General features: G+C 45.2%; 240 protein-coding genes, 14 tRNA genes, 4 pseudogenes, 5 riboswitches and 1 other annotated feature (1 of these 264 cut by a window edge). Of the genes and pseudogenes, 200 read left to right on the forward strand and 58 right to left on the reverse strand.

From position 1 onward, the window contains the following. The 17 genes from K3F53_RS03595 to K3F53_RS03675 form a co-directional block, all read left to right on the forward strand. Positions 1 to 71 (forward strand) — tRNA-Met (locus K3F53_RS03595) (it extends 5 nt beyond the left edge of the window). Between the two features lie 46 nt (positions 72 to 117). After that, positions 118 to 194: transfer RNA gene (locus K3F53_RS03600), tRNA-Asp, on the forward strand. 13 nt (positions 195 to 207) lie between these two features. Continuing rightward, positions 208 to 283 (forward strand) — tRNA-Phe (locus tag K3F53_RS03605). 28 nt (positions 284 to 311) lie between these two features. Beyond that, positions 312 to 387 (forward strand) — tRNA-Thr (locus K3F53_RS03610). A 52-nt stretch (positions 388 to 439) separates the two neighbouring features. Beyond that, positions 440 to 524, forward strand: a tRNA-Tyr gene (locus K3F53_RS03615). 22 nt (positions 525 to 546) lie between these two features. Further along, positions 547 to 620 (forward strand) — tRNA-Trp (locus K3F53_RS03620). Between the two features lie 12 nt (positions 621 to 632). After that, positions 633 to 708, forward strand: a tRNA-His gene (locus K3F53_RS03625). 4 nt (positions 709 to 712) lie between these two features. Then, positions 713 to 787 (forward strand) — tRNA-Gln (locus tag K3F53_RS03630). A gap of 58 nt (positions 788 to 845) precedes the next feature. Continuing rightward, positions 846 to 921, forward strand: a tRNA-Gly gene (locus K3F53_RS03635). A 6-nt stretch (positions 922 to 927) separates the two neighbouring features. Further along, positions 928 to 1001: transfer RNA gene (locus K3F53_RS03640), tRNA-Cys, on the forward strand. 12 nt (positions 1002 to 1013) lie between these two features. Beyond that, positions 1014 to 1102 (forward strand) — tRNA-Leu (locus K3F53_RS03645). Positions 1103 to 1129: 27 nt separating this feature from the next. Then, positions 1130 to 1214, forward strand: a tRNA-Leu gene (locus K3F53_RS03650). Positions 1215 to 1222: 8 nt separating this feature from the next. Continuing rightward, positions 1223 to 1296, forward strand: a tRNA-Gly gene (locus K3F53_RS03655). Positions 1297 to 1386: 90 nt separating this feature from the next. Further along, on the forward strand, positions 1387 to 2127 hold the full coding sequence (locus K3F53_RS03660) for a uracil-DNA glycosylase (RefSeq protein ID WP_062731163.1): 741 nt from the start codon (positions 1387 to 1389) through the stop codon (positions 2125 to 2127). Positions 2128 to 2361: 234 nt separating this feature from the next. Further along, positions 2362 to 2571: an alpha/beta-type small acid-soluble spore protein gene (locus K3F53_RS03665; RefSeq protein WP_091259837.1), complete on the forward strand. Its 210-nt coding sequence runs from the start codon at positions 2362 to 2364 to the stop codon at positions 2569 to 2571. 441 nt (positions 2572 to 3012) lie between these two features. Next, a complete protein-coding gene (locus tag K3F53_RS03670; protein WP_057899778.1) occupies positions 3013 to 3693 on the forward strand; it encodes a uracil-DNA glycosylase in 681 nt (226 codons plus the stop codon). Positions 3694 to 3717: 24 nt separating this feature from the next. Continuing rightward, a complete protein-coding gene (locus K3F53_RS03675) occupies positions 3718 to 5052 on the forward strand; it encodes a purine/pyrimidine permease (RefSeq protein WP_236781905.1) in 1335 nt (444 codons plus the stop codon). Between the two features lie 46 nt (positions 5053 to 5098). Here K3F53_RS03675 and K3F53_RS03680 read toward each other — a convergent pair whose 3' ends face one another. Further along, the gene (locus K3F53_RS03680) at positions 5099 to 5785 is read right to left on the reverse strand and encodes a B3/B4 domain-containing protein (RefSeq protein ID WP_246615680.1); all 687 of its coding nucleotides are present in this window, start codon (positions 5783 to 5785) and stop codon (positions 5099 to 5101) included. Positions 5786 to 5887: 102 nt separating this feature from the next. Between K3F53_RS03680 and rnhA the strand changes: the two genes are divergently transcribed. From rnhA to yhbH, 12 genes are all read left to right on the forward strand, one after another. Next, a complete protein-coding gene (gene rnhA, locus K3F53_RS03685; protein WP_057899777.1) occupies positions 5888 to 6322 on the forward strand; it encodes a ribonuclease HI in 435 nt (144 codons plus the stop codon). A gap of 27 nt (positions 6323 to 6349) precedes the next feature. After that, complete coding sequence (gene queG, locus K3F53_RS03690) at positions 6350 to 7519, forward strand: tRNA epoxyqueuosine(34) reductase QueG (RefSeq protein WP_220559343.1); 1170 nt, start codon at positions 6350 to 6352, stop codon at positions 7517 to 7519. A gap of 66 nt (positions 7520 to 7585) precedes the next feature. Further along, positions 7586 to 8122 carry a methylated-DNA--[protein]-cysteine S-methyltransferase gene (locus tag K3F53_RS03695; protein ID WP_220559344.1) on the forward strand — a complete coding sequence of 179 codons (537 nt, stop codon included), beginning with the start codon at positions 7586 to 7588 and terminating at the stop codon, positions 8120 to 8122. A 172-nt stretch (positions 8123 to 8294) separates the two neighbouring features. After that, positions 8295 to 9257 (forward strand): amidase domain-containing protein, encoded by a 963-nt coding sequence (locus K3F53_RS03700; RefSeq protein WP_246615681.1) that lies wholly within the window; start codon positions 8295 to 8297, stop codon positions 9255 to 9257. Between the two features lie 73 nt (positions 9258 to 9330). Next, positions 9331 to 10308, forward strand: coding sequence for a signal peptide peptidase SppA (gene sppA / locus K3F53_RS03705; protein ID WP_057899773.1), 978 nt, complete (start codon positions 9331 to 9333; stop codon positions 10306 to 10308). Between the two features lie 40 nt (positions 10309 to 10348). Further along, the gene (locus K3F53_RS03710; protein ID WP_082706096.1) at positions 10349 to 10747 is read left to right on the forward strand and encodes an RDD family protein; all 399 of its coding nucleotides are present in this window, start codon (positions 10349 to 10351) and stop codon (positions 10745 to 10747) included. A 136-nt stretch (positions 10748 to 10883) separates the two neighbouring features. Further along, a complete protein-coding gene (trmL, locus tag K3F53_RS03715) occupies positions 10884 to 11348 on the forward strand; it encodes a tRNA (uridine(34)/cytosine(34)/5-carboxymethylaminomethyluridine(34)-2'-O)-methyltransferase TrmL (RefSeq protein ID WP_057899772.1) in 465 nt (154 codons plus the stop codon). A 164-nt stretch (positions 11349 to 11512) separates the two neighbouring features. Further along, complete coding sequence (locus tag K3F53_RS03720) at positions 11513 to 12238, forward strand: HAD family hydrolase (protein WP_057899771.1); 726 nt, start codon at positions 11513 to 11515, stop codon at positions 12236 to 12238. Positions 12239 to 12325: 87 nt separating this feature from the next. Then, positions 12326 to 12439, forward strand: a riboswitch (SAM riboswitch). A gap of 148 nt (positions 12440 to 12587) precedes the next feature. After that, entirely contained in the window at positions 12588 to 13391 is an 804-nt protein-coding gene (locus tag K3F53_RS03725; protein ID WP_057899770.1) for a MetQ/NlpA family ABC transporter substrate-binding protein, read from the forward strand. Positions 13392 to 13729: 338 nt separating this feature from the next. Then, a complete protein-coding gene (locus tag K3F53_RS03730) occupies positions 13730 to 14035 on the forward strand; it encodes an antibiotic biosynthesis monooxygenase family protein (protein WP_057899769.1) in 306 nt (101 codons plus the stop codon). 328 nt (positions 14036 to 14363) lie between these two features. Further along, positions 14364 to 16262 (forward strand): PrkA family serine protein kinase, encoded by a 1899-nt coding sequence (locus K3F53_RS03735; protein WP_062731162.1) that lies wholly within the window; start codon positions 14364 to 14366, stop codon positions 16260 to 16262. A 23-nt stretch (positions 16263 to 16285) separates the two neighbouring features. Beyond that, positions 16286 to 17302, forward strand: a complete 1017-nt coding sequence (gene yhbH, locus K3F53_RS03740) for a sporulation protein YhbH (RefSeq protein WP_220559345.1) — start codon at positions 16286 to 16288, stop codon at positions 17300 to 17302. Positions 17303 to 17325: 23 nt separating this feature from the next. Here yhbH and K3F53_RS03745 read toward each other — a convergent pair whose 3' ends face one another. From K3F53_RS03745 to K3F53_RS03760, 4 genes are all read right to left on the reverse strand, one after another. Beyond that, complete coding sequence (locus K3F53_RS03745) at positions 17326 to 18882, reverse strand: recombinase family protein (RefSeq protein WP_057899767.1); 1557 nt, start codon at positions 18880 to 18882, stop codon at positions 17326 to 17328. Positions 18883 to 18964: 82 nt separating this feature from the next. Then, positions 18965 to 19498 carry an ImmA/IrrE family metallo-endopeptidase gene (locus tag K3F53_RS03750; protein WP_057899766.1) on the reverse strand — a complete coding sequence of 178 codons (534 nt, stop codon included), beginning with the start codon at positions 19496 to 19498 and terminating at the stop codon, positions 18965 to 18967. Between the two features lie 199 nt (positions 19499 to 19697). Then, entirely contained in the window at positions 19698 to 20003 is a 306-nt protein-coding gene (locus K3F53_RS03755; RefSeq protein ID WP_057899765.1) for a hypothetical protein, read from the reverse strand. A 13-nt stretch (positions 20004 to 20016) separates the two neighbouring features. Beyond that, positions 20017 to 20388 (reverse strand): helix-turn-helix domain-containing protein, encoded by a 372-nt coding sequence (locus tag K3F53_RS03760; protein WP_057899764.1) that lies wholly within the window; start codon positions 20386 to 20388, stop codon positions 20017 to 20019. Positions 20389 to 20559: 171 nt separating this feature from the next. Here K3F53_RS03760 and K3F53_RS03765 point away from each other — a divergent pair, with 171 nt between their 5' ends. The 18 genes from K3F53_RS03765 to K3F53_RS03850 all read left to right on the forward strand — a co-directional run bounded on the left by K3F53_RS03765 (position 20560) and on the right by K3F53_RS03850 (position 29388). Continuing rightward, entirely contained in the window at positions 20560 to 20808 is a 249-nt protein-coding gene (locus tag K3F53_RS03765) for a helix-turn-helix transcriptional regulator (RefSeq protein WP_220559346.1), read from the forward strand. A gap of 6 nt (positions 20809 to 20814) precedes the next feature. Further along, positions 20815 to 21144, forward strand: a complete 330-nt coding sequence (locus K3F53_RS03770) for a hypothetical protein (RefSeq protein ID WP_057899762.1) — start codon at positions 20815 to 20817, stop codon at positions 21142 to 21144. A gap of 526 nt (positions 21145 to 21670) precedes the next feature. Then, a complete protein-coding gene (locus K3F53_RS03775; RefSeq protein WP_057899761.1) occupies positions 21671 to 21868 on the forward strand; it encodes a hypothetical protein in 198 nt (65 codons plus the stop codon). A gap of 55 nt (positions 21869 to 21923) precedes the next feature. Then, positions 21924 to 22136 carry a hypothetical protein gene (locus tag K3F53_RS03780; protein WP_220559347.1) on the forward strand — a complete coding sequence of 71 codons (213 nt, stop codon included), beginning with the start codon at positions 21924 to 21926 and terminating at the stop codon, positions 22134 to 22136. Then, complete coding sequence (locus K3F53_RS03785) at positions 22103 to 22363, forward strand: helix-turn-helix domain-containing protein (protein ID WP_057899760.1); 261 nt, start codon at positions 22103 to 22105, stop codon at positions 22361 to 22363. The genes K3F53_RS03780 and K3F53_RS03785 overlap by 34 nt, the downstream gene beginning before the upstream one ends. Positions 22364 to 22452: 89 nt before the next feature. After that, positions 22453 to 22653, forward strand: a complete 201-nt coding sequence (locus K3F53_RS03790) for a hypothetical protein (protein ID WP_057899759.1) — start codon at positions 22453 to 22455, stop codon at positions 22651 to 22653. 114 nt (positions 22654 to 22767) lie between these two features. After that, positions 22768 to 23049: a YqaJ viral recombinase family protein gene (locus tag K3F53_RS03795; protein WP_057899758.1), complete on the forward strand. Its 282-nt coding sequence runs from the start codon at positions 22768 to 22770 to the stop codon at positions 23047 to 23049. 4 nt (positions 23050 to 23053) lie between these two features. Beyond that, a complete protein-coding gene (locus tag K3F53_RS03800; RefSeq protein ID WP_220559348.1) occupies positions 23054 to 23998 on the forward strand; it encodes a DnaD domain protein in 945 nt (314 codons plus the stop codon). After that, on the forward strand, positions 23995 to 24189 hold the full coding sequence (locus K3F53_RS03805; protein ID WP_220559349.1) for a hypothetical protein: 195 nt from the start codon (positions 23995 to 23997) through the stop codon (positions 24187 to 24189). The genes K3F53_RS03800 and K3F53_RS03805 overlap by 4 nt, the downstream gene beginning before the upstream one ends. Positions 24190 to 24370: 181 nt before the next feature. Beyond that, positions 24371 to 24829, forward strand: coding sequence for an ArpU family phage packaging/lysis transcriptional regulator (locus tag K3F53_RS03810; RefSeq protein ID WP_220559350.1), 459 nt, complete (start codon positions 24371 to 24373; stop codon positions 24827 to 24829). 356 nt (positions 24830 to 25185) lie between these two features. Beyond that, positions 25186 to 25440, forward strand: coding sequence for a helix-turn-helix domain-containing protein (locus tag K3F53_RS19875; protein WP_409338415.1), 255 nt, complete (start codon positions 25186 to 25188; stop codon positions 25438 to 25440). Positions 25441 to 25490: 50 nt separating this feature from the next. Further along, positions 25491 to 25730 carry a hypothetical protein gene (locus K3F53_RS03820; protein ID WP_220559351.1) on the forward strand — a complete coding sequence of 80 codons (240 nt, stop codon included), beginning with the start codon at positions 25491 to 25493 and terminating at the stop codon, positions 25728 to 25730. Between the two features lie 176 nt (positions 25731 to 25906). Continuing rightward, positions 25907 to 26401, forward strand: coding sequence for an HK97 gp10 family phage protein (locus tag K3F53_RS03825; protein ID WP_057899752.1), 495 nt, complete (start codon positions 25907 to 25909; stop codon positions 26399 to 26401). Beyond that, complete coding sequence (locus K3F53_RS03830; RefSeq protein ID WP_220559352.1) at positions 26398 to 26880, forward strand: hypothetical protein; 483 nt, start codon at positions 26398 to 26400, stop codon at positions 26878 to 26880. Before K3F53_RS03825 ends, K3F53_RS03830 begins: the two co-directional genes overlap by 4 nt. Next, positions 26877 to 27137 (forward strand): YqzN/YkzM domain-containing protein, encoded by a 261-nt coding sequence (locus tag K3F53_RS03835; RefSeq protein WP_057899750.1) that lies wholly within the window; start codon positions 26877 to 26879, stop codon positions 27135 to 27137. Before K3F53_RS03830 ends, K3F53_RS03835 begins: the two co-directional genes overlap by 4 nt. After that, positions 27118 to 28479: a phage tail sheath subtilisin-like domain-containing protein gene (locus tag K3F53_RS03840; protein WP_057899749.1), complete on the forward strand. Its 1362-nt coding sequence runs from the start codon at positions 27118 to 27120 to the stop codon at positions 28477 to 28479. The genes K3F53_RS03835 and K3F53_RS03840 overlap by 20 nt, the downstream gene beginning before the upstream one ends. Beyond that, positions 28479 to 28922, forward strand: a complete 444-nt coding sequence (locus K3F53_RS03845) for a phage tail tube protein (protein ID WP_057899748.1) — start codon at positions 28479 to 28481, stop codon at positions 28920 to 28922. Before K3F53_RS03840 ends, K3F53_RS03845 begins: the two co-directional genes overlap by 1 nt. Before the next feature lie 55 nt (positions 28923 to 28977). Beyond that, entirely contained in the window at positions 28978 to 29388 is a 411-nt protein-coding gene (locus tag K3F53_RS03850; RefSeq protein ID WP_057899747.1) for a hypothetical protein, read from the forward strand. Positions 29389 to 29717: 329 nt separating this feature from the next. Here the strand turns inward: K3F53_RS03850 and K3F53_RS03855 are convergent, their stop codons facing one another. Further along, positions 29718 to 29825, reverse strand: a complete 108-nt coding sequence (locus tag K3F53_RS03855) for a putative holin-like toxin (RefSeq protein WP_220559353.1) — start codon at positions 29823 to 29825, stop codon at positions 29718 to 29720. 156 nt (positions 29826 to 29981) lie between these two features. Here K3F53_RS03855 and K3F53_RS03860 point away from each other — a divergent pair, with 156 nt between their 5' ends. The 13 genes from K3F53_RS03860 to K3F53_RS19605 all read left to right on the forward strand — a co-directional run bounded on the left by K3F53_RS03860 (position 29982) and on the right by K3F53_RS19605 (position 42910). Then, positions 29982 to 33338 (forward strand): phage tail tape measure protein, encoded by a 3357-nt coding sequence (locus tag K3F53_RS03860; protein ID WP_220559354.1) that lies wholly within the window; start codon positions 29982 to 29984, stop codon positions 33336 to 33338. Positions 33339 to 33342: 4 nt separating this feature from the next. Beyond that, the gene (locus K3F53_RS03865; protein ID WP_057899745.1) at positions 33343 to 33999 is read left to right on the forward strand and encodes a hypothetical protein; all 657 of its coding nucleotides are present in this window, start codon (positions 33343 to 33345) and stop codon (positions 33997 to 33999) included. Beyond that, the gene (locus tag K3F53_RS03870) at positions 33999 to 35003 is read left to right on the forward strand and encodes an XkdQ/YqbQ family protein (protein ID WP_057899744.1); all 1005 of its coding nucleotides are present in this window, start codon (positions 33999 to 34001) and stop codon (positions 35001 to 35003) included. Before K3F53_RS03865 ends, K3F53_RS03870 begins: the two co-directional genes overlap by 1 nt. Before the next feature lie 2 nt (positions 35004 to 35005). Continuing rightward, positions 35006 to 35431, forward strand: coding sequence for a DUF2577 family protein (locus K3F53_RS03875; RefSeq protein WP_057899743.1), 426 nt, complete (start codon positions 35006 to 35008; stop codon positions 35429 to 35431). Next, positions 35418 to 35870, forward strand: coding sequence for a DUF2634 domain-containing protein (locus K3F53_RS03880; RefSeq protein WP_236781899.1), 453 nt, complete (start codon positions 35418 to 35420; stop codon positions 35868 to 35870). Before K3F53_RS03875 ends, K3F53_RS03880 begins: the two co-directional genes overlap by 14 nt. Continuing rightward, positions 35857 to 36645: a baseplate J/gp47 family protein gene (locus K3F53_RS03885; protein WP_057899742.1), complete on the forward strand. Its 789-nt coding sequence runs from the start codon at positions 35857 to 35859 to the stop codon at positions 36643 to 36645. Before K3F53_RS03880 ends, K3F53_RS03885 begins: the two co-directional genes overlap by 14 nt. Beyond that, entirely contained in the window at positions 36642 to 37295 is a 654-nt protein-coding gene (locus K3F53_RS03890; protein ID WP_057899741.1) for a putative phage tail protein, read from the forward strand. Before K3F53_RS03885 ends, K3F53_RS03890 begins: the two co-directional genes overlap by 4 nt. Beyond that, positions 37292 to 37609 (forward strand): hypothetical protein, encoded by a 318-nt coding sequence (locus tag K3F53_RS03895; protein ID WP_057899740.1) that lies wholly within the window; start codon positions 37292 to 37294, stop codon positions 37607 to 37609. The genes K3F53_RS03890 and K3F53_RS03895 overlap by 4 nt, the downstream gene beginning before the upstream one ends. Then, positions 37599 to 40685 (forward strand): hypothetical protein, encoded by a 3087-nt coding sequence (locus K3F53_RS03900; RefSeq protein WP_220559355.1) that lies wholly within the window; start codon positions 37599 to 37601, stop codon positions 40683 to 40685. Before K3F53_RS03895 ends, K3F53_RS03900 begins: the two co-directional genes overlap by 11 nt. 12 nt (positions 40686 to 40697) lie before the next feature. Continuing rightward, positions 40698 to 41108, forward strand: a complete 411-nt coding sequence (locus K3F53_RS03905) for a hypothetical protein (RefSeq protein WP_220559356.1) — start codon at positions 40698 to 40700, stop codon at positions 41106 to 41108. Continuing rightward, entirely contained in the window at positions 41108 to 41287 is a 180-nt protein-coding gene (locus tag K3F53_RS03910; protein WP_057899737.1) for an XkdX family protein, read from the forward strand. The genes K3F53_RS03905 and K3F53_RS03910 overlap by 1 nt, the downstream gene beginning before the upstream one ends. A gap of 320 nt (positions 41288 to 41607) precedes the next feature. Further along, on the forward strand, positions 41608 to 42033 hold the full coding sequence (locus K3F53_RS03915) for a phage holin family protein (RefSeq protein ID WP_057898526.1): 426 nt from the start codon (positions 41608 to 41610) through the stop codon (positions 42031 to 42033). 64 nt (positions 42034 to 42097) lie between these two features. After that, complete coding sequence (locus K3F53_RS19605) at positions 42098 to 42910, forward strand: M15 family metallopeptidase (protein ID WP_281423716.1); 813 nt, start codon at positions 42098 to 42100, stop codon at positions 42908 to 42910. 588 nt (positions 42911 to 43498) lie between these two features. Here K3F53_RS19605 and K3F53_RS03925 read toward each other — a convergent pair. The 6 genes and pseudogenes from K3F53_RS03925 to K3F53_RS03950 all read right to left on the reverse strand — a co-directional run bounded on the left by K3F53_RS03925 (position 43499) and on the right by K3F53_RS03950 (position 47449). Next, complete coding sequence (locus K3F53_RS03925; RefSeq protein WP_057899735.1) at positions 43499 to 44251, reverse strand: CsxC family protein; 753 nt, start codon at positions 44249 to 44251, stop codon at positions 43499 to 43501. Between the two features lie 1114 nt (positions 44252 to 45365). Next, on the reverse strand, positions 45366 to 45791 hold the full coding sequence (locus tag K3F53_RS03930; protein ID WP_057899734.1) for an IS630 family transposase: 426 nt from the start codon (positions 45789 to 45791) through the stop codon (positions 45366 to 45368). Positions 45792 to 45914: 123 nt separating this feature from the next. Then, positions 45915 to 46637 (reverse strand): DUF3298 and DUF4163 domain-containing protein, encoded by a 723-nt coding sequence (locus K3F53_RS03935; RefSeq protein WP_057899733.1) that lies wholly within the window; start codon positions 46635 to 46637, stop codon positions 45915 to 45917. 74 nt (positions 46638 to 46711) lie between these two features. After that, positions 46712 to 47041 (reverse strand): annotated as a pseudogene (locus K3F53_RS20015) (ATP-binding protein); the annotation flags it as partial. 27 nt (positions 47042 to 47068) lie between these two features. Further along, positions 47069 to 47260: a hypothetical protein gene (locus K3F53_RS03945; protein WP_220559358.1), complete on the reverse strand. Its 192-nt coding sequence runs from the start codon at positions 47258 to 47260 to the stop codon at positions 47069 to 47071. An 18-nt stretch (positions 47261 to 47278) separates the two neighbouring features. Further along, a complete protein-coding gene (locus tag K3F53_RS03950; protein ID WP_220559359.1) occupies positions 47279 to 47449 on the reverse strand; it encodes a hypothetical protein in 171 nt (56 codons plus the stop codon). A gap of 343 nt (positions 47450 to 47792) precedes the next feature. On the opposite strand from K3F53_RS03950, the pseudogene K3F53_RS19305 reads away from it, so the two are divergent. From K3F53_RS19305 to K3F53_RS03965, 4 genes and pseudogenes are all read left to right on the forward strand, one after another. After that, a pseudogene (locus K3F53_RS19305) lies at positions 47793 to 47930 on the forward strand (sporulation protein YhbH); the annotation flags it as partial. Continuing rightward, positions 47927 to 49363, forward strand: coding sequence for a SpoVR family protein (locus K3F53_RS03955; protein WP_057899731.1), 1437 nt, complete (start codon positions 47927 to 47929; stop codon positions 49361 to 49363). The pseudogene K3F53_RS19305 and the gene K3F53_RS03955, both read left to right, overlap by 4 nt. A gap of 134 nt (positions 49364 to 49497) precedes the next feature. Beyond that, entirely contained in the window at positions 49498 to 49956 is a 459-nt protein-coding gene (locus tag K3F53_RS03960) for a hypothetical protein (protein WP_220559360.1), read from the forward strand. Positions 49957 to 50001: 45 nt separating this feature from the next. Beyond that, positions 50002 to 50772 carry a DODA-type extradiol aromatic ring-opening family dioxygenase gene (locus K3F53_RS03965; protein ID WP_057899729.1) on the forward strand — a complete coding sequence of 257 codons (771 nt, stop codon included), beginning with the start codon at positions 50002 to 50004 and terminating at the stop codon, positions 50770 to 50772. Positions 50773 to 51044: 272 nt separating this feature from the next. Here the strand turns inward: K3F53_RS03965 and K3F53_RS03970 are convergent, their stop codons facing one another. Further along, positions 51045 to 51662 carry a DUF3298 and DUF4163 domain-containing protein gene (locus K3F53_RS03970; RefSeq protein WP_057899728.1) on the reverse strand — a complete coding sequence of 206 codons (618 nt, stop codon included), beginning with the start codon at positions 51660 to 51662 and terminating at the stop codon, positions 51045 to 51047. Between the two features lie 143 nt (positions 51663 to 51805). Then, positions 51806 to 51922, forward strand: a riboswitch (SAM riboswitch). A 102-nt stretch (positions 51923 to 52024) separates the two neighbouring features. Next, a riboswitch (SAM riboswitch) is annotated at positions 52025 to 52133 on the forward strand. 93 nt (positions 52134 to 52226) lie between these two features. On the opposite strand from K3F53_RS03970, the pseudogene K3F53_RS03975 reads away from it, so the two are divergent. The 3 genes and pseudogenes from K3F53_RS03975 to K3F53_RS03985 all read left to right on the forward strand — a co-directional run bounded on the left by K3F53_RS03975 (position 52227) and on the right by K3F53_RS03985 (position 54569). Then, a pseudogene (locus tag K3F53_RS03975) lies at positions 52227 to 53389 on the forward strand (trans-sulfuration enzyme family protein). Positions 53390 to 53414: 25 nt separating this feature from the next. Then, positions 53415 to 53621, forward strand: coding sequence for a hypothetical protein (locus tag K3F53_RS03980; RefSeq protein WP_220559361.1), 207 nt, complete (start codon positions 53415 to 53417; stop codon positions 53619 to 53621). Between the two features lie 240 nt (positions 53622 to 53861). Further along, complete coding sequence (locus K3F53_RS03985) at positions 53862 to 54569, forward strand: pirin family protein (protein WP_057899726.1); 708 nt, start codon at positions 53862 to 53864, stop codon at positions 54567 to 54569. 48 nt (positions 54570 to 54617) lie between these two features. Here K3F53_RS03985 and K3F53_RS03990 read toward each other — a convergent pair whose 3' ends face one another. After that, positions 54618 to 55958 carry a cytochrome P450 gene (locus tag K3F53_RS03990; protein WP_057899725.1) on the reverse strand — a complete coding sequence of 447 codons (1341 nt, stop codon included), beginning with the start codon at positions 55956 to 55958 and terminating at the stop codon, positions 54618 to 54620. A gap of 219 nt (positions 55959 to 56177) precedes the next feature. Between K3F53_RS03990 and K3F53_RS03995 the strand changes: the two genes are divergently transcribed. Both K3F53_RS03995 and K3F53_RS04000 read left to right on the forward strand, forming a co-directional pair. After that, positions 56178 to 56438, forward strand: coding sequence for a metal-sensitive transcriptional regulator (locus tag K3F53_RS03995; RefSeq protein ID WP_057899724.1), 261 nt, complete (start codon positions 56178 to 56180; stop codon positions 56436 to 56438). An 86-nt stretch (positions 56439 to 56524) separates the two neighbouring features. After that, positions 56525 to 56692 (forward strand): hypothetical protein, encoded by a 168-nt coding sequence (locus K3F53_RS04000; protein ID WP_175493531.1) that lies wholly within the window; start codon positions 56525 to 56527, stop codon positions 56690 to 56692. Here K3F53_RS04000 and K3F53_RS04005 read toward each other — a convergent pair. Then, positions 56667 to 57107 (reverse strand): 2-thiouracil desulfurase family protein, encoded by a 441-nt coding sequence (locus tag K3F53_RS04005; protein ID WP_057899723.1) that lies wholly within the window; start codon positions 57105 to 57107, stop codon positions 56667 to 56669. The genes K3F53_RS04000 and K3F53_RS04005 overlap by 26 nt on opposite strands. A gap of 409 nt (positions 57108 to 57516) precedes the next feature. Here K3F53_RS04005 and K3F53_RS04010 point away from each other — a divergent pair, with 409 nt between their 5' ends. Then, positions 57517 to 58674, forward strand: a complete 1158-nt coding sequence (locus K3F53_RS04010) for an aminotransferase A (protein ID WP_057899722.1) — start codon at positions 57517 to 57519, stop codon at positions 58672 to 58674. 120 nt (positions 58675 to 58794) lie between these two features. Here K3F53_RS04010 and nhaC read toward each other — a convergent pair whose 3' ends face one another. After that, the gene (gene nhaC / locus K3F53_RS04015) at positions 58795 to 60192 is read right to left on the reverse strand and encodes a Na+/H+ antiporter NhaC (protein WP_057899721.1); all 1398 of its coding nucleotides are present in this window, start codon (positions 60190 to 60192) and stop codon (positions 58795 to 58797) included. A 187-nt stretch (positions 60193 to 60379) separates the two neighbouring features. Between nhaC and K3F53_RS04020 the strand changes: the two genes are divergently transcribed. Next, positions 60380 to 61039 carry a hypothetical protein gene (locus tag K3F53_RS04020; RefSeq protein WP_057899720.1) on the forward strand — a complete coding sequence of 220 codons (660 nt, stop codon included), beginning with the start codon at positions 60380 to 60382 and terminating at the stop codon, positions 61037 to 61039. Between the two features lie 327 nt (positions 61040 to 61366). Here the strand turns inward: K3F53_RS04020 and K3F53_RS04025 are convergent, their stop codons facing one another. The 5 genes from K3F53_RS04025 to K3F53_RS04045 are packed head-to-tail and all read right to left on the reverse strand — an operon-like array spanning position 61367 to position 66757. Next, positions 61367 to 62458 carry a YheC/YheD family endospore coat-associated protein gene (locus K3F53_RS04025; RefSeq protein ID WP_057899719.1) on the reverse strand — a complete coding sequence of 364 codons (1092 nt, stop codon included), beginning with the start codon at positions 62456 to 62458 and terminating at the stop codon, positions 61367 to 61369. Then, positions 62455 to 62919 (reverse strand): GNAT family N-acetyltransferase, encoded by a 465-nt coding sequence (locus tag K3F53_RS04030; RefSeq protein WP_057899718.1) that lies wholly within the window; start codon positions 62917 to 62919, stop codon positions 62455 to 62457. Before K3F53_RS04030 ends, K3F53_RS04025 begins: the two co-directional genes overlap by 4 nt. Continuing rightward, on the reverse strand, positions 62906 to 64231 hold the full coding sequence (locus tag K3F53_RS04035; RefSeq protein ID WP_057899717.1) for a YheC/YheD family endospore coat-associated protein: 1326 nt from the start codon (positions 64229 to 64231) through the stop codon (positions 62906 to 62908). The genes K3F53_RS04030 and K3F53_RS04035 overlap by 14 nt, the downstream gene beginning before the upstream one ends. A gap of 4 nt (positions 64232 to 64235) precedes the next feature. After that, entirely contained in the window at positions 64236 to 65327 is a 1092-nt protein-coding gene (locus K3F53_RS04040; RefSeq protein ID WP_057899716.1) for a YheC/YheD family endospore coat-associated protein, read from the reverse strand. Then, a complete protein-coding gene (locus K3F53_RS04045; RefSeq protein ID WP_057899715.1) occupies positions 65324 to 66757 on the reverse strand; it encodes a YheC/YheD family endospore coat-associated protein in 1434 nt (477 codons plus the stop codon). Before K3F53_RS04045 ends, K3F53_RS04040 begins: the two co-directional genes overlap by 4 nt. A gap of 161 nt (positions 66758 to 66918) precedes the next feature. Between K3F53_RS04045 and K3F53_RS04050 the strand changes: the two genes are divergently transcribed. After that, positions 66919 to 67608: a metal-dependent hydrolase gene (locus K3F53_RS04050; protein ID WP_057899714.1), complete on the forward strand. Its 690-nt coding sequence runs from the start codon at positions 66919 to 66921 to the stop codon at positions 67606 to 67608. A 300-nt stretch (positions 67609 to 67908) separates the two neighbouring features. Here K3F53_RS04050 and K3F53_RS04055 read toward each other — a convergent pair whose 3' ends face one another. Beyond that, positions 67909 to 68343, reverse strand: a complete 435-nt coding sequence (locus tag K3F53_RS04055; protein WP_057899713.1) for a GreA/GreB family elongation factor — start codon at positions 68341 to 68343, stop codon at positions 67909 to 67911. 262 nt (positions 68344 to 68605) lie between these two features. Here K3F53_RS04055 and trmB point away from each other — a divergent pair, with 262 nt between their 5' ends. The 3 genes from trmB to K3F53_RS04070 all read left to right on the forward strand — a co-directional run bounded on the left by trmB (position 68606) and on the right by K3F53_RS04070 (position 71076). Then, complete coding sequence (gene trmB, locus K3F53_RS04060; protein WP_057899712.1) at positions 68606 to 69280, forward strand: tRNA (guanosine(46)-N7)-methyltransferase TrmB; 675 nt, start codon at positions 68606 to 68608, stop codon at positions 69278 to 69280. A gap of 117 nt (positions 69281 to 69397) precedes the next feature. Continuing rightward, positions 69398 to 69658 (forward strand): hypothetical protein, encoded by a 261-nt coding sequence (locus K3F53_RS04065; protein WP_220559362.1) that lies wholly within the window; start codon positions 69398 to 69400, stop codon positions 69656 to 69658. 107 nt (positions 69659 to 69765) lie between these two features. Further along, positions 69766 to 71076 carry a CBS domain-containing protein gene (locus K3F53_RS04070; protein WP_057899710.1) on the forward strand — a complete coding sequence of 437 codons (1311 nt, stop codon included), beginning with the start codon at positions 69766 to 69768 and terminating at the stop codon, positions 71074 to 71076. A gap of 28 nt (positions 71077 to 71104) precedes the next feature. Here K3F53_RS04070 and K3F53_RS04075 read toward each other — a convergent pair whose 3' ends face one another. The 4 genes from K3F53_RS04075 to K3F53_RS04090 all read right to left on the reverse strand — a co-directional run bounded on the left by K3F53_RS04075 (position 71105) and on the right by K3F53_RS04090 (position 72612). Then, positions 71105 to 71410 (reverse strand): YtpI family protein, encoded by a 306-nt coding sequence (locus tag K3F53_RS04075; protein WP_220559363.1) that lies wholly within the window; start codon positions 71408 to 71410, stop codon positions 71105 to 71107. Positions 71411 to 71520: 110 nt separating this feature from the next. Beyond that, complete coding sequence (locus K3F53_RS04080) at positions 71521 to 71730, reverse strand: YtzJ family protein (protein WP_057899708.1); 210 nt, start codon at positions 71728 to 71730, stop codon at positions 71521 to 71523. Positions 71731 to 71788: 58 nt separating this feature from the next. Further along, entirely contained in the window at positions 71789 to 72193 is a 405-nt protein-coding gene (locus tag K3F53_RS04085) for a sporulation membrane protein YtrI (protein WP_156424091.1), read from the reverse strand. Between the two features lie 74 nt (positions 72194 to 72267). Then, positions 72268 to 72612, reverse strand: a complete 345-nt coding sequence (locus K3F53_RS04090) for a YtrH family sporulation protein (protein WP_236781898.1) — start codon at positions 72610 to 72612, stop codon at positions 72268 to 72270. A 210-nt stretch (positions 72613 to 72822) separates the two neighbouring features. Here K3F53_RS04090 and K3F53_RS04095 point away from each other — a divergent pair, with 210 nt between their 5' ends. From K3F53_RS04095 to K3F53_RS04135, 9 genes are all read left to right on the forward strand, one after another. Further along, positions 72823 to 76278, forward strand: coding sequence for a DNA polymerase III subunit alpha (locus K3F53_RS04095; protein WP_220559364.1), 3456 nt, complete (start codon positions 72823 to 72825; stop codon positions 76276 to 76278). A 142-nt stretch (positions 76279 to 76420) separates the two neighbouring features. Beyond that, entirely contained in the window at positions 76421 to 77653 is a 1233-nt protein-coding gene (locus K3F53_RS04100; RefSeq protein WP_057899705.1) for an NADP-dependent malic enzyme, read from the forward strand. 76 nt (positions 77654 to 77729) lie between these two features. Further along, positions 77730 to 78401: a FadR/GntR family transcriptional regulator gene (locus tag K3F53_RS04105; protein WP_057899704.1), complete on the forward strand. Its 672-nt coding sequence runs from the start codon at positions 77730 to 77732 to the stop codon at positions 78399 to 78401. A gap of 83 nt (positions 78402 to 78484) precedes the next feature. Continuing rightward, the gene (locus K3F53_RS04110; RefSeq protein ID WP_057899703.1) at positions 78485 to 78667 is read left to right on the forward strand and encodes a hypothetical protein; all 183 of its coding nucleotides are present in this window, start codon (positions 78485 to 78487) and stop codon (positions 78665 to 78667) included. Between the two features lie 27 nt (positions 78668 to 78694). Beyond that, on the forward strand, positions 78695 to 79579 hold the full coding sequence (gene accD / locus K3F53_RS04115; RefSeq protein WP_057899702.1) for an acetyl-CoA carboxylase, carboxyltransferase subunit beta: 885 nt from the start codon (positions 78695 to 78697) through the stop codon (positions 79577 to 79579). Then, positions 79579 to 80547: an acetyl-CoA carboxylase carboxyltransferase subunit alpha gene (locus tag K3F53_RS04120; RefSeq protein ID WP_057899701.1), complete on the forward strand. Its 969-nt coding sequence runs from the start codon at positions 79579 to 79581 to the stop codon at positions 80545 to 80547. Before accD ends, K3F53_RS04120 begins: the two co-directional genes overlap by 1 nt. A 98-nt stretch (positions 80548 to 80645) precedes the next feature. Continuing rightward, positions 80646 to 82397: a pyruvate kinase gene (gene pyk, locus K3F53_RS04125; RefSeq protein WP_220559365.1), complete on the forward strand. Its 1752-nt coding sequence runs from the start codon at positions 80646 to 80648 to the stop codon at positions 82395 to 82397. Positions 82398 to 82422: 25 nt separating this feature from the next. Then, entirely contained in the window at positions 82423 to 82857 is a 435-nt protein-coding gene (locus tag K3F53_RS04130; RefSeq protein ID WP_057899699.1) for an acyl-CoA thioesterase, read from the forward strand. Positions 82858 to 82876: 19 nt separating this feature from the next. Further along, positions 82877 to 83287, forward strand: a complete 411-nt coding sequence (locus tag K3F53_RS04135; protein WP_057899698.1) for an FxsA family protein — start codon at positions 82877 to 82879, stop codon at positions 83285 to 83287. A 197-nt stretch (positions 83288 to 83484) separates the two neighbouring features. Here the strand turns inward: K3F53_RS04135 and ytvI are convergent, their stop codons facing one another. Then, on the reverse strand, positions 83485 to 84618 hold the full coding sequence (gene ytvI / locus K3F53_RS04140; protein WP_091259770.1) for a sporulation integral membrane protein YtvI: 1134 nt from the start codon (positions 84616 to 84618) through the stop codon (positions 83485 to 83487). 288 nt (positions 84619 to 84906) lie between these two features. Here ytvI and citZ point away from each other — a divergent pair, with 288 nt between their 5' ends. The 3 genes from citZ to mdh all read left to right on the forward strand — a co-directional run bounded on the left by citZ (position 84907) and on the right by mdh (position 88502). Further along, positions 84907 to 86016, forward strand: a complete 1110-nt coding sequence (gene citZ / locus K3F53_RS04145; protein ID WP_057899695.1) for a citrate synthase — start codon at positions 84907 to 84909, stop codon at positions 86014 to 86016. Positions 86017 to 86156: 140 nt separating this feature from the next. Beyond that, complete coding sequence (gene icd / locus K3F53_RS04150; RefSeq protein WP_091259842.1) at positions 86157 to 87431, forward strand: NADP-dependent isocitrate dehydrogenase; 1275 nt, start codon at positions 86157 to 86159, stop codon at positions 87429 to 87431. A 126-nt stretch (positions 87432 to 87557) separates the two neighbouring features. Then, on the forward strand, positions 87558 to 88502 hold the full coding sequence (mdh, locus tag K3F53_RS04155) for a malate dehydrogenase (RefSeq protein ID WP_057899694.1): 945 nt from the start codon (positions 87558 to 87560) through the stop codon (positions 88500 to 88502). Positions 88503 to 88618: 116 nt separating this feature from the next. Here mdh and K3F53_RS04160 read toward each other — a convergent pair whose 3' ends face one another. After that, the gene (locus K3F53_RS04160) at positions 88619 to 89401 is read right to left on the reverse strand and encodes a hypothetical protein (RefSeq protein WP_246615682.1); all 783 of its coding nucleotides are present in this window, start codon (positions 89399 to 89401) and stop codon (positions 88619 to 88621) included. Between the two features lie 96 nt (positions 89402 to 89497). On the opposite strand from K3F53_RS04160, the gene K3F53_RS04165 reads away from it, so the two are divergent. The 5 genes from K3F53_RS04165 (at position 89498) to pnpS (ending at position 93104) form a co-directional block, all read left to right on the forward strand. Then, a complete protein-coding gene (locus tag K3F53_RS04165) occupies positions 89498 to 89644 on the forward strand; it encodes a hypothetical protein (protein WP_175493533.1) in 147 nt (48 codons plus the stop codon). 253 nt (positions 89645 to 89897) lie between these two features. Continuing rightward, entirely contained in the window at positions 89898 to 90119 is a 222-nt protein-coding gene (locus tag K3F53_RS04170) for a hypothetical protein (protein ID WP_091259774.1), read from the forward strand. 21 nt (positions 90120 to 90140) lie between these two features. Beyond that, positions 90141 to 90608, forward strand: coding sequence for a hypothetical protein (locus K3F53_RS04175; protein WP_091259776.1), 468 nt, complete (start codon positions 90141 to 90143; stop codon positions 90606 to 90608). An 11-nt stretch (positions 90609 to 90619) separates the two neighbouring features. Continuing rightward, positions 90620 to 91318, forward strand: coding sequence for a response regulator transcription factor (locus K3F53_RS04180; RefSeq protein ID WP_057899690.1), 699 nt, complete (start codon positions 90620 to 90622; stop codon positions 91316 to 91318). 1 nt (position 91319) lies between these two features. Continuing rightward, entirely contained in the window at positions 91320 to 93104 is a 1785-nt protein-coding gene (pnpS, locus tag K3F53_RS04185; RefSeq protein ID WP_057899689.1) for a two-component system histidine kinase PnpS, read from the forward strand. Here the strand turns inward: pnpS and K3F53_RS04190 are convergent. Beyond that, positions 93101 to 93985 carry a DMT family transporter gene (locus K3F53_RS04190; RefSeq protein ID WP_057899688.1) on the reverse strand — a complete coding sequence of 295 codons (885 nt, stop codon included), beginning with the start codon at positions 93983 to 93985 and terminating at the stop codon, positions 93101 to 93103. The two genes, pnpS and K3F53_RS04190, sit on opposite strands and share 4 nt — an antisense overlap. A 151-nt stretch (positions 93986 to 94136) precedes the next feature. Between K3F53_RS04190 and K3F53_RS04195 the strand changes: the two genes are divergently transcribed. The 13 genes from K3F53_RS04195 to thrS all read left to right on the forward strand — a co-directional run bounded on the left by K3F53_RS04195 (position 94137) and on the right by thrS (position 110027). Then, the gene (locus K3F53_RS04195) at positions 94137 to 94967 is read left to right on the forward strand and encodes a prohibitin family protein (RefSeq protein WP_204244841.1); all 831 of its coding nucleotides are present in this window, start codon (positions 94137 to 94139) and stop codon (positions 94965 to 94967) included. 126 nt (positions 94968 to 95093) lie between these two features. Further along, a complete protein-coding gene (polA, locus tag K3F53_RS04200) occupies positions 95094 to 97742 on the forward strand; it encodes a DNA polymerase I (RefSeq protein ID WP_091259843.1) in 2649 nt (882 codons plus the stop codon). A 42-nt stretch (positions 97743 to 97784) separates the two neighbouring features. After that, positions 97785 to 98615: a DNA-formamidopyrimidine glycosylase gene (mutM, locus tag K3F53_RS04205; RefSeq protein ID WP_091259778.1), complete on the forward strand. Its 831-nt coding sequence runs from the start codon at positions 97785 to 97787 to the stop codon at positions 98613 to 98615. A gap of 93 nt (positions 98616 to 98708) precedes the next feature. Further along, positions 98709 to 99371, forward strand: a complete 663-nt coding sequence (gene ytaF, locus K3F53_RS04210) for a sporulation membrane protein YtaF (protein ID WP_091259780.1) — start codon at positions 98709 to 98711, stop codon at positions 99369 to 99371. A gap of 17 nt (positions 99372 to 99388) precedes the next feature. After that, complete coding sequence (gene coaE / locus K3F53_RS04215) at positions 99389 to 100000, forward strand: dephospho-CoA kinase (protein ID WP_091259782.1); 612 nt, start codon at positions 99389 to 99391, stop codon at positions 99998 to 100000. Between the two features lie 27 nt (positions 100001 to 100027). After that, positions 100028 to 100603 carry a lytic transglycosylase domain-containing protein gene (locus K3F53_RS04220; protein WP_057899684.1) on the forward strand — a complete coding sequence of 192 codons (576 nt, stop codon included), beginning with the start codon at positions 100028 to 100030 and terminating at the stop codon, positions 100601 to 100603. A gap of 182 nt (positions 100604 to 100785) precedes the next feature. After that, on the forward strand, positions 100786 to 101820 hold the full coding sequence (locus tag K3F53_RS04225) for a glyceraldehyde-3-phosphate dehydrogenase (RefSeq protein WP_057899683.1): 1035 nt from the start codon (positions 100786 to 100788) through the stop codon (positions 101818 to 101820). Positions 101821 to 101964: 144 nt separating this feature from the next. After that, positions 101965 to 102432 carry a transcriptional regulator NrdR gene (gene nrdR / locus K3F53_RS04230; protein WP_057899682.1) on the forward strand — a complete coding sequence of 156 codons (468 nt, stop codon included), beginning with the start codon at positions 101965 to 101967 and terminating at the stop codon, positions 102430 to 102432. Between the two features lie 96 nt (positions 102433 to 102528). Then, positions 102529 to 104025 (forward strand): replication initiation and membrane attachment family protein, encoded by a 1497-nt coding sequence (locus K3F53_RS04235; protein ID WP_139184886.1) that lies wholly within the window; start codon positions 102529 to 102531, stop codon positions 104023 to 104025. A 13-nt stretch (positions 104026 to 104038) separates the two neighbouring features. Further along, positions 104039 to 104968: a primosomal protein DnaI gene (dnaI, locus tag K3F53_RS04240; protein ID WP_220559366.1), complete on the forward strand. Its 930-nt coding sequence runs from the start codon at positions 104039 to 104041 to the stop codon at positions 104966 to 104968. Positions 104969 to 105146: 178 nt separating this feature from the next. Further along, positions 105147 to 106274 (forward strand): cyclic dehypoxanthinyl futalosine synthase, encoded by a 1128-nt coding sequence (gene mqnC / locus K3F53_RS04245; protein ID WP_057899679.1) that lies wholly within the window; start codon positions 105147 to 105149, stop codon positions 106272 to 106274. Positions 106275 to 106561: 287 nt separating this feature from the next. Beyond that, positions 106562 to 107209, forward strand: a complete 648-nt coding sequence (locus K3F53_RS04250) for a hypothetical protein (protein ID WP_057899678.1) — start codon at positions 106562 to 106564, stop codon at positions 107207 to 107209. Between the two features lie 898 nt (positions 107210 to 108107). After that, positions 108108 to 110027 carry a threonine--tRNA ligase gene (gene thrS / locus K3F53_RS04255; RefSeq protein ID WP_057899677.1) on the forward strand — a complete coding sequence of 640 codons (1920 nt, stop codon included), beginning with the start codon at positions 108108 to 108110 and terminating at the stop codon, positions 110025 to 110027. 162 nt (positions 110028 to 110189) lie between these two features. Here thrS and K3F53_RS04260 read toward each other — a convergent pair whose 3' ends face one another. Further along, a complete protein-coding gene (locus K3F53_RS04260; protein ID WP_057899676.1) occupies positions 110190 to 111509 on the reverse strand; it encodes a methyl-accepting chemotaxis protein in 1320 nt (439 codons plus the stop codon). A gap of 205 nt (positions 111510 to 111714) precedes the next feature. Then, positions 111715 to 111849: a sequence feature (ribosomal protein L20 leader region), on the forward strand. On the opposite strand from K3F53_RS04260, the gene infC reads away from it, so the two are divergent. From infC to rplT, 3 genes are all read left to right on the forward strand, one after another. Continuing rightward, on the forward strand, positions 111828 to 112391 hold the full coding sequence (infC, locus tag K3F53_RS04265; RefSeq protein WP_082706087.1) for a translation initiation factor IF-3: 564 nt from the start codon (positions 111828 to 111830) through the stop codon (positions 112389 to 112391). (Overlaps the previous feature by 22 nt.) Positions 112392 to 112417: 26 nt before the next feature. Next, complete coding sequence (gene rpmI, locus K3F53_RS04270; protein WP_057899675.1) at positions 112418 to 112618, forward strand: 50S ribosomal protein L35; 201 nt, start codon at positions 112418 to 112420, stop codon at positions 112616 to 112618. A gap of 33 nt (positions 112619 to 112651) precedes the next feature. Further along, positions 112652 to 113011, forward strand: coding sequence for a 50S ribosomal protein L20 (gene rplT, locus K3F53_RS04275; RefSeq protein ID WP_057899674.1), 360 nt, complete (start codon positions 112652 to 112654; stop codon positions 113009 to 113011). 53 nt (positions 113012 to 113064) lie between these two features. Here rplT and K3F53_RS04280 read toward each other — a convergent pair whose 3' ends face one another. After that, positions 113065 to 113646, reverse strand: a complete 582-nt coding sequence (locus K3F53_RS04280) for a class I SAM-dependent methyltransferase (protein WP_057899673.1) — start codon at positions 113644 to 113646, stop codon at positions 113065 to 113067. A 156-nt stretch (positions 113647 to 113802) separates the two neighbouring features. Here K3F53_RS04280 and K3F53_RS04285 point away from each other — a divergent pair, with 156 nt between their 5' ends. The 5 genes from K3F53_RS04285 (at position 113803) to K3F53_RS04305 (ending at position 117816) form a co-directional block, all read left to right on the forward strand. Then, positions 113803 to 114222, forward strand: coding sequence for a CoA-binding protein (locus K3F53_RS04285; RefSeq protein ID WP_057899672.1), 420 nt, complete (start codon positions 113803 to 113805; stop codon positions 114220 to 114222). Positions 114223 to 114890: 668 nt separating this feature from the next. Further along, the gene (locus K3F53_RS04290; RefSeq protein WP_327874982.1) at positions 114891 to 115322 is read left to right on the forward strand and encodes a winged helix-turn-helix domain-containing protein; all 432 of its coding nucleotides are present in this window, start codon (positions 114891 to 114893) and stop codon (positions 115320 to 115322) included. Beyond that, complete coding sequence (locus K3F53_RS04295; protein ID WP_082706086.1) at positions 115319 to 115864, forward strand: IS630 family transposase; 546 nt, start codon at positions 115319 to 115321, stop codon at positions 115862 to 115864. The genes K3F53_RS04290 and K3F53_RS04295 overlap by 4 nt, the downstream gene beginning before the upstream one ends. A gap of 372 nt (positions 115865 to 116236) precedes the next feature. Next, on the forward strand, positions 116237 to 116605 hold the full coding sequence (locus K3F53_RS04300) for a DUF5412 family protein (RefSeq protein ID WP_162265043.1): 369 nt from the start codon (positions 116237 to 116239) through the stop codon (positions 116603 to 116605). A 554-nt stretch (positions 116606 to 117159) separates the two neighbouring features. Beyond that, positions 117160 to 117816, forward strand: coding sequence for a polymorphic toxin type 44 domain-containing protein (locus K3F53_RS04305; RefSeq protein WP_057899671.1), 657 nt, complete (start codon positions 117160 to 117162; stop codon positions 117814 to 117816). Between the two features lie 192 nt (positions 117817 to 118008). On the opposite strand, the gene K3F53_RS04310 is transcribed toward K3F53_RS04305, so the two are convergent. From K3F53_RS04310 to K3F53_RS04320, 3 genes are read right to left on the reverse strand one after another with little or no spacing between them, the layout of a single operon-like run. Further along, positions 118009 to 118767, reverse strand: coding sequence for a transposase (locus K3F53_RS04310; protein ID WP_220559367.1), 759 nt, complete (start codon positions 118765 to 118767; stop codon positions 118009 to 118011). Position 118768: 1 nt separating this feature from the next. After that, positions 118769 to 119140 carry a transposase gene (locus K3F53_RS04315; protein ID WP_343211542.1) on the reverse strand — a complete coding sequence of 124 codons (372 nt, stop codon included), beginning with the start codon at positions 119138 to 119140 and terminating at the stop codon, positions 118769 to 118771. Further along, positions 119140 to 119868, reverse strand: a complete 729-nt coding sequence (locus K3F53_RS04320; RefSeq protein WP_091259791.1) for a hypothetical protein — start codon at positions 119866 to 119868, stop codon at positions 119140 to 119142. The genes K3F53_RS04315 and K3F53_RS04320 overlap by 1 nt, the downstream gene beginning before the upstream one ends. A gap of 179 nt (positions 119869 to 120047) precedes the next feature. On the opposite strand from K3F53_RS04320, the gene K3F53_RS04325 reads away from it, so the two are divergent. Next, on the forward strand, positions 120048 to 121502 hold the full coding sequence (locus K3F53_RS04325) for an NAD-dependent epimerase/dehydratase family protein (RefSeq protein ID WP_091259793.1): 1455 nt from the start codon (positions 120048 to 120050) through the stop codon (positions 121500 to 121502). On the opposite strand, the gene asd is transcribed toward K3F53_RS04325, so the two are convergent. Both asd and K3F53_RS04335 read right to left on the reverse strand, forming a co-directional pair. Beyond that, complete coding sequence (gene asd, locus K3F53_RS04330; RefSeq protein ID WP_091259795.1) at positions 121499 to 122338, reverse strand: archaetidylserine decarboxylase; 840 nt, start codon at positions 122336 to 122338, stop codon at positions 121499 to 121501. The genes K3F53_RS04325 and asd overlap by 4 nt on opposite strands. 57 nt (positions 122339 to 122395) lie before the next feature. Further along, positions 122396 to 123001 carry a hypothetical protein gene (locus K3F53_RS04335; protein WP_220559369.1) on the reverse strand — a complete coding sequence of 202 codons (606 nt, stop codon included), beginning with the start codon at positions 122999 to 123001 and terminating at the stop codon, positions 122396 to 122398. A gap of 182 nt (positions 123002 to 123183) precedes the next feature. On the opposite strand from K3F53_RS04335, the gene K3F53_RS04340 reads away from it, so the two are divergent. From K3F53_RS04340 to rbsB, 9 genes are all read left to right on the forward strand, one after another. Then, positions 123184 to 123360: a hypothetical protein gene (locus K3F53_RS04340; RefSeq protein ID WP_156424087.1), complete on the forward strand. Its 177-nt coding sequence runs from the start codon at positions 123184 to 123186 to the stop codon at positions 123358 to 123360. Between the two features lie 241 nt (positions 123361 to 123601). Beyond that, a complete protein-coding gene (locus K3F53_RS04345) occupies positions 123602 to 124540 on the forward strand; it encodes a lysylphosphatidylglycerol synthase transmembrane domain-containing protein (protein WP_220559370.1) in 939 nt (312 codons plus the stop codon). 59 nt (positions 124541 to 124599) lie between these two features. Beyond that, entirely contained in the window at positions 124600 to 125070 is a 471-nt protein-coding gene (locus K3F53_RS04350; RefSeq protein WP_156424086.1) for a hypothetical protein, read from the forward strand. 165 nt (positions 125071 to 125235) lie between these two features. After that, positions 125236 to 126222: a LacI family DNA-binding transcriptional regulator gene (locus tag K3F53_RS04355; RefSeq protein WP_057899665.1), complete on the forward strand. Its 987-nt coding sequence runs from the start codon at positions 125236 to 125238 to the stop codon at positions 126220 to 126222. A gap of 3 nt (positions 126223 to 126225) precedes the next feature. Next, a complete protein-coding gene (rbsK, locus tag K3F53_RS04360) occupies positions 126226 to 127137 on the forward strand; it encodes a ribokinase (RefSeq protein WP_220559384.1) in 912 nt (303 codons plus the stop codon). Positions 127138 to 127159: 22 nt separating this feature from the next. Continuing rightward, positions 127160 to 127555, forward strand: coding sequence for a D-ribose pyranase (gene rbsD / locus K3F53_RS04365; RefSeq protein WP_057899663.1), 396 nt, complete (start codon positions 127160 to 127162; stop codon positions 127553 to 127555). An 18-nt stretch (positions 127556 to 127573) separates the two neighbouring features. Then, positions 127574 to 129064: a sugar ABC transporter ATP-binding protein gene (locus K3F53_RS04370; RefSeq protein ID WP_057899662.1), complete on the forward strand. Its 1491-nt coding sequence runs from the start codon at positions 127574 to 127576 to the stop codon at positions 129062 to 129064. A 1-nt stretch (position 129065) separates the two neighbouring features. Continuing rightward, positions 129066 to 130007, forward strand: coding sequence for an ABC transporter permease subunit (locus K3F53_RS04375; RefSeq protein WP_057899661.1), 942 nt, complete (start codon positions 129066 to 129068; stop codon positions 130005 to 130007). Between the two features lie 70 nt (positions 130008 to 130077). Continuing rightward, positions 130078 to 131007, forward strand: a complete 930-nt coding sequence (gene rbsB / locus K3F53_RS04380; RefSeq protein WP_057900407.1) for a ribose ABC transporter substrate-binding protein RbsB — start codon at positions 130078 to 130080, stop codon at positions 131005 to 131007. 69 nt (positions 131008 to 131076) lie between these two features. On the opposite strand, the gene K3F53_RS04385 is transcribed toward rbsB, so the two are convergent. Next, positions 131077 to 131421, reverse strand: coding sequence for a hypothetical protein (locus tag K3F53_RS04385; RefSeq protein WP_057899660.1), 345 nt, complete (start codon positions 131419 to 131421; stop codon positions 131077 to 131079). 203 nt (positions 131422 to 131624) lie between these two features. Between K3F53_RS04385 and K3F53_RS19310 the strand changes: the two genes are divergently transcribed. From K3F53_RS19310 to K3F53_RS04445, 12 genes are all read left to right on the forward strand, one after another. Then, positions 131625 to 131762, forward strand: a complete 138-nt coding sequence (locus K3F53_RS19310; protein WP_246615683.1) for a VOC family protein — start codon at positions 131625 to 131627, stop codon at positions 131760 to 131762. A 309-nt stretch (positions 131763 to 132071) separates the two neighbouring features. Beyond that, positions 132072 to 132371, forward strand: coding sequence for an EthD family reductase (locus K3F53_RS04395; protein ID WP_057899659.1), 300 nt, complete (start codon positions 132072 to 132074; stop codon positions 132369 to 132371). 18 nt (positions 132372 to 132389) lie between these two features. Further along, positions 132390 to 132851 (forward strand): PaaI family thioesterase, encoded by a 462-nt coding sequence (locus K3F53_RS04400; protein ID WP_057899658.1) that lies wholly within the window; start codon positions 132390 to 132392, stop codon positions 132849 to 132851. A 41-nt stretch (positions 132852 to 132892) separates the two neighbouring features. Beyond that, entirely contained in the window at positions 132893 to 133282 is a 390-nt protein-coding gene (locus tag K3F53_RS04405; RefSeq protein WP_057899657.1) for a PaaI family thioesterase, read from the forward strand. A 65-nt stretch (positions 133283 to 133347) separates the two neighbouring features. Continuing rightward, complete coding sequence (locus tag K3F53_RS04410) at positions 133348 to 133755, forward strand: thioesterase family protein (protein ID WP_408863281.1); 408 nt, start codon at positions 133348 to 133350, stop codon at positions 133753 to 133755. A gap of 311 nt (positions 133756 to 134066) precedes the next feature. Next, a riboswitch (SAM riboswitch) is annotated at positions 134067 to 134177 on the forward strand. A gap of 101 nt (positions 134178 to 134278) precedes the next feature. Further along, positions 134279 to 135043 carry a methionine ABC transporter ATP-binding protein gene (locus K3F53_RS04415; RefSeq protein ID WP_057899655.1) on the forward strand — a complete coding sequence of 255 codons (765 nt, stop codon included), beginning with the start codon at positions 134279 to 134281 and terminating at the stop codon, positions 135041 to 135043. Beyond that, positions 135036 to 135698 carry a methionine ABC transporter permease gene (locus K3F53_RS04420; protein WP_057899654.1) on the forward strand — a complete coding sequence of 221 codons (663 nt, stop codon included), beginning with the start codon at positions 135036 to 135038 and terminating at the stop codon, positions 135696 to 135698. Before K3F53_RS04415 ends, K3F53_RS04420 begins: the two co-directional genes overlap by 8 nt. A 13-nt stretch (positions 135699 to 135711) precedes the next feature. Then, positions 135712 to 136551 (forward strand): MetQ/NlpA family ABC transporter substrate-binding protein, encoded by an 840-nt coding sequence (locus K3F53_RS04425; protein WP_057899653.1) that lies wholly within the window; start codon positions 135712 to 135714, stop codon positions 136549 to 136551. A 22-nt stretch (positions 136552 to 136573) separates the two neighbouring features. Further along, the gene (locus K3F53_RS04430) at positions 136574 to 138142 is read left to right on the forward strand and encodes a fatty acid--CoA ligase (RefSeq protein ID WP_057899652.1); all 1569 of its coding nucleotides are present in this window, start codon (positions 136574 to 136576) and stop codon (positions 138140 to 138142) included. A gap of 171 nt (positions 138143 to 138313) precedes the next feature. Further along, the gene (locus tag K3F53_RS04435; RefSeq protein WP_057899651.1) at positions 138314 to 139138 is read left to right on the forward strand and encodes a M55 family metallopeptidase; all 825 of its coding nucleotides are present in this window, start codon (positions 138314 to 138316) and stop codon (positions 139136 to 139138) included. Between the two features lie 48 nt (positions 139139 to 139186). Continuing rightward, on the forward strand, positions 139187 to 139972 hold the full coding sequence (locus K3F53_RS04440) for an SDR family oxidoreductase (protein ID WP_057899650.1): 786 nt from the start codon (positions 139187 to 139189) through the stop codon (positions 139970 to 139972). A 65-nt stretch (positions 139973 to 140037) separates the two neighbouring features. Continuing rightward, positions 140038 to 140667, forward strand: coding sequence for a fumarylacetoacetate hydrolase family protein (locus K3F53_RS04445; protein WP_057899649.1), 630 nt, complete (start codon positions 140038 to 140040; stop codon positions 140665 to 140667). A gap of 183 nt (positions 140668 to 140850) precedes the next feature. Here the strand turns inward: K3F53_RS04445 and K3F53_RS04450 are convergent, their stop codons facing one another. Then, entirely contained in the window at positions 140851 to 141996 is a 1146-nt protein-coding gene (locus K3F53_RS04450) for a YycC family protein (RefSeq protein ID WP_343211543.1), read from the reverse strand. Positions 141997 to 142083: 87 nt separating this feature from the next. Between K3F53_RS04450 and K3F53_RS04455 the strand changes: the two genes are divergently transcribed. From K3F53_RS04455 to K3F53_RS04480, 6 genes and pseudogenes are all read left to right on the forward strand, one after another. Continuing rightward, positions 142084 to 142269: a hypothetical protein gene (locus tag K3F53_RS04455; protein ID WP_057899648.1), complete on the forward strand. Its 186-nt coding sequence runs from the start codon at positions 142084 to 142086 to the stop codon at positions 142267 to 142269. Between the two features lie 10 nt (positions 142270 to 142279). After that, positions 142280 to 143014: a PocR ligand-binding domain-containing protein gene (locus tag K3F53_RS19315; RefSeq protein WP_246615684.1), complete on the forward strand. Its 735-nt coding sequence runs from the start codon at positions 142280 to 142282 to the stop codon at positions 143012 to 143014. 106 nt (positions 143015 to 143120) lie between these two features. Next, a pseudogene (locus K3F53_RS04465) lies at positions 143121 to 144792 on the forward strand (propanediol/glycerol family dehydratase large subunit). Between the two features lie 12 nt (positions 144793 to 144804). Next, positions 144805 to 145395, forward strand: coding sequence for a propanediol/glycerol family dehydratase medium subunit (locus tag K3F53_RS04470; protein ID WP_220559409.1), 591 nt, complete (start codon positions 144805 to 144807; stop codon positions 145393 to 145395). Then, positions 145395 to 145817, forward strand: coding sequence for a diol dehydratase small subunit (locus K3F53_RS04475; RefSeq protein WP_220559418.1), 423 nt, complete (start codon positions 145395 to 145397; stop codon positions 145815 to 145817). The genes K3F53_RS04470 and K3F53_RS04475 overlap by 1 nt, the downstream gene beginning before the upstream one ends. Before the next feature lie 2 nt (positions 145818 to 145819). Beyond that, entirely contained in the window at positions 145820 to 146836 is a 1017-nt protein-coding gene (locus K3F53_RS04480; protein WP_220559428.1) for a diol dehydratase reactivase ATPase-like domain-containing protein, read from the forward strand. 62 nt (positions 146837 to 146898) lie between these two features. On the opposite strand, the gene K3F53_RS04485 is transcribed toward K3F53_RS04480, so the two are convergent. The 3 genes from K3F53_RS04485 to K3F53_RS04495 form a co-directional block, all read right to left on the reverse strand. Further along, the gene (locus K3F53_RS04485; protein WP_057899643.1) at positions 146899 to 147363 is read right to left on the reverse strand and encodes a GNAT family N-acetyltransferase; all 465 of its coding nucleotides are present in this window, start codon (positions 147361 to 147363) and stop codon (positions 146899 to 146901) included. Next, the gene (locus K3F53_RS04490; RefSeq protein ID WP_082706085.1) at positions 147353 to 147508 is read right to left on the reverse strand and encodes a YycC family protein; all 156 of its coding nucleotides are present in this window, start codon (positions 147506 to 147508) and stop codon (positions 147353 to 147355) included. Before K3F53_RS04490 ends, K3F53_RS04485 begins: the two co-directional genes overlap by 11 nt. A 73-nt stretch (positions 147509 to 147581) precedes the next feature. After that, positions 147582 to 147923, reverse strand: coding sequence for a thioredoxin family protein (locus tag K3F53_RS04495; RefSeq protein ID WP_220559436.1), 342 nt, complete (start codon positions 147921 to 147923; stop codon positions 147582 to 147584). Positions 147924 to 148082: 159 nt separating this feature from the next. Here K3F53_RS04495 and K3F53_RS04500 point away from each other — a divergent pair, with 159 nt between their 5' ends. Then, a complete protein-coding gene (locus K3F53_RS04500; protein ID WP_220559438.1) occupies positions 148083 to 148319 on the forward strand; it encodes a hotdog family protein in 237 nt (78 codons plus the stop codon). Here K3F53_RS04500 and K3F53_RS04505 read toward each other — a convergent pair. Continuing rightward, complete coding sequence (locus tag K3F53_RS04505) at positions 148294 to 148455, reverse strand: hypothetical protein (protein WP_156424084.1); 162 nt, start codon at positions 148453 to 148455, stop codon at positions 148294 to 148296. The two genes, K3F53_RS04500 and K3F53_RS04505, sit on opposite strands and share 26 nt — an antisense overlap. Positions 148456 to 148752: 297 nt before the next feature. On the opposite strand from K3F53_RS04505, the gene K3F53_RS04510 reads away from it, so the two are divergent. From K3F53_RS04510 to K3F53_RS04535, 6 genes are all read left to right on the forward strand, one after another. Then, on the forward strand, positions 148753 to 149481 hold the full coding sequence (locus tag K3F53_RS04510) for a (Fe-S)-binding protein (protein WP_057899640.1): 729 nt from the start codon (positions 148753 to 148755) through the stop codon (positions 149479 to 149481). Next, on the forward strand, positions 149478 to 150899 hold the full coding sequence (locus K3F53_RS04515; RefSeq protein ID WP_091259818.1) for a LutB/LldF family L-lactate oxidation iron-sulfur protein: 1422 nt from the start codon (positions 149478 to 149480) through the stop codon (positions 150897 to 150899). Before K3F53_RS04510 ends, K3F53_RS04515 begins: the two co-directional genes overlap by 4 nt. Beyond that, on the forward strand, positions 150889 to 151599 hold the full coding sequence (locus K3F53_RS04520) for a LutC/YkgG family protein (RefSeq protein WP_057899638.1): 711 nt from the start codon (positions 150889 to 150891) through the stop codon (positions 151597 to 151599). Before K3F53_RS04515 ends, K3F53_RS04520 begins: the two co-directional genes overlap by 11 nt. Positions 151600 to 151759: 160 nt before the next feature. Further along, entirely contained in the window at positions 151760 to 152038 is a 279-nt protein-coding gene (locus tag K3F53_RS04525) for a DUF1294 domain-containing protein (RefSeq protein WP_057899637.1), read from the forward strand. 27 nt (positions 152039 to 152065) lie between these two features. Next, positions 152066 to 152671, forward strand: a complete 606-nt coding sequence (locus K3F53_RS04530) for a YdcF family protein (RefSeq protein WP_220559446.1) — start codon at positions 152066 to 152068, stop codon at positions 152669 to 152671. 76 nt (positions 152672 to 152747) lie between these two features. Then, positions 152748 to 153710: an MBL fold metallo-hydrolase gene (locus tag K3F53_RS04535; protein ID WP_057899635.1), complete on the forward strand. Its 963-nt coding sequence runs from the start codon at positions 152748 to 152750 to the stop codon at positions 153708 to 153710. Positions 153711 to 153855: 145 nt separating this feature from the next. Here K3F53_RS04535 and pckA read toward each other — a convergent pair whose 3' ends face one another. Further along, the gene (gene pckA, locus K3F53_RS04540; protein ID WP_057899634.1) at positions 153856 to 155436 is read right to left on the reverse strand and encodes a phosphoenolpyruvate carboxykinase (ATP); all 1581 of its coding nucleotides are present in this window, start codon (positions 155434 to 155436) and stop codon (positions 153856 to 153858) included. Between the two features lie 375 nt (positions 155437 to 155811). Here pckA and K3F53_RS04545 point away from each other — a divergent pair, with 375 nt between their 5' ends. The 3 genes from K3F53_RS04545 to K3F53_RS04555 all read left to right on the forward strand — a co-directional run bounded on the left by K3F53_RS04545 (position 155812) and on the right by K3F53_RS04555 (position 158866). After that, positions 155812 to 156171 (forward strand): hypothetical protein, encoded by a 360-nt coding sequence (locus K3F53_RS04545; RefSeq protein ID WP_057899633.1) that lies wholly within the window; start codon positions 155812 to 155814, stop codon positions 156169 to 156171. 235 nt (positions 156172 to 156406) lie between these two features. Continuing rightward, a complete protein-coding gene (locus K3F53_RS04550; protein WP_220559455.1) occupies positions 156407 to 157195 on the forward strand; it encodes an alpha/beta hydrolase in 789 nt (262 codons plus the stop codon). A gap of 198 nt (positions 157196 to 157393) precedes the next feature. Beyond that, positions 157394 to 158866, forward strand: coding sequence for an LCP family protein (locus K3F53_RS04555; protein WP_139184888.1), 1473 nt, complete (start codon positions 157394 to 157396; stop codon positions 158864 to 158866). Between the two features lie 39 nt (positions 158867 to 158905). Here the strand turns inward: K3F53_RS04555 and typA are convergent, their stop codons facing one another. Next, positions 158906 to 160741 carry a translational GTPase TypA gene (gene typA / locus K3F53_RS04560; RefSeq protein ID WP_057899630.1) on the reverse strand — a complete coding sequence of 612 codons (1836 nt, stop codon included), beginning with the start codon at positions 160739 to 160741 and terminating at the stop codon, positions 158906 to 158908. Positions 160742 to 161238: 497 nt separating this feature from the next. On the opposite strand from typA, the gene K3F53_RS04565 reads away from it, so the two are divergent. Next, a complete protein-coding gene (locus tag K3F53_RS04565) occupies positions 161239 to 161682 on the forward strand; it encodes a DUF441 domain-containing protein (protein WP_204244840.1) in 444 nt (147 codons plus the stop codon). Between the two features lie 30 nt (positions 161683 to 161712). Next, the gene (locus K3F53_RS04570) at positions 161713 to 162672 is read left to right on the forward strand and encodes a tRNA modification radical SAM protein MnmL/YtqA (protein ID WP_057899628.1); all 960 of its coding nucleotides are present in this window, start codon (positions 161713 to 161715) and stop codon (positions 162670 to 162672) included. A gap of 113 nt (positions 162673 to 162785) precedes the next feature. Here the strand turns inward: K3F53_RS04570 and K3F53_RS04575 are convergent, their stop codons facing one another. Both K3F53_RS04575 and K3F53_RS04580 read right to left on the reverse strand, forming a co-directional pair. After that, on the reverse strand, positions 162786 to 163298 hold the full coding sequence (locus K3F53_RS04575; protein ID WP_408863337.1) for a PCYCGC motif-containing (lipo)protein: 513 nt from the start codon (positions 163296 to 163298) through the stop codon (positions 162786 to 162788). 57 nt (positions 163299 to 163355) lie between these two features. Further along, a complete protein-coding gene (locus K3F53_RS04580; RefSeq protein ID WP_057899627.1) occupies positions 163356 to 163715 on the reverse strand; it encodes a hypothetical protein in 360 nt (119 codons plus the stop codon). Positions 163716 to 163836: 121 nt separating this feature from the next. On the opposite strand from K3F53_RS04580, the gene K3F53_RS04585 reads away from it, so the two are divergent. The 3 genes from K3F53_RS04585 to K3F53_RS04595 all read left to right on the forward strand — a co-directional run bounded on the left by K3F53_RS04585 (position 163837) and on the right by K3F53_RS04595 (position 166465). After that, positions 163837 to 164688: a metallophosphoesterase gene (locus K3F53_RS04585; RefSeq protein WP_057899626.1), complete on the forward strand. Its 852-nt coding sequence runs from the start codon at positions 163837 to 163839 to the stop codon at positions 164686 to 164688. A gap of 84 nt (positions 164689 to 164772) precedes the next feature. Continuing rightward, complete coding sequence (locus K3F53_RS04590) at positions 164773 to 164967, forward strand: twin-arginine translocase TatA/TatE family subunit (RefSeq protein WP_057899625.1); 195 nt, start codon at positions 164773 to 164775, stop codon at positions 164965 to 164967. Between the two features lie 262 nt (positions 164968 to 165229). Beyond that, complete coding sequence (locus tag K3F53_RS04595) at positions 165230 to 166465, forward strand: MFS transporter (RefSeq protein WP_057899624.1); 1236 nt, start codon at positions 165230 to 165232, stop codon at positions 166463 to 166465. A gap of 101 nt (positions 166466 to 166566) precedes the next feature. Here K3F53_RS04595 and K3F53_RS04600 read toward each other — a convergent pair whose 3' ends face one another. After that, entirely contained in the window at positions 166567 to 166821 is a 255-nt protein-coding gene (locus K3F53_RS04600; RefSeq protein ID WP_057899623.1) for a DUF2621 family protein, read from the reverse strand. Positions 166822 to 166904: 83 nt separating this feature from the next. Beyond that, positions 166905 to 167651, reverse strand: a complete 747-nt coding sequence (locus K3F53_RS04605; RefSeq protein WP_162265042.1) for a DUF3109 family protein — start codon at positions 167649 to 167651, stop codon at positions 166905 to 166907. A gap of 166 nt (positions 167652 to 167817) precedes the next feature. Between K3F53_RS04605 and cimA the strand changes: the two genes are divergently transcribed. The 3 genes from cimA to K3F53_RS04620 all read left to right on the forward strand — a co-directional run bounded on the left by cimA (position 167818) and on the right by K3F53_RS04620 (position 175108). Then, complete coding sequence (cimA, locus tag K3F53_RS04610) at positions 167818 to 169443, forward strand: citramalate synthase (RefSeq protein WP_057899621.1); 1626 nt, start codon at positions 167818 to 167820, stop codon at positions 169441 to 169443. A 460-nt stretch (positions 169444 to 169903) separates the two neighbouring features. Further along, positions 169904 to 173407, forward strand: a complete 3504-nt coding sequence (locus K3F53_RS04615; RefSeq protein ID WP_220559463.1) for a BadF/BadG/BcrA/BcrD ATPase family protein — start codon at positions 169904 to 169906, stop codon at positions 173405 to 173407. Between the two features lie 42 nt (positions 173408 to 173449). Continuing rightward, positions 173450 to 175108, forward strand: a complete 1659-nt coding sequence (locus K3F53_RS04620) for a 2-hydroxyglutaryl-CoA dehydratase (RefSeq protein WP_091259826.1) — start codon at positions 173450 to 173452, stop codon at positions 175106 to 175108. A 782-nt stretch (positions 175109 to 175890) separates the two neighbouring features. Here K3F53_RS04620 and K3F53_RS04625 read toward each other — a convergent pair. Genes K3F53_RS04625 through K3F53_RS04640 form a run of 4 tightly spaced genes read right to left on the reverse strand, consistent with a single transcriptional unit; the run spans position 175891 to position 178664 of the window. Next, positions 175891 to 176655, reverse strand: a complete 765-nt coding sequence (locus K3F53_RS04625; RefSeq protein WP_057899619.1) for a thiazole synthase — start codon at positions 176653 to 176655, stop codon at positions 175891 to 175893. A 5-nt stretch (positions 176656 to 176660) separates the two neighbouring features. Further along, positions 176661 to 176864, reverse strand: coding sequence for a sulfur carrier protein ThiS (gene thiS / locus K3F53_RS04630; RefSeq protein WP_057899618.1), 204 nt, complete (start codon positions 176862 to 176864; stop codon positions 176661 to 176663). A 19-nt stretch (positions 176865 to 176883) separates the two neighbouring features. Beyond that, a complete protein-coding gene (thiO, locus tag K3F53_RS04635; RefSeq protein WP_057899617.1) occupies positions 176884 to 178008 on the reverse strand; it encodes a glycine oxidase ThiO in 1125 nt (374 codons plus the stop codon). Further along, complete coding sequence (locus tag K3F53_RS04640; protein WP_175493535.1) at positions 178005 to 178664, reverse strand: thiamine phosphate synthase; 660 nt, start codon at positions 178662 to 178664, stop codon at positions 178005 to 178007. The genes thiO and K3F53_RS04640 overlap by 4 nt, the downstream gene beginning before the upstream one ends. A 178-nt stretch (positions 178665 to 178842) precedes the next feature. Then, positions 178843 to 178957, reverse strand: a riboswitch (TPP riboswitch). Between the two features lie 239 nt (positions 178958 to 179196). Here K3F53_RS04640 and K3F53_RS04645 point away from each other — a divergent pair. The 3 genes from K3F53_RS04645 to K3F53_RS04655 all read left to right on the forward strand — a co-directional run bounded on the left by K3F53_RS04645 (position 179197) and on the right by K3F53_RS04655 (position 182589). Beyond that, positions 179197 to 180558, forward strand: a complete 1362-nt coding sequence (locus K3F53_RS04645) for a DEAD/DEAH box helicase (RefSeq protein WP_082706079.1) — start codon at positions 179197 to 179199, stop codon at positions 180556 to 180558. A gap of 337 nt (positions 180559 to 180895) precedes the next feature. Then, positions 180896 to 181579: a TerC family protein gene (locus K3F53_RS04650; protein ID WP_057899615.1), complete on the forward strand. Its 684-nt coding sequence runs from the start codon at positions 180896 to 180898 to the stop codon at positions 181577 to 181579. A gap of 206 nt (positions 181580 to 181785) precedes the next feature. Then, entirely contained in the window at positions 181786 to 182589 is an 804-nt protein-coding gene (locus K3F53_RS04655) for a hypothetical protein (protein WP_057899614.1), read from the forward strand. Between the two features lie 80 nt (positions 182590 to 182669). Here K3F53_RS04655 and K3F53_RS04660 read toward each other — a convergent pair whose 3' ends face one another. Together K3F53_RS04660 and K3F53_RS04665 are read right to left on the reverse strand one after the other, a co-directional pair. After that, positions 182670 to 183182, reverse strand: a complete 513-nt coding sequence (locus K3F53_RS04660) for a hypothetical protein (RefSeq protein WP_057899613.1) — start codon at positions 183180 to 183182, stop codon at positions 182670 to 182672. Between the two features lie 125 nt (positions 183183 to 183307). Then, complete coding sequence (locus K3F53_RS04665; RefSeq protein WP_220559472.1) at positions 183308 to 184003, reverse strand: class I SAM-dependent methyltransferase; 696 nt, start codon at positions 184001 to 184003, stop codon at positions 183308 to 183310. Between the two features lie 144 nt (positions 184004 to 184147). On the opposite strand from K3F53_RS04665, the gene K3F53_RS04670 reads away from it, so the two are divergent. The 14 genes from K3F53_RS04670 (at position 184148) to K3F53_RS04735 (ending at position 197807) form a co-directional block, all read left to right on the forward strand. After that, the gene (locus K3F53_RS04670; protein WP_327876211.1) at positions 184148 to 184984 is read left to right on the forward strand and encodes an inositol monophosphatase family protein; all 837 of its coding nucleotides are present in this window, start codon (positions 184148 to 184150) and stop codon (positions 184982 to 184984) included. 254 nt (positions 184985 to 185238) lie between these two features. Further along, complete coding sequence (gene queD, locus K3F53_RS04675; protein WP_057899611.1) at positions 185239 to 185718, forward strand: 6-carboxytetrahydropterin synthase QueD; 480 nt, start codon at positions 185239 to 185241, stop codon at positions 185716 to 185718. Further along, positions 185711 to 186439, forward strand: a complete 729-nt coding sequence (locus K3F53_RS04680; RefSeq protein ID WP_057899610.1) for a 7-carboxy-7-deazaguanine synthase QueE — start codon at positions 185711 to 185713, stop codon at positions 186437 to 186439. The genes queD and K3F53_RS04680 overlap by 8 nt, the downstream gene beginning before the upstream one ends. A gap of 71 nt (positions 186440 to 186510) precedes the next feature. Then, the gene (gene queC / locus K3F53_RS04685) at positions 186511 to 187197 is read left to right on the forward strand and encodes a 7-cyano-7-deazaguanine synthase QueC (protein WP_057899609.1); all 687 of its coding nucleotides are present in this window, start codon (positions 186511 to 186513) and stop codon (positions 187195 to 187197) included. Positions 187198 to 187214: 17 nt separating this feature from the next. Then, positions 187215 to 187643 (forward strand): preQ(1) synthase, encoded by a 429-nt coding sequence (gene queF / locus K3F53_RS04690; RefSeq protein WP_057899608.1) that lies wholly within the window; start codon positions 187215 to 187217, stop codon positions 187641 to 187643. 10 nt (positions 187644 to 187653) lie between these two features. Beyond that, positions 187654 to 187860: a YqgQ family protein gene (locus K3F53_RS04695; protein WP_322787634.1), complete on the forward strand. Its 207-nt coding sequence runs from the start codon at positions 187654 to 187656 to the stop codon at positions 187858 to 187860. 158 nt (positions 187861 to 188018) lie between these two features. Beyond that, on the forward strand, positions 188019 to 190568 hold the full coding sequence (locus K3F53_RS04700; RefSeq protein ID WP_057899607.1) for a transglycosylase domain-containing protein: 2550 nt from the start codon (positions 188019 to 188021) through the stop codon (positions 190566 to 190568). Positions 190569 to 190642: 74 nt separating this feature from the next. Next, a complete protein-coding gene (locus K3F53_RS04705) occupies positions 190643 to 190984 on the forward strand; it encodes a hypothetical protein (RefSeq protein ID WP_057899606.1) in 342 nt (113 codons plus the stop codon). Between the two features lie 86 nt (positions 190985 to 191070). After that, on the forward strand, positions 191071 to 192474 hold the full coding sequence (locus tag K3F53_RS04710; protein WP_220559482.1) for an RsmB/NOP family class I SAM-dependent RNA methyltransferase: 1404 nt from the start codon (positions 191071 to 191073) through the stop codon (positions 192472 to 192474). Positions 192475 to 192534: 60 nt separating this feature from the next. After that, complete coding sequence (locus tag K3F53_RS04715) at positions 192535 to 193248, forward strand: pseudouridine synthase (RefSeq protein ID WP_057900400.1); 714 nt, start codon at positions 192535 to 192537, stop codon at positions 193246 to 193248. A 112-nt stretch (positions 193249 to 193360) separates the two neighbouring features. Further along, positions 193361 to 194833, forward strand: coding sequence for an alkaline phosphatase family protein (locus tag K3F53_RS04720; protein WP_057899605.1), 1473 nt, complete (start codon positions 193361 to 193363; stop codon positions 194831 to 194833). Between the two features lie 394 nt (positions 194834 to 195227). Beyond that, positions 195228 to 196031, forward strand: coding sequence for a cell wall-active antibiotics response protein LiaF (gene liaF / locus K3F53_RS04725; protein ID WP_220559492.1), 804 nt, complete (start codon positions 195228 to 195230; stop codon positions 196029 to 196031). Between the two features lie 12 nt (positions 196032 to 196043). After that, complete coding sequence (locus tag K3F53_RS04730; protein ID WP_408863338.1) at positions 196044 to 197138, forward strand: sensor histidine kinase; 1095 nt, start codon at positions 196044 to 196046, stop codon at positions 197136 to 197138. Positions 197139 to 197159: 21 nt separating this feature from the next. After that, a complete protein-coding gene (locus tag K3F53_RS04735; protein WP_057899602.1) occupies positions 197160 to 197807 on the forward strand; it encodes a response regulator in 648 nt (215 codons plus the stop codon). Positions 197808 to 197870: 63 nt separating this feature from the next. On the opposite strand, the gene K3F53_RS04740 is transcribed toward K3F53_RS04735, so the two are convergent. Both K3F53_RS04740 and ilvD read right to left on the reverse strand, forming a co-directional pair. After that, the gene (locus K3F53_RS04740) at positions 197871 to 198986 is read right to left on the reverse strand and encodes a L,D-transpeptidase (RefSeq protein WP_082706076.1); all 1116 of its coding nucleotides are present in this window, start codon (positions 198984 to 198986) and stop codon (positions 197871 to 197873) included. Between the two features lie 127 nt (positions 198987 to 199113). Beyond that, positions 199114 to 200790: a dihydroxy-acid dehydratase gene (ilvD, locus tag K3F53_RS04745; RefSeq protein ID WP_057899600.1), complete on the reverse strand. Its 1677-nt coding sequence runs from the start codon at positions 200788 to 200790 to the stop codon at positions 199114 to 199116. A gap of 346 nt (positions 200791 to 201136) precedes the next feature. Between ilvD and K3F53_RS04750 the strand changes: the two genes are divergently transcribed. Both K3F53_RS04750 and K3F53_RS04755 read left to right on the forward strand, forming a co-directional pair. After that, complete coding sequence (locus K3F53_RS04750) at positions 201137 to 203038, forward strand: OPT family oligopeptide transporter (RefSeq protein ID WP_057899599.1); 1902 nt, start codon at positions 201137 to 201139, stop codon at positions 203036 to 203038. A 194-nt stretch (positions 203039 to 203232) separates the two neighbouring features. Further along, positions 203233 to 203324 (forward strand) — tRNA-Ser (locus K3F53_RS04755). 148 nt (positions 203325 to 203472) lie between these two features. Here the strand turns inward: K3F53_RS04755 and K3F53_RS04760 are convergent. Beyond that, a complete protein-coding gene (locus K3F53_RS04760) occupies positions 203473 to 203868 on the reverse strand; it encodes a hypothetical protein (RefSeq protein WP_091259832.1) in 396 nt (131 codons plus the stop codon). 195 nt (positions 203869 to 204063) lie between these two features. Here K3F53_RS04760 and K3F53_RS19610 point away from each other — a divergent pair, with 195 nt between their 5' ends. Continuing rightward, positions 204064 to 206562: a DNA translocase FtsK gene (locus K3F53_RS19610; protein ID WP_281423732.1), complete on the forward strand. Its 2499-nt coding sequence runs from the start codon at positions 204064 to 204066 to the stop codon at positions 206560 to 206562. A 66-nt stretch (positions 206563 to 206628) separates the two neighbouring features. After that, positions 206629 to 207315, forward strand: a complete 687-nt coding sequence (locus K3F53_RS04770; RefSeq protein WP_057899597.1) for a hypothetical protein — start codon at positions 206629 to 206631, stop codon at positions 207313 to 207315. Positions 207316 to 207409: 94 nt separating this feature from the next. Here the strand turns inward: K3F53_RS04770 and K3F53_RS04775 are convergent, their stop codons facing one another. Beyond that, positions 207410 to 208432 carry a ThiF family adenylyltransferase gene (locus K3F53_RS04775; RefSeq protein ID WP_220559510.1) on the reverse strand — a complete coding sequence of 341 codons (1023 nt, stop codon included), beginning with the start codon at positions 208430 to 208432 and terminating at the stop codon, positions 207410 to 207412. 322 nt (positions 208433 to 208754) lie between these two features. Between K3F53_RS04775 and K3F53_RS04780 the strand changes: the two genes are divergently transcribed. The 20 genes from K3F53_RS04780 (at position 208755) to K3F53_RS04875 (ending at position 229635) form a co-directional block, all read left to right on the forward strand. Next, positions 208755 to 209642, forward strand: coding sequence for an aspartyl/asparaginyl beta-hydroxylase domain-containing protein (locus K3F53_RS04780; RefSeq protein WP_220559521.1), 888 nt, complete (start codon positions 208755 to 208757; stop codon positions 209640 to 209642). A gap of 53 nt (positions 209643 to 209695) precedes the next feature. After that, positions 209696 to 210592: a DMT family transporter gene (locus K3F53_RS04785; protein WP_057899595.1), complete on the forward strand. Its 897-nt coding sequence runs from the start codon at positions 209696 to 209698 to the stop codon at positions 210590 to 210592. A 492-nt stretch (positions 210593 to 211084) separates the two neighbouring features. Next, positions 211085 to 212086 carry a GTP 3',8-cyclase MoaA gene (gene moaA, locus K3F53_RS04790; RefSeq protein WP_057899594.1) on the forward strand — a complete coding sequence of 334 codons (1002 nt, stop codon included), beginning with the start codon at positions 211085 to 211087 and terminating at the stop codon, positions 212084 to 212086. 5 nt (positions 212087 to 212091) lie between these two features. Further along, on the forward strand, positions 212092 to 212592 hold the full coding sequence (gene moaC, locus K3F53_RS04795; RefSeq protein WP_220559532.1) for a cyclic pyranopterin monophosphate synthase MoaC: 501 nt from the start codon (positions 212092 to 212094) through the stop codon (positions 212590 to 212592). Between the two features lie 195 nt (positions 212593 to 212787). Then, positions 212788 to 213468 carry a GntR family transcriptional regulator gene (locus K3F53_RS04800; RefSeq protein WP_057900397.1) on the forward strand — a complete coding sequence of 227 codons (681 nt, stop codon included), beginning with the start codon at positions 212788 to 212790 and terminating at the stop codon, positions 213466 to 213468. A 96-nt stretch (positions 213469 to 213564) separates the two neighbouring features. After that, complete coding sequence (hpaI, locus tag K3F53_RS04805) at positions 213565 to 214488, forward strand: 2,4-dihydroxyhept-2-ene-1,7-dioic acid aldolase (protein ID WP_057899592.1); 924 nt, start codon at positions 213565 to 213567, stop codon at positions 214486 to 214488. Then, positions 214485 to 215276: a fumarylacetoacetate hydrolase family protein gene (locus K3F53_RS04810; protein WP_057899591.1), complete on the forward strand. Its 792-nt coding sequence runs from the start codon at positions 214485 to 214487 to the stop codon at positions 215274 to 215276. Before hpaI ends, K3F53_RS04810 begins: the two co-directional genes overlap by 4 nt. Next, positions 215257 to 216771, forward strand: a complete 1515-nt coding sequence (hpaE, locus tag K3F53_RS04815) for a 5-carboxymethyl-2-hydroxymuconate semialdehyde dehydrogenase (RefSeq protein ID WP_057899590.1) — start codon at positions 215257 to 215259, stop codon at positions 216769 to 216771. Before K3F53_RS04810 ends, hpaE begins: the two co-directional genes overlap by 20 nt. A gap of 122 nt (positions 216772 to 216893) precedes the next feature. Next, complete coding sequence (gene hpaB, locus K3F53_RS04820) at positions 216894 to 218369, forward strand: 4-hydroxyphenylacetate 3-monooxygenase, oxygenase component (protein WP_057899589.1); 1476 nt, start codon at positions 216894 to 216896, stop codon at positions 218367 to 218369. 82 nt (positions 218370 to 218451) lie between these two features. Next, positions 218452 to 219432 (forward strand): 3,4-dihydroxyphenylacetate 2,3-dioxygenase, encoded by a 981-nt coding sequence (gene hpaD, locus K3F53_RS04825; protein ID WP_057900396.1) that lies wholly within the window; start codon positions 218452 to 218454, stop codon positions 219430 to 219432. Positions 219433 to 219465: 33 nt separating this feature from the next. Continuing rightward, entirely contained in the window at positions 219466 to 220656 is a 1191-nt protein-coding gene (locus K3F53_RS04830; protein WP_220559551.1) for an ABC transporter substrate-binding protein, read from the forward strand. A 112-nt stretch (positions 220657 to 220768) separates the two neighbouring features. Beyond that, the gene (locus tag K3F53_RS04835) at positions 220769 to 221650 is read left to right on the forward strand and encodes a branched-chain amino acid ABC transporter permease (protein WP_220559560.1); all 882 of its coding nucleotides are present in this window, start codon (positions 220769 to 220771) and stop codon (positions 221648 to 221650) included. Between the two features lie 14 nt (positions 221651 to 221664). Then, a complete protein-coding gene (locus tag K3F53_RS04840; protein ID WP_220559571.1) occupies positions 221665 to 222747 on the forward strand; it encodes a branched-chain amino acid ABC transporter permease in 1083 nt (360 codons plus the stop codon). Further along, on the forward strand, positions 222744 to 223529 hold the full coding sequence (locus K3F53_RS04845; protein WP_220559580.1) for an ABC transporter ATP-binding protein: 786 nt from the start codon (positions 222744 to 222746) through the stop codon (positions 223527 to 223529). Before K3F53_RS04840 ends, K3F53_RS04845 begins: the two co-directional genes overlap by 4 nt. After that, the gene (locus tag K3F53_RS04850; protein WP_057899584.1) at positions 223523 to 224251 is read left to right on the forward strand and encodes an ABC transporter ATP-binding protein; all 729 of its coding nucleotides are present in this window, start codon (positions 223523 to 223525) and stop codon (positions 224249 to 224251) included. The genes K3F53_RS04845 and K3F53_RS04850 overlap by 7 nt, the downstream gene beginning before the upstream one ends. 18 nt (positions 224252 to 224269) lie before the next feature. Continuing rightward, on the forward strand, positions 224270 to 224728 hold the full coding sequence (locus K3F53_RS04855) for a pyridoxamine 5'-phosphate oxidase family protein (RefSeq protein WP_220559589.1): 459 nt from the start codon (positions 224270 to 224272) through the stop codon (positions 224726 to 224728). Positions 224729 to 224855: 127 nt separating this feature from the next. Then, a complete protein-coding gene (locus K3F53_RS04860; protein WP_057899582.1) occupies positions 224856 to 225731 on the forward strand; it encodes an SDR family oxidoreductase in 876 nt (291 codons plus the stop codon). A gap of 8 nt (positions 225732 to 225739) precedes the next feature. Next, positions 225740 to 226054 carry a hypothetical protein gene (locus tag K3F53_RS04865; RefSeq protein ID WP_220559599.1) on the forward strand — a complete coding sequence of 105 codons (315 nt, stop codon included), beginning with the start codon at positions 225740 to 225742 and terminating at the stop codon, positions 226052 to 226054. Continuing rightward, positions 226023 to 227171 carry a D-alanyl-D-alanine carboxypeptidase family protein gene (locus tag K3F53_RS04870; RefSeq protein ID WP_220559609.1) on the forward strand — a complete coding sequence of 383 codons (1149 nt, stop codon included), beginning with the start codon at positions 226023 to 226025 and terminating at the stop codon, positions 227169 to 227171. The genes K3F53_RS04865 and K3F53_RS04870 overlap by 32 nt, the downstream gene beginning before the upstream one ends. A 187-nt stretch (positions 227172 to 227358) precedes the next feature. Then, on the forward strand, positions 227359 to 229635 hold the full coding sequence (locus K3F53_RS04875) for a YcdB/YcdC domain-containing protein (protein ID WP_057899580.1): 2277 nt from the start codon (positions 227359 to 227361) through the stop codon (positions 229633 to 229635). Positions 229636 to 229907: the final 272 nt, after the last annotated feature.

The raw sequence follows: 229907 nt of genomic DNA on the forward strand, positions 1-229907 counted from the left end.
GGTGGAGCAGTTGGTAGCTCGTCGGGCTCATAACCCGAAGGTCGCAGGTTCAAGTCCTGCCCCCGCAACCAACAAATAAAAGCATTTATGCAAACATAATATTCATTCCTGTTATGCGGAGCCGTGGTGAAGTTGGAGTTCACGCTGGACTGTCACTCCGGAGGTCGCGGGTTCGAGTCCCGTCGGCTCCGCCATTTTACATCATTGGGCTCGGTAGCTCAGTTGGTAGAGCAGAGGACTGAAAATCCTCGTGTCGGCGGTTCGATTCCGTCCCGAGCCACCAGTCACAAACTTAGGAATTTTATCATGAAGCCGGTGTAGCTCAACTGGCAGAGCACCTGACTTGTAATCAGGGGGTTGAGGGTTCGATTCCTTTCGCCGGCACCATCACAGTATTTCATTACTCTGAATATCTACTCTTTGGATTGTCCAATAATATGGAGGGGTAGCGAAGTGGCTAAACGCGGCGGACTGTAAATCCGCTCCCTCTGGGTTCGGCGGTTCGAATCCGTCCCCCTCCACCATTTTTCAAGTAGCCTAATGTATAGGGGCATAGTTTAATGGTAGAACAGAGGTCTCCAAAACCTCCAGTGTGGGTTCGATTCCTACTGCCCCTGCCATATTTATTTATGGCGGTCGTGGCGAAGTGGTTAACGCATCGGATTGTGGCTCCGACATTCGTGGGTTCGATTCCCATCGATCGCCCCATTGCTGGGGTATCGCCAAGCGGTAAGGCAACGGACTTTGACTCCGTCATTCCCTGGTTCGAATCCAGGTACCCCAGCCACTTCCTTTACGCAAGTAGTTGAAACCTTTAACAAAAGAATTTATAATAAATAAAAGATGCGGACATAGCTCAGCTGGTAGAGCACAACCTTGCCAAGGTTGGGGCCGCGGGTTCGAGTCCCGTTGTCCGCTCCATACAATGGAGGCATAGCCAAGTGGTAAGGCACAGGTCTGCAAAACCTTTATCCCCGGTTCGAATCCGGGTGCCTCCTCCATTTTTCTTTTATGCCGGGGTGGCGGAACTGGCAGACGCACAGGACTTAAAATCCTGCGGTAGGTGACTACCGTACCGGTTCGATTCCGGTCCTCGGCACCATTTATTAGTGTTTTATCTTTATCTCGTGCCGATGTGGTGGAATTGGCAGACGCGCACGACTCAAAATCGTGTTCCTTCGGGAGTGTCGGTTCGACTCCGACCATCGGCACCATACATAATGCGGGTGTAGTTCAATGGTAGAACATCAGCCTTCCAAGCTGAATACGTGGGTTCGATTCCCATCACCCGCTCCATTTATTTTAGATGCATATACATACGAACAACGCGGTTTTTCGTTCCTAAAAGGACGAAGGGTCGCGTTTTTTATTTATGGAGAACGATCAGTGGAGTCTGCAAATGTTTCCGATTATATCTCGCAATTTAAGGAAAAGATAAAAGGGAAAGGGGAGGAATCCATGTTATTGCCTGAGAAATTTTTAATTTGTGTGCGTTGTGAAGATGGAGTGAAACGGGAAGAAGGACAAACTCCTATTCCGGGTGAAGGAATTCCAAATGCAGAAGTTATGCTTATCGGGGAAAGCCCGGGAGCAGAAGAAATGAAAAGCGGCCGCCCCTTTCAGGGAAAAGCTGGAGAAAATTTAAATAGGTTTTTGGCTTCTGCGGGCTTAGACCGGAGCAAAATGTATGTTGCGAACACCACCCGCTGCCGTCCCTACAAAGAAACAGTACGTATACTAAAGGATGGTACCAAAAAAATTACCAAGTCCAATAAGCCCCCTTCTCAGCATGCGATTCGATCTTGTGCAACATGGCTTGATATGGAAATCGACTTGGTTAATCCAAAATTGATTGTTACCCTCGGTTCCACTCCTTTAAAGCGTTTAGTTCCTGATTATAGCATTTCCGAAGTGCATGGTACTTTGTTGACTGTGCCAATACAGCATGCTGGCGAAAAAGAAGATAGCCGTGAATTTACATTGTCAGAAAAAGAATATCATGTGTTTCCACTGTATCATCCCGCAGCGATTATCTATCGCAGGGAGCTTCAGGAAGTGTTTGAGCAGGACTTGCATAAACTACGGAAAACGGTGGAAGAGTTGAAATTAAATAGCGTACTTTTATAAAGGATATGTTTATGTTTTTTCACAATAAAGTTTTTATCCTTGCACTTCTCCCCCCTATGTTAACGCTTAAAGGATGATGAAGAGTATTCTGCTTGTATTTGACTATAAAAGTGGTCATCTATAGCATTTTCTTTTTTTGTAAAAATCACCAATGTAATTTATGTATAAAATTTATTCTATGAGGAATTTTAAGACTAGCATTCACCAATATTCACTATTAGGAGGTTTTTCATGATGAATCAACGTCAAACACGTAACACGAACAACTTGGTTGCCCCGCAAGCCCGGGCTGCGCTGGATCAGATGAAGTATGAAATTGCAGCAGAGTTTGGTGTGACACTTGGCCCGGATACTACTTCACGCCAGAATGGTTCTGTAGGTGGAGAAATTACGAAGCGCCTTGTGCAGATGGCTGAACAGCAGCTTTCTGGTCGTATCCAATAACTTTTTGTATCGCTTTGAAGCTATGTATTCTTTTGTTACCAATGCGTGAAAAGAGAACAGAAAGTGCGTGGAAAATGGAGCAACTCTTGAAGAGTATGCTTAGCAAATATTCCGCTGCCTGAAATAAGGTAGCGGAATATTTTATGTTAAGAAAGGTTCATTATCAACGTCAACTTAGTAAGCACTACCGTACTGGAAGTTTTTATGTAGTCAACCATGCTATTCCGCAGTCTGGTCTAAAGACGAAAGAGCAGCTGCTCGAAGCCTGAACGGTACAGATGAGTGAACAAACAAAAAATAAGAGCAGGTGCAAGGCACAAAAAAGATGAAAAATGGAGCTGGGGCAAAAGGCTATGCTCCGTTTTTTTGTCTACTATTTTAACATATGAAAAAAATGTGGTATTGTAGAAAAGGATGTAATCATGATGGGAGAGAAAGCGGATGAAACATGTCGCGGAAGGCATGCAGGATTTTTACCGTCGTCTGACAAAAGATGGATACAAGCCAGACGATGTAAAACCGGCGCTGTATCAGGTAGAGCGCATTGTACATATGGAACAGCTTCGTCGACATATACTAAACTGTATGGATTGCCAACTATGCGAGAACGCGAAAAATCGCGTGCCAGGCACCGGCAACACGGGCACTCCGCTCATGATTGTAGGCGAAGGGCCAGGAGAAGATGAAGAGAACTGGGGCCTACCGCTTGTCGGCATCAGCGGTTCTTTGCTGACGCTTATTCTTGGTAAAGCCGGAATCCGGCGCGAGCAAGTATATATGACTAATGTGGTGAAGTGCCGGGTCACGGATGAAAAAGGGAAAAACCGGACCCCGATGCGGGAGGAAACATTGGAGTGTAGCAAATATTTACGGCGAGAGCTGGAACTTATCAAGCCTCGGGTGGTACTTGCACTCGGCAAAGTGGCGCTGCAATTTTTCTTTCCGGATATGAAAACTATGTCACAGTTCAGGGGCAATGTGTATGACTATCAGGGAATTAAAGTTGTACCTACATGGCATCCAGCATACGTAGTACGGCAGCGGGGCGATGCCCTTGCCAAAACAAAGCGGGAAGTATGGGCAGATTTGAAGGTTGCTATCGAATGTGCCAAGGGAAATTAGAAAACGGGAGGAGAGGAGAGAAGAGTGGGATCACAGCTAGAATCAGGTAGAAACTTGTATGGATTAAACGAAACGCCGCCTCTCTCAGTAACGGTAACCGCTGCATCGCAGTGGTTTTTTGTTACGCTTTCAAGTTCTCTTGTCGTGCCGTTGGCGATCGGGGAAATGTATGGATTGCATGCATCGCAGCTGAGTCAGTTTGTACAGCAGACGTTTTTTTTTATAGGACTTGTATCGCTTTTGCAAATCTTATTTGGTCACCGATTGCCGATCACAGAAGGACCGGCTGGTATGTGGTGGGGCATTTTCGTGATTTTAGCCAACCTCGGCATGGCTGCTGGACAGGCGCCGCGTGAAATCGCGCAATCTTTGGAACTAGGGCTTATTGTTGCAGGAATTATGCTGATTATTCTCGGAGCGACTGGATTTATTGAGAAAATCGAGAAAATATTTACGCCGCTTGTCAGTGGAAGTTATTTAGTTTTGCTTGCCGCCTCGCTAAGCGGCCCGGTTGTGAAAGGGATGCTCGGTATTGATTATTTTTCGCCGGGAAGTGGGGTTCAGCCTGCTCTGGCCGCTGTTTCTTTAGGGCTTGTTTTCTTTACGTTTGTCATGATTCGTTCACGGTTTAAGTACATCCGCAGTTTCGCTATTCTTATCAGTATGGTCGTCGGATGGCTCATATATTTAGCGACGGGGTGGATAAAGCCGCTGCAGGAGGCAGGGGCGTTATTTTCTTTACCCAAACTATTTTTCTGGGGGCCACCTGTATTGCATGTCGGCACGATTTTAACTTCTCTGATTACAGCTTTAATTTTGTTGACGAACCTTATTGCCAGCATTGCTGTTGTAAGCCAAGTGGTAGGTGTGCGGCCGCAGGAAGAAAATTATCGGCGAGGGGGAATAATGACGGGGGTAGCGCATATCTTGTCAGGAGTCGGAGGCATCGTCGGTCTCGTTCCCCTTTCCATCGCTGCAGGTGTTATTCAGGTGTCGCGCATCGCTTCGCGTCTCCCCTTTATAGTTGGTTCGGTCATGATGATGTTACTCGGCATCTTGCCGCCGGTAAGTCGTATTCTTGCTGGCTTGCCGTCTCCTGTCGGGTATGCGGTCATGTTCGTTACATTTACGCAGTTACTTGGTTTTGGTCTGCGGGATTTCGGGCGTGTTATTCTGGATGAAAGAAAGATTTTAATTGTCGGGTTTGGATTGTTGGGGGGAATCGGACTGATGTTTGTTCCGCCTGAAGCGTTGCGGAGCTTGCCGCCTATCTTCAGCAATCTATTTGGCAATGGTCTTGTTATGGGAGTTCTGTTGGTTATTTTTATGGAACAGGTTGTCATGCGTCAAAAATCATAACTTTCAAGCAAAAAACTCGCGAAGTTTTCGCGAGTTTTTTGCTGCGCTATGTAATAACAAGATATGGCTTTCCGTCTACTTTCGTGCATGCTCCGCCATTTACATGAGTGAACATTTCTCCGGCCGATTTCAACAACTGTTCGTCTGTCCAGCGGTTAAATTCTGGATAGATGTAGAAAACATGTGCTAATCGTTTTGCCTCTTCCGTGACGCTTGTACGTATGGAGTCGACAAAAGGGCTGCCAAACGGTCCTTGCTCGTCAGCAAGCACAAGTTTTCCTTCACAGGAAATTTCCCGCCCGTTTAATCCTTTATATGTTTCACTTTTCTTTCCAAGGCGCAGGCAGACATTTCCTTCGATTTTATCACGGTCATACAATCCGGCCGGAAGACCGAATTGCAAAGATAAGAAGTTATTTATATCCACGCCTGTATGGATCCAGTGAAACGGTTTGTTTTGTAGCACGCGTCGCACAAGCGCCTCCGAGGAAGGACGATAGCGTGAAGGATCTATACCTAAGGCTTTGAATATACGGCGCCATTCTGTAATGCCAGGGACTTCTGTTATCGGTTTATCCAGATAATCATGACGTATATTTTCCAAAAACAGATTAATGCGTCCTTTCAGCATTTTGGGTGTGGCTGACAGCGATACATTATCATAATGTAAAATACCGAGCCTAAGTCCGGGCACTTTATCGCGAATGGAGGAATCCATTGTATATGTTTGCACAGGTCAACCTCCTTTTTGATGGTATTTTATCATATTTTTTGCCAAAAAGACAGGAGAAATTGATATACTAAATAAATAAATCTAAAGAAAAAGAGGGACAAGATGAAAGATGTGATCATTTATACGGACGGCGCCTGTTCCGGCAATCCGGGGCCCGGCGGTTGGGGAGCCGTGTTATTATATGGGAAGCATCGCAAAGAAATGTGCGGTAGCGAAGATAACACGACGAACAATCGCATGGAGCTGAAAGCTGCCGTAGAGGCACTTAAAGCATTAAAAGAGCCGTGCAATGTACGTTTGCATAGCGACAGTGCTTACCTTGTCAACTGTTTCCAGCAGGGCTGGTATAAAGGCTGGATCAAAAACGGCTGGAAAAATAGCAAAAAGCAACCAGTGGAAAACCAAGATTTATGGAAAGAACTACTGGCGCTGATGGAAATTCACAATGTACAGTATGTAAAAGTAAAAGGACATGCAGACGACGAATTAAACAACCGATGCGACGAACTGGCGACTGGGGCCATTGTGCGCCGGTAGAAGGAAGAAAAACGAAGGGGTGGCAGGATGGAACAAAAGCAGCACAAACAAGCGGAGACGGATTGGAGCCACCTGAAGCAGGAAATCATTGCATATGCGCATAAAATTGGAATTGATAAAATCGGGTTTGCCTCGTCGGCCCCGTTTCTAACATTAAAAGAAAGATTGTATAAACATCGTGAGCTGGGTTACGAGTCCGGTTTTGAAGAAAAAGATATTGAAAAACGGACGCATCCAGAGCAAATTATGCCGGAAGCCAAATCGATTATCGCTATTGCACTCGCCTACCCCTCCCGCATGGAGGCGCCGCCAAAATCGACGCCTGGAAATTATCGGGGGATTATGGCCCGCGTGTCGTGGGGGGAAGACTACCATCGTGTACTGCGCGATCGTCTGAAAAAGCTGGAACAATTCCTGCACGAAAAAGTCCCTGATATTAAGACCGAGATTATGGTGGATACGGGTGCATTATCAGACAGGGCGGTGGCGGAACGCGCCGGATTAGGCTGGGTAGGCAAAAACACATCGCTTATCACTCCTGAATTCGGCTCATGGGTATACCTTGGAGAAATGTTGACGAGCGCGCCGTTTCCGCCGGATAAACCGATAGAGGACGAATGTGGGGATTGCACGATTTGCATCGATGCTTGCCCGACGGGCGCCATCGTTCAAAGGGGACAGCTAAATTCACAACGTTGTATCGCATTTTTGACACAGGTTAAAGATATGATTCCGGAAGCATTTCGTCCGGCGGTTGGCAACCGTTTATATGGCTGCGACACATGCCAGCAGGTTTGTCCCAAAAACCGCAAAATCAATTTTACCCATCATCCGGAATTCGTTCCTGATCCGGAGATGGCCAAGCCATTGTTAAAACCGCTTTTAACCATTAGCAAAAAAGAATTTGCTGCGAAGTTTGGCCGTACATCCGGAGCTTGGAGAGGAAAGAAGCCCATTCAGCGCAATGCGATTTTAGCCTTGGCACATTTTAAGGATAAGAGCGCGGTTCAGGATTTAATTGAGATCATGACAAATGATGAACGTCCTGTGATGCGGGGAACGGCTGCTTGGGCGCTCGGCAGAATCGGCGGCGATGCAGCAATTACCGCTCTAAAAAAAGCGAAAACACGCGAAAAAGTTAAAACAGTTCTTAGAGAGATAGAAAAAGCGCTGTCCCTTACAGAAAATGTCGAATGATTGTACTGGATTTTCGTTTTTTATCCGAGGTAAGATGAAAAGAAAATGTATAAAGGGAGGGATTAGGTGAAGTCGGAAGTTTACTATACCGTGTATCAAAGTCCCCTCGGGCCTATTACATTGGCCGCTGCTGACGCTGGAATGTGCTGGGTAGAGTTTGGCGAAAGCGAGACAGCTAAGCTTTCTTTGGTGCGTTGGACGAAGAAATGGCTTCATACGGAGAAAATTACCTATGCTCCGAAATTTTTCTTAGAAGCGACAAAACAGTTAGGCGAGTATTTTGCGGGCAAACGCCGTGAGTTTACCCTTCCGCTTGACATACACGGTACGGCGTTTCAAAAAATGGTCTGGGAGCAGTTACGAAGGATTCCATATGGCGAAACGAGATCGTACAAAGACATTGCATTGGCAATAAACGCTGCGAAAGCGGTGCGCGCTATTGGCGGAGCTAATAACAAAAACCCGTTGTCTATTTTCATTCCGTGCCATCGGGTTATTGGCTCAAATGGCGCGCTTGTCGGGTACGGCGGCGGGTTGCATATCAAAGAATATTTGCTGCGGTTGGAGGGCGTACTGGAGCGTTCGGAAATCGGTTTTGTATAAATGATAAATAATACAAGAAATAAGAAGTGGAAAAGGTGGTGTATGACGCTTGCATACAAAGCGTCATACACCACCTTTTTTGGTTTGCGCTATTATTCTGGTCTTCGTGGAGCATATACATATTTTGAAACGATATTTTTTAAGATAGACCGCTTTGGAAAGGAGAAAGGAAATGACCACATGGAGAGAGGCGCTAGAACACTATTTTCAATGTCGGACAAAAGGAATGATTGTAGAGGCGGAAGAACTGGATTCTTATCTGGGCGAAGGCACAAAAGCGGAAATGATTCAGGCCTGTAATGCGCGGCGCAGGCAGCAGCTTTCTGCGAGAAATGCGCGTCCGCTGAAAAGTCGGTTGCAGCTTAGTGGTATCCAAATTGAAAAAGAAGGTACCACAGAAATTATCGTTCGGGTTGAAGCGAACGAATGGTATGCTTATCAACTGGAGAATCAATGGTATGAGCAGGAAAAAGAAGTACGCACACGCATTGTATTGCGAAAATGCGAGGAAAACTGGGTCGTTGAGCAGGAGGAACCGATTGTCGCCCACCTTAATGCTTGGGAATCAGAAGCATTAGAAGTTCTTTGTTTGGGTGGTAATGACAAATATGAGGTAGAGGACGGAAGTGAGCACGGATTACGTTATACGTACGATCGGCTTCAGGCGGTGCGTTATGCCGAAGCGTGGTGGGACGGCTACAACCCACAGTTTCGTCACTTTGACGTGGATTGTACGAACTTTATATCGCAATGTTTGTATGCGGGGGGAATCCCCATGCGCTATACAGGCAACAAGGCGACAGGTTGGTGGTATAGAGGAGGAAACAGCCCATCGGCACAGTGGAGTCATAGTTGGGCGGTTGCGCACAGTTTTCGCTGGTATCTCGAAAAGGGAGGCCATATTAAAACCGAAGTGAAAACGAGCGCTGGTGAACTATCGCTAGGAGATGTGATTTGCTATGATTTTGACGGCGACGGGCGGTGGCAGCATTCCACTATTGTTGTGGCCAAAGACAGCCAGGGTATGCCACTTGTGAACGCCCATACGACGAACAGTCGCCATCGCTATTGGGACTATCATGATTCAACCGCTTATACACCGCGCATTCAGTATCGTTTTTTTCATATTTTATAAACGAATTGAATCTTTTGAACGGATGATTCGTAAAGAAAAGAGGAAGGATGATATGCAGATAAGGAGGAAGTGAATGATTGTTATGAGCAATATGAACAAACGGAGGTGGATTGCGCTTGCAATCGTTGTAGTCATAGTAGGAGCGGCGCTGTTCCTTCAAATATTGCGGGGCGATACGATATCTGCTTCTGCCCCGAAATTGTGGCAAGAGGAAATCGTATCAGGAAGCGGCTCCGACAAGATATTGCAACTATATGTAGAAGGCGTGATCTCGGAAGAAACAAGCTGGAATAGTTCATTTGATTACGAAGCGCTTATTTCCCAGTTGAACCAGGGGAAGGATGACCCGAAGGTTAAAGCGTTCGTTATTCGGATTAACTCGCCGGGCGGAGCAGTTGTTCCGACGGATGAATTGTATCGTAAACTCAAACAGATTAAAGCGGAAACGAAAAAGCCGATTGTTATTAGCATGGGTTCATATGCGGCCTCTGGCGGCTATTATATTGCAACAGCTGGAGATAAAATCTTTGCCAATCCGTCCACGCTGACTGGTAGTCTCGGCGTGATCGCTTCGTATTTGAACTACGGTGAGCTTGCAGAAAAATACGGGGTTAAAGAAGTTGTAATTAAGAGTGGTAAGTTCAAGGATATTGGAAATCCGATGCGCGAAATGACGCAAGATGAACAGGCATTATTGCAAAATATGATTAATGAAAGTTATCAGCAGTTTGTTTCAGTAATTGCGGAAGGCCGAAAGATGCCACGGGAAAAGGTTCTTCAACTTGCCGATGGCAGGGTATATACAGGAAAGCAGGCGAAAGCGAACGGTTTGGTTGACGAATTTGGCACATTGGAAGATGCGACTGAGGCGGCACGAAAAATGGCCGGTTTGCAGGAAGCAACGGTTGTTCGCTACGAAGAGCCGTTCGGCTTTTCTAAAATATTCTCGTCTTTCTCGGCTAAACTTTTTTCATTGAATTTGCAGTCTTTACCCGATGTTCTGAAAGAAGAAAGACGGACACCAAGCCTCGAGTATATTTATCGTCCGTAGTTCATACATTGGTGGCAACCGGGCAAAAGGAGGAGTGCTTATGGAACATGAAAGCATGCGGTACGCCGGATTTTGGATTCGTTTTTTGGCAGCCTTGATTGACGCTATTGTGCTGATGGCAGTTATGTATATTTTAGGGTTAACTTCGTCCGAGACATTTTCCGTAGAGTGGAATATAGAGAATCTTATCGGGCTTGCCTACTACATTATCCTTACTGGTTTGTATGGGCAGACGCTTGGCAAAATGATTATTGGGGTCAAAGTAGTGCGGACGGATGGCAGCGCGGCAGGTTGGGGCGCGGTTGTCTTAAGAGAGACAATCGGCAAAATCCTATCCGCCATTGTATTTTTCCTCGGGTTTATATGGGCCGGATTCGACAAGCAAAAACAGGCTTGGCATGACAAGATAGCCAGCACATATGTAGTGAAGACGAAATAAAGGAATGCGAAGAGAAGGGCCGCAATTTTGCGCAGCGGCTCTTTTTTACATATTATGATGAAAAGCAACAGACGAAAGTACGTTCATTTCTGTTTTACAAAGAATGTGCTATGATAAAGATGAGGTGAACAGGTGAATGGCGTTTAACATCGTGTTGCATGAGCCGCTTATACCGGCCAATACGGGCAATATCGCCCGCACGTGTGCGGCGACCGGGACAAAGCTTCATTTAATCGAGCCGCTCGGTTTTTCCACGGACGATAGATATTTAAAGCGGGCAGGGCTTGATTATTGGCATGCGGTCGATATTACATACTATAAATCGTTCGCCGATTTCGCAGCGCAGCACAGGGAAGGACGGCTCTTTTTTGTCGAGACGAGTGGAGCGAGATACCATTCCGAGGTAGAATACAGGGATGGTGATTTTTTTGTTTTCGGTAAGGAAACAACCGGTATTCCGCAAGAGATTCTTTCGCAATATCCCGGACAAACGATACGCATCCCGATGGGCGATGCGACTCGTTCACTTAATCTGTCTAATACAGCGGCGATTGTATTGTATGAAGGTCTTAGACAAATAGGTTACCCTGGCATGAAGTAAAACGGGATACAGAAGTTTGGAGGTATATATTATCGAAGGAATAAATTCCGCATGTTCATTATTATCGACCGTGCGAAACAGACAGGCTGCAATTATCGGGATTTGTACAAGAATAGAAAGAGCATATCGCTCAGCAGTGGAAACAGTAAAAGGAGGATCCGGGAATGGCGGAAAGAGCGATGCTATTTGATCTGGACGGAACGTTGTTGGCATTGGACACAGAAGCTTTTGTTCACAGGTATATGAAGAGGCTGGGGGAATATACCGCTCATATTGTCGATCCGGAATTGTTGGTCAAGTCTGTGTGGCAGGCGACCAAGTACATGATGACAGATGACAGGGCAGAACGGACGAACGAAGAGATTTTCCGTGACCATTTCCTTTCGTTGTGCGGCTTAGAACAGGAAGCCATCTGGCCTGTGTTTGATAAGTTTTATGCGGAAGAGTTTCCGCGGTTGAAGGAAGATATTGAACCGCACCCGTACGCGCTTCAAGTCGTAGAGGAAGCGAAAAAGCAGGGCTACAAGCTTGTTGTGGCTACCAATCCGATATTTCCCGACGTTGCTATTCGCGAGCGGATGAAGTGGGCTGGTCTCAAGGAAAATGATTTTATTCATGTAACCGTTTTTGAGTCATCCCATTATTGTAAGCCGAACCCAAAATATTTCCTGGAAATTTGTGAACGGATTGGCATAAAGCCGAAGTATGCTATCATGGTCGGCAATGATATGCAACAGGATATGGTAGCGGCGGAAGTTGGTTTGAAGACATTTCTTGTCGAAGATTACAAGATTGATCGCGGTGTGCCACAATACCGGGTGGATGCTTCCGGTACGCTGCAAGAGCTGTACGATCAACTTATTTCACGCAACGGAATTTTTTCCGAATAATTAACAAAAACATTTTATTAGAAAAATAATTGACAAGAGTGCATAAGACACGTAATATAGTTCTCAGCATAATAATTAAATATTTCTCGCTTATCGAGAGAGGCGGAGGGACTGGCCCAATGAAGCCCGGCAGCGGATTTTCCTTGAGCGGAAAATGCTGTGCCAATTCCAGCAGGATTTTTCTATCCTGGCAGATAAGAGTTCGAGGTTAAGATATAACCCCTCTTCGCTCTGCCGGAGAGGGGTTTTTGTATCACGCATATCGGGCCCATGTGCGCGATACGAACCGACACCTTTGCCAGACATAGAAAATTAGAAATGAATTGAGAGTAAAGAGGGGTAAAAGACGATGAAAAAATGGATTGTATCTGTCGTTTTGTTGCTCACCGTCGGTTTGCTCGCGGCATGCGGCGGGGAAGGTAATGGGAAGAAAATTGTGGTCGGTGCAAGCTCTGTTCCGCATGCGGAAATTCTTAAGTTTGTACAGGATAAATTAAAAGAGCAAGGCGTGGAGATGGAAGTAAAAGAATTTACAGACTATGTGCTGCCGAACACGGCGCTTGAAGAAAAACAGCTTGATGCGAACTATTTCCAAACCATTCCTTATCTTGAAGATTTCAATAAAAAACATGGCACTCATATCAAAGCATTGGATGGCATTCACTTGGAACCGATGGGACTGTACCCAGGCAAAGAAAAGGCGCCTGAACCGAAACAAGGTGCAGTTGTAGCGATTCCAGACGATGTATCCAACGGTGCACGCGCATTGAAATTGCTGGAATCGAAAGGCTGGATTAAACTGACGCCCGGCAAAGAGCTAAACAGCTTGACGAAACAGGATATTATCCAGAATCCGAAAAAGATCAAAATTACGGAAATGCAAGCTTCCATGCTGCCGCGGGCGATCAATGAAGTGGATTACGCAGTCATTAATGGAAACTACGCGATGGAAGGCGGTCTGACGTTCGACCAGGCGCTTGCGGTAGAAAACAAAGATTCCGAGGCCGCCAAAACGTTTGCTAACATTATCGCTGTTAGAGAAGGCGATGAAAACCGCGAGGAGATTAAGAAGCTGATTCAAGTACTGAAATCAGACGATGTGAAGAAGTTTATCGAAGAAAAATATAAAGGTGCAGTTATTCCGGTATTCTAAGAAGCGAGACAACCGGCTTGCCCTTTTTGCCTAACGCAAGAACTCCGCTCTTTATAAAAGATGCGGAGTTCTTATATTTCATAGTCCCCAAGTTTTGTCTTCGTTATAACCAGCTGTGAAGATCGCACCAAGTAACATGACTGAGACAAGCAAGATGATAACCATTTCTTTGTCTCCTTTCCCAAGCCTATTTCATCTTTATTATAATGGATTGTGTCATACTTTGGAATATCGCAGAAAAGACAATCTTGTTAAAGATAATGCGCTTACATTGGAAATTAACGGAGTGATTTGCTATATTGAAAAGGAGCGATACTTTACGGAGGTGAGCTTTACAAATGTATGTTGTGATGAATGTGTTGCAAGTCCCCGCTGAAGGCAAGGAGCGGATGGCAGAGATGTTTGCTAAAAGCGTGGAGCGGATGAAACAGGTACCCGGTTGTCTGGAATTCCAGTTTTTAAGCGCAAAAGGTGCGGACAAGCAGATCGTGTATACGAAATGGGATAGTGAAGAATCGTTCCGAGCGTGGACCGAAAGCGAAGGATTTCGTCAGGCTCATGCGCACGCTTCCAACAATAATCCGGCTACCGGATCGCAACTGGAAATTTACGAAGTGTTGCATGGTGCTACATACGACAAATAAATTGAATCGGGATATAAGTTGAAACACCAGACCTATAGCGGGGCTGGTGTTTTTTAATACCCTGCCTGCAATTTTTGCTTAAGCAGTGATTCTACATTCGGGTCGTTCCGTCATATATATATAAATACTAATAAGAACTACTGGCTTAACTTTATACAAATGGTCATATGTTATAGCTGGAATAGCAAGGGTTTTTGCAAGTATGTAAGCCGGATAAAAATCTTTATGGTGAAAAACCTGCTAGCATGTCATCTGCATTTTCAGAATAAGATAGTAAAAAGCGCCCTAAGAATGACCATTCCGTAGAAGAAAAGGAGAGGAGTGCCCGATGGATATCCTGAAGCGGATTGCAGAACACCGTGCACGTGAAGAAAAGATAAAATGGGAAGGAACATTCGCTGAGTACTTAGAGATCGTAAGAAAGAATCCGCACGTGGCCCAGACCGCACACGCCCGGGTGTATAACATGATTAAGCACGCCGGGATTGAATATAATGAAGACGGCACGAAACGATATAAATTTTTTAGCGATGAAATTTTTGGCCTAGACCGTGCGATTGAGAAGTTGGTGGAGGAGTATTTCCATTCAGCCGCTATGCGTCTTGATGTTCGTAAGAGGATTTTGTTGTTGATGGGACCGGTCAGCGGAGGAAAATCAACCATTGTTACGATGCTTAAGCGCGGCCTTGAACAGTATACACGCACCGATGAAGGAGCGGTATACGCGATTAAAGATTGCCCGATGCAGGAAGATCCGCTACATTTGATACCGCATGAATTGCGCCCGGAATTCGAAAGGGAGCTTGGCATTAAGATTGAAGGTAATCTGTCTCCATATAACCAGATGCGTCTTGAAACAGAATATGGCGGTCACATCGAAGATATGCCAGTCGAACGCATCGTTTTCTCGGAAGCAAAACGGTGCGGCATTGGAACATTTAGTCCGTCTGATCCGAAATCGCAGGATATTGCCGATCTTACGGGAAGCATCGACTTTTCAACGATTATAAAGTATGGCTCCGAATCTGACCCGCGCGCGTATCGTTTTGACGGGGAATTGAACAAAGCGAATCGTGGTCTGATGGAATTTCAGGAGATGCTGAAGTGCGATGAGAAATTCCTCTGGAATTTGCTTTCGCTTACCCAAGAAGGAAACTTTAAAGCTGGCCGTTTCGCCCTTATTTCCGCTGACGAGCTTATCGTTGCCCATACAAACGAATCAGAGTACAAAGCATTTATCAGTAATAAGAAAAATGAAGCCCTCCAATCCCGGATGATCGTGATGCGCATTCCGTATAACTTGCGCGTATCGGATGAGGAGAAAATTTATGGGAAGCTAATTAGACAAAGCGACCTTGGACACGTCCATATCGCGCCGCATTCCCTGCGTGCTGCAGCGATTTTCTCCACTTTGACACGCTTGAAGGAATCGAAGAAGCAGGGCGTTGATTTGTTGAAGAAAATGCGGTTGTATAACGGGGACGCTGTGGAAGGATTCAAAGACTCAGACATTAAGGAACTGCAAAGCGAATTTCCGGATGAGGGCATGTCTGGCATTGACCCGCGTTATGTTATTAATCGTATTTCTAGTGCTCTTATTCGCCGCGATACCGAATGCATCAATGCCCTTGATATTTTGCGGGCGCTCAAGGATGGCTTGGATCAGTCACCTACCATTACAAAGGAAGATAAAGAACGCTACCTTACATTCATTAACATTGCGCGCAAGGAGTATGACGAGTTAGCCAAAAAAGAAGTACAAAAAGCGTTTGTTTACTCGTATGAAGAATCTGCGAAAACCCTTTTGGATAACTATCTTGATAACGTAGAGTCCTATTGCAACAAAACGAAGGTATGTGACCCTATTACCGGTGAAGAAATGGACGCGGATGAAAAACTTATGCGGTCGATTGAGGAACAGATTGGCATCTCGGAGAATGCGAAAAAAGCATTCCGTGAAGAGATACTCATCCGGATTTCTGCTTATGCGCGTAAAGGCAAGCGATTCGACTATAACAGTCATGAACGACTGCGCGAAGCGATCGAGAAGAAGTTATTTGCTGATTTGAAAGATGTTGTCAAAATCACGACCTCAACCAAAACGCCGGACGAAGTGCAGTTGAAGAAAGTAAATGAAGTAACCGCGCGCTTGATTGACGAGCATGGATACTGCCCGATTTGTGCAAACGAACTCTTGCGTTATGTGGGCAGTCTTTTGAATCGATAAGCGGTGAAAAAGGGGGAAATTTTATGAAACAAGAACCACCGTTTATCATTTCACGTGAAGATTGGTCGCTGCACCGTAAAGGTCATCAGGATCAGCAACGCCACCAGGAAAAGGTGAAGGAAGCAATCAAACAAAATCTTCCTGATTTAATAAATGAAGAAAGCATTGTTATGTCGAACGGACGGGATGTTGTAAAAATCCCGATCCGTTCTCTTGATGAATATCGTATTAGATATAATTACAACAAAAGTAAACATGTCGGCCAAGGTGATGGCGATTCTAAAGTTGGCGACGTGATTGCACGAGAAAGCGGAGCGGGTCAGGGGCCGGGCGCAGGCGATCAGCCTGGCATAGATTACTATGAGGCGGAGATTTCAGTAGAAGAGCTGGAAGAGATGCTATTCGCCGAAATGGAATTGCCGAATCTTCAACAAAAACAAGAGGATCAAGTGATCGTTACCGATATTCGCTTTAATGATGTAAGGAAAAAAGGACTGATAGGAAATATTGACAAAAAGCGTACGATTTTGGAGGCGCTGCGTCGCAATGCGCGAGAAGGATACAAAGGAATTAAAAACATTATTGATGAAGATTTGCGTTTCAAAACATGGGAAGAAATCGTCAGACCACACTCCAACGCGGTTATCATCGCAATGATGGACACTTCAGGTTCGATGGGGGCGTTGGAAAAGTACGTAGCGCGTAGCTTTTTTTTCTGGATGACCCGATTTTTGCGCACGAAGTATGAGAAGGTGGAAATTGTATTTATTGCACACCATACCGAAGCGAAAGAAGTAACGGAAGAAGCGTTCTTTTCCAAAGGCGAGAGCGGCGGCACGATTTGCTCGTCCGCCTATCGTAAAGCGCTTGAGATTATCGATAGCCGTTACCCACCATCTCTGTATAATATTTATCCATTTCATTTTTCAGACGGCGATAATTTGACATCAGACAATGATCGTTGCGTGAAGCTGGTAAAAGAGCTAATGGCAAGGTGCAATATGTTCGGATATGGTGAGGTTAACCAGTACATTTCTTGATGATATATATAAATCGAGGCCGCCTAAATCGGAAGCCTCGGCACAATTTCAAGTTCAAACTGATCTTTTTTTGTCCATTCTTTCTTGCGAGTGTAGTATACTTTTTCCAATATGGATTTCAACAAATGGTTTTTTTCAACCGGGCTTTCAATTTCCCAGTATGTATCAACAACCTTCTGGATTTGAGGCAGTATATTTTTCTGATGGTGGAGCTGGGCTTCTTCCAGCTCTATTTCTTTTTTTAGTTGCTCAATGTTTGCTTCTGCTTCTTTGATTTTTTGTGAAATAGTCTGGTGACGCTGCAAAAATATCTCTTCTGTGTACACCTTCTTTTCTAGCATTTCAAATGCTGTATCTCTCATTCCGTGCAACTCTTGAATCTCTCTTTCAAGTTTGCTGATTTGTTTTTGCTTGCGTTCAATTATAGATTCCTCTTTTTGTAACGAAGCGGCCAGCTCGTCCTGCTGAAGCGTCGCCTGTTCGACAAGCATATGAAGAGAATTGATAACCCGTTCTTCAATAAGATGAAAAAGCGCCCCTTTCTGAACAGATTGACAGTGTAGATTGATACATCTTAACTGCGGCCTTCTCTCTTTTGAATAAACATAACGCAAGGAACGTCCACAAACGCTACATTTTACAATGCCAGCAAGCGGATTAGTTAACTGACTGCCTTCTTTTGTTGGCGTGCGATAACGGCCACTTAGGGCTAGATTTGCCTGCTCGAATAAATCTTTTGATATGATTGGCTCATGTGCGTTTTCATGACGAATCCAAAGTTCTGGAGGAACGTTTTTTCGTATTCTCTTGCCGTTTCGTTTGATATATTTATGTTTTCCCCAAACGATATGTCCCAGATAGACTTCATTCTTGATGATATAGCTGATGGTAGACTGCTCCCATACCTTTCCTTCTGGTGGCTGAATGCCGAGTAGTTCTAATTTTTTTACGACAGCCTGCCGTCCGTTTCCTTCTGCGGCCAATTCGAAGATTTTGCGTACAACTGGTGCCTCTTCCGGGTGAGGGTGAAGCTTCAAATTCTCATCACGTATATATCCATACGGTGGTTTGCGCGTAATAGATTTTCCATCCTTTGCGGAACGGCGGCGGCCACCTTGCAGACGTTTGTTGATCTGCTTGAGTTCTTCGCGGGCAATAATGGATTTAACACCGAAAAGAAGCTCAGCGCCTTCAGAATTACAGTCAATCACTTCGTTCGGAGTGATGATGAGCGTATCGGAGAATTTGAAAGCGCGGAAGATTGTTCCTGCGTCAATCATATCACCACGACCCAAACGGTCTAAGTCCATAACGACGACGCCTTCAACAGCGCCTTCTTCTACCTGACGAAGCATTTCCTGTGCAACATGACGCTCAGAAAGAAATTCACCGGACACAACTTCTTCAAAGATATCGATGACGTTGTGTTGTTCACGCTTGACGAGCTCCAGCAGTTCCTTTCTGTGTTTAGAAAGCGTATCGTATTGCCGGCCATTTTCCAGGGCCTTTTTTTCTTCCTCGATATCTTTCCTACTTTTTCGTAGATAAATGAAAACATCTTTGCCAGTAGGACGGTACATGTACAATTCACCTCTTCATGATTGTAACACTTGTCGCTTGAGATGTTTGTCAGATTTTCTGTGAACTGTACAGTTGAGATTGTTAATAATATGAATGTACGTTCTGTTTTTGGGATAAAATTTTTTTAGCCTCTTGTTCGACTAAATAGTTTGCTTCAATTCGGTTTCGAATGTAGGTAAGACGTTCGCAAGCATATTCATAAGAGACGCGGAATATTGTAGCCAAGCGAACTGGATGCCAATCGTAAGGTTCTAGTTTTTTCATCATAAAGAATGGCATCATTGCCAAGCTTGTGAATCGCTTAGCATCCATTTCCAAAAATTCGCGCCATGTGTGAGGCATCATGAACTGATCGCCTTCATGGCGCAACATGTGGCATAGCTCATGAAAAAAACGTTTCTTAAACTCAGATTTATTCAACCCTTCCGTCATTAAGATAACCCGAATTCCATCCTGTTCAGTAGAACGTGTCGGGCCGAAGGTAGGGAGTAGGAATACAGAGAAGATTCGTGTCAGGTTTTTAATGCTTAAATCTTGTGGAGTTAGAATACCATTTTGTTTATACAATTGCTCGATCCATGTTTCGGTTAGTCCTTGTCTATAGTATTTTAGCATGTCTCGTCCTCTCCCTGATGCTAACATATGTTCTTGTTTTTGTGTAAAAAGAAAAGCCCAAGAAGGGTGTGTTTAGAAAAAAAATAGTTTATTCTGGACGTTTCATCATTTTTTCATATCCCTTTACATTTATGTAATAATTTTCTTTGATGTCTATAATAATTCCCTGCTTGTCCAACTGGTCAGGCAGGGTCATTGTTTATTGTCCAAGGCGTTTCAGGCGACTAATTTCTCTTTCATGCTCACTTATCTTTTTGTACATCACATCAAAGTCAGATTCGAGAAAGCGGAGTGTTCGGTCAGTTTTGTCAAAGCGATCATGAATATCATTTGTCAGAGCATCTAACTTAGCATCAGCTTCCTCCTGTCGTTCCTGAATCGCTTTTACGATTTCGTTTGTTTGAATAAGTTGTTGCTGTATTTGTTTTTGTCCTGTTTCAATCGCCGAAATACGGCTATCCATCTGAGTAAGTTTTTGAAGAATCAAGTCAAGTTTGTCAGACATTTTGGCCCCCTCTTTATTTCTTTTTCTTTAGCTTCTTAACGAGCTCAATAGCTTGTCTCGCTTCTTCATACATATGTTCACGAAAGGCTTCCTGCTCTTCAGGCGAAAGGTCTTCATATCCTTCCAGTCCATCATAGAAGAAGAGGTTCATTTTTTTATCAGATTCTTTTGGTGATGGATCGTTGGTACGGCCTAAGAGATAATCAGCAGAAACATCAAAGATATCAGCGAACAGCTTGATTTCACTGTCTTCTACAGGTCTTTTTCCAGACTCAATTCTAGATAATACACTATAGTTAATATTTGCTCTTCGGGCTAGCTCTCTTTGGGTCCAATCTCGCTGTTCCCTAAGTTTTTTTATAATATTACCAATACCGTTACCCACTTGCTCACCACCTTTTATTTTAACAATGTAATTTTAACATGTTTCTGATATAGAAAAAAATAATGTTGCTAAAAGAGAAATTAATTACTTGACGTTGCTAATATAGAAACGTATAATAAAGACAAGAAAGTTGCTAAAAGTGAAACGAGAAACGAGAAAGGAGGAAGGAACATGAAAAAACTTAATCTCCCTTTTGTTAAAAAACGAAGAGTAGAATTAAAGCTTACTCTAGCGAATATGGCAGATAATTTCGGGTTTAAGTCTCCATCTACATATTTAAAGTATGAAAATGGAGATTACGCTTTTCGTGCTGAACATTTACCACTACTAGCCCAATTGTTGAAATGTAATATCGAAGACCTTTTTTTTGACAATATCATTGCTAAATCAGCAACAAAAAACATCGGCATAAGGTGGTGACACAGCTTGAAAACACATTATTTCACCTTCGATCATCTTGCTTGCATTAAAGGTCAAGTTAAGCAAGCGGTGTATGAGAATCAACTGGAAGTACCATGTCGCGTTATCGCTACTATTCCATACATGAGGTATGGCAAAGAGCCAATCGAGTACAAGTTCGACTTCCTTATCGAACAGGGAGCAAGCCAGTACGGAATGGTAGCGCATGAAATAGATAACTGGATTGAGAAGGTCGAGTCACCAAAAACGTTGGCTGAAATTTTGAACGAATTCCCAGATGAAGAAATCGCCGAAGTGCTAGCGCAACGGTTAAAGCAACGAAGGCACTCAGACTGAAAGGAGGTGAGACAGACACGCTTCAAGGCGTAATTTCCAGCGTCGCTGAATTTGGACGATTAGCTTATCTAGTTACATCTAAGCAATCAAAAGATTAAATCCACCCGACATTGTTTTTTTCCTTTTTAGAAGATGGATTGTTTTCCTTTCATAGTTTTTCTTGATCGTTACAAACCTCCTTGATTCTTAAGTAGGTTTTGAAATAAAGACGAGCGCAGTCTTCGGTTGTTTTATGGTCAGCAAGATTCAATGAATTTTGTAAGAACAAAATCGTTAACCTATGAAATTATCCATATTTTCACCTCCTGTATATTCGAACTCGGAAGAACTCCAACTCGCCAAAGTCCTCGTTCTTCCGAACACCATAATTTTACAGAGGGGTAGGAAAATTCTACAAATCTAAATATCGTCAATTTTTCCCCACTTTGATTACCAAAAGCAGCCTCGGTTGGTAAGGAGGTGAAAAAGTATGTGGGTTGTCCTTCTTCCCCAAACTCATACACATAGAGCAAGGGGGAATGAGCAAATGGAAGACCGTCCTTGCTTTGAAACGCAAATTGGCAACACGACCATTAAGATTCGTTCAGCACTCCCGTTTATGACAGCAGAGGAACAAGCACAGTGGTTCCAAGACAATGATTCTCTGCCGGAAGTGCGGATGATGAAAAGAGCATGGATTCGCGCTCTACATCACATAGAAAAAGAAAAATCTGATTCAGCTTGACTTTCCTTTTTTTGAGTAGACAAGCTTTGAAAACTGAATAGAAAGGAAAATTCGCATGATACGGCGTCAACTCAGTCCTTTGCACGAAAACATGCTACTCATTCAAGAAGCGACGGCGCAATGGTCAAGAATGGGGTCTTCACCCGAAAAAGATCGTTCGCTTGAACAACTAGCACAATACGCAACAGATTTTGTTGTTCACTTCCATTTTCGCACAGAAGAAGGGGCGACACCATGTTCAAGGATGCGAGAAAACGCGCTGGTCTAAGCATCGAAGAGGCGGCTTTCCGTGTGAATGTTGCACCACGGACGCTATGCAAGTACGAAGCTGGCGAGACGGTTCCGGGGCCTGACGTTGTGCCTGGAATGAGCCAAGAATATAGAAGGCCAGACATGACGCAGCGCTACTGCCGGGAACACTGCCCAATTGGACAAAGATATAGCTACATTCATCTGAACAACGTTAGCACGAATTTCTCGGACATATGGATGTAGTTAGAACTGGAGCTGGCAGTCTATAATTTCGAGCCTCCAGGCAGCACGGCGGCCTATATGCGAAATGTACTGTTAGGGAGGTGATAGGGATGATTGGAAAAGCGAGCAGCATTAAAGTAGTACACATTACGCGCTACTCATACGACGGAAAAGGTGGTTTCGATGGGGCTATTAATCGTTGGCTATCTGAAAATGCAGAGGTTGAAGTTTTAGACATTAAATTTTCTTCTAGTGCAACTCAGGAAGATACTTACGAAGATGCGCTAATCATCTACAAACCAGCGCAATAAAAAATGACCTGCCGCTAACAGGTCACAAACAATCCAAACTTATTTGCGGTTATTGTACCATGTTCGGGCATTGGCCGCAAGTTCAAACTTTGAAAATTGAACAGGGGGATACCTATGAGCAATATAGCATACACGATAGACGGCCAACAACGTCGAATTGAGCCGGGAACACATGCGATTCGATTGGTCAATACGCTTGATATGCCGCATGAAGAATGGCTTGAATGGCGGCGTAAAGGTATCACAGGTAGCGATGTTGCTGGCATCTGCGAAATAACAATGTGGAGTTCGCCAGTAAAAGCATATCTCGACAGGCTCGGCCAGTTAGCACCACAAGAAGATAGCGACGCGATGTACTGGGGCCGGATTCATGAGGATGCGATTGCGAGAGGATGAGGAGATGAACTACATCAAAGAAATTAACGCCTTTATGGATTGGCTCGAAATAAACCCACTGGAAGCAATCACACAAACTTTGTGGTTTCACCTTATGGCGATCGCAAACAAGAGTGGTTGGCCAGAGTGGTTTACGGTAGCCAATCTGACTTTACAGGCGCGTTTAGGCGTATCGGATAAAACATTGGGGAAGCACCGAAACATTCTCATTCAAAAGGGAAGAATTGAGTATCGGAATCAGGGAAAACAACAAGCTGGTAAGTATCGTTTCCTTCCTTTCTATCCGGAGGAATCATCTCGAAGCGAAGAGCTTACCGGAAAAATTCCGGTAAAAGATTCGGTAAGCGACCCTCTTACCGGAAATATTCCGGTAAACCCTCCGGTAAAGTGTTCGGTAAACTCTTCGGTAAATCGTTCGGCATTATATAAACGAAACGAAACAAAACCAAACGATAGCAATCAGGATCTTCTTCTGCAGCGGCATGCGCGCGCAGATTTTAGCAACCCATTTTTGCTTTATGAACACGAAATTGGCCCAGTTACAGATGTCATTCGGGAAATGATGCTAGACTGGCTGGATAGCGGTTATTCAGATGAGCCTGAGGCGCTGCTTTGCCATGCGATACGGGAGGCAGTGATTCATGAAAAGCGTTCCTGGGCCTATGTCAACAAGGTTTTGCAACGTTGCATTCAACAAGGAATTCGGACGGTTTCGCAGCTTGAACAAAAAAAGAAAGAGTTTGAGGCACGCAAGGATAAAAAAGTTGCTCCTTTGCTGATGAAAAGGGAACAGGTACGAAGAGAGAAGGTTCCTTCTCTAATCTTGGAACAGTTAGAACGGCAGAAGAAAGCAGGAATAGAACAGCAAAAACCAGCAGAGCAGCTTAGTTACGAGGAGAAAAAAGCTAAGATGCAAGAATTACTGAGGGCTATGGGTGAGGTGAAATGAGGAAATGCCGAGTGCTGATTCCAGAAAAAGCCACGGTTCGGGCCATGATTTGTTGCCTGGAAAGCATGAAGGAGCAGTTACACAAACTTGGGCCGGAAGCGTTGGACAAGCGGATTACAGGATTTCGGATAAAAGCAGATCGGAGCTGGGAAATCGAAACAGGGGGCGAGCCTGATGAGAAGCTTTTATGAGCATGGACGAACATTGGCTCCTGGGGAGAAGCATGATATACATTCGTCCAATGAAATTTGGACAAGGTTGGAGAAGTTTTTAAAGGGGATAAAAAATCCCCTCCCGGTCGCTACAACCGGAGAGGGGTTCTATGCTTCCTTCCTTTAAAAATATTTTACCATAGAGCAGGGGGAATTAGGTATGCAATTATCGTTTTTGCCGAAGATTGATCGAAAGGCTACACAGAAGCGTGTAGAGGAAGCATTGGAGACAGCACGTATTTATCGTCAGATTGGTTTTGTTCGCCGTGAAATCGGGATGACGCCTGCTTATGAAGCTCGATACCACGGTGCGACGAACAAGACGACTGATGCCGTAGCGGATTGTGCAGTATGGAATGTTGATAAGGAAGAGGAAATTCGGCAGCTTACGGAGCGTGTGGAGTGGGCTGTGAGCCGTTTGTCGAGGAAGGAAATAGAAATTATTCAGAAGCGTTATTTGAGCGATGAAGAGACGTTTGATTACCTGTTATGCGATGAATTGCATATGAGTGAGCGGACGTATGCAAGAATAAAAGCGAAAGCATTTTATAAACTGGCCTTTATGTTAAAGCTGGAGGTATTGGAGGAGGAAAAAAAAGCAGAAGGCCGCTTAAATTAATGGCATCCAAACGTAGTCCATTTGGCAGGAAAAATGCAGTTAGTTTGGAAGTGAATGTGTTACTATGATAGTGTCAGAAGATAAGCGAAGGCCGTTCCAGGGGAGCGGCTTTTTCTTTTACATTAAAATGGAGAAAAAAGCACCCTATTTATGGGCGCTTTTCGTTTATTCCTGAGTATTGTTTTAAAGCATCTTGTAAAATATGCGAAAAGTTAACGTTATGTTCTGATGCTAAATCATCGAGCCATTTTGGAATTGTTAACGTTGCTTGCTTCTCAATGCTTTTTCAGTGTTTTGGATTGTAAAAATAAAACTGGAGGTGGGTGGTGATGTAGATGGCGAAGAGAGGATAAAAGATAACCGAAGAACTTGAAGCAAAAATTTTAGCGATGGCCGCCGAAGGAACGAGCCGGCGGAAAATAGCTAAAATGCTTGGTATCAGCATATCTACAGTGAATCGAGTGGTAAAAGGAAAGGGTGTTTCCGAGGACTTGCTCGAACACTTCGAACAAGAAGATAGGCTCTTTTTTTATATTTCGAAAGGGGATGATTTCACGGAACAGGTGGGGATCATGAAACAACGAAAGGAGGTGAAAGGAGATGCCATATGAGTTGAAAAATGCAAAAATCACACATATTTCACTTGTGGATAAAGGAGCGAATGGCGTACCGTTTGCGATTATCAAATGGCCAAACGATTGATGAGTTTAAAACGGTCACTGTAGCGCTGACAGCTAAATGGCCGGCAGAAGCAGATGTAATTGGCAAAGCCGAGAAAATGGAGCTTATCAGTAAAGCAGGCAAAGCGATTTCATCTGGAAATATGAAGCACATTGAAGATGCTATTACTGCATTAACCACATTAAAAGAAAAAGTGACTGTGAAAGAGTCAGGGGGATGATGATGTGAAAGTAGAAGACGTTCAAAAAGCTTACGATGACAAAGGCACTTGAACCGATTAAGAGGCAAGTAGAGCAACTTGCCGATGATGTGCAGGTACTGAAGAACAGTCGAAGTTCGAGTTGATTTCCCGGACACGGTTGACGGCAAAATCATGCTAGCATGGGTGAAGCTACAGTGAACATTCATGATTTTGATGGACTTTATCGAAAACTTCAGGAAATGCAACACGGTGTAATTGAAAAGGTCATCCGAAACATTGTAGAAGCATTAGGCGAAACGCTATTGAATGAACTTATCGAAGAAATCGGGCGACAGGATTTAATTGATACGGGAACGTTGTGGAATTCTTTTACACGTGGCGATGAAGAGAATGTATGGGAATGGGATATTGACCGCAATGCCATTACATTAGAGGTCGGCTCTAATCTCTCATACGCTCGATACTTGAATGATGGATATACAATAGAAAAAACGCATTTTGTTCCTGGTTATTGGAACAGTGGCGGAAGTTTTATATATGCTCCATCTGCTAAAACTGGTTTTATGGCAAGGCCACGCACTTTTATCGGCCGGACATACTTCGATATTACAGTTCAGCATTTTGAAGGCGGCATGAATGAATTGATCGTACAACGATTAGAAAAAGAGCTGGGGAGGGGAGCGGCATGATGGATATTGGTAAAAAAGCATGGGTTGAAATCATTAATCGAATATATCCTGACTTGCCTGTTATCCGAGATAAAGATACCTGGTTAACCGGGCAATTTAAACGACCCAGTGTGTTTATTGAAACCGATCTTGTTTCGGAAAAAGTGCATACGCCGCAATCTGTAAGAGTTATAGAGGATGTAGGGCTAGTCTTTCATTATGACTACGAAAAAGAAAAAGAAGAGGATAAAGGGGAACCGATTCCATTTGATTTATCACCGTTCTTTTTGTATTTGCGTCAGGAACGGTATTGTGTAGGTCCACAAAAACATGGAATTATGCTAGTGGTCGATCCGCCACGAACACGTGAGAAAAGCGATCAGATAGAAATAATATGCCGTTACTCCTATCTTTTGCACATTCCCAAGCATACAACAACGCCTGGGGGCAAAGAAATACAGAAAATCAATCATTTTTGTGTGGAGGGGGTGGACGAATGAGTACACGAAAGAATACACCAACTGAACATTGGAAGCAGTTTGAGAATATGGAGCTTACGAAATCAGAAATGATTGAGCAAGCTCCTATTTTATTCAATGCGGAACGCTTTGAAATGGCTGGCGCACTGCATGATGTAGGACACAAGGAAAGTGTAACGGTTAAGACAGCAAAGAGAAAACTGGATAGCTACTTAAAATTAAAAGAAAATACACCAGTAAAAGAAAGGATGAAAGAAAATGTCAATTCAGAGAATTAGAGGCGGCGTATATATTGACCTGATGGCTGTCGCCAAAGAGCGGATTTTGCCCCGTTCCGGCCGTGTGCTGGTTCCGTACCAGGGCGACTGGGGACGACCCAATTTTCCGGTCGATATGGCGAATACGGCTGAACGAACGGCAGAAACCTGCCTGCTTGTCGATGAAGTAGAACTGGCGGCCGAGAACGGCGCCACGGTTGTTGGTTTCAATATCACGAATGGAACAGAGAAAAAGGCAGCTATTGAGGTGGCGACAAACTATGTCATTGAGGCCAAATATCCGGGTGCGCGCGGGAATGATTTTGGTCGCTTGATTCGCAAAAGTATCGGTGATCCAAGCAAAAAGGAAATGGTTGTGAAGGACACAAAAGGCATCTTTGAAGATGAAGTGTTTGTGTTTGAATCACGAAAAGACTTGGAGAACCGCTTGAAAAAGTCCAAGATGGTGCGTTTTGTAGATAAATCTACAGATGAAGCGCTCGACATTCCAGAAACAACGTTTGAACAGCTCTCCGGCGGTGTATCCGGCATCGGTACGATTACACCAACGGATTGGACACGCATCTTCAATCAAATTAACGGTGTGCAGTTTGATGCGATGTACTTACCAACGTTCGACCCCGCGGTACAAGCAGCAGCAAAACAGTGGATGACAGACCGGAGAAAGCAAGAGCGGCGATTATCACAGCTTGTTGTTGCAGGCGACCCGAATAAAGATGATGACATGGAGGCGCACAATGCGCGCAGTCGGGCTATGAATGCACGTTTCATTATCAACAATACGATTGCCGGACGGCATATCAACGGGAAAGAATACAATTCACTGCAATGGGCGGCATGGCTGGCCGGTCTTGTGGCCGGAACCCCGGCTAATGTATCCATGACCAATATGAAAGTACCGCTCGAAGAAGCTTTGATAGACTGGGGACACAGCGATGTAATGAAAGGTCTATCAGAAGGTACGCTCATGGCGACGCGGGATGGTTATGACTATGTCATCGAATCCGCTGTTAATACGCTTACCACGCTGGGGCCAGGCGAACGGGAGGACTTTGGTAAAATCCGTGTTTCCATGACAATCGATCAAATTATGAATGATATCTATACAGCAGGGAAAAAGTACAAAGCTAAGCTCGACAACGATTCAGATGGTCGGGCTATTTTTATTGGCGCGGTTCTGGAATACCTGAAAATACGCGCTGAACAAAAAGCGATCGATAAACAATTCTCATTTACGGAACATCCGACGAAAAAGAGCGACTTCGATTTTGCTTACTTTAAACTTTTTGCCAAACCGCTTGATGCCGTTGAGGCATTTTTCGTTGACTGGGAGGTAGCATAATGGAACGCGAACTGATTGGACGGAATATGTGGATCCAAGACCATAATGGTGACCCGATTCAAACCATAAAGGAAATGGAAGTATTGCTTAAAACAGAGACTCTTGACATTGTTCGAGCCATGCGGATGGCGAAAACAAAGCAATTGGTTGGGTATGAAATCACATTCAAGATGGTGATGTCGAAGTTAGAGTCACGGCTACGTTATAAGCTGTTAGACGACTTTAAAGCCGGGCGAACGATGTTTTTGCCGCGCGTGACGGGGAAACTGGAAGATAAAATCACCGGAAACATTGAGCGCGTGTTAATGACAGGTATCCATATTCATGGTAATATTGATATTTTTATCGCGAAAACGAATGAAAATAAAGGAATTGACATCACCTTAGAAGGAACGGTAACAGACTTTGAATTCTTGGATAAATTCCCGGATTATATGGCGTGAGTATATACTCGCGCCTTTTCATTTCACTATTAAAAAATCGAAAGGATGAGAAAAAATGAGTGATAAACTACAAAAATACTTGGCAAAAGGAAAAACAGGTTATAAAAGCGAGACCATCACAGTGAAAGCGGATGGCGAGGAATGGTCTGTGCGTCGGCTTACCACAATGGAAATTCGCCGCGCGGTGGAATTGGCCACAAATGAAGATGGTACACCACGCGAAACGTTCAACGAAATTGATGTGATGATCGTGAAAGCGACAGAGCATGAATTTGATTGGAATAACGATGAATTACTAAAAGTGTATGGTTGCGAGATTAAATTCGAACTGCCGCCGCGCATTCTGGACAACCCGGAAGAATACGCGAAATTGAGTCGTGCCGTTCGTGACTTCACCAAAACAAAAGAGGGATTGATAAAAGAAGCAAAAAACTCATCCGAACCGACGGAGAAGCAAGTTGGGTAGCAAGCTTTTGGATTAATCAGCACAAGCTACCGGCTGAGATTTTGCCGTATGAAGTAGATAAGGAGATGCAGCAATACTTTTGTATGGCGGCTTCGATGTTGGCGGAGGAAGAGATGAAACGAATGGCACGAAAATAGGACACGTTTGTTTACGTTGATTCCTATTTTTTTAAATGGTATAATATCAGTACAAACATACGTAGAATAAAAAAGACCGCTGGTGCGGCAACACCAAGCGGCCTGTACAATAGACGTTCCCACAAGGGGATCGGCTCATAAGCTCTAATTAGAAATAGACCTTCCTTTTTGCTTGCGAGGCTCAAGGGAGGTCTATTTATCTTTCTTCATGACAGCAATGGCTGTGAATACTGCGATAAATATTGCGGCAACCAGCACGCCACAACCCAGCATTAAAGATATTGCCTCATATACTGTCATTATTCTCACCCCCTTTCTATTAGGGGATGAGCCGACCACCCTTGAGAGAGCCGATTCTATTGTACAGGAAGATTATAGCATATTTTTATAGAATGGATGCGCGCTCTTTTCCGGGCGCGCTTTTATTTTGCTTAAATTTTGGAAGGAGGTGAAACATTGGCAATAAAACCTGTTACATTCGTATTCCAAGCAAAGGACTTCATTTCGGAAAGATTAAGAAAAATGGGTGCTGAAATACGAAGAACGTCGGAGGACGTGATTGGCCTAAGAAGTACTACTGAAAAAATGTACGACAGTTTGGCAAGTGGCGGACAAAAAGTACAAAAAAGTATGCGCGATATTCGCGATCAAGTTGGCGCCGCAAATAATGAAATGCAAAGTTTTGCTCGAAAGAAAATGGATGATATCTTTGGTCGTGCAAAAAAAAGTGCAGACGATTTTCGCTCTGAAGTGAAACGAGCCGATGACGAGGTTAGAAGCATGAACGATGCGACCGTTCATTTACAGGCAAAGGATGAGGCCAGCCCAACACTTGATGGAATTACCTCAAAACTTGCAACCATCGCAGCAACAGCGGGAAGGATTTTTATTGGAGTATTTGATGGCGCTACTGAGTATTGGAATGAAGCGGCTCGCTTGGCACCATATATGTCAAAAGCAGAACGAGAATCAGCGCTAAAAAAGGCGGATGACCTATACGGGAAAGGCTTTTTTGAATCACGAGTAGAAGCGGTAAAAGTTACAGCCGACATTGCGCCGCTCGTTAGTGACAAAAAACAACTGCCGTCTTTTGTTGAGTCTTTAGCAAAAATGAAGTATATAATGCCAGATTCAAGGTGGGAAGAATTAAGTCGCGCGCTTGGACAGAGTACAAACGTCTTTGAAGAAACTCCGCAACAGGTCACTGACAGCATGATGTATGCCTATTCGAAAGTCGGGGATAGGAAGCAAGATTTAGCAGACACTTTCTGGGAATCTGCACTTTACTTTAAGAATGCGAATTTGACTTCTGCTCAAATGTCGAACTTTCTTGTGCAAAGTGTGCAGAAAGGCGCGTTTAACTATGACAAGCCCGCTGACTGGTTTAAAGAGGCGTTTGGTGTAAAAGCGCTTAATGAAGGTGATATGGCTAAATATTTCGAGCATCGTGGTTCAAGTAAAGATGTAGCAAAAAAACAAGCGAAAGAATTTGTAGCCGATATCAATTCAGGAGATCGTCAAAAGTCTCAGGGAGCTATAATGGCGCTTGTAGCCGATCTTGCAAGCCAGGAACGCGCCGAACGGAAAGCCTCGCTCGTTATGCTTGGTTCAGCGGTTGGTGCAGACTTAGCGAGTTCAATTCTTGAGACATATGGAGTGGCACTTGAAAAGCCTCCGGACGAAATCGCTGGTACAACGGATCGGATGATTAAGGCGCAAAAAGATGCCAACCCAATGATGGAATGGATTGAAGCGCGTCGTCAAATGGATTTAATTATGCAGGAAATCGGTGGTAATGTAGCTCAAACATTTCTTCCGTTAGTCAAAAAAATGAATACGCTTCTTGTCGAAAATAAAAGCGAAATTCAAGGATTTATAGGGGCTATTACTAGTGGCTTAACTAAAATAACGGGATTCTATAAAGAACATACAGGCCTTATTAATGGCATTTTAGGTACAGTACTTGCTGTTGGAATTGCGTTAAAAGCCTGGACCATAAGCAAAAGAACGATTGATACCATTAAAGATATAAAATCAACCATCGGTAGTGTTGCAAGAAAACTCGTTTCTTTGCTTCCTGGTAGAAAAAAAGGCAATGATGTCCTTCCTGAACGCCGCCGCTTCACCCTAAAAGGAAGCGATCCTATCCATTCCGTCTCGTCCGTAACTATCAACGCCGCGCGCGTCTACATTAACGGCCCGGTTGACGGTGGTAGAGGCGTCCGGACGCGTGATGAAATTGGCGGCGGACGAAAGAAAAATAGTGACACTACACCGCGGCGGCGAAAACGAACCATCCCGCGTGAGGTGGCAGGCGAATTCCTTCGTCGTGGCCGTCCGGAACCTAAACCGAAAAAGAGTGTCTTTTCCCGTTTCAAAGACTTTGTAACAGGAAATCGCAACAAAATAGAGGAAACAGGTCTTGAACAGGCCGATAAATTAGCGAGGATGGGTAAGTTCGTTAAAGGAGCTGGCGTCGTTGGTACAGTGGCTGGCACCGCACTAGCCGGATACGACATGTATCAAGCAGCGAAAGAAAAAGGATGGCGAGAAGCTATTTCCACAAAAGGTGGAGCTATGGCCGGCGGGGCATTAGGTGGAATGATTTTTGTCGTAGGCAGTTCTATTCTTGGCCCTGTCGGAACAATGGTCGGCGCAGCCGCTGGGAACTGGATAGGAACTAAACTGGGGGCTTTAGCTGATCAAAAAGGGTGGACAAAAAACATCGTAGATGGCGTTGTAAGTGCGAAAGAAAAAATGAGCGAATTTACATCTGACGCCGTTAAAAAGCTTACCAGTCTAAAAGATAAAGTGTCTTCCTGGTGGCGGGGAGACAAAGGGAAAACGAAAGAAGTACAAAGTGCAGTTGCGAGTTCCTCTTTCTTCTTTCCTTCTTTTACTCCAGAAGGAAAGAAGAAAATACAGAACGCAATCACCTCCCTTAGGAATTCGCTGAAAGAAAAAGGAATTGAGATAGACCTTTCTCCGCTCCAAAAGGCCGGTACAAAGGTGAAAGATGCTTTTACGATGATGAAGAAGAATGTTACAGGGTGGTGGAAAAGCTCTGATTCCAAAAAGGCGCAGGATGATATGAAGGCGGTTGGAACTTCTACCCAAAAAACAACCGCACAAGCGAAGCAACTTGGTGTTACAACGGCTAAAAGTACGCAACAGGTAGTCCAAGGCGCAAAACAAGCAGGCCGGAGCTTTACAGACGTGAAAGCGGCGGCGACAAATGCCGTTGCCCAAATTAAACAAAAACTTGAATCTCTTGGTGATATCGTAAGTAAGGGGCAAAACTGGGGGAGCAACCTCATTTCCATGGTTATATCTGGAATGCGCAGCCAATTTCCTACGTTAACATCTGTTGTATCCAGTGCGGCTGGAATAATAAAAAATTTCCTTGGTTTTTCTTCACCGACAAAGGAAGGGCCCGCAAGCAAATCTGACCGCTGGGCACCGAACTTTATCCATATGTTCGTCAGCGGTATTGATGAGCATATTGTTGGACGGAAAATGAATCGTGTAGCTGCCATGATGAATCAGCCGCTCCGTGGCCGTGCTTCCCTTGATGTGGTGCCACATAGCCGAATGGCTTCCGGTAGCGGTATTCCGGTTGCCAAAGCGTTTCAGGGACAAGCAAACCGAGCAGCCAATATAAACATTGGAAAAATTGTCATTGATATGGGACAGCTTATGAAGAATGTCAGTGACCCACAAGCAGTTTTGCGTATTTTATCTAGCCGAGAAGCGCATGGAATTATTATCAATACGGTGGAAAAAGCATTGATTAACGCTTTGGAAAACGGGTGATGCAATGTTAGCGTTAGCACAAGGAAATCATCGGTTTCGGTTTCCTCTCACAACGGCTGAATTTCAAGTCCAAATGGGAAATGAGATCGAGACCTTTACCATCATTACAGGAGAAGAGATGACGTCAAAAAAACCGGTTTCAAAAGCAAAACGGGTTTCTTTTCAGGTGATTGTACCACGAAGATGGGAAGAAATATGGGAAAGCGGAACCGAAACGATTAAATATAAATCACCAGAACAATTCATAGAGTTGATGGATCAGTGGAAGGGACGACCGGTTGTCGTCCTTTTTTATTCCGTATTTTCCAAGACGATGCTCATCGAAAACATTGAGGTGACATACAAAGACGGACAAGGGAACTTGCATGTGACCCTGTCATTTGTCGAGTATAAGCCAGTTAAAATTGTCACCTATTCAAACACAAAACAATTGCTGAAACCGGGGCTGGTGATTACAAAGCCGGCCAAAAGCCGCGCAAATACAACGACGAAAAAGCCGAAGAAAAACGAGAGGAAAAACAAGGACAAGAAAAAAAATAATACGAACAAAGATAAGAAAAAGGATAAGAAAAAAGAGGAAAGCAAAATGGGCAACTTTGATTATGCCGCCCAAAAAAAGCGAATGAGTCAAACAATAGAGCGGGCAAAAGGTGGGAAGTGATGCAAACCGTTCAAAATATCAACACACAGGATTTTGCGGTCGTGTATGGCAAACAGAATGTCCGTCATATTCTCACGGACGCTCTGACCGATTTATCCTGGTCATCGAACCGGGATGAAATCACTCAAACGATGACAGCGCGGTTGCGAAACGCACCTCCCATTCAAGAGGCGGGGATGCTTATGTGTTTTGCCAAGCGTTCCAAGCATCAGCTACTAAACCAGATGAACCAGTTTTTTCACGGCCCCATTATAAGCTGGGAGAAAAACGAGTTTACGGACGAATGGGAGATTACCGCGAAAGAGCTCGGATGGTATTTGACCAAAAATGATGGCACACGCCCGTATCTTAAGGGAGAGGCGGGAGCGGAGCTACAAAGATATATCCAGTCAACAGGCGTTGACTTTCGTTGCCCAAATCTTGGCTTTTCAATAGACGAACGGTATGGAACAAGGCCACATAGCGAAATTGTGTTGGATGTGTTGCAAAAGGCATATGAGCATACCGGATACCGCTTTTATATTGAGTATATCCGTACTGATCAAAGTTACTTTATGGTGGTGACGCGCGAGGGAAGAAACACGCGTGTGCCAGTCTTTGTACGTGAACAGATGGAAGCCAGTAGTATCAGAAAATCAATCGAAGACGTATATACGGTGGTCACCGCGCAAAAATGGAAGGATGACAAAGTGGTTTCGTCTGTGACGAAGAAAAATGACGGTGCCATAAAAAACATTGGGCGAATGGGAAAGATCATTGAAGTAGAAGAAGGAGAAGACCCGGCGGCTATCGCCACCTATAAACTTTATGAGCTTTCCAATCCGCGCCCAACAAAAAAAATCACTGTTCGTCATTCCGATCATACGCTATCCGGTCTCCGGGCTGGATGGCTTGTTTTGATCCAGGAGGAAAAATACAAGTCGAAATGGGTGGTTGTTTCGGCAGATACAACATTCAAAAATGGGGTATATACAGTACAGCTTACACTCGAAGGAAGGGAATGAAAATGAATGAAGCGATAAAACGAATTAAAAATAAAGTGGCGCGACACATTGACGCACGAGATGTAGAATATGCAACACTTTTAAGTTGGCCGAATGCCAAGATAAAAATAGAAGGGGATCCTCATCCATATGAGCAAGACAAACTTGTGTTTGCTGAATATCTGCTTGACCGAAAAGTAGATGTTGTTTTTCAGGTGGTCGAATATATGGAGGGAGAAGAGGCGAAAGGCTCTGTTTCGGGAGTACTTGCCAATGGGATGGAATATGAAAGCGGAATGCCATACCAACAAGTGCCGCGCTCTCTTCTCAAAGGCGTTCTGCTCATTCCCAGTCCCTTAAAAGTCGGTGATAAGTTGATTGTTGAACGTATCGCCGACCAACGCTATTACGTACTGGGGAGAAGGGATGTGGTCTATGATGGCGGATGAGTCTCAAGTGTTTCCGGATATGAATTTTGAAGACTTGAATGATATTGACCAATTCGAGGGAATGCCTTCCGAACAAAAATGGACGTATATGATTGACTTTGAAAAACGTCGGCTTCTACTGGATGAGGATGGACGTCCTAAAAAAACAGAAACATACGAGGAATATTTGATCCAAATATGTACGATGATTTTGAATACAGAACGGTTTCAGTACGTCATTTATGATGGGGAAATCGGCGTGGAGAAGTCAGAATGGCCGGCATGGGAAGACCTTGAAATCAAACGCGATATTGAGGAAGCGCTGGAAGTCCATTCAGAAATCGTGAAAGCCGAGGTTTTAGCGATGGAACGGGCGGAAAATAAAATGCATATAAGTGTCCGTTTAACTGGATTATCAGGGATGGTGGAAACGGAGGTGGAGGTACTTGGAACTGGATGACAAAATGTTGTTGCTTTTAGAAACACCAGAAATGATTTATGAGCGTGTAGCGAACCGCGTTAAAGGCGAAATTCCTATCGAGCAGGGAGAATTATTTTATATCTTTGCTTATCCAATTTGTCAGGAGATTGCCGAGCAGCAAGAGCAATTACAATACATGTTTATTCAAGGCTTTCCTTTATGGGCCGACGGGGAATTTTTAGACCGACATGGGGAAAAGGAATTCATTAAGTTAGAGCGTCTACCGGGAGAAGACGACGAATCATACCGTAAACGAATCCTTACAGCAACCAGAGAAGAAGAAGGAAATGGGCGTCGTCGGGACTATGAACGATGGGCGCGTGATGCCGGTGCTGGTGGTGCCTTCGCCGTCGAACACGCTCGGCATGAGAATAGCATTGATGTGTACATTACAGACTACCAGGGCAATCCGGCAACGCCTGAACTATGCGCCACAGTTCGTGAAAAGATGGAAAGCAAACGGATCGCTGTCCATGATTTGCAGGTTCTTCCAGCTCTTACGAACGCGATTCATGTAGAAGCGCGCCTGCATCTGCTTCCTGATGCAAAGCCAGAAGAAGTTGATCGGTTGATTTTAGAACGTCTCACCCAGTACGTTCAGCAAACGTCGCTGATTCGCTATCATGTTATCAATACGCTTTTGTTTGTTCCTGGGGTTGTCGATTGGGAATCTTGTACCGTAAATGGGGGGACTGACAATATCGAAAGGCCAGAGGGAGCGATTAATGTTGTGACGTGGAGGCGAATCGAATGATTCGGATTCCGCTAAAATACCGACAAAAAATCCCGCCTTTTGTATATGAAGACCCCATTCTTGCCAAGGCGTTTGAAGCCATTGACGAGGAAATCCAGTTATTCAATAAAAAGGCGCAGGAAATTGTTGATCAATATTTTCTGTCCACAGCTACATGGGGATTACCTGTTTGGGAGAAAATGTTCGGGATTACGGACAGTAGCGGGACAGATGAGGAACGACGTGAGAAAATTCGGCGTAAATATTGGGCGAAACGGAATTTTACATTGGAAACACTACGGTTAGTCGGGGAGCAAGCAGGGCATTTAGACGCTGTAAAAGAAGATTTCATGCGTAAAATCGTGATGTTTGAATTTTTCTTGGACAAACCTGTTCATTTGCCTTCGTTATATAAAGATTTTGAAGAATTACGCCCCGTCCATGTGCAGGGAGCAGAAGTGATCCTTCATCATCAACCTGAAGTTGTTTTGATTGAAGAATACGCCCGTTACCATCACATGGATTCCTATATTTGTGATACGTTTTATCCAGAGATTGACGCAGAAGGTCGATTATATCATGAAGCATTAGACGTATCTGAACAGGGAAGAAATCATAGGCTCGACTTTCCTATTATAGATACATTCTATCCAGAGGAGGAAACACGATGATTATCCAGCCTCTTTTCTTGACAAACATCGTACAGGATATGGATAACCGTATTGATCATGCATTGGTCAACGTTGCCGGGGAGCTTGCGAAATATCCTATTTTTCGCTCGGAAATCCAAGAAAAAAAGTTAACGGTTTACATCTATATTCCTGATAATGAGGCGATAGGCAAGCAAATTCTTGGCGCATCGCTCATGAGCAAAGACGGAAACACATTAGCAAATAAACCCTTGAACGCAATCAAAGGCGACAAGGGTTTTTTAATTGCTTTCGAATTTTCTGTGGAAGTGAAGGTGAAGACAAATGGCGTATGAAAAGCAGACATGGATTCCTCACATTGTTGACCCGAATAAGCCGCTTATTGATCCGAAGACAGGGAAGCAGGCTATTGACCCGAATACAGGACGCGTCTTGTGGCAGCCAGTACAGGAGGGCACAAGATTCACTCCCGGAAGAATGAATCATATGGAGGAGGGAATTGAGCAAGCGCATATCTTAATTGAGCAACTGGCTAAAGAATGGGGAGGAAACTTTGTTGCCTCTCCAAACGGAGCGGCTGGCTTCCAATTCTCGCATGATGGCCTGACCGTTTCATGGACCGCAGGTATTGCGTATGTAAACGGCCGCCGCTTTGAAGTTCCGGCGGGTAGCATGGAACTAAACCCGACGCAGGGACAATACATCTATCTGGACACGGACGGAACGATGAAGAAAACGACGTCCCAGGCGACCGCAGAGGCTGGGCTTTTGCTTTGGTATTTTGCCACGGATGCCAGTCAAGTTATTACGTCTACGGATAAACGAAAAATCATTACGCCGGACACATATGCAAAAAAAGAAGAAGTAGTCATGAAAGAGCCTGGAAAAGGGTTGTCTACTAATGACTATTCTGATACAGAAAAAGGGAAAGTAGCATCACACGAAACCCGCCTACAAAAAATCGAAGAAGAAATGGGGGAAGGGACACCGTTTCAAACAACAGTACTTCCTGGTATGAATATCATCACCGTCCCACGTAGTACACCGTTCAATGTGCTGAACATAAAAGGTCGGACGTTGATTAACCTATTGGGACGGGATGGAAATTGCGAAAGTTTAACTAACCTCTCTAGCCATTTGAATGTTAATGTAACTGCTACGTTAGATTCAACGAATAAAAGCATAGGGAGTAAAAGTATAAAGGTTACGTTGAACGCAGGAGCAACATCAGGTAATACCGTAGGTGCTTTTTTTAATTTACCAAGCACTACAGCTAACGACTACTATATTTTTATTGGTGAAATTAAAAACGGTAATGCAACTCAAGCAAGAATAGGACTTCCAAATGCAGGAAATGTATATAGTATGTTTGCAACAGATACCACAAAATTTACAACTGTATATAAAAAATTTATTCCACAAACATCTAATTCTACGTATGTTGCATTAATGGTAGAAGGGGCGGAAGGACAATATGCATACTTTGACGCTCTCCGCCTTTATAAAATTAGCGAAGCCGAATACAACGCCATAGACAATATGACACCGGAGCAAATCGCCCAACGTTGGCCGTATGTAGACGACATAAAAGGCGTTCGGAATCCATATATCATCCGGTATGGTAAAAACATTCTGCCGCCGTTTACGGAGTGGACGCGATTAAGTTCTAGTACAAAAGCGGTAGCGCAAGAGCCTTATATGCTAGAAATTGGTGCGGATGGTGACGGAGATTATGTAAGTACGGAGTTTGAATGCTTACCAAATACTTCTTATACCATATCTGCAACGTTAGAAAATATGTATCACGGAATTTTTATTTTAGATTATTATACGCCAATACAAAGTTATACAGAAAAAGGGACATTCACATTTAATACTGGGAACTATACAAAACTTGCATACACCGCAAAAGCAAAAAACAAGACACAAATAGCGAGACTAAAGAACCCGATGCTCAATATCCGAGACACCCCCTTACCTTTCGAGCCACAAAACAATGACTATCAATTTTTTGATGTCACACTACACTCGAACACAGACGGAAGCGTAAGAGACGAGTTGTTTTTCCGTGATGGAAAACCGTACAAGCTTAAACGGTTTGAAGAATTGGTGTTGGATGGTAGTTATACACCGCAATTCGCGAGGGATAGAGCAGGGTTTAAATGGGTGATTCTTAATGTTCCGTTTCTAGCAACCAACGGTGTAACAAGCGAAGCATACCAAACAGGGATAAAATACGACGGGAAGATATTAAAAGCAGTACCGAACTCTTTTGCAAATGCTACATCGGGCGATGTAATAGATATTGACCATGGAAGGAAGCAAGTATATATAGCTATCCCCGACACAGACAGCGGTTGGCCGGAAGCATGGAACGGTACAACGATAGCTAAAAAAGGCGCTATGACAAGGGATGCCACAGCGCAGGATATGATAAAAGCCTATTTCAATGGGTGGAAATGGGACGATGCAAATGGAAGATGGTACTTGCCAAACGATGTGAACTCATATAGTGGGGACGTTGATTTTGTAACAAACAATTATTCATCGTATTACACAAATAAACTTGGCACACCATACCGTCTACTCTACCAACTCGCTCAACCTGTTGAAGTCCCTGTATCGTCCGAAGGGGAAATTTCTCTATTTGAAGGGGATAATTTACTTGAAGTCGGGACGGGGGTTGTGGTTCGTGAACCCGTTACTCCTGTATATGACTCAGGTAGTGGAAATTATCAAATAAATTCTGCATCTAATCCACTTAAAAACAAAATAAGTCGTGTATTGAGTATTTATAATGGAACAAAATTAACGGAATTTACCACAGGTGTGCGTGATATTTTTAGCCCCTATTATTCTACATTAGGTGCAGGATATGGACATGTTTTAGCAAGTGTCTATGACCCAACAGCTGCATACTCCGCCACCTATATTGCTGAGAAATACGCCTACACTGCACCGCTTATCGACCTACAAGGCGAACACCGTACCAAGTTGGCTGGAGTGGTAGCGGAATTAGCGCAAGACCAGGCGGATACAAAAACCGATGTAGACATGATAAAAGCACAGTACGCACGAAAGCAACAGGGGCCATGGGTTCCGGCGGTGTTGTTGAATGGGTGGGTGAATTATAAGGAGTCTTTTGCTACTGCCGGGTATATGAAGGATGAATTTGGATTCGTTCATATTAAAGGCACGATAAAAAGTGGAGTCACAACAGCAGGAACGGTGATTACTACACTTCCTAAAGGTTGCAGACCAAAAGAGAAGCGGGAAATTGTTACAGCGTGTTTCAGTCCTGCTTCCGTTGCGCTTCTATCTATCTATCCTACAGGAGATATTGTAGCGGATATTGTCCCATACAACACATGGTTGTCTTTAGAACTAAAACCGTTCCTAGCCGAACAATAAAGGAGGTAACATATGCTCATACAAGTACACCGGATAGATGAAAACGGGTTTTATGTTGAGCCTGTTCTTATCGAATCGGAAGAAGAACTATACGAAACGGTGACGATGTTTGAAGAAACACCAGAAGGCGAGCGAGTGCAATACACAACTCAGCAGAAACGTGCGGATATTATCGAAATTGCCCCACCGGAAGGTCTTTTCCGGCCGCGTTGGGTTGAAGGAGAATGGACGGAAGGGTTATCCCAACAGGAAATCGACGAACTGACGAAGCCAAAACCATTGACGCCGTCTGACATGGAGCTTTTACAACAAGAAAATGCAAGTTTAATTATGAAAGTCGCTGCTTTAGAAATGCAAAATGAACAACAAGCACAAGACCAAGCGGCGTTGATTATGGAATTAACTGAGAAAGGAGTTTTATAATGAATTGGTTTGATACCATCAAACGTTATTACAATATAGGCTGCTATACAGACGATCCAAAAAGTACAATGTATGTTGGGAAATTCGTCGAATATGGAAAAATCACAAAAGAAGAATACGAAACGATTACAGGCGATCCTTATCTGAAGCCGGAGGATAATATAAAAACGAAGAAATAACCAACGTCTTTTCCAAAACGGAAGAGGCGTTTTTATTTTCTTGAATAGATGTATAAATGACTAAATAATAGCACACGCTATCCAAATGGAGGTGGATAGTGATGTGGATAATACTAGGTATTTTGGTTGCAATTATTTTATGGAAGTTACTTAAATTGACGTTTACCGCTTTGATCTTACTCCTTATTGTCGGCGTAATTTTAGGAGCTATACCGACGTTTAGAAGGAGAATAGGAAATCGATAACTAAAGATGAATGCATTTTTTAGGAGCCATATTGGCTCCTTTTATTTTTCCCCAACAGGGGTGAGGAGGATGTAGATGAGACAGGAAACAGATACATTTTATACTTTTGTAGTTGGGGGCGGCGCAGCGAGCGCTGCCTTTTTACTTGGAGGATTTGACCGTTTAGTGGTTGCCCTTGCTATTTGTATGGCAGCAGACTATCTATCTGGCATTTTAGTCGGGTTTTTTAGAGAAAAAAAGATAAGCTCAGAACGAGCATTTCACGGACTGCTTAAAAAAGGGGCCATGATTCTACTGGTCATTGTTTCCCATCAGTTGGATGTAGTAGCTGGCAGTACAGATTCGCAATTCATGCGAAATGCAATGATTATGTTTTTAATCGCAGTGGAGGGGATTTCACTTGTGGAAAACATGGGGAGGCTTGGGGTTCCAGTCCCCGCGTTTTTGCGTCAACGTTTTGAACAAATGAAAAACGACAACGACAAGGAAGCAAAATTTTGAAGAGAAACGGAGGCAACAAACGGGCATCTATGCCTTTTCATAATCTAAAGTGGGAGGGATGGACATGGCCATTGCATGGGACTGGTTGAAACAAAAGAACTTTCGGTTGAACGACCCGAATTTACATCCAGTCGTTGCCCAGCGTGGCTGGGAAGTTGTATTCGAAGCCTGGCGAAAGGGTATTTACGTGCTTATCACTCAAGGGAATCGTACCTTTAAGGAGCAGGAGGAAATATACGCAAAAGGTCGGCGGAAAAATCCAGATGGTAGCTGGACAGTTGTAAACAAAAAAGAAATCGTGTCCAACGCAAAGCCAGGGGAAAGCTATCACAATTACGGTATCGCTCTTGATTTCGCTCTATATACACCAGATGGCAAACAAGTTACATGGGACATGAACACAGATTTTAATAAGAATCACAAAAAAGACTGGATGGAAGTCGTACAAATGTTTAAAGCCAGAGGATTTGAATGGGGTGGTGATTGGAGAAGTTTCAAGGACTACCCACACGTTCAAATGACCTTTGGTTTTTCTATTGCACAATTAAAAGCGGGAAAACGTCCATCACGTCCAGCTATGGTGGTACAGGTTCCAGAGCCAAAGATTACGGACAAAAAGAAGGAAGAATACATGATTCCCGTAGCGAAAGCAGATAAAATTATCGCACTCATCCAAGCAAAATGGAAAGAGAAGGACGAACAAATCAAACAATATCAGAAAATGTGGCAAGAAGAAAACGCGAAGCCGGACAAGTGTCAGCAAAAGTTGGACGAGTATCACAGAGCAGCCGAAGCGTTGCGTAAGGATAAGAAAGAGCTTGGTGAGCTGGCTGACGAGGTGAGGAAGGTGTCAGGTAGACGAGCGGCGAATAACTAACTATATAGGTCAAAATAAATAACGATTGTCGTCGATGTCGTCGACCTCTAATCCTGCAAAAAAGGCGGGGGATCGACGACATTTGATTTTGGTTTAAATATGTATAAACATTGAGGTTGGCGATAGGACGTAAAAAATAGCTTATCATATGGCGTATGTTTATATTTTGGTGTGAGAACTAAAAAAACGTTATGTCGCAAGGATTCTCATTATGTATGTTTTCATGTAAAATGGGTTTGTAGCTTACCTATAAGGAATTGAAACTCGTCTTTACCCATGTGAAGGCGACCGTCTTATACTGTTTGTAGCTTACCTATGAGGGATAGAAACAATCGTATAAATTGGCTTGACAAATTATCGCTGCAACGATCTCACTAAAAAAGCTGAAGTTTTGTAACCAGAATTCAAGAAAGGGGTAAAAGATACCCCGCTATCCGGTCATCCGGATGGCGGGGTGTTTTTATTTGTTGCGAACCATGCTGACCAAATCAAAGTCGATATTCCTTTGTGCCAGCGGCTGCTTCTTCATACGTCTTGGGGGTACTCTCTTTAAAATATTCTGGAGATATTAAGAGATATTAAAGGCTGTCAACAAGGGTTGTCAGCACTGTCAATGCTGTCAACGCGCACTTGCTGATTCTGTAAGACTTTGACCGTAATATCGAGCACCATCTTCTCTACAATGCTTCTGAACGTTCCTTCTTCGAATGGACCATTTACCAGTGGCTCCCGATCGGTCGCTTCATCCCATTCGGTAATATCAGCGCGAACCAGTTCGCAGAAGACCTGTTCGTTGAAAAATTCAACGCTTTGTTGATGGAACTGGGATAAATCCGTGGACATGAGGCGGTCTTTGGACGGAAAGCCAGCGGGTAGCGGCTGCTCTACAAGAAAATCGAATTCGTTGCGCACATTAAAGAAAGGACCCACCGGGGGCGTAAGGAACGTCGTAATTTCCGCCACACAATCGAACGGGACATCAACCGTTAGCGAATGAATCACAGAGCGTACCTCATCCTCATCACTAGGGCATACAGGTGTTGCATACTGAATATTTTTGCGCACAAAACCACTTAGGAACAGTTTACTGCGGGGTGTTTCACCCGGCAAGGTACGCGGTTGGATAAGACGGCATTGCGTTAATTTTACGCGCTTTTTAATTTTCTTGATTTCAAGCACATCTTCTGGAAAAGTAATACGCGCTCTTAGCGGCAGCTGCACCGACACTTCCTGAAGTAGTACCGGAACTTTGACAATAGGGTTGCCTCCTGTTAGGGTAGGTCGGACCGCGCGCGCGTCACATTCATTTACACTAGCTGTTTCATCAAAATTAATTGGCATTTACCAATTCTCTCCCTCCAATTTTGACATACTACATACTATGAAGGAAAACGGATTGTGTATGGATATATCACATAGGACAACCGTACATTGTTTGTATTTAAAAAAGAAAAGCTGACTTGTGAGCCGTTTTTCAACGCTATTTTGGTTGCTCAAAAACATTCCCTATATTTTCCTTTTGTTGTGATATGGAACAAAAAGGGAGTGTGCAAATGAACAAACGCTATCTCTCCCGTGTAGACAAAACAGGGGCTATCCTCTTACTCGAAGACCTTCAGAAGCTTGTCCATGCAGGCAAACTGGAAGTACATACAGAAAACGGCTAGCTTGCACTAAAGAACCCGAAACCTGACTACGTATTTACAGGATGTCAGAACAAAAATAACCCGGCGTGGCCGAGATGTTTTATTTTAACGTGCTTATAATTTTTTCACCTTTTCTAAATATCAGGTCGTTTTTGTTTGCGTATACTCTTGAAGAGCCTCTTCTAAAATCTACTGCTGTTCTTTCTCGGTAATAAATGCCCTCGTTTTCAATAAATATACATTATATTATGAAAATTTAAATATGCGTGCTTTTTTAGCCATTAGTATCGCCCTCTTCTTCTATTTCTAATAAATCGTCGTAATATAATTAAGAGCACAATGACGGACGATACAAGCGCCATTACAGAAGCGATGAAAGCAAACCAATAAATTGACATCGAGAATTCCTTCCTTCCTTCCTTTCTTTCCAAACATGTGGCTTTTTATTGTTTATTATTCAGAGATTATACGTTTTGCAACATCCTTATAAGAATAAGGGTTGCGAAACAATTTGGAAAAACAAAGGTAAATAAAATTAAATATCTCTGTTTATCTCAAGTTTTTGCAAGAGGAAAGAGAATAAAAAGGAAAAAAATAAAATAAGTATGTGGTCAATGTGGTCAAACAAAAACCTGGCCTTGCGCCGGGTCTTCTCTTTCACTCGCTCGTACGAAAGCTAAACATCCCAAGTTCCTCTTACGATAGGGATGAGGGGAAATTTTCTAATAAAAATAAAAAGCCGCTACTATAAGCAGCGACCTTCTTCCCACTACGTTCAGATAATTACTATATAAATTTGCTTTGAGATTTTAACGTTTCAAACAACCAATTCTGGATAATACTTTCTCAGGACACGGATGAATAAATTCAAGAAAATCAGAAACAGATGAGCGAATCTCCGATTCATCTTTATGGAAACGGTTGACGATAACCATATCCTTCAGCCAGCGCCATAACTTTTCAATGGGGTTCCATTCTGGAGAGTACGGAGGAAGAAACAATAAGGAAAGCTGGTGCCGATTCTGCTCTAAAAACGGTCGTAACAGCTTCACATGATGAATCCGGGCATTATCCAGTACAAGAACAATAAATTTATCCATATAATGGACCAGAAGTTTTTGGAGAAAACTTAAAAAAGCAGCGGCATTACACTGATTGGCTGAAGTACAGAATCCATCTCCTGTCTGGACATCGACGGTTCCAAACAGGGTAACATGGGCGTGATGATTCGTCATAAAATAATCTTAAAATTATGTATATTTTTAATTTATCTAAAAGGAAATAGGCTGGAAACAAACGATAGAGCGTAAATGACAAGGAACCCCGCTATCCGTATGGATGGCGGGCTTTTTATAGTTTTACAACTTAGAGATATTTAAATATTTCTTTACTGTAGTGTAAGGAATTGTGAATCTTGGTATTCCGGCAGCATACGATGTGTATTCGTAAAGAGAAAAATAAATAACAATACCTTTGTCTGTTAAATAAAAACGTTGGTTTTGTTTGATGTTTTTGAATGAAGATAAATCAAATTGGTATTTATCCTTGGCCTTCACTTGTTTTTTTATCTCATTGCTTAAAAGTGACACATAGTTTGTATTTTTCTTAAACAGATCCTTTAAATTATACACTTTGCCTGTGTTTACATTGATGTTATAGGCGATCAAATCATACATTCCATGAGCTCCGCCCAAGTATTCAGAATCAGTAAATACAACACTTATTATACCATTCTTGTTTCTGCTTACTTCATATGTTGTTGAAACATTATACTTATGATCTTTCATGAATGGATCTGGACCCTTCGCATTCACTTTTTGTGCATACTTTTTTCTTTGTTGTACGTGGTTAAAGAAAAGCGTATTAATGCTACTTTGAATTTTTGCATTAGAAAGACCGGAGATATAAGGATATTCGATATCTCCCTCAACATATTTAAGATTAATTTTTTCTTTCTTTTTTGTAATTTTCACTGTGGAAATTTTAGAAGCTGCCGATACAGATGAATAATTTGGAACCAAGCCTATGTAAGTTCCTGTTAATAAGAGAAAAGTGAGTGCAAAAGCAATAAACTTTTTCATTAGATAGCCTCCTAAAATCTTTAAAATACCTTCTTTTTCCATTGATTATAGTTTGAATGACATAGTTTTGGCTGTCAAGTATGTTTGAACACGTAGTGGCTGCCAAATATGGTTTGCCGATTTTAATACGATAACTTTCTCCATGTAAATGAATGACTTCGCTTTTTTGGATGAGTCGGTCTAAAATAGCGGTGGCGATGGCTGGATCGCCAAGCAACTCTCCCCAGTCCTCCGGTCCTTTATTGGACGTAACGCTCAAAGAGGTTTGCGCGTACATTTCATTAATGAACTGAAAAACCAGGTTTCCTTTATTTTGATCCGTTGCCATAAACAATAATCACCAGCTCGGAGGATAGAATTCTTTTAATACGGCTCTGGCTGCTGCGGGTAGTCTCCTGGATTTTTCATACGTCATTTAGTGTATAGTCCTATTAAATAACTTGCATACTCCATACTATCTTAGTAACTTTTGTATGCCCTGTTAGGGTTCTAACATATTTGTAACCTGGAAGTGCTGTAAGAGCAAAGTTGCTTTTTGACTGATTGCTTTGCTGACGTTTCATTTTCAAGGGTAATATTTCTCCGTTAAATTTTACCTCTCCACTATTAAAGTTAAGTTCCATCTTACCGGTTTTCCCATCCTATTCAGTGAAAGTACGATAGATTCCTTTTTCTTCTACTGCCTTATCAAGTTTTACATACTTTGATATTGGGGCCGTTTCCTTTGCATTAGCAGCAAATGAAGAAACATGGGAACCTAAAACCATAGTTGCAACTACCGTTCCTAAAATTGCTTTTTTATAGTTTCTCATAAAGTATCCTTTTTCTCTTCTTGGTAATAATTGAGTTAGGATACCATTTTTATTTACAAATAAATGAATTTATTTGTAATAATATACATAAATTGGATATTTGCAAACAATTAATTAACGAAAATATAAAATATATACATAAAATTATATAAATAGATTTAATAGTAAGACGGCTTTTAGTACGTTTCCTCAGAAAAATTAATGGAAAGAGCGAGTGAAAGAGAAGATCCGGCGCAAGGCCAGGGTCTTTCATTTTTGTAAAGCATATATTTCAGAAAAGAGGTATATACTGTTATCTTAACGGCAATAATAAGTAATTTGTATATATCATAAAGATTTCTATCAATATAATAGACATTCAACGTTAATGTCTGCCTATAAACATATTAAAGATCCAAAATTCAAATACTGTATCGTTCGTGAAAAAGGTGAGGTTTATAAAGCGTTAACCACTTTCTTTGGGAAGGAGGAGAAAGAGTGACATCGGATGAGGTTAGACAATTAGAGCGGGCGGTTGATGAGATTACTGAAATTGCCAAAGGGTTCGGGCTTGATTTTTATCCGATGCGCTATGAAATTTGTCCGGCGGACATTATTTATACGTTTGGCGCATATGGTATGCCAACACGCTTTTCTCATTGGAGTTTTGGTAAAGCTTTCTATAAAATGAAACTGCAGTACGATTTAGGTTTAAGCAAAATCTACGAACTAGTCATCAATTCGAATCCGTGCTATGCGTTTCTTCTGGAGGGCAATTCGTTAATTCAAAATAAACTGATTGTAGCCCACGTGCTGGCACATTGCGATTTCTTCAAAAATAACGTTCGTTTCAGCAAGACAAACCGAAATATGGTCGAGAGCATGGCGGCGACAGCAGAGCGGCTGCGCCAGTATGAGATTGAATATGGCAAGCAAACCGTAGAAGAGTTTCTTGACGCGGTGCTTGCGATTCAGGAGCATGTCGATCCAAGTTTGAACCGCCGCCATTTTAGCTGGGCGGAAGAGATAGAAAAAAAACGGAACACCGTCGAACTAAAAAAAAACAACCCTTATGGGGATATATGGTTTTTAGACGAAGAGGAGCAGAAACGACGGAAAATTGCGGAAGAAGAAGTGAAGAAGAGGTGGGATCGCTTCCCTCCAGATCCGGAAAAAGACTTGCTTTTGTTCATTGAAGAGTTTAGTCCGCGCTTGGAGAATTGGCAACGCGACGTACTTACGATTATGCGGGAAGAAATGCTGTATTTCTGGCCGCAAATTGAGACGAAAATTATGAATGAAGGCTGGGCGTCTTACTGGCACCAGCGTATTCTGCGGGAAATGGATTTAACTGAAGAGGAGACCATTGAATACGCGAAGCTGAATGCTGGTGTTGTGCAGCCGTCTACCATAAGCATTAACCCGTATTATTTAGGCCTGAAAATGTTCGAAGATATTGAAGAGCGCTGGAATAACCCGACTAAAGAAGAACAGGAACGTTTTGGTCGAAAGCCAGGCATGGGGCGTGAGAAAATCTTTGAAGTACGCGAACTGGACAGTGATATTTCTTTTATCCGTAACTATTTAACAAAAGAACTTGTTGAAAAAATGGATATGTACGTATTCGCACGTCAAGGCAACGATTGGACGATTACAGACAAATCGTGGGAGATAGTGCGCGATCAACTGGTGACGAGTCGCGTCAATGGCGGATTTCCATACATTTTAGTACAGGATGGCGATTACTTGCGCAATGGCGAACTATATTTGTTTCACCAGTATGAGGGAATGGAATTGGATATAAAGCACCTGGAAAGAACGTTGCCATATATCTATAAGCTTTGGGGCAGAACGGTGCACTTGGAGACAAAAATCGAGGAACGTCGCGTGCTGTTTACTTATGACGGTAAGAAGTGTCACCGGAGATTTCTTTAATTACCGAAGACCGCTACAGGAAAAGCGGTCTTTTTCTTTCCCATATTATTCATACAAGGTAAAGAAATTTTTTCTTTTTTGTCTAACTAACTATTTAACCAAAGGAGAAAAGGAAGAAAAAAGGGGATTTGGCGATGGCGCGAATCGACACGGGCGGAATTTTGATTTCCGTATTTATTGGCTTTGTGCTTGGATTGAAAATGCAGGATAATTATTTATGGGTACAGCCAAAACCGACGGAAAATGCGCTGCAAGCAATTGCCTCCACGGATGTTGTGCAAGCGAAGAATATAACAAAGGAAAGGCTTGTAGAAGAACTAAAGAAATACATGACATCCAACTTTGGCTACCAGTCGTTAAAAGTTTCATGGATTCAATATATTAAAGATTACGATATTTTTTTTGAAAACGAAGGTGTTATGATTCAAGTTCAGACTCATTTGCTTGAAACGAGCGGGGATTTAGTATATATGTTAAACGCGGTACAAGGGTTTGTGAAAAGCCGCTTGCCGGATATGTATGAACAGAGTCGAGTCGTGATTATAAACCAAAAAGGGGATATACTGATGGAAAGGAAGTTTTCTGCTTCATAAAGATAAACGATTATTATAGGGAACAGAAAACGGAGGGATGCAGTGATGGTACCTGCTTTGTTTGTTGCACACGGCGCGCCGACATTGGTATTAGAAGAAAATCAATATACGAAGATGCTAAAAGGATTGGCTGATCGTCTGCCGGAACCTCGTGCTATTGTGTTGTTTTCGGCGCATTGGGAAGCGCCTGTACAGATGGTGAGTGCTGTAGAAGAATATGAGATGATATATGATTTTTACGGTTTTCCGGAAGAAATGTATAAAATTGTATATCCGGCCAAAGGAAACAAGGATCTTGCACAGAAGATCGTAAAGTTGTTGGAGGAAAGTGGAACCGATTCCAAAGTGGACGCGGAGAGGGGGATTGATCACGGAGCTTGGGTGGTACTTCGGTTGATGTACCCGGATGCTCGTGTCCCGGTTGTTGTGCTATCGGTGAATCCTGCGCTTTCCCCTGCGGAGCAATATTACATAGGGCGGGCGCTGGCACCGTTGCGGAAAGAAGGTGTGATGATTATTGGAAGCGGCGGAACGGTACATAATTTGCATAGGTTGAATTGGAACAGTTTAGAAAAAGAAAAGTGGGCGGCCACGTTTGACGATTGGCTGCAAGCAAAAATAGAGATGTGGGATACGGATTCGCTGTTTAGGTATGAGACGGAAGCGCCGTATGGCAGGGAAGCTGTGCCACGCAACGAGCACTTTATTCCGCTGTTGCTCGCCATGGGGGCGGCGGATGACGGAAGAAAAGCGGATTTGCTGCATCGGGAATATCAGCATGGAAGCTTGAGTCTATGTTGTTGGAAGTTTGAATAATCAGTGTAAGGGTGTCGCAATTTATAGTCATTTAACTACAAATTGCTAATTGGAAGCATCCTTCCTCTGCAGACGAGCAGCCGATTGGTAGGTATTCAGTATACAACGATTGGCAAAGTATTTGAATATCCGCGTCACGCATTTGAAATATGAAAGACCTTTCGATAATTGAAGGGTCTTTCATATTTCAAAGCGGTGTTTGAACAGCATGTATCCAGTTTTATGACGTTTTCGGATATAATCTTGCGTTTTATACGGCAACAGATGTAATGTTATGCTTGAGCCATTTTTCCTAAAGGCCCATTTTCATTGATGATATCTTCCAAGTCGTATACAGATATGGGAAACATGGGAAAGCCGACATAGTAAGGGGTAATTTCATACAGTTGAAAATAAATAACCAATGCTTTATCTGCTATATAAAAATCTTGATCTGGCCGAATCCCTTTAAATTCGCCTAACAATGGGATGTTTCGTTTTTTAATCTGGAATTGAATAATATTGGACAGTCTTTTTATGTAATCACTTCCTTGTTGAAATAAATCCTTCAATTGATAGAGTTTACCTGTTTGAATATTTATAGTTAATGATTTTAAAATGGTGAGTCCATGTGCGTGGTGCAAGATATAGGCATAATTCTCTAGGGTTAGGCTAAGGATATCTCTTTCATTGGATTTGATCTCATAATGGCCGAGCATTTCGATCGTTGTTGGATTTTGATAATACCCTTGTTCTTGGATTAAGGCATAAACTTGATGCAAAATGATAACGTTTATTTTTTCTTGTACAGCCTTATTTTTCAGTCCTTCTACCCGAGGATAATAAATGGTGACATTTGGGGCAAGAATGGACATTGTTTGTATATAAACGGGGAAGTTATATGAATCCATAGCATACCAATCCCTTTCGATTTTTTCCTATGTTTTAGCCTATTCAGGAAGTGGTTGCACGGTTTTTGTTTAGAGATTTTTTAAATTTATTGACAGTTTTCATAAATGTAATTATTATAGAATAAATAATTTATATATTGATTTTCTTATCAAGAGAGGCGGAGGGACTGGCCCAGTGAAGCCCGGCAACCCCAATGACCCTATTCGAGGGAAGGAAGGTGCCAATTCCAGCAGGATACACATATCCTGAGAGATAAGGAAAAGGATGAGCAATCAGCTCCTTTATACCTTACTCAGGATAAAGGGGTTTTTATTTTGCCCTGCAATTTGGTTCGTACGATGCACACAAACTGAATATATCGCTCTTATCAAGAGAGGTGGAGGGACTGGCCCGATGAAACCCGGCAACCATCAAACGCAATGTTTGAACGGTGCTAATGCCTGTGGAACGACTGTTCTAAACGATGAGAGGGGAAAGTTTGCTGTATATAAACACTCTCCATCGAAGAGTGTTTTATTTTTTATCTTTGATGTTTATGAAACGAAATGAAACGGAGGAAGAACATGAACATTGAAACACTTCTTGTTCGTTCTGGGTTAGAAAGAGACCGCGCGACTGGTGCAATCAGTACACCGATTTACCAGAGCGCGACTTTCCAGCATCCAGAGCTGGGTGTCAGTACCGGATATGATTATTCCCGCACAGCCAATCCAACCCGGACAGCGCTGGAAGAAGCGATAGCCGTGTTGGAAAAAGGAGCGAAGGGCTTCGCTTTTGCTTCCGGGATGGCCGCCATTTCCTCTGTTTTTTGTTTGTTAAAGAGCGGGGATGAGATTTTGCTTTCTGATGACATTTACGGCGGCACGTACCGGGCGATTACAAAACTGTTCCCTCGTTTCGGCATACAGTCAAAGTTCGTAAATACAACGGATATCGGTGCGATTGAAAGCGCGATTACGCCGGCGACACGTGCGATATTTTTGGAGAGTCCGTCCAATCCGCAGATGAATATTACAGATATTGAAGCCGTATGCCGGCTGGCCAAACAATACGGGTTGCTAACCATTGTCGATAATACGTTTATGACGCCTTATTTACAGCGGCCTTTGCGGCTGGGAGCCGACATTGTGATTCATAGCGCCACCAAATATATCGGAGGACATAGCGATGTTGTAGGGGGGTGGTGGTAGCGGGCAAAAAAGAAATCGCTGAAGAAATCGGATTTATTCAGAACGCGTTCGGTGCCATTCTCGGCCCGCAAGATTCCTGGTTGTTGCTACGGGGATTGAAGACGTTGAAAGTGCGGCTTGACCAACATCAGAAAAGCGCGCATAAAATAGCGGTTTGGCTGCAAAACCATCCCGCGGTAAAGCGGGTATATTATCCCGGTCTTCCCGAACATCCGGGGCATGAGCTGGCCGCTAAACAGGCAGCGGGCTTTGGCGGCGTGCTCTCTTTTATGTTGCATAATGTAGAACAGGTAGAGCGATTTTTGCGGAATGTCACTCTTCCGGCTCTTGCCGTAAGTCTCGGCGCTGTCGAAAGTATTTTGACGTATCCGGCTCGGATGTCGCATGCCAGTATTCCGGAAGCGGATCGAAAGAAAATGGGAATTACGGATACGTTATTGCGCCTATCGGTCGGTCTGGAAGAGCCGGACGATTTGATTCAAGATCTGGAGCAGGCTTTGCAATGTAGTGTTTCCAGTTCCAATTATGTTTCTTGAGTATATATCATTTTGGATGTTTTGTATGTACCATCAAAAGAAACTGTTTTGTACATATAGGACATTGATACACAAAGATGGAAAATCTTTCGGGGTATGGGTAACGATACGGGCTGTGCCCAACGGCAAAGAGCATCATGTGCGGCAATACGGCGTGCATTTAATAAACAAGCCGTGTGGCGAAGAGAGACCGGTCGGTGATGCAATTGAACGGCAGTGTTTGATGGGATGAAAAAGTGCAGTTCCTGGCTGGGAAGCGCAGCGCATGTTTACCGGGGAGAAGTCATTTCCATAAGGGCAAACCGGGATAAGGAAGGACAGCCGATAGATGTTTCGGCTGTTTTTTTACATAGAAAATGATTTGAGAAAGAATAGGCTCATAATAAAGGAAACAGGGAAAAGATGATTGACTTTTTTATTTATTGTAATATACTTTTATAAAGTAAGTTAATAACTTATCAGGAGGTTGGATATGATTACTATTTATCCAGCAGCTTCGCGTTATTCCACAAATCATGGTTGGCTGCAAAGTAATTTCAGTTTTTCGTTTGCTGAGTATTATGATCCAAATAATTTACAGTTTGGCCCGCTTCGGGTGTTTAATGATGATATCGTACAACCGGGTACGGGCTTTGGTGCTCATCCGCACAGGGAAATGGAGATTGTCTCTATTGTGCTGAGAGGACAATTGAAACATCAGGATAGCACTGGTAATTCAGCGGTGCTTGTGCCGGGAGAAATTCAGCGCATGACCGCCGGGACGGGGATTATGCACGCTGAGTTCAATCCGTCCGATACGGAAGAGGTTAATTTTTTGCAGCTCTGGTTTCTACCGGATGAAAAAGGATTGGAGCCTTCATACGAACAATTCGCGTATAATCAGGAAGCAATGAGAAATAACTTGTTGCCTATAGTAGCGAAACGTCAAGTAGATGGGCATCGCGTAGCGCATATTCATCAGGATTTGACGTTATATCTTTCCAGGCTGGATACCGGCAAGAGCCTGACATTTACGCAAGCGGAAGGCCGCCGTATCTATGTATTTGTGATTGAGGGCGAACTGGAATTAAACGGGAAGAAAACGCTGCACACTCGTGATGCCGCGCGCATTATGGACACGCTAGTATTGGAGTTGAAAGCAGCAGAAAATGTACACTTTATGCTTATCGATCTTCCTTAATCATGCAAGTAATGAAAAACTTGCGGGTAACGTGCCCGCGAGTTTTTCTTATCTTTTTTTCACGATCATGCGCAAACCGTTTTTGGGGCGCAGCGTCACCACCGGTTCCGGTTCGACCGGATTGTGCGGATCGGCGAGACGCAACTGGAATTTTTGAGCAATTGTAACGAGAATAAGCGTGGCCTCCATAATGGCGAAATGATTACCGATACAGACGCGCGGCCCCCCGCCGAACGGAAAGAAAGCAAACTGCGGGATTTCTTTAAGGAGATTGCCTGCAAATCGCTCAGGAATAAAGGCATCTGGATTATCGAAATATTTTGGATTGCGGTGCATGACATACTGGCTCATCATAATCGATTCGCCCGGTTTAAATGTATGTCCTCCAATCTCTATTTCATCCGTCACCTCACGGTTAATTGCCCAGGCGGCCGGATAGAGGCGCAGCGTTTCCCAGATTATATTTTCCGCGTATTTTAATTTCGGCAGATCATGTACGGTTACTTTCCGTCCGCCAAGCACTTGTTCGATTTCCGACCAGAGCTTTTGCTCCGCTTCCGGGTGTTGGGCGAGAAGGTATAGCGTCCATGACAATGTGTTTGCCGTTGTTTCATGGCCGGCGATGAAAATCGTCATGACTTCATCGCGTACCTGATGGTCGGTCATGCCCGTACCATCGTCTTCATCCCGTGCCGCAAGCAGCATGGAGAGTAAGTCGCCACGGTTTTCATCTTCGCTTTTCCGGCGTTCTTCAATAATCGAGAAAATGACCTTATCCAATGTTTCCGCTGCTTCTTTAAATTCGCGATTGCTTTTGGTCGGGATGCTTTCCGGAATATCAATAAACGAAGAGGCGCGTCGGCTTACATATTTTAACCCTACATCAATCGCATGCTCGATATCATTTAAATTTTTATTAATACTTGTCCCAAACATTGTTTTTGTGATAATGGAGAGGGTTAATTCCATCATATCTTTCGAGATAAGGCGCTCTTCGCCGTCCTTCCATTTACTGATGAGTTTCTCCCCATATTCCACCATCGTGTCGCCGTAGCTGACAATATGGTCTTGACGGAATGAAGGCTGCATAAGGCGCCGCTGACGCATGTGGAATTTTCCTTCGCTTGTGAGGATGCCTTCTCCGACGACTGCTTTGGCAACTTGTAGACCTTTTCCTTTTTTAAAGTGTGCTTGTTTGGTTACGAGTACTTCCTTAATATAATCGGGGTTGCTTATTAGATAAAGGTGCCGGGGACCAAATCTCAGGTGAACAATATCGCCATATTCTTCAGCGGCGCGGCGCAGAAATTCAAGGGGATTCTTGCGAAAAGCAAACAGATTGCCGGTAATGGGTAAGCCCTTTGGGCCGAGAATTTCGATTTCACTCATGTATGTTCCCTCCATTTTTGGTTATATTGTGTACTATCTCCCTTTCTTATTCTTTTTTTTTATTTTTCCTTTATAAATCTTACGGAAAGACAAAAGAACATTGTCCGTGGGGAGGAGTTCGTGCTATGATTTGAAAAAAACGGGATTGCGAACTTCCTGTTTATTGTTGATACCTTAGCGGGTATGATAAAGACATACCATCGATTGAGGTGATAAGGAATGGAATATAACGATGCTATAAAAAATCGCCTCCGCCGCATTGAAGGACAGATTCGCGGAGTGCTCAGCATGATGGAACAGCAAAAGGATTGCCGTGATGTTGTCACCCAACTCACCGCGGTTCGTTCCGCTGTTGATCGCGTGATCGGATTGGTTGTGGCAAATAATATGGAAGCGTGTATACGCATGGAAATTGAAAAAGGAAATAATCCCGATCATGTTATTAAGGAAGCGGTTGATTTGCTTGTAAAAAGCCGCTAAGAAAGCAAAGCAGCACGTTATGTGCTGTTTTTTTGTGATACCAGTTTACTTACGACTTGAGAACAAAATGTGAAGATATGGAAAATATGTTGTTAGGGAGTGTCATTTCCGCGCTGTCGACCGGACTGAGCGCCGTGCCGATTTTGTTTCTTCCGCATATTTATCATTATGCACGGCATATACTGGTAGCGCTGGCCGCTGAAATAATGATGGTCGATTTCCCTAACATTATGATTCCTCCGATTGGACGGTGATTCCGTGACGCATCAACAGGGCGGTAGTGACACCGACACCTTTTCGTTTTGTTTTGGAAAATGTGCCATTATAAATCATATTGCTGCCACAGGAAGGGCTACGTTCTTTCAAAATGGCTTCTTTAGCATTAACTGATTGCGCAATAAGCAAAACCTGCCGTGCACCTTGCAGGAACTGTTCTGTTACGTCATTGCCTTGATTGTCAATAACTTTTGCTTTCCCATCGAGTACATCAAATCCGTCGCCGCCCACAATTTCCGCCGGATTGCGGGGGGTTGACAGCCCGCCCAGTTGCTCTGGACAGACAGGAATTGCTTTTCCGTCTTTGACGAGTTGCTCAATTTCTGCTACCCGATTGTCTTTTTGGTCGTACCGGCATGCGCATCCCATTAAACAAGCGCTTATGATTTTCATCTTTGTTTCCCCTTTATCATTTTATTATTTGTGTTGTCAATCACACGATCATGTCGTTTCCGGTTTCTTTTGTTTTTTGTTGCAACTTCTGCAAGCTTTCTTCAAGGTGAGCGATCAGCATGACTTTGCCTTGTTAGGGGAAAGCGCTTTTATCGTTTCTCCCCCGATTCTGCTGATGGCTCCGGTAATCATGGCACCTTTTCTTTCTATTGTTCATATATGCTGTTCCCTTTGAAATAGGGTGGAGAGGCAAATTATATTATACCACGTACCACAAAGTCTGAATCGAAGCCGCTGAAATTATACGGATGCTTAGTATTGAACAGCAAAATTCATCATAAGGCGTGCTATACTTGAAAAAAAGAGATAAATATGCGTACTGCGCGCGGAAGAAAGGGTGTACGAGCAGATGGAACATTTAATCAATCCGCGGGTTCGTGATATTCAAATTTCCGGTATCCGCAAATTTTTCAATCTTGTGCAGCAATACGATGACGCCATTTCTTTAACAATTGGTCAGCCTGATTTTGCTACGCCAGGTCATATTAAAGAAGCAGGAAAACGCGCGATTGATCAAAACTGGACAACATACACGCCGAACGCTGGCCTGCCTGAGCTGCGGGAGGCGGCCGCAGCGTTCGTTTGGAAAAAATACGGCTTACGTTATGACCCGGTGACGGAGATTATTGTGACGAACGGAGCGAGTGAAGCGATTGATATCGCGTTACGTACCGTTCTGACGGAAGGCAGCGAGGTTATTTTGCCGGGCCCGGTTTATCCTGGCTATGAGCCAATTATTCGCTTATGCGGCGCCACACCTGTATACGTGGATACACGTGAAACCGATTTTAAAGTCACAACGACGTTGTTAAGCGAGAAAATAAATAAGAATACGCGTTGCGTGATTTTACCGTATCCGTCCAATCCGACCGGCTGCACATTAGAACAGGATGAAATTGAAAAGATTGCTGCCCTCCTGGAAGACAAAGAGGTGTTTGTGATTTCGGACGAAATTTACAGTGAGCTTATTTACGAGAAAAAGCACCGCTCCATCGCTTCGCTTTCTTCCATGCGGGAAAAGACGATCGTTATCAATGGCTTGTCTAAATCTCATTCCATGACAGGATGGCGCATCGGATTTACGTTCGCACCTGCATATATAACATCGCAGATGGTGAAAGTGCATCAGTATAATGTTACATGTGCCAGTGCAATAAGCCAGTATGCGGCGCTTGAAGCATTAACGGAAGGCATCAATGACGCGGAGATCATGAGAGCCGAGTATGACAAGAGAAGAACATACGTGTATGACCGCCTTACAGAAATGGGGCTGGACGTTGTTAAGCCGAATGGCGCATTTTATATTTTTCCGCGTATTGGGCACTTTGGACTGTCTTCGTTTACATTTGCTTCGCGTCTTTTGGAAGAACAACGGGTGGCGGTAGTACCAGGGGACGCTTTTTCAGCTTATGGAGAGGGATACATCCGTATTTCTTATGCTTACGCGATGGAAGTGCTGGAAGAAGGGCTGAATCGTTTGGAAGCCTTTATCACATCTTTGAAATAGTTGAAATTACGAATGATGGTTAATCGAGAGCCATAAAGCAGAAGAGGGGAAGACGCGGCCGCAGCCGGGAGGCGATAGGATTGTCCGCTCGTGGCCGTCAGATGAGAAAGAGGAGCCTTGTCAGCTCCTCTTTTTTGTTTCATACGGCACGCCGATACCCGTAAACCCGAATAGTATCGTGATTACAGGACAAAGCAGACAGAAAAACGCGAACGGCGCATATTCAAAAACAGATACGCCAAGTACTCCGGAAATAAAGACGCCGCTGACGCCCCACGGAATAAGCGGATTTACAACGGTGCCGGCGTCTTCAAGCGTTCGTGCCAGATTTTTGCGTGCAAGACCGAGTTTTTTGTATTGCTTGACAAACGCATTACCGGTAAGAATGATAGACAAGTATTGCTCGCCGAGCAGTAAATTGATACCTATGGCGGATAAAGCGGTTGAAGCGATCAAGCGTCCGCGCGTCTGGATAAAACGTTGAATCATATCCATCAGTTGATAGATAATGCCAAGATGATATAGCAAGCCGCCCATGCTGAGCGAAAGAAAGATAAGAGAAACGGAAAACATCATGCTTTGAATGCCGCCTCGTGTTAGCAATGAATCAATGACTTTGTTTCCTGTCTCGGACGTAAAGCCATTTTGGATAATCCCGATCATGTCACCTATTTTCAATTCATGATTAAGCATGAACGCTACTGCAATTCCCGATAGAATACCAACCATCAGCGTTGGGATGGCCGAAATCCGGCGCATCGCCATGACCATGATGAGCAGAGGCGGCAACAGTGCCACAGGATGGACAACAGCATGTTCGATAAGCGCACGGTGCAGGCCCTCAATTTGTTCCTGCGGAATGGCTCCTGCGTTTCCGTTTCCGAGAAATAAAAACAGCAGGAGAGAAAGCAACAGCGCCGGAGTTGTTGTCCATGTCATGTGGCGAATATGGGTGAATAAATCGATGCGTGCTACTGTAGGCGCTAAGTTTGTCGTGTCGGACAGGGGCGACATTTTATCACCAAAGAACGCTCCTGATACTATCGCACCTGCTATCCAAGCGGGATTGATGCCTATCATCGTTCCCATGCCCATAAATGCGACTCCGATCGTGGCTGTCGTTGTTAGCGAACTTCCGGTGCAGGTTCCTACAACCGCAGTGATAAGCAGAACGGCGGCTAAAAAGTATTTTCCCGATAAAATGCTGAAACCGTATGCCATCATTGTGGGAACAGTGCCGCTTGCTATCCAAACGCTAATGAGTGCACCGATAAGAATAAAAATAAATATCGGCGTAAGTCCTGGCCGCACGCCTTCAATCATACCTTCTTCAACCGTTTTCCAGGGCACTTTTTTTATGGAACTAATAATGATTAAGAGAAAAAGGGATAAAAGTAAAGGAACGTGCGGAGGCGCCTGCCATCCGATAATACAGAAGCTAAGAATGCTGAGCAAAAACAATGTAATAAGCCCAGCTTCCGCTTTTGTAAATTTTGTTTCTTGGTGTTGCTCTGGCACGATTCATTCCTCCAAAAAATTTTACTACTTAAACGCTTGTACGCTTTTAAGCGTTAAATTAACTTTTTAAGAATACTCGATTAATAGTTTGTTTGTAAAGCATTATTTTAAAAGATGATAAAAAAAAGATGAGTTATACTGTCTAGTAGAAATCAATCCATAACAGAGAATGAAAGGCAGGAAAAACATGGGGAATGACGTGCTATGGTGGGAAGAAGAAAACAGGCAATTGTTGTCCGCAGTATGCCGAAATTGCCCGGAACCGCATTTTCAGCGGCGTTCAGGTGATTTACCGCATATCGGGTGCTGTGCGTATGAACCGGTATTTACTTTGTTTGAAATATATAAGATGATTGCCGCGGGAAAGACGGAATTCTTTCTCAAGGAAATATATGCAAATCCGCAAAATGAGATATACGACTATGAAATTGTGGCGGGTGCTAGCATTCAACCGTTATTTTACGAGCGTTCTTCGGAAGAAGATGAATCGCCGGCGGAGCGCTATGAACGTCTGAAACGATCGCCCAATACGGCGTATCTTGCGGTGGATGAGCGGCTGGCGTATGCGGTATGCCAGTTCTTTATTGATGGCAAAGGGTGCGGCCTCGACCCGCGCTTTAAAACAAGCATCTGTCGTTCCTTTATTTGCAGCTCGATTGAGGAGCAGTTGACAGAAGAGGAACGGAAGCATTTGAGCGCCTGGCAGCGCGCGATCCGTGATGAAGCAGAGCCGTTTCACAGACGACATAAAGCTATTTTAGAAGAGAAGGGGTGGACATTACACAATCACGTACATGGCATTGTGGAATACTTTCGCCAGGTAAGCCAAGAAGCCCCTCTTTTTTGATGAGAAAAGAGAGGGCGCAAGCTGTGAGTTTTTCTTAATTTTACAATCCGGCGTGCGGTTACATAATATTTTTTATGCTAGGGCTATTAAGGCTGCTGATCGTGACGTCTGTTTGACGGTTCTGCCGAATTTCGCAGACACCATTGCCGCTTCGGCTTGTCCTGGAGCGGCGGCCATACCTCCTGTTAGCATGTTTTTTGCCATTAAGGAAAAGAACATTAGCAGATGGATGGCATTGTTTCTTGTAATTATAAAAAAAGACAGAAAGTCATATAGCCTTTGTTTCGCCTATAAGCGAATAGAGACTATATGACTATGTTGATTGTTTTACAAATAAGGGGAAGAAATCTGGTGTATGGCTGCGCGAATAGGCATTTCGACAGCCTTTTTATACGTTTCTATCAAGCCTGCGAGGCGGAACAGTTCCCGGTTAGGTTTGGTATTCACTTCGATGATCCAGATTTGGCCTTTTGTATCAATTCCGATATCAATTCCAAACTCTATGAAAGAACCGAATTTTGATTCGATGTGTTGGGGCAATAATAAGCTTACTTGTTTAATGCCTTGCAGGATGCTTTCTGTTTCTTCGGGAGAAAAGCGTAGCGTAAGCAAGTTTTTTATGGGAACAGCGCGGCCCCCGCTTTGTAAATTGGAAGTAATGAGCTGTTGTGGAGATTGTTTGCCTACGATACCGGTTATTATCCACTGTCCTACCTCATTTTTTTGTACGAGTACACGGCTGTCACAGATGAAACCGGGGAGAAGCGCAAGATCGAGGCCTTGCTGTAAAATAAACGTGCGGCCCTGCCTTTGACACCAGAGCAGAAGGTAACGTTCGGCTGCAGGAAGAGAGCGGATCGTATTGCGGATGATGCAGCCTGTTTTATCTCTGCCGACCATCTCGAATATCTCGTGCTTGCGCTGAATACGGATGATTCCTTTGCCTCCCGAACCGTTAACTGGTTTTGCGTACAGGACTGGATATTTTCGTATTAGTTTTCCGAGTGCGCCCTGCTGTACGCGCATTGTTTCAGGCAGATGCGGGGCGATGTCGGAATGACCACTAAAAAACTGGTGCGCGTTCCACTTGTGAGCAAAACGGCTATTTAAATAAACAAGGCGGCTTTTGTTCCGGTATGCTGCGTACTTTTTGAATATCTCAGGTGTCATGTTACTAAAGCGGTCATATACAATATCGGGAGTCCGTGTCTTTTTGGCCTCCCATTTTTTTTCTTTTTTGTCGTATGCAAATCCGCGGACGATGTTTTTTTCTTCACAAATATCAGCTGGAGAGTAAACAACGAGCTCGCAACCGTATGTTTCAGCCACGAGCGCCAAGCGAGTAAGATATGTTTTGCCAGCGATAAAAGCGCCGTTGCGATAAGTTAACACTCCGATAAGTAGTTTTCTTCCAGTCATATTGTTTTCACGTCTTCTTTTCTCCAATCTCCTGCCGCAAGCCATAATGTCGGCTTTCCGGTAACGCCGCGCACGCAGGCGAACGCAACCATTCCGATGGTAAAGCAAGTTTTTAAGCTAGCCGTATTATCGGCTGCTACCCGCACGTACAATTTGCCAAGCCGGGAGAGCGCCGCGTTCGTCAGCGCTGTTCCGATCCCCTGTTCTCTTGCTTTCTGGTGGACAACGAGAAACGATTCCTGTGTCCCATACCCATAAACGGCGATACAGCCAAGCAATTTGCTGTTTTGGGTATAGATAAGAACAATATTCCCTTCCTCTTCTAGCATTTCCGCAGGCAATGCGCGCAGCCAGCGAATGGCGCGGGCGGTGATGCGTCTATCCCCATGTACATGAATGAAACGGAGCAATTTTTCCCGTGTTCGGGAAAACAAAGCGGGAGAAAGTTCATGAATGAACATGGCGTTTTTCACCCGAAATAGCAGCGAAATTTGCCTGATACTGTGCGTACTCGACGATGCGCCGCAACGAAAGTTTACGGATATGGGGTTCGTCGAATTTGCCCGGTTTGGCATTTGCCTCTATAAACCAGAGACGTGCCGTCTTATCAATGCCGATGTCTATGGATATCTCCCCGAGAGTAGGCCACTCTTTTTCAAGGGATCTGGCGATACATAACGCCATAAGCCGTATGTTTGAGAGCAGCTTTTCCGCTGAGTAATCCGGAAAAGCGGCTGAAAGGATGGGGACCGGAGGCTGCACGGAACCGCCGCGTGGCACGTGAGTCGTAATTTTACCGGAGCCGGCCAGCCGAACCCCGATGCCCGTCACCCCCCATTCACCTTTTCCGTCTTTTTGCACAAGCAGACGAATGTCAAAAAGTTTGTTATCAAATGTGGCGAGGTCAATTCCTTTTTGAATTAAGTAATGCTTTTTTACGTGCGGAGCGAGATAGAACCATGCTTCTTCTTTTGTTTTAAACATTTTTCCTACTGTTTTTTTTCGTTCTTGATGTTGCACGAGATAGTTTCCGCCACTTTGACGCTGAACCCGGTAAATTCCCTGCCCTGACATTCCATTTGCCGGCTTTAGATATACGAGCGAATAGGAAGAAATCATATTATAAAAAACATCTTTGGAAGAAAGCGGGAGCGTACGTGGCAGATAGGGAAGGGTCTCGGGATTGTTCTGTAGGGCGGCGTACAATTGTTGTTTGTTAAAAAAGTGTGGGTTATAAAGCGTTAGACCGGGGGTGGCAGAAAGCTGGTTTAGTGCGGCTTTTACATGCGCTTTTCCCTCATACGCTCGGTTTGGAATCCTGTTATAGAAAACATGCGGAAACGGAAGTTTTTCTTTTATCCATTTTTTTCTTTTTTTATCGAACAAGTATCCTCGCACGGTGCGAGAATTCCAGTCGATATTTTCCACTGGAACGACATAAACGAGCGCTCCCAGCTTTCTTCCTGTTTCGATAATATCAATAAAGTTGCTTTGTACACCGCGGAACAGACCGCCTCCTGCCACGGTTAAAATACCAATGAAAGGACCGATGGTAAGGTGTTTTTGCTGAGAACGGATTCGTACTTTTGAATTGATAGTATGGGGGCTGGGATGCTTACAGGTGATAAGCAGTGTTTTTTTCCAGCCACCAATGCGAAGGTGTAGCTTTTTCTTTGCCAGTAGGGTGTGCGGCGCTTTTTTCGCGGAAAAATGAAGGTGCCATGTACGATGCAAGGGGTGAATGGACACCCATCCCGTCGCGATTATACTCATATGCTCACCGACCCTTTCGCAACTGCGCAAGATAATGTGTATAGCGCAAAGGGTTGAGCCGTACATCCCGGTAATATGTGCTGTTTTCGATTCGACGAAATGAAGCGCGTCCTGGCTTGGAATTCACCTCAATCAACCAAACTTTGCCTCCCCTATCGACTCCAATATCAATGCCGAGTTCGACTAAGCGCCCGTGTTTGCTTTCTAGAAACGGTGGGAGTTCCTTAACGATGTATTCAATATCACTATAAATTTTCTGTAACTGTTCTTCGGTGAAATATTTGTTTAGAAATGGTTTACACGAATGCGCTTTGCCGCCGCCGCATAGATTGGACGTAAGGCCGTTTACTACTCCTGCCCGAATGGCGCGCCCGGTCTCAACCCATTCGCCTTGGCCATTTTTTTGTACAAGCACCCGAATATCAAAAGGGATGCCTTCCGGTGTGGAAAGCTCTAGATAAGGCTGGGCGATCATTTTTACACTAAATTGGTTGCGTAGCCAGAGCAAGAGCGCAGTACGATTGGAGAATTTGCGGTAAAAGATTTTGTTTTTAAAATCGCGCCCTTCGACTCGATGGCTTCCTTGTTTGGAGGTGATTTTCATAACGCCGATGCCAAGCGAATTGCGCATTGGTTTAATTACGACTGCATCGTACTTGTCGAGCATGTTTTTTATTACCTGCAGCGAAGTGACAAGTTCGGTTTCCGGCATATATGCGGCAAGGCCAGCGTGCTGGATAAGTAGGTTATGGTTTTTGAGTTTATCGCCCAGCACATGTCCTAGAAAAGTAATCGAAGGATCATTTTTTAGTTTTCGGATTTGCGTCTCATACTTCTTGCGATTAGAAAGTCGATCATAGACAAAGGTGGGGAAAGGAAAGCGTCTTTTTATCCATTTTTTTTGTTTTGTATACTGGTAACCAATAACAGTCCGGGTAACGAAATTAATCTGGGTTGGTAAAAAGACGTATACGGGCAGTCCGATACGTATCCCGGCCTGGCATAAATACGCGTAGAATGACTTTTCCGGAAATGGGTGATATTTTGTGCTTGGGGTCGCTAGGATGCCAAGATACCCCAACGTCTTTTTTATCATGGTGATAACCTCCTTTTCGAGGAACGTTTGATTTGCATTGTTTTTTTGCGAGGATTAGGTATATAACCGCTGCGGTAAAAACAGTAGTCGACCAGCCGAATGACAGAAGGGCGGGGCCCTTTACCGGCATTCGCCAAGGAGTTGTTTGTTTTTGAAGGTTTCGAATTGATTTCAAGCAGCCATACTTTGCCTGTTCTATCGACACCGAGATCGATGCCGAGTTCAGCATAATGTCCTTCCGTACACTGTTCGAACAGGCGGGCGATAAGAAGCGCGTGTTGCCGGACGGAAGCAGTGATGGAAGCGCGGGCGGCGGGGGAAAAACCGGCTGCAATCAGCGTATTGCCCAACGGAAGTATAGTGCCACCGCGTGCTACATTAGAGACGATACTTTTGCAGGTGGGAGCACTTCGTCCGACAATAGATGTAATACTCCATTCACCGTTTTTATTTTTTTGGACAAGGGCCCGAAAGTCGACAATGCCTCCCTTGAGTTTGATTAAATGCAGTCCCTGTTGCATAAGATACGGTTGTTTACGCATACGGGAACGTAGCATTTGGTGCAGCAAGTTGAACGAGTTGTATCGCCGCGTTACCGTGTCATTGAGGGTAGCATACTGACATATATATCCATTTTGGGTACGGGACAGACGGATAATTCCGCGCCCCAGGCTTCCGCTCGAAGGTTTTAGGTAAATATAAGGATGCTTTTGCAGCATGGCTTGCAATGAAGCGGCTCCTTTATATAAATCCGTATAAGGTGTAAACGATGCTGTTTCTGGCAGCAAGGACATACGCTGATGAATTTGCCATTTATCCAGGAACTGTTCGTTGAAAAATAGGACGCCTTTTTCTTTTAAAATCGCGATTTTTTCTTTGGTCTCCTCCCTTTCTTCAACTTTGCGTGAACCGATTCGATTGTACGTGCAAAACGGTATAGGAAATACTCGCTTTATCCAATGACCATTGCGGTATGTCCAGCCGTTCACCATATCTTTTTCCCGCGAAATTTGATCGAGTGTGAAAATAAAGCCGAGCCCGCCGCGCAGGCGGCATGTTTGTGTCACTTCCCGACAGAAGTCGGTAATGCTGCCGAAAGGACCTTCGTCTGTTGGCACCATCCTTGAGATTAAAATACCGACAATCGGCCCGATAACTAGCCTCCTTGTTGCCGGGTGGAAGTGGAGTCCATACGCGATTTCTTCTTCTAATAGGCCGAGCCGCTGTGCGAAAGATTCTTTTATTTTTATGACGGATGAAGTCGTAATTTCAAAAGCGGCAGTTATTGTCCGCAATCCGTACATAAGTTCGAACGGTTTTTTGCCGACAATCCCGTATTGTTTGACAAAGGAAGCCGGGAGCAGCACATCGATCGCAGCAGGAAAAGACTGGTCGGGTGTGCGCTGGATACGCGTATAACGTTGTGGCAAGGCTCGCTCCCCCTTTCCTACATCTATATATCATCCCTTCATCTTATGAAAAAAAGAAAGGGAGCGTGAGTATTCTCCTATTTGTTTGTTTGTTTGTCGTACATAACGCTGGTACAATAAGAAAAGATGGACAAGAAAGTAAAATAATGGAGGGTAGAAGTATGAAGATTACGTATCATGGACATTCTTGCGTACAGGTTTCTCATGCGGGCAAATCTATCATTATTGATCCGTTTTTGACTGGAAACCCACTGGCGGTAACAAAAGCGGAAGATATCGAAGTGCAATATGTATTGTTGACGCACGCACATGGCGATCATATTGGTGATGCGCTTACTATCGCAAAGCGGAACAATGCCATGATTATCGCCACACATGAATTGGCTACATACATGGGATGGCAAGGCGCAAATGTCCACGGAATGAATCTTGGCGGCGCCTATGAATTTGAGTTCGGCAAAGTGAAAATGACACAGGCGTTCCACAGTTCTGCCATTGTGCTGGAAGACGAAAGACAAATTATTTATGGTGGCATGCCGGGAGGGTTCCTCATCACAATGGGAGGCAAGACACTCTATCACCTTGGGGATACCGGATTATTCAGCGATTTGAAATTGATTGGCGAGCGAAACGATATCGATGTGGCATTTGTACCGATTGGCGACAACTTCACAATGGGGCCAGAAGATGCGTTGCAGGCGGCTGAATGGGTCAGCGCCAAGCTGACGGTTCCGGTGCATTACAACACGTTCCCGCCGATTAAGCAAGATCCGGAAGCTTTTATTCATAATCTGGAAAACAAAGGATTAAAAGGAAAAGTTGTAAATCCGGGAGAAGAATTGGAAATATAATAGATTAGTAATAGTTTTGTAATATGTGTGTAATATTGATGAGGTATCTTAAAAGTGTGATGAAAAACCCCCTTTTTATATACCTCTTGTGTTTTGGGCGGCGTACAAGCCGCTCTTTTTTTCGTAAGATAAAGCGAGAGCGGAAAAAGAAATGGCCTGCCACTTGATCTCCTCGTACTTAAGGAAAGAAGTGTCAGGCCTTTTAAGCTGTGCTTATGTGAGGCGAGAATGCCTAGCAATAGGTATATAAGGTACTAATGTAAAGTTCGAAAGGTTTGTGCTCATGATTTTTTAGTATTTTTACCAATCATTAAATTCAATTTTTTGAATGACGACATCCGTTTTTCCGTTTGGTGTATTTAAAGTAAATGCTTCGTTTGTTGAGCGCAATATGAGTTGCCAACCTACCGGAGAAAGAAAAGAAATGTATCCAGAATCTGGGTTGGCTTTTTCGGGAAAACATAAAGTGAAGGAGTCTGTTTCCTGCCCTTGCTCATAAAATAGCAATACTTTACTTCCGATAAACACGCGAGACATTATTGAAGTAGGGCCCGCGTTAAATGTTGAAAGAAAACTCTCAACTTCTTGTACATATTGATCGAAAAACTTGTCCACTTTACTTCGTTCCAAAAGGTTTGAAGGGAAGTAAGTATCTAAGAAAGTATAACGATGTTCATCAATAAATGCTAGCTGTTCAACTAAACGCTTTTGCAAAGGATGATAACTATGGTTCATAGTAGATTTCTCCTAAAGCTGGATTTTTTCTTGGATTCGGTTTGGTTGTGATACTTATCGTACTCATATAATCCTCCTTATTACATAGATTTAGGTGCATGATAAAAAAAACACCCATTATATATTTTATCATTAACAACCAGGAAATTTTATCTAAAAAATGAAAATTTCGCGCCTTGTTTTCTTGGTTGCATCTATCTCCCATAATGCGTAAGATAAATAACAGTGCATAAAATCTCGAAACAAATAGGTGATTCTACCCATGCGTCTACGTAAAAAACCTGGCGTGCGCGAAGCGATGGCCAACTATCCGAAACTTGTCCCACAGGATGCGGAACAGTACAAAGGCAAGTGGCGCGAGTTTTTTGGCAACAACAATCCAATACATGTCGAACTCGGTACTGGTAAAGGCAACTTTATTACGACGCTTGCCGAACAAAATCCGCATATCAATTATTTTGGTGTCGAATTGCATGAAGAGGTGCTTATTAAAGCCGTGAAAAAAGCGGAGGAAAAAGGGCTTGCGAATATTGCATTTCTCTGGATTAACATTCGCGAACTTGAAAGCTATTTTGCACCCGCAGAGGTAGACAGGTTCTACCTTAATTTCAGCGATCCTTGGCCGAAAAAGCGCCACGCAAAGCGTCGCCTGACCCATAATGATTTTCTAAAACAGTACAAAAAACTATTAAAAGCGGAAGGCTGTATTCAATTAAAAACGGACAATGAGGGATTATTTGAATACAGTCTCAATCGATTCGCAGAAGAGTTGTTTTTGTTGAAAGAAATTACGTTTGATTTGCATAACAGCGAATACGCGGAAGGCAACATCATGACTGAGTATGAAGCGAAATTTGTACAGAAAGGGATGAAAATTTTCCGCTGTATCGCCGCGCATCCAGCGCAACTGGCGGCCAATTTTGTGGAGAATGAATAATTTCTTATCATTCTGATTTCTCAGCCTCGCGCATATACTGTACAAGCGTAAAGAGAAAAGGAAGCGTTATATCCAACTTCCTGTTTACGCTTATTACAGCAAAACGAGGTGAAGAATATGAGGAATGATTTTCGGCATATTATTTATCTGATTTTCGCATTTTTGCTTGTATTATATAGCTTGCCGCGCCTTCCGCTTTTGCGCAGTCAAACAGAAGCGGTCTTGTTCAGCGTTATATGGCTCGCATTCGCTCTTCTTATTATTGGCTCTCAGCTTTATCAAATCATTGATGGATGGGCGAAGGCAGAGCAATCACCGTTGCTTGCTATGACGCAGGATGAGCAGAAGGTTGGAAGAACACAACCCGATTATGAATAGTACAGAGGAAGCCGCCTTATCAAGGCGGCTTATTTTCTGTTTGTGATTGTTATAACAAAGAAGTATAATAAAAATAATACAGATTGATACAGAAAAAAGGTGAGTCTATGGCAACGAAACATGAACAAATTCTTCAGCATATCGAAGATTTGGAAGTAGGTACCAAGATTTCCGTGCGCCAGATAGCAAAAGATTTGGAAGTGAGCGAAGGAACGGCGTATCGGGCGATTAAAGAGGCGGAAGCGCAAGGATTGGTCAGCACGATTGAACGTGTAGGAACTGTACGGATCGAAAAGAAGAAAAAACAGAATATTGAGAAGTTAACGTTCGCTGAAGTCGTAAACATTGTCGATGGACATGTGCTTGGCGGACGGGAAGGGCTTCATAAGACGCTGAACAAATTCGTTATTGGAGCGATGAAACTGGAAGCGATGATGCGTTATGTGGACGCGGGCAGCCTTTTGATAGTTGGAAACCGTTATCAGGCACACAAGCTTTCCTTGCAACACGGAGCGGCCGTATTAATTACCGGTGGTTTTGACACAAGCGAAGAAGTAAAGAAATTGGCGGACGAATTGAAGTTGCCCATTATCTCCAGCAGCTATGATACGTTTACGGTGGCAACATTGATTAACCGTGCGATCGATGATCGTCTTATTAAAAAAGAAATCATGATGGTGGAAGATATTTTAATTCCGCTGGAGGATGCCTATTATTTGCAGGCAAATCATACAGTAGGAGATTGGCGCCGGATGGTAGAAACAATCGGGCATGGCCGCTTTCCGGTTGTGGACGAAAACATGAAAGTGCTTGGCGTGGTCACAACAAAAGATATTGTAGGGCACGATTATAATGTTCCGGTAGAGAAAGTAATGACGAAGAACCCGATTACCGTAATGGCGAGGGTTTCGGTCGCGTCGGCGGCTCATATGATGGTGTGGGAAGGCATTGAGATGCTTCCGGTTGTAGACAATCACCGCCGCCTGCTGGGGATTATTACTCGCCAGGACGTATTGAAAGCGTTGCAGTATATCCAGAAGCAACCCCAAATGGGAGAAACGTTTGCAAACCAGATTATGAACCGATTCCATGAAGAAAAAGGAGAAGGGGGCATTTATTTTCGAGGAGAAGTAACACCGCAGATGACGAACCATCTCGGAAACATTTCCAGCGGGGTGCTGACTACCCTCGTCTCCGAATCTGGAAGCCGAGCGTTGCGCCAGTATAAGAAAGGCGATATGGTGCCGGAAAATATTACGGTGTATTTCTTAAAACCGGTACAAATCGAGAGCACGATTGAAATCCGCCCGCGCGTGCTGGAGGTGGGCCGAAAATTTGGAAAGGTGGAAGTCGAAGTGTACCATCAGGGTATGCTTGTTTCAAAAGCAATGATGACCGTGCAGGTTATCGAACGATAAAACAAGAAAGCGGAGTCGCGGCTCCGCTTTATCTTTTATTTTGTTGTTCTCTTTTGAGCTTCGTAAAGTATGTAAGATTACGGATTCCCATAATCAAGTTAACCGCGCCTATAAAAAGGAAAATAATACCAATAACCAAACGAATTGTATCCACATCGTCAAACATAAGCTGATTAGTACCGACACCGAGCAAGAATATGCCCATGCCGATATTCATGCGCGCCTGATAAATTCGAGCGATCACACCGGGTTGGCTGCGCCATGTAATCGCGTAGTAAATAGCAATGGTAGCTGATAAAATGATAACGATGGCAAAAATGGACGATAATGGCAATTATTGAACTCCCTTTCCTGCATTTTTCTTCAATTCATTTTTGCATTCATTTATCCAGTAATTATAAACAATGGCCGCTTTTCGGCAGGGAAAGCGGCCGTGCTTTCGCGTTATGAATGGGGGCGGGTCTCGTGTTCTGTACCGTCCGCGGGAATGAACCAGCAGCCCAAGGATGTTTTGTCGACATGAACATTTAGCTTCTCTTCCTTGATGTAGCGTTCCATCAGTTCCGTAATTTCTTGCGTTTCAGAGAACGCGGAGAACCCTTTTTTTAATTTTTTGACTTTAGCGCGCGCCATTTCTCTTCGACTAATAACCATTGTTCATTCCTCCTTTTTTTTATTTTACTAAAGTTTGCAAGCGGTGGCGATAGGAAGACTATCTTTTTTCTTCAACCCGGATATAAAAATGCAAGGAGGGCGAAATTACAAGTGTAGACAAGTGCAGTAAATATGTCCGTCCATCGATTGTGTATGTGCGTTCCGCAAGCATTATTCCGATCCCTTCATGAAAACTGGCGACATAATCCAGCGGCTTTCCTTTAAGAAAATATAAGTCCTTGAGCAGCTTTTTTTCCAGTTCTGTTCCCACGAACTCGTCTTGTGTTTGCAAATGAATTTCTATTTTTTCTACCACTTTTTTTTCTTTTTGAATCAAGTTTTTTCTTATTTCTTGATACTCTATTAGTTGTTCTACATATTGAATATTTTCATTTTCTAGTTTACGGGCTTTTAAATGGAGCCTGTCCATTTCGTCTCCTACCATGAGAAGAAGCGCGCACATTCCTGCAATCACCCCGAGAAGAAAAAGAAGAACAAACCGGAGGGAGCGCCGAAAAGCGGAAGCAGAAGGCACCCTCATGAAGGCTCACCACGGATGAGCCATTGGATCATGCGTGTGCCTGTATCCGCACCAATAAACGCGCTGATGATAAAAATAATTTGTTTAATAACAGGAGACATGTTGCCGTCGAGAATGACGCGCTCGATTTGCATAAATGAATCAAAGGTGCCACCAAGTGCGCCGACCATTCCCCATATTTTTAATTTGACCGCGAGCGTTTCCATTTCATGAAACGGAGGCTGCCGGGTTAGAAAAGCTGCCAATCCCCCCAGAATAGCACCTCCTAGGACAATGCCGAAGGCGACAAAAAAGTACATCACCATATGGCTAACTAAATAGCCGAACAACGATTTGTTCACAGGAGATTTACTCCTTTCTATAATAAAATAGATTTGTTTTCATGCTTTGATGAACCGTGAAAATATCCTGATATATCAATCTGTATGGGAGACAGGCTGCAAATAGAAGGGGAATATTTGTTCTTATATTGCTTTGAGTATTATATGTTAAGGTTTATAATAATTGCAGGAGAAAACGGGAGATTCCCGAAGGCGAAGAGGGTGAGAAACATGAAAACGGCATCTTTTGTTCATTTGCATGTGCACAGTGAATATAGTTTGCTTGAAAGCGCGGCGCGCATTTGGCCGCTGGTGCACCGGGCGAAAGAGTTGGGGATGGAAGCGCTGGCAGTTACGGATTCCTCAGCGATGTACGGGGCTATCCCTTTTTATAAGGCGTGCAAAGCGGAAGGAATTAAGCCGATTCTTGGGACACAGCTTCAAATTAAAGATGAGACGAAAGAAGATGGACAGGTACATGGCCAGAAAGGATTTTCGTTGATTTTGCTTGCGGAGACGCTGGAAGGCTATCGTAACATTATGCGGCTGTTATCCCGCGCACATGCGGAAGGTGTGTATCACCCGGTGCTGGCAAAAGAAGCCTTGCACGGATGCACAGAAGGTATCATTGCACTGAGCGGGGCGCAGGATGGAGAAATTGGTTCGTTGTTGAGAGCAGGGAAAATGGATAAAGCGAAGGAAGTGGCTGAGGAATACAGGGCACTGTTTGGTTCAGAACATTTCTTCCTTGAGATTCAGGATCATCTTCTGGAAGAGCAAAGGCTTGTAAATCAGCGCACAGTCGATTTGAGCAGAGCTACTGGGATTCCGCTTGTAGCTACCAACAATGTACGTTATTTACGCGAAGAGGACGCTGACATTTTGGATATATTGCTTTGCATAGGCGAAGGGAAAAAGATAGATGATACAGAGCGGACATACCAGACAAAGGAGTATTATTTAAAGAGCGCGGAAGAAATGAGCGAGCGTTTTATCTTTCTGCCAGAGGCGATTGAAAATACGGTCCGCATTGCTCGGCGTTGCCAGGTGGAGCTTCCGCTGGGTGAGACGATTTTGCCCCGTTTTCCTCTTCCAGACGGCCAAACCGCAGAAGAGTATTTGCAGAAAGTATGTGAAGACGGACTTCGTTTACGCTATGGTAACGATGCGAACGAAGAGGTTCGTGAACGGTTGGCTTACGAACTTAGTGTAATTAACCGCATGGGATTTGCCGACTATTTTTTGATTGTATGGGATTTTATCCGCTACGCGCGTGAACGAGGGATCGCGGTCGGGCCAGGCCGGGGATCGGCGGCGGGCAGTTTAGTCGCGTACGTGCTACAAATTACGAATATTGATCCGGTAAAATACAATCTCTTATTCGAACGTTTTTTAAATCCTGAGCGTATTAGTATGCCGGATATCGATGTGGATTTCAGCTACGAGCGCCGTGATGAAGTCATAAATTATGTAGTAAAAAAATACGGGGCTGATCGCGTAGCACAGATTATTACGTTTGGAACGATGGCGGCGCGTGCGGCTGTGAGGGATGTAGGGCGCGCGCTCGATATACCGCTGCGGGATGTAGATCGAATCGCGAAATTGATACCGGCTGAACCCGGCATTACACTGGATCGCGCGCTGAAAAGAAGCAAGGCTTTGTGTCAGGCGGTAACGAATAATCCGCAGACGAAGAAGCTGATCGAGCTTGCGCGTGCTGTGGAAGGGCTGCCACGGCACGTTTCCACTCATGCGGCCGGTGTGGTCATTTCGCGCGACCCTTTGACTGAGCACGTGCCGCTACAGCAGGGGCATGACGGGCATGCGTTGACACAGTATACGATGGAAGCGCTTGAAGATGTAGGGCTTCTAAAAATGGATTTTCTTGGATTGAAAAATTTAACGTTGCTTGAACAGGCCATTCGCCTTATCAAAGAGCAAGAAGGGATTAGCATTGATTTGGCGGCCATTCCTCTTGATGATACGCGTACGTACCGAATGCTTGCAGAAGCAGATACAGCAGGCGTCTTTCAACTGGAATCGGGGGGCATGCGTCGTGTGCTCAGGGAAGTAAAGCCGTCCAAGTTTGAGGATATCGTTGCTGTTTTAGCCCTGTTTCGTCCGGGGCCGATGGAGTTTATTTCGGATTTTGTAGCGGCCAAGCATGGCAGGCGGGAAGTGACCTATTTGCATCCTGTACTGGAACCGATCTTAAAGGAAACGTACGGCTTTATTCTTTATCAGGAACAAATTATGCAAATCGCTTCCAAGGTGGCTGGGTTTACGCTTGGCGAGGCCGATATTTTGCGCCGCGCGGTGTCAAAGAAAAAGCGTGAGTTATTGCAAGAGCAAAGGAAAAAGTTTGTCGATGGCGCGTTGAAACAAGGATACGATGATAAACTTGCCAACCAGCTGTATGACATGATTGTTCGTTTCGCTGATTATGGATTTAATCGGAGTCATAGCGCTGCGTATGCAATGATTGCGTACCATATGGCGTATATAAAAGCTAATCATCCAGTCGCATTTTTTGCGGCGTTGTTGACAATGGCGCAGGGAAATATGGACAAAGTAGCTGAGTATGTAGACGAATGCAAGAAGCGCTCCATTCCTGTGCTAGGGCCAGACGTTAACCGCAGCGAAACAGATTTTACAGTAGAAGACGGAAGCATTCGTTTTGGGCTTGGAGCAATTAAAAACGTCGGAGTGCAGGCGATTCGACGAATTCTAGAGGAGCGAGCCAAGCGCCCGTTTGTGGATTTGGCCGATTTCTGCATGCGCGTTGATCAGAGGGTGTGCAACCGACGTGTGCTGGAAGCGCTCATTAAAAGCGGAGCGATGGACAGCTTTCCCGGACATCGGGCGGCTTTGCTGGCCGCGCTGGACAGGGTGATTGAATGGGCGCAGCGCGCGCGGCGCAAGGAAGAAGAACAGATTGGCTTTTTAGTAAAACCGGAACAACATAATGAAGAGGTGCTAATGGTTCCGGACGTTTCGATTAATACCCCGGAATTTGGTTATGAAGAGAAGCTTTTGCAGGAAAAGGAATTGCTTGGCTTGTATATATCAGGCCATCCTCTGGATGAGTACCGCGAGGTGTGCGAGCACTTTTCGTTTCTCCCGCTTCACCGGCTTAAGGAAAAGCGGGAAAAGCAGCCGGTGCGTCTTGCTGGTATGGTATGCGCCGTACGCAACATTACTACACGCCAAGGACAACCGATGGCATTTGTACAGCTGGAAGATCAGACCTCGCGTGTAGAAATGGTTGTATTTCCGGGCGTTTACCATCATGCCATGCCGTTACTTCAGAGAGGAAAGTTGTTGGCGGTTGAAGGGAAAGCTAACAGACAAGGGGATGAAGTGAAATGTATCGCTGAACGGATTAAAGAGCTGACGGAAATCGCTTATACATTTACTCACAGTGATATACCTAGGGAAGCGTTTGAATCTCCACCTATGGTATTCATTAAAATCGAAGAGGCTGTGGAGAGCGATGTGGTCAAACTGCAAAATTTACAGCAGATTTTGCGCGCGGAGCGGGGGATGAGTCCGGTTATTCTCTATTACGCAGGAAAACGGCATTCTGTGCAATTGACGGAAGAATATAATATAACTCCTAAAAGTGATACTATTAGAAAAATTGAGAAAATAATTGGGGAAGGAATGGTTATTATTAAAAAACGGTAAATTTACGGTAAAAAACCCCTAGAAGCAGGTTCGATCAGGTTTACAGATTACTCTCTTTTGGTATAATGAGAGAATAATAAACGGAGTGGTCAGACCACTTTGATGAAATTCGGGGTTGAAGAGAGAAGGAGTTGTTAAAAAGGTGCCAAACATGCGTGAAGCAGCACTGAAGCTGCATAGAGAGAATCGAGGAAAAATTCGGGTGGAATCGAAAGTTTCGCTAAAGAGCACAGAAGATTTGAGTCTGGCTTATTCACCCGGAGTAGCTGAGCCGTGCAAGGATATTTTTGATAATCGTCAGAAAGTATATGAGTATACCGTGAAAGGAAATATGGTTGCTGTCGTTTCCGATGGTTCGGCGGTACTTGGTCTCGGAAACATCGGACCTGAAGGAGCGCTTCCGGTTATGGAAGGCAAAGCGGTTCTCTTCAAATCTTTTGCAGGTGTAGACGCGTTTCCAATTTGTTTGAACACGCAGGATCCGGAAGAAATTATCAAAACCGTAAAGTACCTGGAACCGACGTTTGGCGGCATTAATTTAGAAGATATCGCCGCTCCGAACTGCTTTATTATTGAAGAGCGGTTAAAGCAGGAATTGTCCATTCCCGTATTCCATGACGACCAGCATGGAACGGCGATTGTTACAGCAGCCGGGCTTTTGAACGCGCTCAAAATCGTCGGTAAAAAAATGGAGGATATTTCCGTTGTTGCAAATGGTGCGGGCGCAGCTGGTATCGCCATTATTAAGCTGCTTCTATTCATGGGTGTCAAAGAAGTCATTATGTGTGACTCGAAGGGTGCGATTTATGAAGGGCGTCCGTTTGGCATGAATCCGATCAAGGAAGAGATCGCGCGCATTACAAACCAGCGCAAAGTGGAAGGTACATTGGCCGATGTGCTGAAAGGAGCGGATGTGTTTATCGGCGTATCCGTCGCAGGATCGCTTACGCTAGAGATGGTACGGTCGATGAACGATAACCCGATTATTTTTGCAATGGCTAATCCGGTACCTGAGATTATGCCAGATTTAGCAAAAGAAGCGGGGGCTGCGGTAGTTGGCACAGGACGTTCGGATTTTCCGAATCAAGTGAACAATGTGCTTGCATTTCCGGGAATTTTTCGCGGAGCGTTGGAAGTTATGGCTACCGATATTAACGAAGAGATGAAGCTGGCCGCCGTACGTGCGATTGCAGACCTAATTAGAGATGAAGAACTGAAACCGGACTACATTATTCCTTCTCCGTTTGACCCTAGGGTGGCACCGCATGTAGCTGCCGAGGTTGCGAAAGCAGCGATGGATACCGGTGTAGCCAGAAAGGAGATCGACCCTGAACAAATCAAAGGACAGATGCTTTCCGCAGTACAAATACTATAAAAAAGCTGTTGATGATGATAAGGAGGAGCAATCCTCCTTTTTTGGCAATTAAAAATCAGCAAACAGGGTGAGTGCCGTGTCAAGTTTGCCCGAGCAGCGCAAAGTGTATCAGGAAATTCTTCTGGAAATAAATAAGATTATTAAAGAGGACGGATTAAAGCCGGGAGACAAGCTTCCTTCTGAGCGGGAACTGTCGGATCGGCTTCAGGTGGGACGTTCCTCGGTGCGAGAAGCGCTGCGGGCGCTCGAGCTCCTAGGATTGATTACGACCCGCCGTGGGGAAGGAACGTTTCTCCAACATTACCGACATAATCAGCTTATTAATGTTATGGGCGCATATATTTTAAAAGACTTTAAAACGAGAAGAGACGTAGTCGAAATGAGAAAAATACTGGAGCTTGATGCGGTTCGCTTGGCATGCAGCCGAGCCGGTGAAAAGCATTTCTCCGAGATGGAACGCATTATTTTGCAAGGTGAAGAAAAAATTAGGGAAGGCAAAGTGCCGACGGAGGAGGATTATTTGTTCCATAGGGCGATTTGCCGTGCGAGTCGTAATTCTGTATTACATCGGATATGGGTACCGTTGGTTGAGTATAGTAAGTCGGTGCGCGAACGTTCTCTTGCGCGTGAAGGAAGAGCAGAAGAAGGATTTAAGGAACACAGGGCGATTTTGGAAGCTATTCGAGCCGGTGACGAAGAAGAAGCTGTGCTCCGTATGGCGAACCATCTCGAAAACAGTATCTTATAGCCTTGAACGTACGTAAAGAACAATAAAGCAAAAGGTTTAGAATGGAACCAGATAACATATATTTGTTTAAGGAGGAAGACGGGATGTGGACGGTCATCTACATCGCCCCGAGCGCAAAAATCGCGGAAAAAATCCAAGACAAGCTAACAGCCGAAGGGTTCCTTGTGAAAATACGCCAATCCGGTGTCTCCAAGCAGTATGAAATTCTCGTTCCTGCGGGTGAGGTGGAAGAAGCGCAGGAAGTCTTGAGTACGATTCTTCATTGATACCTTAAGAGAGGTGTACTATTTTTTATGTTAAAAGATATTTTCTATAAAAAACGTCGGTACGCAACTGTACGTACGGGACAGGCCCAGGATCGGGGGGAGGAAAAAGCTGAAGTCAAGGAAGTGCCCGAAGGTCTGATGATTAAATGCGACAAGTGCGGTACAATTGCGTACGCCAAAGAACTTGAAAAAAATTTAAAAGTTTGCCAGGGTTGCGGCTATCATTTTCCAATGACAGCATTCGAGCGGATCGCGATGCTGTTGGATGAAGGGTATTTTTTCGAGTATGATAGCGAACTGCTCTCGACTGATCCGCTGAACTTTCCGGATTACTTATCGAAGCTAAAAAAGGATATGGAGACATCCGGCCTTTCTGAAGCGGTTGTAACGGGAGAAGGTACGATCAAAGGCTATCCGGTAGTTATCGCTGTTATGGATCCGCGCTTTCGCATGGGAAGCATGGGCTCGGTTGTTGGCGAAAAAATCACCCGTGCGGCTGAACAAGCGCTCGAGAAACGGTACCCATTCATTTTGTTTTCTGCTTCCGGCGGCGCGCGTATGCAAGAAGGCGTGCTCAGCCTGATGCAGATGGCAAAAACAAGCGCCGCTCTTGCTAGGCTGAACGAAGCGGGCGTTTTGTACATTTCCGTGATGACGAATCCGACTACTGGAGGGGTGTCGGCCAGCTTCGCTTCGTTAGGTGATTACAACTTTGCGGAGCCGGGGGCGTTGATCGGTTTTGCGGGGCGGCGCATTATTGAACAGACCATTCGCCAGGAGCTTCCGGAAGATTTTCAAACCGCGGAGTTTCTTCTAAAAAAAGGTCAGCTTGATAAAGTCATTCCCCGTCAAGAACTGCGTCATACGCTTGCTAAAATTCTTGATATGCATACGGTAAGGAGGGGAAGCTAATGGCTGGAGAATTATCATTTGAAAAGCCGCTCCTAGAATTAAACAGAAAAATTGAGGAATTGCGCAGATTTACGGAAGAAAAGGATATAGATTTTACGGATGAAATTGTAAAATTAGAAGCGAGGGCGAAAGCGCTGGCCCAGGAGATATACGGAAATTTGACGCCGTGGCAGCGCGTGCAGTTGGCTCGTCATCCGGAGCGTCCGACCACACTTGATTTTATCAATGCGTTATTTACTGATTTTATCGAACTGCATGGCGACCGTTTGTACGGGGATGATGCTGCCATCGTCGCCGGTATCGCTAAATTTAACGAGCAGCCTGTCACAGTAATAGGGCATCAGAAAGGAAAGGACACCAAAGAAAACATTGCGCGCAATTTCGGAATGCCGCACCCGGAAGGCTATCGCAAGGCGTTGCGTCTCATGCAGCAGGCGGACAAGTTCAACCGGCCGATTATTTGCTTTATTAACACGCCGGGCGCTTATCCGGGTAAAGCAGCGGAGGAACGTGGTCAAAGCGAAGCGATTGCACGTAATCTCCGCGAGATGGCCTCGTTTGGGGTACCAATTATTTGCATTGTGACCGGCGAGGGCGGAAGTGGTGGCGCATTGGCGCTTGGCATTGGTAACCGTTTATTAATGCTTGAGAACGCCTTTTACTCCGTCATTTCTCCGGAAGGGGCGGCGGCGCTTCTGTGGAAGGATGCATCCCAGGCACAACGCGCGGCTGAGTCGCTGAAAATTACGGCGCAAGACTTGTTTGAATTAGGAGTGGTGGACGAAATCGTGCCGGAGCCTATCGGTGGCGCGCACCGTAATTTTGCGGAAACAGTAACCGGCTTGCGTTCTGTGTTGCTCAAACATCTTGATGCGTTAAAAACCATGAGCCGAGAGGAACTGGTTGTTGATCGTTATCACAAATATAAAGCAATAGGACGGTATGCAGCCTTCACGGAATCTGTATAATATTTCATTCTTGATAGTTTGACATTCGTATTGTGGTGAGAGGATACATAAAGAATGTCGAACTATCAAATCAAATGTACATAGGAGGTCCGTAAACGATGCGAAAAACGAAGATTGTATGCACGATTGGCCCTGCAAGCGAATCGATTGAGACGTTGAAAGCATTGATGGAAGCAGGAATGAACGTTGCCCGCCTCAACTTTTCTCACGGCACGCACGAAGAGCACGGTGCGCGGATTGCCGCGATTCGTAAGGCGGCATCTGAAGTGGGAAAAAACGTGGCGATTTTGCTTGATACGAAAGGACCGGAGATTCGTACAGGTGTGTTGGAGAGCCCGTCCGTTGAACTAATAGAAGGTGAAACGGTTGTACTGACGACGGAAGAGATCAAAGGAAATGAAAAGCGTGTATCCGTTACATATGCGGGACTTCCAAACGACGTGCATCCGGGATGCACGATTCTTATTGATGACGGCTTGATCGAGTTGACTGTCGAGAAAGTAGAGGGCACGGAGATATATTGTCGGATTCGTAACGGCGGGACGCTAAAAGATAGAAAAGGGGTCAATGTTCCCGGTGTGCAAATCAGGTTGCCGGGCATTACAGAAAAGGATGCTAAGGATATCGAGTTTGGTATTGAACAAGGCATTGATATTATCGCTGCTTCATTTGTCCGCAAGCCTGAAGATGTGTTGGAGATTCGCGAAATTTTGGAACGTCATAATGCGGATATTCAAATCATTTCAAAGATCGAAAATCATGAGGGAGTTAAAAACGCGGTCGACATTCTTGCTGTTTCAGACGGCTTGATGGTTGCTCGCGGAGATTTAGGAGTAGAAATTCCTGCGGAGGAAGTGCCGCTTGTACAAAAAGAATTAATTCGCCGTTGCAACGAGGCAGGCAAACCGGTGATCACGGCAACGCAGATGCTTGATTCGATGCAGCGTAATCCACGTCCGACACGCGCTGAAGCGAGCGATGTGGCGAACGCGATTTTCGACGGTTCAGACGCGATTATGCTTTCCGGTGAGACAGCAGCTGGTAAATATCCGATTGAAGCTGTGAAAACAATGAACCGAATCGCGGAACGAACAGAAGCTGCGCTTGCGTATCGCGAAATTTTGCACACACATTCGAGTGCGAAGCAGATGCACATTCCGGATGCACTAAGCCAGGCGGTAGCGAACGTGGCATTTGATTTGGATGCAGCCGCCATTATTACCGCAACAGAGAGCGGACACACGGCGCGAATGGTTTCGAAATTTCGTCCGAAAGCGCCGATTATCGCAGTTACTCCACATGAGCACGTATGCCGCAAGCTGGCGCTTGTGTGGGGCGTGATTCCGCTTTACAGCGAACCGACGGAAAGCACGGATGAAATGCTGGATATTTCCGTACGTACAGCTGTTCGTTCAGGTATTGTGAAGCGCGGTGATCTTGTCGTCATCACAGCGGGTGTACCGGTGCGTGAGTCGGGTACGACAAATCTTTTGAAAGTGCATATTGTCGGCGATGTTGTGGCCCGAGGTCAAGGCATTGGCCACAACACTGCCACAGGTAAGGTGTTGAAGGTAAAGAGCGGTGTCGAAATTCCGCCGGTTGGTGAGAAAGGGTACATCGTGGTAGCAAAAGGAACAGACCGCGATATGATGCCAGTTATTGAGAAGGCAGCTGCGCTGATCGTGGAAGAAGGAGGGCTTACTTCGCACGCTGCAGTGGTAGGGCTTAATCTTGGCATTCCAGTTGTTGTTGGCGTAGCGGATGCGATGAATTTGTTTTCGGATGGCGATGAAGTAACAGTGGACGCAGCAAGCGGTCGCATATATGCCGGATTTTCACAGATTTTGTAAAATGGGAGAAACGGTGGAGTGAAAGATGGTGACAGAAGGAAAAGAGAAGTGGTTTGAGACGACGCTCAGGGTTCGCTATCAGGAGACGGATCAGATGCAGGTTGTTTATCACGCCAATTATCTTGTATGGTTTGAAGTTGGGAGAACGGAAATGATCCGGCAGATGGGCTTCACTTATCGGCGGTTTGAAGATATGGGATTTATGCTTCCACTTTCAGAGGCACACGTAAAATATAAACGTTCGGCCCGTTATGATGATGAAATTCTTATCAGAACGAGGGTGATTCGTTGTGAAGGCGTTCGCCTTTTGCTTGGATATGAAGCGTTGAGGCTACCGGATCGCGAGCTTCTAGCCTCAGGTGAGACACATCATATCTGGACGACGACCGATTTAAAGCCGGTGCGTCTGGAGAGACATGCGCCGGAAGTGTACCGCTTGATGAAGCAATACGAATGGTAAAAGGAAGGGGGAAGAAGACATGCTGCGCGTATTTATAGCGATATTGCTGATCGTGCCTGTGCTTGAAATTTGGTTGCTAGCGGCCGTCGGAAAAGGTATTGGCTGGCTTCCGACGCTTTTGCTTTGCATTCTGACAGGGGTGATAGGAGCGTGGCTCGCCAAGCGCCAAGGATTGCAAATTTTTCAGTTGGCGCAGGTACAGTTCAGCCGGGGTGAGTTGCCGGGTGAAGCGATTTTGGACGGCATTTGTGTGTTCGCCGGCGGCCTTCTTCTCCTGACCCCCGGATTTTTTACCGATATTGCTGGATTTTTGCTTTTGATTCCATATACGAGAGGAATCGCCAAATTGTTCATGAAGAGATGGCTGTATAAAAAAATTCAGTCCGGCAACACTCAAATATTTATATGGAACCGATTCAACCGATTTTAAGATAGTCGATAGTACGCCCTTTTTTTCGTACTCTTTAACATTCTGCTCGGCGAATGGTTTTGCTGCATAATGTTAATACATACAAAGAAGAGCGCATTACGCCGTAACGCTGCCGGTTAGCTTCTTTTCCAGCATAAGGCAATCCTGTCCTTCTTTCGAGGACAGGATTGCCTTTTCTGTTTTGTGGACGCCTTTTTTTACAGTTCTGGCGGTTTTCCTTTTATATATTTCCACGTATCGCGGAAGATACCCGCGTTGCGCAGTGCGTTAATAATCACCAGCAGCACGGGGCCGAGAATAAGGCCAAGGAATCCGAATAGTTTCAGTCCGACGAAGAGCGCGATGAGCGTAAACAACGGATCAAGACCAACATTCGTAGCGACGATTTTAGGTTCCATAATTTGCCTTTGTATGATTACGATTGCGTACAGAATAGCAAGTCCGATAGCAAGACGGAGATCTCCTGCGAAGGCGGCGTATGCAATCCACGGTACGAATACTGCCCCTGTTCCCAGATACGGCATTAAATCGACCAAACCGGTAAGAAGACCAATGGATACAGCATACGGAACGCCGAGAATGAGCAACCCAACGATCACAATCATAGAGGTAATGGAAACAAGTGTAAGTTGCGCTTTCACGAAACCAAAGAGCGCTTTTTGCAAATCAGTCAATATTCGTGCGCCTTTGTTCGTGAACTCGACGGGAACCATGCTTTTTGCTTTGCTTATCATTTTATGGTAGTCCTTGCTTATAAAAAAGGCAGATAGAATCGAAATAACGAATACAGTCGCCATATTGGGAATGGAGCTTAGAAAATTACTGATGCCGGTAAGAATTGTTTTCGTCATATTTGTTCCGGCCTGGGCAATCTTGGTCAGAGCCTTTCCTGCATTTTCCTGTATTTTTTGCTGGTATCCCTCATCAAGACTGCTGTACAGGCTGACAAAGCGCTCATACAGACTGGATTGCAAACTGCGCGATATGAAATTTTTAGCATAATTGGAAAGTTGATCGATGTATATCGGCAGCATTTCGAGCAATTTTCCGATTTCAATGACAACTTGTGCGACAAGTATAGTAATGATGCCAACCAGAACGGCGATCACTATCGTAAGCATGACAGTTACGGCAAGCCAGCGTGGCCAGCGTGCCCGCTTCTCCAGCATATCTACCGGACGGTTGATTGCATATGCAATGATAAAACCGATGATGAAAGGATATAATAAAGGAGCAAAAAAGATTGTGAGTCTGTACGTGGCGTACAGAATACCCATCACAAGTAAGAAACGGAGCACCTGAAACATTCGATGGTAAATAAGAGGATTCATTCCGACCTCCTTATACATAGCCAGACTAATGATTAGCACTTTCACAAATTTCTATTTTAGGTTATGATAATTGTGAACAAAAAAGCAAGCTTTCTGCTTGTTGTGGAAGATTTCACATTTTTTTTAGGAAACATTCACAAACCCGCTGAAATATTCTATAATTATTCTGAAACTAAAGACGTATCTTCTCTCTTTTTTTATGCCTATAGAGTTTTCCGGGAAAAGAGAGAGGATATTTCTGAGGGCGTCCGACAGATAAAATTATAGGGATAAAGGAGAGATAATACTATGTCAGCAAAAGGATTAGAAGGAATTGTAGCAGCCCAGTCTTCCATTAGTTCCATTATTGACGGGGTGCTTACATATGCAGGTATCAATATTGATGAACTTGCCGAAAACGCTTCATTTGAAGAAGTTGTGTACTTATTGTGGCATGGTCGCCTTCCGAAGGCTAATGAACTTAGCCAGCTGAAAAAAGACTTGGCTGAAAATGCTGCGATTCCTGAAGATGTAATCACGCTGTTAAAAACTATCCCTGAAGGAAATCATCCGATGGCTGTTCTGCGCACAGCGATTTCCGCTCTGGCTCTGTATGATCCGGAAGCTCAAGATATGTCTCGGGAAGCAAATCTACGCAAAGCAACTCGCCTGCAGGCGAAAGTAGCAACCGTCGTTGCGGCTTACCACCGTATCCGTCAGGGGAAAGAAGTAGTGGCTCCGCACGCGGAATTTGGCTACGCGCAAAATTTTCTATACATGCTGAACGGAGAAGAGCCGGATCAAATCGCGATCGATGCGCTTGATACGGCACTTGTCCTGCATGCTGACCATGAGCTGAATGCATCCACGTTTGCTGCTCGTGTTACAGTAGCTACTCTGTCTGATATTTATTCCGGAATTACATCTGCAATCGGCGCTTTGAAAGGACCGCTACACGGAGGAGCGAACGAAGCGGTAATGGCCATGCTTGAAGAAATTAAAGACCCGGGCAATGCGGAAAGCTATATTCGTAATAAACTTGCTAATAAGGAAAAAATCATGGGATTTGGTCATCGCGTATACAAAGATGGTGACCCGCGCGCGAAGCATCTGCGTAAAATGTCTGAAAAGCTAACAAAGCTTACAGGTCAGCCGCAGTGGTATGAGATGTCCGTGAAAATTGATGAATTGGTAACGGCTGAAAAAGGATTAAAGCCGAATGTAGACTTTTATTCCGCGTCTGTATATCACAGCTTAGGTATTCCGCGTGATCTGTTCACGCCGATTTTCGCGATCAGCCGTATGTCTGGATGGACAGCCCATATCTTAGAGCAATATGAGAACAACCGCCTCATTCGTCCGCGCGCCGAATATGTTGGACCGGTAAACGCGCATTACGTTCCACTTGAGGAACGCTAAAACATAAATAAAGTTTAGGTGAGGGGTTACCGTAAGGCAGGCCCCTCTCCTGCTTTTGCCATAATTGTGTTGTAGGGAAACCTCACGCGCTTAATACATATTTAGGAGGGGTAAAGGTGTCCATTTTTGAAAAATATGAAATGCCTACACACGGAGAGAAAATCACGGTAGACAGCACAGGCAAGTTGAATGTTCCAGACAATCCGATCATTCCTTTTATTGAAGGAGATGGCACGGGTCCGGACATCTGGAACGCGGCGGTTCGCGTTCTTGACGCAGCAGTAGAGAAAGCATACAAAGGCCAGAAGAAAATTGCGTGGTACGAAGTATACGCGGGGGAAAAAGCGTTCAACAAATACGGCGAATGGCTTCCAAATGACACATTGAAGGCTATCAACGAATATCTTGTCGCTATCAAAGGCCCGCTGACAACGCCGGTTGGCGGAGGTATCCGTTCTATTAACGTAGCGCTGCGCCAGGAATTGGACTTATATGCGTGCGTGCGGCCGGTGCAGTATTTCAAAGGCGTACCTTCTCCTGTAAAACACCCTGAACTGACAAACATGGTTATTTTCCGCGAGAATACGGAAGATATTTACGCTGGTATCGAATGGAGCGCGGACAGCGAAGAAGTGAAAAAAGTGATCGCGTTTCTGCAAAACGAAATGGGCGTTAAGAAAATCCGCTTCCCGGAAACGTCCGGAATCGGTGTAAAACCTGTTTCCCAAGAAGGGACAAGCCGCCTTGTGCGCGCCGCTATTCAATATGCGATTGACAACAATCGCAGGAGCGTAACATTGGTGCATAAAGGCAATATCATGAAGTTTACTGAAGGCGCGTTTAAAAACTGGGGATACGAGGTGGCGGAAAAAGAATTCGGCGACAAAGTATTCACTTGGGCGCAATACGACCGTATTGCCGCAGAATTGGGTAAAGATGCGGCAAACAAAGCGCAGGAAGAAGCGGAAGAAGCAGGGAAAATTATTGTAAAAGATTCTATCGCTGACGCGTTCCTACAACAAATCTTGACTCGTCCTGCCGAGTACGATGTGGTAGCTACGTTGAACTTGAACGGTGATTACATTTCAGATGCGTTGGCTGCTCAGGTTGGTGGCATTGGTATTGCGCCGGGCGCAAACATTAACTATGTAACCGGTCGTGCAATTTTTGAGGCAACTCATGGCACTGCTCCGAAGTATGCAGGACTTGATAAAGTAAATCCGTCTTCTGTTATTCTATCCGGTGAAATGATGCTCCGTCATTTGGGCTGGACAGAGGCAGCCGACTTGGTTATCAGCGCGATTGAAAAAACAATCTCTTCCAAGCAAGTAACATACGATTTCGCTCGTCTCATGGAAGGTGCAACTGAGCTGAAATGCTCTGAATTTGGCGATGCACTAATTAAGAACATGTAATTTAAAACTTGCTTTTTATGGGGCAACGCATACACATCGTGTATATGTTTCCCCTTCCTTATGTGTTCTACATGCTTATGCATGTGAAACATTCTATAAATTGCATTCAATCAGGAGGAGACCGTTATGTCTTTCACTCGTAAGAAAATCGCTGTTATCGGTTCTGGATTCACTGGAGCAACTACCGCATTCATGCTGGCTCAAAAAGAACTCGGAGACGTCGTACTTGTTGACATTCCGCAAATGGAAAATCCGACAAAAGGTAAGGCATTGGACATGGCCGAAGCAGGCCCGGTTCAAGGATTTGATGCTCGCATTACAGGTACTTCCAACTATGAAGAAATCAAAGATGCTGATCTTGTGATCGTAACGGCAGGTATTGCGCGTAAGCCTGGCATGAGCCGCGATGACCTTGTCAATACAAACGCAGGCATTATGAAATCCGTGGGCGAGCAAATTAAGAAATATGCGCCGAACAGCACAATTATTGTATTGTCTAACCCGGTAGATGCGATGACGTACACGATTTACAAAACGACTGGTTTTCCGAAAAACCGCGTAATCGGCCAGTCCGGTGTGCTTGATACAGCACGTTTCCGTACATTCGTAGCGATGGAACTGAATATCTCCGTTAAAGACGTAACAGGTTTTGTGCTTGGCGGCCATGGCGATACAATGGTGCCGCTTGTACGTTATTCCTATGCTGGTGGTATCCCGCTTGAAACATTGATTCCAAAAGATCGCCTGGATGCTATTGTTGATCGTACACGCAATGGCGGCGCGGAAATTGTAAACCTCCTGGGTAATGGTTCCGCTTACTATGCTCCGGCTGCTTCTCTGGTAGAAATGGCTGAAGCCATCCTGAAAGATCAGAAGCGTATTTTGCCTGCTATCGCTTATTTGGAAGGTGAATATGGCTACAACGATCTGTACCTTGGTGTACCGACATTGCTCGGCAAAGACGGTATCGAAAAAGTATACGAACTTGAACTTACTGCAGAAGAAAAAGCGGCGCTCGACAAATCCGCTGATGCCGTTCGCAACGTCATAGGTGTATTGAAATTTGACTAATTTGATCCATGTGATTTTCGATAAGAGTCCGGTGCGTATCCGGGCTCTTTTTTTGAGGCGACGAATAAGAAAAGAGAGTCATCAATAAAAGGTGTAGCTCTCTGATATCCTTGTAGCTATTGATTTGTTTCAAGGATTCCCAATTTCGACTCCAATAAACGCTTATTGTGAAGTACGCTGTTATCTTCCGGTCTATATTTGCGAGCTTCTTCATTATGTTCGTAAGCTTTTTGATAATCGCCTAAATAATAATGACAAATACATAGTTGCAGGTGGGGATACCAGGTATGATAGGCAGGGTAGCTAAAGCTCCATTGATCGGAATCGATCGTTAACCGCGTGGCAAATTCAAACCAAGCGGCCGCTGTTTTGTAGTCTTTTTTACGGAGAAAATGATATCCGATCCGGCAAATGGCTTCCGCTTTCGGTTTTGCATACTGAAAACTTTTTAATAATGAGGTGAGTTCATTTGGAAAATCTCCTAAACTGCGGTAGCAATCCGCCATAAAAATGCAAGCATATATCTTGTCTTCGCCCCATCCTTCTTCCAATGCGAGGTTATTTTGATAACTTTCAATCGCCTTTTCACCGATTGTAATGCCAGGCAAGAGTGTAGCATTATTGCCTATTTTTGCTCCGCGCTTGATCATTGGCCCTTTATGCGGGTAATTTCCCATTCCCATATACTTATCATTTGATGAGGAACAGCATAGGCCAATGAATACCTCATCTTCGATGATCATGTTTGCCGTAATATAGCTACCCGTTTGAATCGTTACTCTTTTGCCAATCGCAGTAGCTGGTTCAACAATCACGTTGCGTCCGATAATACTGGATTCTTCGACGACTATATCTTCTCGGATACTGCTTAAATCCCCGATCAGAACATCTTCGTGCAAAACAACGCCATAATAGATCTCTTTAGCCCCCTAGAGAAGTTGGACACTAAGGGTGTATTTTGATTACACTTATAGTGACAGAGGGGGAAGACATCAATGACAAGAAGAAAGTATTCGATTGATTTCAAAAAACAAGTGGTGAAAGAAGCGAAAGAGAAGAAAAGGGGACATGCCCTGTGCGAAAAACAGCGGCAGATGGCTTGTTATTCCCTTTTTTCAGGCTATAGGCAGGGCCCATCGTAGCCTTTCCTCTCTCCTTTTCTTACCCTCTTGCTACCATACACATGTCGAAACATTAAGCCAGATGTATATAAATTCCCTGCTAAATGACAGGGATTACCACATAAATGAAATAGCTAAAAAGCAAGAGACATCGTTTGTCATACGTCAACAATTGCTAAGTAGTCGTCGTATTTCACTCTTTTCACCTCTCACATGGATTTTCTGTTCAACTTATTGCAGGATATGATTTTCATATTTATAAAGTTTATAAAGAATGAAAAAACAGGTGTTTGGAAAAGCCTCTTCAAGTGATTGTGAACTTCAAAAGCGGATTCAGGATTTGGAGAAAGAGCGCGCCTTGCGTGAAGAACAACTGCGGCTGGCCTGCCATTCGCCTTCTTCCAGGTTTCAGGCAGAAAAAGTGTGCTGCGTTCAAATGGTTATGCCGGATGAGGAGAAAGCTCTTCTTGCTTCTTATTTTTTCGATAAGGTATGATAACTTTGGAGGGATATAGTTATGCCAAACAAAAGATTGATTTTGGCTATTTTTGTGGTCGTATTGTTGGTACTTGGTGGGTGTGCAACCAGCCAGGAAGATCTGGCTTATTATCAGAGTCAATTTTTAAAAAAGTCAGATGCTGCTTTTGAAGCTTTGGACAACTCCGGAAAAGTGCTGGAAGATGTACGGAATGAGGCGTCCAAAGGTATGAAGCGGACAAAAGTCATGAATGCGGTTGATCAGGGTCGCACAACCCTTCAATCCATGCATGATGACTTGTTTAACTCGCCTGTTCCGAAGGAAATGGAGCTGGCTAAAGAAACGCTATTAAAGGGAATTAACAAAAAGATAGAAGCGCATAGCGAATTATTTACGTTTTATGATTTGCAGGACAAGCAATTCGAACAAAAAGCGGAGCAGTTGTTAAAAGAGTCAAATGATTTGATTCAGCAGGCGAAAGCTGAAATCCAAAAATTTAAGAAATAAGGGTGCTAAGAGTGAAGAAAATACTTGTAGTAGATGATGAACAATCAATTGTAACATTGTTAGAATTTAACCTTCAAAAAGCAGGTTTTGCAGTAATAAAAGCCGGAGACGGTCCGACAGCGGTAAAAATGGCGGAAGCAGAAAATCCTGACTTAATTATTCTCGATATTATGCTGCCGGGGATGGATGGCATGGAAGTGTGTAAAACGCTAAGGATGGAAAAAATGAATACGCCGATTTTGATGTTGACTGCCAAAGATGAAGAATTTGATAAAATTCTTGGTCTTGAACTCGGCGCGGATGATTATATGACCAAGCCATTCAGCCCGCGCGAAGTCGTTGCGCGCGTAAAAGCGATTTTACGTCGCAGTGGACATCAGGAGCAGGAAAGCGGGGCAGGGCAGCAAGAGCAAACGATTACGATTGGAAAGCTGGTGATTTATCCAGAGAAGTACGAAGTTTTCTTTGACGGCAAACGTCTGGAGTTAACACCGAAAGAATTTGAGCTCTTGCAGTATATGGCCAGTCATCCGGGGCGTGTTATGACGAGGGATCAATTATTGAACGCCGTTTGGAATTATGACTTTGTTGGCGATTCGCGGATTGTTGATGTGCACATCAGCCATCTGCGGGAAAAAATTGAAGAAGATACAAGACAGCCGAAATATATCAAAACGGTGCGCGGCCTTGGTTATAAACTAGAGGGATAGCATGCAGAAATTCCGAATTCGCCTTAACTTTGTTTTTCTTATAATTATTGGTGCTCTTTTGCTTATCCTTGGCATTTATTTTGCGAAAATGTTGCAGTCTCTGTACATTGACGTGTTGGAAGAACGTCTTGCGACAGAAGCGCGTATTATCGCTGATGATGTGCAGTATGCTGGTTTGATGACCAGAACTGATCTCTTGCAACAACGCATGAAGCGGTTTGCTGATGATATTGGAGCACGCATTACAGTGCTTGATCGGCAGGGAGATGTATTGGCTGATACGGAGCATGATCCGGCAACGCTGCCGAACCATGCCAATCGGCCAGAAGTTCGCAAAGCGCTGGAAACAGGTGTGGGACAGGCTGTAAGGTATAGCGCGACGCTTCATTATGATATGATGTATGTCGCTGTGCCGCTGAAACAAGGGCAGGATATTAAAGGAATTGTACGCGCGTCTATTAAAGTGACACGTGTACAGGAAACCGTGAAAAAACTGTGGATGAGTCTCGGCGGTGTGCTTGTGTTCACGCTTTTGCTGTTTGGTTTCATCAGCACGCGCATTACGAAAAGCATTACCCAACCGATTGAAGAAATCACCCGGGTGGCTCGATGTATTACGCGCAAGGAGTTTAAAAACCGTATTCGCACGAACGCCAAAGGGGAGATTGGGCAGCTGGCCCAGGCGATTAATTTCATGGCGGTCAGCCTTGAGCAACAGATGTCAGCTATTCGGGAGAATGAGAAACGGCTGGAGAGTATTCTGAACAATATGTTCAGCGGAATGATGTTGATTAGTGATACGCGCCGCATTGCGATGATGAACACGGCTGCGGAGCAATTGCTGGGCTATAACGCGAAAGATTTTCTTGGCCATATCCATACCGAAGTCGGTAAGAATTCAGGCTTAAGCCAACTGATTGACCGTTGCCTGGAAACCGGAGAGAAAATACGTGAAGAAATTCATGTTTACTATCCTGAGGAGCATATTATTGACGTCAATCTGGGAGCGTATACGAATGAAGAAGGCGAAATCAAGGGAGTGATTGTGCTTCTGCACGATATTACCGCAATCCGCCGTTTGGAAAAAATGCGGAGCGAATTCGTTGCCAATGTCTCTCACGAATTAAAAACGCCGATTACTTCCATTAAGGGATTCACTGAAACGCTTTTGGATGGTGCGTTGGAAGATCCGGATATCAGCCGCTCTTTTCTTACGATTATTAATGAGGAAAGCGATCGTCTTAATCGCCTGATTACCGATATTCTTGATTTATCGAAAATCGAACAGAAAAAAATGCTATTGAAAATAGAAGAACTTAACTTTAGTAAGTTAATTAAAGAAACCGTACGAATTGTGCGGGAAGAAGCACGTGCCAAAAACATCGCCATTTATCTTCCTACGGAAGAAAACATTACACTGGAAGCGGATCGTGACCGCCTCCAGCAAATTGTTCTGAATTTGGTAAGCAATGCCATTACCTATACACCTGAAAACGGGGAGGTAACCATTACATTGTGTGAGCGTGAAGACAAAAGCGTGGAAATGATCGTTGCTGATACCGGGATCGGCATTCCGCCCGAACATCTCCCGCGCATTTTCGAGCGTTTTTACCGTGTGGACAAAGCACGCTCACGCGAATCCGGAGGCACCGGACTTGGACTTGCCATTGTTAAACATCTGGTAGAATCGCATCATGGCACGATTCATGTGGAAAGCCAAGAAGGGAAAGGGACGACATTTACAGTTATTCTTCCAAAATATCAGCCGCCAAAATTTTTAGGCTAGCGGGCTGTGGGCTGATTGTAACGCATAAACAAATAGATGCCACTAATAATCACAGCTGTTCCGATAAGTTGGGCGGCTGTTATTTTTTCGCCAAGAATAAAATAAGCGAGAATAGCGGCCCCGATCGGTTCCCCGAGAATAGCTACGGAGATGGTATTTACGCTTAACCACTTAATCGCCCAATTAAAAACCGTATGTCCAAGCAAAGTCGGAAAAACGGCAAGCCCGATAAAAACAAGCCAATCTTTTCCTGGATAAGGATACAAAGCGAAGCCGAGTGATAAATCGTATGCCAGTAATACAGAAGTGCTAATTGTATATACGACAAACGTATACATCATAAGGGAGAGGCGTTTACGAACGCTTTGTCCGAATAGCCAGTATCCCGTGACAGTTGCCGCGCCGAGAAGAGCGAGAATGTCACCGAGCAGCGCCGTGCCGCCGATGCGGAAATCGCTCCAGCCGATATATACGCTTCCGGCTACAGCCAGCAGACAGCCGATTATTCCCTCTAAGGAGACGCGTTCTTTAAAAAAGAAATAAGCCCCTACAAATGAAAACAGCGGCTGTAGGGTCACAAGCACGACCGAACTGGCCACTGACGTGTAGTTTAGCGATTCAAACCAGAGAATAAAGTGAAGCGCAAGAAATACCCCAGCTATCGCAGAGAAAACCCAATCGCGGGCGCATATGTTCTTTATTTCATGGGCATGCTTCCATAACACGAACGGAAGCATAAAAAGCACGGTAAATAACAGCCTATATGTGGCGATAACGCCCGCAGGCGCATCCGTAAGTTTTACGAAGATGGCGGAAGTGGAAACCGCGATGGTTGCGATGACAAGAGCTAGATAAGGTGAAAAAATCGGTTGTTTGTTCATAGCATCTCCTATTTATACATATTATGAATTTATTATAGATTCCTTATTTATGGTAAAGAAAATGATTATTTTTGACAATATTGAAAAAAGAAACTTTGAGGCTAGGCGAACCGTATTACATAATGAGAAAAAGATACGAGGAGGAAGCAGCGTGAGCGAAAAAAAAGTTGTACAAATGGGAAGTGAAAACTTTAAAGTGGGAAAAATTCTAAAATTTCTTATCCCTGTTATTATTCTTGTTATTTTAGCGTTTGAATCGTTTACGGTCGTTCCGCCTGGACACAGGGGAATTGTTGTGCAATTGGGCGCTGTGCAACCGAAAGTATTTGATGAAGGGCTTCATTTCAAAGTTCCGTTTATTCAGGAAGTAATGCCGATAGAAGTTCGTGTACAGAAAGCAGAAAGCAAAGCGTCTGCCGCTTCAAAGGATTTGCAGGTTGTGACAACGCAGATGGCGGTAAACTTTCACATTGATCCAGCGTCCGTTAACAAATTGTATCAAAATGTTGGTATAGATTATAAAGCGAGAATCGTTGATCCGGCCATCGGAGAGGCACTCAAAGCGGTCGCGGCCCGCTATACGGCCGAACAGCTTATTTCCAAGCGTTCGGAAGTTAGCCAGCAGGTAAAGGAGTTGCTTGCTAAAAAGCTAAGCACATATCATATGGCACTTGACGAAGTAAATATTACTGAATTTAAATTTAGCGATGAGTATAATCGCGCGATTGAGCAGAAACAAATCGCGGAACAGCAAGCACTGAAGGCGAAATTGGATCTTGAACGGGTGAAGATTGAGAAAGAGCAAACCATTACCAAGGCGCAGGCGAACGCCGAAGCACTTCGCCTACAGAAGGAAAACGTAACGCCTGAACTCGTAAAATTGCGCGAAATCGAGGCACAAATTCAAGCGATTGAGAAGTGGGACGGTAAGCTGCCAAGCACTACCGGTGGAGCCATTCCGTTCCTGAATGTTCAAAAGTAAAAATCCATGTTACAGGTAGTCTGGCGCTGTCCTTTTTATGGACAGCGTTTTGTTTTGTCTTCAAACTCTATGGTATGATGGAAGCGTATATGCTTATTTCGCTAAAGAATAGGGCGTGGAATGGAAATGAACGAGAAATTAATGATTATTGACGGCAACAGCATTGCCAACCGGGCTTTTTACGCACTTCCTCTTCTGACGACAGAAGAGGGTTTGTATACAAATGCGGTGTACGGATTTACCACTATGCTGTTGCGCATGATGGAAGAGGAGAAACCGACACATTTGCTGGTAGCGTTTGACGCGGGCAAGGTTACATTCCGGACGGAAGAATATAAAGATTATAAAGGCAAACGTCTAAAAACGCCGAGTGAGCTGTCCGCGCAGTTTCCGCTGTTGAAAGAATTGCTCGAAGCTTTTGGCGTCAAGCATTACGAGCTGAACGGGTACGAAGCAGATGATATCATCGGAACGATATCCGCGCGGGCGGAAGCAAACGGCTTTGAGACGCTGATCGTATCTGGAGACAAGGATATGCTGCAACTCGTCTCAGATAAAACGCATGTCGCCTTGACACGCAAAGGTATTAGCGAAGTGGAAAGGTATTCTCCGGCTGAGATTGATGAGAAGTATGGTCTGACGCCTGCGCAGATTGTTGATTTAAAAGGACTGATGGGTGACACCTCTGACAACATTCCTGGCATTCCGGGGGTTGGCGAGAAAACAGCGCTTAAATTACTGCATGAATTCAAGACGGTGGAAGGCGTTCTTGAGCACGTTTCTGAAGTAAAAGGTAAAAAGTTGCAGGAGAAAATCGAGGCACATGCGGATGATGCGCGCATGAGCAAACAGTTAGCCACAATTCTTCGTGATGCGCCGATTGCACTTTCGCTCGATGAGCTTAAATATCAGCCGTATGAACGGGAAAAGGTTGTGCCGGTACTGGAGCGGTTCGCTTTTAAATCCCTGCTGGAGCGTCTGGGCTTTGATTCAGCGGAAGCGGACGCTTTGTTGCAACAGGAAGAGAAAGAGATCGAATTTGTGACGATTACAGAAGAGAACAGGGATAAGTGGGCGGACAAACTAACGTCGCCTATGGCGGTCATGGTAGAAGTGGACGCAGAAAATTACCATGGAGCTCCGATTCATGGCGTTAGCCTGGTGAGCGAAGATGTACGGCTGTATGTGCCGTTTGGGCAGGTCAAATGGCCAGCGCTTGTGGAGTGGATGGCTGACCCAGAACAGAGGAAATGGATATATGATGCTAAGCGCAGTCAGGTGGCGCTTGCATGGAAGGGCATTTCGCTGGAAGGGATCAGCTTTGATGTATTGCTTGCTTCTTATTTAAGCAATCCATCGGAGACGAATCATCAATTGTGTGATGTGGCGGAAAGATACGGCATCAAGCTGGCCTCTGACGAGACGATATATGGAAAAGGAGCCAAACGCTCCGTACCGGACATATCGGTTCTAGGGCCGCACATTGTGCGCAAAGCGGATACCATCTATCGTCTTTATGATAGAATGAACAGTACTTTGAGAGAAGAAGGGCTTACAGATCTGTTGTATGATTTAGAATTGCCGCTTGCGGCCGTGCTCGGCGCAATGGAGAAACGCGGCGTACGTGTGGATAAAGAACGGCTCGATGAAATGGGTGTGGAGCTTAAGGAGAAGCTTGAAGGGCTTACCAAGGAAATTCATCGCCTTGCCGGCACGGAATTTAATATTAATTCGCCGAAACAGTTGGGTGAGATTTTATTTGAAAAATTGCAACTGCCTGTGATCAAAAAGACGAAGACCGGTTATTCAACGAGCGCCGATGTGCTTGAGAAGTTGGAGGGAGCCCATGAAATTGTGCCGCTTATTCTTGAATTCCGCCAGCTGGGTAAATTACAGTCAACGTACATTGAAGGATTAAAGAAGGAAATTCATGAAGAAACAGGTAAAATTCATACATCATTTAATCAGGCGGTTACAGCGACCGGACGTCTAAGCAGCACGGAGCCAAATCTGCAGAACATTCCAATCCGCCTGGAAGAAGGAAGAAAAATTCGGCAGGCATTTGTGCCGTCTGAGCCGGGCTGGTATATTCTTGCCGCCGACTATTCACAGATTGAATTGCGCATTTTAGCACACATTTCGCAGGATGAAAATTTAATTGATGCGTTCCGCAAAGATATGGATATTCATACCCGCACCGCGATGGATGTATTTGGGGTAGAAGAAGACGAAGTGACATCGCTTATGCGCCGTCAGGCAAAGGCGGTTAATTTTGGCATTGTGTACGGGATCAGCGATTACGGTTTATCGCAAAACTTGCATATCACGCGAAAACAAGCGGCTGAATTTATCGAACGTTATTTCTCCGTCTTTCAGGGAGTTAAGCGTTATATGGACAATATTGTCGTTGAGGCAAGGAAAAATGGGTACGTAACAACGATGTTGAATCGCCGCCGGTATTTGCCTGATATTAATAGCAGTAACTTTAACCAGCGTAGCTTTGCCGAGCGTACGGCAATGAACACGCCGATTCAAGGGACGGCGGCTGATATTATTAAACTGGCGATGGTGAATGTGGCGCGGCGGATGGAAGACGAGAAGCTGGCGAGCCGCATGCTTTTGCAGGTGCATGATGAATTAATTTTTGAAGTGCCAGAGCACGAACTTGAAACGATGTGCAGGCTTGTACCGGATGTGATGGAAAATGCACTACCGCTGGATGTTCCGCTGAAAGTGGATGTGAATTATGGAATAAACTGGTACGAAGCGAAGTAGAAGTAAATGTAGAGAAAGCGATAAGCAAAGGAGAGAAACTGAATGCCAGAATTGCCAGAAGTGGAAACGATCAGGCGCACGCTAAGCAAGCTGGTCATCGGCAAAACAGTTGCCGATGTTATTGTGGGTCTGCCGCGCTTAATTAAAGCACCGGATGATGTCATGCAGTTTGTTGAGTTGCTGAAAGGGCAGACAATCCGGGAAATCGGTCGGCGCGGAAAGTTTTTGCTTTTTTGTCTGGATGATTATGTGCTGGTGTCTCACCTGCGTATGGAGGGGCGTTACGGTCTCTATCGGACAGGAGATGAAGTAGAAAAGCATACGCACGTCATTTTCCGGTTTACGGACGAAACGGAACTGCGGTATAAAGATGTGCGTACTTTCGGGACAATGCACTTGTTCCCGAAAGGACAGGAAATGGCTGGCCCTCCTCTTCATAAGCTGGGACCGGAGCCGCTGGATGAAGCATTTTCCGCAGCTGTTTTGAAAGAAAGGCTTGGGCGGAGAAAAACAAAAATAAAGCCTTTATTGTTAAACCAGGAAATTATCGTTGGTTTGGGGAATATTTATGTTGATGAGGCGCTGTTTCAGGCCGGGATCCATCCAGAGAAAACCCCGGACGAACTAACGGATGATCAATGGGAGAAACTGCATGTGAGCATTGTACAAATTTTGCAGAAATCCATTTCATTAGGCGGCTCGTCCATTAAGTCATATGTAAATGGACAGGGAGAAGCGGGCCGTTTCCAGCACACGTTAAAAGCATACGGGCGTACGGGAGAACCTTGCTTCGTATGTGGCACCCTGATCGAAAAATTTGTTGTCGGGGGCCGTGGCACACATATTTGCCCGAATTGCCAGCCACGCAATTAAGAGGCACCCCTTTCTTTCCTTCTCATATACTGTAACAGGTGCCCATGCAAAATAAAGCGCACGAAGAATAATGGATGGGAAGGAGGAAATAAGGTGCTGCACATTTTTTCACTCCTGGTGCTGGCTTTTGCGGTCAGCCTTGACGGTTTTGGTGTCGGGGTTACGTACGGAATGCGCCGCATTAAAATTCCGGTGCGTTCCGTTCTTATTATTACCGCATGCTCGGCACTGGTCATTCTCGTTTCTATGTATCTGGGCAAGTGGTTGACCTATTTTTTATCGCCCATTGCCACACAGTATGTTGGCGGCTTGATTTTAATTGGCATCGGGCTATGGACAATATATAATGTGAAGCACCAGCAAGCGCGCGAAGAACAAGGGGAAATGGAACAAGAACGACAGATCCAGGAACCTCGTTCGCTAGTTGCTTTTGAAATCAAGTCGCTCGGTCTTGTTATACAAATTTTGAAAAGACCTATTGAAGCGGATATTGACCGTTCCGGGACAATTTCTGGAGTGGAAGCCATGTTTCTGGGGCTTGCTCTTTCTTTAGACGCATTTGGCGCGGGGATCGGCGCGGCGCTTATTGGATATGAACCTTGGGTAACGGCGCTGCTAATCGGAGTAAGTAACTGTTTGTTTATTTTGACCGGTTTAAAGCTTGGATTTATCTACTCGGAAGCGGATTGGATGAAGCGGATGACGTATCTGCCAGGGGTGCTGCTGATTATGTGCGGTTTTTTTAAAATGATTTGAGAGCGAGTTGAAAGGACATGATTGTTGGATTAACAGGTGGCATCGCTTGCGGTAAAAGCACGATATCCCGGATGCTGGCCGAGCGCGATGCCCGTATTATCGATGCGGATATTATTGCGCGTGAAGTCGTTCGACCAGGTGAAAAGGCCTGGTCTCTTATTGTCGAGCGATTTGGACGAGGGATTCTGCTTGACAGTGAAGAGATTGACCGGGTTAAATTAGGTTCGATCGTGTTTGCCGATGAAAAAGCGCGGCTTGCTTTAAATGACATTGTACATCCGGCGGTACGGCAGCGTATGCGTCAGCTGACGCAGGAAGCGCAGGAAGAGGGCGTGTCACTTATTGTATTAGACATTCCGCTTCTTTATGAATCAAAGCTCGAATATATGGTGGAAAAGGTAATCGTTGTCTATTGCACACCCGAACAGCAGTTGGAACGGCTGATAAAGCGCAATGGATTCAGCGCGGAAGAGGCGCGGCGTCGCATTGCGTCACAGATGCCAGTAGAAGAGAAAAAGCTCCGCGCGGATTATGTAATTGACAATAGCGGCACGTTAAAGGAAACAGAGGAACAGGTGGATGAACTGATGGAACAGCTGCTTTCGTCAGATAAAGGCGCGAAACGATAAAGTACGATTGTAGTGAAGGGGTTGAGGATGAAACGATTGAATCGAAAACATGCATTATTTTTCCTATGTCTTCTGGTGGTTTTTCTGCTGTTGGACGCGCCTGTTATCTGGAAAGCGATGTACCCTGTATATTACAAAGAGGAAATCCGTAAATCGGCGCGGCAGTTTGAGGTAGATCCGTATCTAATTATGGCGATTATTCAAGTGGAATCCAAATTTGATAAGAACCGCGTATCGAAAAAAGGGGCTATTGGCTTAATGCAGGTAATGCCTGCGACCGCGGAGTGGGCAATCCGGCAGACAAAAATGTCGCCTATGGCGGTCGATTATTTGGACGAACCGGATACAAATATTTTTCTTGGAACATGGTATGTTTCATTTTTGTACGAAATGTTTAATCATAACCCGTATGCTGTGATCGCGGCGTACAATGCTGGTCCAGGAAATGTTAAAAAATGGATGGAGCGCGGAGTCTGGGATGGAACACCAGAGCATATTTCACAAATTCCGTTTGGCGAAACACGGCATTATGTACAGCGAGCATTATACTACAAACAACGGTACGAAAAAATTTATGCGGACGAGTTTGGCGTTTTGAAGTAAGACAAGCAGCAAAATGAGTTTCTGTTTTATTCAGAGAAAGCAGGACTGTATTTTGCTGCATTTATTTTGTTTGAATATTTAGAAATTAATAAATTTGGGTTGGCATATTGAAAAAAGTGTCATACTTATTATAATAAATACTTGTAATAGTATGGAACATATCCGGGGAGGAGAACGTATTAATGACGACACGAATTGCCATTAATGGATTTGGACGTATTGGACGGATGGTATTCCGTAAAGCGATGAACGATCCGGAAGTTGAAGTGGTAGCAATCAACGCGAGCTACCCTGTTGAAACGCTTGCTCACATGATTAAGTATGACACAATTCACGGTAACCTTTCCGATAATATAGAAGTAAAAGATGATATGATTATCGTAAACGGTCGGGCTACGAAAATTGTTTCTGACCGCGATCCGGTTAATTTGCCGTGGAAAGAATTGGATGTCGAAGTTGTTATTGAAGCGACAGGCAAGTTCCGAGATAAAGAAGGCGCAGGCAAACATATTACAGCTGGCGCGAAAAAGGTTGTTATCACCGCACCGGGCAAAGACGACGACGTAACAATTGTCATGGGCGTTAACGAAGATATGTACGATTACGAAAAACATCACATCATTTCTAACGCTTCCTGCACAACTAACTGCCTTGCTCCAGTAGCAAAAGTGTTAGACGAAGCGTTTGGCATCGAATATGGAATGATGACAACCGTACACTCCTACACAAATGATCAGAAAAATCTGGACAATCCGCATAAAGATCTGCGGAGAGCACGTGCGTGCGGGCAGGCAATTATCCCGACGACAACAGGCGCTGCTCGGGCGGTTGGACGCGTGTTGCCGCAGCTGCAAGGCAAGCTGAACGGTTTTGCACTCCGCGTTCCGACACCGAACGTATCCGTGGTCGATCTGGTGGTAAATGTGAAGAAAAGCGTAACGGTGGAAGAGGTAAATCGCGTGCTGCGCGAGGCGAGCGAGGATAGCATGAAAGGAATTCTCGGCTATACGGAAGAGCCACTTGTATCTGTAGATTTTAACGGCAATGAGAATTCTTCCATTGTTGACGCGCTCTCTACAATGGTAATGGGTGATAAACAAGTAAAAGTGTTGGCTTGGTATGACAACGAGTGGGGCTATTCCTGCCGTGTGCTTGATCTGACAAAGCATGTGTCCGCCGCTGCTTACGCGAAAAAAAAACAGGAAGTAACTGTGTAATTACGGTTTGAAATGGTATTTCCGGCATAGAAAGACGGGACAATCCATATCGGGTTGTCTCGTTTTCTTATGTTTTTGGACTTGACTACAGCTTTTTTCTGGGACAAACTAGGGAAAAGTACGCAATGGAGTGGGGTTGATGACATGCGTTGTCCTTATTGTGCTCACAACGGAACAAGGGTACTCGATTCGCGCCCGGTAAACGATGGAAAGTCGATTCGACGGCGTCGTGAGTGTGAAGAGTGCACAAGGCGTTTTACTACATTTGAAGTCGTGGAAGAAACACCGTTATTAGTCGTGAAAAAAGATGGCGCCCGTGAAGAATTCAGCCGAGAAAAAATTTTACGTGGAATCATCCGGGCCTGTGAGAAGCGTCCAGTTCCCTTAGAAACACTGGAGTCGATCGTCGATAAAATTGAACGAGACCTGCGCAACAGTGGCAGATCCGAGGTGCAAAGCAAAGACATTGGGGAATTGGTCATGAATGCGCTCTATGATGTTGATGAAGTGGCATATGTGCGATTTGCTTCTGTATATCGTCAGTTTAAAGATATTAATGTATTTGTCCAGGAACTTGAAGAATTAATTCGTAACAGCAGGAAAAAAGAATAGAACACGAGCCGGTCACGCGGTGTAAGATTGCGAAGAATAGCGGCGGTGATGCTATAATAAAAAACGAAAAAATTGATGGCATAGGGAGTGATACGGGTGAGATGGCAGGAGACCGTCCCGAATGATCCCTACCTTATCCGGGTGAGGCGGCCGATTAGCAATGTGGAACTCAGTTATTTGATTCATCTGTACCAACCGCTGGTCGGGGCGCTACCTGTCGCACTGTACCAGACATTGCTTTATAACCTTTCGCTGGCGAATTTTTCGGCTGTGCAGGGGTTGCATTATAGATTAATGGTAACAATGGCAGTTCCATTGAATGTCATTGTAAAGGCGAGACATCAATTAGAAGCGATCGGACTTTTGGAAGTATATCAAATTGAGGCGGACGGACAGCGTATTTTTGAATATATTTTACAGCCACCTCATTCGCCGGATATTTTTTTTAGTGACGACACGTTAAGCATTATGCTTTTGAATCGGGTAGGTAAAGAATTTTATCGCAAGCTGCGGCGCCAATTCTCGATCCCGGAGGAATATCGTTTGCCGGAGAATGTGGAGAGAAAACGGATTACGAAAGCGTTTGACGAAGTGTTTTATCATCTTTCCCTGAGTGAAATTACGGTAGAAAAGGGCACTGAGACGTATAATTTCCTTAAAGACGTGAGGGAAGAAAGTCCGCTGCCCTTGTTTGATCCGATGGCGGCGACGCGGCTAAATTACGCGAACTCTCGCCTTGATTTTGAGTTTTTGGAAGCTTCGCTTCCTAAGATGATTAAAAAAGATGGGCTGTTTACGAAAGAAGTAAAGGCTGAGTTAGAAAGCCTGGCCTTCCTATATGGCATTGATAATGAAACAATGGCTCGCTTTTTGCAAGAGCCTTCTGTCATCGAATATGATACGATTGATACCGCTTCGCTACGCCGTCTGGTAAAAGACTGGTTCCGCAGGGAGAATGGCCGGGCCCCAAAAATCGTGTCACGGGAAGAAATTGTGTTTCACTCAGATACGGTGGAGACAGAACGGAAAGAGCGGGAAGAAAAGGCGCTGACGGAGGCGGAAAGTCATGCGTTGCGCCTATCTTCCCTTTCGCCTTTTCAACTTATAGGACTTTATCAGAGAGGAGCCAAGATTGCTCCAGCCGATCAGAAGATCGTTGAAGAATTGCTTGAGGAGTATCAGCTTCCTCCTGGAGTAGTGAATGTGCTGCTGGAGTACGTTATGATGACATATGACCGGCAGCTGCCAAAAGACATCATTTATAAAATCGCCGGTCACTGGAAGCGGAATAACATTAGAACTGTACAAGAAGCGCAGCGCCAGGCCCGGCAATTTTATTCAGAACGGAAAAGTGCCAAGGCGGCTTCTGCCGATAAAAAAGTGTTTACTCGCGCCTCTTCTGGCGGACGAAGCAAGCGGCGTAAAGACGAGATTCCGCCGCTCATACTGGAGCAGTTGGAACGGCAAAAAAACCAGGTGACAGAGGAAAAAACTGCAAAATCATCCAAGGTGGAAATGATAGATGAAGAGTATGAAAGAAAGCGAAAACGAATGGAAGAACTGTTGAAAGCGCTGGGAGAAAGCAAGCAGTAAGGGAGAGGAGAATATGCAGCGTGTGAATAAACTATTGTCTTCTTATAAGGTAAACGGGCGCTATTCATTCGAGGAAATTGTCAATGAAGTGACGGTAAAGCCGGAAGTTATAGAGTTGAGAAAAAAGCATCCTGAGATTGAAACGATTCATATTATGCGATCCCTTTCCCGTATCAAGCAGGCTATTGATGAAGCGGGCCATTGCCGCCGTTGCCCCGGGCTTGCCAAATGTCCGAATCTATTGTGGGGCCACAGGGCGGAACTTGGCTGGACCGGGGTGTCCATTGAAGTGCGCCATACTCCTTGTAAGCTTTATATGCTTGACAGGCAACAAAAAGAACGAGAAAAGCTAATTCGTACACACCATATCCCGAAGGAAATTTTGGCTGCTTCTTTTGCTTCAATAGAGGGAGATAAAGAGAGAATTGATGCGATCAATGCCGTTATGAATTTTTGTGTAACGGTCGAGCCCGGAAAGCCAGGGACAAAAGGGCTGTATTTCTACGGTCCGTTTGGCGTCGGCAAGAGCTACATGATGGGTGCGGCTGCCAAAAAGCTGGCTGAGCGCGGCATTGCTTCGCTTATGGTGTATACGCCCGACTTTTTCCGGGAAATTAAAGATGCGCTGAATGATAATACGGTTCAAGAAAAAATCGCGGTGCTGAAAGAAGTGCCCGTACTTATTCTTGATGATATCGGAGCTGAAACGCTTTCGCCTTGGGCACGTGACGAAGTCCTAGGCGCGATTTTGCAATACCGGGTAAGCGAAAATTTACCTGTGCTTTATACGTCGAATTATACGTATGATGAACTGGAGGAGCACCTTGCTCATTCGCAAAAGGCAGGGGTCGAACAGTTAAAAGCGATGCGAATTATGGAACGGATCCGCTATTATACGGATGCGTACAAGGTGGATGGAATCAATCGCCGTATCGGCAAATAACTGTAAAGAAAGACTAGATGAGACAATGGAAAAAGGACGAGCGGGCAGTTTACATGAGTTTTTTTACTTGTAGTGAATGACAAAAAGTGAAGACGAACGAAGTGGCCTGATGGAGCAGTAGGCAAGCAGGGGGCATTGTGTTACCATTAAAGGGTGAATGTAACGTTTGGAGGGATAAATCGTGGCGATTGACCAAATATTGGAACGAGCGCTGGCCGGGGAACGGCTGGAATTGGAAGATGGCCTCCGTTTGTATGAAAGCGATGAAATCGAAAAAATGGGTTACTATGCTAATAAAGTGATGGAGAAGTGGCATCCGGAGCCGATTGCAACATTTGTAATCGGGCGCAACATTAACTATACAAACGTGTGCGACACATACTGCCGTTTTTGTGCCTTTTATCGTCCGCCAGGATCGGACGAAGGGTATGTACTTCCGGATGAAGAAATTTTTAAGAAAATCCAGGAAACGGTTGATGTACAGGGAACGGAAATTTTGATGCAGGGAGGAACCAACCCGAATTTGCCTTTGGAATATTATACAAATTTGTTGCGCAACATTAAGAAGCGTTTTCCAAGCATTCACATGCATTCGCTGTCTGTGGCGGAAATCGTAAAAATATCCGAAGTATCGAAGAAACCGGTAGAGGAAGTGTTGCTTTTGCTTAAAGAAGCAGGACTCGACTCTTTGCCGGGTGCGGGTGCGGAAATTCTTGATGACCGGACGCGGAAAAAAATCAGTCGCCTAAAAGGCTCTTGGAAAGAATGGATCGATGTGATGAAAACCGCTAATCGGGTCGGTCTGTCAACAACAGCCACCATGGTTATCGGATTCGGTGAGTCGATGGAAGAGCGCGTGCTGCATTCGTTGCGTATACGTGAAGCGCAGGATGTAATGAAAGCGGAAGGTGGGCCTGGCTTCCTCGCTTTTATTTCTTGGACGTTCCAGCCGGACAACACCAATCTGAAAGCAGAGCGGCTTCCGGCCGAAGAATACTTAAAGAATGTGGCAATTACGCGCTTGCTGATCGACAATATCCCGAATTTCCAGTCTTCTTGGGTCACCATGGGGCCTGAAGTGGGCAAGTTGTCGCTTTCCTATGGTTGCAACGATTTTGGATCGACGATGATGGAGGAGAACGTAGTATCTGCTGCGGCCTGTACGTATAAGGTAAACACGAACCATATTTTGCAGTTGATTCGGGAAGCCGGCAAAACTCCGGCGCAGCGCAACACAAAATATGAAATCTTGCGCGTCTTCAAGGAAGGCGAAATGGCAGAAACCGATTTTGTGATGCAGAACTAGTAAGTATTTATAAATGAGCAAAAATGAATACAATAAATAGGGCTTTTCAGGACTGATTGTACAGTATAGATGCGTAAACGAAAGAAGCGCACATACATAGCAGTATGAGACATTTTCTTTCCTGCTCTGGTAAGGTTATACCATAGGAAAAGAAAAATGTCTCTCTTGTTTTTTATAAGGAGCATCTTTGGCCTTCACCTCATGTCTTTTCGTTTATAAAAATCAGGGTGTCGTAAGAATACGTGAGTATTCGTAAGAAAAACTTTAATTCATAGAGGGAGAGTAAGATGAATAAAACGGTAAAGGTTTTGGCTTGGGGTTTTGGTATCTGCTTATTATTGGTTGTCAGTTTAGTCATCTCGTTTAAAATTGGAACAAAGGGAAGCGAAAAGGAAATGGCCAAGATTAAGGCACAAGCCGAAAGTTATGTAAAAGAAAGATTTACAAGGCCAATGAAAGTATATGATTCGATGTATGATAACATGGGGAATTTCTCCTATTTTGACTATGCTGCCAAAGTGTATTCAGTTAATGAAAACAATCTATCTTTTCTTGTTTTTTATAATCAGGATACAAAGCAATTAGAGGATAACTATGTGGCTAGTAAATGGGGAAGGGATTTGGAAAAAGACTTGTTTCCTTTTGTAGAAAAAGAATGGGGAAAAGTAGATCACTTATGGGTAATATACGACGAACGGGTAGGATATGATTATGAAATCGACGTAAATAAAATGCCTGCTTATAATACCGTAGCAGCGAAGCCATTGATTATTATTGCCATTCCTCGAAAAAAAGAAGCGAAGGATAATGAACGGTATGATAAAACAATTGCGTTTTTGAAAAATCAATTAAAGCTCCAACATGCAGGTGTCTCTTTTGAATATATAAAGGACGGGGTTATTCTGGAGAAAGAAGGAATTTCCCGTGAATTTTAAGAAAGGACGATAATTTTGAGTGCCGGTCTTTACCTTTTTCTTCTTATTTTCAATTCTTTACTTTCAATCATGGTGTTTCCTGGATTTGTTCGGACATGGAAACAGCTCAAGACGGGTAGGATGAAAGGCAGAGCAGTCGTTGTAGCGTTTTCTATTATTTGGTTGTGGATAGTCATTCTTTATCAAACTTTTGTTTATCTTGGATTTATAGATTAAGGGGTGACCGTATCGAAACGGGGGAATGGTACGCTATTTTCACTGTTAAACCGTTATGTGTATGATAGCAAGGATCATGTTGTCGATACGAACTATGGCGAGAAAGACAACAATAGCAAGATGAAATAAAATGACCGCACAAAAAAAAGACCCATTGAACAATCAATGGGTTCAAGGTAGGAGTGGAGAGATTAATTCAATTCCAGGAGGTGTCAACCCATTTAAGGGGGTTGTTTTTATTATAAACGTTTTTGAAAGCGTTATCAATATTATTTTCCAAATTTTTTAATCTTTTTTGAGGTTTTTTGATGGAACATCAGGAAAGAGGAAGTATAAGCTGGCTTGACTTTCACTTTCAGGATTACTATAATCAAAACAACAACATTATACTCAAAAGCAATGACAAGGACACGGTCCCAACCAACCGGTTTTCAGAGAGGAAAGTCGTAGGCTGTGAGCTTTCTAACACGAGGTTGTCGGACTACCCCCTTTAGCTGCCGACCGGAACGCGCATATGTGTCAGTATGGAAGGCCGGAATGACCGATTCCGTTATTTTAAATGAAGGGCATGGTTGGTGCATGTTAGCCTCCGTGCCGAAATAGGGTGGTACCACGAGAACAACACGCTCGTCCCTTGGGGGATCGAACGTGTTTTTTATTTTTATAAGGAGGAATTGTGATTATGTCTGTACTGCAAGTAACGCTGCCGGACGGTTCCAAACGCGAATACGAAGCCGGCGCAACTGTAGAAGATGTCGCTGCTTCCATCAGCCCGAGTCTTCGCAAAAAAGCGATTGCTGGTAAGGTGGATGGTAAGATTGTTGATTTAAAAGCAGTCATTCCACATGATGCTTCTGTGGAGATTTTGACGGAAGACAGCGAAGAGGCGCTTGAAGTGATGCGTCATAGCTGTGCGCATCTTATGGCACAGGCAATTAAACGTATTATTGGCGACGACAAAGTGCGCCTTGGCATTGGTCCGGTCATTCAGGACGGTTTTTACTACGATATCGACACCGATGTAACCATTACACCGGAGATGCTTGAGCAAATCGAAAAAGAAATGCAGAAAATTGTCAAGGAAAACCTGCCGATCGAGCGTCGCGTTGTATCCCGTGAAGAAGCGATCGGCATCTATAAAAAACTCAATGATCACCTGAAACTTGAGATTATTTCTGAACTGCCGGAAGACGCAGAGATCACGATGTATTATCAGGGCGAATTCTTTGATTTGTGCCGTGGGCCGCACGTACCTTCTACCGGAAGAATTAAAGCATTTAAGTTAATGAGCGTAGCTGGTGCATACTGGCGCGGCGACTCCGATCGTCAGATGCTGCAGCGCATTTATGGCACATGCTGGGCGAAGAAATCCGATCTTGATGAATATTTGCACTTCCTTGAGGAAGCCAGAAAGCGCGATCACCGCAAGCTAGGAAAAGAACTTGAATTGTTCATGTTTTCAGAAGAAGCTCCGGGCATGCCCTTCTACTTGCCGAACGGAATGATTATTCGCAATGAATTGGAAAAATATGCTCGTCAGCTGCAAATTGAGCGCGGCTATCAGGAAGTGCGCACGCCTCTCGTTATGAACCAGCGCCTGTGGGAGCAATCCGGTCACTGGGATCATTATCACGAAAATATGTATTTCACGGAAGTGGATAATACAAAATTTGCGTTGAAGCCGATGAATTGTCCGGGGCATATGCTTGTGTTCAAAAACAAAATTCATTCGTATCGCGACCTGCCGCTGAGAATGGCGGAGTTCGGCCAGGTGCACCGCCACGAATATTCCGGCGCGTTGAACGGAATGATTCGTGTCCGCACATTTACACAGGACGACTCGCACATTTTCGTACGTCCGGATCAGATCGAATCCGAGATTAAGCATGTGATTGAATTGGTCGATAAGATTTACGGCGTATTCGGCTTCCCGTACAGCGTCGAACTGTCTACCCGTCCGGAAGATTCCATGGGTAGTGACGAACTGTGGGAGCTTGCGGAGCGTTCGCTGCAAAACGTGCTGGAAGAGTTAAAAATTCCATACCGCATTAATGAAGGGGACGGGGCGTTCTACGGTCCGAAAATTGACTTTCACATTCAGGATGCGATTAAGCGGAGCCATCAATGCGCGACGATTCAGCTCGATTTCCAGATGCCGGAGAAATTTGATCTCGCTTATGTGGGAGAAGATAACGCAAAGCATCGTCCGGTTGTTATCCACCGCGCGATTTACGGTTCGATCGACCGTTTTATCGGTATTCTAACCGAGCATTTCGCAGGCGCGTTTCCGACATGGCTGGCTCCGGTACAGGCGAAGTTGATTACAATCGCTGAGCCGCATATGGAATACGCGGAAAAAGTGAGAGAAAAAATGGCGGAAAAGGGGATCCGCGTTGAAGTGGATAGCCGTAACGAGAAAATTGGTTACAAAATCCGTGAAGCGCAGATGAACAAAATTCCGTTCATGCTTGTTATCGGCGATAAGGAGAAAGAGGACGGTACGTTGTCCGTGCGCCGTCGCGGTGAAGGCGATCTCGGAGCGAAGAAAGTGGATGAAGTGATCAAACTTATTCTTGACGAAATCGAGACAAAGAAATATTAAGGTTAGCAGGAAAAAAGAATTAACGCCAGTCATTCATGATGCAAAAAGACCCTGTTTTTAGTAAAAACAGGGTCTTTTTGCATATTTTTTACGCTGAAATCACGGAACGCCATTCTTTTCATTTGTATGACGTAATCATGTCACTATCTCAAATGTGATTTTTTATAATGTAAAATTGTTTATTTCTTTCTTTAATTCATCTGATATTTTATGAAGCGAATTTGTCGATGCAACGATTTTTTCCGAGAACGTAAGCTGTTCCTTGGATGAATCAGCAACACTGCGAGTATTTTGCGCAGTGTTTTCGGAAATGTAAGCAAGTTGCTCAAAGGAGGCAGTTAATTGTTCGGTGCTTGCTGATATTTCTTCCGTTGCTGCGGAAATGTCTTGTATTTGCCCGGTGACATTTTGAATAGATTGCAGAATCTCTTGAAATGCGACACCGGCTTTATTAACAACCGCGGTGCCTTGCTGAGCTTCCTGGGTTCCCTTTTGTATTTTTTCAACAACCTGCATCGTCGTTTTTTGTATCGTTTCAATTAAATGATAAATTTGTTCGGAAGACTCTTTGGATTGTTCGGCTAATTTTCGCACTTCATCCGCCACAACTGCGAATCCTTTTCCGTGTTCGCCTGCACGAGCGGCTTCGATTGCCGCATTGAGGGCCAGTAGGTTTGTTTGATTTGCAATATTGCCAATCACCTCAACTATTTTTCCGATTTCCTTTGAATGCTGGTTTAATGTCTCAATAATCGAGGCGGATTCCTGGGCGGATGAGTTAATTGAGCTTATTTGTGCAACGGTTTCGTCTATGATTTCATTTCCCTGTTTCGCTTTCATTAGAACCTGCATAGTCGATTCTGAAACGTTTGCAGCCGATTCGGCAATGCGTTGTATGCCGATAGCGATTTCATTCATCGCTTTCTTGTTTTCTTCCATTCCCTGCATTTGTGTTTCTGCACTTTCGGAAATTTTTTGCACATTGCTCGTTATTTTGTTTAATGTTTCGGAAGAATGTTCAGATGAAGCAAGAAGTTCCTGAGCAGAAGCAGTTACGTGGCTTGTTGTTTCATTTACTTTTTTGATAAGAGTACGCAGATTAGACATCATGTAATTAAAAGAATTGGATAGTTGACCGATTTCATCTTTCGATTCGTACTCTATCTTTGCATTTAAGTCTCCCTGGGCTGCTTGTTCAATAGCCATAACAACCTTTTTTAGTGGGTTGATCACTAACCATTGCGTAAATAAGGCAATGATGATTGTTGTCGAAAAGAAGCTAATAAAAGTATTAACATATAATTCAATACGTTCATTTATAAACTGATCAATAAGAGAGTTTAGATAGGCGGAGGCAAAAAAGCTGACGAGCAGACTTATGATAACAGCAACGATCATTTTGTTCCGTAGACTTCGTTGCACAGACGCGATGTCAGTAAACATGAATTCATTTTTTGTTGAGGAATTTTTTCTATATGACATGTTATTCTCCTCCTTAATTGCTTGTTTTTAATATAAATTTTATAATAAATAGAACTTTATTCATAGTTCTATATTACATGTTAGAAAACAGAAAGTTTCTTTTCAGGAAAATTATCCTTTCTGAAAAAATTACAAAAATAAGGGGACAGCCTTGACGGAGTAACCGGCATCCGCTATACTACTAGAAGTGTAAAGAATATAACGGAATCCAAAGCAGAAGCACCCGCTTCTCACCTGCATGATGCACATGGTGTTGTCGACAGGTATGCTTAATCCATAATATCGGGTTATATTTATGGAATAGAATGCGGGCGCAGTGTGTCCGCATTTTTGCTTTGGTCCAAAATCTTTTGGAGGTGGCAGGCTATTAGCAAAGAGCATTTAGTCAATGAGGAAATCCGCGCTCGTGAGGTTCGTTTGATTGACACGGATGGTCAACAGATCGGGATCGTTTCTTTGCGAGAAGCACTTCGTCTGGCTCAGGAAAAAGATCTTGACTTGGTGAACATGGCGCCGAATGCGAAGCCGCCGGTATGCCGTATCATGGACTACGGTAAGTTCAGATACGAACAGCAGAAAAAAGAAAAGGAAGCTCGTAAAAATCAAAAAGTGGTTGACGTGAAAGAGGTTCGTCTGTCACCGACTATTGAAGAGCATGATTTTCAGACAAAGCTGCGCAATACCGTAAAGTTTCTGGAGAATGGAAACAAAGTGAAGCTCACGATTCGTTTCCGCGGGCGTGCGATTACTCACGCTGAGCTCGGACAGCAAGTCATGGAAAAGCTTGCGAAAGAAGTAGAACACATCTCTACAGTAGAGCGCAAGCCTAAGATTGAAGGGCGCAGTATGATCATGATTCTGGCGCCAAAAAGCGACAAGTAATTTTTCTTGATTGGAGGATTTGTACGATGCCAAAAATGAAGACCCACAGCGGTGCTGCCAAGCGTTTTAAAAAGACTGGAAGCGGCAAATTGAAGCGTTCCCATGCGTTCACAAGCCATATTTTGGAGAAGAAATCTCCGAAGCGTAAGCGTAATCTACGCAAAGGTGCGCTCGTTTCTAAAGGCGATCAAAAACGTATCGCTTCTCTGTTAACGTACGTGAAGTAATTTTGATTTGAAAAATGTAGGAGGAGAACATCAATGCCAAGAGTAAAAGGTGGAAATGTGGCGCGCAAACGCCGCAAAAAAGTATTGAAGCTTGCAAAAGGTTATTTTGGTTCCAAACACCGTTTATTTAAATCCGCAAACGCGCAAGTCATGAAGTCTTTGCTGTACGCTTATCGTGATCGCCGTCAACGTAAGCGTGACTTCCGTAAACTGTGGATTACTCGTATTAATGCGGCAGCTCGTATGAATGGTTTGTCCTATAGCCGTTTTATGCATGGTCTGAAAGAGGCGGGACTGGAAGTCAATCGCAAAATGCTGGCTGACCTGGCTGTAAACGACAAAGAAGCGTTTGCTCAACTGGCAAACACGGCAAAAGAAAAGCTGAACGCGTAATTGAATACGTAGATGAAAAGCGGGGTAGAATAATGTTCTACTCCGCTTTTGCTTTATACCTGCTGTTCTTGCCTGGTGGATAGGTTGTCCCGTTTTCGGCAGCAGTAAACAAAAGCCGGCGGGATATTGAGTGGTACAAAATCGATGTCTACCTGTTCAAAACGCTTATGAAGCTGGCGTTTCATTTGTTGCGAATATTGGAAAGCGATGAATAAGCCGCCAGGTTTGAGCGCTTTTTCTACGCCGTCCATAATGGCATCGCGCAACTCTTGCGGAAAATTGGCGAACGGTAGCCCCGATAAAATATAGTCGAAATTTTGAATCTTGAGTTTGCACATTACGTTATAAATATCGGAAGCGTTATTGTAGTAGGATAAGTCAGGATACATGTTTTGAAGCCGGTTCCTCATGTTATCATCTTTTTCAAATACGACCAGTTTGCAGTCATTGCGTTTATTTTTACGCAAATATTCCGTAAAAATTCCGGTTCCCGCGCCCAGTTCAGCGATCGCTTTCGCATTTGCAAAATCAATCGGTTTTATCATCGCGCGAGCCAAAAAGCGGGAGCTTGGTGTTACACTACCTATGCTTCTTGGAGAACTTAAAAATTTATAGAGGAAAAGCAGTTTTCCCATGTGTTCCTCCTTGTGTGGGTATTGTCATTATTATAACAGTAACATACTTCTAGACCAAACAAATCCGTCGACAGGCGGAAAACACATTGAAAAAGGGTTTGGACAGGCGGATAGCGAAAAAGTAAAAGGAAAGAAGAAGTGAAGGAGGATATAGATATGGCTTTTATGAACCCATCGAACGAAGAACGGCGCAAGATTCTTGAAGAAGCGAAAACCATTGCTGTCGTTGGCTTGTCTAACAAACCGGAGCGGACGAGCTACATGGTGTCTCAGGCGATGCAAAACAATGGGTATAAGATTATTCCGGTCAATCCGACCATTGAAGAATCGCTTGGAGAGAAAGCGGTTAGCTCGCTGACAGAAATCAAGGAGCCGGTAGATATCGTCAACGTGTTTCGTCGCAGCGAAGAGGTAGGCCCAGTGGTAGATGACGCTATTAAAATCAAGCCGAAAGTAATCTGGATGCAGCAGGGTGTTTATAACGAGGAAGCCGCGAAAAAAGCGCAGGAAGCAGGGATTACCGTTGTTATGGATCAGTGCATTAAAGTGGATCATGCCTTGCTTGTAAGAAAATAAGCAAAAGCAAGGAAAACGTGCGGTCAATCCCGCGTCTCAAAAATCGTGAGATTTTAACTTTTCAGCCAAGAAGTCTCCCACTTCTAAACGTGAAGGTGCTTTCGTCACCAGTGAAAGTGGGGGATGAATTGGCTTCGGACAAGGACAGGCTAAAGCCTGTTCAATTGTCCGACATTTTGATAAAATCAACCTATGATGTTCTTTGATAACTGGATATATAGGGTTGCATGGAGAAATAAAAATGCGAAAACCAAGCTGACCCTTCCATGCGTAAAATATCCAAGGTAAGAAAGAACCCCGAATCGTCCATCTAGGGCAGGAACTGTCCGAAGTAACGCTCAAGGAGACGAAAGAGTACTTTCGTCGAGGAGTTGAGAAGCTCCCACTTCAAGCGTTAGCTAAGTGGCGAGTAGTTCACTAGCTCCCTAGGATCGTTGCTTTTTTCAAAAATCTCATGTTCATCAGACACTATATAAATCTAACTTGAATCTTCAACTTTTGTGTAATTGACGGAAATTTTGTCCATACTGCTCCTAAGAACCTACGATGGTAAAGGAGCGGAATCAAGAATGAAGCGAGTAAAAATTACGAACACTCATGGCTGGACAGCCAAAACATGACGAAAACAAGAACGGAAAGTCAAAGATCCTGCCTTACGAGCGCGTGTCATGGCGGTTCGTCTTGTCATGGAAGGCTATCTTGGAAAAGAGGTCGCCGCCATGCTCAATCTTCATCGTCAATCTGTCTCTACCTACGTTGCGATCTTTAACCAGGGTGGTGTAGACGCTTTACTCGAGCGGAAAAAATCGCCTGGAAAAGAACCGTATCTGACAGAAGAACAACAGGCGGAATGGAAACGAATCATTTTAGAAAGCACACCTGCCGAACAAGGACTGGAAATGTATGCTTCATGGGATACGCGCATCCTGCAAACGTTTTTGAAAGAAAAATTCGGCGTTTCCATGACTCGTGTTGGCATTCTAAAAATGCTCCGTCGGTTGCGTCTCCGTTATACACGTCCTACCTATACACTGGCGAAAGCCGATGCAAAAAGACAGGAAGCTTTTGTCACACAAATGAACATGATAAAAAAAACTTGATCACAGAGGATACGGTTCTGCTTTATGAAGACGAAAGCCACATTCGTTCCTATCAAGTACTGCGCTCTACATGGGCAGAAGTAGGCAAGCAGAAACAAATTCCTACTTATGGACATCACGTAAGTGTAACATTATTCGGTGTGGTCAACGTGCTGGACGGAGATGTTCTTTGTATGCAGTCAGATACGTGTAATGCCGAAGCTTTTCTTTCTTTTTTACAAAAAACATTGGAACGTTATCCAGAGAATTATATCGTAATGGTACTTGACAATGCACGTATTCATCACGCCAAACTCATTCAGCCATTTTTGGAAGAAAATAAAGAACGCCTCTACCTGATGTTTTTGCCGCCTTATTCACCCCATCTCAATCCGATTGAACGGTTATGGAAATGGATGAAAGAGAGCGTGATTGCGAATCGATTTCATAAAAACAAGAATGAAATCCAAAAATCCATTGATTCTTTTTTAGAGGGAATTAAAGATTGCACAGAGCAAGTGCTACAGAGAATTGGTTGCCTGCCCGAGATGTCGAAATGTTAAGTTAGATTTATATATATTCAAAACCTCCTTTACTGGGTATTGAAAATATAATATCTATTACATTTTGATTGAATGATTCTCCTTTTTTTAGCTCTTTACCAAATATTATATCATAAAGACATTTTTTTCCTATAACTATGTTAAAATAAGTAAAGGAGATAATTGAATCAATTTCATAACTCGGAGCCTTAGAGCCCCAAGGGTTTCAGGAGCTTAAAAAAGTAGCACCTCCCCAAGTTTTACTTACAAACATGTGTTAAAAACTCGATAATCCCTGTAAAAACGCAGTTTTTAATGGGTAATTATGAAATTGATTAAATTATTTAACGATTTGAAGATTTGTTTTCTCTACTATATCAAGGAGATTACACAATGTCTGTAAAAAAGAAAGTCTTACTTGGGTTAATTATATTAATCCTTATATTTGCTGGGGTTATTGGTTATGTATACTATTCTCTCTTTTATTCAATGTCTAATCTTCCTAAGGGTGATTTTATAAAAAAAGTTGATTCTCCTGATAAAAACTATACTATACAAATGTATATTGTGAATGGGGGAGCTACTGTATCGACAGCAGTTCGAGGTGAGCTAATAACAAATAAAAAAGGAACTAAAAAAAATATTTATTGGGATTATAAAACATCTGATACGAATGTAAAATGGCTGGATAATGACACAGTATCTATAAACGGGCACGAAATTAACGTAGAAAAAGATGTATATGACTTTAGAAGAAAATAATCCGATAGTTTGTATTGAAACTAAAAGAAATTCTTGAATAATTGCGTAATATGAAAACCCTAGTAAACAAAATGTGTTAAATATACTACTTTACAATCCGTATACAGAATAAATATTGATGTGGAATTGAATTTTCCCTTTAAAATCAACATTTTCGGGGTAGTGTCATGATGTTCACACTACCCTTAATAAATAGTATTTTGTTACATTTAAACTATTTATTAATATATTTATACATAAATCAATTTCATAACTTGGAGCCTTAGAGCCCCAAGGGTTTCAGGAGCTTAAAAAAGTAGCACCTCCCCAAGTTTTACTTACAAACATGTGTTAAAAACTCGATAATCCCTGTAAAAACGCAGTTTTTAATGGGTAATTATGAAATTGATTAACATAAAATTCAATTTTGGTATTTACATCCATATTAAATTACATTATAATTCAATTATATTCCAATTTTTATAATATTTGAGGAGAGAGAAACTATGAAAAAAAGAAGTATTGCAGCAGTGATTTTATCGTAAGCATTAACACTAACAACGGGGGTTAGTGCAATGGCTTCTGAAGAAGCACCAAATTCAGTTCTACAAAAGACTGATGTGCAAGTATTAGCTAGTTACCCAAATATTACATCTAGCTTCTCGAAAACCTTGAAAAACAATGCTGCCTATATTGCATACTATGCTATGTGGGATAAAGATCAAGGAACATATCCTGCAGGTACAGGACTAGAATTTGCCTCCAAAGTTAAAAGCGGTGGGGAATGGGATTATAAAAGGACTCTCGGCCCTTCTACTAAATATGAATACAATGGATATGCTATGAGAGGTGAGGATCTCGGTAACGTACATTATGGTTTTGTTGGTAGAGCGGCAGGCTTCGCTCCTACAATTTTAAGAAGCGCAGCAGGTGCTTATCAAATTTATAGCGGAACTTCCATGCCTAACTGGTGGAGTTCTTATTTTGACGATCCGATAGACCAACAATATATTAATTTTGGAATAAATATGTGGGACAATGGTACTCTTCCTAAAACCCTTTCTGCAATGCAAACAGAATCTATGACCCCTTCTATTGAAGATGCACAATTATTTAACTTATTAACTGACAGCGAGAAAAAGGAGATAGAAGAGAAAGCTAAGAAAAATTCAGCTAAGATTAAAAAAGAATTAAAAGAACAAGAACAAAAGCAACAACAAGAAAATAAATAGTTTTTTAAAAGCAAAAAGCCGATTTTTTTTACCTGAAAAATCGGCTTTTTGCTTTTAATCAAAGAATGGCTGGAAAAATCATATTAAATAAAGATTTAGATCAATAAACACATACATCATGTTTATGTAAATCACTAGACTTGCCCAAAATTAGAAACAAAATTTGCCATCTACAAAGAAACGAAGGATTCCCTATGCAGCTTGCAGCTGTTTTTGAATAAAATCCAGCGACTCTCCTGCTCTTGCTGCTCGATAGACAAATTCAATCCAGCTTTGGCTTTTTTTTACCCGCCATCGCTGTAATCCATCTAGAAGTGTAGCGTGTACTGTAAGGATGCAAAAAGCAGCGGTAAAAGATAGCAGTGTCCAGAAACGATGAATTGCTTTTGTACTTCGTACTTGATAACGGTCAAACGAAAAATTACCCTTTATCGTTCGAAAGTATGTTTCAATTACCCATCGCTTGCTATAGTAGGATAGAATTTGTTCACTAGATAACGAAATGTCTGTACTTAGAAAAGCTCGCATGTTTTTCAAGGTAAGCGACTCAGCGGCATCCCAACATAAAAGCACTACAGCATTTTCAACCATGTTTAGTTTTCCTTCATAACGATAAACACGATAGGAAGTGTGACCGACGGTCACAAGGTCGGTATCACTTTCTCTAATATGGTTCGCAAATTCTTTCAATGATTGACGAATCCCTTGCGGATAAAAAATGCGATTGGTTTTTAAGCCGCTGATTACATGACATCCAGATTGTGCGGCTGTTTCAAGTACACTTTTGGCAGGATACCATGTATCAATAAGAAGATATTTCTTCTGTGAACAACGTGGTAAATTCGCTACAAGCTCACAGGCCAGTTGAATTTTACTTTGCTTCTTGGATTCATATCGTTTGAAATCATAGGGAATCACGCAATCACCACAACGCAGTACTTGTTGAACCATCTCATACCCCCATACCTGTTTTCCTTTTGTATGGGAATAATGAAAACCAGTTCCCTGTATGGATAACATCGCCTGTGACGAAGGCTTTTTTTTTCTCACAAATGGTATCGTCTATGATAATGAAGATCGGTTCTTCTGTGCGTTTCGCTTCTTGTCGAATCATTTTCCAGGTTTTTTCCTGGATGATGCGCATGAGGTAGTTTTCATCCCATTTTCCGTGTGATAAGAAATGACTGAGTGTACGCTGATTTCGTGAATGGCAGCCTTCTCGGTGAATATCGGTAAGGGTACCAGAGAAGCCACGGGTCATGACACCATCTATAAAGAAGCTGACCTGCCAAACAAAGGAAGTCAGCTTCTTTATACATAGAATTAATCATCTTGCTCCTCATGCTTATCGTTTTTTTCTGCCTGCTTATTGTCATCTGTGGCAGATACATCTTTCTTTTCCTTCTCTTCCTCTTTTGATTTTTTTTCCTTTTTTGGTTTGCGTGGCACTTGTTCCATTACGGCTGCCAGATTCGGATTCCCGTTTTTGCGAAGCGAATGGGCAATCTCTTTCGGATCTATTCCTTCCGCGACCATGCGGTCAATTTTCGCCAAATCCCCTTCGCGGATGCCGTAACTACGAAGCTGGTTTATTGTATTCGCATCTAATCCCTGACCTGCGGCCGAAGCCTCGGTTACGGCCTGTTGTCCTGGGTTAGCGGGTGTGACGCCGGAAGAGGTGGCTACCGAAGATGAATAAGAGGCATTCGCTTCTCTTTGTTTTTGGGATGTTTTCGTTTCGTTTTGTTCTTTGCTTGCCGAAGAGGAAGATACCGTATAGCCTGGCTCCGAATAAAGGCCTTCCGCTTTCGCTTCGTCGAGCGTTTTATTAAGTGGAATGAGTACGACTCCGGTTTCCGTAACTTTAGAAGAGGTTGCATTTTCTGTTTTGGATAAAGGGGTGTTGGTTGCCGATTGTCCGTTTGAAGGCGAAACGTTGTTAGGTTTTATAAACAGAGTGGCGAACGCGAAAGCGAGAAGAACCATCGCAGCTCCTCCAGCGATAATATACAGACGTTTTACTGACGTTCGCGATTGCAACCATTTGTTCATTTGCCGATGCTTCCTTTCTTTCAAAGTCCTCCTACATAATATTCGCATATTCTCTTCCCTTTTTGAAGGGTGTATATAAAATTGATAGCGTTTTTTAACAAATTGCAAACGATAAGAGGATGTGAATTTATCAAGTTAAATGTATTATTTAAAGAGAAAACGGGAAAGCAGGGGGAGTTATGCAAATCAAATGTTCAGATCAGCGCCCTGTTGTTGCGATAGCCGGGGCAAGCGGTTTTGTTGGACAGGCACTAATGAAGCGGCTTATGAACAATTACCGTGTGATTGGATTGACACGGAACGAGAAAAAGGTCAGCGAATCCGAACGGAGCAGATGCCTGAACCTGGAATGGCGACAAGCGGATTTGTTTTCCTTGTTGGAAGCGGAAAAAGGTTTGCAAGGGGTGGACTACGCTTTTTATCTTGTTCGCACGGGAGTACCGTCGGCGCGCCTGACACAAGGGAAGATTCAGGATATGGATGTCATCTTGGCGGACAATTTTGCGCGTGCCGCGAAAAAAGCGGGCGTCAAACAAATCATTTATCTGGGCGGCCTTATTCCGGAGCAGGCAAATGGTGTACCCGGCTGTTTGCAAAGCCGCCTTGAAGTAGAAGCAGCATTGCGGGCGCATGGCGTACCGGTTACGGTTTTGCGAGCTGGCATTGTCATAGGAGCTGGCGGTTCCTGTTTTCGGATGATTTTGCGTTTGATTCGCCATCTTCCGATGATGATCTGCCCGCGTTGGATGTCGTCCGAGGTGCATCCGATTGCGCTTCAGGATATTGTGGTATTGCTTGCAGCGTGCATAGGGCGGGAAGAGACGTATAGCCAGTCTATCGATGTAGGCGGTTCGGATACGTTGACATATAAACAGATGATTTTGCAAATTGCTGAGCTTATGGGGAAGAAGCGCCGCCTGTATTCCGTACAATTTTTGGCACCGGTAGTGTCGAGCCTGTGGTTGACAGCGGTAACCGGGATACCGTTACAACAGGTCAAGTCATTCGTTGGTAGCATGAAATATCCACTTATAGGGAAGAGAAGATGGTTACAGCAACGATTGGGGTTGCCCGGATTGCCGTTTGCTGAGGCGGCTTGCCTAGCATTGCAGGAAGAAGCAAGGGGAAAAACGGAAAAGAGAAAGCAAGCTGCTTTATTTGGCGGCAAGCACGGGAAAAAGAAACGGCTTAATAATGTGCGTTCAGTGCAGCGTTTCGTTCTCCCCAGGGGAAGAAACGCGGACTGGGCGGGACGAGAGTATGCAGAATGGTTGCCCAGGCATTTAAAACCGATGATTAGGGTATACCAAAAAAAGGATGGACGCTTATGGTTTTTGCTTGCAGGCGTGAAAAAACCATTATTGGAACTGACATACTCTAAGGAACGGAGTACACCTGACCGCACGCTTTATTACATTACCGGGGGAATATTGGCCCGGGTTGATACGCAACGCAGGGGAAGGATGGAATTCCGCCAAGTGTTGGATGGAAGATATGTAATTGTTGCGATTCACGAGTTTATTCCGCGAATGCCATGGTTTTTGTATAGAGCAACACAGGCGCTTGTGCATCTTTGGGTGATGCGCAGTTACGGACGGTATCTTCATCTACAGGCGGAACGTATTGGAGGCTAAGTAATAATAGTTCCGATTTGTTCACCGTATCGCAGAAAAGTTCCTCCCCTGATCCGTTCGTTAAGCGCAATTTTATCCTTTTTAAACAAAAGGATAACCGTGGAGCCGAACTCAAACAGGCCGACTTCTTCCCCCTTTTTGTATACCGGCCCATCGTTTAGGCGCTTTGAATACATTTGACCGTTTTTGACGTTTGTGGCGTGTTCGCCATACGCTACCTTTACGCTTCCCACGATAAACGCTCCGACCTTGACGATCGCTATCTCTCCGGCAGAAGTGCTGGCATACGTAATGAGGCGTTCGTTTTTTGTAAACAGACCTGGCACATGGTATACACCGATGCTGTTTACGGGAAACAGGCGCCCAGGAATGTATGTCAGTTTCGTTAACCGCCCGTCGAGCGGCATGTGAATGCGGTGATAATCACGCGGACTCAAATAAATTGTAAGAAATGTCCCACCTTCATATTTAGCGGCTGTTTCTTCTGAACAACCAAGCAATTGTTTGACGGTATAATTTATATTTTTTGCCTGAATAAGCGTTCCCTGATGAATGGGACCAAACTGTGCCACCTTGCCGTCTACAGGACTTACGATGGCTTCCGGAAGCGGGCAAACCGGCCGGGTGCCCGCTTTTAATTTCCGGGTAAAAAAAGCGGTCAGATGCGGATATTCGGCAACCGGCTTTTCAATCTCTTCAGTGTTTATATTAAAAATAGAGATATACGGCTTAATGAAGTATTTGCTCAATCGCGAGCGTCCCAGTCTTCCGGCCAGCCTGGAAAGCGTGTTTTGCGGCAGTAGGGTTATTATTCGTTTTGCCAAAGGACCAATCACTTTTGTTATCCTTTCTATAACAGTATAGTTAACTTTCTTATTGTAGCACAAAACCGTTTACCAATCTCTTATCTTTTCATCGTCCTCATTGTAATCTCCGTCTCCGTTTAAGTCCCACCAGTTTTTTCCTCGCAAAGACTTGGCGTATTCGATTTCTGACGCGGAGGCCCCCATGCTTTCCAGAGCTTGAATTTGAATTTCAAGGCATTTCATTTCTGCATCCATTCCTGTCCATACTTCATTGGGAACGGCCTCCTTATACGTATAGAGGTAGTCGTGGTACAGCTTGGAATGGTAAGCGTCATGGGCGATTGTGCTGGCGTACCATGTAAGCGAAGCGTTAACAGTCGACGCCCCGACTTTATAAGTTGGCGGTGTTTCGTACGCGGCCATTCCGCTAAAGTTATGCTGTTGGATTCTACCGATGTAAGTGACCGTTATCTTGTAAGCGTCTGGCGCTTTTTCTTGTAATAATTTTAAAGCAGCTTTTGTTTTAGTAATAAAATTTTTGTCTCCGGTGATTTGAATGGATGGAGAAGAGAGGGCGCTATGTCCGGCTGGTGCAGCTTTTACTTTAACCGTGCGGGTAGTCGCCGCGTTCACGGATAGATCGCCATGAAGAAAGAGTGTACAAATAATAAGAAGCAAAATAACAGGATTCATAGGGGCGCGGCTCCTTTCCTAGGGAAATGTTGTATCATTCATTTCGAGGAACGCACCAGAAATCCTTTAGTTATTATTTCTTAATATGGAAGAAACATGGAGAAGAAGTTGGAGAATAGGAGAGAGGAGTACGGCAAAAAATACAATCATCTAAAATAAACTTGAGAAGGAGTGTGAAATAGATGGGTGAAAGAAGATTTCGGCAGTATACTCACCAAAATCCGCTGGGGCATATTCATGAAGAAGATACCCCGTATCTCGGGGAAGCAAAAGAACCGGCAAAACCTGCCCCATCCGGACAGGTAAGAAATGCTTCGAAAATGGAAAATTCGGGGGATATGCGGCTAGGAAAAGAATAAATCAAGACTTTTAAGGGCGCTTTGAATGAGGCGCCTTTTTATATTAGATGGAACCGGTGAAGCGGCAAAAGACAAGCGCGCTCCCATTTTTTGAAAGCCATGATGTTGATGAAATATAGTAAGTTTGAAGACTTTACACTAATTGAGCAGTTTAATATTTTCATAAAGAACAAAAGTACATGTTTCTAGTGTATGATGAACCATAAATGAGACGTTAGATATAAAGGGACGAGGAATTGGAATGAAACAGGTGATAATTTGGCTTATTCGAGCTGGTTTATTTGGCGTATTTTTCTTATTGACTTTTTATTTATTTGATTGGGACTTTGTCAGGCGGCAGGGAGAGCGGCTGTTGTGTCATCCCGGCTGGTTGGTGTGGATGGCGCTTGCTTATTTGCTAGCATTCGGGTTACGCGCTCTGGCGTGGCGGACGTATTTGCGGGGGCATGTCTCTTTTTCCGCCTGCCTGCATGGGATATTTTACAGTTTGTTTATAAACCATGTGCTACCTGTAAAAGCAGGGGATATCATTCGAATTGGATATATAGTGAAGCGGGAGGCGATCTCTTGGAGCGAAGCCGTTCATTCCGTGGTAGTACTACGCTTGCTTGATATGCTTGTGTTGGGCGGTATGGCAGCTGCTGGAATTTTAGCATTAGGGCTTTCATTGCCTACCGTCGTATTTTGGTTTGCGCTTGCGGGAAGTATTGCGGTGGTAGGTGTAGTGTATACGTGGTTAAAAAAAAGTGAGCGGGGCTTTTTGCGAAAACACGTCCACATGCTACGGGATGGATTGGCCGGCCAGCGCGGCTTCTTGATTGTCGTAGCCACAATTTTCAGTTGGGTACTTGAAGCGTGGGTGATCTATGGTGTTGTCCGCGCGCTTGCGCTCGACATTTCATTTCTGGAAGGAGTCTGGGCAAATAGCATGACAATTGCCGGACAAACGTTTCATTTTACTCCAGGTGGTGTGGGGACATATGAAAGCGTGATGAGCTTTTCATTGGCAGCACTGGGCACGGAATGGCAGGACGCCTATCTTGCGACGCTACTAAGCCATGCGTTTAAGTTTGTATTTTCATATGTGGCAGGACTTTACGTTTTGTTTTGCGCTCCGCTTTCCGTAGGTGAGATGCGTGAATGGATAAAAGGAAGAATGCAGCCGAATAATGAAAAATGAAATGTGTCATACTATTATAATGACGAATTTTACGAAGATGAAAAAAGAGGTGAACGGAAATGAAGGCGGGCTGGTGGAGGCGCTGGTTGCGCGAAAAACGGAACACCAAGCGTAAAACGGAAGAGCGGGTGCTTCTTATGCCTGAAGAAAGGGAGTTAGCTTTAATACTTCAGGAGTTAAGAGGAAAAGTAGAGCAAGCTCAGGAAGAAAGGCGGCTGGATTATGAAATGTATGATGAATGTCGCCAGCTTTTGTTTCGGCTCGATTTGCTGGTGCCGTATTCAGGCATCATGCCGCCCGCTTTGCAGGAAAGGATCGCCAATCTGATTATGGAAGATACGCCCAGATTGCTTTATCCGTATTTGGCTCTGGGAGAAGAAAGCATGCGGAGTGTCCGGCGCGAGGCGGTTGCAGGCATCCGTTTCATGGCGGCGGAAGCGAAGCGGATTGTGGGCGCCATCCAAGAATATGAGCGCCAGGGATTGGCGAGCCAGGCTGCTTTTATTTCCAGCTGGTACAAAAAAAAGTAAAACACATTTTGCAAATATGATTGACAAAAAAAGTTCATCTGGTTTAATATTATGTTTAATTAAAAGATGTAACCGGTTACCTATTTTATAGCTTTTTGTTTTTGTATGTTTTTTTATAGTGTGTGTAACCGATTACATAAAATAGTGATGGGAAGGAAGAAACAGATGCCCACCATCAGAGACGTATCGAAGCTTGCGGGGGTTTCCGTGGCGACCGTATCACGCGTACTGAATCGTAGCGGCTATGTTCACGAGGAAACGGAGCGCAAAGTGTTAAAGGCGATTAAAGAATTGAATTATACGCCCAACTTCGTTGCCCGGAGCTTAACCAACAAGAAAACGGGCACAATTGGCCTGATGGTGCCCGATATTACAAACCCGTTCTTTCCGGAATTGGCTCGTGCTGTGGAAGACGTGATGCAACAGTATGGATATACAACCATTCTCGGCAATTCCGATGAAAACCCACAAAAAGAAAAGCAGTATATCCAATTGCTGAAACAAAAATATATTGATGGCGTGATCCTTGCTTCAACGGCGTTGACGGCAGAAGAGGTACATACGTTCAAAGTACCGGTTGTTGTATTGGATCGAGTGGTTTTATCCGACAACATTCCGATGGTGACTTCGAAAAACAGGGAAGGAGCCCGGGAGGCGACTCGCTTTCTTTTGAAACAAGGTTGCAGGAAAATCGCGCATCTTAGAGGGCCTGTGCAGCTCAGAATTGCTGATGAGCGTTGCCATGGATACCTCGATGTGGTAGAAAAATTGGAATGGTTCCATCCAGGGCTTATTGTTGCCAGCAATTACGATATGCGCCAGGCTATGCAGGCGACGCTGGAACTCCTGAAGAAGCATCCGGATATTGACGGGATTTTTGCTGGAAACGATATAATAGCCATCGGCGCGATGCGGGCGGTGCAGCTGCTTGGTATTTCAATACCAGAAGAAATGGCGATTATCGGCTACGATGGCATCACGATGGGAGAAATCGTGTATCCGGAACTGACGACAATGGCTCAGCCGATTTATGAGATGGGCGCGCTCGCCGCGCGTATGCTGATTAAGATGATCGAAAAACAGCCGCTTGATACTTTGTATTATGAACTGGATGTGCAGCTCATCGAGCGAGGGACTACGAGGAAGGGATAAATAATGAAACGACCAAAGATTGTTGTCATAGGCAGTATTAACATGGATCTGGTAACAGAGACACCGCGGGTACCCGCATTGGGGGAAACCGTGCTCGGCAGCAAATTTTCCACGCTTCCCGGCGGAAAAGGTGCTAATCAGGCAGTGGCCTGCGCACGACTCGGAGCTGATGTTTATATGATTGGGTGCGTAGGAGAGGATAGCTTCGGCACCATGCTTATAGATAATCTCAAAAAAGAAGGGGTTCGCGTGGACGGTGTGGAACCGGTTACACAAACAGCGACAGGCATTGCTTCGATTGTGGTCGAGAATGGGGATAATTCCATTATTGTCGTCCCGGGCGCTAACCATGCCCTGACCCCGGACAAAGTTCGCCGTGTCGAAGCCATGATTCGGGAAGCAGATGTGGTATTGCTGCAATTAGAAATTCCGCTGGACACTGTGGTAGAAGCGGTGCGTATTGCGCGCAAGGCTGATGTTCCGGTTATCGTAAATCCGGCCCCAGCGGCCGAATTGCCGCAGGAAGTGCTTAAAGATATTACCGTTCTGACGCCAAACGAGTACGAACTGGCTATTCTCCTTGGCAAGAAGCCGGGGGAGCATGGGGACTTCAGGGGCCTTATGGCGTCGCATCACGGAAAGTTGGTGATGACCAAAGGAAGCGACGGTGCATACTACAGCGATGGTAACGGAAATATTCGACATCAGCCTGGCTTTCAAGTCGAAGTGGTGGATACGACGGGCGCAGGCGATACATTCAACGCAGCGCTGGCCGTCATGATTGGCCAGGGCTGTTCGATAGCAGAAGCGGTACACTATGCGGTTGCGGCAAGTGCGTTATCGGTTACAAAGTTCGGGGCGCAAGGCGGCATGCCGTCTCATGAGCAGGTAGTCACTTTTTTGAAGCAAACATAGTAAGACAACAAGGAGTAGAGTCATGAAGAAAATTGGCGCTTTAAACAGCGAGATTACAGCCGTGATTTCTCAATTGGGGCATACGGATACGATTGTAATTGGTGATTGTGGGTTGCCGATTCCGGATGGGGTGAAGCGGATCGATCTGGCGCTGAAGCCGGGGCTTCCTTCCTTTATTGATACGCTGGAAGTTGTCCTGGAGGAAATGCAGGTCGAAGCAGCGGTGCTGGCGGAAGAAATTAAAACGCATAACCCGAAGATAGAGCAGCAGGTGCGGGAGATACTGCATGATGCAGAAATGTCTTACGTATCCCATGAACAGCTCAAACGTTTGAGCGAGCGGGCGAAAGCGGTGATTCGCACGGGGGAAGCGACACCGTATGCCAACGTGGTTCTAAGATCCGGCGTAATTTTTTAAGCAAAAGGATGTTGCGCAATGAGCAATCTGATTGAAATGACAGGCATTAGCAAATCGTTTGGCAAAGTGCAGGTGCTAAAAGATGTTTCATTTTCTCTAAAAAAAGGGGAAATTCATGCGCTGATGGGTGAGAACGGTGCCGGGAAGTCAACGATGATGAAAATATTAACCGGCATTTATCCGAAGGATTCTGGTACGATCCGGGTTCGTGGCCAAGAAGTAAATTTCAGTGGTCCGAAAGAAGCGGAACAGATGGGCATTGCTGTTATCCATCAGGAACTAAACATCATTCCGCAGCTGACGGTCATGGAGAACATGTTTCTTGGGCGCGATCTTTGCTATGGCAGAACAGGGATTTTACGCACGCGGGAAATGAAGCAAAAAACGCGTGAATACTTGGGGCGTCTAGGTGTCGACATTGACCCGGATGCGGAAGCGGGCTCTCTATCCATCGGGCAGCAGCAAATGATTGAAATCGCCCGCGCCTTGTCGTTGAACGCGGAGGTGCTGATTATGGACGAACCGACGGCGGCGCTGACCGACAGGGAAATTGAGGCACTGTTTGAAGTCATGCGCGATTTGCGGGCGCAAGGTGTCGGGATCGTATATGTATCGCACCGCATGGAGGAAATCTTCGCAATTTGTGATCGGATTTCTGTTTTGCGCGATGGTATCTTTGTCGGTACCGAAAATATTAAAGAGACGGATTTGGATACGATTGTCCACATGATGGTCGGACGTCAGCTTGGTGAACGTTTCCCGGAACGCAACGTGGCAATTGGCGAAGAGCGTCTGCGAGTGGAGGGACTGAGCGATAGCGGGGCGATTCGGGATATCAGTTTTTCCGCGCGACGCGGCGAAGTGCTTGGCATCGCTGGCCTGATGGGCTCCGGACGGACGGAAATTGCGCGCGCGTTGTTTGGTGTAAGCGAGAAGCAAAGTGGCCGAATCTTCTTGGATGGCCAGGAGATTCACATCCGGAAACCGGACGATGCGATTCGGCACGGTATTGCGTTTGTAACGGAGGACAGAAAAGGAGAGGGGCTTGTGCTCGGATTGTCCGTGCGAGAAAATATTGCGCTGACCAATTTGGGGAGACTCTCGAAAAATGGCGTGGTATCTTCTGTGAAAGAAGCAGGGTTTGTGCGGGAGATGATTCAGCGGCTGAACATTAAAACGAGCAGCGGCGAGCAAACGGTAAAGTCGCTGAGCGGCGGAAATCAGCAGAAAGTCGTAATCGGCAAATGGCTGGGCATTCAGCCGAAAGTGCTCATCCTCGACGAACCGACACGTGGCGTTGATATCGGCGCCAAAAAAGAAATTTATAACATTATCAATGAACTTACTGCTGTAGGTGTCACCATTATTATGATTTCATCAGAGCTGCCGGAAATTCTCGGTATGAGCGATCGCATTCTGGTTATGCATGAAGGAAGGCTGGCAGCAGTTATGGATAAAACAGAGGCTACGCAGGAAAAAATCATGCATGCGGCCACCGGAGGAAAGTAATATGGCAGATAAAAAATCTTTTGTGATGAATTTTCAAAAGCTGGGGCCTTTTATCGGACTTTTGATTATTACGGTTATTCTTGCAGTGCTGAGCCCTAACTTTTTAACGTTGGACAATATTTTAAATGTGTTGCGTCAGGTTTCGATTAACGCACTGATTGCGTTTGGCATGACTTTTGTCATTTTGACTGGCGGGATTGACCTGTCGGTTGGTGCGATTCTTGCGCTTGCGGGTGCGCTGACGGCCGGAATGATGACTGCGGGTATGGATCCGCTTCTGTCCATTCTCATTGCACTTCTCTCCGGCGTATTGATGGGGACGGCGAACGGTCTTTTGATCGCGAAAGGAAAAGTAGCGCCATTTATTGCAACGCTTTCCACGATGACGATTTTCCGCGGTCTTACGCTTGTATATACAGAAGGAAGACCGATTACCGGATTTGACAGCGAGATGTTCACCATGCTCGGCGCCGGATACTTTTTCGTAATCCCAGTTCCGGTGCTCTGGATGCTTGGATGTTTCGCGGTGCTGTATTTTATCCTGAAGAAAACAGCGTTCGGCCGCCGCATCTACGCAATCGGCGGCAACGAAGAAGCGGCGATTCTGTCCGGCATTAAAGCAGACAGGGTAAAAATTTATATTTATGCGCTGACTGGTTTGTTATCGGCGCTGGCAGGGGTTATCCTGACTTCGCGCCTCAATTCCGCGCAGGCAAACGCCGGAATGGGGTATGAATTGGATGCCATTGCTGCGGTCGTGCTGGGGGGAACCAGCCTATCTGGCGGTCGTGGCTGGATTTTTGGTACCCTTATCGGTGCGATGATTATCGGCGTGCTAAACAACGGTTTGAATTTGCTGGAAGTTTCTTCGTTCTACCAGCAGGTGGTAAAAGGAGCCGTGATTTTGCTTGCTGTTTTGCTTGATCGCAAAAAAACAGCGTAAAAAACATATCCATCACCATACAAATGTACAAACATTAAATCAATATTTGTCTAAGGGGGATCAGAAGAAAATGAAAAGATTAGTAAAAGGTTTTGCGGTAAGTTTGCTCGGTTTATCCATGCTGGTAGGTTGCACCACCCAGGCGCCAGGTACAGGAGATAAAGCAGCTGGCGACAAAAAAGAGCAGATTACGGTAGGGCTGGCTATTTCCACACAAAGCAACCCGTTCTTCGTGACGCTGAAAGAGGGGGCGGAGAAAGCGGCGCAGGAAAACAATATAAAGCTAGTAACGGTTGACGCACAGGATGACCCAGCGAAACAAATCTCGGGAATCGAAGATTTAATCCAGCGGCAGGTGGATGTCATTCTTGTAAACCCGACCGACTCCGCAGCCGTTGTGTCTGCCATTAAATCCGCGAATCATGCCAACATCCCGGTCATTACCGTTGACCGTAGCGCCGAGGGAGGCGAGGTCGTATCACACGTAGCTTCCGACAACGTAGAAGGGGGCAGAATGGCGGCTAAATATTTGCTTGAAAAAATCGGAAAACAAGGCAATATCGTTGAACTTGAAGGAATTCCAGGTTCTTCCGCGGCACGGGAGCGCGGCAAAGGTTTCCATGAAATCATTGACAAAGAAAAAGGTGTGAAAGTGGTGGCCAAGCAGCCGGCCGATTTTGACCGCGCGAAAGGTATGAGTGTTATGGAAAACATTTTGCAGGGGAATAAGGATATTAAAGCCGTATTTGCTCATAATGATGAAATGGCGCTAGGGGCTCTGAAAGCGATTCAGGCTGCTGGATTGAAGGATGTAGTTGTTGTTGGCTTTGATGCAACGGATGACGCAGTGGCTGCGGTGAAAGAGGGCCGCATGAGCGCGACTGTCGCGCAGAAACCCGAGCTTATCGGCAAGCAAGCGGTTGAACTTGCGAAGAAAGTAGCAAACGGCGAAAAAGTAGAGAAAAATGTGCCAGTGGAGCTTGAATTGATTAAAAAATAACGAATAGAATGATGAAAAATCCCCGGTTTCGGTTCGTAGCGGCCAATCCGGGGATTTTTTGATGCTTTTTTAATATTCATTATTTTGCAAAAGGGAATTTCTGTGCATATATGCCCGTTCAAATGAACCGCTGGAGGAATAGATGCTGTCTTTGTAATCTTCATACCATCTGCGGATAAGTTCCAGCTTTTCGCGGTCGGATGCCTTTTTTAAATAGAGTAGTTTTGCTTTTTCATCAGGCGGCATGTTGTCAGTAACTTCGGCTTTTTCAGCAGCGAACAGTTGGTTCATGTTGCTGATAAAGAAATTGAACATATATTTTTGCGTAATCTCAAACGCATATTCTTCCGGATGTCCCTTGTCGCGTCGTTCGCAGTAGACGCCCAGCAGATCCGGTTCCTCAAACATTGCCATATTGTTCTCCCCTTCATGTCCTTTTGCTTTTACTATAACAGAAAGTAAAACCGTATAAAAAGTCGGCCACTGTCGCTTTGTTCAACATGTAAAGCGGAGAAGTCAAAGTAAAGGACTAGACTTGCCCAAAATAAGAAACAAAATTACCATTTAGTGATAGAAAAAGAGAAGGGATTCAAAAATGAAAAGGGCAGGAGATACAAATGATTAAAAAAATCGAACACGTAGCATTGATTGTTTCCGATATGGATCGTTCCATTGCGTTTTATTCATCGATGTTTGGGTACAGGGTATGCCTTCGCGGTCAGAACGCGGTGCGCGAGATGGCGTTTTTGTACTGATTGCTCATTACAAGGCGAAGGGAATTGTTTTTAACACTGAGAAACCGAAACCGACGCTTGGAGGCGGTCGGATGATTTTATTTTATGGCCCGGATCGAGAGCTCTTGCAATTCGTTGAACCGGGCCAGCGGGAGCGGTAGCATTCGCTTGAACGGTAAGTTCAACATAGTGGCTATATTAATAATTTTTCTTAAAATATTGACGATTGGCTGTTTAAAACGATATAATTTCTGATAAATAGTACGATTTTAAAACGTAATATTATATTTTTATGATATTAAGGTATTGATTTTTTATGGAGGGGATACGATGGTTAAGCTGATCGCGATTTACAAAAAGCCGGAAAATGTAGAGGAATTTGATAAACATTACAAAGAAGTACACGCGCCGCTCGCGGAAAAAATGCCGGGTCTTCTAAAGCTGGAAGTTAATAAAATTTATGGCTCTCCTGCAGGTGACAGCAATCTTCATTTGATTGCAGAAATGTATTTTGAAACAAAAGAAGCGCTTATGAACGCGCTTTCTTCTCCGGAAGGAAAAGCAGCAGGCAAAGATTTAATGGGCTTTGCTGGCAAGGTTGTATCCATGCACTTCGCGGAAGTAGTATAGGAGAAAGGTTTAAAAAGCATGTTGAGTGAAACGGAAACACATCGCAGGTACCGGGAACAAATCACTCGGTATGTGAGTCGCGATCCGTACGCGCGCCATTTAGGAATCCGGCTGGTTGAACTTGGAGAGGGAACGGCTGTGGCGGAAGTAGACGTGCGTGAGGAAATGTTGAATGCGCATGGCACAACACATGGAGCCGTCATTTTTGCGCTGGCTGATTTTGCGTTTGCTGCGGCCTGCAATTCATATGGACGTCCATGCGTGGCGTTATCGATGAACGTTCAGTATATGGCTCCAAGTGGAAAGGGCGCACGGTTACGTGCAGTAGCGACAGAAAAGAAAAAAACAGCACGCGCCGGTTTTTACCAAATCGAGGTGGAACACGACGGCGAAAGCATCGCTCTGCTTGACGCGGTCGCTTACCGCAAGAGTGGGTTTTTTCTTGAGGAAATCGGACAGAACGCAGCTAATGAAGAGTAACAGGACGCGTTGGCAGCGCTGGATTGGCAGGAGAGACTACCATGAAATCAAACAATCGTTTTAACCAATATCTTGGTATTGAAATCGAGCACCAGGACGAAAATAGCTGCACGGCAGTGCTTCATATTCGCCCGGAATTGTACAATAGTATCGATGGAGTGGTGCATGGCGGAGTGACAAGCACGCTTGCTGATGTGGTCATGGGGCACGCGGCCGCGCCTCATGTTAACGGTGTGCAGCAGTGCGTAACATTGGAGAGCAAAATCAACTATTTGGCGCCTGCTAGGGGAAATAAGCTGATCGCACAATCTAGGGTAATCAAGCGCGGAGGCCGTACTATTATCATGCAAGCGGAAGTGCGCACGGACGATGGGGAGCTGGTTGCCGTCGCGCTTGGCACATATGCCCGTGTAAAGACAACTCCACAGTGATGTGGAGTTGTCTTTACATTCGTATAAGAAAGTATATGTTGCTTTATAAGGAAGGAGAAGAACGGGTGAAAGGATTACAACCGGGAGAGACAGAGACGTTGGAAATTGTCGTGCAGGACGATATGCGTCCTACGTTTGACGGCAACGTGGTTCACGATGTAATGTCGACCGTGACTATGATTTATTATATGGAAAAAGTCGGACGCCATGTTATTTTGCCTTACCTTGAAGAGGGGGAGGAAGGAGCCGGATACGAAATTCAGGTTAAGCACATTGGGCCTGCGGTGGTGGGGCAACGGGTAAAATTTACAGCCTTATGTACGGAAGTTACTCCGAAGCGAGTCGTTTGTGAAGTGACCGCGGAAACATCAGAAAATATTGTTGGTACCGGAATTTTTACACAGGCGATTTTTAAAAAAGAAAAAATGGAGGCACGTATCACGGAGTTACGGCAAACCATTGCACAAAAATAATGAAACAGGAAGACCGTGGAATTTTCAATCGCGGTCTTTTTTATCGGATCATTAACAACCTTATCAAAACAAATATTGCTACTATTCGATATAGTATTAAGAATTAAATGTAAATTTATTGACCGCGAAAATATACAGCTACTATAATCAATATAAATATGGTGTTATCTGCATATACAATGATAAACTGTGATGGTTTTTATATGTCTCAGCAATGTAGGAGAAAATTAAAAAATCTATAATTCCTAGTTGACATTATGGTTTAATGTGTTAGAATAAAATCAACAAATTGAAAAGGCAAATGATTAGGACTCTTATCCAGAGAGGTGGAGGGACTGGCCCAGTGAAGCCTCGGCAACCATCAAAGAAACTCTTTGACACGGTGCCAATTCCAGCAGCGCTCGCGCGCTGAAAGATGAGAGGTCCGGCAAACTTGTGATGAGTGTACGCCGACCTCTTGCAGCGCAGGAGGTCGTTTTTATTTCCCCTTGTGCAATCTAGGAGGAATAAAGGAGTGAGGAGTATGATTAAATTACAGAGTATTAGTAAAAGTTATACCACACCGAACGGGACATTTCAGGCAGTAGCTCCAACGTCGCTGCATGTGGAGCCAGGGGATGTGTACGGTATTATCGGGTTCAGCGGTGCTGGTAAGTCAACTTTGCTTAGACTGGTTAATTTGCTGGAGCGACCGGACGAGGGAAAGGTATATGTGGATGGTCAGGAGTTAACCGGTCTATCAAATCGAGAGCTGCGCAAAGCGCGCCAGTCCATCGGCATGATTTTTCAGCATTTTAATCTGTTGAATAATCGGACGGTGGCGGACAATGTGGCGTTTCCGCTAGAAATAGCCGGTCTTCCAAAAGAAGAGAGAAAAAAAAGAGTACAGGAGTGCTTGGAGATTGTAGGGCTGGCCGAGAAGGTGGACAGCTATCCTGCCAAGTTGAGCGGGGGACAAAAGCAGAGGGTCGCTATCGCCCGGGCGTTGGCCAGCCGGCCGAAAGTGCTGCTATGTGATGAGCCTACCTCAGCGCTTGATCCGCAGACGACGCGTACCATTTTATCTTTTCTTAAAGAAATCAACCAAAAGCTAGGCGTAACGATTCTCATCGTCACGCATGAAATGAGTGTAGTGAAAGAGATTTGCAACAAAGTAGCAGTCATGGAAAGAGGTCATCTCGTCGAAAAACTTTCGCTTTCTGAACGGGAAGTAAAGCCGAAAACTGAAATCGCCCAGCTATTATTCGAAGAGGAAACAGGCAAGGAGAGAGGGATAGCCAATGTTTGATAATGTGATTGCTTTATTGCCGGAAATTGGGGTTTCTATCGTAGAAACTTCTATTATGGTCGGCATTTCAATAGGCTCAGCGCTTTTGCTTGGCATGCCGCTGGGGGTTCTGCTTTTTCTGACAGGTAAAGGACAATTGCTGGAAAGCCCCATTTTATTTCGAATTTTAAGTTCGCTCGTTAACATTGTCCGATCGTTTCCCTTTCTTATTTTGCTCGTGGCATTGATTCCGTTGACGCGAACATTGGTCGGAACGACGATCGGTCCGGTGGCTGCGGCTGTTCCGTTGTCGATTGCAGCCATTCCATACTTTGCACGTCTGGTGGAGCAATCGCTTCGTGAAGTTTCGAGAGGAGTTATTGAAGCCGCGGTGGCAATGGGGGCGTCTACATATCAGATTGTTTGGAAAGTGTTATTGACAGAAGCGCGCGCTGGGCTTACGCTCGGACTCACAGTATTGATTGTCAGTTTTCTTTCCTATTCTGCGATGGCCGGCGTTGTCGGAGGCGGAGGGATCGGGGATTTAGCGATTCGCTTCGGCTACTACCGATTCCAGACGGATGTTATGATTGTGACCGTGCTTTTATTGGTGGTGCTTGTACAAGTCATTCAATTTGCGGGCAATCGTCTTGCACATTATCTTGATAAACGTTAAGGGAGAGATCTTTGTGAAACAAAAACCGTTTATTCTTATTGCATTAATTTCATTAATAGTAATCTTTTTGACAGCTTGCGGAGGACAAGAGAGCGAAACGGCAACAGGAAAAACGCAGGGGAACAGTAAAGAACTGGTTATTGGTGCGACGGCGGGGCCGTATAGTGATCAGGTGCGTTTAGGAATTAAACCTATTTTAGAAAAAAAAGGATACAACGTGAAGATTGTTGAGTTCAACGATTACGTGCAGCCGAACCAGGCGCTGGCTGAAGGTTCGCTGAATGCGAATGTGTTTCAACATGTCGTGTATTTGCAGAACTTTGCGAAAGAGCATAACTTGGATATTCAAGATGTTATCCAGGTTCCGACGGCTCCGATCGGCATTTACTCGCATAAGCATAAAACACTGGAAGAAGTGCAGCCGGGAGCGACCGTTTCGCTTCCGAATGATCCTACTAATCAGGCCCGCGCGCTTGTCATGATGCAACATTTCGGTTGGATCAAGTTAAAAGAAGGTGTAGATCTGCTTCGCGTATCGGAAAAGGATATCGTGGAGAACAAGAAAAATATCAAGCTCCTGCCGCTGGAAGCAGCCCAGCTTCCGCGCTCGCTTGAAGACGCAGACTACGCATTTGTCAACGGGAACTTCGCCATCGCATCGGGCTTGAAACTTACGGAAGCGCTGGCGCTCGAAAAGATTCCGGATCAATATATGAACGTGGTCGCTGTGAAAACGGCGGACAAAGACAGCCAGTTTGTTAAAGATTTAATCGAAGCATATAAATCTCCGGAGTTTAAAGAAGTTATCGAGAAAGAATTCCAGGGATTTGTCAAACCTGATTATTTAAAATAAGCACATAGGGGGGAAGAAAACGATGAGCACAACAATCGGAGATGTTCTTGAATGGTCAGTCCGTAATTTTCCGGATAAAATTAGCTTAATTTATGAATACGAAACGAAGCATCACCGCTGGACATATACAGAATTGAATCAAAAAGTAAACCAATTTGCCCGGGCGCTTAAGCGCCTGGGTGTCCAAAAGGGTGACGTTGTTTCTTCCTTCTTATATAATACGAGCGAGTTTGTGGTTACATTGTTTGCGACGGCAAAAATCGGCGCCATTTTTAATCCGATTAACTATCGGCTAGCTGCACATGAATTGCAATATATCCTACAGGATGGAAAAGCAAAAGTATTGTTATATGAAAGACAGGGCTCAGACGTGGTGGAGAAAGCGCGTGAGCTTGGGAATCCGGTCGAACATTATATATATGTGGATGAACCGTTGACAGAAGGAGCGCTTGGATTTTACGAACTGCTTGAAGCAGAAGATGTTTCCCGTCCGGAAGTGGAGGTATCGGAAACCGATTATTGCATTATGATGTACACAAGCGGTACTACCGGACGCCCGAAAGGCGTACTTCACACGCATCGCAGCAAAATTCATCATAATTTTATGATGATGCAATGCATGGGCCTAACAAAGGATGACATTGGTCTTGCCGCCGCGCCGCTCAACCATACGGCGGAATTGCATACTTCTTTCCTGCCGCGTGTGCAGGTGGGAGCGACTAATGTGCTTTTGCACCATTTTGACGCTTCCCGTGTGCTGTACACGATCGAAAAAGAAAAAGTCACGCATATGTTCGCGGCACCAACAATGGTCAATATGTTGCTGTATGCCGACGATTTTGAAGCGTACGATTTATCATCATTGCGTCTGCTCGAATACGGCGGAGCGTCCATGGCTCCTGTCCTTATCCGCGAGTTTGAGGAGAAAGTAGGCGCGGACTTAATCCAGATTTACGGTACAACCGAAATGGGCCCGTGTATGTCTGTGCTGTACGCAGACGAACAATTAAAAAAAGCCGGCTCTGCTGGAAAGGCAAGTTTGACGCATGAGTTGCGTATTTGTCGCGTCAATCCGGACGGCACGCCAACGCATCCAGATAACATTTGCGAGCCAGGCGAAATCGGCGAAATTCTTGTCAAAGGTCCGTGCATGATGGAAGGTTACTACAACCGCCCCGAAGCGACGGAAAAAGCGCTGGCTTACGGCTGGTATCATACGGGCGATATGGGCGAGTACGATGAAGACGGCTACATTTGGATTCGTGATCGCATAGATCATATGATTATTTCCGGTGCAGAAAATATTTATCCGCGCGAAGTGGAGGATCAATTGCTGGAACATCCGGGCGTACGCGAAGTGGCCGTGGTGGGCAAACCGGATCCGAAGTGGGGACAAATTGTGTTTGCCTACATTGTCCGCAGCAAGGAAAGCAATGTGACTGCGGAAGAGCTGGATACGTTTCTTGTGGAAGGAGAGCGACTGGCGAAATACAAACGTCCACGCGCTTACTGCTTTGTCGACGAGCTTCCGAAAACGGCCAGCGGCAAAATACAAAAATTCCTTCTCGAAAAGCAAGCGGTTCATGTGTAACCGAGAATCCCTCACTGCTCATTGCAGGGAGGGATTTTTTAGCGTACGTATAAGTAAGAAAATAAATGATAACGTTACGGGGTTTTATGCGTGGCTACACAGTAGAGAAAGGAAATATCAAGCTCATATCGAATATTTATACTTAAGGAAAAATGGAGATGGGGTGGAAGCTTGAAACTGTATATTTCCGTTGATATGGAAGGAATTACTGGACTGGTGGATCAAACGTTTGTTGATTCAACAGGACTCAACTACGCGCGTGGTCAAAAATTGATGACAGATGAGGTAAACCACGTGATTGAAACCGCGTTTCAGCAGGGGTTTAAAGAGATTATTGTCAATGATAGCCACTCCAAGATGAACAATTTATTAATCGAACGACTGCATCCGGAAGCACAATTGATCTCTGGAGATGTGAAACCGTTCTCTATGGTGCAGGGGCTGGATGATACATATACGGGCGCGATATTTCTCGGCTACCATTCGCGCGCTGGCAGGAAAGGTGTATTGAGCCATACGATGATTTTCGGTGTGAGAAATATGTATATTAATGACGCGCCTGTAGGTGAACTCGGTTTCAACGCGTATGTGGCCGGCCACTATGGCGTACCGCTTTTGATGGTAGCGGGCGATGACGGTGTGGCAGAAGAAGCGGAAGCGCTCATCCCTGGCATTACCACTGCGGTGGTGAAAAAACAAATGTCCCGTACATCCGCGCTGTGCCTGACACCGGAGAAAGCAGGCTGGTTGCTGCGCGAGAAAACGAAACTGGCGATTGAAAGCAGAGAAAACGTCGCCCCGCTTACACCGCCGGAAAATCCGGTATTAACGATTGAGTTTGCGAACTACGGGCAGGCGGAATGGGCACATCTATTGCCGGGAACGGAACTGGACGGGGAAGCGCCGCTCGTTCGCTATAAGGCGCAAGATATTCTTGAGGCGTATAAAGCGATGATTGTCATGACGGAATTAGCGATGAAGGCGAAATTTTGCTGATGTTTATTGTATCAGACTACAAGAAAGGAAAATGAAGGGGGATATAACATGGATTTAAAACTAAACGGAAAAGTAGCGCTCGTTGTAGCATCAAGCCAGGGCCTTGGCCGGGCGATTGCCGAACAGCTCGTAAAAGAAGGTGCGCATGTTATGATTACGAGCCGTAACGAAGAAAAGCTTCAGCAAGTAAAGCAGGAGCTTGAACAGTATGGGATGGGCAAAGTAGCCTATCACTGTGCCGATATTACGAAATATGAAGATATTAAATCGCTCGTGCAGGCGACACGTGAGAAGCTTGGCAAGATTGACATCCTTATCAACAACGCGGGCGGCCCGCCGGGCGGCACGTTTGAACAACTGGACGACGAACAGTGGCAACAAGCGTTTCAGTTGAACCTGTTAAGCTACATCCGCCTTATTCGCGAAGTATTACCTGATATGAAGCAGGGTGGCGGACGCATTATCAATATTGCCTCTTCTTCCGTTAAACAGCCGATTCCAGGCCTTATTCTTTCCAACACGTTCCGTCTCGGTATTGTCGGGCTTGCCAAGACACTGTCCGTAGAGTTAGCACCCTATAATATCCTTATTAACACGGTGGCGCCAGGTCGTATTGCAACTGACCGCGTAGCGCATCTGGACGAGATGAACGCGCAGAAGCAAGGGATTTCCAAGGAAGAAGTGGAAGAAAAAGCGAAGCAGGACATCCCGCTTAAGCGGTATGGGGAACCGGAAGAGTTTGCAAAAGTGGTTACTTTCCTTGTATCAGACGCAAGTACATATATTACTGGAAGCACGTTGCTTGTGGACGGTGGAATGGTGAAGTCGATATAAACCAGAGTTCAAACCGCTGAAACAATAGTTATTGGACTGATATATTTATAGAAAGAAGGATTCTGATGAACGAAATACGAAATATTTTTTGTGTGGGAAGAAACTATCGGCTGCATGCAGAAGAACTGGGGAATGCGGTGCCGACTTCCCCTTTTCTTTTTTCCAAACCGACCCATGCGCTTGTAGAGGCGAACGGGCAAACGATTACGTTGCCGGGCAACCGTGGTGAAGTGCATTATGAAACAGAGCTTGTGCTCTATATTGCTCGCCCTTTTGAACCCGGAATGAAAGTGGAAGATGTCGTGAACAAGATGGCGCTTGGTATTGATTTTACGTTGCGTGACGTGCAGAATGAACTAAAGGAAAAGAGCCATCCCTGGCTGAAAGCTAAAGGTTTTCCGAATTCGGCCGTACTTACGTCTTTTCGTCCATTTCCCGGTGTAGAAGCATGTCGTGGCACAGACTTTTCGCTATTTAAAAATGGGGAGCAGGTACAGTGTGGCAATATAAGCAATATGTTATTTGATATGCAGACCATTATTGAATTTACAGACGAACATTTCGGCCTGGGTGAAGGTGATATTATTTATACGGGTACACCGGAGGGTGTCGGTGCCGTGGCGGACGGCGATAAGCTGGAACTGCGCTGGGGTGAAGAGGTCTGGGGCACGTTCACTGTTCAATTGCAAAAATAAGAAGAGCAAAGCAACAAAAGAAGCCACCGTATAGCCATCGACTGACGGTGGCTTTGCTTTACGGGCGGTACGTCACGCCAAGGATAGGATCAGCAGCCCTTTTTTCGGATCACGTCGCACAGAAGTGCTGGAAGGAAGGAGGATAACATTTTGAAAAATCTAGTCAGAAATTAGTTTTTTTGTTCATAGCATAATAGAAGATGATTGGAGGAACGCATCTTCTTCGCTTTGCCTGTACGTACGACTAAGAGCGTCAGCAGCACTCCGGATTTGTTCTGGGGTTGCATTGCCCAAGCCGATATCGGCAAGCGTGGTCGGCAGTCCAACAGAACGGCAGAACACAATAACTTCCTCAAGTTCCTTCATGCTACGGTTCTCTAGGACAAGCTGAATAATCGTGCCGAACGCAACTTTTTCTCCGTGGCAGTATGGATGTTTTTCTTCGAGTATGGTTAATCCGTTGTGAATGGCATGGCACGCGGCGAGCCCTGCGCTTTCGAAGCCAAGACCGCTTAGAAGCGTATTTGCTTCTACAATATTGTTCAATGCTTCCGTTACCACGTTTTGCTCGCAGGCAATTTTCGCTTGATAGCCGTCACGTAACAAAATTTCATAGCACAGCTTAGCGATAGCCAGCGCTGCCTGCGTCATGGTGCCGCCCGCTATGTTCCTGGCCCGGGCACGGGCGCAAGCGGCCGCTTCAAAATATGTGGATAGTGCGTCGCCCATTCCAGCTACCAGTTGACGAACCGGCGAATGGGCGATTACTTTTGTATCAAGTAAAACCAAATCCGGATTTCGCGGAAGCACAAGATACTGTTCGAATACGCCCTCGTCATTGTAAATAACGGAGAGGGCGCTGCATGGTGCATCAGTGGAAGCGATGATTGGTACGATAGCGACAGGACAATTTAATTTAAAGCTTACTGCTTTAGCCGTATCGATCGCCTTCCCACCGCCCACGCCGATAATAATATCAACCGCTTGGGCTTGTCCGATTTTTTTCATTCGGTTAATTTCATTGTTGGAGCATTCCCCTTTAAATGGTTCAATGTGATAGCTTATGCCGTGAGAATTTAAGCTTGTCGTAATGTTTTGCTTTATCGCTTCAATTCCTTGTTGTCCACCGAGAATAAGTGATTTTTTACCCAAAGGAGCAATGTAGTGGCCAATTTCCTTTGCTTCTTTTTTTCGAGCCAGTTCCGTTAATCTTTGCAACAGAATATGTTGGGGCGTATGCGTAACTTGCTCGATAGGCACATTTAATTCTTCAGACAGCCTTTTTGCGGTTCCTAGGGAGACAGGATTTGGTTTTATAGTTCTATAAATATTATATGGAGATGAAGATGCTTATTGCACTTGTGAGCTTTTTTTCTGCGTGTTAGATTTATCATGATAAGCAAACGGAGGAACTGCATGGAAAGAAAATATCATTGCTGTGCTACATGCCGTCATTTTCAAGTGGTAAAGCAACCGGGACAGAAAACATCGTATCGATGCGCACGGCTCGGCTATGAGACCCGGCCTGTCTACCAATTTAACTGCTGGAATCCGAAAGAAATTGTTTCGGAACGAATGAAACAAGAAAAAAAGAGCGAATAAGGAGGATACGATGGGCGCTCTAACACTTCGTGACATTGTGGATGTGGAAGTGTTGCAGGAAGTTCAAGACCGTTTTGCGGACGCTACCGGCTTTGCGGTGATTATTGGTGATGAGCAAGGAAATCCGATTACTAGGCCGAGCAATTTTACCTCTTTTTGCTCCTATATCCGTTCCTGCCCGGAGGGTTTGCGCCGCTGTATTCTGTCGGATGAGCGGGTAGGAATTCTCGTGGCAAAAAAAGGAAGACCGGTCATTCATCGTTGCCATTCAGGGTTGGTAGATTTGGCGGCACCTATTATTCATAATGAGAAATATCTTGGTGCCGTACTATGTGGACAGGTGTTGATGGCAGGGCATGAGGAAGAACAATTGCAAAATGTTTATCAAAATATCAGCGAGCTTCCGGAAGGGAAGGCGATGATGGTTCGTGTATTGGGCCGGTATGAGGAAGACAAGATTTTATTTGAGGTAGAGGATAATGGAAAAGGGATGCCAGACATCCGGTTGGAAGATATGTTGTCCACCATCCAGCGTCATGCCGTCGGACATACTACCGGGATTGGGATTTATAATATTCATCGCAGACTTCAATGTCAATTCGGTGAACAATGCGGTTTTCCGGATTCGAATTATTTTTCGCGTATATTCCGTAAACGTGAAGGGATAGCACCGACTGAATATCGGAAATGGCAGCGAACGATAACAGTTTTGCCTCCTTATCAATTCCAAAACTCGCTTTTCTAGTAAAGAAAGTGCTAATAAAGGTTATTTGAATACAGATACAAAAAAATAGATTGAAAATTATAATTATTCTTGAAAGAGAAGGATTAAGAGGAGAAGAGGTGAAATGATGCAGGTTTCACAGTTGACAAAGCGCTCTCAGCGCTTTTTGATGCTTGAACGGCAACCGATTAATCAGGATGGGTTTGTCACGGAATGGCCGGAAATGGGGTTTGTGGCTATGTCGAGCCCGAACGATCCGAATCCTTCCGTGAAAGTGGAGAATGGAAAGATCGTTGAGTTGGACGGAAAGTCGAGAGCTGGATCGTTTTATCGCCGATTATGCGATAAACGCGAAGATAACCGAAAAAGTCATGGAGATGGACGGGCTGGATATCGCGCGTATGCTCGTGGACATTCATGTTCCGCGCGCAGAGATTGTTAAACTGGCGGAGGGCATGACCCCGGCGAAAGTCGTTGAAGTTCTTAATTATATGAACGTGGTTGAAATGATGATGGCGCTTCAGAAAATGCGGGCCCGGAAAACTCCTTCCAACCAATGTCATGTTACCAATGTGAGGGACAATCCGGTTCTTATGGCCGCTGATGCCGCGGAGGCGGGGCTTAGGGGATTTGATGAACAAGAAACGACCGTAGGCATTGTGCGCTACGCACCGTTTAACGCCTTGGCGCTTCTTGTGGGTTCCCAGACTGCGCGCGGCGGTATTTTAACGCAGGATGCGCTGGAAGAAGCGACTGAATTGCGGCTTGCTATGCTGGGGCTGACTTCTTACGCGGAAACGATTTCGATCTACGGTACCGAGTCCGTATTCGTTGACGGGGATGATACGCCGTGGTCGAAGTCATTTCTTGCTTCCGCATACGCATCCAGAGGAGCAAAAATGCGCTTTACGTCAGGCACAGGATCAGAGGTACAGATGGCAGGCGCGGAAGGAAAGTCAATGCTTTATCTGGAAGTGCGCTGCATCATGATGGCCAAAGGCGCAGGAGTCCAAGGATTACAGAACGGATCGATCAGCTGCATCGGCGTACCGGCAGCCGTGCCGAGCGGCCTTAGAGCCGTACTGGCTGAAAATTTAGCGGCCATGATATTCGGTTTAGAAGTAGCATCTGGAAATGATCAGACGTTTTCCCATTCGGCAATACGCCGTAGCGCTAAAATGCTTTGTCAAATGTTGCCGGGAACAGACTTTATTTTTTCCGGCTACAGCGCTGTACCGAACAGTGACAATATGTTTGCGGGATCGAATATGGATATCACCGATATGGACGATTATTTAGTATTGCAGCGCGATATGATGGTGGACGGAGGCCTCAGGCCGGTAGACGAAGAAAGCGTGATTCAAATCCGGTATGAAGCGGCCAAGGCGCTCCAGGCAGTGTTTGATGAACTGGGCTTCCCCGTCATTACGGACGAAGAAGTGGAATGCGCGGCGTACGCCAGCAGCAGCGAAAACATGCCGCCACGGAACGTGGTAGAAGATTTAAAAGCAGCAGAACGGATTTTAACTGAAGGGATTACAGGATTGGATGTGGCATTAGCGCTTGCAAAACGTGGATACGGAGAAATTGCCGAGCGTGTGTTTGCTATGCTGAAACAGCGGGTCGCCGGAGATTATTTGCACACGTCGGCTATCATTAATAAAAACAATGTCGTCATTAGCGCGGTAAATGATGAAAACGATTACGGAGGTCCGGGTACGGGATATCGCCTCAGTCCGGAAAGATGGGAGGAAATAAAAAATATCCGCCAAGCTATCAGCCCGCAGGACTTTGACTAAGGAGGAGAGGGTATGCCATCTACTGCTGTTGCGTTCAAAATAAACTGGAAGGAAAAAGGAACGGCAAAAAAAGGTGACGATAAGCATGAAGTAGTGGTTGCCGTCGGCCCGGCCTTCGGTGCGGCGATAAATAAGACGATCGTTCAAGTGGATCACGCGAGCGTGTTGCGAGAAGTTCTCGCCGGTATTGAAGAGCAGGGTGTAAAAGCACGTGTTATCCGCAGTCTTTCAACAGCGGATTTGGCATTTATGGCGCATCAGGCAGCTAAGCTTAGCGGTTCCGGTATTGGCATCGGCATTCAGTCGAGGGGGACGACCGTGATCCATCAACGAGATTTGGACCCGCTTAGCAATCTGGAACTGTTTCCCCAATCCCCGCTCATTACGTTGGAAACGTATCGGGCCATCGGGCGTAATGCTGCGATGTACGCGCTCGGTGAAAGCCCAATTCCAGTGCCGGTTGTAAACGATCAAATGGCCCGTCCGAAATATCAGGCGGTAGCTGCCATTCTTTATCTCAAAGAATGCCAGTCGCTTATTCCGGACATGAAGCCAGTTGAGTTGGACGTTGAATTCACAATAAGGGAGCAGGGGGGAATGTAATGGAGGCACTTACTAGGGAACATTATCCGCTCGGTTTAAAAAAGCCGGATTTATTGCGAACACCAACTGGAAAACAGTATCGCGAGTTGACGCTGGATGCGGCGATTCGTGGGGAAGTACAGGCTGAAGATTTGCGGATCAGTTCAGAAACCCTGCAAATGCACGCACAAATTTGCGACAGTCTGGGCAAAACGCAACAGGCGAAAAATTTCCGCCGTGCAGCCGAACTTATCGGTATCTCTGATACGAGAATTCTTGAAATTTATCATGCATTGCGCCCGCGACGCTCAACCAAAGAGGAGCTTCTTGTCATCGCTGAAGAACTGGAGAAGCAATACGGTGCCAGAGAAAACGCTGCGCTTATACGCGAGGCCGCCAAAGTGTATGAAAAGCGGAATTTGCTAAGGCAAAGTGAGGAGTAACGGTGGATTCCCGAATTATTGCTGGTGTAGATATCGGAAATTCCTCGACAGAAGTAGCGCTTGCCTGTGTAGGAAACGGACGAGTCGAGTTTCTTTCTCAGTATTTGGTCAAAACAACCGGGGTTAAAGGAACGGTGGATAATGTCCTTGGAATTCGGCAGGCACTAAAGGAGGCTGCGGGAATGGCGGGCGTATCCTTTTCGGAAATTGCTGCGCTCTATCTGAATGATGCGGTTCCGGTTATCGGCGATTTGGCGATGGATGTGATAAGCGAAACGGTCATTACCGAATCATCTATGATCGGTCACAATCCAGATACACCCGGCGGCACCGGATTAGGAATCGGGACGACCGTGCAACTCGATGAACTTCCTGATACATGTGACGGTCAGGATTATATTGTAGTTATTCCTGAGGGAACTGACTACGAATGGGCGGCTGTAGAGGTAGCATTGCCTGGACATGTGATTCGCACGCTTAGCAACCCGTATGGTCTGGCAACCGTTTTCGGGTTAACGCCGGAGGAGACGAAACGGATCGCCCCAATTGCCCGGGCGCTTGTCGGTAATAGGTCCGCGGTTGTTATCCGCACACCGCAGGGGGAAGTGATAGAGCGGAAAGTGGAAGCTGGTCGCATCACTTTCCACGGTCAAAGAAACAAGGTAGAAGTATCGATAAACGACGGAGCTGACATAATTATGCAGGGAATGGAGAGAGCGGGGCAGTTGCTGGATGCGGTTGGAGAAGCTGGTACCAACGTAGGGGGGATGCTCAACGGATTACGCCAGAATCTGGCCGATGCAACCGGACAACCGTTTGACGCGATAACCATTGGCGATTTGCTGGCGGTCGATGCGATGATTCCGGTATCAGTTAGCGGGGCGATAGCAGGAGAACTTTCTATGGAAAGCGGTGTGGCCATTGCGTCCATGGTCAAGACGGAGCGGGTTCCGGTGCAGAAAGTGGCGCAGGCCGCGGTCAAAGCGTTTGAGAAGATGGCAACGCAGGTTAAGGCATAACTTTTCATTATGTAAAAAATGAAAAAAACAAGCTCGCGGTCATTGCCTGCGAGCTTGTCTTACTACAATAACCGCTTTTTCATAACATAATTCAAAAAAACCGAACCGTTGTGTTCTTTATTTTGGCTTTGTACGCACTGATAGCCCTGTGCTAAAAAGAACGGACGGGCTGTAATGCTCGCTTCTGCAAATACTTCCGTAAGACCGAGCGCTCTGGCTTCGGTTTCAAGCTGAGCTAACAAGCCGGAGCCTACGCCTTTGCGCTGAAAGTCTTTGTGCGCATACAGGCAATTGATATAGCCGTTGCGCGCCAAGTCGCCGAAGCCAATAATAACGCTATCTTGTTCGGCTACGTATGAGATATTATACGCAAGCATTTGTCCCCACTTATCGGCAGCCAGTGCTTCCGGAGCCCAAGCGTCTACCTGTTCTTTTGAATAGTCTCTGGCGTTAATCGTATGAACCGTATCGTAGAACAACTGCCGAATTTGTTCTGCGTCCTGTGGTTCAAATCTTCTAATCTTCATTTTTCTCCGTTTTTTCTTGTTTGGCCAGTTCGGTTATTTTTTGGAGCAGAATGTGCTGGGGCATATGCATAATCTGCTCAATCGGTATATTTAGCTTTTCAGATAGCATTTTAGCTGTTTCAAGTGAAATAGGGTTTGGTCTCATAGTATAAGCCTCCTCTTTTTATATCATACCATTATAGCAGACAAAAAAAGAACGACGCTAAGGTCGTTCCCGGTTAACATGACAGGGAGGAGAGAACCTCGCGCAGCTCACGGACAATCGTCTCCTGGTATTTCGTGCCTTCACCATACTCCGCACGCATTTTTGCGCGCGCTTCTTTGATTTTTTCTTCGTAATCGGGCGCGTTGCGTACTACGTCGCCGCACCAATCGGCTGCAAGGATCAAACAACGCCAGTCACTCTTTTGGCGCAGAGATGTGAAAAACGCCTTTTCTCCTTTCGGCCACGTAAAGCGGTGGTACCAATCATGGAACACTTCCTTGTTTTTTGTCATTCCTTCCATAAATTGAGCCGGAGTCAATCCTGTGTTGAACTTTTCTTTCAAGTTTATGCCCACTATTAAAGCCTCCTTACAGGATATATATTTCCTAATGTTTCGACATTCTGTTTTGCCAAAGAGCATATATTATGTGTGTTTCGGTAAAAGAAAAAAACTCCTGCCTACAGATGTGCGATAAGGTTCTTGATTTTTTGGTGGCAATAAGGAAAAGTGTACATGTGCGGAAGAATGGTATATTGTACCAGGCGCACAATTACGACGGAAGCACGGGTGGAAGCGGAAAGCGGAACGTTGCTGGCGATGGCGACGGGAAGTTTTCGGGTGTTGAAATCATCAAGCGACACAAGCGATAGGAGGAAAATCAAAAGAAAAGAACGAGGCGATCTTATGCATGATTACGAACCGCCTCGTTTTTTATTCATTCCTTTTAAATATCCGAACAAAATTTATTGAACTCTTCACGCGAGACTTTGCATCGTCCATCCGGAAACAGGAGGTAGACGTCGTTCTCCGTTTCTTTAATCACCATGCCGTGTTGCGGCAGAATTTTATCGTAACCTTTTGTTGTACGGATTTGTACAAGTTTCATGACATACAACCTCCTCGTTTGGATTGGTTTTGTAATTAACATATTAACATTTCATTAATTTAATGTAAAGATTTTGTTAAAAAATATTCCAATCTATTGACAAACCTGTCTTTTTTTGAATTTTCATGGCTTTTCGCAAAGAAGAAGATTGGCCCGTATTATTCTTATATATATATATGAGATAAAATTTTTTAATTCCAAAGAAATTTCTATATCGTGGATATTTATTGGCAGTGGTTTTTCTATTCTGTAAAATAAAAAAATACAAAAAATAAAACGGCAGAGAGGGGAGAGGAAATGAAAGTTTCTTTGTTTATCACCTGTCTTTCAGATGTGTTTTTTCCACATGTTGGACAGAGTGTGGTAGAAGTATTAGAACGGTATGGAGTAGAAGTCGATTTTTCGCAGGCGCAAACGTGTTGCGGCCAGCCCGCGTACAATAGCGGTTACCATAAAGACGCTCGCAAAGCGGCGAAACACATGGTGGAAGTGTTCGGAGACAGCGAATATGTGGTTGCCCCTTCAGGTTCCTGTGTGGCGATGATTCGCCATTATTATCCTGAGTTGTTAAAAGACAATGCGCTCTGGTATAAGCGTGCTAAAGCGGTAGCCGAGAAAACATATGAGTTCTCCGAATTTCTTGTTCATGTGTTAAAAGTGGATAAAGTTGACGCCCATTTGCGGACGACTGCGACATATCATCACTCCTGTCATATGAGCCGCGGCCTTGGGCTTAAGCAAGAACCAGCGGCGCTGCTGTCGCAGGTGGAGGGTCTCAGAATGGAAGAGTTGCCCTATTGTCAGGATTGTTGTGGCTTCGGGGGAACGTTTGCAGCGAAAATGAGCGCGATTTCAGAAGCGATGGTAGATGAAAAAATTAAGCATATCGAAGAGACGGGAGCGAACGTCCTTATTGGCTCAGATATGGGGTGCTTAATGAACATTGGCGGACGGCTGCGCCGGAGTGGAAAAGAGATACAAGTGATGCATGTAGCCGAAGTGCTGGCGAGAGGAGGAACGAAATGAGCGGGCAACCGATCACGTTTTTTGGGCGTGTAGAAAAAGCGCTTGGTGATGAACAGCTGCGCAAAGCGGTGCCGTTTACGCAGGATAGGCTGCGCGCTGGTCGATTTCAGGCGGCGGACGAGCTGGGGAATATAGAAGAATGGCGCGATTTAGCGGCACAAATACGGGCCCATACGCTTGAAAATTTAGATAGCTATTTGGAACAGCTGGCGCTGAACGTAGAGAAGAACGGGGGGTATGTTCATTTTGCTTCTACGGCGGCGGATGCGGTAAATCACGTACTTCGCATCGCGCAAGAAAAAAACGCACGTTCCGTTGTGAAATCAAAATCCATGGTTTCGGAAGAGATTCACTTAAACAAGCACTTGGAAGCACAAGGGTTGCGCGTCATTGAATCCGACTTGGGCGAATATATTATCCAGCTGGCCAAAGAGACGCCCTCCCATTTGATCGCGCCCGCTATTCATAAAACGAGGGCGCAAGTAGCGGAGCTGTTTTCAGAAGTGGCGGGACGTGCGCTTTCGGATGAGACGGAAGTGTTGTGCCAGTTCGCGCGCGAAGAATTGAGACGCGAGTTTCTGGAAGCGGACATTGGCATTTCTGGCTGTAATTTCGCTGTAGCAGAATCAGGCTCAATTGTGTTAATCAGTAATGAAGGCAATGCGCGTCTGACGACGACACTGCCGAAGGTTCATATCGCCATTATGGGCATGGAGCGGCTTGTCCCGACTTGGAGCGAACTCGACATTGTGGTTTCGATGCTGACACGCAGCGCGACCGGACAAAAAATCAGCGTATACATGACGGTAATGAGCGGACCGCGGCGTCGTGGAGATATTGACGGGCCAGAGGAGTTTCACTTGATTGTGCTGGACAATGGGCGCTCCGACATTCTTGGCACGGCTTATCAAGAGGTGCTGAAATGCATTCGCTGTGGAGCTTGTTTAAATGTATGTCCGGTATACCGTCATATCGGCGGCCATGCGTACGGCGGCGTATACAGCGGACCGATCGGAGCTGTGTTGACACCGCTTTTCGAAGGGTACGAAGAATGGAAAGAGTTGCCGTATTCATCGAGCTTGTGCGGCGCCTGTACCGAAGTTTGTCCGGTCAAAATTCCGCTTCATGATTTGCTGATTGAGCACAGGAAAGATGAAGTGGAACAGGGACATGTCTCTTGGCAGGAGAAGTTTGCATTTAAAGTGTTCGGCTATTTAACCTCTCATCCTTCCCTGTACGACAAAGCGGTACGTACGGGGCACGTAGCCACCGGTTGGCTTGCGAAAGAAGGTGTCATCGAAAAGGGACCTGGCCTGCTTGCTGGTTGGACAAGCATACGCGATTTGCCGCGCCCGGCCAAGCAATCGTTTCGTGAATGGTGGAAGCAAGAGAAGGAGGGACGAGGACGTGACAATTAAGCAGCGGGAAGAATTTTTGGCACGGATCGCTAACCGCCTTGGACGTCCACGGCGCAGTGGAGTGATGCCGCCTGATTGGATGGTGAAACCGTATGTGCATTTGCATGCAGGGTTGAACCAGGAAACGTTAATCAAGCAGTTTATCGAAAACCTGCGGGCATTGCACACTGAAGTGCTACGGGCTTCGCGCGGGGAGCTCGGGAAGGCGTTGGAGCGTATTGTTGAAGATTCTGCGGCACGTTCTGTCGTTTATTGGAATGATGAACGGTTACAGAAGATTGGACTCGACGATTGGCTGACACAGCGCGGGATTGCGCATCAAGTTTGGGATGTTTTGTTAGATGAACAGGAACTCCGCCATTGTGCAGCAGGGGTTGATATGGGGATTGCATACGCCGAACTGGGATTGTCGGAAACAGGAACAGTTATGCTCTGGAATGGCGGCGGACGCGGTCGCTTGGTAAGCTTGCTTCCGCCTGTGTTTGTCGCTGTGCTTTCCGAAAATACGATCATTCCGCGTCTTACCGAAGCGATGGCGTATGTACGTGGGAAGATGTCAGAAGGATTGCCGGCTTGCATTAATTTTATTACGGGACCGAGCCGGACAGGGGATATTGAGGCAGATCTTGCGTTTGGTGTACACGGGCCTGGCAAGGTTTATGTCATACTGTTGCAAGAGCAAGAAAATATCTACGAATAAAGGGGACGAAAAGCTTATTTCTCTTTTAAAGATGAAACAAAAATAATAGAATAAAAATGAGATAGAAGCGGCACGCGGGCCGCTTTTTTCTTTGTTGGCTCGCGGAATAAAGACGATGTTTTCTTTCGCTTAATGCGCGAGCTGAGAGAAAGGAGAAAAGATGGATCAAGAAATGACATGGCTAATTGGCTACGCTGTGGTGATAAATGTAGCAGGGTTTATTTTGATGGGGGCTGACAAGCGGAGGGCCCGGCGCGGTTTGTGGCGGATTAAAGAAAAAACGCTGTTTCTTGCGGCGCTGCTCGGCGGAGCGGTTGGTTGTTTGGCGGGAATGTACACATTCAGGCATAAGACGAAGCATTGGCGGTTCGTTGCCGGGATTCCCACTATTTTGTTGCTGGAAATACTACTCGTATGGTTCTTGATGAATGAGAGGTAAACTTTGGACATGATGAAGAGAATTTTCATGAAGAAAAAAAGAATCGTATTTGGTGCGTGCGTATTTTTTTTGCTTGCTATTTTTTTATTATACAAACCGATTTTAAATGGAATGGCACACTATCTTGTATATCCTGACAAAAAGCAAAAAAGCGATTATATCATTCTGCTTGGCGGAGAGAGGGATGGCCAGCGCACGCGTAAAGCGGCTGAATTATATAAAGCCGGGCTTGCACCCAAAATTATCGTATCGTCCGGCGCGCAAATTTCCTGGCGCACAACCGAGAGCAAAGAGATGGTGGCGCTGCTTAAGCAACTGGGTGTTCCGAATGAAGACATTATTCTTGAACAGAAATCGCGCAGCACGTACGAGAACGCATTGTATACGCGGGAATTGCTGAAAGGGAAAACGCTGCATCATAAGCGCATTACACTGGTAACGGACAACTGGCATACACGTCGCTCCATATTTATTTTCCGGAAGGTGTTTATGGACAGTGGGATCGAAGTGAATAGTGTTGCCTCTTATTCATTGGAAAAGGTGTGGCTGGACAACTGGTGGCAAGACCATGAAAGCACGCAGGAAATTTTAACGGAATGGGCGCGCCTGGTTGTATATTGGATTAAATACTAGCTTTCTTATGCTTTCTGGTGCGAATAATTTGGTAAGATGGAAATGAGTACGTAATCCAGCGTGAAAGGAAGATAGTATGGAGCAACTAAAGCAATACGGCATTCATCAGGTTACCGTACCGCTGCCGTTCCGTCTAAATCATGTACATTGCTACCTTGCACGTGTTGAGAATAAATGGACGGTTATCGATACGGGATTGAACCGTGAAGAAACGAAGCGGACGTGGCAGGCAGCGTTTCGTGAATACGGAATCGCGCCTGAAGATGTGGGAAGGATTATTCTTACGCATTATCATCCGGATCATTTTGGGTACGCAGGCGGCTTGCAGAAATGGACAGGCGCCGACGTTTACATAAGCGAAACTGCTCAAGACCGGGGGCTTTACGTCTGGACCGAAGAAAATTTTGAACGCAATGAACAATTTTATCTTGCCGCCGGAATGCCGGAGGAGTTGGTTCGTAAGCTCAGAGAAAATGACGATGCGTTTTACGGATTAGTTCGCCCGTTTCCTGAACAAACACAAATCATTCATGAGGGCGATACATACCGTATTGGAGAGCTTACATATGAAGCGATTCATACGCCCGGCCATGCGGAAGGACATATGTGTTTTTATAACAAAGAAGAAAAAGTATTGCTGGCAGGTGATCATCTGCTGAAGAAAATTACGCCTAATATATCTTACCATGGCTATGGAGACCCGAATCCGCTACGCACCTATCTTGCCTCGCTTGAAAAAATCAAGACATTGGAGATTTCACTTGTGGTGCCGGGGCACGGTCCTGTATTTACGGATGCGCAGGAAAGAATTGAAGAATTATTGCGCCATCATGAAGAACGGCTGGCCTTCGTGCTGGAACAAGTTCGGGGTGAAATGACGGCTTATCAGGTTTCGCAACAATTGTTTTCCCGTGTTCTGACCGTGCATGAGCAACGGTTTGCTATTGGTGAAACCATCGCCCACCTTTCGTATCTGGAGGAAAAAGGGGAATTGGAGCTGTGCCGCGATACAACTCCGTACGTGTATAAAAGGAGATAAGCAAAGGAAAAACTCGCGGGCTCTGCCTGCGAGTTTTTCCTTCTAACTTGCTTGCAAAAATATGATTGGTAAATCATTGGCCTGAATGTACAAAAAGAGAAAAAACCCGGGAAGACCCGGGATATTAGTCAGCATATAAAAGAATTTATTCCGCTTTCGGTGCGGCATTTTTGATGCTTTCCGGCATATCGGCGAACTTCTCGAAGTTTTTAATGAACAGATCGGCAAGTTTCTTTGCCTGCGCATCATATGCTTCTTTATCTGTCCATGTGTTGCGAGGATTGAGAATTTCGGATGGTACGCCTGGGCAGTTCTTCGGCATAAGAACGCCGAATACCGGATGGCTTACGAATTCCTCTTTATCCAGTTCACCGTTCAGCGCGGCGGTTATCATCGCGCGGGTATATGGTAAATTCATGCGTTTGCCGACACCGTACGGTCCGCCGGACCAACCAGTGTTTACAAGATATACTTTCGCCTTATGCTTGTCGATCTTTTCACCCAGCATTTCTGCGTATACGCGAGGCGGGAGCGGAAGAAATGGGGCACCAAAGCAGGTAGAGAACGTCGCTTCCGGCTCGGTTACGCCGCGTTCTGTTCCAGCAAGCTTGCTAGTGTAGCCAGACAAGAAATGGAACATTGCCTGTTCTTTTGTTAATTTTGCGATGGGCGGCAGCACGCCGAACGCGTCCGCAGTCAGGAAGATAATAACGTTCGGATGCCCGGCCACGCTCGGAATTAGAGCGTTCGGAATATAATGCAGCGGATAAGCCGCACGTGTATTTTCCGTCAGGCTGTTGTCATTATAATCAGCTTCGTGCGTTTTTTCATTGATTACAACATTTTCAAGTACAGAACCGAATTTAATTGCATTGAAAATTTCAGGTTCTTTTTCAGCGGATAGGTTAATGCATTTTGCGTAGCAGCCGCCTTCGATGTTGAATACGCCGTCATCTGACCAGCCATGTTCGTCATCCCCGATTAGTTTACGATCCGGATCAGCGGACAGCGTCGTTTTGCCTGTACCGGAAAGACCAAAGAATAGCGCCACATCCCCGTCTTTTCCCATATTGGCAGAGCAGTGCATAGAAAGCACGCCTTTTTGCGGTAACAGGTAGTTCATAACGGAGAAGATGGATTTCTTCATTTCGCCTGCGTAACGCGTGCCGCCGATAAGTACGATTTTTTTCGCAAAGTTAATAATGATGAACGTTTCAGAGTTTGTGCCATGAATTTTTGGATCAGCTTCAAATGTTGGGGCGCTGATTACTGTGAATTCAGGTGTGTGAGTTTTCAGCTCTTCTTCCGTCGGACGAATAAAGAGCTGGTGCGCGAACAGGTTATGCCATGCAAATTCGTTTACCACGCGGATTGGCAGACGGTAGCGTTTATCGGCGCCGGCGAAACCGTCAAAGACGAGCAATTCTTTTCCGTACAGGTAGTTGATAACGTCTTGGTATAGTTTATCGAACTTTTCTTCGGAAATTGGCTGATTTACGGTACCCCATGCGATTTTATCATGTACGGAAGGTTCGTCTACAATAAATTTGTCTTTCGGGGAACGACCTGTATATTTTCCGGTTTTAGCAGTGAGCGCACCTGTGGAGGTCAGTTGGCTGCGTTTGCGTAGAACAGCCATTTCAACAAGCTGTGCTACGGATAAATTAAAATGTACATTCTCTCCGTTGAGAATATCCTTCAACTCTTTGTTTGTTTGTGTTTCCATTTTCCCTATCCTTTCCTGCATTCTTTCATTATTATCGAAAGATTAGTATGTCACTTATACAGTTATTAGTATGTCTTAATAATAGTATGCTTTCCTCCATTGTGCAACCTTTCCGCGAAAAATTCCTAAAAAGTTGCTGGTTTTTAAAAGGAATATTAAAGAAATGTTAAGATAAAGCGGTCATTCAGAAGAAATGTTCTAAATTCGATGAAATATTACAAAAAATGACCGGATGTTTCATTTTTCATCCGCTTTTTTTTATGATAAGATAACTTTACAATTAAATATTCGTTGCAATGCCACCACGAAGTTAACTTCTCGCATGATTTGTAGCCCTATTTCTTGTAAGTGTATAACAAGAAGGAGGATGGAAGAGTGCTGAGAAATAAGGAACTGTCAGGTGTTTCGAAGCCGTTGAGTCTGGTGGAAGAAATTTTAACAAAACAGGGGTTCCAGCGCAAGGGAAGCAAGGAAGAGCCGGTGTTTCGGATTCATATGCGGGATGCCTCGACCAATAAAATATACGCGCTGGAGATTCCTTTTAAAGAAGAAGGAACCAGTTCCGAACGTATTGCCCGTTTTGGTGAACCGTATATTGCTGTAAGTTCGTCTTCGGCTATGCACAATGGAGGGATTGATGATATTCCGCTCTCCATCTCCTGGGCTGCGGAAAGCAAATTGGCGGAGGTGGCTGATTATTTAGCGACGGCATACCGTTCCAATCATGCAGGATAACTGTAAGTGACAGATATATCAAAACCTCTCCCGCAGTGGAGAGGTTTTTTATTTACCAATTGTTGGAGAGGAAAAATTTGTGAAAGGTTTACCTGCAATGATATAAAGCTGTCATTTGGCTTTTCGGAGGAAAAAGGGCGAGAGGCAACGCCCGGGAGTTTTTCTAACATAGAGTGAGGAGTTGGCTTCCTCGTCCGTAGAATGATAATGGAAAGACGGTGGAGGATAAAAACGGATGAAGGTTTATCATGAGGCTTGGCCTGTCGAAGAAGAAAGAGGCAGCGTTGTGATTATCCACGGTGCAGGAGAATATTTTGGACGTTACCATTGGGTGGCGAAAAAATTAAATGAAGCTGGCTATTCAGTATTTGGCGGGGATTTACCGGGATTAGGCCGTTCAGAGGGACGCAGGGGTCACATTGACACCTTTGACGAATATTTGGCGGCTGTTGATGATTGGCTTGCAGCGGCTCATGACAGAAAGCGTCCTGTGTTTTTGCTCGGACACAGCATGGGAGGGCTTATTGTAGTGAGGTATGTAGAAGACAGAAGGCCGGATGTGGATGGGCTCGTTCTTTCTTCTCCTTGCCTTGGAATTGCACGTAAGATTCCCCCGGTTTTGGAACGTTTTGCTTCGCTTTTAAATAAGGTAGCGCCCGGCGTTCGGCTTTCCACAGGAATTAAAGCGGAAGCGATTAGTCGGGATGAAGCTGTAACGATGAAATACGTAAATGATCCGTTCATCACGATGAAAGTGAGCGTACGCTGGTATAAAGAACTGAAAAAAGCGGTTCGGCTTGCTCATGAAGAAATAGACGCGTATCCTAATATTCCTACGCTTGTGATGCAGGCAGGGGCCGATCAGATTGTTCGTCCTTCCGCTACGAGGGAGTGGGTAAGAAAGTTGCCTGTTGATGCAAAGAAATACATAGAGTGGCCGGAGTGTTACCATGAGATTTTCAATGAACCAGAGAGAGAAGAAGTGGTAGCGGCTATGCTTGAATGGATGAAAATTATAGCGTAGGCGTAAGTAGTGGGAGTGTTCAATATAGTAGAGAGGAACGATGACAGAAAAAATATTGCGAAGAAAGGACTTGCATAATTTACTAAACTTTATTATCGTTGTTTTAGCTATAGGCAAAAAAAGAAACTTTTCTTTTTGCCAAAGCGTCAAAAAATAGACTACTAGTTCAGGAGAAAGCTGGAGGTGCGAGATTCCTATATGTCGCAGGAACTATCTCGCAAAGCGAGTAAAAGCAAAGAAAAAGCTCGCAAAGCGAAACGGAAGCGAAAGTGGTTGACTATTTTTACTATTATATTATTTATTATGGGCGGCTCGGCGACCGCCGCGTATTTGAAGTTTCAAAGCTTTATACATAATATTCAGGATAAAGCCGAGCTGTCGACGAAAGAGGCTGGTGTGGCCAAAGCAGAAACGATTTATGAAGCGGATAAGCCGATGTCAATTGTGCTGCTCGGCAAAGACTCACGCGGAGAAAATGAGGAGTACGGAGGCGGTCTGACAGATGTTATGATTTTGATGACGCTGAATCCGGAAACGAAGAAAATCACAATGCTTTCTATTCCGCGTGATACACGGGTTGTTATTCCGGGAGAAACGCTTGATCATAAGATTAACTTCGTATATAAGCGTGGCGAGATGATGCGTGAAGAAGCGGAACAAAAAAAGGAAGAGCCAGAAGAGACCGGGGTTTCACTGGTAAAAAAAACGCTTGAGAGTATCTATGGTATTCCGGTTAATAATTATGTGCTTATCGACTTCGAAGGATTTAGAAAAGGGATTGACGCGCTTGGTGGCATTGAGGTCAATGTGGATCGCAGGCTTGTATATCACGACCCGACGGACGGGACGAGCATTGATTTAAATCCCGGATTGCAAACATTAAATGGGAAGCAGGCGCTTGACTTTGTACGTCATCGCCACGATGATCGCGGCCTGAAATATTATTCAACCGATTATGAGCGAAATGATCGACAGGTGGCTGTTATCCAGGCGGCAATGGAAAAGATGAAGTCGTTTTCAGGTATCGCGAATTTCTTTAAAGTGTTGGATGCGGTTGGAGAAAATGTAAAGACCGACCTTTCCCTTGAGCAAATGAAGGCACTTGCTATGACATTCGGCAAACTTGACGCCTCCAGCATTGTAAAGCTTGAGAATACGGGCGTTGATTGGGATGCTAAAACAAGTCGCACAATTATCCCGCAGGAAACGTTGGACAAAAACCGGGTTGCGCTGCAATTGTCCATGGGTATTGATCCTTCTACGGTAACCAGCTATAATGATTCACCGGCTGGCGGAAGAACTCGTTCTAAAAAAACGCTTGGTGAAGAAGAGATAAAGAAAACCGCTGCAGAAGGAGAAAAAAAGCCAGCCCATTCGAAGCGAGGCGAAGCCTGGAAAGAAGAGGAGCCCAAGAAGCAAACAAGAAAGACAAAATCGAGCGAGGAAGAGGATAAGCACAGCAAATCTTCTGAACGCAAGAAAAAATCATCCGATAATGACAGTGAACATAACAAAGAGAGTAATCGGTTAGACCGGGAAAAGTCGGTAAGTGAAAACGTATCTTCTCATTCTAAAAACGAGCGTCCGGATGCACCGGAGGCCCCGACTCCGCCGGAGGCTCCTGAGGAGCCTCGTGTTCCAAAGGTTGAGGGAAATAAGGATGAAAAGTAAGCGAAAAAAGAGAGCCAAACTTGGCTCTCTTTTTTCGCTTTACACGTTGACTCCATATTTCGCTTGCTTTGCGGCCTTTTCACGCTCGGATTTTTTCAGATATTTTTTGCGTAAACGGATCGATTGCGGCGTTACCTCACAATATTCATCGTCATTCAGGTATTCCAGCGCCTCTTCCAATGTCATGATGCGCGGCGTTTTCAGTTTTACCGTCTCTTCCTTTGTCGCGGAACGAACATTGGTGGCGTGCTTCTCTTTACAGATGTTGACCACCAAATCATTGTCGCGGTTGTGTTCACCAACAATCATACCTTCGTAAATCTCCGTTCCTGGATTCACAAATAGGGTGCCACGGTCTTCTACGCTCAGCATGCCGTATGTGGTGGCTGTACCATCAATCATAGATACGAGAACACCTGCACGGCGTCCGCCGATACTTCCAGATACAACTGGACGGTAACTGTCGAATGAATGGTTCATAATGCCGTATCCACGCGTTTGGGTCAAAAATTCAGTCCGGTAACCAATAAGCCCGCGGGATGGGATTAGAAATTCCAGGCGTACAGAACCAAAACCATTGTTTACCATATTAATCATTTCTGCTTTGCGCGCGCCGAGAGATTCCATAACAGCTCCTGTATATTCCTCTGGAACGTCAATGATAAGACGTTCGGTTGGCTCGCATTTTACGCCGTCGATTTCCCGGATAATGACTTCAGGTTTAGATACTTGAAGCTCATACCCCTCACGGCGCATATTTTCAATCAGGATGGACAGATGTAATTCCCCACGCCCGGATACAGTAAATTGCTCTGGTGTTACTTCTTCGACGCGCAGGCTAACGTCCGTTTCCAGTTCAGCCATCAGACGCTCGCGCAGTTTGCGGGAAGTTACGTGTTTCCCTTCGCGTCCGGCAAATGGGCTATTGTTGACGAGGAACGACATTTGTAGGGTCGGCTCGTCAATTTTTAGCAGCGGTAATGCTTCCGGCTGTTCCGCATCCGCGATTGTTTCTCCGACATTAATATCTTCCACTCCAGCAACCGCGATAATATCTCCGGATTTTGCTTCTTCAATTTCAATTCGTTTCAATCCGCTAAATCCGAACAGTTTATTGATGCGTACTTGCTTGATGGAGCCGTCACGTTTGATGTGGGCGACCGTATCACCTTTGCGGATGGTTCCTCTGTGAATGCGCCCAATACCAATTCGGCCAATGTAATCATTGTAGTCAAGCATGGTTACCTGGAATTGCAGCGGGGCGTCAGCATCGCCACCAGGACCTGGGATATGCTCTAGGATGGTATCGAACAGAGCTCGTAGATCGCTATCCTGTTTATCCGGTTCTATGCTTGCGGTTCCGTTAATGCCAGAAGCATAAACAATCGGGAAATCTAATTGTTCTTCTGTAGCGTCCAAGTCGATAAAGAGGTCATACACTTCGTCGACCACTTCCGCTGGACGTGCATTTTCGCGGTCGATTTTATTAATGACAAGAATGGGTGTTACGTTTTGCTCGAGCGCTTTCTTTAGTACGAAGCGCGTTTGTGGCATACAACCTTCGAACGCATCCACAACGAGCAGGACACCGTCTACCATTTTCATGATACGCTCCACTTCGCCGCCGAAATCGGCATGTCCGGGCGTATCCAGAATGTTAATGGTCACGTCTTTATACGTAATCGCGGTATTTTTAGCAAGAATTGTAATTCCGCGTTCCCGTTCTAGATCATTCGAATCCATTACCCGCTCTTGCACCTGTTCGTTAGAGCGGAAGGTTCCGGATTGGATCAACATTTTGTCGACCAGTGTCGTTTTTCCGTGGTCGACGTGGGCAATAATCGCGATGTTGCGAATATCGTGGCGTATACTCATACAGTATGAAAGCTCCTTTCCATATTTCCGCTTGTAGCGGGCAACATGCAGGTTCAATTATACCATGCATATTTCGTATTATAAAACGGTACGGTGTTTTCCGCCTACTTCTTTTTTGGATATTAAGGAAGTTTCCCTATCAAAAAAAGCCTTCCGGAAGCCGGAAGGCAGGGAGGTTAGAGTGTATAATCTGGGGGGTTCACTATATAGCATACGAAACGAAATGGAAAAAGGTTTCGTTTTTTGTCATCATCAAACGCGCTCTCTATCCACACTTACATAAAAGGAGTATACTGTTATAGGTGTGGAATTAAGAGTGTCAACTGCCCAATTATGACCGTTTTCATTATACAATCGTTTTTAAGTTTTTAGTGGATGGAAACGAGGGATTTACGCAAAACATGAAAAAGAAATGAACAACAGATTGAAAAGGGAACATGCTCATCTTCGCAGGAAGAAGGCGCTGTTCTTTCTCATTTGGAAAGGAGAGAGAGTCGGTGGATGCTTTTATTATATTAGCAATTATTATTGCGCTCGGTATTTTTTCAAAAAATGCGGCAGTCTGGATCGCGTCCGGCGCGCTTATTGTGTTCAGGTTACTTCCGAACGAGCAACTGTTGAACTGGACGAACCAATATGCGGTCAAAATTGGCATCGCCATTCTTACAATGGGGGTACTTGCACCAATCGCACTGGGGAAAATTACAATAGCAAACTTGCTTGATACCGTAAAAAGCGGAGCGGGTATTTTGGCGATAATTATAGGGATTGGTGTGGCTTATCTTGGCGGAAAGGGAACTGGCCTGCTGGCTGCTCAACCTCAAATTGTAACAGGACTGATGGTTGGGACAATTATTGGTGTTGCGTTTTTTCGCGGTGTTCCGGTGGGACCGCTTATTGCTGCAGGTATACTGGCCCTGTTTGCGAATTTGCTAAAGTGATTTATACTTTCTGTATGGAGGTTAAGAGTAATGAATCAAGCCCAACCAACAACACTCCCATTGATGTGGGGGGATAAAAGATACCATACATGGAATTACCATTTGCGTCAGCAATTTGGTGATAAAGTGTTCAAAGTGATGCTTGACGCGGGATTTACTTGCCCGAACCGAGACGGTACGATCGCGATCGGCGGTTGCACATTCTGTAGTGCCCGGGGATCGGGAGATTTCGCCGGTTGGCGCCGTGATGATTTGGTGACACAGTTTAATGAGGTAAAAGAAAGACAGCATAAAAAATGGCCGAATGCTAAGTACATCGGATACTTTCAGGCATACAGCAACACATATGCTCCGGTAGATGTACTGCGGGATTACTATGAAGTAATTCTGAAGCAGGAAGGCGTGGTCGGGCTCTCCATTGCGACGCGTCCAGATTGCCTGCCGGATGATGTGGTGGAACTTTTGGCGGAGATAAACGAGAGGACGTATCTTTGGATCGAACTCGGTCTGCAAACGATTCACGAATCAACATCAAAATTGATTAACCGCGCGCACGATACGGCTTGTTACTATGAAGGCGTAGAGAAACTGCGCAAGCATAATATTCGTGTATGCTCGCATATCATTTTTGGTCTGCCGGGCGAAACGGAGGAAATGATGATGGAGACCGTGCAGGCAGTGGCCAATATGGATGTACAGGGAATCAAGATTCATTTGTTACATTTGCTGCGCAAAACACCGATGGTAAAGCAGTATGAAGCTGGTCTAGTGAAATTTTTAGAGAGAGATCAGTACGTTCGTCTTGTCGTAGACGCGCTTGAAATCTTGCCGCCGGAAATGATTGTCCACCGCTTAACGGGAGATGGGCCACCGGATTTGCTTATCGGTCCGATGTGGAGCCGGAAAAAATGGGAAGTGTTGAACGCGATTGATGCGGAATTAAAGCGCAGAGACACGTGGCAAGGAAAGAAATTTGCTCGGAAATGGTAATAAAGCCCGGAATACGGCTACGTATAGCCGCATTCCGGGCTTTTAGTTTTCTTCTTATTTATTTTTATTTGTATTCTACGCGATGCAATTCGGAACAAAACTGATAAACAAAGTTAGCTAACCGGCAAAGGAGTAGGGGTCGGCTTGGCAAATCCTTCTTTATATTTGTTGTCGATATATTTACGGATGTCCAGCAGGCTTTTGCCTTCCTGCTTCATCATGATCGATTCTGCCGCGATATGAAGGCAATTCGCACAAGTCGTCCCATGCGAATTCCATACGATCTTGCCGTCCGGCTTTACTTCGTGAATGAAACAATCGCGGTTGCTTTTGTGTCCTACGCTTTCGCCACATCCGCAATAGCAGGCTATATTTTCTACCACTTTGTAATTGTGCCCAACCGCCTGATACACTTTGGCGACTTGCGGATCGAAATCTTTGAGAAATGATGGAAGCTGGTCTGGGCCGGCTGTTGTTTCCAAAATGTCTCCTCCCGGCAATTGTTGCTGATGAGCCGCATGTCCGCCTTGGTCCGGCTGCTCTTCCTTGGACGAGCAGCTCGTAAGTGCTCCTGTAAGCAGCATAAAAGCGCAGGCAGCAAATAAAAGTTTTTTTGTTCTATGCATCATGCTCAGTCTCCCTCTCTTCCGCCAAATTTCTTTTCGTAATTTTCAATGAAGAAATTAGCTAGTGAATCTTGCGACAAAATACTCCCATTCTTCTTCCGTGTCCGTATTCATAATTTCGTCATACACTTCCAGCAACCATCCTTCTTCATCTTCTGGTTCGGGGAGCGAATTTCCGGTCATCAATTCCGCCGCTCGATTATCATATCGCCACTTTTCTTTATAGAGGGACAGAAGGGGAGTGATAGCTTCTTTTAATAGCGCAGTTTCGCGCAACGGGTCCCGTTCTACTCGTGTTTCGTACAGTTCAAGGTATTCTTCCTGCGTTTTTGGCTTTGTTCCCTCTTTTAGTTCTTCACCGAGAAATATGGCATGCCTTGCTTTATCCAGAAAGCCGCGAATCTGCTCCTTGTTCATACATCTCCCTCCATCGTTATTATTACATTTCAGTCTTGTCTGTAACTGATAACTATAGTAGCGTATTTTGCATAAAGAATCGACTGGAGATAGAGACGTAATATGAAGAAAGAGGGAAAAAATGAATCGAAGAAGTTTTTTAAAGCGTCTTATTGCTGGGTTTGGTGGACTGATGCTGCTTATAGGCTTGGATGCTCTGTTTATTGAGCGGCGTCAGCTTTTGTGGCACGATATGACGATTTCGTTGCCGGAGCTGCCAAAAGCTTTTGAAGGAATGCGCATTGCACACTTTTCAGACATGCATCTTGGACACGGCTTGACCGCGGAAGACATTAAGCCGCTTGTCTCCCGGATAAATGAAGCGCGGCCGGACATCGTTGCGTTTACGGGAGATTTAGTTGATGATGGAATGGAAGAACTGGAAGCGGCAGCGGATGTGTTGGCAGGCCTCCAGGCTCCTTACGGCAAATATGCGGTATTGGGAAATCATGATGTGCGCGGAAAAGCGGACCCGGACCGGATTATCCAGGCATACCGTGCGGCGGGATTCGTGCCACTTGTTAACGAACATGTAAAGATTACGCACGAAAGAACAGGGCAAAGTATTTGGATTGCGGGTTTAGATGATTTTTGGAGGAAGCCGAATTGGAACAAAACGTTTGCTGATATTCCGGAAGGCGGTTGTACAATCGCATTAATTCATGAGCCGGATTTAGCCGATCTTGCGAAAGATTATGGTGTTTGCTTGCAACTTTCGGGGCACAGTCACGGTGGGCAGATTCGCTTTCCGTTTGTAGGAGGTATATTATACCCGCCATATGGCCGAAAATATCCCGATGGTTTGCAGAAGGTGGAGAATAGTTCCATGTTTGTCCATACTTCACGCGGCATCGGTACGACGATTCTGCCGATTCGCTTTTTGTGCCGTCCGGAATGGCACGTTCTTACCTTGAGTCGTTTCACGAATTTGTGATAATTAGGTGGGCTTATTTTATGTATTTTTTTCAATTTTCGTTTATAATAAGATTATGAATGTCTATATAAGGAGAGAGCACGTATGTTTACAAACATCGGATTTCCCGGCGTTATTTTAATTCTTGTAATTGCGCTCATCGTGTTTGGCCCCAAGAAATTGCCTGAAATCGGACGTGCGTTTGGACAGACATTGAAAGAATTTAAAAATTCGGCGCGTGAGTTGACGTTAGATGATGATGATGACAAAAAGACATCGCAGTTAAAAGAAATTAAATAAAGAAATGAAGGGTGCATAAGCATCCTTTTTTGTTGTATTAAGAATATAGTTGCGGAAAAAAGCGAGCGGGCATAAGTCTGCGAGTTTCCCTATTTGATAAGTTCTTTTACTTTTTATAGCAAGGGAGCTATAATAAAATATAGTAGCGATAAAGTAACGGTAAGCAGTTGAAGACTCGGCTCTGGTTTGTCCCTTACACGTACGGTGTGTTAGGGCTTTTTGTGTTTGGTCAGCTTTAGGCGAAAGGAAGGTGAGTATATTTATGGAAATATGGAAGCGGAATTTATATATATTGTGGTTTGCCCAGTTTATGGTGCTTGCCGCTATGAATTTGATCATTCCGTTTTTGCCGATGTTTTTGCAACATGATTTGGGCGTCAGCGATCCGGTTGCGGCTCAGCGCTGGACCGGTTGGATTTTTGGGGCGAACTTTCTGACTGCATTTCTGCTGGCGCCGGTCTGGGGCAAGCTTGCTGACAGAGCTGGGCGCAAAGTGATGCTGATTCGTTCCAGTATCGGAATGTCACTTGTGACGTTCTGCATGGGATTTGTTGCTTCGCCTGTGCAACTGCTTGTCCTCCGTCTGCTTAACGGTTTAATTTCTGGATTTGTGCCCGCGGCTGTAGCGCTTGTATCTACCAATACACCGAAAGAAAAGACCGGCTACGCGCTTGGTTTTTTGCAGTCCGGCGCGGTCGCAGGAACGATTCTTGGCCCATTGCTTGGCGGACTTTTGGCGGAATGGGTTACTTTTCGCGACATTTTCCGCATCACCGGGATGATGCTGTTTGGTGCCTCGATGCTGGTTATTCTTTTCGTTAGGGAAATCAACAAGCCGCAGCCGAAGTCAAAAGCGGCGATAGAGACAAAAGAAGAAAAAGGATTCCGCAAAATTTTGCACACATCTCCCCTGCCAGGATTGTTTTTGACTGGTTTCTTGATTCAATTTGCAATAATGAGCACGAATCCATTCATGTCTTCGTACGTACAGGAATTATGGGACAGCGGAGCGTTTGTGTCGCTTATGGTAGGCATTGTCATTTCGGCTTCAGGCATTTCCACCATGCTATTTGCGCCTCTGCTTGGTAGGTGGGGTGACAAAATCGGTTCACAGTACGTATTATTAATTTGCCTTATCGGTGCAGTTGTCTTTTTTATTCCGCAGGGTCTTGTGCATTCCGTCTGGCCTTTGATTATCCTCAGATTCCTGCTTGGCATGTGTATAGGTGGCCTTGTGCCTTCGGTCAATAACCTTATTCGCAAGTATGCGCCGGAAGGGATGGAGAGCCAGACGTTTGCATACAGTACGAGCGCGATGAATCTGGGGAATTTGCTTGGTCCGATAGCAGGTGGGATGTTGAGCGGCTTCATTGGTTTGCACGGTCTATTTTTTATGGCCGCTTCGCTATTTTTGATGAACACCTTGTGGGTGAAATATACGTTGCACCGTACGGAAACGCCGCGTACTTTGCTCGCTCATATGTTGCATTCAAAATGAGAAAAACTCGCAAGTGGTTCCTCATTTGCGATAAAAAACGGCCGGGAGATTCGCATTCCCGGCCATTTTTAGAATGGAATAAAATAATATGTTAATTTTTGTTATTTTAGAAGATCGGCATACGGAGAAAGGTCGATTTGGTTTGCTTCAAGTGCCGTTACCGCCCGGCTTTTGTCCGGTGCGGCCATAATATAGCCGCGCACAACGTGATCCTTGTTTACTTCTTCGGCCCCTGCCTGCTGGGCTACTTGCTCGACTTTACTTTTGATTGATTTTTTTGCCATTGGTCGCACAAATACCGGCAGCGGTTTCATAAGTTCGTCAAGAAGTTGGGCTGACTCATCCTGCCATTTCATGATTTTTTGAACATCCTTTCTGGATTCATAATCGTCCTTATTATTATACCTGCAACAGGAGAAAAATAGAAGGTTACCCATTTTTATTCGCTATGAAGGAGGGCTTCAATTTCCTGTACAGTGCGCTCTCCCCAGTACGTAGCGAGCAAACTGCGGGCCCATGTCCATGCTGGAACGTAGCCTTCAGGCGCAAAGTAGTTTTTTGGTGAGCCGGCGGGGCGGCGTTTTGGATTGACGCATGCGTAATTTTTCCTATAATAATCGCCCCACCGGCTAAAACTTTCTGTTTCGCGGATGGCTGCCGTGATTAAAAGACCGAGGTCGCACTCGATGATTTCGAGAGGGAACAAAGAGCAGCTAAAAGGTTTAATTTGGGATGGGTTCATTCCTTTATCCAGCGCGTACTTATGGATGGCGCAGATACGCTTTCCATTTTCTTCTATTAAATAAAGACAATTTTCTTCAAACGTACGGATAGAAGAATAGTAGTTCGTATGGATCGTTTTCTCGAACACCCCTTTTTCCCTTGCTTCTTGCGCGCGCCCGTCGTTCGTATACGTTTCCAAGATCGTAAACGCATGTTTTTCAAATAGCGCCAGGTTATCGCCGTGCATGGAGTAGGGCTGCCCCTTTTCGCAGCAATTGTGGCCGTGCACGAGATGGCAGTGGAAGCAATCAAGATTTACCGGGGTAAGCAGGGCATTTATATCAATTAAGTACGAACCGTGTCGGAGAATGGTTTTCCCGAGACGTGGCACGATGTATTCATATACTGCTAAAGATTCGGCGAATCCTAGTTCTTCCGGTGTGCCATAATAACGACTGCGCATAAACATCACACTTTCGTTTCGTAATTCTTACTTATAATAATCAAAAAAGCTTCTTATAGCTACCCTCTATGTGATATGATATACTTTACAGAAAAAAATAATCAATTGCGAATAATCGCTCAAAGGAGCTACTGAGAGATTAAGAGAAGGGGAGAATGATGGAACAATGAAAACTCAGATATTTATTTATGATACAACACTGAGGGATGGCACCCAGGGAGAAGGTGTCAGTCTCTCGGTGGATGACAAACTGAAAATCGCAAAAAAACTCGATCAGCTTGGTGTCCATTATATTGAAGGTGGCTGGCCGGGAAGCAATCCAAAGGATATGGAGTTTTTTTTACGGGCAAAAGAACTGAAGCTGAAACACGCGAAGATTACGGCGTTTGGCAGTACACGCCGCTTTGGCGTAACGGCGGAAGCAGATGCAAATTTGAATATGATTCTCAAGAGCGGAGTCGAAGCTGTCGCAATTTTTGGGAAAAGCTGGGACTTTCATGTGACTGAAGCGCTCGGTACGACGCTGGAGGAAAATTTGAGCATGATTTATGAATCGGTTCGCTTTCTGAAAGATAAAGGTTTGGAAGTCATTTACGATGCTGAACACTTTTTTGATGGCTACAAGCACAATCCGGAATATGCGATGGTAACGATCCGCAAAGCCATGGAGGCCGGAGCGGACTGGTTGACGCTTTGCGACACGAACGGTGGTTCCTTGCCGCATGAAATCAGCGAGATTGTAGCGCGAGTATGCGAAGAAGTAGGAACGAAGATCGGCATTCATTGCCATAACGACGGAGAGCTGGCAGTGGCGAATTCCCTGGCAGCGGTGGCGGCGGGAGCAACGCAAGTTCAGGGAACAATCAATGGATTGGGAGAACGATGCGGCAATGCCAATCTGATTTCTATTATTCCGAATCTTCAGTTAAAGCTTGGCTATGCTTGTGTATCGGACGAACAATTGAAGCAGTTGACCAACACGTCGCGCTATGTGTATGAAATTGCAAACATCGTACCCCAGAACACACAGCCATTTGTAGGTCAGAGCGCCTTTGCGCATAAAGGTGGAATGCATGTGAGCGCGATTTTGAAAGACGCGGAAACGTACGAGCATATTAAACCGGAAACAGTAGGAAACACGCGTCGGGTATTGGTGTCAGAATTATCTGGACAAAGCAATTTGCTGTTTAAAGCGCAGGAACTGAATATTGATTTAGACAAAAATAAACCGGAAGGGCGCGCCATTATCCAGAAGGTAAAAGAGCTTGAATACCAGGGGTACCAGTACGAAGGTGCAGAAGCTTCGTTTGAACTGCTGGTGCGTAAAGGACTCGGCGATTATGAAGAAGTATTTACCGTCGAGTCATTTAAAGTTTTGATGGAAAAGATCGGGGAACAGGACGTTGTAACAGAAGCGACCGTCAAGGTGAAGGTAAATGGACAGACCGTACATACGGTAGCGGAAGGAAACGGGCCGGTTAATGCGCTGGACAATGCGCTGCGCAAAGCGCTTGAAGTATTCTTTCCTGATCTTAAGGAAATGTATTTGACCGATTATAAAGTACGCGTGTTAAGTGAACACGAGGCGACTGCTTCAAAAGTGCGTGTGCTGGTAGAATCAACAAAAGATGGCCGCGATAGTTGGAGTACGGTCGGCGTGTCGACAAACGTAATCGAAGCAAGTTGGGAAGCGCTGCTTGACAGTATGCGTTACGCGCTTTTGGGGCGCCATGAAGAAGCGGTGGACATCCAGCTGGAAGAGAAGGAACGTCTGGGAATTTTAAATCATTGATGACAAGAGGATGAAGAAGGGGAAGGGGAGAAACGATCCGAACAGCGATAAAGAGTGATGTCGTTCTTTTCCTTCTCCTCTTCAACCTCAAGTCATGATTTATCAAGCCGAATAGTATTGAACTGTTTGATGATATCTTTATTCCTCGTCTTATTATAACTAGGCCCCTCAACCTCATGGACATTTCATTATATCCTCTTTAATCATTTATGACCGCTTTATTCATTCAGCTTTATACATTTATGTTTCGTTTTGACGTGGTTATAGTGCTGAAAAAAAAGTTTTCACTATGTATATATTACTTAATTTCTTCTAATAATAAATGATGTCTTAATAAAATAATGGTTTAACATCCAAAAAATGTATTACTAAAAATGAAAAGACAAGCGTGCATGCTAAATCGTCAACTGCAGATTTTGGTGTTGAACCTAAATGTTACATTTTAACAAAGGGTGATTTCGTGAAAAACGAAACCAAAGGATTAGACTCTTTAATCATAGGGATCGACGTTGGTTCTACGACCGTCAAAGCAACCGTGGTAGACCCAAAAACCAAAGAAATTCTTTGGTCAGACTATCAACGTCACCACACGAAGCAGGCGGAGAAGGTTTTAGAATTCTTGATTGTTATCGGTAATGAGTTTTCCCACGTTAAACAAGAAAATATTCGCGTATTTATGACGGGCTCCGGTAGCGGCCCAATTGCTGAGCACATTGGTGCGAAGTTCGTTCAAGAAGTGAATGCTGTCACGATGGCGGTAGAACATCTTCATCCCGATGTAGGAAGCGTAATTGAATTGGGAGGTCAGGATGCTAAGATTATCATTTTCAAGGAAAACGAGGAAACAGGCAACAAGCAAGCGCTTACCTCGATGAATGACAAATGTGCATCCGGTACAGGTGCCACGATTGACAAGTGCATGATCAAAGTGGGAATGCCGATGGAAGAGGTCGGCCGGCTACACTTTGACGATACCAAACTGCACCATGTAGCCGCAAAGTGTGGTGTATTTGCTGAAACGGATATTGTTAATCTGGTGAAAAGCGGGATTCCGTCCGCGGAAATTATGTGTTCTCTGGCGGATGCCATTGTTATGCAGAACCTTTCCGTTCTGACTCGCGGAAACACGCTGCGGCACCGCGTTCTTTTGCTGGGTGGTCCGAATACATATTTGCCTTTTCTGCAAGAATGCTGGCGAAAACGTATCCCTGAAACCTGGCAAGAACGAGGATACAATTACCCTAAAGACATACCGATTGATGAATTGATTTTTGTGCCTAAGAATTCACAGTATTATGCAGCTTACGGTGCCGTTATGTACGGGATGCATGAACCGACTGGTGTAGGTACTTACACGGGCTTGAAAGGGCTGAAGGAATTTATCGCTCATGGCCGAAAAGCAAAACTGGGTGAGAATGCCGGCCCGCCTCTGGTGAGTAGTGAAAAAGAACTGGAAGAATTCCGCAAGAATTATACGATTCCTTCGTTCACACCAGCTTCCTTTGCGCCGGGACAGAAGGTAAGGGCAGTTATTGGCCTCGACGGTGGTTCCACGTCATCCAAAGCCGTGCTCGTTGATGAAAGCGGGAATATTCTGCTTAAGGAATATCAACTTTCTAAGGGGAACCCGCTCGAAGATACGAAAGAAATGTTAAAGCGGATTCGGGATAAGGTAGAGGGTCAAGGAACCGAATTAGAGATCATTGGTTTTGGCGCCACAGGATATGCGGCAGATGTGCTGGAAAAAACGTTGAAGGCGGATGTCAATATTGTGGAAACGGTTGCTCATATGATGAGCGCTGTTCATCAATTTGGCGATATCGATGTTATCTGTGATATCGGCGGGCAGGATATCAAGGTGCTTTTCCTTAAAAACGGAGATATTCGTAACTTTAGATTGTCAAATCAATGCTCCGCCGGGAACGGGATGTTGCTGCAAGCCATGGCCGACCAGTTCGGCATTCCGATTCAGGAGTATGCGGATACTGCTTTCAGGGCTGACCTCACTCCGAAATTTTCATATGGTTGTGCTGTATTTCTTGATGCAGATCGGGTGAATTTCCAGAAGGAAGGGTATTCTAAGGAAGAATTGTTGGCAGGTTTGGCACTGGTATTGCCAAAAAATGTATGGCAGTATGTGGTGCAGATCCCGCGTATGGCTGAATTGGGGCGCAAGTTTGTCTTACAGGGAGGAACCCAATATAATCTAGCCGCAGTAAAAGCTCAGGTCGACTACATTAAACAGCGGGTTCCCGATGCAGAGGTTTACGTTCATCCCCATCCGGGGGAAGCAGGAGCGATCGGAGCCGCGATGGAAACGTTGCGTGTTGTAAAACGTCGGGGGTATTCAACGTTCTTAGGGCTGGATGCCGCTATTCATTTACGTTATGTGACTCGCAACGATGAATCTACCCGGTGCACCTTCTGTCCCAATCATTGCAGCCGAACCTTTATTGATTCGCAAACGCCAGATGGACAAACAGCGCGTTATATCTCCGGTTTTAGCTGTGAAAAAGGAACCGTTGAAAACAAAGAAGCCGTCATCAAACTGACTAAGGAGCGGCAAGAACTCAAAAAGCATTATCCAAACTTGGTGGAGTACGAGGCGCGCCGCATGTTTCAACACTTCTATGAACCGCAAGCTTTGCCTGAACCAGGTACGATAGTGGATGATATACAGGTAGCACGCCGCTGGTTTGGGCTAGGTGGGCTCCGAAAAACATCATATAAGCGACGTTTTAGGCGCTCTTCGCATGAAGCGATGGAAAGGCGGAAGCAAATTCGGATCGGAATTCCCCGGGTGCTCAATATTTGGTCTACAGATCCTTTTTGGCGTACATATTTCGAGACGCTTGGTGTTGACCAACGAAACATTGTTTTCAGCGACTATACAAGCGAGGAAATGTGGCAGGAAGGTGGAAAGTACGGCTCGATAGACCCTTGCTATCCTTCGAAGGTAGCTCAGGCCCATATCCATAATTTATTGTTTAAGCATCATGAGCGAAAGCCTCTTGACTACATCTTTTTCCCATGCATTACCCATATTCCGACCCACTTGCAAAATGTGATGGATTCGGCCAGTTGCCCAATTGTGGCCGGTGCTCCGAATGTAATTAAGGCCGCCTTTACAAAAGAAATTGACTTTTTTGCCACGAAAGGGGTTACCTATCTTGATCCGGCGGTAACCTTTACGGAACATAACTTGATGAAAAAGCAGCTGTATGAAGCGTTTAGAGAACATCTTCAAATCACAGAAGATGAAAGCGATTTCGCTGTGGAGCAAGGCTTTAAGGCGATGGAGATGTTCGATATGGAAATGCAGGAAAAGGGTCGGATAATTCTTGAACAGGTAGAAAAAGAAAATCGTCTTGCCATTTTGATGATTGGGCGTCCTTATCATTCCGATCCGGGACTTAATCACGGTGTATTGGAAGAGTTTCAAGTGCTGGGCTATCCCATTCTGTCCATGCGCTCTATTCCGAAAGATGAAACATGGCTGAGACGCTTTTTTGAAGATGATTTAAAAAGTGGGCGTGTCGATTACGCATTGGAAGTAACCGATGTGTGGCCAGAAAACTTCAGTTCCAATAGTGTACAAAAGGTCTGGGCGGCCAAATTTGCCGCGCGCCACCCCAATGTGGCGGTATTAGATTTGTCCAGTTTTAAGTGTGGACATGACGCTCCTACCTATGGGTTGATTGATTCGATTATTTCAACCGCAGGTACCCCTTATTCGGCATTGCATGACATTGATGCCAATAAACCAAGCGGTTCGATTAAGATTCGGGTGAAGACATATGCTCATAGCCTGGGACTTAACGAAGAGCGTCTACAGGATATGGCTCAGAAAAAGGTAGAATTGCAGCAGCGTCTTGAACAAAAACGCGCCGAGCTGCTGAATCGGCAACAAACCAAACAAATTGAGTTATATGTGGAAGGAAGTATTTCCAAAACAGGAAATTAAAACATGTCTGAATGTTATTAAGACAAGGAGTGGAGTACATCAATGAATAGGATAGGGAAGTCTGTAAACACCAAGGACAATGGTCAATTCCAAGTTCAGCATTCTCACGAAGACGAATTGCGTCGGTTTCAGATAGAACTGGAAAAAGAGTTGGGTTTACATCAGCAAAAAAAGAACCAATGGTTTGATCCGGTTCCCCGCCAGTTTTTGGCTAAAGACAGAGCGACCACGACTATTTTGTTTGGTGGACTGACGATGGTTCACGATTATCTGGTAGAGGGCGCTCTAAAAGGGTTGGGATATCAGATCAAGCATTTGGACTGCCCGGACAACGAGTCGCTTCGGTTCGGCAAGGAGTTTGGCAACCGTGGGCAGTGCAACCCGACATATTTCACTGTAGGCAATTTAATCAAATACCTGTGTTATTTGCGGGATGTGGAAGGGAAATCGAAAGAGGAAATCATCCGCAACTATCTGTTTATTACTAGCGGTTCCTGCGGCCCTTGTCGCTTTGGCACTTATGTCACGGAGTACCGGAAGGCCTTGCGGGATGCTGGATTTGACGGTTTTCGTGTTCTGTTGTTTCAGCAGCAAGACGGTTTAAAGCAGGCAACTGGTGGAGAATCAGCCCTCAAATTAGACACTTCCTTTTTCATCAGTTTTCTAAAAGCGGTTCTTTTAGGAGACATTTTGAATGCATTAGGGTACCGTATTCGTCCTTATGAAGTGGAAAAAGGCGCGACGGAGGCAGCCTTAAGCCGTTGCAAACAACACTTGTATGACGCCTTAAGCAGGCGGAGGTGGCTCATTCCAGCGCTCATTAGATGCCGTAAGGAATTGCAAGCTGTTCGGGTAGACCGGACACAGGTAAAGCCTAAAGTAAGCATTATCGGTGAGTTTTGGGCCATGACAACAGAAGGGGACGGCAATTATCAATTGCAGCGTTTTCTGGAGCAGGAAGGGGCTGAAGTCGACGTACAGTCAGTGACAGCTTGGATTCTGTATCTTATCTGGGAGGGTCGCTATGATACTCTGAGGCGAATGAATCTGCGCGAGTCGGACTCTGGACGTTACGGCCTGCAGGGAAAAAAACCTATTTTGCATTTGCGTATGTTATGGGTGGCTGATCGTGCTCTTCGGATCATGTTTCAGATGTACGCCAAGATAATCGGTTTGTATAATTACCATTTACCTGACATGGATGAGATTGCCCGAGTTGCCCATGAACACTATGACAATCACTTGCGCGGCGGGGAAGGGCATATGGAAGTAGGCAAGTTAATCCTTAATGTGAAAAAACGAAAAGTAAACATGACCATCTCCGTTAAGCCATTTGGATGCATGCCGTCTTCCGGGGTATCCGACGGGGTTCAGTCATTGATTACTGAGAAGTATCCCGAAACGATCTTTCTTCCGATTGAAACGACGGGAGACGGAGCGATTAATGTATACAGCAGAGTGCAGATGATGCTATTTAAGGCAAAACAGGCTGCGCAGCAGGAGTTTAACGAAGCATTAACGAAAAAAGGTTTTACGGTCGAACAGCTTCAGAAGGTAGCGACTCGTTCAAAGTTTATCCATCCTTTGCAAACAAGCCGTCACGTCGTTGCTTGTACGGCGGCGAATGCGGTATATGGTACGTGCAGGTTTACAGGCGAATTGTTCTTCCGACGCAACAAAGAGGAAATAGAAGGAGTGTGAACTACCCACCACCTGCGCTTCGCTTAGAGGTGGGGGCTTCTCAGCTCCACGAAGAAAGCAACCTTTCTTCTCCCTGAGCGTTACTTCGGGTAGTCCCTACCCTAGATGTCCGACGTTTCGGAGTTCTTCATTCCCTTGGATATTTTACGCATGGAAGGGATCGCTTGGTTTTCGCATTTTTCATTTCTCCATGCAACCTCATATATCCAGTTGTCGAAGAATATCATATTTTTAGTTTACCAAATTGTTGGATAACTGAACAGGCTAACGCTTGTCCTTATCCGAAGCCCATTCATCTCACCGCTTATCGAAGCGGGAGACTTTTGGGCTATTCGGTTAAAAAAATTCCTTAAAGTAAAGCCTCCATATTTTTTTGGAGGTTTTTTATTTTGCCATAAATGATCGAAACGTCGAATTGACGCTGTAGAGTCACTTTTGGAGTGGAGAAGTCGCCAGCATTTTCTGCGTTTTATGATGATGAATTTGATAAAGAATTTGAAGGGGAGAAGAGATGTGAGAAACGACGTCGGGATGGAGTGGGGAAACGCTCAGGGAAATATAAGGTTCAGATGAGTGTGATAGGTGGTAAAGAATAAAAACATGAAAATTGAGTGGTGCATGTGGATGGAAAGAAGCACACGTTTTTCGATGATTTTGGAAATTGTTACATTAATGGTATTAGTGGCTAAGGGGATAGCCATGCTCGTTACCCTCTAAAAGATATTTCTCCCATCACATCAATGATGGGAGAAATATTTGGATAAACGATCCGAATGATTGATTTAGTTAACCATGCCCTCCATCGGACTGCTAGCTTGGGCATATCGTTTCTTCGGAATTCGACCCGCTTCAAAGCCCAGTCGTCCGGCTTGAATAGCCAGTTTCATGGCTTCCGCCATTTTTACAGGGTCTTGTGCGCCGGAGACTGACGTGTTCAACAACACACCATCCGCGCCGAGTTCCATCGCAATCGTTGCGTCGGATGGCGTGCCGATTCCGGCGTCAATAATGATTGGCACGGTAGCTTCTTCGATGATGATGCTGATGTTAAGCGGATTAAGGATTCCCTGTCCGCTGCCGATCGGGGATGCGCCTGGCATCACCGCATGTGCCCCGGCTTCTTGCAGGCGGCGGGCCAGCACCGGATCGTCATTTGTGTATGGCAATACGACAAATCCTTCTTCTACAAGGATTTTAGTCGCCTCTAGCGTGGCGAGTGGATCCGGCAGCAAAGTTTTCGTATCTGCGATCACTTCTACTTTAATCATGTCACACAATCCGGATGCGCGCGCCAGACGAGCGATGCGAACCGCTTCTTCCGCTGTGCTGGCTCCGGCTGTATTGGGCAGAAGTTTGTATTTGGTTAAATCGAGCTGTTCCAAAAAGTTCGGTTGTGCTGGGTCGTAAATATTCATCCGGCGAACGGCAAATGTCAAAATTTCCGTTTCCGAAGCTTCCACCGCGCGGCGTTGCACTTCAAAATCTGGAAATTTTCCTGTGCCGAGCAGCAGGCGGGATGAAAATTCGTAGGGACCAATTTTAAGCATATGTATCAACCTCCACCAACAAAGTGTACTAATTCAATCGTGTCGCCGTTTGAAAGCCTAGTTACGGCGTGCTGTTCCTTTTGCAAAATTTCGCGGTTCACTTCCACAATAACGATGCGGTTTTGGATGTGTAAGTACTCAAGCAATTGCCGTACGTTTTCAATTGTGTCGGGAACGGTTTGCGTTTCGCCGTTGATTGTCAAAGTCATGCGGCTTCACCTTCCTCTCTTATGAAGTTACAGGGACATGACGTTTGTCGGAAAAGGGGGCAAGTTCAACGTCCAGAGCCTCCCCGGCAATCATTTGCGCGATGATCTCCCCGGTCAGGGGACTCAAAAGAATACCATTACGGTAATGTCCTGTGGCGATTAGCAAATTTTTGCAGGAAGAGACAGAACCGAAATAAGGGAGGCCGTCATTGGTTTGTGGGCGCAAACTAACCCACGTTTTTTCGAGCGTGCAATCTTTGAGCGCCGGCAGAAGACGCACCGCTTTCGTCATCAATTCCTGCAAACCGCCTAAAGTCAAGCGCTCGTCAAATCCACAGTCCGCGGAAGATGCACCGACGAGTAAGCGATTGCCGCTTTTCGGAACGATGTAGCATCCGTGTGAGTAAATGGTTTTCTGGATTGGCTGCGGCATGCATAGTACGGAGAACGCTTCGCCTTTGATCGGAAAAACGGAAACAGATAGGCCAAGTTTACGCGCGATTCGTCCGCTCCAGGCTCCGGCGGCGAGCACGTAATGTTCGGCTGTAAATGGCCCCTGCGTAGTGCTAAGCCTGGTGATCTGTCCATCGGCGACTTCGATATCCAGCACTTCACAACGCTCGAGAATCGTAGCTCCGTGTTTGACGGCGGCGACAGCGAATGCGCGTGTAAGATCCGGCGCGGACACTTGCGTATCATCCGGCAAATAGAGCGCTCCGTTCATTTCGTCGCTGACAGCGGGTTCAATATGTTTTACTTCGGTTCGATCCAGCCATTCGACACGCAGGCCCAGGTCATGCTGCCAACTTGCCCGATGTTTTAGCATGTCGCCTTCTTCTTCTGTCCAAGCAACACGCAACATTCCCGCATGATTAAGTCCGATATCAATGCCCGAAACAGCGTATAGTTCTTGTTGCAAATCGGGAAATAGGCTGCGGCTGCGTAGAGAAAGCTCTACTAATGGTCCCGGCTCAGAAAATTCGACCTGCGCTCCTAGCATGCCGCCTGCTGCGCTCGAAGCATGCGCGCCGATGGTATCTTTTTCAAGAACGGTGACTGTTTTTCCGCGCTTGGCCAACTGATAGGCAATGGAGACGCCAATAATTCCGCCGCCGATAATGACGGCGTCCTGTTGTTTTTTCAATGTGATCCCTCCGTTTTTGCCGTCGGCCAGACGTGACGTGGAGATGTTCGTACCTGGCTGATGGCCTGTTGAAATTGTTGCACAGAAAGCACAGGTTCCTTCGCTTGCATGACAGCTGACAGTACCGCGATGCCGGTGCAGCCGGTTGCAAGTATCTCTACTGTATTTTCTGGTGTGATCCCTCCAAGGGCAATGACGGGAATGGAAACGCTTTCCACTACTTCCCGAAGCGCCGCTAGCCCACGGCCTGCCTGTCCTGGTTTGGAAGCGGAGGCAAACACGTGGCCGAATAATACATAATTCGCCCCTGCTGCTTCTGCCGCCTTTGCTTCCTCTACGCTGTGTACGGAGACACCGAGAAGGAGAGAAGGGGCGAGGTGGCGCATAACCGGGGCTGGAAGACTGTGATAAGCCGTTTGAATCCCGACAGCTCCAGCTGCAAGGGCAACATCGGCCCGGTCGTTTATGATTAGTTTTTCGCGCGTAAGTCCGACCTTGCCGAGCGTTTGCGTCCACTCCCATAGTTCGCGTGCGGTTCGCTGCTTTTCCCGCAAGTGGAAGGCATCAATATAGGGATGAATATTTGCAATGATTTGTTTTGCTTCAACGAGCGATTGTTTGCCGCTACTGATTACGTGAAAAACATGTTTTTGCATTTGCATACCTCTTTATATCTCGCTCCCGTTCCACACGCTTCCTTAGGAAGAAATGGACGGTGGGCGTAAGCGCAGGAAGAAGAGGCGGAGTTTTTATTCCTAAATCTTAGTCATTGTACATTAAAAAAAGCCGGGATCTTATGCTGGGACCCGGCCTGTACGTTACAGTAACGAATGGATTAAATGCCGACTACTTTCCTACGCTGGTACGAACCAGATCAGGTCCCAAGAGTTTAGAAACTTCATCGCGTTTCATTCTCAGCCCGGCTCATCGGGCTCCCCTAGTAGTGCTTTCTATATAATATTTTTTTATCATTATAATAGATTTAGAAAAGCATGTGAAGATGCTTTTATTATAAAATGAGTTTATATCAATAAAATTCAGAATTAATTTTCGATTTTTAGAAAGAATGAAGAATAGGAGCAAACGTCGGGAAGTTTTGTTCCTGTTTTCCTTTTTTGGGTAGAAATAATTAAGAGAATTCGGGTAGAATAAAAAATAGTTTGTTTTTGCGAAGAAAGGAAGGAAGCTATGAGTTCATTCGCGGATTTTCAGTTAAAACCGGAAATTCTGCAAGCGATTGCGGATCTGTATTATAAAGAACCGACACCGATTCAGAAAGAAGCGATTCCGCTTGCGCTTCAAGGCAAAGATGTTATTGGTCAGGCGCAGACCGGAACGGGTAAAACCGCCGCTTTCGTTATCCCGATGCTTCAGATGTTAGAGATACAAAAGAAAGATGTGCAGGCGCTGATTATGACGCCGACGCGGGAGCTTGCTATTCAGATTGCAGACGACGTTGCCGATTTGGGCAAGTATTTGGGCGTACATGTATTGTCGTTACACGGCGGACAGGATATTGCGCGCCAGATTAGCAAGTTGTCCGGCCAGGTGCATATCGTGGTCGGTACACCGGGGCGTATTCTTGATCACCTGCGCCGAGAAACGCTACATTTCGGCCGCATCAAAATGCTCGTGCTGGATGAAGCGGACAAAATGCTAGAGATGGGTTTTTTGGAAGAAGTGGAAGAGGTATTCATTCAGACGGCGCAGAAAAAGCAAGTATTATTGTTCTCGGCGACGATGCCGGATGCGGTACGTAAGCTTGCTCATCGTTTTATGAATCAGCCGCAAATTGTGCGGATTGAAAAGCGGCAGATTACGGCAGAAAATACGAAAGAATCATATTATGTAGTAAATCAGAGCGATAAATCGGATGTGTTAATGGAACTTGTCAAGGAGGCCCGTCCGTATTTGGCTGTGATTTTTGCTAATACAAAACAACGGGTAAATGAACTGGTACGTCGCCTGCAAGAAAACGGAATCGAAGCGGAGGCATTGCATGGCGATTTGACCCAGAAGAAAAGGGAGCAGATTATGGAGCGGTTCCGCCAGGCCAAATTCCAGTATCTTGTCGCTACAGACATTGCGGCGCGTGGCCTTGATGTGGAAGGGATTACCCATGTATTCAATTACGATATGCCCTCCGATTTAGAAAGTTATATTCATCGTGTTGGACGTACTGGCCGGGCCGGGCAGCAAGGTGAAGCCATTTCTTTAGTTTCGCCGCGCCAGAAGCAGTGGTTCAACCGCTTCGCTCGGGCGATTAGCGGCGGCGTGGAGCAGAAGTTTCTTGGCGGCAAGCCACGTGAGGAACGAAAACTGCGCAAGCGGGACGAAGCGGTCACGATAGAGGCACAGGAAGCGAAAACAACGGAGCAGGTCGCAGCGAAGGAGACGGAGAAGAAGCGCCAGGGCGGACGCGCCAAAGCGAAGCCGCCGAAAGTAAAGCCAGGTTATAAAAAGAAAATGCGGCTTGAACGGGAAAAGCAGTTGCGCAAAGAACGCCGCCGCAAGATAGAAGAAATATACAAGAGAAGAAATAAGAAATAAGAAATAAGAGGGGCAGGGAGACGTGTTCTTGTGAACGCCTCCCTTTTTGTATCCTTCTATTTCCTCGTTTATAGCCAAAATGTCGGATTGACAGTAAGCCTAATACATTGTACTTTATAGTTAAAAGTAAATAAGCCCATAGGGGAGTAGCTTTGAAAACGATAGGGTCGTCATTACGGGAACTCGGCGGGAACCCCGGCTCTATCGGCAGCATATTCATGTTGTAAGCAAGACCTTTGCCGTATTCGGCAAGGTCTTTTTGTGTTTTTTAGAAAGAAATCCATTTTTTTAGGTTGCTTTTCACACAGTAGAAAATATTGAGAGGAGGATGATTGTAATGGATTTTTTATCCACAGAATTTTTTTCCATGCTTTTTTCCATTATTATTATTGATTTGGTACTGGCCGGCGACAACGCGATTGTAATCGGGCTCGCGTCTCGCAATTTGCCGAAAGAGCAGCAGAAAAAAGCGATTATCTGGGGGACAGCCGGTGCAATTGCGATACGCGCGCTGGCTACAATCTTTGTCGTTTGGCTGTTGAAAATTCCGGGCTTGCATTTTGTCGGCGGCGTGATTCTTGTATGGATCGCGTATAAGCTTCTTATTGGCGAGGAAGAAGAAGAAAATATTAAGAGCAGTTCATCGTTGTTGGGAGCCATTCGTACCATTATTGTCGCTGACGTGATGATGGGTCTTGACAACGTACTGGCGGTAGCGGGAGCCGCTCAGGGACATATGGGCATGGTCGTGCTCGGTCTGTTAATAAGCATTCCGCTCGTTGTTTGGGGCAGTCAAATTATCATCAAATTAATGGAGCGCTTCCCGATTTTGATTTATGTTGGAGCAGGGGTACTTGCTTTTACTGCTGCTAAAATGCTCGTTACCGAAAAATTGGTTGTTCCTTTCTTTGCAGAAAATCCGGTTATTAAATGGGCCGTTATTGTTGTTGTCGTTGCAGGTGTGCTCATTAGTGGTAAGATAAAAAAAGACAAACAATCAACAACAACAGCCTCTGCGTAATGTAGAGGCTTCTTTTTTTACTCGTATATGAGTTTGCTTACATTTCTTCTTTATCTTGTTGATGGATTTCATTACTATATTATTATGAATTATTATGAGAAGCTCATGGATTGTGAGAAACTCGTGCTTTTTTACTTTTCCGGGTCTAATATATTATTAAATGTAAAGAAGTAAAGGAATTGACGAAAGAGAGAAGGTGATGCACGTTGGAGCCACTTTCCCGTGTGGAGAAGTATCGCCAACGCAAGGAAAGAAAAAAAGGGAATCGTTCCCTTTTTTGGATGGTATTAATTATTTTGTACATATTTGTTCTATATATCCTTATTTATTTTATTAAGCTACCTACTGATTATGCGTGGCGCATCGGACTAGAAGCTGGATTGTTTTTTTTAAGTGTGATTTTTCTTGACGCATATTTACAGGCGTTTACTACCATTTCTACACGGCCGGTGCAGAAGATGGAAACGCGCTTGATTCGTCCTAATTCGTTTATTATCGGGGCGTGGGTAATTTCTCTTTGTTATCATTTGGGCGTTGGTTTGTTTAGTTCAATGTATTTGCCGGATTGGATGTATTACGCGGGTTTTGTGTTTACACTGGCTTTATTTTTGGCGACGATCATTCATTTTCTCACCTATTTCGCCTACAACAAAAAAGAGCGCCAGTGGTTGCTTGAAGAGATGTACGCAAGCGACCAGCGCAGAGCGTATGAAATGATTCGTGATAACCAGTCGCAGTATTACTGGATTCGTAATGTCATGGAAACGAATGAAGAAGTACGACAGATGATGAAATGGAACGGTTTTGACCGTAATTTGGAAGAAAGGATGTATGAGCTACAACCGTATTTTCAGCGCACGATTTTTACGAAGAAAGATTTGGATAAGATTGCAGGTATAAGTGCGTGGTTGGAGAACATGCGCCGTATTATTGAGGAGCATCCGAGCTATAGTTCATTGAAGATCCATTCCGATCATCTGCCGCTGCGAAGCAAAAGGGGACAGGATTGATGAATATGCTCGCTATCTTCTTCCCGCGCCATTGAGCTCGGGAAGAAGAGGCAGGATCATCAACCATCTGATTGTATCTTTTATCTATCGATTTCAAAATACTCGATTTTACCATTTTTGCCGACGCGGACGGTAATGATGACGGGATAGAGTTTATCGGGTTTGGAAGTGAATACTTTTCCTGCAAGGCGATATAATGTTTTTCCTTCGTCTAGCTGATTTTTTTCTACAAGCTGCAACGAAGAAAGCGAAGGTAGATTGAGCGATTCGATCGGGCTTTGCTTTTCCTGTTTCATTACACTTGCGAGTAATGCCGGTTTGTCGTTTCCGTTTTTTTCAATTAGCGATACGATATTTTTAGACAGAACATTGATCGCTAACTGCGCGATGGCTCGGTCAGCCGCTGATGCGTTTTTCTGCGCGGCGGCTGTCTCCCAGTCATTGATGGCTTTTTGCTTCGCTTGCATCTGCTGTTTTACCCAGGTCGTCGATTCGGCGGTTTGTACGCGCGTGTCGTCGGAAGAACAGCCTGTCCCTGCCAGTGCAATTCCTGTCCCTAATAAAAGCACAGCTGCGATATGTTGCCACCTCATTTTCGTCCATTCCCCTTTTTCTTAAGCTTTCACATGCGTTTCATAAAGTTAAACGGTTCACAGGCAAATTAGTTGCGCTTACGTAAAAGAAATTCTTCCGTATAATCCAATGAGGCGACATAAGTTTATTTTGCGGGATTGCAAGGACGTACATAGAACATCCACAAAAAGCTTAGCGCTTGGCGTAATTCTAACGAAAGCGTGCTTGTCATTTCTTCTGTAACGCCCCGCTTGTATACGCCTTCCTGATGAAGGATGGTATAGCCGATTTCTGTGAGCAGTCTCCCGCATTCCCACGGCATCATCGTGTTAATTACAACATCTTCGCCGTACAAGCGCCGGTAGCCGTGTTCACGTGGAGCGGCGGTTGGACCGAGGATGCCGAGCGCCAGCAAGCCACCCGGTTTCAGATATTCCTTTAACGAGATGAGCATCCTGCGCGGGTCATCTGTCCACTCGATAACATTAATGGCCATAATTGCCTGGAAGCTTTGTTTTTCAAACGGCAGTTCGCGCAGGTCAGCTTTGACGAATGAAAGCCGAAGGCCGGGTTTTATTCGCTTTTCCGCCTTTTTGATCATTTCTTCTGAAATGTCGAGCCCGATGACACTAAATCCGAGTTCTGCCAGTTTAGCGCTGCCGTAGCCGTCGCCGCATCCTGCGTCAAGCACGGGTCCAAGTTCCGGCTTGATATATGACGAAAGCGTTGGCAATATTGTTTTACGACTGCCGTTCTCCCACATTTCTCGGCTGTTTGCTTGCCAGTGCCCGGACATTTTGTTCCAATGTGTTTCGCATGCTGCGTGCCAATTAAACGCCATTTTCCTTCTCTCCTTTTTCTTTATTTTATTGTTTACTGAAAAGTAACACAATTATTGTCAAAAAGCGAGAGGGATGGCACATAGTGGTCAAGCAAAAAAATTTCTTTATACGCCCCAAAGAAATAGGGTAAAGTTATAAAGAGAATGACGAAACGAGAGTGTGAGGCGAGAAGATTGCAGAATACGGAAAAAAAAGATTGGGGAATGTTAGCCAGACGTTGTGCGTTAAGCGCGGGAAAGCTAATTGAGGAAATGCTGGTTCATCCGTTGGAAGTTATGTACAAGACGTCTTCTTCCGATTTAGTTACGTCGGTGGATCGGGCGGTTGAACAAATGGTGATCGATGAAATCTTTAAAGTATATCCGGATCACGGAATTCTTGGAGAAGAGGGATTGGTCGCCTGCGAGCCGTCCAAATTCGAGACAGTATGGATGATTGATCCGATCGACGGGACGACCAATTTTGTTCACCAGCGGCAGAACTATTGTGTCTCGATTGCCGCATATCATCGAGGCGTATGCGAAGTGGGCGTTGTGTATGACCCAACACGTCAGGAATTGTTTTACGCGGAGCGGGGTGGGGGCATTTTTTTGAACGATGCCCCTCTTCGAGTGAAGCGGAATAAAGAAATGAAAGAGGCGCTAATTTCGACAAGCCTTTTTTGGAATCGGCGGGCAATGAAGAATGGCCTTTCGGAAAAAGCGCAACGGCTCGCGCACAGGGCGCGTGGTGTCCGGATTTATGGTGTGGCAGCGCTAGAACTTGCGTACGTCGCGGCTGGACGGCTTGATGCCTATATCAGCCCCGGTCTGAATGCGTGGGATCTGGGTGCTGGAAGACTGCTGGTGGAAGAATCCGGCTGTAAAATTAGCACAATAGAAGGGAAAGAGCTTCCGTTTGCAGAGCGGACGAGTGTGCTTGCTGCCAACCCGAATATATATGACTTTTTGCTTGAATTCTTAACAGAATATACTGTATAATATAATATTAAGTAAAGCATGATCTTTGATAATTGAATCATACTCTACGCGTTAGCGTAGGTGAGAAAGGTTCATTATATCGTTGTTTGTGGCGAAACCAACGTTAAAAATACCACCGGAGTATTGTCTGTTTCATCCCCTGGTGAAGGGGATTTTTTTGTTTTTTGTATAAAACGGACAACGCAAGGGGCCGCCGCAGGTCCCTTTTTCTTTTCCGGATGGTGAGCTTTGAATGTTAGATGGGAGGGGAAAACATGTCCGAATTCCAGATTCCACGCAAGGTGCAGCGATTGCATGAAGACATTCGGCCGGAACAGCTGCGCTACCACAGTCGGAGGGTTGCCGTAACGAAAGAGTTTACGTTTGATTCCGCGCACCATCTTCACTTATATGAAGGAAAATGCAAAAGCTTACATGGGCATACGTACAAACTGGTAATTACCATGAGCGGTTTTGTCAACGAAATAGGGATTTGTGTCGATTTCGGAGATATCAAGGAAGTGTATGAAGAAATAATTAAATCGCAGCTTGACCATAAATATTTAAATGAGGTGCTGCCGCCAATGAATACAACGGCAGAGAACATGGTTGTCTGGATATGGGAAGAACTGGATTGCGCTATTGAACAGCGCGGCTGGAAACAGCGCGGAACGCGCCTAGAAGAGCTTGTGCTGTATGAGACACCGACAAGCTACGCGACGCTTAAGCGGGAATGGATGGAAAGCAATGCATAATTTGGCTTGGGAAGAGCTGCACACTGACCTGAAAGTGCCGATGGTTGAGCTGTTTGAAACGGTGGAAGGAGAAGGCAGGATGGCCGGTTATCCGACCGTTTTCATCAGAATTTTTCACTGTAATCTACGCTGTACATGGTGTGATACTACGTATAGCTACGCGCCGGAGAAACCGGCTTTTACCGCTAGCATTTGTGAGATTGTTGACCGGGTCTCCGCCTATGGACATGGCGTAGTTTGTCTGACTGGTGGCGAACCGTTGATGCACGGTGTAAAATCGCTTGCGCTTGTCTATCATTTAGCACGGATTCCACACGTTTGGGATATCCATATTGAGACGAATGGGGCGATTGATTTGCAGCCGTTTCAAGCGCTGCGCGAGCGCGAGAAAGAAGTGCGGGAGAAAGTACGTTTTGTCATGGACTACAAACTTCCAGCGAGCGGAGAGACGGAGCGCATGCATGTGCCCAATCTCGCGCTTCTGGAAGAACGTGATGAAGTGAAGTTTGTTGTAGGGAATGAAGCAGATTTTATGTACGCTTTGGATGTGCTAAAACGACATCCGACGCGCGCTACCGCGCTTTTCAGTCCCGTATGGGAAACGATGCCGCCCGCGGATTTGGTTTCATTCTTGCTTAAATATAGGCCGCAGGAAGGGCGGGCGCGCTTGAATATGCAGATTCATAAAGTGATCTGGGATCCGGAGGCGCGCGGAGTATGAGGATCGTTCTGTGCGTATTTTCGCCTAGCTTATTTTTTGATCACTTCATGAGATAAAGGGGGAAAAAGACGGTGAAGAAAGCAGTAGTTGTGCTGAGCGGTGGTCTGGACAGTACGACTTGCATGGGAATTGCCCGCGATGCGGGATATGAATTATATCCGTTGACGTTTCACTATGGCCAGCGCCACGATCGGGAAGTAGAGCAAGCGAAGAAAATTGCTGCCTTCTATCGTGTACCGCATCACCGAATTGTTACGCTTGATTTTTTGAAGCAGATCGGTGGCAGCGCGTTGACGGATGAAACGATCGCTGTGCCGGTAGGAGGTGTGAACGAAGCCGGGGAGAATGATATTCCGTCTACGTATGTGCCGGCGCGCAATCTGATTTTTCTCTCATTGGCTACCGCGTATGCGGAAGTGGTCGGAGCGGAAGTCGTTTATATCGGCGTTAGCGCTGTTGATTATAGCGGCTATCCCGACTGCCGGCCGGAATTTATTCGCGCGATGAATGAGACGATCGGTCTAGCGACTAAAGCGGGCATAGCCGGTGCAGGCATCCGGATTGAAGCACCGCTTGTGCATTTATCCAAGAAAGAAACGATTGAATGGGGGCTGCGTCTTGGCGTTCCATACGAATTGAGCACCTCGTGCTATCAGGGAGGCGAGGAAGCATGCGGCGAATGCGATAGCTGCCGTCTGCGCCTTAAAGGATTCGCTGATGCCGGAGCTAAAGATCCGATTCCGTATAAGAAACGATAAGAAAGGATGAGTCAACAATGGCACAAGTAGAGCACAATCACGCGAAATATAACAACATTCGATTTGACATTCAGGACGAGTCGGCGATCATGGTCGATATTCTTGAAACCATTCCTTACGAATACGTCGGAAAAAAAACGGAAGTCACCATTCCGACAAGTGAGTTTACATCCGTATGTCCATGGTCCGGTTTGCCGGATTTCGCGGATATTAAGATTACATTTATTCCTAACGAAAAATTAATCGAGATGAAATCGTTGAAATACTATTTGACTTCTTACCGGAATGTGGGCATTTATCAGGAGCACGCTACGAATAAAATTTTGGAAGACCTCGTCAAATTGGCAGATCCGCTGTATATGCGCGTGGAAGCGATCTGGAACGCCCGCGGTGGACTTGGAACGGAAGTTATTGTAGAATACCGTAAGGAAGGATATGAAGGGTAGCGTGCAGTAAATGGATGAAATCAAAACCATCCTTGATGTAAAAGCTTTGCTTCGCCGGTTTGGCATCGTTATTTACACGGGCGACAGGTTGACTGACTATGAATTGTTGGAAGAAGAAGTGCGCGAACTTTATCAGGAGAAGCTTATCAATATTACGGAATTTCGCGCAGCGATGACCGTTCTGCAACGGGCGAAACGGGATAATGAAGAAATATAGAGAAAAAGAGCCTGCGCTACGGCTCTTTTTCTTTTTGCGGATTGCGCGGGAGAATTTTGCAATATTTTGCAACTTTTGTCGGTTTTATGCTGTGTTATTATGTGTATTATTATGTAGTATTGTTATCCTTCCGCATATTTTAGGGGGTTAAACGAAACATGAGGACAAGACGAACAACAAAACAGGGCCGGAAAAAGCGCAAACCATTTTGGAGACGAGGGCCTTGGGGCATCGTGCTTCTGATGACCGCGCTATTCGTCCTGTTAAGCGTTGGAGGCTGTTCGGCGCTGTACATCGCCGGCAACCAGATGATTGACATGAAAAAGCTAGATTTGATGGAGACATCGACGGTATATGATGCTACAGGCAATGAAATTACAAAGCTTTGGGTTGAAAATCGGGAAAAAGTGCCATTTTCTCGAATACCGAAGCACGTTGTTGACGCCTTCGTTGCGACGGAGGACAGCCGTTTTTACGAGCATAACGGGATTGATCCAATCGGGATCGGGCGCGCTATTGTCAAGGACATTATTACACGAAGCAAAGCGGAAGGCGCAAGTACAATTACTCAACAGTTAGCGCGCAATGTGTTTTTGACGAATGATAAAACGTTTATGCGAAAAACGAAAGAAATGATGATCGCGCTGAATCTAGAACGCCAACTTTCAAAACAACAAATTTTAGAAATGTATTTAAACCGCTTCTATGCGGGCGACGGTATTTTTGGCGTGCAGACGGCTGCTAAATATTTTTTCGGTAAACCAGTAGAGCAATTATCGCTGGCTGAAGGTGCGATGCTTGCTGCCTTACCGAAAGCGCCCAACACGTATGATCCGCGCGATCATCCGGATAAAGCGCTCCAGCGACGCAATCTTGTGCTGAAATTGATGCAAGAGAATGGCTATATTACGAAAGAGCAGATGGAACAGGCACAGAAAGAAGAGCTGAAGACGGTGCCTAAACCGACGAAAAAAGCAAATGAAGCGTATCAGGCATACATTGATTACCTTGAGAAAGAAGCCGAGGATTTGCTTGGAATTACTGGCGATCAGTTATACCAAGGTGGCTATCAGATTTATACGTATCTGGATCGCGATGCGCAAAAGGCAATGTTTGAAGAATATGAGCGAGAGAGCAACTTCCCACAAGGAAAATCAGATCAGAAGGTGCAATCCGCCATGGTCATCATGGAGACGAAAACCGGCGGCATCACCGCCATGGTGGGGGGGCGCGATTATGAGCGGAAAGGATTGAACCGTGCTACAGTGAGACTGCAGCCAGGTTCTACCATTAAACCGTTGATTGCTTACGCACCAGCGCTTGAAAAGGGATGGACACCGTATACGATCGTTAAAGATGAAAAGAAGACGTACCGTAAATATAATAACTGGACACCAAGGAACTATCGCGGTGAAGGATACGCGGGAAGCATTACGATGAACAAGGCGCTCGTTGAATCCCGCAACGCCGCAACCGTTTGGACGCTTGATAAGATAGGTCTTTCAACAGGCGTCAGCTACTTGAAAAAGTTTGGCCTTACCGTGGAACCTGATGAAGAAAATAATTTAGCCTTAGCTTTGGGGGGCATGAAACACGGGGCATCTCCAATTCAAATGGCGCAGGCGTATTCCACCTTTGCCAATGAAGGAAAGATGCACAAAGCGCATGTCATTAAGAAGATTACAACGAAGGACGGTACAGTCGTTGCCGAAGAAAAGAACGATGAAATGCAGGTCGTTAGTCCACAGACCGCGTATTACATGACGGAAATGCTTCAGAATGCCGTTCGAGAAGGAACGGGCAGAAAAGCGCAATTCGGCCATCCGCTGGCCGGGAAAACTGGAACGCAGCAGTATGACAGCAAGAGAGTCTCGGGCGGTACGCGCTACGCTTGGTTTGTGGGATATACTCCAGATTACGTTGGCGCCGTTTATATGGGGTATGATAAGACGGACGACGAACATTATTTACGCACGTCAGGAGGCGGCGCGCCTGCTCAGTTGTTCAGCCGCGTGATGCGGAAAGCAATGGAAGGTAAGGAGCGCAAAGACTTTAAGCGCCCAGAAGGCGTGGAGCCGGTGAAACCGCCTGTATCGCTTCCATCGATCAGTGATTTGTCCGCGACTGTCGTGGATGAAGGCGGACTAAAAGTCAAAGTGAATTGGAGCGGCAGCAATGATGATCGGATTAAATATCGTCTGTATCGTTTCCTTGGCTCACCGGCCGACAAGCAATTGATTGCTGATACCGGGTCTTCTAGCTATATGGATGCGTTTGACCCGAATCAGTTATATACGTATGTAGTTGTTCCGTATAACGCGGAAACTGGAGAGGAAGGAACGATGTCCAATATGGCGACGGTAACGGTTCCGGATGTGCTTCCGGGTACGGAGGAGCCGAACAAGTCTCAGGACCCGAATAACCCGAACCAATCACAGGATCCGAACAATCCGAACCCGGCTGATCCAAACCAACCGCAGGATCCGAACAGCTCGAACCCGGCTGATCCGAACCAGCCGCAGGATCCGAACAGCTCGAACCCGGCCAATCCGAATCAGCCGCAGGATCCGGGCAGCGTAAATCCGGCGAATCCGGGCGAACAGAACAAGAACACGGAAGCGCCGATGAAAGAGTGGTCGAATGAAAGGTCGGGCAAGAGTCACGGACGCAAGCACAGCGGTGAAACTTCTCCGGAATACATTCAGTAACTGTCAAGAAAAGTCCGCAAACAGAGCGGGATTTGATATAATGAAGAGCAAGGAGAAGATAAGGAGGTGTGGTTATGACCACAAGCCGAAATATAGCCCGTTTTTTTGAAGAACAGCTATCCAATGCTAAGACGCATTTTGAACGTGCACTGGATTGTAAACATACAGAGTTTGACGATTTGTATCCGTATATGAATGAACATCCGCAGTTCTTCTGGTATAAACGTTATGTGGCGTGGCAGGAACTCCTCACCGTTGTCCGTCTGGCGAAAGAGCTGGAAATTGAATGGAAGCATCTGTTTACCGACAAGCAGGTGCAGTACATTGAATGTAAAGTATTGGAAGCCCGCGTTTTGGATTACTGGTATGAAAACGACCAGCAGGAGCTTAAAGAAGAAGTAGGCGCTGACGATTAAATGCAATAAAGATAAATAGCAATGCTAAACATAGGGAGGGAGCGCAGCTCCCTTCTTTTTTGCAATATAAGAAAGGCAGAGTGGATATGAAAATTCCTGAGGCTTTTAGTAATAGAATGAAAAAATGGCTAGAGCCGGACGAATATCAAGCGTTCATTGCATCATATGATAACATGCGCGCGCAGGGACTGAGAGTAAATCGACTCAAGATCTGCCCTGACTCTTTTGTTCAGCGGGTAGACTGGCAGCTTGACCCTGTGCCATGGACGGAAGACGGATTTTATTATCCGGATACGTTCCGCCCGGCTAAGCATCCGTATTATCACGCAGGTTTGTATTATATACAGGAGCCGAGTGCGATGGCGCCAGCCGCCATATTAAATCCACAGCCGGGAGAGAAGGTACTGGACTTATGCGCCGCTCCCGGTGGAAAAACAACGCAGTTAGCAGCCGCCATGAAAGGAAAAGGAATTCTTGTCGTCAATGATAATAATCCAAACCGTGTCAAAGCGCTCGTAAAAAATGTGGAATTGTATGGTGTCACCAATGCGATTGTGACCAATGAAATCCCGGACAGGCTAGCCGAAGTATTTCCTGGGTATTTCGACAGGATTCTCGTAGATGCGCCATGTTCAGGGGAGGGAATGTTTCGCAAAGAGCCGGATATGGTGAAAAGCTGGAGTGAGCAGGCGATTGAGATGTGCTGTGGGATGCAGCACGACATCCTGAAAGGCGCAGCTCGTATGCTGCGTCCGGGCGGCTGGTTGCTGTATTCAACCTGTACGTTTGCACCGGAAGAAAATGAACAGATGATTGCCAAATTTTTAGATGAGCATCCCGATTTTTTGGTTGTGCCGATCCCTCTTTATGAAGGATGGGAACACGGGAGGCCTGAATGGACGCTGAATGCTGGTGCGGACAGTCGGATAAGCGGAACTGCCCGTCTCTGGCCGCACCGGGTGCGGGGGGAAGGCCATTATCTTGCGCTATTGCAAAAGCGGAAAGATGCGGTGGCTACGTCTTTTTCCGAATATACACCTGAGAAAAAATGGAAAAGAAAAGAGCTTGAGAGCTTTTACGTGTTTGTAAAAGAGACGTTACCACAATGGAAAGGGCTTGTAAGTGGGGAATTTGCTGTGACGATGCACGAAGATCGCGTGTTTTTGTCACCGGTTGGGCTTCCGTCGCTTAAGCCGCTTCGCTTGGCAAGACAAGGATGGCTGCTCGGAACGGTGAAAAAGAATCGTTTTGAGCCTTCCCAGGCGTTCGCGATGGGGCTTGTAAAAGAAGATGCGGCTCGTGTCATTGATTTTGCGGCAGATGATCCAGATGTCATCCGGTATGTAAAAGGCGAGACGGTGATGCGCCAAGTCGGAAAAGGCTGGGTTCTCGTCTGCGTGGATGGATTTCCGCTTGGCTGGGCGAAAGGAGCGGGCAATATGCTGAAGAACATGTACTCAGCCGGCTGGCGGTGGCAGGACGGCGCATAGTCGCGCCGCTAACAGATGGGTGCTCTTTTGAAAAAGAATTGGAAAAAGGATGTGGAAACGGTGAGGTTGGATAAACTGTTGGCCAATATGGGATATGGGACACGCAAAGAAGTTAAAAAGCTATGCAAAAGCGGCGCAGTTAAAGTGGACGGTGAGCCGGTAAAAGATAGCAGCATACACGTGAACCCCGATACGCAGGAAGTAGAGATTTACGGAGAAATTATACAGTACCGCGAGTTTGTTTATTTAATGATGAATAAGCCGCAGGGCGTGATTTCGGCCACGGAAGATCTTGTAGAAGAGACGGTGGTAGATTTGCTGGACCCGGAATTTTACACATTTGACGTTTTTCCGGTTGGGCGGCTTGATAAAGATACGGAAGGGTTATTGTTGCTTACAAACGATGGAAAACTGGCTCATGAGCTACTTTCGCCGAAAAAGCACGTACCTAAGCGGTATTTCGCCCGAATAGAAGGACGGGTAACAGAAGCGGATGGCGCGGCGTTCCGCGCGGGTGTGACGCTTGATGATGGATATAAGACGCTACCAGCCGAACTTACGATTCTGTCACAAGGAAGCGTTTCCGAAATAGAGCTAGTTATCTATGAAGGCAAGTATCATCAGGTTAAGCGTATGTTTGAAGCAGTAGGAAAGAAAGTGGTGTATTTGAAGCGAATTGCGATGGGCGCGCTTCAGCTGGACGAAGCGCTTGAGCCTGGTGAGTATCGTGAGCTAACAGAAGCAGAGGTGGAGCTTTTGCGGGAAAAAGTTTAACAGTATCAAGGATCAAAGAGCGCTCGAGAGGCTTAGCAGCCGTCCGGGCGCTTATTTGTATAAATAGAAATGTCAGGAATTGAACATAATGAAAACGAGGCGGTGAACGTATATGAGCAAAAAAATAATTCTACTTCTCATTGACTCGTTTATGCCCCATGTTCTGCAGGAAGCACGGGAAAAGGGGCTTGTTCCGGCTCTTTCTTTTTTGATGGAAAAAGGGGCTTACTGGGATAATTGTGTGACGGTATTTCCTACAATGTCTGCTACAGTGGATGCATCACTCGTCACCGGTGAATACCCGGAAAAACACGGTGTGCAGGGATTAATCTGGTACCACCGACCGGAAGAAAGAGTCGTTAATTATATTAATGGCAGTAAGTCAGTCTGGCGCATCGGGGTAAGCAAATGTACGAAAGATGCACTGATTGAGGTAAATGAAACACACCTTAGCCAGGATGTGACTACAGTATTCGAGGAATTGACAAGGCGGGGAAAAACGAGTGCTTCGTTCAATTTTTCCGTGCATCGCGGTCCTTGTCGTTACCGACTTCGCAAGCCTGGAATTCTTAAACTAATACTAGCCGGCTTATCTTTTGAGCGCATGGTAAGCGGTCCGGAAATATGTACAATCGGCCGGTTTATTGATTCGGAATTTTTGCGCTCGTTTCCATGGAAATGGAGCCATAGTATATTTCAGAAATATGGCTTAAATGATTGGTTTGCCATTGATGCTACCTGTCGTCTCGTAAAAGAAAATAAACTGCCAGATCTAACGGTTGTGTATTTGCCAAACATGGATTATGCCTATCATCGTAAGCCGGATCAAGGGCCGCAAATTTTGGCGAAAGTGGACAGGGGAATTCAACGGTTGCTTGATAGTTTTGGCGGCGGAGAAGAAGCAATTCGGCAATGCAGGTTTATTGTCGTGGGCGATCATGGCCAGACGAAAATCGGAGCTGAGGTGGAAGCAAACATCGACATACCGCAGCATTTTGTCGGCATGAAAATGGCCGAGATGAAGGAAATTAAGCCGGATAGCGACGATGTCGTTATTTGCAATAATGAAAGAATGTGTTACTTTTATCCGCTGAAAGAAGGTGTGCAGGAGGAAACGATAAAACGTCTTTTGCGAGATTCCCGTATTGATGTGCTTGCGTGGAAAGAAAGAGGAGGCGTGCGTGTCCGGCGGGGGGAACAGGAGCTGTTTTTTGCTCCGGGAAATAAGATCGCCGATGAATACGGACGGATGTGGAATACGGAAGGCGATCTTTCCCTTATTGATGCGCGGCAAAAGGAAGAGGGCGGCTCCGTTTTTATTGCGTTCGGAGATTATCCCGATCTTTTTTCACGGTTGTACGGTGCATTGTATGCCCGGGAAGGCGATGTAATTGTAGCCACAGCGGCTCACGGATGCGAATTTTTTACCCCCGATGATCCTGTACATCGCGGCGGCGCAAGCCACGGTTCACTGCATGCGCTCGATTCCTTCGTTGGGCTTATTATTACCGGGGAAACCAAGGAGCGGTTTGCTCGTCCGCGCATTGTAGACTTGAAGTCGTATATTTTACAGCAATTAACATAAGTTTCAGCACAAGCGGTCTGGTTCGCTCGAATGAGGGGATAACATCAGACCGTTTTTTCATCGTTATCCCGTATATTCTTCGTTTGCGTTATAATTAAGAAAAGCCATAGCAAAAACGCATGAGGGACAGGAATCACACTGATTGACATACCGCTCTTCGGCTCCGTCCTGAGACGGAGAAAAAACCAATCCGCAGTCAGTTTTACGTACGGGGTGCAGCCGGCTAAGATAATATAAAGGGATAAAATACTTACGCTTTCTATCCTGAGTGCGTACGGGAGAAGCTTCCGGGATGTATACCCGCCTTTGCTTTTTCATGATCGTATAAGGGTGCTCTGGAAAAAGCGCAGCAGGCATAAGCATGTGAGTTTGTTGCAACATGGGAGGTGGAGAAGTGACGAGAGAATCGCTTTTGTTTTCATATTTGCTGGGAGCTGCTATTATTTTTACCGGGCTGGGTATTTTGTTTGATATGTTAGGCCTGAAAGATTTTAACTTGGTAGGCCTCTTTCCGTTTCTTTTTTTATATTTTGGTTTGAAGTGGTGGAGCCGCGGGAAGAAAATCCGCGGCAGCGTACTTTTGTTTATCGGAATTACGAGTTTTTTTGCTTATTGGTTAAATATTGATCCGGGCCGGATTATGGGACTTATGCTATCCATTTTGTTTATTTATTTTGGCTATCGCATGATTCGCGGGAAAAGCAAGAAAATCGAGATTCCACAATCCTCCAGGCCGGGGGACGGATTGGCTCGTCCGATTTCGCATGAGCCCCCGGAACAAGCGACGGTGTGTGGAGATGAGTTCGGATTTACTTATTCGTTTCATTCTCCGGAGCATAAACATTCGCTTATCGGCAATCTATTTCTTACAGGAAGTCGTTGGCAATTACAGGATATGAATATCTGGCACGGAATTGGAGACGTAAAAATTGATCTATCCCGTGCTTACATTCCGGACGGTGAAACCGTCATTATTATAAATGGGTGGATTGGAGATATTGACATTTATGTACCTTACGACCTTGCAGTATCTTTGACGGCGAGCGTGAATTTCGGCGATATTGATGTGTTCGGGAACAAGCAGGGAGGCATTAACCGCAGCATGACACTTTCAACTTCCGGTTACCTGAACTCGGATAAGCGCGTACGCCTTGTTGTGAGTTTATTAATCGGCGACATTGACGTTATTCAGCTATAGGGGAGGAGTATGGTGTCAGAGCGTAGGCTTGCCAACATTCAGTGGCAATTAATGAGGCGGTTCCTCTGGGGAAGCGTCGGCGCGGCTTCGGTGGGAAGTGTCGTGTTTTTCTTTATCTGGCATGGGGTGGCCAGTGTGCCGATACTGAGGAATTGGTTGTTTGACAAGCTGGGATTTCGGCTTCCGGTTTTTCCCGATCTTTCGTTCGTGCTTGTGCTGCTGCTTTTTCTTTGCATGATCGCTGCGCTTGTTGGTGCGAGTATCGGATATATATATGGAAATTTAATGAAAAAGCGGATTGAAATTTTGCTGCAATCGGCGATGATGATTGAACGTGGACATTTGTCAACAAGGGTGCCTTATCTAGGGGACGATGAAATTGGAAGGCTGGGAGAACGGCTCAATGAGATGACGATCCGCTTTCAGCAGCAAGTGATTTCGTTGCAGCGCTTGTCTGCCCATAATGCGGAGTTGACGGAGCAGGTGAAGCAGGCGGCGGTGACGGAAGAAAGGCAGCGGCTGGCCCGCGAATTGCATGATGCGGTGAGTCAGCAACTGTTTGCCATTTCCATGACGATGGCAGCGGTGAAGCGTACACTGGCTCAAAACCCGAAAAGAGCTGTCCAGCAGGTAGAATTAGTGGAGGAAATGGCGGCAGCTGCCCAAGCCGAGATGCGCGCATTGCTTTTACATTTGCGTCCCACCCAATTGGAAGGCAAATCACTTAAAGAAGGAATTGAGGGATTGCTTATCGAATTGCAGGCAAAGCACGCCCTTTCCTTTTCTTGGCAGATTGAAGATCTTCCATCACTTCCCAAGGGGATGGAAGATCATCTGTTTCGCATTTTGCAAGAAGCATTGTCGAACACGTTGCGCCATGCCAAGGCTAAAAAGGTTGAAGTGAAGCTAACGAGGATACAGAATCGTTTAAGATTGAGAGTAACGGATGATGGAATTGGATTTTCTCAAGGGGAAGAGAAGAAATCATCTTCGTATGGAATGAAGTTAATGGAGGAGCGGGTCGCCGAAATCGGTGGCGTACTGGTCATTTCATCGGCGCCAGGCCATGGAACGATGATTGAAGTAACCATTCCATTTGTCGGATAGAGAAGAAGCGGAGGAGACAATATGAGTGAGTCGATAAAAGTACTGTTGATAGACGACCATGAGATGGTACGGATGGGCTTGGTTGCTTTTCTGTCAACAGAAGAAGGAATTGAAATTGTTGGAGAAGCTAGTAGCGGGGCGGAAGGGCTTAGAATTGCCGAGCAAACAAAGCCGGACGTTATTCTGATGGATTTGGTGATGGAAGGAATGGACGGCATTGAAACAACGCGGCGGATGAGATGTGTCCATCCGGAAGGCAAAGTTATAGTTCTGACGAGCTTTATCGATGACGAGAAAGTATATCCGGTAATCGAAGCCGGGGCTTTCAGTTACTTGCTAAAGACGGCGCGTGCTTCGGAGATTGCCGAGGCGATTCGTCAGGCTTACCGCGGGCAGCCAGTTTTGGAAGCACAGGTGGCGGGAAAGATTATGTCGCGCTTTCGCCAGCGGACAGTGGAGAAAGCGCTGCCGCATGAGCAGTGTACGAATAGGGAACTGGAAGTACTTCGCCTGATCGGGGAAGGCAAATCCAATCAGGAGATTGCGGAAGAATTATATATAGGCATTAAGACGGTAAAAACACACGTTAGCAATATTTTAAGCAAGTTGGGGGTAGAAGACCGGACACAGGCTGCCATTTACGCTCATCGCCATAGAATTTGTAAATAATAGCGATAATAAGAGAAGTACGCACTCCTATTTTGCGCTTGGGTTGGTTTTTTGCTTATAAAATTAATGTTTCCAGTGGTAGACGTTGCCCGGATTTTCTTCATCTTTGCGCGCTTTTAGATAGAAGCCCGGGGCGTTGGGCTGGTGAAAACCGGGCGCAGCTTTTTCAGTGATGGTGACTTTTGTGCCGATAGAAATCATGCTGAATATCTCTTCAACTTGAAAGTTATGCAGCCTGATGCATCCTTTTGAAACTGCTTTTCCGATTGATGCTGGATCGTTCGTTCCGTGTATGGCGTAGTCGGTGTCACTTAAGACAAGCCCGCGCGTGCCGTATACTTTGCTTTGTGAGAGTGGCTGGTTTACTTTTTTGGTAATAAAATAAACACCGGCAGGAGTACGATCTGCCGCTCCTAGGCCAATGTAGTAAGAACGCACTGTGTAGGGTCCTGCATATACGATCATGCGAAAAGATGGCTGATAGACAACGATCTCAAGCGGCTGAAGTTCAATGCTTGGCTCCGGCATTCCGCCGATGCGGAGCACTTCTGCAATCGTCTGCCACGCCTGCTGAGGATCGAACCGTTCCGGTTGATAGATAATACCTGTATTTTCGAGAGCTGGGGCGCGACCATCATGTATCGGCTGAACGAATGGAATTTGTGATAGATAGTTGTGTGGAAAAGGAGCAGTCAGCGCGTCCAGCTGTTTGGGTAATGTATCATGATACAAATAGTAGTTGTATAGTGCGCTGCGCATCACAAGAAGCTTTTCTAGACTGTTGCGCTGCAGAGCGATCGCTTTTTTAATTCGTTTAACTTCAGGTTGATCGTCGCAGGTACAGAACGGATTGAAAAATGTGATATCTTTTCCCTTGTTATAAGCGATATAAGAAAGCGTATTCGGTTGATAAAAGGGGAGCGGGGTATATACAGGAATAAACCGCACTTGCGGCACACCTACAATGACTGGTTCTTTACCTGGCGGATAATGGCGACGCTCGATATAGCGGTGCAGCTGCTGCTTTAACTGTTCTTGTGTCTGGCCTGTCGGAACACCGATAACTTCGTAGAACGGAGCCGCAGGACGTGCGGGCGCTTCTAGACGCGATTGAGGGAAGAATTGAAAGTAGAAAAATAGCAATACTACAAGAATGATTCGAATAAAATTTACCATCATGAATATCTCCTCGATTTCATCCCAAACTCTTGTGGCTTCGTTTCTTATCTCTATATCATCTATATATCTTCATAGAAAAAAAGATACATAGCATTGCTAGCTATGTATCTCAAGTATCGGCAAAAAATTAGACTTTCATAATACCGCCTGTGCTGGCTGATGTTACAAGTTTGGAATAACGGGCCAGATAACCAGTTTTTACTTTTGGTTCGAAACCTTTCCATTCCGCTTTGCGGCGTTCCCATTCTTCTTCGGGTACATGTACGTCCATACGGCGCGCTTCGATGTCGATGACGATATGGTCGCCATCTTGTACAAACGCGAGTGGTCCACCCTCAGCGGCTTCCGGGGAAGCATGTCCAATGGAAAGACCACGGGAAGCTCCAGAGAAGCGTCCGTCTGTTACGAGCGCTACTTTTGGCCCTAAGCCCATGCCAACGATTTGTGAAGTCGGCGCTAACATTTCCGGCATGCCTGGTCCACCTTTTGGCCCTTCGTAGCGAATGATCACGACATGACCTTCTTTTACTTTACCGCCAGCGATTCCTTCCAGTGCTTCATCCTGTGAATCGAAAACGATGGCAGGGCCTTCGTGGCGCGTGATGCCGCCTTGGATACCGCCCGTTTTGATGATCGCACCATCCGGAGCCAGATTGCCGAACAGAACGGCCAGACCGCCGGTTTCCGAATATGGTTTATCAATTGGATAAATAACGTTGTAGTCTTTAACATCATGGCCAGCGATGTTTTCACCAAGAGTTTTGCCAGTAACGGTCATTGTGTCCAGATGCAGCACTCCTTCTTTTTTAGACAGTTCGTTGAGTACTGCGGATACGCCGCCTGCCGCGTGCAAGTCTTCAATATGCCAGTCGGATGCTGGCGCCAATTTGGCGAGATGTGGTACGCGTGCCGCTACCTCGTTGATGCGTTCCAACGGATAGTTTACGCCTGCTTCGTTTGCTAGCGCGAGCGTATGCAGAACCGTGTTAGTTGAGCCGCCGAGCGCCATATCGAGTGCGAATGCGTTGTCGATCGCTTTTTCTGTTACGATATCACGTGGTTTCAAATCCATTTTGATAAGTTCCATTAATTGCTTTGCAGCACGTTTTACTAGCTCTTTTCGTTCCGGAGCGGTAGCGAGGATGGTGCCGTTGCCAGGAAGAGCAAGCCCCAGCGCTTCCGCCAGACAGTTCATGGAATTAGCGGTAAACATTCCAGAACAGGAGCCGCAAGTTGGACAGCCGTACTGCTCAAGCTCTTGCAGTTGTTTGTCGTCGATTTTTCCGGCTTGGTATGCGCCTACACCTTCAAATACAGAGGAGAGCGAAATTTTGCGTCCATCGCTTGTCTGTCCAGCTGCCATTGGTCCTCCGCTTACGAAGATCGTTGGGATGTTGAGGCGCATTGCTGCCATCATCATACCGGGCGTAATTTTGTCACAGTTTGGAATGCACACCATACCGTCGAACCAGTGCGCTGCCACAACCGTTTCCACGGAATCGGCGATGATTTCCCGGCTTGGCAGGGAGTAGCGCATGCCGATATGCCCCATAGCGATACCATCATCTACACCGATGGTATTGAACTCAAACGGTACGCCGCCCGCCTCGCGGATTGCTTCTTTTACAAGTTTTCCGAACTCTTGCAGATGGACGTGGCCCGGAATAATGTCGATGTAGGAGTTTACTACCGCGATAAAAGGTTTATCGAAGTCTTCGTCTTTGACGCCTGCGGCCCGAAGCAGACTTCGGTGCGGTGCGCGGTCAAACCCTTTCTTGATCATGTTGCTTCGTAACTCTGCCAAGATAAACCCCTCCACTTTTTCTTTTACCAAAATGTCAGAAAAACAAGACATGTAAAAACAGACGGTCTTTTGCCTTGCTTTTCTTAACTTAAAATTTTTATCATTGTACCACTATTTTATTAGATTGTATATTTAGTAAAATTTCTTCTTTTATAAAATTGTAATTTTTTTAATTTTATAAAATTAACATTTTTCGGAATATAAATTTACCTATAACATTTTTTTTAAAATTGGTTTAAAGTATTAGAGGGGTAAAACAAATTAGAGCAGAGCAGAGGTGAGCTAAAAGAATGAAAATTCATTATTTTCTAAAGGAAAGCAAAGTTAGGAGAAGGTGGTGATGTAAATGTCACAGAAATCTAATTCTGGGCAAGAACAAAATCCAGGCGGTTTTGTGCCGTACATTCCTCCGCATGAACATCGACCAGAAATGACGTGGACGGCGCTTATTCTTGGTGGTATTCTTGCTGTTTTGTTTGGTGCTGCTAATGCTTACCTGGGATTGATTGTTGGGATGACCGTGACCGCTTCGATTCCAGCGGCGGTTATTTCGATGGCGATTTTGCGAGGAATCTTGCGCCGCAATTCGATTCTGGAAAATAATACGGTGCAAACGATTACATCAGTCGGGGAATCACTTGCTGCAGGTGTGATTTTTACGATTCCGGCACTATTTATATGGAAGTTGCATCCAAGTCTGACGACGATTGCGATTATTGCGCTTGCGGGCGGAATTCTCGGCATTATTATGATGATCCCGCTGCGTAAAGCGTTAATCGTAAAAGAACATGGAGTGCTTCCGTATCCGGAAGGGACAGCTTGTGCTGAAGTGTTGATTGCCGGAGAAAAAGGCGGCGGGCTTGCCAAGCTTGTTTTCAGCGGGCTGGGAATTGGTGCGCTGTTTAAATTCATTGCTGATGGAATTAAAGCGTTTCCATCCGAGATCGAAACGGGAATCCGCGGTTTTAAAAACGCAGCGGTCGGAATGGATACGCTTCCAGCGCTTCTCGGTGTCGGATTTATTATCGGGCCGCGCATCGCGGGATATATGCTTGCGGGTGCTGTTCTTGGCTGGCTCGGTTTCATTCCGTTAATTAGTTATTTCGGCTCGTTTGCTGCAAATCCGATTTTTCCGGCGGAAGGGCCAATTAGCCAGCTTGGATTTTGGGATATTTGGAGCAACTATTTGCGTTATATCGGAGCCGGTGCTGTCGCGTTTGGTGGAATTGTGAGTCTGTTTAAAGCGATGCCAACCATCGCATCTTCATTCGCGATTGCGCTGCGGGGGTTTAGCAGTACGCGCGGTTCGAATGGAGGGGCAGTGCTTCGCACGGAACAAGATATGCCGATGCCCTATATTATTGTGCTTGTGCTTGTTCTCATTTCTGTCTTGGCTTTCTTCCCGAAGATTCATATTGGCATTCCGGGTGCTTTGCTCGTAATGTTATTTGGCTTTTTATTTGTTACTGTTTCATCTCGTATCGTCGGTATTGTCGGTAGTTCATCCAACCCGGTGTCCGGAATGACGATCGCAGCTCTAATTTTGATTACCCTGGTTTTGAAAATGATTGGCTTCGGCGGAGAAACCGGCATGATTGCCGCTATTACGATTGGGGCGGTTATCTGCATTGCTGCGGCTATGGCCGGAGATACGTCACAAGACTTGAAGACGGCGTTCCTTGTCGGCGCAACGCCTAAGTATCAGCAGTACGCATTAATGTATGGCGTATTTATTACGAGTCTGACCATTGGTTTTGTACTTATGTTGCTTGATCAGGCCTATGGATTCGGTTCGAAAAACTTACCGGCACCGCAGGCAACGTTGATGATGATGGTTGTTGAAGGGATTATGAGTGGCAATTTGCCGTGGACGCTTATCTTTATTGGTGCGGCTGCTGCAGCTATCGTTGAGCTTATGGGAATCGGATCGCTGCCGTTCGCGGTCGGTCTCTATTTGCCGATTCATCTGAGTATGCCGATTATGCTGGGTGGCATTATTCGGGTTTTGGTGGAACGACGCGAGAAAAATGAAGAGATGCGCAAGCAGAAGATTGAGCGGGGGATTTTACTGTCTTCCGGTTTTATTGCCGGGGAAGCGCTCATGGGCATTTTGATTGCCGTCGCAGTGTCCGCAGGTGTTGTCTTGCCGGAAAACCCATTCTTTGGGCCGCTTGTGTCGCTCATTGCGTTTTTGCTTGTTGCCATGATCTTATTTGCTGTGAGTTCAAAAGGCAAGCAAGTATCATAAGCTAAAAAAGTTCAAAACCTCCATATCCTCCTACCGAAGGATATGGAGGTTTTGTCATGCTTGTTGTCAAGCAATTGCCGCATATTTATTTTTTACGATGGTGGAAACGGGGAGTTTTTACGAAAAAATGCTTGCGGTGTTTATCTGAATATGATATTTTCTTGATAATGTTACTTCTAATAGCGTATATATGTGGAGAAGTACCCAAGAGGCTGTAAGGGGCTCCCCTGCTAAGGGAGTAGACGGGTCATGCCGTGCGCGGGTTCGAATCCCGCCTTCTCCGCCATTCCGGGTAAAAGTAAGACGCTGTCGCTTTATGTGACAGCGTCTTTTTCGTGCGATGTTTTGCCGATTCGCCTGCTGTGACGCAAAGCGGCCGTCCTCTCGCATTGGGTAAAAAGGACGGGATATAAGAACGCGGGCTTTTCTTATTTTTAATCGGTTTCCCATGTGATATGATGTTTTCCATTTTCGACATGTTCGAAGGCAAATCGTATTTCATACTCGCCTTCCTTTTCAAAATGAACGCTATAGCCGTCTTGGTATGTTCCGGGCTCGAAAGTTTTTTCAAATACTGTTTTGCCGCCCGGGTCGGTTACGGTAATAGTGACACGGCCTTTTTTGAATTGCAGTTCGTGCAGTTGGATGGCAAGAACGGTATCGGGGATAGACGGCACTTTCCTGGTAATGGTTTTGTTATAAGTTTCATATGTAGCTTTAATTTCTTTATCGGTAATAGATTCTACGGTTTTTGTCCCGTACTCTGTGCATCCTGCAAGCATGAAGCAACATAGCAAAAAAACGAGCAGATGAGTCAAACGTTTTGCCATGGCGCTTTTTCCCCTCCTTATTTTTTGGGTTAATATTTTTTAGCCGTCCTTCCCACCCTTTGTGCGCATTTCCAATATAATACCATTTCATTGCATCGGGCAAGGAATATTTATTTTCTTCTTCTTTCTCAAACCTAGCCAAAGCGAGAAATCATGCTACAATAATTGAGGATGGTGCCTCACTTTTTGGCAAAGGTGGTAAGCAAAGGTGCAGGCGTGCAAGTGATAGATACGGCACAACAGAAGAAGCGAAAGAAGCGGAGAAAGAAAGGAAGAGACGTTCCAATGAACTGGCTTGAACGATTAAAGAGATGGCTTCTGGCAGAGGAAGAATTCAAGAGCAGAGCCGTAAGGGAAGAATATGGGGAACAGGAGTATGATGTTCCCGCCGTTCCAATTGGAAATAGAAATTTAACCATCCGCACGGCCAATATTTATCCGAAGCGGACAATTAAGGGAAAGGAAATAGCTGAACGCATCGAACGACGCCGGGCCGTCCGGCGCGAGGCTTCTACTCCCGCGCCTCGTAGGCCACATAAGGATAACCGGGAAAATTTTAGATTTCCGCTCATTCCCGATGAACCGGAAGCTAAAGAAAAACGCTTTCATTATGAGGAGGAACAAAAGCTAGCTTTTAACGGCCAGTATAAACGAGATCCCTCAACCATTCACCAGGTAAGACGAGACTCTACAGATGGGGAACGCCAAGCCTCTTCTACACATCAAGCGCGGCCAAAAGGAAATGGTTCTTTCCGGCCAACGGAAGTCATATCGCCGATTTATGGTCGTCAGCGCCCGGAACAAAAAAAATGCAAAGAGACAGTGGAATCCCCTGTTCCTGCTTCTAATACTCTTATTCATCCGATGGTTTTAAAAAAATTGAAAATGCCGGACGCTGGAAAGAAAGAAATGGTTTTGGCATCGGTCGAAGAAGAACAGCGGCGACCGGAAGAAGAGGCACCGAAAGCGTATGCGGAGACACTGGAGCATGTGAAGACGTCGGCAGTAGAAGAGAAGAGCCGGATGCATACGCAGGCGAATGATGAAGAAATTGATGGAACGAAGCAGAATTTGCTGGAAGAGCAGCGGACAGAACCGGAGAAGCCGCGGGTACAAATCGGGCAACCGCCTGTTTTTGTGGATGTAAACCGACCAAAAGCTGCCGAAGAACCGCGTTTTGTCGAGAGACAGGATGTAAGACTGGGATGTGCAGAATCCGGGGAGGGAATGCCCGCCACGGCTAAACCTCAAACAGGTAAGTACGAAAAGCCGCCTTTTTCCTTGCTGCTTCAACCGCCGCATGTGCAAGCGGAAGACGAGGAGTACATTAAGCGTCAGCGCGAGATACTGGCGACAACATTGCACAATTTTAACGTAAATGCTGAAGTTATTGGTGCCGTCCGCGGTCCAACGGTAACCCGATACGAAATTCAACCGGCTCCAGGCGTAAAGGTAAGTAAGATTACGAATTTGAGCGATGATATTAAGCTGAGTCTGGCCGCACGCGATATCAGGATTGAAGCCCCAATCCCGGGGCGTTCCGCTGTCGGAATCGAAGTGCCGAACGAGCAAAGCATGCCGGTGTATTTGCGTTCGGTGCTTGAGTCGGCCGCATTTTGTGAAGCTTCTTCGCCGCTTACGGTAGCGCTCGGCATGGATATCGGTGGCAAGGTGGTTGTGGCAGATTTGGCTAAAATGCCGCATGGTTTAATTGCTGGATCGACTGGTTCCGGAAAAAGCGTATGTATTAATTGTATCATTTTAAGTTTATTGTATAAGGCAACACCGGATGAAGTGCGCCTGCTTCTTATCGATCCGAAAATGGTGGAACTTGCTCCGTATAATCGCATTCCGCATCTTGTTGCTCCGGTCGTTACCGATCCAAAACAGGCAACCGCCGCGTTGAAGTGGGCCGTACAGGAGATGGATAGCCGTTACGAAAAATTTGCGGAAGCGGGCGCCCGCGATATTTCACGTTATAACGACCTGATGCGCCGCGCGTATCCGGGCGAGGCGGAACGCTTGATACCGAGCATTGTGATTGTGATTGATGAGCTCGCTGATTTGATGATGGTTGCGCCGCACGACGTAGAAGAGTCCATTTGCCGGATCGCGCAAAAAGCACGCGCCTGTGGCATTCACCTTCTTGTGGCGACGCAACGCCCTTCTGTCGACGTTATTACTGGTTTGATTAAAGCCAATATACCAACGCGGATCGCATTTTCCGTTTCGTCTCAAACGGATTCCCGAACCATTCTTGATATGAACGGGGCAGAGCGTTTGCTGGGGCGCGGCGATATGCTGTATTTGTCGAGCGGCAGCTCGAAACCGATACGCCTACAGGGTCCTTATGTATCTGACGAAGAAATTGAGGCTGTGACCGAATACGCAAAAAGCCAAGCTGCACCGAACTATCTATTTGAAAAAGAAGATTTAACTCAGGCGCTGAACAATGAAAGTACGGATGAATTGTTTGCTGAAGTGGTGAAATTTTGCGTCGAGAATGGACAGGCATCTGCTTCACTTCTGCAGCGCAATTTCCAAATTGGCTATAACCGTGCCGCCAGGTTAATTGATATGATGGAGGAAAGAGGCTTCATTTCCGGCTATACAGGCAGCAGCAAACCGCGTGATGTGTTTTTGACGCGTGCGGAATATGACAACATTTTTGCCGGGGAAGGAAGACGGGAGTAGAGCTGATGCCCGCTGTTTCATGATATAATAAAAGGAAACACTCGTAAGGTAAGGAGTTGAAATGTCTTGCCAAGTGAACGCGAATCGTCGGTTCTTGTCGATTTTTTCGCCGAGCGGAAGGCGAAACAGCGGGCGTTTAACGAGATGCATGAACGGCTGATGGAGAAGATGCATGAGTACGCGTGCCGGACGCTGAATTTACGTGAGAAAGTGCGGGCCAAGCATGTGTTTCGGAGCAAGCTTACCCTTCCTTCCGAGGCGTTGCTTATTCCGTTCTGGGAAGCGCAGTACGGTATATGGCTATTGCTTGAGTACCAGAATATTAAAGGCGAACGGATCATTGAGAAATATTTGATGGAAGAGAACGCGGATTTGTCTGAGCAGGAGCTTCATCTTGCAGCGCGCTGGATGGCCGCGTATCCTTCTATATATCGCGTGATAGAAGCGTGGGAGGAAGGGTATCGGGTCGACGATATATGGGCGGAAGAAACAATGGATGTGGCACTTGGTGAGAGGGAACAGGTACGTAGCGAATTTATGGTCGGGCAATACCTATTTGCCCGCTTGGCCAAGGTTGGATTTATTCACCGGTTTATTGGGCCGTATGCATTGATTCCCAAAGAACGGATTCCTCTCATTAAGCAGAGCTTGGAAGCTGATTTTGAACGAAGCAAAAAAGAAAACAACAGCCAATGGTCATGGCGTTTATTCATGCAGCAACATGGCATTAAAGCACTAAGAATATATCAGTAAAAAACGAGGCAGCGAAAACGTTCGGTTTACGTTTCGCTCCTCGTTTTTTAGCAGTGACATAAAGCGGCCGTCCCTTTTTATCCGCGAGTTCTTCTTATGCTCCTATATATTTGGCATAGAGAGAACGGGCAATTGTGATGTCATCGGTGCCTTGCACGACGACACGTCCGTTCGGGAATACAACGAGAATATAATGGTTATCGACATGAAAGCGAAGTAGAAACTTGTTCCGTTCGACTTTGCCGAGCGGAGTAAACCGCTCCATGAGCTCGTCCAAATTGACGTGTCGGTCACGCGTCGGGCTAATTTGGACGCTGTTGCGACCACACAGCGATGTAAATGTATCTTCTTTACCGGACAGATCAAGGAATTCAAACACACCTTTTCCACAAGCGGGACAGTCTGGATTTCGCTTATCTGTCAGGTTTATACGAGTATGGAAATTGCGCCAAATTTCCATATGCTCGAGGTGCGGGTTACGATGTTTTTGATCGCCTACGAGTATTTTTAGCCCTTCGACAGCTTGGTAGGAAGCGACAATATGAATAATCGGACCGATCACCCCCGCTGTATCACATGTTTCTCCGCCGCTTGGCGGCTCAGGAATCAAGCATCGCAGGCAGGGAGTCACGTGCGGGCGAATGGTTGCAAACATACCTTTCGCGCTTACCGCGCCGCCGTATACCCAAGGAATGTTGTGTTTGACGGCTACGTCATTGATCAGAAATCGAATGGCGAAATTGTCGGTACCGTCCAAAATCAAATCGCAGTCGGCCAGCAGTTCCTCAGCGTTCACAGTTGTTACATCAGCAATAACCGGCTCGATGGTAACTTCGCTGTTTACTTTTTTTAATTTTTCCGCTGCCGCTGCGGCTTTCGGAAGGTGGTTTGCCGCATCTTCTTCATCGTACAGCATCTGCCGCTGCAAATTACTCGGTTCGACGAAGTCGCGGTCAATAATGCGCACGAACCCGACGCCGGCCCGAACCATGTGGTTAGCAAGCACCGCGCCGAGCGCGCCCGCGCCAACGATGGCGACTCGGCTTGCGCCCAGTTTCTTTTGGCCTTCTTTTCCGATTGGGGCAAATAGCAATTGTCGTGAATAACGCGTATCCATACTCGGGCATGCTCCTATCAGTGAACTACCCGCCACTTGTGCTTCGCTTAAAGGTGGGGGCTTCTAAGTGACTTGTATGTTTTAGCCGAACGATAAGCAACATACAGGAATCTCTTTACGATTACCCTCACTTCGAAGGCGTTCGTTCTAGCATGATTATACCATACGTTTTAGACGACTCCTAACCGAAATTTACCCCTTATATATAAATTGCTTCATTGAAAAATTATAAAAAAAACTATCTTGAAAATATTTTTATAATTTGATAATATTGGTATTGCATTGGAAATCATTTGACAACTTAAGGTAGGGAAGGCCAAGAATGCCATCTTACATCTTTGGTAAGATTGAGTTGGACGACACCCAGTTGCAGAAGGATTTAGAAATAGTTAAAGGATTTCCGAGAATTTCAGAGGAATACGATGAGTTTGGGACCGGAGTCTGGATTAACAACTCGTTGTGGAACGCAAGTCAAGATGCTACTGATACTATGTACCGCGATTTCGACTATCCAGCAAAACAAACTGAGTATGGTCGGCAACTTCCATACATTAGCAAACTCGTCACTGAAAACTTTAATTTAGAGTACCTGAAAATGGTTCGTACCAGGAACCTAATTGATGGAATGGTTATTCCTCACAAGGATTTTGTCGAGCTTAACAAACCGAAAAATCAATATTTTCGAGTGTTTGTTCCTCTCGAAGATAATCAGCACGCTTTCCATTCGGATGAGGATAATGTGTTTCAAATGAAAAAGGGAGAGATTTGGTTTTTAGATGCGGCTATCGATCATGCTGCCGTGAATTTCTCTACCGAAAGTCGGATTTTCCTCTGCCTTGATTTTGCATTCCCAGGTGATTTCCACCCGTCCGAGATTTTTACCAACAAAGCGCTTTACAACGAACTGATCAAGCCAACTATTGCGAAAAGGGAACAATTAAAGCCGGAGGCCGTTGAACACATGATCCAGTCCCTTTCGCAAATCATTGATAAATACAATTTCAAAGATGTTTTATTTATGTTGTCTAAGATTCACTTCTATAAGGATGTTCCAGTATCCGCTGCTTACGACTGGCTAGAGGAGATTACCCGTCGTTCCGGAAAGGAAGAGCTTTTGGACAAGACTCAAAAGTTACGTAAGTACATGATTGAAAAAAGGGATTTGGGCGAGCGATTTTCCATTAACGACTGGAAAGAACTAACTGCATAAATTAAAATGGGCTTTGTCTTAGACAGAGCCCATTTTTAATGAGGTGAATGAAAGTGAAAAAGAATATTCAATTGCAACCTAGACCCTCACAAGAGTTAAGCAATTGGAAATGGATAGTTCCCGTAAGTTTTATCTTAACATGGAGCAGTGGAGCGATCTTTGTCAAACTGGGTTTAGAGTATGCCAATGCTTTTACGTTCGTATTTCTTCGTTTTCTATTGTCAACGGCATTACTCTGGGGGATTTGTCTGATGCTCCGATCCACTTACCCGAAAACAGTGAAAGAGTGGGGGTACATTGTACTTACGGGTCTTTTATTGCAAGCCGGATACCAAATTTTTTATTTCTTCGCACTAGATCAACACATGTCGCCTGGAATCTTAGCCATCATCTTAGGTGCACAACCGATTATCACGGCTTTTTTTGGGGAAACCAAAACTAGATACTATCAGTGGTTGGGGCTTTTCTTAGGGTTAAGTGGACTAATCCTAGTCGTTGCCGATAATATCTCAAAACCAAACTTCACACTATACAGCTTAATAAGTGCAATATTATGTTTGGTCTGTATAACGATCGGTACGTTTATGCAAAAGCAAATTCAGATCAGTCAACCAATCAACATGGCCATTCAATATTCTGGGGGCCTCTTGATGATCCTAATGCTTCTTCCGTTTTTTGGAGGATGGCACGTTCAATGGAATTTCACTTTTCTCTTTAGTTTGTTTTGGATGGCTTTTGTTATTTCGGTTGGAGCTTCAATGATATTGTACTTTATGATCCGAAAAGGAAATCTAACAAACGTCACGAGTTTGTTGTATGGTGTCCCACCTGTCACTGCACTACTGGATTACATAATCTTTAAAAATCAACTGTCGTTAGTGGCTTGTTTAGGAATGGTGTTTATTATTGTCGGTCTATTCCTAATCAATCGGCAAGGAAAGGTCGTATAATTTGTTTGCGAATTTATGGTTTTTAAACAAGCGACTACGAAGGTGTTTTTTAGTCCAAGTTCATTCATAAAAGAGATTGCAGTTATATCCTTATTTTTCCACTTGAGGTACAATTTATAAAACCCTTGATATCTTTATTTAGCTCCAAAACCAATCTTTTATTAATCTTTTTATTATCCTGTTAATATCCCAAATACGATTCTGTTAATATAAACGAACTATCCGGAAATCCCTTGAGATCATTAGGTTTGTCAGTTGTCTTTAATGGATTGATGGCACCGAATTTGACGGATGCTCCTTCTACCACTATGAGTATGTTTAAAACCGGACACATTGCAATTTCACCACGATACGAATAGGAGAATAAGCAAGAAAATGTGTATAATATATACATTCACCCTTTTTCGATTGTCAATTTGCGTAGTTTGCTAAAATTCGAATTGCTTTTATATATAAGACTTCAAAATTTAGGTGCAAGGAGATGCGAGCTTCATGAAAGTTTTAGTTGATAGATTTGGCCGCGTCCACGATTATTTGCGAATTTCTGTTACTGATCGCTGTAATTTGCGCTGCGTGTATTGTATGCCGGAGGAAGGAATGGAGTTTGAACCGGCGGATCGGATTCTAAGCTACGAAGAAATTACCGAGGTGGTGGCGGCCGTAGCCAAGCTTGGCGTGCGTAAATTGCGCATTACTGGTGGTGAGCCGCTTGTACGCAAAGAGATCGAAAAGTTGCTCGCCATGCTTTCCGCCATCCCAGGCATTGAAGATATCGCCTTGACAACCAATGCGATTTTTCTTGCGCAAAAAGCGGAAGCGCTGCGGCAAGCAGGCGTTACCCGCGTGAATATTAGCCTTGATTCTTTGAGACCGGAACGGTTTGCGCTGATTACGCGCGGCGGAAGCTTGAAACGGGTGCTTGACGGTTTGGAAGCCGCGCTGCGTGTAGGATTTCATCCGGTGAAGTTGAATGTCGTGCTCATGCAGGGACAAAATGATGATGAAATCGAAGACTTCATTCGTCTGACGCTGGATAAATCGCTACAAGTTCGTTTTATCGAATATATGCCAATTGGACACGCTGATGATGGTTGGCGCGCGAAGTACCTTTCGCTTGAAACGGTATTCGAAAGGGTAAAGCAGATGGGATTGACGTATGAACCGGCGGAGGATATTTACGGCAATGGCCCGGCGGAAAATTACCGGGTGCCTGGAGCGGTGGGGACATTCGGCTTGATTCATCCGGTTAGCGATCATTTTTGCGGCAATTGCAATCGGCTTCGTTTGACAGCTGATGGAAATATTAAGCCTTGTCTTTATTGGGATGACGAATGGAATGTGCGTCCGCTCATCGGAAATGAGGCCGCAATTCAGGATTTGTTTTTGCGGGCAATTGACGCGAAGCCTGAAAATCATGAGATGGCGCAGGTGCTGATGAAGCAGGAACAGTCCCACAAGCCGACCGTGCGCCGCATGTCGCAAATAGGAGGTTGAGGTAGATGAACGAATCGCTGACACACTTTAATGATCAGCAGCGGGCTCGCATGGTAGATATTACGGGAAAACAAGTGACAGAGAGAACGGCGGTTGTTCGCAGTCAGGTGACAATGAAGCCGGAGACGCTGTCCCGTGTCAAGGAAGGCCGTATTGGCAAGGGGGACGTACTGGCAGTGGCACAGGTCGCCGGAATTATGGCGGCTAAGAAAACGTCAGATGTGATTCCAATGTGCCATCCGCTCGCGCTAACGGGTGTGGATATCCGTTTTTCTGATAATGGGAAAGATACGCTTTACATTGAGGTAACGGTTAAGACGACAGGTAAGACCGGCGTGGAAATGGAGGCGCTGACCGCCGCTTCAGTGGCCGGTTTGACCATCTATGATATGTGTAAGGCGATGGATAAAGAAATGATTCTTGGCCCGACATACCTAGTCTCAAAAACAGGCGGCAAGAGCGGCGATTTCTTGAGCAACGTCAGAATCGCTCTCGCGTTTGAATAGAAGGTACCAGGGGGATCAAATCATATGAATGGAGCCAAAGGCAAGACCTATAAACAGGATGGTGTATAGCATCCCGTGCGTCTTTTCCAGTTAAGGAAAGGCGCTTTTTTTGTCTTGAGATACCATCCGAAAATCATATATGATTTTTTTAGAAAATATATTGAAATCATATATGATTTTGTATATGATAAAAACATGAAGAAAAACATAATGAGCAAAACGCACTATGCTTACAACTTCATGCGTACCGGTATTCTTAACGGCACGTTCGGGCCGGGCCAACGAATAGTCATTGATCAAATTGCGAAGGAGCTGGGGTTAAGTATCATTCCGGTAAGGGAGGCGATTCGACAGTTAGAGTCTGAAGGGCTTATTCAATATAAACCTTACAGTGGTGCCATCGTTAGCACGATCAATGAAACCGAATACGTGGATACACTTTCCGTATTGGCTATTCTGGAAGGATACGCAACCGCGCTGAGCGCAGCGCACATTACACCTGATGAAATCAGCGAGCTTGAGCGGCTGAATGAACAGATGAAAGAGGCGTTGCTTGCGTTCGAGTTTGAAGCATTCGGTGAGCTAAACCGTGAATTCCATTGCGTCATTTACAGGAAATGCGACAACCAGTACCTAAAAGAGGAAATAAAGAAGGTAATGGGCAAAATGGATACGCTCCGCCGTTCTGCTTTTACGTTCGTGCCACAACGCGCGCACAATTCGGTAGAAGAACACGCGCGCATCATTCAGATGCTGAAAGAGGGTGCCCTGTTCGAAGATATCGAAAAAATGGCAAGGCAGCATAAGTTGAACACTGCCAGCGCCTTAAGAAATCGGAAAGCTTCACTGTTTGCCACCAAAAAGAATCCATTTTGATTCATTTTTAAGGCAAGTAATTTTTTTTATGATAAATTTTCGCAAAACATATTATTTTCAAATAATATATTATTTCTTAAGGAGGCTATGGAAAAGATGTATCAAGAGGCAAAACGACGTCTGCGTGGCTCTATCGCACCGATTGTCACTCCTTTTGACGAACAAATGAATGTGGATGTTCAGGCGCTAAAAGGTTTGATTGAATGGCATATCGCAAGCGGCACACATGGTATCTCCGTAACGGGCACTACCGGTGAGCCAAGCTCGTTGACGATTGAGGAGCGGGAACTGGTGATGGAAACTGCCATCAAAACGGCAGCTGGTCGCGTTCCGGTCGTGCCTGGCACAGGTTCCACCAACCATGCGGAAGCACTGCATCTTACAAAGCGTGCGCAGGAAATGGGGGCCGATGCGGCGATGGTAATTGTTCCATACTATAATCGGCCGAACCAACAGGCGCTGTACAACCATTTTAAGACGATCGCCGATTCGGTAGACATCCCGATTATCATTTACAACATTCCGGGACGTACGGCGGTCAATCTTGAAGTAAAAACGTTGGCGCGTCTTGCTGAAGATTGCCGAAATATCATTGGTGTAAAAGAATCAAACAAAGATTTTGAGCATGTGAACAGGGTATTGTTGAATTGTGGCCGCGATTTCCTGTTGTATTCCGGAATTGAGCTGCTTTGCTATCCGATGCTTGCCATTGGCGGAGCTGGACACGTGAGCGCTACCGCCAACGTGATGCCGAAAGAGGTAGCCGATCTTTACAACCTATGGATGGCCGGTGAAGTGGAAGCGGCTATCGACCTTCATTATAAAATGATGCCGCTTAATGATGTACTGTTCAAAGATACGAACCCAGGCCCCTTGAAAACCGCGCTCGGCATGATGGGCAAAATGAATCCGGCGCTCCGCCTGCCCATGGGACCGCCTTCTGTAGAATTGCAGCAAGAAATCAGGCAGACGCTTATTAGTTACGGACTCTTGGATGAGAAAGTAGGAATGAAAGAATGAAACATGCACGATTTTTCCATGAAGGTCGCATTGTGAGAGGGATTGTGGATGGAGAGGTGATTATTGATCAAGCAGGAAAAGAATATTCGATGGAAAGTGTTCAATTCTGGTTGCCGCCGCTTACCCCCAACCATATGATTGGTCTCGCGCTTAACTATGCGGATCATGCCGAAGAACTTGGCTTGGAGAAGCCAGCGGAGCCGGTGTTGTTTATCAAGCCGAACAGTTCCCTGGTTGGTCACAAGGCTCCGGTATACTATCCGAACGGAGCTACATATATGCATTATGAGAATGAACTGGCCGTTGTTATCGGCAGAGGTGGAAGAAATATCAAGCATGCCTATGCGTATGATCATGTAAGCGGTTATACAATTATTAACGATGTGACCGTTCGGGATTTTGTCAACAATTTCTACCGTCCACCGGTTCGGGCGAAAGGGCACGATACGTTTGGGCCGATGGGACCGTATTTCGTGGAGAAGGAAAATGTGCCGGATGTGGAAAACTTGGAACTTCGCACGTATGTGAACGGCGAGCTCCGCCAACGTGGTAATACAAAAGATTTAATGTACTCGATTCCAGATATTATTGAGTTCGTCAGTTCTTTTATGACGTTGGAGCCGGGTGATGTACTGCTGACAGGAACTCCGAAAGGCATCTCCCATGTGAGTCCGGGAGATACGATGCGCCTTGAAATTGACGGGTTGGGTTCGCTGGAAAATCCTGTGTTGGACGGGAGGACGAAGGTTTCGACCGGGGGTGAGACTTGTGAGCAAGTACAACGTTGAACGGGTACCGCACTATATTGGCGGAAAATTCGTTGAGGGAACGTCCGGCAAATTGTTTCAAAACATGAATCCAGCTACAAATGAAACGCTAAATGAAGTAGCCGAAGGGGAAGCGGAAGACATTCATCTCGCGGTGCAGGCGGCACGCCAGGCATTCGACGAAGGGCCATGGCGCACAATGGGTGTAGCGAAGCGGTTGGAATATATTGTACGTATTGCAGATTTGATTGAAGCAAACGCGGAAGAATTGTCCTATCTTGAATCGCTCGATACGGGGCTTCCCATTAGCCAGACGAAGAAGCAGGCGGCGCGTGCCGCGGAAAATTTTCGCTTCTATGCCGAGATGGTGAAAAGCCGCATGGTAGGCGAAGCGTATCAAGTCGACAGTTCGTTTATCAACTATACGATTCATAAGCCGGTGGGTGTAGCCGGACTGATTACGCCGTGGAATGCGCCGTTCATGCTGGCGACATGGAAAGTGGCTCCGGCACTTGCTACAGGCAATACTTGCGTGCTTAAGCCAGCCGAGTGGTCACCACTGACGGCGAATAAGCTTGCTCAGATCGTCCACGAAGCGGGCCTACCGCCGGGTGTATTTAATGTTGTGCATGGGTTCGGGGAAACCGCGGGCGCCGCGCTCGTTGCGCATCCTGATGTTCAGCTTATTTCTTTTACCGGCGAGACGAAAACCGGATCTGAAATTATTAAAAATGGCGCGGATACGCTCAAACGTTGCTCGATGGAGTTAGGCGGAAAATCGCCTGCGATCGTGTTTGCAGATGCGGATTTGGAGCGAGCGTTAGATGCGGTTGTTTGGGGAATCTATTCCTTTAACGGTGAGCGTTGTACCGCAAATTCCCGCTTGTTTGTGCAGGAGAAAATTTATGACCAATTCGTCGATGCGCTAAAGGAAAGGGTGGCCAACATTATAGTGGGTGATCCGATGGATCCGGCAACTGAGGTTGGGCCGCTCATTCATCGCAAACACTGGGAACATGTAACTAGCTACATTGCCCTTGCCCAGGCGGAAGGCGCTGAAGTTATAAGTGGTATCGTTCCAGCTGAATGTTCGACAGGAAACTATATAGCGCCCACGTTGCTTCTTAATTGTACGAATCGTATGCGCGTCGTCCAAGAGGAGATTTTTGGGCCGGTTTTGGCAGTGATTCCGTTTAAAGAAGAAACGGAAGTACTACAGATGGCGAACGATGTAAAATATGGTCTTGCCGCGTATGTTTGGACGAACGACATGAAACGAGGGCATCGCCTGGCTCAGGGAATAGAGAGTGGCATGGTATGGATAAATTCGCAGAATGTGAGAGATTTGCGGATTCCGTTCGGTGGCGCCAAGGCGAGCGGTATTGGCCGGGAAGGTGGTCATTATAGCTTTGAATTTTACACGGAGACCCAGGTGATTCATGTAGCAATAGGTGAGCATCCGATTCCACAGTTCGGTAAAAAGAAGGAAGAACGGACGGGAATAGTCGCTAAGTGATAAACGGAAGGATAGGGGATAGAGATGGTGCGGAGCTATATGCCTTAGACTTGATAGATAAGCATCTTATCCCCTTATCACGATACTCATGTATATAAATTTAAAAGCGGGGAGGATGAGTCATGCCGGCACGCACAGGCAAGCAGTATTTGGAGGCGCTGGAGGCGGCGAAAAACAACATATGGATTCATGGACAAAAAGTAGAAAAAATAACGGAGCATCCAGCCTTTCGCAATATCGTTCAAAGCATGGTAAATCTGTATGATCTTCAGCATGAAAAAGCAGATAAAATGCTTTACACATCTCCTACGACGGGAGACAAAGTCGGCCTGTCGTTCATCGAGCCGAAAACGAAAGAAGATTTAATGGCACGCCGCGAAATGATTACGGAGTGGGCGCATTATTCGGGCGGAATGATGGGGCGTTCCCCTGATTATTTGAATACAAGCATTATGGCGTTCGGTACGGCGTCGTCTTTTTTCGCGCAGGCCGATCCTCGCTTCGGCGAAAACGCGCGCAGCTATTACGAATATTGTCGGGAGAACGATATTAGTCTTACCCATACATTGATCCATCCGCAGGCTAATCGCTCCAAAATCCAGTCCGAGCAAAAAGATCCATATTTATCAGCCCGTATTACGGAGAAAAACGCGGATGGTATCGTAATTAATGGTTGCCGTCTACTCGCTACGCTGGGCGGGGTCACGGACGAAATTGTTGTGTTTCCGTCCACGCTTAATAAAGGCAGTTCCAAAGATGATCCGTACGCGTTCGCGTTTGCGATTCCGAACAATACGCCGGGGCTGAAATTTATTTGCCGTGAGTCCTTTGACTATGGGAGAAATCAATGGGATCATCCTCTAGGCGCCCGCTTTGACGAGAGTGATGCAATTGTAGTGTTTGAGAATGTATTGGTACCTTGGAACCGCGTATTTGTTTGTGAAAGTACGGATATTTGCAACCGAACGTATGTGGAGACGAATGCCGTCGTTCATATGACTCACCAGGTCGTGGCGAAAAACACAGCCAAGACAGAATTTGTTCTTGGCGTTGTGCTGAGCATTATTGATGCCATCGGTATCGAACAATTTCAGCATGTCAAGGAAAAAGCGGCCGAAATCATGATTGTGCTTGAAACGATGCGTTCTCACCTGTACCGCGCAGAACAAAACGCCGCTATCGACAAGTACGGCAATATGACGCCGGATTTTGCGCCACTTAACGCCGCTCGCAACTGGTATCCGAAAATATACCAGCGCATGGTAGAAATTATCCGCATTCTCGGAGCGTCTGGTTTGATGGCTATTCCGACAGAAGCAGACTTTAACAGCGAGGAAATTGGCCATCTTGTGCACCGTTACACCCAGGGAGCCAACATTGACGGTTATGAACGCGTTCAACTGTTCCGCCTTGCTTGGGATATTTCCATGAGCGCGTTCGGCTCGCGCCAGGCGTTGTACGAATATTATTTCTTCGGCGATCCGGTTCGCATGTCGAATGTGTACTATGACATATACAACAAAGAGCCTTATAAAGCAATGGTCAAAGAGTTTCTCAACCGGGTGAAAAAATCGACTCGAAATTATACTAAAGTGTAAAATGTAAGCGTTTTATAGGGCTGGTGAAAAGCTGATTCGTCTTTTCGCTAGTCCTCTTTAAAAAAGGAGGAATGAAAGCGTGATCGGTTTTGACATTATCCGTTTGGCTCACGCCGAATTTAATGTGACGGATTTGGAGAGAGCGCGCGATTTTTACGTGAATGCACTTGGGTTTATCGAAACGGAAGCGGATAGTAACCATATTTATTTGCGGGCGATTGAAGATGGAAATCACCATTGCCTAGTGCTAACAAAAGCCGATACGCCAAGTTTGAATCATATCGCTTATCGCGTTGGTTCCGAAGAGGAGCTTTACAAACTGGAAGCATTTTTTCAGGCTCAAAATTTGCCGATGCGCTGGGTGGAAAAAGACGAAGAACGTGGGCAAGGGCGCGCTCTTCGTATCCAGGACCCTGCAGGGTTTCCAGTGGAATTTTTCTTTGAGATGGAAAAAGCGGAGCGCATGCTGCAAAAATTTAATCAACATACAGGCGCTAAAATTAAGAGAATTGATCACGCTAATTGTTTGGTGACAGATATTTATTGCATTCATAAGTGGTATATGGAAGAATTAGGGTTTAAATGTTCCGAGTACACGGTGGTGGGCTCAGCTGAAAACGAAAGGCTTTGGGCCTCTTGGCTTCACCGGAAGCCGAGCGTACATGATTTGGCGCTGGTTAACGAACGCGGGCCGCGCCTACACCATATTGGTTTCTGGGTGGATGACGCCAAAACGATCCTGGACGCTTGCGATTATCTGGCCGCTTCTGGCTACGCGCTACATATTGAGCGGAGCCCGGGTCGTCATGGTACATCCAATGCATTTTTTGTCTATGTGCGTGATTGGGACGGACACAGGCTTGAGCTTTATACAGGTGATTATTTTACGAATGATCCGGATTGGGAACCGATCAAATGGCATCTGGAAGATCCGCAGCGCGCGACATTCTGGGGTACGGAGCCGCCGCAAACGTGGAAAAAAGAAGCGATGCTCGTCCAGAATATCCTGACAGGGGAGTTAGTGGAAGTGAAGGAACCGGTATCCAAAAAAGTGACAAAATAATAGAAATAATAAACGAAGAGGGGAGCTTTTGCCGTGAAGAGGTTATTTGTTCTTATATTGAGTCTGATATTCGCATTTTCTATTGTGGGATGCGCGGGCAAAAGCAGCGAAACGAACGCCGACCAAAACAAAAAGGCGTCGGAAAACAGTGAGCCGATTAAGATCGGCGGCGTATTCTCGGCATCCGGAAGCGCGGCTTCTCTTGGCAAACCGGAGATGGATACGCTGAAAATGATGGCGGATAAAGTGAATGCGGAAGGTGGCATTAATGGGCGGAAAATCGAAGTGGTCGCCTATGATGACAAGTCTGACCAGAACGAAGCGGTCATAGCGATTAAGAAGCTGATTGAACAGGATAAAGTGGTAGCCGTTATCGGGGGAACGATATCCGGAAATTCGCTGGCGATGATTCCGCAGGCGGAAAAAGCGAAAATTCCGTTTATCTCGGTCGCGGCCAGCAAAAATATTAATAAGCCGGTGAAAAAGTATGTGTTTAAAACCGCGCAAGGCGATGATGTTGTCATTCCGCGCGTCGTTGAATACTTAAAATCTCAAAATCTTACAAAAGTGGCGTGGCTAAGTGTAGATAATCCTTACGGTTCAAGTGGAAAAGAAGAATTTGTGACGTTGGCGAAAGATGCAGGCATTGAAATTGTCAGCTCAGAAGTGTTTGAAGCTACAGTTAATGATGCGAAGCCGATGCTGACACGTGTAAAGCAAAAAAATCCACAGGCGATTGTGATCTGGGGAACCGCTCAGGAGTCGGCAATAGTAACAAAAAATGTGCGGGAGCTTGGTATTCAGGTGCCAATTATCGAATCTCACGGTATTGGAAACAAGAAATTTATCGAACTTGCGGGTGAAGCAGCAAACGGTGTCATCTTCCCGGCAGGCCGCCTGCTCGTTGTGGATCAGGTTCCAGCCGACAACAAGCAAAAGCCGGTGCTTGAAGCGTATATGAAAATATTTCAAGAAAAATACAACTATGCACCGAGCACATTTGGTGGCCATGCCTGGGATGCGTTTGAAATTTTAATTGCTGCCATTAAAGCGGCAGGAGATGATCCGGAAAAAATTCGTGCGGCCATTGAAACAGGCACCAAAGATTTTACAGGCATTACCGGGACATTCAATATGTCCGTGGAAGACCATAACGGTTTGCAGTCTGATTCGCTTGCCATTATTGAAATTAAAGACGGAAAGTGGACGTTAAAAGACAACTAGAAAAGCACAGGAGGCTGATTCGCTCTCTGGCCGTTACGTGGGAGGAACCAGCCTTTATTTTCATACGGTCGGACGGATAGCGTAAATAAGTAGACAAGGAAGTGAATCATACATGGGAGACATGAGCCAAATTGTTCAGCTGCTTTTTTCCGGGTTGACCATTGGCAGCATCTACGCTTTGATTGCGATCGGTTTTGTTATTATATACAACATTACAGGCGTCCTCAATTTCGCACAAGGAGAGTTCGCTATGTTTGGGGCGTTGATTTGCATTTCGCTTGTAGGGACAGGGATGCCTTATTTACTTGCAATTTTACTGAGCATTGTGGCAGTTGTTATGATTGCTGCTATGTTTGAGCGCGTAGCGATTTATCCGGCGCGCCATTCGAGCGTTCCGACGCTAATTATTATTACGATCGGCGTATCCATCGCGCTGCGCGGTATTGCCTTGTTTATTTGGGGGACGGATCCGTATCATCTCATTCCGTTAACAGCGGGAGACGCATTTAACCTTGGGGGGGCAATTATTCAGCCGCAAAGCTTGTGGGCGATCGGCATTTCGGTCATTAGTCTTGTTTGTATGTATATATTTTTTGAAAAGACGTTCATTGGCAAAGTGGTTATCGCGTGTGTTGTTAACCGTTTCGCGGCAAGGTTGATGGGAATTAGGCCGGAGAAGATGTCGCTTATTTCCGTCAGTGTAAGTGGAGGTCTCGGTGCTCTTGCCGGGATCATTATCGCGCCGATTTCCGGCGCGACGTACAACATGGGATTGATGCTCGGAATCAAAGCGTTCATCGCCGCGGTAATCGGTGGTTTATCCAACGCTCCAGCGGCGATTCTTGGTGCGATGATTATCGGACTTTTGGAAGCGTTCACAGAAGGATTATGGACGACAGGATTTAAAGATGCAGTAAGTTTCGGCATCTTGTTGCTCGTACTGTTCCTGTTGCCAAACGGCATTTTGGCCAAATCTTCTGGAAAACGGGTGTAGAAGGAGGATGCGTGATGAAAACAAATATCAAGCTGATTTACAGCCGCAGCCTCAAGGGGCCGCTTGTTCTTACGTTCGTTTTGCTGGCCCTGCCTTTCTTGATTCCATCCCCTTATTTTTTGGGCATGATGGTATTGATCGGGTTTTATACGATTGTGGGAACGGGATTGTCTATGCTTATGGGATATGCCGGCCAAATCTCGCTTGGCCATGCGGCTTTTTACGGTGTAGGAGCTTATACATCAGCGATTTTGACGGCCAAGATGGGAATGCCTGCCCTTGCCGGGATCGCTGCCGGCGCGCTCGTGGCGCTCATCATTGCGTATATTGTCGGGGTGCCGACATTGAAGCTCACTGAACATTATTTGTCGCTGGCCACGCTTGGATTTGGTGTCATTGTGTTTATTTTTTTTAAGCAGCTCAAAGGGTTAACCGGAGGATTGGATGGATTTTTCGGCATTCCGCCGCTTGAAATTTTCGGTTTTGAATTTACGACTGATTTCGCTTACTACTATCTTGTTTGGCCGCTTGCGATTTGCAGTATTTTGTTTGCACGCAACGTGATTCAATCGCGCGTTGGTCGTGCGCTCCGTTCCATTCATGGCAGTGAGACTGCATCCAGCGCTCTTGGCGTCAACACCCAGAAATACAAGTTGCAAGTGTTTATGATGAGCGCTGTATATGCCGCGGTCGCTGGCAGTCTGTACGCGCATTATGTTACATTCATTAGCCCGCAGCTATTTGAGGCGATGGCGTCGATTCATTTCCTCATTATGGTGATTATCGGCGGCATGGCGAGCATATGGGGCGGTATGGTTGGTGCAGCTGTATTCGTTTTTTTAAGCGAAGGGCTGAAAGAGGTGATCCCGCTTGTCATGAGCAATGCAAGCGGTGAATTCGAGATTGTTTTTTTTGGGGTATTGTTAGTAGCTCTTCTGATTTACATGCCAGAAGGACTTGTACCGGCACTTGCTAAAACATGGAAGAATCTTAGGAGAAAAAAGGACAGCGGCGGTCAGAACAGCAGGAATGCGCACATGGAACTTGAAGACGAGAAGGAAGTTCAGGTGAGCATGGTCGGAGGTGGTGAAAGATGAACCAGGCAGCACCATTGCTTGAAGTGCGCAATCTGACCAGAAGCTTCGGCGGTGTTATGGCAGTACATGATGTTTCATTTGACATTTTTCCTGGGGAAATCGTCGCTGTTATCGGGCCGAATGGCGCCGGCAAAACGACGCTTTTTAATATGATTACGGCTATCCTTCCCGCTACGTCAGGTTCCATTCGTTTTTACGGCCAGGAACTTATCGGAAAAAAAACGTTTGAAATCGCACAGATGGGAATTACACGCACATTTCAGAATCTGCAAATTTTCGAAAATATGTCGGTCATTGAAAATGTGATGACCGGCATGCACATCCGTGGTAAAACCGGTTTGCTTGGCGCAGGGTTTCGCCTTTCGCAGGTGGCAAGAGAAGAACGGACGATGTTGGAAAAGGCGCTGGAATATCTCGAAGCTGTCGGGATGGCGCATAAAGCGTATGAAAGCGCTGCTATGCTTCCATACGGTAACCAGCGCCTTGTCGAGATTGCGCGCGCAGTTGCTGCGGACCCGAAACTTATCTTACTCGATGAGCCAATGGCAGGTCTTAATCCAGAAGAGTCACGTGAATTGGTAGATGTTATTTTAAAAATGCGAAATAAAGGTATGACGTTTCTGTTTGTGGAGCACGACATGGAAACCGTGATGTCGACCGCCGACCGGATTGTTGTGCTTGATTACGGAGGCAAAATTGCGGAAGGAACTCCGGAGGAAATCTATAATGATCCGCGTGTCATCGCGGCCTACTTGGGAGATGAGGGGGGTTTGGAATGTTAGAAGTAACGAATTTGCATACGTATCACGGGTACCTTCACGTGCTGCGCGGCATTCATTTTTCGCTGCAAAAAGGCGAGACTCTGGCGATTGTTGGTTCGAACGGCGCTGGCAAAAGCACGTTGCTCGGAACGCTTGCGGGTATTTATGCTCCGCAAGCAGGAAATATTGTTTTCGAAGGCGAAGATATTTCAGAGTTGCGTGCCGAGCAGGTTGTTGCGAAAGGAATCGCTCTTGTTCCGGAACGGCGGCAAATCTTCGATTCTCTTTCAGTAAAAGACAATCTCATTCTCGGTTCCTATCACCGCTTTAGACGCGACAGGCAACAAGTGTTGCGCGATTATGAAAAAATGTTGCACTTTTTTCCGCGGCTTCAGTCAATGCTAGATCGCCCGAGCGGTTTGCTGAGCGGGGGAGAACAGCAGATGCTTGCCATTGCGAGAGGGTTGATGGCGAATCCGAAACTTCTTATGCTTGATGAGCCGTCGCTCGGGCTTGCTCCGCTTATCGTTAAAAGCATCATGGAAATTTTACAGCAATTGAAACAAGAATTCGGAACGACTATTATTCTGGTAGAACAAAACGTAAGAGCGGCGCTCGGCATCGCGGATTATGCTTGTGTACTGGAGAGGGGACAGATTGTTATCAGCGGAGCCGCGCAGGAAGTAGCGGAGAACCCAGCGGTGCGCGACGCCTATCTCGGCAAAGGCAAAAAAGCGATGTAATACAAAGGAGTGGTTATCATGGCAAAGAAAACGGAAGCGCCTACAACTTTAACAGAACAACAAATTGCCCTGCTCAATGAAGAAACGCTTGTGCTCTTAAGTACGGTAGACGCGGAGACACAGACGCCTACCGTTAACGCGATTTCCTGGGTGAAAGCGCCATCCGAAAGCAAAGTTCGCTTTTCCGTTACGAACTCTTCCCGCATCGTTACGAACGTGAAAGCGAACCCGCGTGTTACCCTGTGTGTCATTGGTCTGGAAACGGTTTATTCCATCGTTGGTAAATGCACGATCCTGGAAGAAAAGATGGAAGGTGTGGCTATGCCGCTCGCAAAGATTGAGGTTGATATCTCTGCCGTTTATGACAGCATGTTCTGGGGCGCAAAAATTACCCAGGAACCGAAATTTGAAAAAACGTATGACCTAGAAAAAGCGAAAGCATTGGACGAACAAGTATATACCGCGATGCTTAAATAAGAAGAATGCTGGAAAAAGCGAAGCCGAAACGGTTTCGCTTTTTTTGGTTCATATGGGCACAGAACGGGAACAACATATAATGTGATGGTTTTTGCAAGAATACGCAAGAAAGAAAGGATGGCTTATGATGGCAGAACAAAAACAGGCAGATACATTGACGTCAATGGCTCCACAACACGGATATCTTCAGCCAGATATTGAATCGAAAATGTCTCCACGGCCAAATGCGGAGGACTATAACTATAAAGGCAGCGGCAAGTTAGCAGGCAAAGTGGCGCTCATTACGGGAGGAGACAGCGGCATCGGGCGCGCGGTTGCCATCGCGTACGCCAAAGAAGGGGCGGATGTGTGCATTATGTATTTAGAAGCGCATAGCGATGCGGAAGAAACGAAGCGTCAAGTAGAAGAGGAAGGGCGCAGAGGCTTGCTCATAGCTGGCGACGTCGGCGATGAGAAGATTTGTCAGAATGCGGTTCAGCAGGTCATTAACGAGTTTGGTCGCTTGGATATTCTTGTAAACAATGCGGCTGAGCAGCATGTGCAGAACAGCATCGAAGATATTACATCGGAGCAGTTGCATCGGACGTTTCAGACAAATATTTTTTCCATGTTCTATTTAACGAAAGCGGCGTTGAAGCATTTAAAACCTGGGAGTTCAATTATCAACACGGCTTCAATTACCGCCTATAAGGGCCATCCGTTACTAATCGACTACTCTTCTACTAAAGGGGCAATCGTTACGTTTACCCGTTCTCTGTCTCAGTCGCTTGTTAACAAAGGCATCCGGGTAAACGGTGTGGCGCCGGGGCCAATTTGGACTCCGCTAATTCCTTCGACATTCCCACCGGATAAAGTGGAGAAGTTCGGCAAAGACACGCCTATGCGGCGTCCGGGTCAACCGCAGGAGCTGGCACCAAGCTATGTATTTCTTGCTTCGGATGACTCTTCTTACATTACTGGGCAAATGATTCATGTCAATGGCGGGATTATTGTGAATGGATAACGCGGGAAATGTATCGTCCGGTTTTTACGGCTCCACAAGAAAATATTCCAGCTTGTTTGTCGGAGAAGCAGATTTACGATGGGACACCAGACCCAGGGTGTCCCATCATTTGCTTTTCGGCACTCTTTGTTATTGCAGCAAGTTATCCTAGTGAAATTTATATCTTTCTGCTCCTTTTTCAACCTTTTCCTATGATTTATAATAATTCGCATGAAAATATTTGCGATATTTTATGTTACATTCTGCACAGTCAGAAGCTTTCCCTGTCTATTATTAATAATACTGCTTCTTTTGCCGGTAAATTGCTCGTTTGCAGCATCTGAAAGAAGTGTCGGTGCGACGGAAGAAGCGAACCATTTAACTTTGAACAGCGAATCGGCTATCCTTGTTGATTCACGTTCTGGGGATGTGTTATATGAAAAGAACGCGGATCGCGCAATGGCACCAGCCAGTATTACAAAGATCGTAACCGGCATTATTGCTTTGGAATATGGGCGGCTTAACGATAACGTAGTGGTGTCTCGAAATGCGCGTGAAGCGGAAGGGACGCGGATTTTTCTGGCTGAAGGAGAACAAAAACGGCTTGAAGATTTAGTATACGGTCTTTTGCTGAATTCGGGAAACGACGCTGCTGTGGCAATTGCTGAACATATTGACGGAAGCGTTGCGGCGTTTAGTCAACGAATGAATGAATTTGCTGCTTCGGTCGGAGCGCATCATACCCATTTTACCAATCCGAGCGGTTTGTATGAAGAAGACCATATAACAACCGCTTCCGATATGGCCAAAATTACGGCCCATGCAATGAAAAATGAAAAGTTTCGACAAATCGTCCGGACGCGGGTAAAACCGTGGGAAGGAAAAGAATGGAAGAGCAAGCTGATCAATCATAACAAAATGCTTGTATCTTATCAGGGAGCAAACGGTGTCAAAAACGGGTATACCACTCAATCAGGGTTTACGCTTGTAGCGTCAGCCGAGCGCGAAGGGACGGAATTTATCGCCGTGTTAATGAAAGCGGATGATGACAGGCAAATTTATAAAGACGCGATCAAACTGCTTGATTACGGATTTAAAAATTATAAAACCGTTCCTGTGCTACAGGCAGGTGCAAAGATTTCGGAAGGCGGAGAACGTTACCGGATCAGACAAAACGTTTACGCTTCCATTCCAAAAGAGGATCATTTTCGCGTCCATGTAAACGGAGCAGACGGTCTAATTGTTGAAACTGATTCCGGAGTGGTAAGAGAGTATCCATCGGTACTTATGAGGGAACAACATCTCCAAATCGCGGATCCCGATAGAAAGATGGAGAAGATCAGTTCGTCCGGAGATAAATATCAAAGTTTACCCGAATTTTTGATGTTGTGTTTCTGGCGATTGATGATTTTTTTCATGTGCTGGATGGTGATTTTGTTAATAAAGAAAAAACAGGTCTAATTTCTCGCTTGTCTCTATAAATATTATAGGGACAAGTTTTTTTGTAATATGTAATGAATAAGGAAAACATGTATGTTGTTTGATTGCAGAGATCAATGATCAATCAAGGAAAAAATTTAAAAAATATGGAACTAATTCTCATATGTGCTCGTCAATATTAGTGAAAAAATAAGAGGGAGGAAGAAGCATGAAAAAAGAAAAGAAGTGGACAAGTTCTTTGCTGGCGGTATCCCTCATCGCGGGCGGGATATTGCCTTACAACGTAATGGCAGCAGAGGTCAAAGCGGATTCAGCAACACCTTTCGTCCAATCACAACCGATAAAAACAGCGAAAATCTCGCGTGAAGAGGCGCTGCGCATTGCACAAACGGTGATATCCATTCCAGCTGGGTACAGGAACGACCAAGTAGAATTAGAAAACAATAAAGCGATAGGTCGTACGCTTTGGCACTTATCCTGGAATTTGGGGCAACCGGGAGACGATTACGGCCATATTAACATTTTGATTGATGCACAAGATGGAACGATACTAGGCATGGATCGTTGGTCGCGCGATATGGAACGGAGGAATGTTTTACCGGGCAAGATTGATACGGCAAATTTGCTAACGGAAGCGAAGGCATTTGTTTCCAAGCATTATGGTGCATATGCGAATGAACTAAAATTTGATGAGACATCGCTGGACAGTTTCAAACGTGGAGTTTCTGGCATGGAGAATACGCTTGTTTTTACGCGTCAGCATGACGGAATCCCGGTATTTGACCAGGGCGTACGCTTTACATACGACAAGAGAGGAAAGCTGCAGAGGCTGGAATTTAACTGGCATAATAAGCTACAGTTTGAGAGCAATAAAGGCATAAAGAGTGAAGCTGAGATTTTGCAAAGTGTTGAGCGAGATTTAGAACTGGAACTGGCTTATTTGCCGAATGGATCACGTCCGGGCGGAAAGATTGCGCTTGCATATGCGCCAAAATTAAAAACGTCAAATGACACATACAGTGTCATTCCGAACTTTATTATTGACGCAAAAACAGGCAAACAGCTTTCCATGGTAGATGGGAAAGAGCTGACGAGCGCTTCCGGATTGAAAAGCGTACTTTCCACGAGTCCGACTTCTCCTCCCGCCAATATGCACTTGAATGAAGCGGGAGCAATAGAAAAAGTAAAAGAATTGGGTTTAGTTGATAAATCTCTAGAAATTCAGCAAAGAAGCTACCGCGAAGAAACTTCTCCTTATGAAAGGAAAATATGGGAGCTTTTTTGGCAGAGTAAAGACGGTTCTGACAAGCACATTTATGTATCGTTAGATGCGCAGACTGGGGAATTAATCAGCTTAAATCGGTATGATACAAGATACGGCATGAAAATGGAAAAGCCGGAGCAAGTGAAGGTGAATGTGACAGCACAACAGGCGGAAAAAACAGCGGAGGCTTTTGTTAGAAAGGTGCTTCCGGGACGTTTGAGTAACCTATATACGATGGAAGCTTCTCCAAATTATTTCGGAACAGACACAAACAAAATTATGAGTTATGACGTTTCATTCGTACGCAAGGAAAATGGGATCCGGGTAGTGGGAGAAGGAGCGACGGTTACTGTAGACGCCGAGACGGGAGAAATTGTGAATTACAATATGAACTGGTCCAAATCTGAGCTTCCGGATATCGGTACTATAATTTCCCCTGAGCAGGCGAAAAAGAAGATTATGTCTTTATTGAAAGCGGAGCTTGGCTATTATACATTCCCCCCGTTTTTCTCTCTTTCAGCTGATCAAATCCGGAAAGCGAAGCCTGTATACCAGATCAGCATAAAAACAAAAGGGCAGACAGATGATGCAGGCTTAAGCTATTTGGATGCAAAAACCGGAGAATGGAAATCAGATGGTATTCAGAAAATCAATGATTCTACGCAACCTGTGACCGATATTGCCGGTCATCCGCTTCAAAAAGAATTGCAGGAGATGGTGGATGCAAATCTGCTTGAAGTAAAGGATGGTAAAGTAAACCCGGATCAAAAACTGACTCGCGGAGAATTGCTGAAAGTGTTTTACATAGCAGCGCGCCAACCGTACGATTATTACAACCCGCAGCAAGACTCTTTCTTCTCGGATGTTAAGGAAGAAAGCGAGTATAGACAGGCGGCAGAATGGGCTTTGCAAAATCGCTTGCTGTCGAGAGAAGACAAAATGCTGCGCCCGAATGAGCCGGCCACCCGTGAATTTTTGGCGGAACTGATTGTCAGGGGATTGGGATACGACAAACTGGCAGCGAAAGAGGGAGTATTTGAAAGCAAATTCAAAGATGAGGCTGCGATTCAGAAAAGAGGAAACGCTGCCCTTGTTACTCGTCTTCATATCATGGAAGCGAATTCCAAAGGCGAGTTTGAACCTGCACGCCAGGTGACGAAAGCGGAAGCAGCAGTAGCAATATACCGGTATTTACAAACAAAAGAATTGTTTGCTGACTAAGAGCGACAGTCTGGCGTTGGTTTTGGCGCCAGACTGTTGTTGTCTTTTTCCGGGGCTGGTTCACCGTTGAAATTCGGGGAAATGAACGGCGGCAAAATACAGCATTTGTTTTTATGTCGTTAGTATCCTATGAGACAACCTTGTTCCAGTTTTATTTATATAAAAAAGTAATTGCTTTTACGTAAGAATCGTGATATATTTTCTCTTGTCGATTCGAAAAAATAGCTTTTATATCCAGAAAATAAACATCCCTAAATTAAATTAAAAAATGC

Source organism: Aneurinibacillus thermoaerophilus (assembly GCF_019603355.1).
GTDB classification, from domain to species: Bacteria; Bacillota; Bacilli; order Aneurinibacillales; family Aneurinibacillaceae; genus Aneurinibacillus; species Aneurinibacillus thermoaerophilus.

Excerpts from the sequence above, each read along its gene's own strand:
- K3F53_RS03665 (WP_091259837.1), top strand. The coding sequence starts at position 2,362 with ATGAATCAACGTCAAACACGTAACACGAACAACTTGGTTGCCCCGCAA.
- K3F53_RS03670 (WP_057899778.1), top strand. The coding sequence starts at position 3,013 with ATGAAACATGTCGCGGAAGGCATGCAGGATTTTTACCGTCGTCTGACA.
- rnhA (WP_057899777.1), top strand. The coding sequence starts at position 5,888 with ATGAAAGATGTGATCATTTATACGGACGGCGCCTGTTCCGGCAATCCG.
- queG (WP_220559343.1), top strand. The coding sequence starts at position 6,350 with ATGGAACAAAAGCAGCACAAACAAGCGGAGACGGATTGGAGCCACCTG.
- K3F53_RS03700 (WP_246615681.1), top strand. The coding sequence starts at position 8,295 with ATGACCACATGGAGAGAGGCGCTAGAACACTATTTTCAATGTCGGACA.
- sppA (WP_057899773.1), top strand. The coding sequence starts at position 9,331 with ATGATTGTTATGAGCAATATGAACAAACGGAGGTGGATTGCGCTTGCA.
- K3F53_RS03710 (WP_082706096.1), top strand. The coding sequence starts at position 10,349 with ATGGAACATGAAAGCATGCGGTACGCCGGATTTTGGATTCGTTTTTTG.
- trmL (WP_057899772.1), top strand. The coding sequence starts at position 10,884 with ATGGCGTTTAACATCGTGTTGCATGAGCCGCTTATACCGGCCAATACG.
- K3F53_RS03720 (WP_057899771.1), top strand. The coding sequence starts at position 11,513 with ATGGCGGAAAGAGCGATGCTATTTGATCTGGACGGAACGTTGTTGGCA.
- K3F53_RS03725 (WP_057899770.1), top strand. The coding sequence starts at position 12,588 with ATGAAAAAATGGATTGTATCTGTCGTTTTGTTGCTCACCGTCGGTTTG.
- K3F53_RS03730 (WP_057899769.1), top strand. The coding sequence starts at position 13,730 with ATGTATGTTGTGATGAATGTGTTGCAAGTCCCCGCTGAAGGCAAGGAG.
- K3F53_RS03735 (WP_062731162.1), top strand. The coding sequence starts at position 14,364 with ATGGATATCCTGAAGCGGATTGCAGAACACCGTGCACGTGAAGAAAAG.
- yhbH (WP_220559345.1), top strand. The coding sequence starts at position 16,286 with ATGAAACAAGAACCACCGTTTATCATTTCACGTGAAGATTGGTCGCTG.
- K3F53_RS03745 (WP_057899767.1), bottom strand. The coding sequence starts at position 18,882 with ATGTACCGTCCTACTGGCAAAGATGTTTTCATTTATCTACGAAAAAGT.
- K3F53_RS03750 (WP_057899766.1), bottom strand. The coding sequence starts at position 19,498 with ATGCTAAAATACTATAGACAAGGACTAACCGAAACATGGATCGAGCAA.
- K3F53_RS03755 (WP_057899765.1), bottom strand. The coding sequence starts at position 20,003 with ATGTCTGACAAACTTGACTTGATTCTTCAAAAACTTACTCAGATGGAT.
- K3F53_RS03765 (WP_220559346.1), top strand. The coding sequence starts at position 20,560 with ATGAAAAAACTTAATCTCCCTTTTGTTAAAAAACGAAGAGTAGAATTA.
- K3F53_RS03775 (WP_057899761.1), top strand. The coding sequence starts at position 21,671 with ATGGAAGACCGTCCTTGCTTTGAAACGCAAATTGGCAACACGACCATT.
- K3F53_RS03780 (WP_220559347.1), top strand. The coding sequence starts at position 21,924 with ATGATACGGCGTCAACTCAGTCCTTTGCACGAAAACATGCTACTCATT.
- K3F53_RS03785 (WP_057899760.1), top strand. The coding sequence starts at position 22,103 with ATGTTCAAGGATGCGAGAAAACGCGCTGGTCTAAGCATCGAAGAGGCG.
- K3F53_RS03790 (WP_057899759.1), top strand. The coding sequence starts at position 22,453 with ATGATTGGAAAAGCGAGCAGCATTAAAGTAGTACACATTACGCGCTAC.
- K3F53_RS03795 (WP_057899758.1), top strand. The coding sequence starts at position 22,768 with ATGAGCAATATAGCATACACGATAGACGGCCAACAACGTCGAATTGAG.
- K3F53_RS03800 (WP_220559348.1), top strand. The coding sequence starts at position 23,054 with ATGAACTACATCAAAGAAATTAACGCCTTTATGGATTGGCTCGAAATA.
- K3F53_RS03805 (WP_220559349.1), top strand. The coding sequence starts at position 23,995 with ATGAGGAAATGCCGAGTGCTGATTCCAGAAAAAGCCACGGTTCGGGCC.
- K3F53_RS03810 (WP_220559350.1), top strand. The coding sequence starts at position 24,371 with ATGCAATTATCGTTTTTGCCGAAGATTGATCGAAAGGCTACACAGAAG.
- K3F53_RS03820 (WP_220559351.1), top strand. The coding sequence starts at position 25,491 with ATGGCGTACCGTTTGCGATTATCAAATGGCCAAACGATTGATGAGTTT.
- K3F53_RS03830 (WP_220559352.1), top strand. The coding sequence starts at position 26,398 with ATGATGGATATTGGTAAAAAAGCATGGGTTGAAATCATTAATCGAATA.
- K3F53_RS03835 (WP_057899750.1), top strand. The coding sequence starts at position 26,877 with ATGAGTACACGAAAGAATACACCAACTGAACATTGGAAGCAGTTTGAG.
- K3F53_RS03840 (WP_057899749.1), top strand. The coding sequence starts at position 27,118 with ATGTCAATTCAGAGAATTAGAGGCGGCGTATATATTGACCTGATGGCT.
- K3F53_RS03845 (WP_057899748.1), top strand. The coding sequence starts at position 28,479 with ATGGAACGCGAACTGATTGGACGGAATATGTGGATCCAAGACCATAAT.
- K3F53_RS03850 (WP_057899747.1), top strand. The coding sequence starts at position 28,978 with ATGAGTGATAAACTACAAAAATACTTGGCAAAAGGAAAAACAGGTTAT.
- K3F53_RS03855 (WP_220559353.1), bottom strand. The coding sequence starts at position 29,825 with ATGACAGTATATGAGGCAATATCTTTAATGCTGGGTTGTGGCGTGCTG.
- K3F53_RS03865 (WP_057899745.1), top strand. The coding sequence starts at position 33,343 with ATGTTAGCGTTAGCACAAGGAAATCATCGGTTTCGGTTTCCTCTCACA.
- K3F53_RS03870 (WP_057899744.1), top strand. The coding sequence starts at position 33,999 with ATGCAAACCGTTCAAAATATCAACACACAGGATTTTGCGGTCGTGTAT.
- K3F53_RS03875 (WP_057899743.1), top strand. The coding sequence starts at position 35,006 with ATGAATGAAGCGATAAAACGAATTAAAAATAAAGTGGCGCGACACATT.
- K3F53_RS03880 (WP_236781899.1), top strand. The coding sequence starts at position 35,418 with ATGATGGCGGATGAGTCTCAAGTGTTTCCGGATATGAATTTTGAAGAC.
- K3F53_RS03890 (WP_057899741.1), top strand. The coding sequence starts at position 36,642 with ATGATTCGGATTCCGCTAAAATACCGACAAAAAATCCCGCCTTTTGTA.
- K3F53_RS03895 (WP_057899740.1), top strand. The coding sequence starts at position 37,292 with ATGATTATCCAGCCTCTTTTCTTGACAAACATCGTACAGGATATGGAT.
- K3F53_RS03900 (WP_220559355.1), top strand. The coding sequence starts at position 37,599 with ATGGCGTATGAAAAGCAGACATGGATTCCTCACATTGTTGACCCGAAT.
- K3F53_RS03905 (WP_220559356.1), top strand. The coding sequence starts at position 40,698 with ATGCTCATACAAGTACACCGGATAGATGAAAACGGGTTTTATGTTGAG.
- K3F53_RS03910 (WP_057899737.1), top strand. The coding sequence starts at position 41,108 with ATGAATTGGTTTGATACCATCAAACGTTATTACAATATAGGCTGCTAT.
- K3F53_RS03915 (WP_057898526.1), top strand. The coding sequence starts at position 41,608 with ATGAGACAGGAAACAGATACATTTTATACTTTTGTAGTTGGGGGCGGC.
- K3F53_RS19605 (WP_281423716.1), top strand. The coding sequence starts at position 42,098 with ATGGCCATTGCATGGGACTGGTTGAAACAAAAGAACTTTCGGTTGAAC.
- K3F53_RS03925 (WP_057899735.1), bottom strand. The coding sequence starts at position 44,251 with ATGCCAATTAATTTTGATGAAACAGCTAGTGTAAATGAATGTGACGCG.
- K3F53_RS03930 (WP_057899734.1), bottom strand. The coding sequence starts at position 45,791 with ATGACGAATCATCACGCCCATGTTACCCTGTTTGGAACCGTCGATGTC.
- K3F53_RS03935 (WP_057899733.1), bottom strand. The coding sequence starts at position 46,637 with ATGAAAAAGTTTATTGCTTTTGCACTCACTTTTCTCTTATTAACAGGA.
- K3F53_RS03945 (WP_220559358.1), bottom strand. The coding sequence starts at position 47,260 with ATGGAACTTAACTTTAATAGTGGAGAGGTAAAATTTAACGGAGAAATA.
- K3F53_RS03950 (WP_220559359.1), bottom strand. The coding sequence starts at position 47,449 with ATGAGAAACTATAAAAAAGCAATTTTAGGAACGGTAGTTGCAACTATG.
- K3F53_RS03960 (WP_220559360.1), top strand. The coding sequence starts at position 49,498 with ATGGCGCGAATCGACACGGGCGGAATTTTGATTTCCGTATTTATTGGC.
- K3F53_RS03965 (WP_057899729.1), top strand. The coding sequence starts at position 50,002 with ATGGTACCTGCTTTGTTTGTTGCACACGGCGCGCCGACATTGGTATTA.
- K3F53_RS03970 (WP_057899728.1), bottom strand. The coding sequence starts at position 51,662 with ATGGATTCATATAACTTCCCCGTTTATATACAAACAATGTCCATTCTT.
- K3F53_RS03980 (WP_220559361.1), top strand. The coding sequence starts at position 53,415 with ATGTACCATCAAAAGAAACTGTTTTGTACATATAGGACATTGATACAC.
- K3F53_RS03985 (WP_057899726.1), top strand. The coding sequence starts at position 53,862 with ATGATTACTATTTATCCAGCAGCTTCGCGTTATTCCACAAATCATGGT.
- K3F53_RS03990 (WP_057899725.1), bottom strand. The coding sequence starts at position 55,958 with ATGAGTGAAATCGAAATTCTCGGCCCAAAGGGCTTACCCATTACCGGC.
- K3F53_RS03995 (WP_057899724.1), top strand. The coding sequence starts at position 56,178 with ATGGAATATAACGATGCTATAAAAAATCGCCTCCGCCGCATTGAAGGA.
- K3F53_RS04000 (WP_175493531.1), top strand. The coding sequence starts at position 56,525 with ATGTTGTTAGGGAGTGTCATTTCCGCGCTGTCGACCGGACTGAGCGCC.
- K3F53_RS04005 (WP_057899723.1), bottom strand. The coding sequence starts at position 57,107 with ATGAAAATCATAAGCGCTTGTTTAATGGGATGCGCATGCCGGTACGAC.
- K3F53_RS04010 (WP_057899722.1), top strand. The coding sequence starts at position 57,517 with ATGGAACATTTAATCAATCCGCGGGTTCGTGATATTCAAATTTCCGGT.
- K3F53_RS04020 (WP_057899720.1), top strand. The coding sequence starts at position 60,380 with ATGGGGAATGACGTGCTATGGTGGGAAGAAGAAAACAGGCAATTGTTG.
- K3F53_RS04025 (WP_057899719.1), bottom strand. The coding sequence starts at position 62,458 with ATGACTGGAAGAAAACTACTTATCGGAGTGTTAACTTATCGCAACGGC.
- K3F53_RS04030 (WP_057899718.1), bottom strand. The coding sequence starts at position 62,919 with ATGTTCATTCATGAACTTTCTCCCGCTTTGTTTTCCCGAACACGGGAA.
- K3F53_RS04035 (WP_057899717.1), bottom strand. The coding sequence starts at position 64,231 with ATGAGTATAATCGCGACGGGATGGGTGTCCATTCACCCCTTGCATCGT.
- K3F53_RS04040 (WP_057899716.1), bottom strand. The coding sequence starts at position 65,327 with ATGATAAAAAAGACGTTGGGGTATCTTGGCATCCTAGCGACCCCAAGC.
- K3F53_RS04050 (WP_057899714.1), top strand. The coding sequence starts at position 66,919 with ATGAAGATTACGTATCATGGACATTCTTGCGTACAGGTTTCTCATGCG.
- K3F53_RS04055 (WP_057899713.1), bottom strand. The coding sequence starts at position 68,343 with ATGAACCATAGTTATCATCCTTTGCAAAAGCGTTTAGTTGAACAGCTA.
- trmB (WP_057899712.1), top strand. The coding sequence starts at position 68,606 with ATGCGTCTACGTAAAAAACCTGGCGTGCGCGAAGCGATGGCCAACTAT.
- K3F53_RS04065 (WP_220559362.1), top strand. The coding sequence starts at position 69,398 with ATGAGGAATGATTTTCGGCATATTATTTATCTGATTTTCGCATTTTTG.
- K3F53_RS04070 (WP_057899710.1), top strand. The coding sequence starts at position 69,766 with ATGGCAACGAAACATGAACAAATTCTTCAGCATATCGAAGATTTGGAA.
- K3F53_RS04080 (WP_057899708.1), bottom strand. The coding sequence starts at position 71,730 with ATGGTTATTAGTCGAAGAGAAATGGCGCGCGCTAAAGTCAAAAAATTA.
- K3F53_RS04085 (WP_156424091.1), bottom strand. The coding sequence starts at position 72,193 with ATGTGCGCGCTTCTTCTCATGGTAGGAGACGAAATGGACAGGCTCCAT.
- K3F53_RS04095 (WP_220559364.1), top strand. The coding sequence starts at position 72,823 with ATGAAAACGGCATCTTTTGTTCATTTGCATGTGCACAGTGAATATAGT.
- K3F53_RS04110 (WP_057899703.1), top strand. The coding sequence starts at position 78,485 with ATGTGGACGGTCATCTACATCGCCCCGAGCGCAAAAATCGCGGAAAAA.
- accD (WP_057899702.1), top strand. The coding sequence starts at position 78,695 with ATGTTAAAAGATATTTTCTATAAAAAACGTCGGTACGCAACTGTACGT.
- K3F53_RS04120 (WP_057899701.1), top strand. The coding sequence starts at position 79,579 with ATGGCTGGAGAATTATCATTTGAAAAGCCGCTCCTAGAATTAAACAGA.
- pyk (WP_220559365.1), top strand. The coding sequence starts at position 80,646 with ATGCGAAAAACGAAGATTGTATGCACGATTGGCCCTGCAAGCGAATCG.
- K3F53_RS04130 (WP_057899699.1), top strand. The coding sequence starts at position 82,423 with ATGGTGACAGAAGGAAAAGAGAAGTGGTTTGAGACGACGCTCAGGGTT.
- K3F53_RS04135 (WP_057899698.1), top strand. The coding sequence starts at position 82,877 with ATGCTGCGCGTATTTATAGCGATATTGCTGATCGTGCCTGTGCTTGAA.
- ytvI (WP_091259770.1), bottom strand. The coding sequence starts at position 84,618 with ATGAATCCTCTTATTTACCATCGAATGTTTCAGGTGCTCCGTTTCTTA.
- citZ (WP_057899695.1), top strand. The coding sequence starts at position 84,907 with ATGTCAGCAAAAGGATTAGAAGGAATTGTAGCAGCCCAGTCTTCCATT.
- icd (WP_091259842.1), top strand. The coding sequence starts at position 86,157 with ATGCCTACACACGGAGAGAAAATCACGGTAGACAGCACAGGCAAGTTG.
- mdh (WP_057899694.1), top strand. The coding sequence starts at position 87,558 with ATGTCTTTCACTCGTAAGAAAATCGCTGTTATCGGTTCTGGATTCACT.
- K3F53_RS04165 (WP_175493533.1), top strand. The coding sequence starts at position 89,498 with ATGACAAGAAGAAAGTATTCGATTGATTTCAAAAAACAAGTGGTGAAA.
- K3F53_RS04170 (WP_091259774.1), top strand. The coding sequence starts at position 89,898 with ATGAAAAAACAGGTGTTTGGAAAAGCCTCTTCAAGTGATTGTGAACTT.
- K3F53_RS04175 (WP_091259776.1), top strand. The coding sequence starts at position 90,141 with ATGCCAAACAAAAGATTGATTTTGGCTATTTTTGTGGTCGTATTGTTG.
- pnpS (WP_057899689.1), top strand. The coding sequence starts at position 91,320 with ATGCAGAAATTCCGAATTCGCCTTAACTTTGTTTTTCTTATAATTATT.
- K3F53_RS04190 (WP_057899688.1), bottom strand. The coding sequence starts at position 93,985 with ATGAACAAACAACCGATTTTTTCACCTTATCTAGCTCTTGTCATCGCA.
- polA (WP_091259843.1), top strand. The coding sequence starts at position 95,094 with ATGAACGAGAAATTAATGATTATTGACGGCAACAGCATTGCCAACCGG.
- mutM (WP_091259778.1), top strand. The coding sequence starts at position 97,785 with ATGCCAGAATTGCCAGAAGTGGAAACGATCAGGCGCACGCTAAGCAAG.
- coaE (WP_091259782.1), top strand. The coding sequence starts at position 99,389 with ATGATTGTTGGATTAACAGGTGGCATCGCTTGCGGTAAAAGCACGATA.
- K3F53_RS04220 (WP_057899684.1), top strand. The coding sequence starts at position 100,028 with ATGAAACGATTGAATCGAAAACATGCATTATTTTTCCTATGTCTTCTG.
- K3F53_RS04225 (WP_057899683.1), top strand. The coding sequence starts at position 100,786 with ATGACGACACGAATTGCCATTAATGGATTTGGACGTATTGGACGGATG.
- nrdR (WP_057899682.1), top strand. The coding sequence starts at position 101,965 with ATGCGTTGTCCTTATTGTGCTCACAACGGAACAAGGGTACTCGATTCG.
- dnaI (WP_220559366.1), top strand. The coding sequence starts at position 104,039 with ATGCAGCGTGTGAATAAACTATTGTCTTCTTATAAGGTAAACGGGCGC.
- K3F53_RS04250 (WP_057899678.1), top strand. The coding sequence starts at position 106,562 with ATGAATAAAACGGTAAAGGTTTTGGCTTGGGGTTTTGGTATCTGCTTA.
- thrS (WP_057899677.1), top strand. The coding sequence starts at position 108,108 with ATGTCTGTACTGCAAGTAACGCTGCCGGACGGTTCCAAACGCGAATAC.
- K3F53_RS04260 (WP_057899676.1), bottom strand. The coding sequence starts at position 111,509 with ATGTCATATAGAAAAAATTCCTCAACAAAAAATGAATTCATGTTTACT.
- rpmI (WP_057899675.1), top strand. The coding sequence starts at position 112,418 with ATGCCAAAAATGAAGACCCACAGCGGTGCTGCCAAGCGTTTTAAAAAG.
- rplT (WP_057899674.1), top strand. The coding sequence starts at position 112,652 with ATGCCAAGAGTAAAAGGTGGAAATGTGGCGCGCAAACGCCGCAAAAAA.
- K3F53_RS04280 (WP_057899673.1), bottom strand. The coding sequence starts at position 113,646 with ATGGGAAAACTGCTTTTCCTCTATAAATTTTTAAGTTCTCCAAGAAGC.
- K3F53_RS04285 (WP_057899672.1), top strand. The coding sequence starts at position 113,803 with ATGGCTTTTATGAACCCATCGAACGAAGAACGGCGCAAGATTCTTGAA.
- K3F53_RS04290 (WP_327874982.1), top strand. The coding sequence starts at position 114,891 with ATGGCGGTTCGTCTTGTCATGGAAGGCTATCTTGGAAAAGAGGTCGCC.
- K3F53_RS04300 (WP_162265043.1), top strand. The coding sequence starts at position 116,237 with ATGTCTGTAAAAAAGAAAGTCTTACTTGGGTTAATTATATTAATCCTT.
- K3F53_RS04305 (WP_057899671.1), top strand. The coding sequence starts at position 117,160 with ATGGCTTCTGAAGAAGCACCAAATTCAGTTCTACAAAAGACTGATGTG.
- K3F53_RS04310 (WP_220559367.1), bottom strand. The coding sequence starts at position 118,767 with ATGGTTCAACAAGTACTGCGTTGTGGTGATTGCGTGATTCCCTATGAT.
- K3F53_RS04320 (WP_091259791.1), bottom strand. The coding sequence starts at position 119,868 with ATGAACAAATGGTTGCAATCGCGAACGTCAGTAAAACGTCTGTATATT.
- K3F53_RS04325 (WP_091259793.1), top strand. The coding sequence starts at position 120,048 with ATGCAAATCAAATGTTCAGATCAGCGCCCTGTTGTTGCGATAGCCGGG.
- K3F53_RS04335 (WP_220559369.1), bottom strand. The coding sequence starts at position 123,001 with ATGAATCCTGTTATTTTGCTTCTTATTATTTGTACACTCTTTCTTCAT.
- K3F53_RS04340 (WP_156424087.1), top strand. The coding sequence starts at position 123,184 with ATGGGTGAAAGAAGATTTCGGCAGTATACTCACCAAAATCCGCTGGGG.
- K3F53_RS04345 (WP_220559370.1), top strand. The coding sequence starts at position 123,602 with ATGAAACAGGTGATAATTTGGCTTATTCGAGCTGGTTTATTTGGCGTA.
- K3F53_RS04350 (WP_156424086.1), top strand. The coding sequence starts at position 124,600 with ATGAAGGCGGGCTGGTGGAGGCGCTGGTTGCGCGAAAAACGGAACACC.
- K3F53_RS04355 (WP_057899665.1), top strand. The coding sequence starts at position 125,236 with ATGCCCACCATCAGAGACGTATCGAAGCTTGCGGGGGTTTCCGTGGCG.
- rbsK (WP_220559384.1), top strand. The coding sequence starts at position 126,226 with ATGAAACGACCAAAGATTGTTGTCATAGGCAGTATTAACATGGATCTG.
- rbsD (WP_057899663.1), top strand. The coding sequence starts at position 127,160 with ATGAAGAAAATTGGCGCTTTAAACAGCGAGATTACAGCCGTGATTTCT.
- K3F53_RS04370 (WP_057899662.1), top strand. The coding sequence starts at position 127,574 with ATGAGCAATCTGATTGAAATGACAGGCATTAGCAAATCGTTTGGCAAA.
- K3F53_RS04375 (WP_057899661.1), top strand. The coding sequence starts at position 129,066 with ATGGCAGATAAAAAATCTTTTGTGATGAATTTTCAAAAGCTGGGGCCT.
- rbsB (WP_057900407.1), top strand. The coding sequence starts at position 130,078 with ATGAAAAGATTAGTAAAAGGTTTTGCGGTAAGTTTGCTCGGTTTATCC.
- K3F53_RS04385 (WP_057899660.1), bottom strand. The coding sequence starts at position 131,421 with ATGGCAATGTTTGAGGAACCGGATCTGCTGGGCGTCTACTGCGAACGA.
- K3F53_RS19310 (WP_246615683.1), top strand. The coding sequence starts at position 131,625 with ATGATTAAAAAAATCGAACACGTAGCATTGATTGTTTCCGATATGGAT.
- K3F53_RS04395 (WP_057899659.1), top strand. The coding sequence starts at position 132,072 with ATGGTTAAGCTGATCGCGATTTACAAAAAGCCGGAAAATGTAGAGGAA.
- K3F53_RS04400 (WP_057899658.1), top strand. The coding sequence starts at position 132,390 with ATGTTGAGTGAAACGGAAACACATCGCAGGTACCGGGAACAAATCACT.
- K3F53_RS04405 (WP_057899657.1), top strand. The coding sequence starts at position 132,893 with ATGAAATCAAACAATCGTTTTAACCAATATCTTGGTATTGAAATCGAG.
- K3F53_RS04415 (WP_057899655.1), top strand. The coding sequence starts at position 134,279 with ATGATTAAATTACAGAGTATTAGTAAAAGTTATACCACACCGAACGGG.
- K3F53_RS04420 (WP_057899654.1), top strand. The coding sequence starts at position 135,036 with ATGTTTGATAATGTGATTGCTTTATTGCCGGAAATTGGGGTTTCTATC.
- K3F53_RS04430 (WP_057899652.1), top strand. The coding sequence starts at position 136,574 with ATGAGCACAACAATCGGAGATGTTCTTGAATGGTCAGTCCGTAATTTT.
- K3F53_RS04440 (WP_057899650.1), top strand. The coding sequence starts at position 139,187 with ATGGATTTAAAACTAAACGGAAAAGTAGCGCTCGTTGTAGCATCAAGC.
- K3F53_RS04445 (WP_057899649.1), top strand. The coding sequence starts at position 140,038 with ATGAACGAAATACGAAATATTTTTTGTGTGGGAAGAAACTATCGGCTG.
- K3F53_RS04455 (WP_057899648.1), top strand. The coding sequence starts at position 142,084 with ATGGAAAGAAAATATCATTGCTGTGCTACATGCCGTCATTTTCAAGTG.
- K3F53_RS19315 (WP_246615684.1), top strand. The coding sequence starts at position 142,280 with ATGGGCGCTCTAACACTTCGTGACATTGTGGATGTGGAAGTGTTGCAG.
- K3F53_RS04470 (WP_220559409.1), top strand. The coding sequence starts at position 144,805 with ATGCCATCTACTGCTGTTGCGTTCAAAATAAACTGGAAGGAAAAAGGA.
- K3F53_RS04475 (WP_220559418.1), top strand. The coding sequence starts at position 145,395 with ATGGAGGCACTTACTAGGGAACATTATCCGCTCGGTTTAAAAAAGCCG.
- K3F53_RS04485 (WP_057899643.1), bottom strand. The coding sequence starts at position 147,363 with ATGAAGATTAGAAGATTTGAACCACAGGACGCAGAACAAATTCGGCAG.
- K3F53_RS04490 (WP_082706085.1), bottom strand. The coding sequence starts at position 147,508 with ATGAGACCAAACCCTATTTCACTTGAAACAGCTAAAATGCTATCTGAA.
- K3F53_RS04500 (WP_220559438.1), top strand. The coding sequence starts at position 148,083 with ATGTGCGGAAGAATGGTATATTGTACCAGGCGCACAATTACGACGGAA.
- K3F53_RS04505 (WP_156424084.1), bottom strand. The coding sequence starts at position 148,455 with ATGAAACTTGTACAAATCCGTACAACAAAAGGTTACGATAAAATTCTG.
- K3F53_RS04510 (WP_057899640.1), top strand. The coding sequence starts at position 148,753 with ATGAAAGTTTCTTTGTTTATCACCTGTCTTTCAGATGTGTTTTTTCCA.
- K3F53_RS04515 (WP_091259818.1), top strand. The coding sequence starts at position 149,478 with ATGAGCGGGCAACCGATCACGTTTTTTGGGCGTGTAGAAAAAGCGCTT.
- K3F53_RS04525 (WP_057899637.1), top strand. The coding sequence starts at position 151,760 with ATGGATCAAGAAATGACATGGCTAATTGGCTACGCTGTGGTGATAAAT.
- K3F53_RS04530 (WP_220559446.1), top strand. The coding sequence starts at position 152,066 with ATGAAGAAAAAAAGAATCGTATTTGGTGCGTGCGTATTTTTTTTGCTT.
- K3F53_RS04535 (WP_057899635.1), top strand. The coding sequence starts at position 152,748 with ATGGAGCAACTAAAGCAATACGGCATTCATCAGGTTACCGTACCGCTG.
- pckA (WP_057899634.1), bottom strand. The coding sequence starts at position 155,436 with ATGGAAACACAAACAAACAAAGAGTTGAAGGATATTCTCAACGGAGAG.
- K3F53_RS04550 (WP_220559455.1), top strand. The coding sequence starts at position 156,407 with ATGAAGGTTTATCATGAGGCTTGGCCTGTCGAAGAAGAAAGAGGCAGC.
- K3F53_RS04555 (WP_139184888.1), top strand. The coding sequence starts at position 157,394 with ATGTCGCAGGAACTATCTCGCAAAGCGAGTAAAAGCAAAGAAAAAGCT.
- typA (WP_057899630.1), bottom strand. The coding sequence starts at position 160,741 with ATGAGTATACGCCACGATATTCGCAACATCGCGATTATTGCCCACGTC.
- K3F53_RS04570 (WP_057899628.1), top strand. The coding sequence starts at position 161,713 with ATGAATCAAGCCCAACCAACAACACTCCCATTGATGTGGGGGGATAAA.
- K3F53_RS04575 (WP_408863337.1), bottom strand. The coding sequence starts at position 163,298 with ATGCATAGAACAAAAAAACTTTTATTTGCTGCCTGCGCTTTTATGCTG.
- K3F53_RS04580 (WP_057899627.1), bottom strand. The coding sequence starts at position 163,715 with ATGAACAAGGAGCAGATTCGCGGCTTTCTGGATAAAGCAAGGCATGCC.
- K3F53_RS04585 (WP_057899626.1), top strand. The coding sequence starts at position 163,837 with ATGAATCGAAGAAGTTTTTTAAAGCGTCTTATTGCTGGGTTTGGTGGA.
- K3F53_RS04590 (WP_057899625.1), top strand. The coding sequence starts at position 164,773 with ATGTTTACAAACATCGGATTTCCCGGCGTTATTTTAATTCTTGTAATT.
- K3F53_RS04595 (WP_057899624.1), top strand. The coding sequence starts at position 165,230 with ATGGAAATATGGAAGCGGAATTTATATATATTGTGGTTTGCCCAGTTT.
- K3F53_RS04600 (WP_057899623.1), bottom strand. The coding sequence starts at position 166,821 with ATGAAATGGCAGGATGAGTCAGCCCAACTTCTTGACGAACTTATGAAA.
- K3F53_RS04605 (WP_162265042.1), bottom strand. The coding sequence starts at position 167,651 with ATGCGCAGTCGTTATTATGGCACACCGGAAGAACTAGGATTCGCCGAA.
- cimA (WP_057899621.1), top strand. The coding sequence starts at position 167,818 with ATGAAAACTCAGATATTTATTTATGATACAACACTGAGGGATGGCACC.
- K3F53_RS04620 (WP_091259826.1), top strand. The coding sequence starts at position 173,450 with ATGAATAGGATAGGGAAGTCTGTAAACACCAAGGACAATGGTCAATTC.
- K3F53_RS04625 (WP_057899619.1), bottom strand. The coding sequence starts at position 176,655 with ATGCTTAAAATTGGTCCCTACGAATTTTCATCCCGCCTGCTGCTCGGC.
- thiS (WP_057899618.1), bottom strand. The coding sequence starts at position 176,864 with ATGACTTTGACAATCAACGGCGAAACGCAAACCGTTCCCGACACAATT.
- K3F53_RS04640 (WP_175493535.1), bottom strand. The coding sequence starts at position 178,664 with ATGCAAAAACATGTTTTTCACGTAATCAGTAGCGGCAAACAATCGCTC.
- K3F53_RS04645 (WP_082706079.1), top strand. The coding sequence starts at position 179,197 with ATGAGTTCATTCGCGGATTTTCAGTTAAAACCGGAAATTCTGCAAGCG.
- K3F53_RS04650 (WP_057899615.1), top strand. The coding sequence starts at position 180,896 with ATGGATTTTTTATCCACAGAATTTTTTTCCATGCTTTTTTCCATTATT.
- K3F53_RS04660 (WP_057899613.1), bottom strand. The coding sequence starts at position 183,182 with ATGAGGTGGCAACATATCGCAGCTGTGCTTTTATTAGGGACAGGAATT.
- K3F53_RS04665 (WP_220559472.1), bottom strand. The coding sequence starts at position 184,003 with ATGGCGTTTAATTGGCACGCAGCATGCGAAACACATTGGAACAAAATG.
- K3F53_RS04670 (WP_327876211.1), top strand. The coding sequence starts at position 184,148 with ATGACGAAACGAGAGTGTGAGGCGAGAAGATTGCAGAATACGGAAAAA.
- queD (WP_057899611.1), top strand. The coding sequence starts at position 185,239 with ATGTCCGAATTCCAGATTCCACGCAAGGTGCAGCGATTGCATGAAGAC.
- K3F53_RS04680 (WP_057899610.1), top strand. The coding sequence starts at position 185,711 with ATGCATAATTTGGCTTGGGAAGAGCTGCACACTGACCTGAAAGTGCCG.
- queF (WP_057899608.1), top strand. The coding sequence starts at position 187,215 with ATGGCACAAGTAGAGCACAATCACGCGAAATATAACAACATTCGATTT.
- K3F53_RS04695 (WP_322787634.1), top strand. The coding sequence starts at position 187,654 with ATGGATGAAATCAAAACCATCCTTGATGTAAAAGCTTTGCTTCGCCGG.
- K3F53_RS04700 (WP_057899607.1), top strand. The coding sequence starts at position 188,019 with ATGAGGACAAGACGAACAACAAAACAGGGCCGGAAAAAGCGCAAACCA.
- K3F53_RS04705 (WP_057899606.1), top strand. The coding sequence starts at position 190,643 with ATGACCACAAGCCGAAATATAGCCCGTTTTTTTGAAGAACAGCTATCC.
- K3F53_RS04710 (WP_220559482.1), top strand. The coding sequence starts at position 191,071 with ATGAAAATTCCTGAGGCTTTTAGTAATAGAATGAAAAAATGGCTAGAG.
- K3F53_RS04720 (WP_057899605.1), top strand. The coding sequence starts at position 193,361 with ATGAGCAAAAAAATAATTCTACTTCTCATTGACTCGTTTATGCCCCAT.
- K3F53_RS04735 (WP_057899602.1), top strand. The coding sequence starts at position 197,160 with ATGAGTGAGTCGATAAAAGTACTGTTGATAGACGACCATGAGATGGTA.
- K3F53_RS04740 (WP_082706076.1), bottom strand. The coding sequence starts at position 198,986 with ATGATGGTAAATTTTATTCGAATCATTCTTGTAGTATTGCTATTTTTC.
- K3F53_RS04750 (WP_057899599.1), top strand. The coding sequence starts at position 201,137 with ATGTCACAGAAATCTAATTCTGGGCAAGAACAAAATCCAGGCGGTTTT.
- K3F53_RS04760 (WP_091259832.1), bottom strand. The coding sequence starts at position 203,868 with ATGGCAAAACGTTTGACTCATCTGCTCGTTTTTTTGCTATGTTGCTTC.
- K3F53_RS04775 (WP_220559510.1), bottom strand. The coding sequence starts at position 208,432 with ATGGATACGCGTTATTCACGACAATTGCTATTTGCCCCAATCGGAAAA.
- K3F53_RS04780 (WP_220559521.1), top strand. The coding sequence starts at position 208,755 with ATGCCATCTTACATCTTTGGTAAGATTGAGTTGGACGACACCCAGTTG.
- moaA (WP_057899594.1), top strand. The coding sequence starts at position 211,085 with ATGAAAGTTTTAGTTGATAGATTTGGCCGCGTCCACGATTATTTGCGA.
- moaC (WP_220559532.1), top strand. The coding sequence starts at position 212,092 with ATGAACGAATCGCTGACACACTTTAATGATCAGCAGCGGGCTCGCATG.
- K3F53_RS04800 (WP_057900397.1), top strand. The coding sequence starts at position 212,788 with ATGAAGAAAAACATAATGAGCAAAACGCACTATGCTTACAACTTCATG.
- hpaI (WP_057899592.1), top strand. The coding sequence starts at position 213,565 with ATGTATCAAGAGGCAAAACGACGTCTGCGTGGCTCTATCGCACCGATT.
- K3F53_RS04810 (WP_057899591.1), top strand. The coding sequence starts at position 214,485 with ATGAAACATGCACGATTTTTCCATGAAGGTCGCATTGTGAGAGGGATT.
- hpaB (WP_057899589.1), top strand. The coding sequence starts at position 216,894 with ATGCCGGCACGCACAGGCAAGCAGTATTTGGAGGCGCTGGAGGCGGCG.
- K3F53_RS04835 (WP_220559560.1), top strand. The coding sequence starts at position 220,769 with ATGGGAGACATGAGCCAAATTGTTCAGCTGCTTTTTTCCGGGTTGACC.
- K3F53_RS04840 (WP_220559571.1), top strand. The coding sequence starts at position 221,665 with ATGAAAACAAATATCAAGCTGATTTACAGCCGCAGCCTCAAGGGGCCG.
- K3F53_RS04845 (WP_220559580.1), top strand. The coding sequence starts at position 222,744 with ATGAACCAGGCAGCACCATTGCTTGAAGTGCGCAATCTGACCAGAAGC.
- K3F53_RS04850 (WP_057899584.1), top strand. The coding sequence starts at position 223,523 with ATGTTAGAAGTAACGAATTTGCATACGTATCACGGGTACCTTCACGTG.
- K3F53_RS04855 (WP_220559589.1), top strand. The coding sequence starts at position 224,270 with ATGGCAAAGAAAACGGAAGCGCCTACAACTTTAACAGAACAACAAATT.
- K3F53_RS04860 (WP_057899582.1), top strand. The coding sequence starts at position 224,856 with ATGGCAGAACAAAAACAGGCAGATACATTGACGTCAATGGCTCCACAA.
- K3F53_RS04865 (WP_220559599.1), top strand. The coding sequence starts at position 225,740 with ATGTATCGTCCGGTTTTTACGGCTCCACAAGAAAATATTCCAGCTTGT.
- K3F53_RS04875 (WP_057899580.1), top strand. The coding sequence starts at position 227,359 with ATGAAAAAAGAAAAGAAGTGGACAAGTTCTTTGCTGGCGGTATCCCTC.